190 protein-coding genes, 1 rRNA gene, 2 other RNA genes and 1 pseudogene are annotated in these 208,926 nt (G+C 55.6%); 90 read left to right on the plus strand and 104 right to left on the minus strand.

Annotated features, from left to right (window positions below; genetic code table 11):
* Positions 1-94 precede the first annotated feature (94 nt).
* A non-coding RNA gene (locus ACK13D_RS13985) (RtT sRNA) lies at positions 95-230 on the plus strand.
* Positions 231-484: 254 nt separating this feature from the next.
* Complete coding sequence (locus ACK13D_RS13990; RefSeq protein WP_418796747.1) at positions 485-826, plus strand: FlxA-like family protein; 342 nt, start codon at positions 485-487, stop codon at positions 824-826.
* Here the strand turns inward: ACK13D_RS13990 and ACK13D_RS13995 are convergent.
* A complete protein-coding gene (locus tag ACK13D_RS13995; RefSeq protein ID WP_010259882.1) occupies positions 823-1,743 on the minus strand; it encodes a LysR family transcriptional regulator in 921 nt (306 codons plus the stop codon). The genes ACK13D_RS13990 and ACK13D_RS13995 overlap by 4 nt on opposite strands.
* 95 nt (positions 1,744-1,838) lie before the next feature.
* Between ACK13D_RS13995 and ACK13D_RS14000 the strand changes: the two genes are divergently transcribed.
* On the plus strand, positions 1,839-2,852 hold the full coding sequence (locus tag ACK13D_RS14000; protein ID WP_010671370.1) for a bile acid:sodium symporter family protein: 1,014 nt from the start codon (positions 1,839-1,841) through the stop codon (positions 2,850-2,852).
* Positions 2,853-2,879: 27 nt separating this feature from the next.
* Here the strand turns inward: ACK13D_RS14000 and ACK13D_RS14005 are convergent, their stop codons facing one another.
* From ACK13D_RS14005 to zipA, 3 genes are all read right to left on the minus strand, one after another.
* Positions 2,880-3,098, minus strand: coding sequence for a DUF3820 family protein (locus tag ACK13D_RS14005; protein ID WP_418796661.1), 219 nt, complete (start codon positions 3,096-3,098; stop codon positions 2,880-2,882).
* Positions 3,091-5,118: an NAD-dependent DNA ligase LigA gene (gene ligA / locus ACK13D_RS14010; protein WP_132499578.1), complete on the minus strand. Its 2,028-nt coding sequence runs from the start codon at positions 5,116-5,118 to the stop codon at positions 3,091-3,093. The genes ACK13D_RS14005 and ligA overlap by 8 nt, the downstream gene beginning before the upstream one ends.
* 76 nt (positions 5,119-5,194) lie before the next feature.
* On the minus strand, positions 5,195-6,193 hold the full coding sequence (zipA, locus tag ACK13D_RS14015) for a cell division protein ZipA (protein WP_033758575.1): 999 nt from the start codon (positions 6,191-6,193) through the stop codon (positions 5,195-5,197).
* Positions 6,194-6,411: 218 nt separating this feature from the next.
* Here zipA and cysZ point away from each other — a divergent pair, with 218 nt between their 5' ends.
* The 5 genes from cysZ to crr all read left to right on the plus strand — a co-directional run bounded on the left by cysZ (position 6,412) and on the right by crr (position 11,366).
* Positions 6,412-7,179 (plus strand): sulfate transporter CysZ, encoded by a 768-nt coding sequence (gene cysZ, locus ACK13D_RS14020; RefSeq protein WP_187500619.1) that lies wholly within the window; start codon positions 6,412-6,414, stop codon positions 7,177-7,179.
* 141 nt (positions 7,180-7,320) lie between these two features.
* A complete protein-coding gene (cysK, locus tag ACK13D_RS14025; protein WP_010259895.1) occupies positions 7,321-8,289 on the plus strand; it encodes a cysteine synthase A in 969 nt (322 codons plus the stop codon).
* A gap of 387 nt (positions 8,290-8,676) precedes the next feature.
* Positions 8,677-8,934, plus strand: coding sequence for a phosphocarrier protein Hpr (gene ptsH, locus ACK13D_RS14030; RefSeq protein WP_003848868.1), 258 nt, complete (start codon positions 8,677-8,679; stop codon positions 8,932-8,934).
* 161 nt (positions 8,935-9,095) lie between these two features.
* Positions 9,096-10,823, plus strand: a complete 1,728-nt coding sequence (gene ptsI / locus ACK13D_RS14035; protein ID WP_010259908.1) for a phosphoenolpyruvate-protein phosphotransferase PtsI — start codon at positions 9,096-9,098, stop codon at positions 10,821-10,823.
* A gap of 42 nt (positions 10,824-10,865) precedes the next feature.
* Positions 10,866-11,366, plus strand: coding sequence for a PTS glucose transporter subunit IIA (gene crr / locus ACK13D_RS14040; protein WP_418796663.1), 501 nt, complete (start codon positions 10,866-10,868; stop codon positions 11,364-11,366).
* Positions 11,367-11,427: 61 nt separating this feature from the next.
* On the opposite strand, the gene ACK13D_RS14045 is transcribed toward crr, so the two are convergent.
* From ACK13D_RS14045 to ACK13D_RS14090, 10 genes are all read right to left on the minus strand, one after another.
* The gene (locus ACK13D_RS14045) at positions 11,428-12,768 is read right to left on the minus strand and encodes an ATP-binding protein (RefSeq protein ID WP_010259915.1); all 1,341 of its coding nucleotides are present in this window, start codon (positions 12,766-12,768) and stop codon (positions 11,428-11,430) included.
* The gene (locus ACK13D_RS14050; protein WP_010671364.1) at positions 12,765-13,445 is read right to left on the minus strand and encodes a response regulator transcription factor; all 681 of its coding nucleotides are present in this window, start codon (positions 13,443-13,445) and stop codon (positions 12,765-12,767) included. Before ACK13D_RS14050 ends, ACK13D_RS14045 begins: the two co-directional genes overlap by 4 nt.
* A 168-nt stretch (positions 13,446-13,613) precedes the next feature.
* Positions 13,614-14,498 (minus strand): cysteine synthase CysM, encoded by an 885-nt coding sequence (gene cysM, locus ACK13D_RS14055; RefSeq protein WP_010259921.1) that lies wholly within the window; start codon positions 14,496-14,498, stop codon positions 13,614-13,616.
* An 81-nt stretch (positions 14,499-14,579) separates the two neighbouring features.
* Positions 14,580-15,668 carry a sulfate/thiosulfate ABC transporter ATP-binding protein CysA gene (gene cysA, locus ACK13D_RS14060; protein WP_033758582.1) on the minus strand — a complete coding sequence of 363 codons (1,089 nt, stop codon included), beginning with the start codon at positions 15,666-15,668 and terminating at the stop codon, positions 14,580-14,582.
* Positions 15,658-16,533 (minus strand): sulfate/thiosulfate ABC transporter permease CysW, encoded by an 876-nt coding sequence (gene cysW / locus ACK13D_RS14065; RefSeq protein ID WP_010259929.1) that lies wholly within the window; start codon positions 16,531-16,533, stop codon positions 15,658-15,660. Before cysW ends, cysA begins: the two co-directional genes overlap by 11 nt.
* Complete coding sequence (cysT, locus tag ACK13D_RS14070; RefSeq protein WP_010259932.1) at positions 16,533-17,366, minus strand: sulfate/thiosulfate ABC transporter permease CysT; 834 nt, start codon at positions 17,364-17,366, stop codon at positions 16,533-16,535. The genes cysW and cysT overlap by 1 nt, the downstream gene beginning before the upstream one ends.
* Positions 17,366-18,382: a sulfate ABC transporter substrate-binding protein gene (locus ACK13D_RS14075; protein ID WP_033769723.1), complete on the minus strand. Its 1,017-nt coding sequence runs from the start codon at positions 18,380-18,382 to the stop codon at positions 17,366-17,368. Before ACK13D_RS14075 ends, cysT begins: the two co-directional genes overlap by 1 nt.
* Before the next feature lie 253 nt (positions 18,383-18,635).
* Positions 18,636-19,253: an RpoE-regulated lipoprotein gene (locus tag ACK13D_RS14080; protein WP_418796665.1), complete on the minus strand. Its 618-nt coding sequence runs from the start codon at positions 19,251-19,253 to the stop codon at positions 18,636-18,638.
* A gap of 65 nt (positions 19,254-19,318) precedes the next feature.
* Positions 19,319-19,786, minus strand: coding sequence for a DUF2919 family protein (locus ACK13D_RS14085; protein WP_010259942.1), 468 nt, complete (start codon positions 19,784-19,786; stop codon positions 19,319-19,321).
* Complete coding sequence (locus ACK13D_RS14090) at positions 19,776-20,201, minus strand: GNAT family acetyltransferase (protein WP_003848834.1); 426 nt, start codon at positions 20,199-20,201, stop codon at positions 19,776-19,778. Before ACK13D_RS14090 ends, ACK13D_RS14085 begins: the two co-directional genes overlap by 11 nt.
* Positions 20,202-20,408: 207 nt before the next feature.
* On the opposite strand from ACK13D_RS14090, the gene amiA reads away from it, so the two are divergent.
* From amiA to ampH, 5 genes are all read left to right on the plus strand, one after another.
* Positions 20,409-21,254: an N-acetylmuramoyl-L-alanine amidase AmiA gene (amiA, locus tag ACK13D_RS14095; protein WP_418796669.1), complete on the plus strand. Its 846-nt coding sequence runs from the start codon at positions 20,409-20,411 to the stop codon at positions 21,252-21,254.
* Positions 21,255-21,354: 100 nt separating this feature from the next.
* The gene (hemF, locus tag ACK13D_RS14100) at positions 21,355-22,269 is read left to right on the plus strand and encodes an oxygen-dependent coproporphyrinogen oxidase (protein WP_418796670.1); all 915 of its coding nucleotides are present in this window, start codon (positions 21,355-21,357) and stop codon (positions 22,267-22,269) included.
* Positions 22,270-22,615: 346 nt separating this feature from the next.
* Positions 22,616-23,566 carry a transaldolase gene (gene tal / locus ACK13D_RS14105; protein WP_010259954.1) on the plus strand — a complete coding sequence of 317 codons (951 nt, stop codon included), beginning with the start codon at positions 22,616-22,618 and terminating at the stop codon, positions 23,564-23,566.
* A 57-nt stretch (positions 23,567-23,623) separates the two neighbouring features.
* The gene (gene tkt, locus ACK13D_RS14110) at positions 23,624-25,624 is read left to right on the plus strand and encodes a transketolase (protein WP_010259958.1); all 2,001 of its coding nucleotides are present in this window, start codon (positions 23,624-23,626) and stop codon (positions 25,622-25,624) included.
* A 256-nt stretch (positions 25,625-25,880) separates the two neighbouring features.
* On the plus strand, positions 25,881-27,044 hold the full coding sequence (gene ampH, locus ACK13D_RS14115) for a D-alanyl-D-alanine-carboxypeptidase/endopeptidase AmpH (RefSeq protein ID WP_010259962.1): 1,164 nt from the start codon (positions 25,881-25,883) through the stop codon (positions 27,042-27,044).
* Here ampH and ACK13D_RS14120 read toward each other — a convergent pair.
* The 4 genes from ACK13D_RS14120 to ACK13D_RS14135 all read right to left on the minus strand — a co-directional run bounded on the left by ACK13D_RS14120 (position 27,041) and on the right by ACK13D_RS14135 (position 31,072).
* Positions 27,041-28,114: a DUF1176 domain-containing protein gene (locus tag ACK13D_RS14120; protein ID WP_418796673.1), complete on the minus strand. Its 1,074-nt coding sequence runs from the start codon at positions 28,112-28,114 to the stop codon at positions 27,041-27,043. The genes ampH and ACK13D_RS14120 overlap by 4 nt on opposite strands.
* Before the next feature lie 189 nt (positions 28,115-28,303).
* On the minus strand, positions 28,304-28,882 hold the full coding sequence (nudK, locus tag ACK13D_RS14125; RefSeq protein WP_187508227.1) for a GDP-mannose pyrophosphatase NudK: 579 nt from the start codon (positions 28,880-28,882) through the stop codon (positions 28,304-28,306).
* A 142-nt stretch (positions 28,883-29,024) separates the two neighbouring features.
* Entirely contained in the window at positions 29,025-30,521 is a 1,497-nt protein-coding gene (ansP, locus tag ACK13D_RS14130; protein ID WP_010259970.1) for an L-asparagine permease, read from the minus strand.
* A gap of 278 nt (positions 30,522-30,799) precedes the next feature.
* Complete coding sequence (locus ACK13D_RS14135; protein ID WP_418796674.1) at positions 30,800-31,072, minus strand: YdgH/BhsA/McbA family protein; 273 nt, start codon at positions 31,070-31,072, stop codon at positions 30,800-30,802.
* Positions 31,073-31,326: 254 nt separating this feature from the next.
* Here ACK13D_RS14135 and narQ point away from each other — a divergent pair, with 254 nt between their 5' ends.
* The 3 genes from narQ to acrD all read left to right on the plus strand — a co-directional run bounded on the left by narQ (position 31,327) and on the right by acrD (position 37,066).
* The gene (narQ, locus tag ACK13D_RS14140; RefSeq protein WP_418796675.1) at positions 31,327-33,015 is read left to right on the plus strand and encodes a nitrate/nitrite two-component system sensor histidine kinase NarQ; all 1,689 of its coding nucleotides are present in this window, start codon (positions 31,327-31,329) and stop codon (positions 33,013-33,015) included.
* 137 nt (positions 33,016-33,152) lie between these two features.
* Entirely contained in the window at positions 33,153-33,782 is a 630-nt protein-coding gene (narL, locus tag ACK13D_RS14145; protein WP_010259976.1) for a two-component system response regulator NarL, read from the plus strand.
* A gap of 167 nt (positions 33,783-33,949) precedes the next feature.
* Positions 33,950-37,066, plus strand: a complete 3,117-nt coding sequence (gene acrD, locus ACK13D_RS14150) for a multidrug efflux RND transporter permease AcrD (RefSeq protein ID WP_187515044.1) — start codon at positions 33,950-33,952, stop codon at positions 37,064-37,066.
* A gap of 105 nt (positions 37,067-37,171) precedes the next feature.
* On the opposite strand, the gene ACK13D_RS14155 is transcribed toward acrD, so the two are convergent.
* The gene (locus ACK13D_RS14155) at positions 37,172-37,363 is read right to left on the minus strand and encodes a hypothetical protein (RefSeq protein ID WP_010259981.1); all 192 of its coding nucleotides are present in this window, start codon (positions 37,361-37,363) and stop codon (positions 37,172-37,174) included.
* Positions 37,364-37,647: 284 nt separating this feature from the next.
* Here ACK13D_RS14155 and ACK13D_RS14160 point away from each other — a divergent pair, with 284 nt between their 5' ends.
* From ACK13D_RS14160 to ACK13D_RS14170, 3 genes are read left to right on the plus strand one after another with little or no spacing between them, the layout of a single operon-like run.
* Complete coding sequence (locus tag ACK13D_RS14160) at positions 37,648-38,016, plus strand: ArsC family reductase (RefSeq protein WP_033788105.1); 369 nt, start codon at positions 37,648-37,650, stop codon at positions 38,014-38,016.
* A 1-nt stretch (position 38,017) separates the two neighbouring features.
* Positions 38,018-39,145, plus strand: a complete 1,128-nt coding sequence (gene dapE, locus ACK13D_RS14165; RefSeq protein WP_010671351.1) for a succinyl-diaminopimelate desuccinylase — start codon at positions 38,018-38,020, stop codon at positions 39,143-39,145.
* Positions 39,146-39,167: 22 nt separating this feature from the next.
* Positions 39,168-39,356, plus strand: a complete 189-nt coding sequence (locus ACK13D_RS14170) for a YpfN family protein (protein ID WP_418796676.1) — start codon at positions 39,168-39,170, stop codon at positions 39,354-39,356.
* A gap of 93 nt (positions 39,357-39,449) precedes the next feature.
* Here ACK13D_RS14170 and ypfH read toward each other — a convergent pair whose 3' ends face one another.
* From ypfH to dapA, 6 genes are all read right to left on the minus strand, one after another.
* Positions 39,450-40,130, minus strand: coding sequence for an esterase (gene ypfH / locus ACK13D_RS14175; RefSeq protein ID WP_010259992.1), 681 nt, complete (start codon positions 40,128-40,130; stop codon positions 39,450-39,452).
* A gap of 73 nt (positions 40,131-40,203) precedes the next feature.
* Positions 40,204-42,204, minus strand: a complete 2,001-nt coding sequence (locus tag ACK13D_RS14180; RefSeq protein WP_418796677.1) for a tRNA(Met) cytidine acetyltransferase TmcA — start codon at positions 42,202-42,204, stop codon at positions 40,204-40,206.
* Positions 42,204-43,070: a KPN_02809 family neutral zinc metallopeptidase gene (gene ypfJ / locus ACK13D_RS14185; RefSeq protein WP_050679724.1), complete on the minus strand. Its 867-nt coding sequence runs from the start codon at positions 43,068-43,070 to the stop codon at positions 42,204-42,206. The genes ACK13D_RS14180 and ypfJ overlap by 1 nt, the downstream gene beginning before the upstream one ends.
* Positions 43,071-43,200: 130 nt before the next feature.
* Positions 43,201-43,914: a phosphoribosylaminoimidazolesuccinocarboxamide synthase gene (gene purC, locus ACK13D_RS14190; RefSeq protein ID WP_010260002.1), complete on the minus strand. Its 714-nt coding sequence runs from the start codon at positions 43,912-43,914 to the stop codon at positions 43,201-43,203.
* Positions 43,915-44,059: 145 nt separating this feature from the next.
* On the minus strand, positions 44,060-45,091 hold the full coding sequence (gene bamC, locus ACK13D_RS14195; protein WP_010260005.1) for an outer membrane protein assembly factor BamC: 1,032 nt from the start codon (positions 45,089-45,091) through the stop codon (positions 44,060-44,062).
* Positions 45,092-45,105: 14 nt separating this feature from the next.
* On the minus strand, positions 45,106-45,984 hold the full coding sequence (gene dapA, locus ACK13D_RS14200) for a 4-hydroxy-tetrahydrodipicolinate synthase (protein ID WP_010260008.1): 879 nt from the start codon (positions 45,982-45,984) through the stop codon (positions 45,106-45,108).
* 143 nt (positions 45,985-46,127) lie between these two features.
* Here dapA and ACK13D_RS14205 point away from each other — a divergent pair, with 143 nt between their 5' ends.
* Both ACK13D_RS14205 and bcp read left to right on the plus strand, forming a co-directional pair.
* Positions 46,128-46,709 carry a glycine cleavage system transcriptional repressor gene (locus ACK13D_RS14205; RefSeq protein WP_010260011.1) on the plus strand — a complete coding sequence of 194 codons (582 nt, stop codon included), beginning with the start codon at positions 46,128-46,130 and terminating at the stop codon, positions 46,707-46,709.
* Between the two features lie 157 nt (positions 46,710-46,866).
* Positions 46,867-47,334: a thioredoxin-dependent thiol peroxidase gene (gene bcp / locus ACK13D_RS14210; protein ID WP_010260016.1), complete on the plus strand. Its 468-nt coding sequence runs from the start codon at positions 46,867-46,869 to the stop codon at positions 47,332-47,334.
* Between the two features lie 99 nt (positions 47,335-47,433).
* On the opposite strand, the gene ACK13D_RS14215 is transcribed toward bcp, so the two are convergent.
* From ACK13D_RS14215 to ACK13D_RS14255, 9 genes are all read right to left on the minus strand, one after another.
* The gene (locus ACK13D_RS14215) at positions 47,434-48,999 is read right to left on the minus strand and encodes a sensor domain-containing diguanylate cyclase (protein WP_010260020.1); all 1,566 of its coding nucleotides are present in this window, start codon (positions 48,997-48,999) and stop codon (positions 47,434-47,436) included.
* Positions 49,000-49,160: 161 nt separating this feature from the next.
* A complete protein-coding gene (locus ACK13D_RS14220) occupies positions 49,161-49,991 on the minus strand; it encodes a phosphodiesterase (RefSeq protein ID WP_022624147.1) in 831 nt (276 codons plus the stop codon).
* Between the two features lie 10 nt (positions 49,992-50,001).
* Positions 50,002-50,985 carry an ABC transporter ATP-binding protein gene (locus ACK13D_RS14225; RefSeq protein ID WP_418796680.1) on the minus strand — a complete coding sequence of 328 codons (984 nt, stop codon included), beginning with the start codon at positions 50,983-50,985 and terminating at the stop codon, positions 50,002-50,004.
* Positions 50,982-51,797 carry an ABC transporter permease gene (locus tag ACK13D_RS14230; protein ID WP_022624145.1) on the minus strand — a complete coding sequence of 272 codons (816 nt, stop codon included), beginning with the start codon at positions 51,795-51,797 and terminating at the stop codon, positions 50,982-50,984. The genes ACK13D_RS14225 and ACK13D_RS14230 overlap by 4 nt, the downstream gene beginning before the upstream one ends.
* Positions 51,794-52,669 carry an ABC transporter permease gene (locus ACK13D_RS14235; RefSeq protein ID WP_050482729.1) on the minus strand — a complete coding sequence of 292 codons (876 nt, stop codon included), beginning with the start codon at positions 52,667-52,669 and terminating at the stop codon, positions 51,794-51,796. Before ACK13D_RS14235 ends, ACK13D_RS14230 begins: the two co-directional genes overlap by 4 nt.
* Positions 52,669-53,691: an ABC transporter substrate-binding protein gene (locus ACK13D_RS14240; RefSeq protein WP_033769710.1), complete on the minus strand. Its 1,023-nt coding sequence runs from the start codon at positions 53,689-53,691 to the stop codon at positions 52,669-52,671. The genes ACK13D_RS14235 and ACK13D_RS14240 overlap by 1 nt, the downstream gene beginning before the upstream one ends.
* The gene (locus tag ACK13D_RS14245; protein ID WP_022624142.1) at positions 53,675-54,700 is read right to left on the minus strand and encodes a substrate-binding domain-containing protein; all 1,026 of its coding nucleotides are present in this window, start codon (positions 54,698-54,700) and stop codon (positions 53,675-53,677) included. The genes ACK13D_RS14240 and ACK13D_RS14245 overlap by 17 nt, the downstream gene beginning before the upstream one ends.
* 124 nt (positions 54,701-54,824) lie before the next feature.
* Positions 54,825-55,433, minus strand: a complete 609-nt coding sequence (locus ACK13D_RS14250; protein WP_010671341.1) for a DsrE family protein — start codon at positions 55,431-55,433, stop codon at positions 54,825-54,827.
* A 31-nt stretch (positions 55,434-55,464) separates the two neighbouring features.
* Positions 55,465-56,070 carry a DsrE family protein gene (locus ACK13D_RS14255; RefSeq protein ID WP_010671340.1) on the minus strand — a complete coding sequence of 202 codons (606 nt, stop codon included), beginning with the start codon at positions 56,068-56,070 and terminating at the stop codon, positions 55,465-55,467.
* Positions 56,071-56,824: 754 nt separating this feature from the next.
* Between ACK13D_RS14255 and ACK13D_RS14260 the strand changes: the two genes are divergently transcribed.
* Positions 56,825-58,288: a beta-barrel assembly-enhancing protease gene (locus ACK13D_RS14260; RefSeq protein ID WP_010260049.1), complete on the plus strand. Its 1,464-nt coding sequence runs from the start codon at positions 56,825-56,827 to the stop codon at positions 58,286-58,288.
* Positions 58,289-58,320: 32 nt separating this feature from the next.
* Entirely contained in the window at positions 58,321-58,662 is a 342-nt protein-coding gene (arsC, locus tag ACK13D_RS14265) for an arsenate reductase (glutaredoxin) (RefSeq protein ID WP_158131452.1), read from the plus strand.
* Here arsC and hda read toward each other — a convergent pair.
* From hda to upp, 3 genes are all read right to left on the minus strand, one after another.
* On the minus strand, positions 58,659-59,360 hold the full coding sequence (gene hda / locus ACK13D_RS14270) for a DnaA inactivator Hda (RefSeq protein WP_195719715.1): 702 nt from the start codon (positions 59,358-59,360) through the stop codon (positions 58,659-58,661). The genes arsC and hda overlap by 4 nt on opposite strands.
* 107 nt (positions 59,361-59,467) lie before the next feature.
* On the minus strand, positions 59,468-60,751 hold the full coding sequence (gene uraA, locus ACK13D_RS14275) for a uracil permease (RefSeq protein WP_010260058.1): 1,284 nt from the start codon (positions 60,749-60,751) through the stop codon (positions 59,468-59,470).
* Between the two features lie 147 nt (positions 60,752-60,898).
* Entirely contained in the window at positions 60,899-61,525 is a 627-nt protein-coding gene (gene upp, locus ACK13D_RS14280; RefSeq protein WP_009088774.1) for a uracil phosphoribosyltransferase, read from the minus strand.
* A 230-nt stretch (positions 61,526-61,755) separates the two neighbouring features.
* Here upp and purM point away from each other — a divergent pair, with 230 nt between their 5' ends.
* Together purM and purN are read left to right on the plus strand one after the other, a co-directional pair.
* Complete coding sequence (purM, locus tag ACK13D_RS14285) at positions 61,756-62,796, plus strand: phosphoribosylformylglycinamidine cyclo-ligase (protein WP_010671337.1); 1,041 nt, start codon at positions 61,756-61,758, stop codon at positions 62,794-62,796.
* Complete coding sequence (gene purN / locus ACK13D_RS14290) at positions 62,793-63,431, plus strand: phosphoribosylglycinamide formyltransferase (protein WP_010260066.1); 639 nt, start codon at positions 62,793-62,795, stop codon at positions 63,429-63,431. Before purM ends, purN begins: the two co-directional genes overlap by 4 nt.
* A 109-nt stretch (positions 63,432-63,540) precedes the next feature.
* Here the strand turns inward: purN and pstB are convergent, their stop codons facing one another.
* Genes pstB through ACK13D_RS14305 form a run of 3 tightly spaced genes read right to left on the minus strand, consistent with a single transcriptional unit; the run spans position 63,541 to position 68,039 of the window.
* On the minus strand, positions 63,541-64,308 hold the full coding sequence (pstB, locus tag ACK13D_RS14295; protein WP_010260068.1) for a phosphate ABC transporter ATP-binding protein PstB: 768 nt from the start codon (positions 64,306-64,308) through the stop codon (positions 63,541-63,543).
* Between the two features lie 12 nt (positions 64,309-64,320).
* Entirely contained in the window at positions 64,321-65,955 is a 1,635-nt protein-coding gene (gene pstA / locus ACK13D_RS14300; protein ID WP_010260070.1) for a phosphate ABC transporter permease PstA, read from the minus strand.
* Positions 65,952-68,039, minus strand: a complete 2,088-nt coding sequence (locus ACK13D_RS14305; RefSeq protein ID WP_418796686.1) for an ABC transporter permease subunit — start codon at positions 68,037-68,039, stop codon at positions 65,952-65,954. Before ACK13D_RS14305 ends, pstA begins: the two co-directional genes overlap by 4 nt.
* 150 nt (positions 68,040-68,189) lie before the next feature.
* On the opposite strand from ACK13D_RS14305, the gene ppk1 reads away from it, so the two are divergent.
* The 5 genes from ppk1 to mgtE all read left to right on the plus strand — a co-directional run bounded on the left by ppk1 (position 68,190) and on the right by mgtE (position 74,313).
* Positions 68,190-70,250, plus strand: coding sequence for a polyphosphate kinase 1 (gene ppk1 / locus ACK13D_RS14310; RefSeq protein ID WP_003848735.1), 2,061 nt, complete (start codon positions 68,190-68,192; stop codon positions 70,248-70,250).
* A gap of 5 nt (positions 70,251-70,255) precedes the next feature.
* Positions 70,256-71,782, plus strand: a complete 1,527-nt coding sequence (ppx, locus tag ACK13D_RS14315) for an exopolyphosphatase (protein ID WP_010260078.1) — start codon at positions 70,256-70,258, stop codon at positions 71,780-71,782.
* A 41-nt stretch (positions 71,783-71,823) separates the two neighbouring features.
* The gene (gene tehB / locus ACK13D_RS14320) at positions 71,824-72,438 is read left to right on the plus strand and encodes a tellurite resistance methyltransferase TehB (protein ID WP_158149113.1); all 615 of its coding nucleotides are present in this window, start codon (positions 71,824-71,826) and stop codon (positions 72,436-72,438) included.
* A 101-nt stretch (positions 72,439-72,539) separates the two neighbouring features.
* Positions 72,540-72,746 (plus strand): YfgG family protein, encoded by a 207-nt coding sequence (locus tag ACK13D_RS14325; protein ID WP_418796689.1) that lies wholly within the window; start codon positions 72,540-72,542, stop codon positions 72,744-72,746.
* Between the two features lie 133 nt (positions 72,747-72,879).
* The gene (mgtE, locus tag ACK13D_RS14330; protein ID WP_010260086.1) at positions 72,880-74,313 is read left to right on the plus strand and encodes a magnesium transporter; all 1,434 of its coding nucleotides are present in this window, start codon (positions 72,880-72,882) and stop codon (positions 74,311-74,313) included.
* Between the two features lie 3 nt (positions 74,314-74,316).
* Here the strand turns inward: mgtE and ACK13D_RS14335 are convergent, their stop codons facing one another.
* Together ACK13D_RS14335 and ACK13D_RS14340 are read right to left on the minus strand one after the other, a co-directional pair.
* A complete protein-coding gene (locus tag ACK13D_RS14335; protein ID WP_022624132.1) occupies positions 74,317-74,814 on the minus strand; it encodes a helix-turn-helix transcriptional regulator in 498 nt (165 codons plus the stop codon).
* Positions 74,815-74,834: 20 nt separating this feature from the next.
* Complete coding sequence (locus tag ACK13D_RS14340; RefSeq protein WP_010671328.1) at positions 74,835-75,080, minus strand: hypothetical protein; 246 nt, start codon at positions 75,078-75,080, stop codon at positions 74,835-74,837.
* Between the two features lie 193 nt (positions 75,081-75,273).
* Between ACK13D_RS14340 and ACK13D_RS14345 the strand changes: the two genes are divergently transcribed.
* The gene (locus ACK13D_RS14345; RefSeq protein ID WP_022624131.1) at positions 75,274-75,453 is read left to right on the plus strand and encodes a hypothetical protein; all 180 of its coding nucleotides are present in this window, start codon (positions 75,274-75,276) and stop codon (positions 75,451-75,453) included.
* 30 nt (positions 75,454-75,483) lie between these two features.
* Here ACK13D_RS14345 and ACK13D_RS14350 read toward each other — a convergent pair whose 3' ends face one another.
* Both ACK13D_RS14350 and ACK13D_RS14355 read right to left on the minus strand, forming a co-directional pair.
* Positions 75,484-76,257, minus strand: a complete 774-nt coding sequence (locus tag ACK13D_RS14350; protein ID WP_010260100.1) for a DUF3750 domain-containing protein — start codon at positions 76,255-76,257, stop codon at positions 75,484-75,486.
* A gap of 619 nt (positions 76,258-76,876) precedes the next feature.
* Positions 76,877-77,785 (minus strand): LysR family transcriptional regulator, encoded by a 909-nt coding sequence (locus ACK13D_RS14355; protein ID WP_010260103.1) that lies wholly within the window; start codon positions 77,783-77,785, stop codon positions 76,877-76,879.
* Positions 77,786-77,913: 128 nt separating this feature from the next.
* On the opposite strand from ACK13D_RS14355, the gene ACK13D_RS14360 reads away from it, so the two are divergent.
* From ACK13D_RS14360 to ACK13D_RS14370, 3 genes are read left to right on the plus strand one after another with little or no spacing between them, the layout of a single operon-like run.
* Complete coding sequence (locus tag ACK13D_RS14360) at positions 77,914-79,224, plus strand: MFS transporter (RefSeq protein ID WP_010260106.1); 1,311 nt, start codon at positions 77,914-77,916, stop codon at positions 79,222-79,224.
* An 18-nt stretch (positions 79,225-79,242) separates the two neighbouring features.
* Positions 79,243-80,331: a tartrate dehydrogenase gene (locus tag ACK13D_RS14365; protein ID WP_167430194.1), complete on the plus strand. Its 1,089-nt coding sequence runs from the start codon at positions 79,243-79,245 to the stop codon at positions 80,329-80,331.
* A 2-nt stretch (positions 80,332-80,333) separates the two neighbouring features.
* Entirely contained in the window at positions 80,334-81,593 is a 1,260-nt protein-coding gene (locus ACK13D_RS14370) for a glycerate kinase type-2 family protein (RefSeq protein ID WP_061901202.1), read from the plus strand.
* 345 nt (positions 81,594-81,938) lie between these two features.
* Here the strand turns inward: ACK13D_RS14370 and guaA are convergent, their stop codons facing one another.
* Positions 81,939-83,519 carry a glutamine-hydrolyzing GMP synthase gene (gene guaA / locus ACK13D_RS14375; RefSeq protein ID WP_010671325.1) on the minus strand — a complete coding sequence of 527 codons (1,581 nt, stop codon included), beginning with the start codon at positions 83,517-83,519 and terminating at the stop codon, positions 81,939-81,941.
* Positions 83,520-83,587: 68 nt separating this feature from the next.
* Positions 83,588-85,054: an IMP dehydrogenase gene (guaB, locus tag ACK13D_RS14380; protein WP_010671324.1), complete on the minus strand. Its 1,467-nt coding sequence runs from the start codon at positions 85,052-85,054 to the stop codon at positions 83,588-83,590.
* A 168-nt stretch (positions 85,055-85,222) separates the two neighbouring features.
* On the opposite strand from guaB, the gene xseA reads away from it, so the two are divergent.
* The 3 genes from xseA (at position 85,223) to ACK13D_RS14395 (ending at position 88,385) form a co-directional block, all read left to right on the plus strand.
* Positions 85,223-86,596 carry an exodeoxyribonuclease VII large subunit gene (xseA, locus tag ACK13D_RS14385; protein ID WP_033769693.1) on the plus strand — a complete coding sequence of 458 codons (1,374 nt, stop codon included), beginning with the start codon at positions 85,223-85,225 and terminating at the stop codon, positions 86,594-86,596.
* Positions 86,597-87,042: 446 nt separating this feature from the next.
* A complete protein-coding gene (locus ACK13D_RS14390) occupies positions 87,043-88,056 on the plus strand; it encodes a M4 family metallopeptidase (protein ID WP_010257519.1) in 1,014 nt (337 codons plus the stop codon).
* Complete coding sequence (locus ACK13D_RS14395) at positions 88,053-88,385, plus strand: protealysin inhibitor emfourin (protein ID WP_187511702.1); 333 nt, start codon at positions 88,053-88,055, stop codon at positions 88,383-88,385. The genes ACK13D_RS14390 and ACK13D_RS14395 overlap by 4 nt, the downstream gene beginning before the upstream one ends.
* Positions 88,386-88,430: 45 nt before the next feature.
* Here ACK13D_RS14395 and ACK13D_RS14400 read toward each other — a convergent pair whose 3' ends face one another.
* From ACK13D_RS14400 to ACK13D_RS14460, 13 genes are all read right to left on the minus strand, one after another.
* On the minus strand, positions 88,431-90,872 hold the full coding sequence (locus ACK13D_RS14400) for a glucose/quinate/shikimate family membrane-bound PQQ-dependent dehydrogenase (protein WP_418796695.1): 2,442 nt from the start codon (positions 90,870-90,872) through the stop codon (positions 88,431-88,433).
* Between the two features lie 312 nt (positions 90,873-91,184).
* Positions 91,185-91,406, minus strand: coding sequence for a zinc ribbon domain-containing protein (locus tag ACK13D_RS14405; protein ID WP_031594238.1), 222 nt, complete (start codon positions 91,404-91,406; stop codon positions 91,185-91,187).
* A 62-nt stretch (positions 91,407-91,468) separates the two neighbouring features.
* Positions 91,469-92,959, minus strand: coding sequence for a ribosome biogenesis GTPase Der (gene der / locus ACK13D_RS14410; protein WP_010257536.1), 1,491 nt, complete (start codon positions 92,957-92,959; stop codon positions 91,469-91,471).
* Between the two features lie 174 nt (positions 92,960-93,133).
* Positions 93,134-94,315: an outer membrane protein assembly factor BamB gene (bamB, locus tag ACK13D_RS14415; protein WP_010257539.1), complete on the minus strand. Its 1,182-nt coding sequence runs from the start codon at positions 94,313-94,315 to the stop codon at positions 93,134-93,136.
* Positions 94,316-94,334: 19 nt separating this feature from the next.
* A complete protein-coding gene (locus tag ACK13D_RS14420; protein ID WP_010257542.1) occupies positions 94,335-94,952 on the minus strand; it encodes a YfgM family protein in 618 nt (205 codons plus the stop codon).
* A 39-nt stretch (positions 94,953-94,991) separates the two neighbouring features.
* Positions 94,992-96,266 carry a histidine--tRNA ligase gene (hisS, locus tag ACK13D_RS14425; RefSeq protein WP_010257545.1) on the minus strand — a complete coding sequence of 425 codons (1,275 nt, stop codon included), beginning with the start codon at positions 96,264-96,266 and terminating at the stop codon, positions 94,992-94,994.
* A 105-nt stretch (positions 96,267-96,371) separates the two neighbouring features.
* Positions 96,372-97,493 (minus strand): flavodoxin-dependent (E)-4-hydroxy-3-methylbut-2-enyl-diphosphate synthase, encoded by a 1,122-nt coding sequence (gene ispG, locus ACK13D_RS14430; protein WP_003848692.1) that lies wholly within the window; start codon positions 97,491-97,493, stop codon positions 96,372-96,374.
* 37 nt (positions 97,494-97,530) lie between these two features.
* Positions 97,531-98,550 carry a cytoskeleton protein RodZ gene (gene rodZ, locus ACK13D_RS14435; protein ID WP_010257552.1) on the minus strand — a complete coding sequence of 340 codons (1,020 nt, stop codon included), beginning with the start codon at positions 98,548-98,550 and terminating at the stop codon, positions 97,531-97,533.
* Complete coding sequence (gene pilW, locus ACK13D_RS14440) at positions 98,540-99,274, minus strand: type IV pilus biogenesis/stability protein PilW (RefSeq protein WP_029519436.1); 735 nt, start codon at positions 99,272-99,274, stop codon at positions 98,540-98,542. The genes rodZ and pilW overlap by 11 nt, the downstream gene beginning before the upstream one ends.
* Before the next feature lie 80 nt (positions 99,275-99,354).
* A complete protein-coding gene (locus tag ACK13D_RS14445; protein ID WP_010257560.1) occupies positions 99,355-100,524 on the minus strand; it encodes a bifunctional tRNA (adenosine(37)-C2)-methyltransferase TrmG/ribosomal RNA large subunit methyltransferase RlmN in 1,170 nt (389 codons plus the stop codon).
* A gap of 187 nt (positions 100,525-100,711) precedes the next feature.
* Positions 100,712-101,143 (minus strand): nucleoside-diphosphate kinase, encoded by a 432-nt coding sequence (gene ndk, locus ACK13D_RS14450; RefSeq protein WP_003848684.1) that lies wholly within the window; start codon positions 101,141-101,143, stop codon positions 100,712-100,714.
* 175 nt (positions 101,144-101,318) lie between these two features.
* Positions 101,319-103,658, minus strand: coding sequence for a peptidoglycan glycosyltransferase PbpC (gene pbpC, locus ACK13D_RS14455; protein ID WP_256849944.1), 2,340 nt, complete (start codon positions 103,656-103,658; stop codon positions 101,319-101,321).
* Entirely contained in the window at positions 103,659-108,554 is a 4,896-nt protein-coding gene (locus ACK13D_RS14460) for an alpha-2-macroglobulin family protein (RefSeq protein WP_418796700.1), read from the minus strand.
* 146 nt (positions 108,555-108,700) lie between these two features.
* Here ACK13D_RS14460 and sseA point away from each other — a divergent pair, with 146 nt between their 5' ends.
* Entirely contained in the window at positions 108,701-109,543 is an 843-nt protein-coding gene (sseA, locus tag ACK13D_RS14465) for a 3-mercaptopyruvate sulfurtransferase (RefSeq protein WP_010257579.1), read from the plus strand.
* 40 nt (positions 109,544-109,583) lie between these two features.
* On the opposite strand, the gene sseB is transcribed toward sseA, so the two are convergent.
* From sseB to trmJ, 5 genes are all read right to left on the minus strand, one after another.
* Positions 109,584-110,348, minus strand: coding sequence for an enhanced serine sensitivity protein SseB (sseB, locus tag ACK13D_RS14470; protein ID WP_418796702.1), 765 nt, complete (start codon positions 110,346-110,348; stop codon positions 109,584-109,586).
* Positions 110,349-110,394: 46 nt separating this feature from the next.
* Positions 110,395-111,681, minus strand: coding sequence for an aminopeptidase PepB (pepB, locus tag ACK13D_RS14475; protein ID WP_010257585.1), 1,287 nt, complete (start codon positions 111,679-111,681; stop codon positions 110,395-110,397).
* Between the two features lie 161 nt (positions 111,682-111,842).
* Complete coding sequence (locus ACK13D_RS14480; protein ID WP_418796704.1) at positions 111,843-113,003, minus strand: IscS subfamily cysteine desulfurase; 1,161 nt, start codon at positions 113,001-113,003, stop codon at positions 111,843-111,845.
* An 88-nt stretch (positions 113,004-113,091) separates the two neighbouring features.
* Positions 113,092-113,589, minus strand: a complete 498-nt coding sequence (gene iscR, locus ACK13D_RS14485) for a Fe-S cluster assembly transcriptional regulator IscR (RefSeq protein WP_010257591.1) — start codon at positions 113,587-113,589, stop codon at positions 113,092-113,094.
* 130 nt (positions 113,590-113,719) lie between these two features.
* Positions 113,720-114,472 (minus strand): tRNA (cytosine(32)/uridine(32)-2'-O)-methyltransferase TrmJ, encoded by a 753-nt coding sequence (gene trmJ / locus ACK13D_RS14490; protein WP_010257594.1) that lies wholly within the window; start codon positions 114,470-114,472, stop codon positions 113,720-113,722.
* 132 nt (positions 114,473-114,604) lie between these two features.
* Between trmJ and suhB the strand changes: the two genes are divergently transcribed.
* Positions 114,605-115,408: an inositol-1-monophosphatase gene (gene suhB / locus ACK13D_RS14495; RefSeq protein WP_008926709.1), complete on the plus strand. Its 804-nt coding sequence runs from the start codon at positions 114,605-114,607 to the stop codon at positions 115,406-115,408.
* A 63-nt stretch (positions 115,409-115,471) separates the two neighbouring features.
* On the opposite strand, the gene ACK13D_RS14500 is transcribed toward suhB, so the two are convergent.
* The 3 genes from ACK13D_RS14500 to ACK13D_RS14510 all read right to left on the minus strand — a co-directional run bounded on the left by ACK13D_RS14500 (position 115,472) and on the right by ACK13D_RS14510 (position 118,287).
* Entirely contained in the window at positions 115,472-116,485 is a 1,014-nt protein-coding gene (locus ACK13D_RS14500; protein WP_418796707.1) for a TIGR04086 family membrane protein, read from the minus strand.
* A 204-nt stretch (positions 116,486-116,689) separates the two neighbouring features.
* Positions 116,690-117,670 carry a nickel/cobalt transporter gene (locus ACK13D_RS14505; RefSeq protein WP_061703693.1) on the minus strand — a complete coding sequence of 327 codons (981 nt, stop codon included), beginning with the start codon at positions 117,668-117,670 and terminating at the stop codon, positions 116,690-116,692.
* Entirely contained in the window at positions 117,661-118,287 is a 627-nt protein-coding gene (locus tag ACK13D_RS14510; RefSeq protein ID WP_179257487.1) for a DUF1007 family protein, read from the minus strand. The genes ACK13D_RS14505 and ACK13D_RS14510 overlap by 10 nt, the downstream gene beginning before the upstream one ends.
* A gap of 155 nt (positions 118,288-118,442) precedes the next feature.
* Here ACK13D_RS14510 and csiE point away from each other — a divergent pair, with 155 nt between their 5' ends.
* A complete protein-coding gene (gene csiE / locus ACK13D_RS14515) occupies positions 118,443-119,711 on the plus strand; it encodes a stationary phase inducible protein CsiE (RefSeq protein ID WP_045139747.1) in 1,269 nt (422 codons plus the stop codon).
* Here the strand turns inward: csiE and ACK13D_RS14520 are convergent.
* Positions 119,693-120,841 (minus strand): 3-phenylpropionate MFS transporter, encoded by a 1,149-nt coding sequence (locus ACK13D_RS14520; RefSeq protein WP_033772425.1) that lies wholly within the window; start codon positions 120,839-120,841, stop codon positions 119,693-119,695. The two genes, csiE and ACK13D_RS14520, sit on opposite strands and share 19 nt — an antisense overlap.
* 128 nt (positions 120,842-120,969) lie before the next feature.
* Positions 120,970-122,223, minus strand: coding sequence for a serine hydroxymethyltransferase (gene glyA, locus ACK13D_RS14525; RefSeq protein WP_010257616.1), 1,254 nt, complete (start codon positions 122,221-122,223; stop codon positions 120,970-120,972).
* Between the two features lie 327 nt (positions 122,224-122,550).
* Here glyA and hmpA point away from each other — a divergent pair, with 327 nt between their 5' ends.
* On the plus strand, positions 122,551-123,735 hold the full coding sequence (gene hmpA / locus ACK13D_RS14530) for an NO-inducible flavohemoprotein (RefSeq protein ID WP_052271652.1): 1,185 nt from the start codon (positions 122,551-122,553) through the stop codon (positions 123,733-123,735).
* A 66-nt stretch (positions 123,736-123,801) separates the two neighbouring features.
* Here hmpA and glnB read toward each other — a convergent pair whose 3' ends face one another.
* The 5 genes from glnB to purL all read right to left on the minus strand — a co-directional run bounded on the left by glnB (position 123,802) and on the right by purL (position 132,225).
* Positions 123,802-124,140 carry a nitrogen regulatory protein P-II gene (glnB, locus tag ACK13D_RS14535; protein ID WP_003848647.1) on the minus strand — a complete coding sequence of 113 codons (339 nt, stop codon included), beginning with the start codon at positions 124,138-124,140 and terminating at the stop codon, positions 123,802-123,804.
* A gap of 184 nt (positions 124,141-124,324) precedes the next feature.
* On the minus strand, positions 124,325-125,659 hold the full coding sequence (gene glrR, locus ACK13D_RS14540; RefSeq protein ID WP_010257627.1) for a two-component system response regulator GlrR: 1,335 nt from the start codon (positions 125,657-125,659) through the stop codon (positions 124,325-124,327).
* Positions 125,659-126,327, minus strand: coding sequence for a two-component system QseEF-associated lipoprotein QseG (qseG, locus tag ACK13D_RS14545; RefSeq protein WP_418796711.1), 669 nt, complete (start codon positions 126,325-126,327; stop codon positions 125,659-125,661). Before qseG ends, glrR begins: the two co-directional genes overlap by 1 nt.
* A 3-nt stretch (positions 126,328-126,330) precedes the next feature.
* Positions 126,331-127,758: a sensor histidine kinase gene (locus ACK13D_RS14550; RefSeq protein ID WP_010257633.1), complete on the minus strand. Its 1,428-nt coding sequence runs from the start codon at positions 127,756-127,758 to the stop codon at positions 126,331-126,333.
* Between the two features lie 579 nt (positions 127,759-128,337).
* On the minus strand, positions 128,338-132,225 hold the full coding sequence (gene purL / locus ACK13D_RS14555) for a phosphoribosylformylglycinamidine synthase (RefSeq protein ID WP_418796713.1): 3,888 nt from the start codon (positions 132,223-132,225) through the stop codon (positions 128,338-128,340).
* Positions 132,226-132,492: 267 nt separating this feature from the next.
* Here purL and mltF point away from each other — a divergent pair, with 267 nt between their 5' ends.
* Complete coding sequence (mltF, locus tag ACK13D_RS14560; protein WP_010257637.1) at positions 132,493-133,959, plus strand: membrane-bound lytic murein transglycosylase MltF; 1,467 nt, start codon at positions 132,493-132,495, stop codon at positions 133,957-133,959.
* On the opposite strand, the gene tadA is transcribed toward mltF, so the two are convergent.
* Positions 133,956-134,447, minus strand: coding sequence for a tRNA adenosine(34) deaminase TadA (gene tadA, locus ACK13D_RS14565; protein WP_010671307.1), 492 nt, complete (start codon positions 134,445-134,447; stop codon positions 133,956-133,958). The two genes, mltF and tadA, sit on opposite strands and share 4 nt — an antisense overlap.
* 63 nt (positions 134,448-134,510) lie before the next feature.
* Entirely contained in the window at positions 134,511-135,149 is a 639-nt protein-coding gene (yfhb, locus tag ACK13D_RS14570) for a phosphatidylglycerophosphatase C (protein WP_010257641.1), read from the minus strand.
* 154 nt (positions 135,150-135,303) lie between these two features.
* On the opposite strand from yfhb, the gene ACK13D_RS14575 reads away from it, so the two are divergent.
* Together ACK13D_RS14575 and ACK13D_RS14580 are read left to right on the plus strand one after the other, a co-directional pair.
* A complete protein-coding gene (locus ACK13D_RS14575) occupies positions 135,304-136,143 on the plus strand; it encodes a MurR/RpiR family transcriptional regulator (RefSeq protein ID WP_010257643.1) in 840 nt (279 codons plus the stop codon).
* 55 nt (positions 136,144-136,198) lie between these two features.
* On the plus strand, positions 136,199-136,447 hold the full coding sequence (locus ACK13D_RS14580; protein ID WP_010671305.1) for a YfhL family 4Fe-4S dicluster ferredoxin: 249 nt from the start codon (positions 136,199-136,201) through the stop codon (positions 136,445-136,447).
* Here ACK13D_RS14580 and acpS read toward each other — a convergent pair.
* From acpS to rpoE, 11 genes are all read right to left on the minus strand, one after another.
* Positions 136,444-136,824, minus strand: a complete 381-nt coding sequence (acpS, locus tag ACK13D_RS14585) for a holo-ACP synthase (protein WP_010257645.1) — start codon at positions 136,822-136,824, stop codon at positions 136,444-136,446. The genes ACK13D_RS14580 and acpS overlap by 4 nt on opposite strands.
* Positions 136,824-137,555 (minus strand): pyridoxine 5'-phosphate synthase, encoded by a 732-nt coding sequence (gene pdxJ, locus ACK13D_RS14590; protein ID WP_010257647.1) that lies wholly within the window; start codon positions 137,553-137,555, stop codon positions 136,824-136,826. Before pdxJ ends, acpS begins: the two co-directional genes overlap by 1 nt.
* A gap of 72 nt (positions 137,556-137,627) precedes the next feature.
* Positions 137,628-138,356 carry a DNA repair protein RecO gene (gene recO, locus ACK13D_RS14595; protein WP_010257651.1) on the minus strand — a complete coding sequence of 243 codons (729 nt, stop codon included), beginning with the start codon at positions 138,354-138,356 and terminating at the stop codon, positions 137,628-137,630.
* A gap of 4 nt (positions 138,357-138,360) precedes the next feature.
* A complete protein-coding gene (era, locus tag ACK13D_RS14600; RefSeq protein WP_010257653.1) occupies positions 138,361-139,266 on the minus strand; it encodes a GTPase Era in 906 nt (301 codons plus the stop codon).
* Between the two features lie 142 nt (positions 139,267-139,408).
* Positions 139,409-140,089 (minus strand): ribonuclease III, encoded by a 681-nt coding sequence (gene rnc, locus ACK13D_RS14605; RefSeq protein WP_010257656.1) that lies wholly within the window; start codon positions 140,087-140,089, stop codon positions 139,409-139,411.
* Between the two features lie 131 nt (positions 140,090-140,220).
* Positions 140,221-141,195, minus strand: a complete 975-nt coding sequence (gene lepB / locus ACK13D_RS14610) for a signal peptidase I (RefSeq protein WP_010257658.1) — start codon at positions 141,193-141,195, stop codon at positions 140,221-140,223.
* Between the two features lie 9 nt (positions 141,196-141,204).
* The gene (gene lepA / locus ACK13D_RS14615; RefSeq protein WP_010257661.1) at positions 141,205-143,004 is read right to left on the minus strand and encodes a translation elongation factor 4; all 1,800 of its coding nucleotides are present in this window, start codon (positions 143,002-143,004) and stop codon (positions 141,205-141,207) included.
* Between the two features lie 218 nt (positions 143,005-143,222).
* Positions 143,223-143,687: a SoxR-reducing system protein RseC gene (rseC, locus tag ACK13D_RS14620; RefSeq protein ID WP_010257664.1), complete on the minus strand. Its 465-nt coding sequence runs from the start codon at positions 143,685-143,687 to the stop codon at positions 143,223-143,225.
* Positions 143,684-144,640: a sigma-E factor regulatory protein RseB gene (rseB, locus tag ACK13D_RS14625; RefSeq protein WP_010257666.1), complete on the minus strand. Its 957-nt coding sequence runs from the start codon at positions 144,638-144,640 to the stop codon at positions 143,684-143,686. Before rseB ends, rseC begins: the two co-directional genes overlap by 4 nt.
* Positions 144,640-145,293 (minus strand): anti-sigma-E factor RseA, encoded by a 654-nt coding sequence (gene rseA, locus ACK13D_RS14630; protein WP_010257667.1) that lies wholly within the window; start codon positions 145,291-145,293, stop codon positions 144,640-144,642. The genes rseB and rseA overlap by 1 nt, the downstream gene beginning before the upstream one ends.
* Positions 145,294-145,320: 27 nt before the next feature.
* Entirely contained in the window at positions 145,321-145,899 is a 579-nt protein-coding gene (gene rpoE / locus ACK13D_RS14635; RefSeq protein ID WP_010257669.1) for an RNA polymerase sigma factor RpoE, read from the minus strand.
* A gap of 414 nt (positions 145,900-146,313) precedes the next feature.
* On the opposite strand from rpoE, the gene nadB reads away from it, so the two are divergent.
* Positions 146,314-147,933, plus strand: coding sequence for an L-aspartate oxidase (nadB, locus tag ACK13D_RS14640; protein ID WP_010671303.1), 1,620 nt, complete (start codon positions 146,314-146,316; stop codon positions 147,931-147,933).
* Here the strand turns inward: nadB and trmN are convergent.
* A complete protein-coding gene (trmN, locus tag ACK13D_RS14645; RefSeq protein ID WP_060680756.1) occupies positions 147,918-148,667 on the minus strand; it encodes a tRNA(1)(Val) (adenine(37)-N(6))-methyltransferase TrmN in 750 nt (249 codons plus the stop codon). The two genes, nadB and trmN, sit on opposite strands and share 16 nt — an antisense overlap.
* Before the next feature lie 165 nt (positions 148,668-148,832).
* On the opposite strand from trmN, the gene srmB reads away from it, so the two are divergent.
* On the plus strand, positions 148,833-150,161 hold the full coding sequence (gene srmB, locus ACK13D_RS14650) for an ATP-dependent RNA helicase SrmB (RefSeq protein WP_010257676.1): 1,329 nt from the start codon (positions 148,833-148,835) through the stop codon (positions 150,159-150,161).
* A gap of 217 nt (positions 150,162-150,378) precedes the next feature.
* Here srmB and grcA read toward each other — a convergent pair whose 3' ends face one another.
* Positions 150,379-150,762 (minus strand): autonomous glycyl radical cofactor GrcA, encoded by a 384-nt coding sequence (grcA, locus tag ACK13D_RS14655; protein WP_010672180.1) that lies wholly within the window; start codon positions 150,760-150,762, stop codon positions 150,379-150,381.
* A gap of 242 nt (positions 150,763-151,004) precedes the next feature.
* On the opposite strand from grcA, the gene ung reads away from it, so the two are divergent.
* Entirely contained in the window at positions 151,005-151,685 is a 681-nt protein-coding gene (gene ung / locus ACK13D_RS14660) for a uracil-DNA glycosylase (protein WP_022624103.1), read from the plus strand.
* Between the two features lie 59 nt (positions 151,686-151,744).
* Here the strand turns inward: ung and grpE are convergent, their stop codons facing one another.
* Positions 151,745-152,326 (minus strand): nucleotide exchange factor GrpE, encoded by a 582-nt coding sequence (gene grpE / locus ACK13D_RS14665; RefSeq protein WP_089415028.1) that lies wholly within the window; start codon positions 152,324-152,326, stop codon positions 151,745-151,747.
* 122 nt (positions 152,327-152,448) lie between these two features.
* Between grpE and nadK the strand changes: the two genes are divergently transcribed.
* The 3 genes from nadK (at position 152,449) to bamE (ending at position 155,607) form a co-directional block, all read left to right on the plus strand.
* Positions 152,449-153,327, plus strand: coding sequence for an NAD(+) kinase (gene nadK, locus ACK13D_RS14670; RefSeq protein ID WP_010257685.1), 879 nt, complete (start codon positions 152,449-152,451; stop codon positions 153,325-153,327).
* Positions 153,328-153,411: 84 nt separating this feature from the next.
* Complete coding sequence (gene recN / locus ACK13D_RS14675; protein ID WP_418796718.1) at positions 153,412-155,073, plus strand: DNA repair protein RecN; 1,662 nt, start codon at positions 153,412-153,414, stop codon at positions 155,071-155,073.
* 186 nt (positions 155,074-155,259) lie between these two features.
* Entirely contained in the window at positions 155,260-155,607 is a 348-nt protein-coding gene (bamE, locus tag ACK13D_RS14680; protein WP_010672176.1) for an outer membrane protein assembly factor BamE, read from the plus strand.
* A 95-nt stretch (positions 155,608-155,702) separates the two neighbouring features.
* Here the strand turns inward: bamE and ACK13D_RS14685 are convergent, their stop codons facing one another.
* Positions 155,703-155,996: an RnfH family protein gene (locus ACK13D_RS14685; RefSeq protein ID WP_010257690.1), complete on the minus strand. Its 294-nt coding sequence runs from the start codon at positions 155,994-155,996 to the stop codon at positions 155,703-155,705.
* Complete coding sequence (locus tag ACK13D_RS14690) at positions 155,989-156,423, minus strand: type II toxin-antitoxin system RatA family toxin (RefSeq protein WP_010257692.1); 435 nt, start codon at positions 156,421-156,423, stop codon at positions 155,989-155,991. The genes ACK13D_RS14685 and ACK13D_RS14690 overlap by 8 nt, the downstream gene beginning before the upstream one ends.
* 158 nt (positions 156,424-156,581) lie before the next feature.
* Between ACK13D_RS14690 and smpB the strand changes: the two genes are divergently transcribed.
* The 5 genes from smpB (at position 156,582) to ACK13D_RS14715 (ending at position 161,625) form a co-directional block, all read left to right on the plus strand.
* Positions 156,582-157,064, plus strand: a complete 483-nt coding sequence (gene smpB, locus ACK13D_RS14695) for an SsrA-binding protein SmpB (RefSeq protein WP_010257694.1) — start codon at positions 156,582-156,584, stop codon at positions 157,062-157,064.
* 43 nt (positions 157,065-157,107) lie between these two features.
* Positions 157,108-157,469, plus strand: a transfer-messenger RNA (tmRNA) gene (gene ssrA, locus ACK13D_RS14700).
* A gap of 193 nt (positions 157,470-157,662) precedes the next feature.
* Positions 157,663-158,865: an integrase domain-containing protein gene (locus tag ACK13D_RS14705; RefSeq protein WP_418796721.1), complete on the plus strand. Its 1,203-nt coding sequence runs from the start codon at positions 157,663-157,665 to the stop codon at positions 158,863-158,865.
* A gap of 10 nt (positions 158,866-158,875) precedes the next feature.
* Positions 158,876-160,954 (plus strand): DEAD/DEAH box helicase, encoded by a 2,079-nt coding sequence (locus tag ACK13D_RS14710; protein ID WP_418796723.1) that lies wholly within the window; start codon positions 158,876-158,878, stop codon positions 160,952-160,954.
* Positions 160,951-161,625, plus strand: a complete 675-nt coding sequence (locus ACK13D_RS14715) for a DUF2290 domain-containing protein (RefSeq protein ID WP_418796725.1) — start codon at positions 160,951-160,953, stop codon at positions 161,623-161,625. Before ACK13D_RS14710 ends, ACK13D_RS14715 begins: the two co-directional genes overlap by 4 nt.
* A gap of 260 nt (positions 161,626-161,885) precedes the next feature.
* Here the strand turns inward: ACK13D_RS14715 and ACK13D_RS14720 are convergent, their stop codons facing one another.
* Together ACK13D_RS14720 and ACK13D_RS14725 are read right to left on the minus strand one after the other, a co-directional pair.
* Positions 161,886-162,137: an ogr/Delta-like zinc finger family protein gene (locus tag ACK13D_RS14720; protein WP_111140618.1), complete on the minus strand. Its 252-nt coding sequence runs from the start codon at positions 162,135-162,137 to the stop codon at positions 161,886-161,888.
* On the minus strand, positions 162,134-162,850 hold the full coding sequence (locus ACK13D_RS14725) for a hypothetical protein (protein ID WP_418796727.1): 717 nt from the start codon (positions 162,848-162,850) through the stop codon (positions 162,134-162,136). Before ACK13D_RS14725 ends, ACK13D_RS14720 begins: the two co-directional genes overlap by 4 nt.
* Positions 162,851-163,370: 520 nt before the next feature.
* Here ACK13D_RS14725 and ACK13D_RS14730 point away from each other — a divergent pair.
* From ACK13D_RS14730 to ACK13D_RS14755, 6 genes are read left to right on the plus strand one after another with little or no spacing between them, the layout of a single operon-like run.
* Positions 163,371-163,628 (plus strand): helix-turn-helix transcriptional regulator, encoded by a 258-nt coding sequence (locus tag ACK13D_RS14730; RefSeq protein WP_039659497.1) that lies wholly within the window; start codon positions 163,371-163,373, stop codon positions 163,626-163,628.
* A 2-nt stretch (positions 163,629-163,630) separates the two neighbouring features.
* A complete protein-coding gene (locus ACK13D_RS14735) occupies positions 163,631-163,873 on the plus strand; it encodes a hypothetical protein (RefSeq protein ID WP_418796749.1) in 243 nt (80 codons plus the stop codon).
* 13 nt (positions 163,874-163,886) lie between these two features.
* The gene (locus tag ACK13D_RS14740) at positions 163,887-164,414 is read left to right on the plus strand and encodes a host cell division inhibitor Icd-like protein (protein ID WP_111140621.1); all 528 of its coding nucleotides are present in this window, start codon (positions 163,887-163,889) and stop codon (positions 164,412-164,414) included.
* Entirely contained in the window at positions 164,411-164,677 is a 267-nt protein-coding gene (locus ACK13D_RS14745) for a hypothetical protein (protein ID WP_111140622.1), read from the plus strand. Before ACK13D_RS14740 ends, ACK13D_RS14745 begins: the two co-directional genes overlap by 4 nt.
* Positions 164,664-165,005, plus strand: a complete 342-nt coding sequence (locus ACK13D_RS14750) for a DUF5375 family protein (RefSeq protein WP_019106104.1) — start codon at positions 164,664-164,666, stop codon at positions 165,003-165,005. The genes ACK13D_RS14745 and ACK13D_RS14750 overlap by 14 nt, the downstream gene beginning before the upstream one ends.
* A 14-nt stretch (positions 165,006-165,019) precedes the next feature.
* Positions 165,020-167,335, plus strand: coding sequence for a primase-helicase zinc-binding domain-containing protein (locus ACK13D_RS14755; protein WP_418796730.1), 2,316 nt, complete (start codon positions 165,020-165,022; stop codon positions 167,333-167,335).
* A 128-nt stretch (positions 167,336-167,463) separates the two neighbouring features.
* On the opposite strand, the gene ACK13D_RS14760 is transcribed toward ACK13D_RS14755, so the two are convergent.
* A complete protein-coding gene (locus tag ACK13D_RS14760; RefSeq protein WP_418796732.1) occupies positions 167,464-168,762 on the minus strand; it encodes a hypothetical protein in 1,299 nt (432 codons plus the stop codon).
* 831 nt (positions 168,763-169,593) lie between these two features.
* Between ACK13D_RS14760 and ACK13D_RS14765 the strand changes: the two genes are divergently transcribed.
* From ACK13D_RS14765 to ACK13D_RS14790, 6 genes are all read left to right on the plus strand, one after another.
* Positions 169,594-170,415, plus strand: coding sequence for an RNase A-like domain-containing protein (locus tag ACK13D_RS14765; RefSeq protein ID WP_418796734.1), 822 nt, complete (start codon positions 169,594-169,596; stop codon positions 170,413-170,415).
* Positions 170,416-170,422: 7 nt separating this feature from the next.
* A complete protein-coding gene (locus ACK13D_RS14770) occupies positions 170,423-170,719 on the plus strand; it encodes a contact-dependent growth inhibition system immunity protein (RefSeq protein WP_031292167.1) in 297 nt (98 codons plus the stop codon).
* Positions 170,720-170,809: 90 nt separating this feature from the next.
* A complete protein-coding gene (locus tag ACK13D_RS14775; protein WP_418796736.1) occupies positions 170,810-171,271 on the plus strand; it encodes a hypothetical protein in 462 nt (153 codons plus the stop codon).
* 248 nt (positions 171,272-171,519) lie between these two features.
* Entirely contained in the window at positions 171,520-171,765 is a 246-nt protein-coding gene (locus ACK13D_RS14780) for a YmjA family protein (RefSeq protein ID WP_010672163.1), read from the plus strand.
* 343 nt (positions 171,766-172,108) lie between these two features.
* On the plus strand, positions 172,109-172,597 hold the full coding sequence (locus tag ACK13D_RS14785; protein ID WP_010257735.1) for a cold-shock protein: 489 nt from the start codon (positions 172,109-172,111) through the stop codon (positions 172,595-172,597).
* A 326-nt stretch (positions 172,598-172,923) separates the two neighbouring features.
* Positions 172,924-173,778, plus strand: coding sequence for a PA4780 family RIO1-like protein kinase (locus ACK13D_RS14790; RefSeq protein WP_010257738.1), 855 nt, complete (start codon positions 172,924-172,926; stop codon positions 173,776-173,778).
* A gap of 67 nt (positions 173,779-173,845) precedes the next feature.
* Here the strand turns inward: ACK13D_RS14790 and mgtU are convergent, their stop codons facing one another.
* Together mgtU and mgtA are read right to left on the minus strand one after the other, a co-directional pair.
* Complete coding sequence (gene mgtU, locus ACK13D_RS14795) at positions 173,846-173,932, minus strand: magnesium transporter protection protein MgtU (RefSeq protein WP_413231031.1); 87 nt, start codon at positions 173,930-173,932, stop codon at positions 173,846-173,848.
* A 10-nt stretch (positions 173,933-173,942) separates the two neighbouring features.
* Positions 173,943-176,645, minus strand: a complete 2,703-nt coding sequence (gene mgtA / locus ACK13D_RS14800) for a magnesium-translocating P-type ATPase (protein ID WP_418796738.1) — start codon at positions 176,643-176,645, stop codon at positions 173,943-173,945.
* Positions 176,646-177,303: 658 nt separating this feature from the next.
* On the opposite strand from mgtA, the gene ACK13D_RS14805 reads away from it, so the two are divergent.
* From ACK13D_RS14805 to speG, 6 genes are all read left to right on the plus strand, one after another.
* Complete coding sequence (locus ACK13D_RS14805; RefSeq protein ID WP_022624076.1) at positions 177,304-178,872, plus strand: ABC transporter substrate-binding protein; 1,569 nt, start codon at positions 177,304-177,306, stop codon at positions 178,870-178,872.
* On the plus strand, positions 178,872-179,924 hold the full coding sequence (locus ACK13D_RS14810; protein WP_010257745.1) for an ABC transporter permease: 1,053 nt from the start codon (positions 178,872-178,874) through the stop codon (positions 179,922-179,924). Before ACK13D_RS14805 ends, ACK13D_RS14810 begins: the two co-directional genes overlap by 1 nt.
* The gene (locus ACK13D_RS14815) at positions 179,921-180,778 is read left to right on the plus strand and encodes an ABC transporter permease (RefSeq protein ID WP_158131427.1); all 858 of its coding nucleotides are present in this window, start codon (positions 179,921-179,923) and stop codon (positions 180,776-180,778) included. The genes ACK13D_RS14810 and ACK13D_RS14815 overlap by 4 nt, the downstream gene beginning before the upstream one ends.
* On the plus strand, positions 180,768-181,598 hold the full coding sequence (locus ACK13D_RS14820) for an ABC transporter ATP-binding protein (RefSeq protein WP_033778613.1): 831 nt from the start codon (positions 180,768-180,770) through the stop codon (positions 181,596-181,598). Before ACK13D_RS14815 ends, ACK13D_RS14820 begins: the two co-directional genes overlap by 11 nt.
* On the plus strand, positions 181,591-182,268 hold the full coding sequence (locus tag ACK13D_RS14825; RefSeq protein WP_154210726.1) for an ABC transporter ATP-binding protein: 678 nt from the start codon (positions 181,591-181,593) through the stop codon (positions 182,266-182,268). Before ACK13D_RS14820 ends, ACK13D_RS14825 begins: the two co-directional genes overlap by 8 nt.
* Before the next feature lie 261 nt (positions 182,269-182,529).
* Positions 182,530-183,075, plus strand: coding sequence for a spermidine N1-acetyltransferase (gene speG, locus ACK13D_RS14830; protein WP_003850356.1), 546 nt, complete (start codon positions 182,530-182,532; stop codon positions 183,073-183,075).
* Here speG and ACK13D_RS14835 read toward each other — a convergent pair whose 3' ends face one another.
* The 4 genes from ACK13D_RS14835 to ACK13D_RS14850 form a co-directional block, all read right to left on the minus strand.
* The gene (locus tag ACK13D_RS14835; RefSeq protein ID WP_418796741.1) at positions 183,076-183,495 is read right to left on the minus strand and encodes a hypothetical protein; all 420 of its coding nucleotides are present in this window, start codon (positions 183,493-183,495) and stop codon (positions 183,076-183,078) included. It abuts the gene before it with no gap.
* An 85-nt stretch (positions 183,496-183,580) separates the two neighbouring features.
* Complete coding sequence (gene mmuM / locus ACK13D_RS14840; RefSeq protein ID WP_010257759.1) at positions 183,581-184,516, minus strand: homocysteine S-methyltransferase; 936 nt, start codon at positions 184,514-184,516, stop codon at positions 183,581-183,583.
* The gene (gene mmuP / locus ACK13D_RS14845) at positions 184,506-185,915 is read right to left on the minus strand and encodes an S-methylmethionine permease (protein ID WP_033758676.1); all 1,410 of its coding nucleotides are present in this window, start codon (positions 185,913-185,915) and stop codon (positions 184,506-184,508) included. The genes mmuM and mmuP overlap by 11 nt, the downstream gene beginning before the upstream one ends.
* 135 nt (positions 185,916-186,050) lie before the next feature.
* A complete protein-coding gene (locus tag ACK13D_RS14850) occupies positions 186,051-186,386 on the minus strand; it encodes a DUF2002 family protein (RefSeq protein WP_003850360.1) in 336 nt (111 codons plus the stop codon).
* Between the two features lie 153 nt (positions 186,387-186,539).
* On the opposite strand from ACK13D_RS14850, the gene ACK13D_RS14855 reads away from it, so the two are divergent.
* The 12 genes from ACK13D_RS14855 to emrB all read left to right on the plus strand — a co-directional run bounded on the left by ACK13D_RS14855 (position 186,540) and on the right by emrB (position 199,851).
* Positions 186,540-186,857 carry a DUF883 family protein gene (locus ACK13D_RS14855; RefSeq protein ID WP_010257764.1) on the plus strand — a complete coding sequence of 106 codons (318 nt, stop codon included), beginning with the start codon at positions 186,540-186,542 and terminating at the stop codon, positions 186,855-186,857.
* Positions 186,858-187,160: 303 nt separating this feature from the next.
* Positions 187,161-187,403 (plus strand): glutaredoxin-like protein NrdH, encoded by a 243-nt coding sequence (gene nrdH, locus ACK13D_RS14860; protein ID WP_010257769.1) that lies wholly within the window; start codon positions 187,161-187,163, stop codon positions 187,401-187,403.
* A 4-nt stretch (positions 187,404-187,407) separates the two neighbouring features.
* Positions 187,408-187,821 (plus strand): class Ib ribonucleoside-diphosphate reductase assembly flavoprotein NrdI, encoded by a 414-nt coding sequence (gene nrdI / locus ACK13D_RS14865; protein ID WP_033778606.1) that lies wholly within the window; start codon positions 187,408-187,410, stop codon positions 187,819-187,821.
* A complete protein-coding gene (gene nrdE / locus ACK13D_RS14870; RefSeq protein ID WP_320503801.1) occupies positions 187,791-189,929 on the plus strand; it encodes a class 1b ribonucleoside-diphosphate reductase subunit alpha in 2,139 nt (712 codons plus the stop codon). The genes nrdI and nrdE overlap by 31 nt, the downstream gene beginning before the upstream one ends.
* An 8-nt stretch (positions 189,930-189,937) precedes the next feature.
* Entirely contained in the window at positions 189,938-190,897 is a 960-nt protein-coding gene (gene nrdF, locus ACK13D_RS14875; protein WP_010257777.1) for a class 1b ribonucleoside-diphosphate reductase subunit beta, read from the plus strand.
* 501 nt (positions 190,898-191,398) lie between these two features.
* On the plus strand, positions 191,399-192,595 hold the full coding sequence (gene proV / locus ACK13D_RS14880; RefSeq protein WP_010672155.1) for a glycine betaine/L-proline ABC transporter ATP-binding protein ProV: 1,197 nt from the start codon (positions 191,399-191,401) through the stop codon (positions 192,593-192,595).
* A complete protein-coding gene (gene proW / locus ACK13D_RS14885) occupies positions 192,592-193,683 on the plus strand; it encodes a glycine betaine/L-proline ABC transporter permease ProW (protein WP_010257782.1) in 1,092 nt (363 codons plus the stop codon). The genes proV and proW overlap by 4 nt, the downstream gene beginning before the upstream one ends.
* Positions 193,684-193,744: 61 nt before the next feature.
* Complete coding sequence (gene proX, locus ACK13D_RS14890) at positions 193,745-194,743, plus strand: glycine betaine/L-proline ABC transporter substrate-binding protein ProX (RefSeq protein ID WP_010257785.1); 999 nt, start codon at positions 193,745-193,747, stop codon at positions 194,741-194,743.
* A gap of 212 nt (positions 194,744-194,955) precedes the next feature.
* Positions 194,956-196,143, plus strand: coding sequence for an MFS transporter (locus ACK13D_RS14895; RefSeq protein WP_010672153.1), 1,188 nt, complete (start codon positions 194,956-194,958; stop codon positions 196,141-196,143).
* A 302-nt stretch (positions 196,144-196,445) separates the two neighbouring features.
* Positions 196,446-196,976 (plus strand): transcriptional repressor MprA, encoded by a 531-nt coding sequence (gene mprA / locus ACK13D_RS14900; RefSeq protein ID WP_003850381.1) that lies wholly within the window; start codon positions 196,446-196,448, stop codon positions 196,974-196,976.
* A 150-nt stretch (positions 196,977-197,126) separates the two neighbouring features.
* Entirely contained in the window at positions 197,127-198,299 is a 1,173-nt protein-coding gene (gene emrA / locus ACK13D_RS14905; protein WP_010257791.1) for a multidrug efflux MFS transporter periplasmic adaptor subunit EmrA, read from the plus strand.
* Between the two features lie 16 nt (positions 198,300-198,315).
* The gene (gene emrB, locus ACK13D_RS14910; RefSeq protein WP_010257793.1) at positions 198,316-199,851 is read left to right on the plus strand and encodes a multidrug efflux MFS transporter permease subunit EmrB; all 1,536 of its coding nucleotides are present in this window, start codon (positions 198,316-198,318) and stop codon (positions 199,849-199,851) included.
* A 36-nt stretch (positions 199,852-199,887) separates the two neighbouring features.
* On the opposite strand, the gene ACK13D_RS14915 is transcribed toward emrB, so the two are convergent.
* Complete coding sequence (locus ACK13D_RS14915; RefSeq protein ID WP_010672152.1) at positions 199,888-201,069, minus strand: tRNA/rRNA methyltransferase; 1,182 nt, start codon at positions 201,067-201,069, stop codon at positions 199,888-199,890.
* Between the two features lie 159 nt (positions 201,070-201,228).
* Between ACK13D_RS14915 and trxC the strand changes: the two genes are divergently transcribed.
* The 5 genes and pseudogenes from trxC (at position 201,229) to ACK13D_RS14940 (ending at position 207,023) form a co-directional block, all read left to right on the plus strand.
* Complete coding sequence (gene trxC / locus ACK13D_RS14920; protein ID WP_010257800.1) at positions 201,229-201,648, plus strand: thioredoxin TrxC; 420 nt, start codon at positions 201,229-201,231, stop codon at positions 201,646-201,648.
* Between the two features lie 81 nt (positions 201,649-201,729).
* Complete coding sequence (locus tag ACK13D_RS14925) at positions 201,730-202,407, plus strand: tRNA-uridine aminocarboxypropyltransferase (RefSeq protein WP_050679752.1); 678 nt, start codon at positions 201,730-201,732, stop codon at positions 202,405-202,407.
* 138 nt (positions 202,408-202,545) lie between these two features.
* Positions 202,546-205,203 carry a bifunctional acetate--CoA ligase family protein/GNAT family N-acetyltransferase gene (locus tag ACK13D_RS14930; protein WP_010672150.1) on the plus strand — a complete coding sequence of 886 codons (2,658 nt, stop codon included), beginning with the start codon at positions 202,546-202,548 and terminating at the stop codon, positions 205,201-205,203.
* Between the two features lie 117 nt (positions 205,204-205,320).
* Positions 205,321-206,676, plus strand: coding sequence for a CDP-diacylglycerol--serine O-phosphatidyltransferase (gene pssA, locus ACK13D_RS14935; RefSeq protein ID WP_029519515.1), 1,356 nt, complete (start codon positions 205,321-205,323; stop codon positions 206,674-206,676).
* A gap of 26 nt (positions 206,677-206,702) precedes the next feature.
* Positions 206,703-207,023, plus strand: a pseudogene (locus tag ACK13D_RS14940) (YfiM family lipoprotein).
* 9 nt (positions 207,024-207,032) lie between these two features.
* Here ACK13D_RS14940 and ACK13D_RS14945 read toward each other — a convergent pair.
* Both ACK13D_RS14945 and rrf read right to left on the minus strand, forming a co-directional pair.
* Positions 207,033-208,322, minus strand: coding sequence for an MFS family transporter (locus ACK13D_RS14945; protein ID WP_010257813.1), 1,290 nt, complete (start codon positions 208,320-208,322; stop codon positions 207,033-207,035).
* Between the two features lie 277 nt (positions 208,323-208,599).
* A 5S ribosomal RNA gene (rrf, locus tag ACK13D_RS14950) occupies positions 208,600-208,715 on the minus strand.
* Between the last annotated feature and the right edge of the window lie 211 nt (positions 208,716-208,926).

A 208,926-nucleotide genomic window follows, 5' to 3' on the forward strand; every position in this document is an offset into this window, starting at 1 on the left:
CAGTTGACTTTTAATCAATTGGTCGCAGGTTCGAATCCTGCACGACCCACCAATTCAGAATAAAGCGCCTTAAGGCGCTTTTTTCGTTTCCGGGGCACGGACTTTACCGTGCAGGATGAGAACCTGCTGCAGGTTCGCCTGAATCGCCGGGAGCGATTCAGGCTGATGCGACAGCATCACCCGCAGGGCGAGGCCCACGACGGGCCGAGGCTATCCTGCACGACCCACCAATTCAGAATAAAGCGCCTTTAAGGCGCTTTTTTCGTTTCTGCTATTGAGAGATTTCCTGCGCTTCAGGGTAAAACTGCTTTTTCCAGCTATTTCAGACTTTAAACAAAGTGCTGGCTCAGGGAGCAAGGGCGAAGCTGCCCTTTGCTAAGGTACTGGATAAGCTCTCGCCTTTTCGCAACCTTAACAATTTCAGCTCTCAAGTCGTTTCACAGCGTGCCGATAACGTATCTGACAACTTACAGGGAGAAAAATGATGTCTTCAATTTCCGGAATTCTAAGCAGTGCAGTCAGTGGCGGTGACAGCGGTGGCGGCAGTGTTGCCTCGCAGGTCGCGGCGCTGAATAAACAGATTCAGAACGTCTTAGCGCAAGTCAAAGAGCTGGCCGACAACAAAGAACTGACTGACGAACAGAAGTCTGAAATGCAGCAGATGTATCAGTCACAAATCACCATGCTGCAGGCACAGATTGCTCAGCTGGAACAGAAGCAGGCCGAGCAGGATCAGCCAAAGAGTGACAGCTCGTCTGTCAGTGAGAGCAAAGCAGACGGGATTAACCGCCCTACCGACACCAACAAAATTGACGTCTACATCTAAAATGCGGGCCTGGCCTCGCGTTGTTGCGCCAGCAGCGTCGCCTGCTGGCGCACCTCCTGCCAGATCGCTTCGGCAGCAGGCGTCAGCGAACGGTTTTTACGCTTGATCAGCGTAAGGCTGCGATTGATTTCAGGATATAGACGCCGCACCGTTAATGCGCGATCCGCCGGTAACGGTAACGCCAGCGCGGGCAGAATACTGATGCCGATCCCCACCTGTACCATCGGAAACAGCGTAGCGGGATGACCAATCTCCTGAACGACTTCAGCCCTGATATTCTGCTGCTGCATCGCCGCATCAATGAGGACCCGACTGCCCGAAGCATAGTCCTGAAGCACCATGGTGCGGCCATCCAGCATTGACCATTCTGCCCTTTCCACCTGCGCCAGCGGATCATCATCACGGCATAGCAGCAGGAAAGGCTCATCCAGAATCGCGATGCTGTCAAAATCGCTGTCGCTGAGTGGCCCAATCACAATCCCGAAATCGACTTCGGCGTTACGCACACTTTGCAGCACCCACTGCTGGGCGCGATCGTGCAGTATCACTTTGATGTCAGGAAAGTGTTGCTGGCTGGCGGCCAGACATTGCGGCATCAGATGAGCGGAAATGGTCTGGCTGGCTGCCACCCTGACGGTACCACTGCGCTGTTCGCCAAAACTGCGGATATCCAGCAGCGTGGTATGAATCTCCTCCAGCAGGCGCTCCATGCGTGACGCCAGCTGTTTTCCCGCTTCAGTCAGCATCACCTCCCGGGTGGTTCGATCCAGCAATCGCACGCCGGTTTCCGCTTCCAGCTCTTTAATACTGTGGCTGACCGCCGACTGACTCAGACCTATCGCCTGCCCCGCCTGGCTGAATCCGCCATAGTGAGCCACCGCAATAAAGGTTCGTAGCTGACGCAGGGTGTAATTCATCGATTCTGCTCATAGATTAATTCAATAAATCAATTTTATTTCTAAACAGGTTTCACGCACAATCGCGCTATTGAAAAATTTACCGGAATTTAACAATGGGATTTTTAAAACTCGATCCGATGATGGTTAAACTCATCATCACCGTGCTGCTGGCCTCTTTCCTGCCAGCCAGAGGGATCTACGTTGATATATTCAGCTATCTCGCGACGGCAGCAATAGCACTGCTGTTCTTTATGCATGGTGCCAAGTTGTCGCGTGAAAAGATCATCTCAGGCAGCAGTCACTGGCGGTTGCATCTGTGGATTATGTTCAGCACCTTTGTGCTGTTTCCGGTGCTGGGTCTGTTGCTGGTCTGGTGGCATCCGGTTAATGTCGGCCCGGAAATTTATACCGGCTTTATCTACCTCTGTATCCTGCCTGCGACCGTGCAATCCGCTATCGCGTTTACCTCCATGGCGGGCGGTAACGTTGCGGCAGCGGTATGCAGCGCCTCTGCATCAAGCCTGCTGGGTGTGTTTATTTCGCCGTTGCTGGTGAACCTGGTGATGGATATTCACAGCAGCGCGCCCAGCGATGGACTGGAGCAGATCGGGAAGATTATGCTGCAACTGATGGTGCCTTTCGTACTGGGACACCTCTCACGGCGCTGGATCGGTGGCTGGGTTGAGAAGCACCGCAGCCTGATTGGCAAAACCGACCAGACCTCGATTCTGCTGGTGGTCTACTCCGCCTTCAGTGAAGCGGTGGTTAATGGCATCTGGCATCGCGTTGGGTTGATTACGCTGCTGTGGATTGTGGCAGGCTCAATCATTCTGCTGACCGCCGTGCTGATTATCAACCTGCTGGCCTCGCGTCTGTTCCGCTTTAAACGCGCCGATGAGATTGTGGTGCTGTTTTGTGGTTCGAAGAAGAGTCTGGCGAATGGCGTGCCGATGGCGAATATCCTGTTCCCGGCCAGTACCGTGGGGATTATTGTGCTGCCGCTGATGATTTTCCATCAGGTACAGCTGATGGTCTGCTCATTTATTGCCGGACGTTATAAGAAGACCAATGAGAAGCAGCAGCAGGCTGTGCAGGTCAAAGATTCGGTGATGGAGTCTCAGAAATAGATCGGCTGCCCGCCTGGGCGGGCAGCGTTACTTGCGGGTCTGAAGCGGTTTAACTAACCCTTCCAGACCCTCAATTTTTATTGTCAGGGTGAGTTGCATGAGATCGCCCAGCAGACCAGACGGAAAGTCCCCGCTGCGGGCAAACCACAGCAGGTAAGGCTCAGGCAGATCGAGCAGCATCCGTCCCTTATATTTGCCAAACGGCATAGGCGTATTAGCTATCGCCACCAGCTGATGTTCATCCATCTGAGGCTCCCAGCAGGCGGATCATTTCCGCTTCATCAATCACTTCAATGCCAAGCTCCGCTGCTTTCGCCAGCTTTGAACCGGCCGCTTCACCGGCAATCAGCAAATCGGTTTTCTTTGAGACACTGCCGCTGACTTTTGCGCCCAGTGCGATCAGCTGCGCTTTGGCATCATCGCGGTTCATCTGCGACAGTGAGCCGGTCAGCACCACCGTTTTACCCGCGAACGGACTGTCGATCTCTTCGGCTCTCACCACCACCACCTGCGGCCAGTGAATACCGATATCTTCGACCAGCTGGCGGATAACCTCACGGTTGCTCTCCTCTTCCATGAAATTGCGCACGTGTGCCGCAACGACTTTGCCGACATCCGGCACCGCAATCAGCGCCTCAAGATCGGCATCCATGACCTTCTGCAACTCACCAAAATGGTTAGCCAGATTGGCAGCGGTGGCTTCACCCACTTCACGAATGCCCAGTGCATAGAGGAAACGCGCCAGCGTAGTCGATTTCGCTTTCTCCAGCGCGTCGACAACGTTTTGCGCCGATTTCGGCCCCATGCGTTCCAGTCCGGTCAGTTTGGCCGCAGTAAGACGGAACAGATCCGCAGGTGTGTTGACGTACTCTTTCTCTACCAGCTGGTCGATAATCTTATCGCCCATGCCATCAACATCCAGCGCCCGGCGCGAGACAAAATGCTTCAGCGCCTCTTTGCGCTGAGCACCGCAGATTAAACCGCCCGTGCAGCGCGTGACCGATTCCCCTTCGACCCGTTCAACCTCGGAACCACAGACCGGACAGTGTGCCGGGAACAGGACTTCACGCGTCTGTTCAGGGCGCTCGGCCATCACCACGTTGACCACCTGCGGGATCACATCACCGGCGCGGCGAATAACGACCCGATCCCCGATGCGTAATCCCAGCCGCTCGATTTCATCCGCGTTATGCAGCGTGGCATTGCTGACGATCACGCCCGCGACCTGCACCGGCTCAAGGCGAGCCACCGGTGTGATAGCCCCGGTGCGGCCAACCTGAAATTCGACGTCCCGCACCCAGGTCAGTTGTTCCTGTGCCGGGAATTTAAAGGCAATCGCCCAGCGCGGCGCGCGCGCCACAAAGCCCAGCTTTTCCTGCAGTTCCTGTGAATCGACTTTGATCACTACGCCATCAATATCAAAACCCAGATTCGGACGCTGTTGTTCAATATCACGATAGAAGGCCAGGGCTTCTTCTGCGTTGTGCACCAGCTTAATGCGGTCGCTGACCGGCAAACCCCAGGCTTTAAACTGTTGCAGACGCCCCATGTGACTGTGCGGCATCTCACCGCCTTCCAGCAGGCCAAAACCGTAGCAGAAGAAGGTCAGCGGACGTTTGGCGGTAATGCGCGGATCCAGCTGACGCAGAGAACCGGCTGCTGCATTGCGCGGATTAGCAAAGACTTTGCCATCAGTCCGGCGTGCTTCCTCATTCAGCTTTTCAAAGCCGCGCTGCGTCATAAATATTTCGCCACGCACTTCCAGCCGTGCCGGAATGTTGTCGCCTTTAAGCCGCAGCGGGATAGCGCGAATGGTGCGGACATTGGCGGTAATGTTCTCGCCGGTTGTGCCGTCACCGCGCGTTGCGGCCTGGACCAGCAGACCATTTTCATACATCAGGCTGACCGCAGCGCCATCGAGCTTGAGTTCACAGCAGTAGGTTATGTCGTCACTGCTTTTCAGGCGATCCTGCACCCGCTTGTTGAAAGCCATAAACGTGGCTTCATCAAAGGCGTTATCCAGCGACAGCATCGGGACTTCATGGCGCACCTGCTCGAAGACCGTCAGCGGCGCGGCACCCACGCGTTGTGTCGGCGAGTCTGGCGTAATGAGATCCGGGTGCTCCTCCTCCAGCTGACGCAGTTCACGCATCAGACGATCGTATTCAGCATCCGGCACTTCCGGCGCATCCATAACGTGATAGAGATATTCATGATGGCGCAACGTGGTGCGCAGTTCGGTGATGTGATCCTGGACGGATTTCATAAAGCCCCATCAGATAAAAAACCCCCGACAGGCGGGGGTTTGTTTTTAACAATTCAGATAGCGTTTAGCGCAGGTCTCAGACGCCAACCACATCGCGGATACGCGCTTTGTAAGTTTCCAGCTTCTGTGGCGTCATCATGCGACGCTCATCATCCAGCACCACGCCACCTACATCATCAGCGATACGCTGAGCCGACTGCAGCATCAGCTTGAAGTTCTGATTCGCATCGCCATAAGAAGGCACCATCATAAAGATAGAGATGCCAGGCGTGCTGAAATCGGTCATCAGGTCAGGATTGAATGAGCCCGGCTTAACCATATTGGCCAGACTGAACAATACAGGGCCGCTGCCAGCCGGACTGAGATGACGATGGAAAATGTTCATTTCACCAAACTGGAAGCCCGCCTGGAGAATACCCTGCAGTAGGGCCTCACCGTTCAGTTCACCGCCCGAGTGTGCGGCAACATGCAGCACCAGTACCGCTTCTTTCGGTTTTTCCGCTGGCGCTTTAGCAGCAGGCTGTGCTGGCGCGGGCGCCGGTGTCACTTCAGGCTGCGGCTCAGGTTCTGCCTGGTACTGCGGTGCTGGCTGTACAGATTCCAGCGGGTCGAGATCCAGCAGCGGGTCGGCCTGAACGGGCGGCGCGACAAAAGTGGGTGCGGGCTGCTGACGAACCGGTTCAGGGCGCGACTGCGGAGCAGGCTGCGGTGCCGTGTTAAAAAGCGGGTCGCTTTCAGGTTCGGGTTGCGGTGCGGGTCGTGGCGCAGGCTGACGCACAGGCTCAGCGGGCGCAAGCTTACGCGGCGCTTCTGGCTGTGGCTCGCGAATCTCATCGAAACGCGGTTCCTGATGTACGTTGCGATCAGAACGAACGCGAACCTCGCCGACGCCATCATCCTCGTCGTCAATCAGGTCCTGCTCATCATTTTCATCACGTTGTTTTAGACGTTTGTGCGGGCGATCGCGGAACACTGACGAACGCTCTTTACGGCTGGTCCACAGCCCGTGAAGAAGGAGCGCTATAATGGCGATCGCGCCAACAACGATTAATATCAGACGCAAATCCTGCATCATTGTATTCTCTGTTGTTCCAATACCTTGCCACCGCGGCAAACTTTATCCTCTAACTGTATTTGCCCTGCTACACAAGTGCAAGTCTGTGCACTATTTTCTGACAAATAAGATAGGCAACCCACGCTTTTTCGCTGTTTTTTTACCCAAACGGCACCTGGCCTGGAGAAAAAGCCAGGTTATAGTGGGCGCGCCTTAACATCTTCAGGAGAACTGGCTTTATGGCCATTGAGAATTCCGTCTCAAATTTTAACGGCATGCACTACTTTAGCCAGGGCTGGAAACTGGTACGTCTGCCTGGCATTCGCCGCTTTGTAGTGATGCCGTTGCTGATCAATATCGTGATGCTGGGTGGCGCTTTCATCTGGCTGTTCTATCGTCTCGGTGACTGGATCCCGCGGCTGATGGCCCATATTCCGGACTGGCTGCAGTGGCTGAGCTATCTGTTATGGCCGCTGTCGGTGATTGCGATTGTGCTGGTGTTTAGCTACTTCTTTTCGACCCTGGCAAACTTAATTGCCGCTCCGTTTTGCGGCCTGCTGGCCGAGCAACTGGAAGGCCGCCTGACAGGCAAGCCCCTGCCGGACAGCGGCTGGGCTGGAATGATTAAGGATGTGCCGCGCATTATGAAGCGCGAGCTGCAAAAACTGGGTTATTACCTGCCCCGCGCGCTGGGACTGCTGCTGCTCTACTTTATTCCTGGCTTTGGCCAGACCGTTGCGCCGGTGCTGTGGTTCCTGTTCAGCGCCTGGATGTTGTCCATCCAGTATTGCGACTACCCGTTTGATAACCACAAAGTGCCGTTTCAGCAGATGCGTAACGCCCTGCGTCAGCACAAAACGGCCAATATGCAGTTTGGCGCGCTAATCAGTCTGTTCACCATGATCCCGGTTCTGAACCTGGTGATCATGCCGGTTGCCGTCTGCGGTGCCACCGCCATGTGGGTCGATCGCTACCGGTCAACGCTGGCACGTGATGAGTTGCGCTAAATTCATCAGTGCGCCTTATGCTCTTTTTAGCAGGGCTTATTGCCGGGCGACATATAGATATACGATTTCTTTCCTTCCGCCACCAGGCAGAAAAGGTATGCTCATAGGGTTCCCAATAATTCATACAGTTAAGGACAGGCTATGAGTAAGATCTATGAAGACAACTCTTTGACAATTGGTCATACGCCATTGGTTCGACTGAACCGCATCGGTAACGGCCGCATCCTTGCGAAAGTTGAATCCCGTAACCCGAGCTTCAGCGTAAAATGCCGTATCGGTGCCAATATGATTTGGGACGCAGAAAAACGCGGTATTCTGAAACCGGGTGTTGAACTGGTTGAACCGACCAGCGGCAACACCGGTATTGCTCTGGCCTATGTCGCCGCAGCGCGCGGTTATAAATTAACGCTGACGATGCCAGAAACCATGTCAGTGGAGCGCCGTAAGTTGCTGAAGGCGCTGGGCGCGACGCTGATACTGACCGAAGGCGCCAAAGGCATGAAAGGTGCCATCAGCAAAGCTGAAGAGGTTGTTGCCAGCAATCCGGATAAATATGTGCTGCTGCAGCAGTTCAGCAACCCGGCCAACCCGGAAATCCATGAAAAGACCACCGGCCCGGAAATCTGGGAAGACACGGACGGCGAAGTGGATGTCTTTATTGCCGGTGTCGGCACCGGCGGTACGCTGACCGGCGTGAGCCGCTACATCAAAAACACCAAAGGCAAAAAAGATCTGATTACCGTCGCGGTTGAGCCGACCGATTCCCCGGTGATTGCTCAGGCGCTGGCGGGCGATGAGATCAAGCCCGGCCCACACAAAATTCAGGGTATCGGCGCAGGCTTTATCCCGGGCAACCTTGAGCTGAATCTGGTGGACCGCGTCGTGGCCATCACCAATGAAGAAGCGATCAGTACGGCGCGTCGGCTGATGGAAGAGGAAGGTATTCTGGCCGGTATCTCATCCGGTGCTGCCGTTGCCGCGGCGCTGAAGCTGCAGGAAGATGAAGCCTTCGCCAACAAAAATATTGTGGTGATCCTCCCCTCCTCCGGTGAACGCTATCTGAGTACCGCCTTGTTTGCCGATCTCTTCACTGAAAAAGAGCTTCAGTAGCAGAGGCCGATAGTCCGAAAATGGAGAAAAAAGCACCCAATCGGGTGCTTTTTTGTGGTGCAGATCTCACTTTCATCACCCGGCAGATTGATTTCAGTGACGCCGCTCTGGTATTTAGACTGCCAATTATTTCGATGCCTGAAATTAATCCGCGTTTGAAGTGGATCAAGCTGAATCGATTTACGGATTCAGTGAAACGGCGAATCACGGCATAATTAACCGGTGACGTGTAGAATCGGTTTTGAGACGCAACGGACTGTAGATTTGACGCATGCGCGTCTTTGGTCAGCATGAAGCTATACCCGCGCACCTACACAGGCTAAAGTAAAGGCTCCAGGCTAGACTTTAGATCCATAACACTCATCCTGATAACGTTGGGGAAATAGAATGTTCCAGCAAGAAGTTACCATTACTGCACCAAACGGTCTGCACACTCGCCCAGCTGCGCAATTCGTTAAAGAAGCCAAAGCTTTCCAGTCAGAAATTACCGTGACCTCTAACGGTAAATCAGCGAGCGCGAAGAGCCTGTTCAAGCTGCAGACACTGGGTTTAACCCAGGGAACGGTTGTGACCCTTTCCGCGGAAGGTGAAGACGAGCAGAAAGCAGTTGAGCATCTGGTCAAACTGATGGCTGAACTGGAGTAATCTCCGCTCAGCTCTCCAGCAAATCGACTCCTCTGCGCCATTGAGTGCAAACATCTTGATCGCGGACAACCTGTCCGCGTTATTGCTTTCGTAGAGTACGTGTCCCGCGACAATGGCACCGCACAGAGTCCCATCAGCCATCGTGATTAAAAGGTAGCGTTATGATTTCAGGCATTTTAGCATCACCAGGTATCGCTTTCGGCAAAGCACTGCTGCTGAAAGAAGACGAGATCGTCATCAACCGCAAGAAAATTTCTGATGACCAGGTTGAGCAGGAAGTCCAGCGCTTCCTCGATGGCCGCAGCAAAGCGGCATTACAACTGGAAGCGATTCGCGTCAAAGCGGGTGAAACCCTCGGTGAAGAGAAAGCAGCAATCTTCGAAGGCCACATTATGTTGCTGGAAGATGAAGAGCTGGAGCAGGAAATCATCGACCTGATCAAAAAAGATCACGCTTCTGCCGATGCTGCTGCTTACTCGGTTATCGATGGCCAGGCGAAAGCACTGGAGGAGTTAGATGACGAATATCTGAAAGAGCGTGCGGCTGACGTACGTGACATAGGTAAACGTCTGCTGCAAAACATCCTCGGTCTGCATATCGTTGACCTGAGCGCTATTCCGGACGAATCCATTCTGGTGGCAAAAGATTTAACGCCGTCAGAAACCGCACAGCTGAACCTGAAGAAGGTGCTGGGCTTTATCACCGATCTGGGTGGCCGTACCTCACATACCTCAATCATGGCGCGCTCGCTGGAGATCCCAGCCATTGTCGGTACCGGCAATGTGACCGTCACGGTTAAAAATGGCGATTTCCTGATTCTGGATGGCGTTAACAATGCGATTCACGTCAATCCTTCAGAAGCGATTCAGGAAGAGCTGAAAGCCGTACAGAACCAGTATCTGTCGGAAAAACATGAATTAGCTAAGCTGAAAGATCTGCCAGCCGTTACGCTGGATGGTCATCAGGTTGAAGTCTGCGCCAACATCGGTACTGTGCGCGATATCGCCGGTGCTGAACGTAACGGCGCTGAAGGCGTGGGTCTCTACCGCACCGAATTCCTGTTTATGGATCGTGACTCACTGCCAAGCGAAGAAGAGCAGTTCCAGGCGTACAAAGCTGTCGCTGAAGCCATGGGTTCACAGGCCGTTATCGTGCGTACCATGGACATCGGCGGCGACAAAGACCTGCCTTACATGAACCTGCCAAAAGAAGAGAACCCGTTCCTCGGCTGGCGCGCTATCCGTATCGCCATGGACCGCAAAGAGATTCTGCATGCGCAGCTGCGTGCCATCCTGCGCGCCTCCTCTTTCGGTAAACTGCGCATCATGTTCCCGATGATTATTTCGGTTGAAGAAGTACGCAGCCTGAAAGCGGAACTGGAACTGCTGAAAGCGCAGTTGCGTGAAGAAGGTAAAGCCTTTGATGAGAGCATCGAAGTCGGCATCATGGTGGAAACCCCGGCTTCAGCCGTGATTGCTCATCATCTGGCGAAGGAAGTCGACTTCTTCAGTATTGGGACAAACGATCTGACGCAGTATACTCTGGCGGTCGATCGTGGTAATGATTTGATCTCGCACCTGTACAACCCAATGGCGCCGTCTGTGCTTAACTTAATCAAGCAAGTCATTGATGCATCTCACGCTGAAGGTAAATGGACCGGCATGTGTGGTGAGCTGGCAGGTGATGAACGTGCTACACTACTGTTACTGGGAATGGGGCTGGACGAGTTCAGCATGAGTGCCATTTCTATCCCTGGCATCAAGAAAATCATTCGTAATACTAATTTTGAAGATGCGAAGGCATTGGCGGAGCAGGCACTGGCTCAACCGACAGCGGAAGATTTAATGAACCTGGTAAACAAGTTCATTAAGGAAAAAACGCTCTGCTAATCCGCATGATGCTGGCCCCAAATTACTGCTTAGGAGAAGATCATGGGTTTGTTTTCTAAACTTTTTGGCGAAAAAACGGATAGCGCTGGGACAATTGACATCGTAGCGCCTCTGTCAGGCGAAATCGTGAACATTGAAGACGTACCAGATGTGGTGTTTGCAGAAAAAATCGTGGGCGACGGTATTGCGATCAAGCCCAACGGCAACAAAATGGTTGCTCCTGTTGATGGCACTATCGGTAAGATTTTTGAAACCAATCACGCTTTTTCGATCGAATCAGACAATGGCATTGAGCTGTTCGTCCACTTCGGTATCGATACGGTAGAACTGAAAGGTGAAGGCTTCAAACGCATCGCTGAAGAAGGCCAGAAGGTCAAAAAAGGCGACGTGGTTATCGAGTTTGACCTGCCGTTGCTGGAAGAGAAAGCGAAATCAACCCTGACACCGGTTGTCATCTCCAACATGGATGAAATCAAGGAATTGATTAAGCTGACTGGCCAGGTCACCGTCGGCGAAACGCCGGTGATTCGCATCAGAAAGTAAGCATTCGTTCATAACATAACGGCACCCGCGGGTGCCGTTATCGTTTCTGCTGTATGCCTGTTCAGGGCTGCCAGTGCGGCAGACGCAGCGTCAGTTCCAGTCCGCCTTCTGGCCGGTTTCTTGCCTCGACCTCACCATGATGCGCCAGCACCACCTTGCGCACGATAGCCAGTCCCAGCCCATAACCTTTGCCCATCAGCGGCGAATTCACCCGCACAAACGGGTCAAAGATGCTGGAGAGCTTATCCTCATCGACACCCGGCCCCTGATCGCGCACCTGAATCACCAGCCACTGCTGTTCTGCGCGCAGATGAACATCAATCCGCTGCCCTGGCTGAGAGAAGCGCAGCGCATTGCGTAATACATTCTCTGCTCCGCGCCGTATCAGCTCTGCATTGCCCCGCACGGTGTAATCAGCCCGATCGTCGACCTGCAACTCTACCTGCACGCCTGGGATCTGCGCTTCATAACGGACATCGGTAATAACCGCCTGCAGCAAGCCGGTCAGATCAAAATATTGCTCATCCGGGATGCTTTCATGCTCAGCCCGCGACAGTGTCAGCAGTTCACCGATCATCTTGTCCAGCCGACGCGCCTCTTCATCAATGCGATCAAGCGAACTGTTCACACTTTCTGGCGTCTGTCTGGCCAGCCCGGTCGCCAGCTGCAGTCGCGCCAGCGGTGAACGAAGCTCATGTGAGATATCATGCAACAGTTCTTCACGGGCGCGCACCAGGGTATCGAGCCGCTCGACCATGGCGTCAAAGGCTTCAGCGACGTTTGAGATCTCGTCGTGGCGCTTACGCATGATCGGAAACAGCCGCACGCTTAAATCGCCCTCAGCCACGCGGGAAAATCCTTCCCGCAGCTGACGCATAGGTCGCGTCAGATTCCAGGCCAGAAGCAGACTGAACAGCAATCCCACCGAACCGGCGAAGACAAACATCGGCTCAGGAATATTCAGAAATTTGCGCGGCATCATGTTCAGCGTACTGTCTTTACGCATGCCATCCAGGTCGTAGCGTAGCTGATAGGCTTTGCCATCCGCGCCGCGAACCCAGCGCACAACCTCTTCAGGAAAGCGCCCTCTGATATCCAGGTTGCCGCTGTTTTCTGATTGGGACGGTTTTGTCTGTTGGGTGACGTGGAAGAACTGCCGGTCGCTGTTATCCCAGTCCGAGAGCATCGCATTCAGCGCATCAGGCCCACCCCGCTCCAGCACTGACGCGGCGGAGGTCATCTGCAGATCCACAATACGACGGATAGCCACGAGTTCAGGCGGTTCATGCCGTTTACCGGAGAGCGTAAAGCCGAGCCAGATAAGCTGGCTCATAATGACGAATACGATCCAGAAGCCGATAAAGATCTTCCAGAACATGCGTCCACGGTAACTCTGCTTCATCGAATACGGTAGCCGATGCTGCGAACGGTTTCGATGTTGATGCTGTCAGCGGTTAATGCACTGAGCTTCTGACGAATGTTACTGATATGTACATCGACGCTGCGGTCATAGGCTTCACGCGGACGACCGAGTCCCTTTTCAGAGAGCTCATCTTTTGACACCACTCTGTCCGGCGCACGCAGCAGCAGATCCAGCAGATTAAATTCCGACGCCGTCAGATCAAAGGTTTTACCCTGCCATTCGCTAATGCGGGTGGCGGGATTAAGCATGAGTTCCCCCCAGCGCAGCGGCTCTCTGGCGTCTGGCTGTGGCGCCTGCTCTTCGAAACGGCGCAATACGGCGCGCAGACGCGCCACCAGTTCACGGGGATAGCAGGGCTTGGGCATATAGTCATCCGCGCCCATCTCCAGACCGATCACGCGATCAATATTATCGCCTTTGGCAGTCAGCATAATCACCGGTATCCGGCTGTTCTGGCGCACCTGACGCAACACATCAATGCCGCTCATGTCGGGCAGCATAATGTCCAGGATCATGGCGGTGAACTCTCCCGATAACGCGCCCTGCACGCCGGCGCTGCCGGTCAGAACCAGCTGGGCATCAAACCCTTCCCCGATCAGGTACTGGCTTAACATGGTGCCTAATTCAACATCATCATCAACAAGCAAAATTTTCATGGTTATCTCTCTGGAGAATTGCCGCTATTTTGTCCTGTGCTGAACATTCGCGCAGCCTGATTTACGCGATCCTTACAGATTCAGTCTGTCTGGCACCGAAAATTGGGGTTAAAAAAAGGCCTGTGGGCAGTAAATGCACGCACAGGCCTGATTCCGCATCAGCAGAGGTTACTGATGATAGAGTCCGGTAGATAGATAACGGTCACCGCGATCGCAGGCGATCGCCACCACCACGCTGCCAGGATTGGCCTGCGCAATGCGCAGCGCACCCGCCACCGCGCCGCCTGAACTGACGCCACAGAAAATGCCTTCACGGCGTGCCAGCGCCCGCATCGTCTCTTCCGCTTCCTTTTGCGTCATATCCATTACATCATCGACCAGATCGGGACGATAGATCCCCGGCAGATAGGCAAGCGGCCAGCGACGAATGCCTGGAATACTGCTGCCTTCGCTGGGCTGCAAACCGATCACCTGCACGCCCGTGTTGAGCTCTTTCAGATATCGTCCTACGCCGGTAATGGTGCCGGTGGTGCCCATGCTGGAGACAAAATGGGTCATGCGCTGGTTCGACTGCTGCCACAATTCCGGGCCGGTGGTCTGATAGTGACCCAGCGGATTATCGGGATTATTAAACTGGTCCAGCACCCGGCCTTCACCGCGCGCCGCCATCGCCTGCGCCAGATCGCGTGCGCCCTCCATGCCCTGTTCACGGGGCACCAGAATTAACTCTGCGCCATAGGCGCGCATCGCGTCCTGCCGCTCCTGACTCATATTGTCGGGCATCAGCAGGCGAAGTCGGTAGCCTTTCATCGCCGCGATCATCGCCAGCGCAATCCCGGTGTTGCCGCTGGTAGCTTCAATCAGCTGATCGCCAGGTGCAATATCACCACGCAGCTCTGCCTGATTGATCATCGACCAGGCCGCGCGATCTTTTACCGAACCTGCCGGATTATTGCCTTCCAGCTTGAGCCAGACCTCGCTGCCGTTGGCGGGCGTCAGGCGCTGCAACTTGATCAGCGGGGTATTGCCGATGGTATTTTCGAGAGTCGTCACGGTGCGGTTCCTGGCATCTTACAAACCAGATGCGAAAAAAAGGCGGGAGTGACACTCCCGCCCGGTGTTGAAGAGAAAATATCAGGCGCTTTGTGCAAAGGCAACTGCGCGCAGTGGCGTATCGCCCTTATAGAGACGCGCCTGCTGTAAGCCAACAAACAGACGCTCGCCGCGAATCGGCGCTGTCTGCTCACCTTCAAACACCACCGAAACCGGCTCGCTCTGCCAGCCGGCAGGCTGGACGACCAGCTGCCAGAAGTGTCCACGCGGGCTCACTTCCAGTACCTGTACCGGCAGCGGGGTTTCCAGACTGCTGCGGCGTGACACGTCGATTTCCCACGGACGCAGGAACAGCTCAACCGCGCCCTGGTGGGCCGAGGTATAGCCCAGCGGCCAGTGGTGCGCGCCAACATGGAACTGTGATCCCTGAATCTCGCCATCAAAGCGGTTCACTTCACCCAGGAATTCCAGCACAAAACGGGTCGCCGGATCGCGCCACACATCATCTGGCGTGCCGACCTGTTCAATATTGCCCTGACTCATCACCACCACGCGATCCGCGACTTCCATCGCCTCTTCCTGGTCGTGGGTGACAAACACACTGGTGAATTTCAGCTCTTCATGCAGCTGACGCAGCCAGCGGCGCAGCTCTTTACGCACCTGAGCATCCAGCGCGCCAAAGGGTTCATCCAGCAGCAGAATCTGCGGTTCAACCGCTAACGCACGCGCCAGCGCCACACGCTGTTTCTGGCCGCCCGACAGCTGTGCCGGGAAGCGATTCGCCAGATGAGCCAGCTGCACCATCTCCAGCAGACGGGTAACACGCTGTTTGATCTCCGCCGTTGAAGGACGCTCACGACGTGGCAGCACGGTCAGGCCAAAGGCGATGTTGTCGAATACCGTCATATGACGGAACAGCGCGTAGTGCTGGAAGACAAAACCGACCTGACGATCGCGAGCATGCAGGCGGCTGACATCGTTACCATGAAAACGGATTTGACCGCTGTTCTGATGCTCCAGCCCGGCAATAATGCGCAGCAGCGTGGTTTTACCCGAGCCTGATGGGCCAAGCAGCGCCACCATTTCACCCGAGGCAATATCCAGAGAGATATCGTTCAGCACCGATGTGCGACCAAAGGATTTGTTGATCTTGTTAATCTCAATGCTCATGATTTCCCTCCTGTTGCAGGCGTTTGTGCTGTTGCTCTAAACGCCACTGCACAATGCTTTTCAGAAACAGCGTCACAATTGCCATCAGGGTTAACAGGGCGGCCGCGGTGAACGCGCCAACGGTGTTGTAGTCCTGATGCAATAATTCAACCTGAAGCGGTAATGTGTAGGTCTCACCGCGAATCGATCCCGATACCACCGAGACCGCACCAAATTCACCAATCGCACGGGCGTTGGTCAGCACGATGCCATACAGCAGCGCCCAGCGAATGTTCGGCAGCGTTACGCGGCGGAACATCTGCCAGCCAGAGGCGCCCAGCAGCACCGCCGCTTCATCTTCGTGACTGCCCTGACTCAGCATCACCGGGACCAGTTCGCGCACCACAAACGGACAGGTCACAAACACCGTCGCCAGCACCATGCCAGGCCAGGCAAACATAATCTGGATGTTATGCGCATCCAGCCAGCCGCCTGCCGGGCCATTAACGCCCCAGAACAGCAGATACATCAGACCGGCCACGACCGGCGACACGGCAAAAGGAATATCAAACAGGGTCAGCAGCAACTGACGCCCCGGAAAGGTAAAGCGCGTCACCAGCCAGGCGAGCAGCGTGCCGAACACCAGGTTAACCGGTACGGTGATCAACGCCACCATCACGGTCAGCCAGATGGCATGCAGCATGTCCGGATCCGCCAGATTGCTGAGGGCGACAATCAGCCCCTGATTCAGCGCTTCCCAGAAGATGGAGGCCATCGGCACCACCAGCAGCAGAATCGAGATCAGCGCGCCGATACTAATCAGCAGCCACTTACCCCAGTTCACTGGCTGACGTGCAGCGTGATTAATCTGTGAAACCTCAGCCATTAGTGACCTCCCAGACGACGGCCAAAGCGGCTCTGTAATGTGTTAATCGCAAATAACAGAATCAGCGATGCCGCCAGGATCACCGAGGCGATGGCGCTGGCCGCCGGATAGTCGAACTCCTGCAGCCGGACAAAAATCATCAGTGAGGTGACTTCCGTTTTCCAGGCGATGTTACCGGCAATAAAGATCACCGCACCAAATTCACCCAGGCTGCGGGTAAAGGAGAGCGCAGTCCCGGCCAGCAGCGCCGGTGCCACTTCCGGCAACACGACGCGGCGGAAGCTCTGCCATGGCGTGGCACCCAGCGTTTCGGCCGCCTCTTCATACTCCGGGCCTAACTCTTCCAGCACCGGCTGTACGGTACGCACCACAAACGGAATGCTGGTAAAGGCCATGGCGATGGCGATACCAATCCAGGTATAGGAAATTTTGATGTCGAACTGAGCGAACCACTGTCCATACCAGCCGTTGACCGAAAAGAGTCCGGCCAGGGTCAGACCCGCCACCGCCGTAGGCAGTGCAAACGGCAGATCCATCAGGCCATCCAGCAGCGTCCGGCCCGGAAAACGGTAACGGGTCAGGATCCATGCCATCAGCATGCCGAACACCGCATTAAACAGTGAGGCGACGCCTGCAGAGAGCAGCGTTACTTTATAGGCGGCAATCAGCTGCGGATTGGTCACCACATCCCAGTACTGTTGCAGCGTCATCTGCGACAGCTGCATGATCACCGCGCTGATAGGCAGCAGCAGAATCAGACAGGTAAAGAGTAGGCTGGTGCCGAGGCTGAGACCAAAGCCGGGCAACACGCGTTTCTGGCTGGCTGCAAACATTATCCGCGCCCCGCCGCTAACAACTTATCAAGCTCACCGCCGCTGACGAAGTGCGTCTTCATCACCTTATCCCAGCCGCCAAACGCCTCTTCCACCCGGAACAGGTTGGTCTGCGGGAAGCGATCTTTCTGCTCCGCCATCAGCTGTGCATTGTTCACGCGATAGTAGTAGTGAGTAATAATATTCTGCGCTTCAGGCGTGTAGAGATAGTTCAGATAAGCGCTGGCCGCATCAGCGGTTTTATTGGTCGCGACGTTTTTATCCACCCATGCCACCGGAAACTCCGCCAGAATGTTGGTTTTCGGCACCACCACTTCATACTCATCTTTGCCGTACTGGTTGCGGATGTTATTCACTTCGGACTCAAAGCTAATTAATACGTCGCCCAGGCCACGCTCAGCAAAGGTCGTGGTCGCACCGCGACCGCCGGTGTCGAACACTTCAACGTTTTTCAGGAATTGCGTCATAAAGGCACGGGTTTTGGCCTGATCGCCCCCGTCCGCTTTATCCGCTGCGCCCCAGGCGGCCAGATAGGTATAGCGACCATTCCCGGAGGTTTTCGGATTCGGGAAAATCAGCTTCACATCACTGCGGGTCAAATCTGACCAGTCGTGAATCTGTTTTGGATTCCCTTTGCGCACCAGAAACGCCATGGTGGAGTAGAAAGGCGAGCTGTTATTCGGCAGACGGCTTTTCCAGTCTGCGGCAATCAGGTTGCCTTTATCGTGCAGCACCTGCACATCCGTAACCTGATTGTACGTGACGACATCCGCGCGCAGTCCCTGCAGGATAGCCAGCGCCTGCTTCGATGAACCGGCGTGCGACATCTTAATGGTCAGTGGATCGCCGGGATGGCTGGCATCCCACTGTTTAACGAAGGGAGCATTCAGGGCGACAAACAGCTCCCGCGACACATCGTAAGAGCTATTAAGAAGTTCAGTGGCATTGGCTGCGCCGGCCAGGCTCAGCGACAACGCGATACCGCTCACGATTTTTTTCATCGCTTGTAATGTCATTTGGCACCCTGAAAAAGATTGATGCGGATCTCACCCGCTGAGGCACCAGTTTATTTATAACTCAGTGAAAACCAGTAACGGTTTTATATATCGTTTGATGATTTCAAAGTCGAAAAAAGCATAAGACGACGGCACTGTTTATGCAGAAATCAGCAAAAGCCGATAGGGAGGAGGAACCCCGTGCCGTGCGCGCCGGCAAAGGTTTTGGGAGGCTCAGCGGCCGCCTGACGGGCGGCGCGCTGAAGACGAGGGATTAACGCTGCCAGACAATCTTGCTGATTTTCCAGCTTTTCAGCGTATCGTCCGAGGGCATTAATCCCTCTGGTCCATGCCAGTCACCCTGATAAACATAGGTCAGATGCTGACTGCCAGGCGCACGGCACGCCACGTCACGCGCATCGGTGCCGCTGGCTAAGGTGCAGTTGTCGAAGGCTTTGCTGAACTTATTACTGAAGAGATCACCCACTTTGCTGCCATCGCTGCTGGCGATTGCGCTGTCCATGACCTCAATACGTTCGACCTGCGACTGCCCGTAAATCACCAGCTTAACGTTGCCATCATCCAGCGCCTGCCAGAAAGAGACCACCTGACCATTCTGGCTGCGCATGCCCTGACGCAGGCTATAGTCACCGTTCAGTCCGGCATTAATCGCGTCCTCTTTCATGGCGGTCGAGGCAGTTAACCCACCCACACCCTGTTCTGTCGTGGTCAGCGAGGAACCGAACCAGTTCCACGGCAGCGCCGAAGACCAGTGATACGTCAGCGGATTCCACCAGCTTGCCTGCTGGCTGCTGTCAGCGCCGGAACCCGAACTGGCACAGCCGCTCAGTACAACCGCGGCGATCAGTAGCGTGGAACGAACAGCTTTCATGAGAACTCCTGTAAATGCGATGCCGGAAAGGCGGAACTGATTGGAGTCGCAAAGCGACAAAAAGTTTAGTGAAGATGATGTTCGGGCAGAAAGCAGTCGCGACAGCGGCGGCTGGATTGCAGCCAGATAAGCGCCAGCAGGTCAAAGAGCGTCAGCAGCAATGGCAGCGGTGAGGTGAGCAGATCGCCCTGCACAAACTGCATTCCCTGCCAGAGCAGATTCACCAGCAGCGACAGCGCCAGCACGCTGCGCCAGTGCTGCCAGAGTCGCGGCAGGCGGGTGCGATACCCGGTCAGCAGCAGGCCCGCCAGCGCCGGTAAACCCAGCGCAAGACCGATCCAGAACGCCTGACGATCCGGATAGAACAGCGCCAGCAGATCGTTGCCCTGCTGCCGTGACGCCCCGGCCATCACCAGCAGCAGCCAGGTCCGTGCCTGGAGTAACAGGATCAGCCAAAAAAGAAACGGCAGCCGCAGCTGCCCTCTGGCGTCATACTCGTCCGGCAGATAGCCCGGTGACGGCTTAGTATTCACGATCTTCGATCAGACGTTTACCAAACAGCAGCGCATCAACCGGCTCATAATCGAGCTTCTCATAGAACGCCACCACCTGATCATTCTCTTCGCGGATCATCAGATGCAGTTTCGGACAGCCGCGCGCGATAAGCTTCTTCTCCAGACGATTCATCAGCGCATTCGCAAAGCCGCGTCCCTGATAGTCGGGATGCACGGCCAGATAGTAAGCCGCGCCGCGATGGCCATCATAGCCGCCCATCAGTGTGCCCACGACCACGCCGCCCACTTCAGCGACCAGAAAGAGATCGGGGTCGTGATTCATTTTGCGTTCGATATCCAGCTCAGGATCGTTCCATGGCCGTAACAAATCGCAACGTTCCCATAAGGTGATCACTTCTTCAAAATCTTCCTGGCGGAAGGCGCGGATTTCCATCTTCTTTACCTGCAAATAAGCACAATTTGCTGATTATCACGCATTCTCTGCCGCACGCAACCCTCCATGACGGGCGACAAATAAAAAAGCGCAAATTTACTGTTCGCGACCTGCAATACAAAGTAATGCCCTGAAATGGTTCTGTGATCGCAGGCAGCAGCCCCTTAGGCTATAACACCGGCAAGATTCCTGTTACCGGACCCGCACATGCACCTGCTTAAACGTTTGATTCATCGCCGTCAGTTACTGCTTTCCGGGCTGGCTCTGGCCATTTTATCGCCGCGCGCGGTTCAGGCTAAAGAACAAGCCCTTACTGGTGCAAATCGTCACTCGCGCCCTGCCCCGCCCGCTAAGAACGGTAAACGTATCGTGATGATCGACCCCGGTCACGGCGGCATCGACTCCGGCGCCGTTGGCGAAGAGGGTTCCGAAGAGAAACACATCGTGCTGGAGATTGCCGGTAACGTGCAGCGTCAGCTACAGAGCCATCCGCGCATAGAAGTGCGTCTGACCCGCGACAGCGACCACTTTATTCCGCTCTATCAGCGGGTGGAGATCGCCCACCAGCACGGCGCAGATCTCTTTATGTCGATTCATGCCGACGGTTTTACCAGTCCCGATGCCAGCGGTGCCTCGGTGTTTGCGCTCTCTAATCGCGGTGCCAGTAGCTCGATGGCGCGTTATCTGTCACAGCGGGAGAACGATGCGGATAAGCTGGGTGGCGTGAAAGCGCAGCAGCAGGATCACTATCTGCAGCAGATCCTGTTCGATCTGGTGCAGACGGACACCATCAAAAACAGCCTGACGCTGGGCAAGCATGTACTGGATCAGATCCGCCCGGTTCATCATCTTCACAGCCAGCACACCGAGCAGGCTGCCTTTGCGGTACTCAAGTCACCGTCGATCCCCTCGGTGCTGGTCGAGACCTCCTTTATTACCAATCCGCGTGAAGAGCAGCTGCTTGGCACCACCGCGTTTCGCCAGAAAATCGCCTCGGCTATTGCCAGCGGCATCGTCAATTACTTTGATGAGTTTGATCGGCGCAACACCTGATGCGTGTCGCCGGTTCAGGCCGTGCGACTCGCTGCACTCATGCAAGCGGCGCGGTTTTGCGTATAATCGCGTCAGACTTTGACAAACCATAAGCGAAAAAATGGCTGATATTTCCCGCGTAAAAGCGTTCCTGCTCGCATTGCAGGATGAGATTTGTAACCAGCTGGCGGCTGAAGATGGCGGCGCAGCGTTTGCCGAAGATAGCTGGCAGCGTCCTGGCGGCGGCGGCGGTCAGAGCCGCGTGCTGCGCAACGGCGCGGTGTTTGAGCAGGCGGGCGTCAACTTTTCGCACGTGCATGGCGATCAGATGCCGGCATCCGCCACTGCACACCGGCCGGAGCTGGCGGGTCGCAGCTTTGAAGCGATGGGCGTGTCGCTGGTGATCCACCCGAACAATCCCTATGTGCCCACCAGCCACGCCAACGTGCGCTTTTTTATCGCGGAGAAACCGGGTGCCGATCCGGTCTGGTGGTTTGGTGGCGGATTTGACCTGACCCCTTTTTATGGCTTCGAAGAAGATGCGCTGCACTGGCACCAGACCGCCGCTGATCTCTGCCAGCCTTTTGGCGAGGATGTCTATCCGCGCTATAAAAAGTGGTGTGATGACTATTTCTATCTGAAGCATCGTGATGAGCAGCGCGGCATTGGCGGCCTCTTTTTTGACGATCTCAATACGCCCGACTTTGAGCAGAGCTTCAGCTTTATGCAGGCGGTAGGCCGCGGCTTTATGGATGCCTATCGGCCGATTGTGGCGCGCCGTAAAGATCACCCGTGGGGCGATCGTGAGCGCCAGTTCCAGCTCTATCGCCGTGGTCGCTATGTGGAGTTTAATCTGGTGTGGGACCGCGGCACGCTGTTTGGTCTGCAGACCGGCGGTCGCACTGAATCGATCCTGATGTCGATGCCCCCGCTGGTCCGCTGGGAATATGATTATCAGCCCGATGCCGACTCACCTGAAGCCGCCCTCTATCGCGATTTCCTGCCGGTGAAGAACTGGCTGAATCTGCCCGGCTGATCGTTTCTGCCGCTGCAGCGCGCGTCTCAACCCGCGCTGCGCTTACCTCTCGCCTGATCGGCCTCTTCTTTTTTACAGGGCACAGATTGCTACAGTGTGGCCTGCGTCATTCCTCCTGACTGCTATGCTTATGGGTGGAATATGGCGCACCCCACGGTTAACACCGCATGACGGCTCCTTCGCACCGCCTCGCAGCGCAACAATCAGAGAAACCGCATGTTCATCAGAAACTCTCTGTTGCAATGTTATGGGTTCGCGTTCCCGGTAGCAGAACATGCCACAGACCGGCTGCGAGGCCTGAGGTGCCCCCTGTTCGCTTTCATTTTTCTTTTCAAGGAGTTTAGAGATGAACCAGCTAGAAGCCCTAAAACAGTTCACCACCGTGGTGGCGGACAGTGGTGATATCGAATCGATTCGTAATTACCATCCGGAAGACGCCACCACCAACCCCTCACTCATTCTGAAAGCGTCCGGTCTCGAAGGGTATAAGCACCTGATGGATGACGCGATTGAGTACGCCAAAAAACAGGGCGGCAGCAAAGAGACGCAGATTATTAACGCCAGCGACAAAGTGGCGATCAACCTTGGTATGGAAATCCTGAAAAGCATACCGGGCCGTGTTTCGACCGAAGTGGATGCGCGCCTCTCCTTCGATCGTGGCATGTGTGTGACCAAAGCAGAAAAACTGATTCGGATGTATGAAGAGCACGGTATCGATCGCTCACGCGTACTGATTAAGCTGGCCTCGACCTGGGAAGGCATCCGCGCAGCGGAAGAGCTGGAGAAAAACGGCATTCAGTGCAACCTGACACTGCTCTTCTCCTTTGCTCAGGCGCGTGCCTGTGCCGAAGCGGGCGTGTTCCTGATCTCCCCGTTCGTTGGACGCATCTACGACTGGTATAACTCGCGCAAACCCATGGACCCCTACGTGGCAGATGAAGATCCGGGCGTGAAATCCGTGCGTCGCATCTACGATTACTACAAAAAGCATCGTTACAGCACCATCATCATGGGCGCCAGCTTCCGTAAAGTGGAGCAGATTATCGCGCTGGCAGGCTGCGACCGCCTGACCCTGTCACCTAACCTGCTGGAAGAGTTGCAGAACAGTGATGCGCCGCTTGAGCGCAAACTGGAGCCTTCAACTGAAGGTTTCCACCAGCCGTCGCCGCTCTCCGAGGCGGAGTTCCGTTGGGAACATAATCAGGATCCGATGGCAGTTGAAAAACTCTCTGACGGCATCCGCCAGTTCGCGGTTGACCAGCAGAAGCTGGAAGATGTGCTCGCCGCACGCCTGTAGTCTTTATTTTAGTCGGGCGGGACTTTCCCGCCCTGATGCATAACAAGGGAGAACTTTATGTCCTCACGCAGAGAGTTGGCAAACGCGATTCGTGCACTGAGCATGGATGCGGTACAGAAGGCAAATTCAGGCCACCCCGGTGCGCCAATGGGAATGGCCGATATCGCCGAAGTGTTGTGGCGCGACTTCCTCCAGCATAATCCGACCAATCCCGCCTGGCTTGATCGCGACCGCTTTATCCTCTCCAACGGCCACGGCTCGATGCTGCTTTATAGCCTGCTGCACCTGAGCGGTTATGACCTGCCGATTGAAGAGCTGAAAAATTTCCGTCAGCTGCACTCTAAAACGCCAGGTCACCCGGAAATCGGCTACACCCCAGGCGTTGAAACCACCACTGGCCCGCTGGGTCAGGGACTGGCTAACGCCGTGGGCTTAGCCATTGCAGAACGCACGCTGGCCGCGCAGTTTAACCGTCCGGATCATGAGATTGTCGATCACCACACCTATGTGTTTATGGGCGATGGCTGTCTGATGGAAGGCATCTCGCACGAAGTCTGTTCACTGGCGGGGACCCTGGGTCTCGGCAAACTGATCGGCTTCTATGACCATAACGGTATCTCGATCGATGGCGAGACCGAAGGCTGGTTTACTGACGACACCCATAAACGCTTTGAGTCCTACAACTGGCATGTGATTGGCGACATTGACGGCCATGACGCTGATGCCATTCGTGAGGCGATCAAAGAGGCGCAGAGCGTCACCGATAAGCCTTCACTGATTATCTGCCGCACTATTATCGGTTTCGGTTCGCCGAACAAAGCCGGTAAAGAGGAGTCGCACGGCGCGGCGCTGGGTGAGGCAGAAGTTGCCCTGACCCGCAAACAGCTCGGCTGGAACTATCCGGCGTTTGAAATCCCGGCTGAAATCTACCAGCAGTGGGATGCCAAAGCGGCGGGTGCTGAACGCGAAAAAGCCTGGGATGCAAAATTTGCGGCTTACAAAGAAGCCCATCCAGAGCTGGCGAAAGAGTATGAGCGCCGGATGAATGGCGAAATGCCCGCCAACTGGGAAACCGAAGCGACCCGGTTCATTCAGGAGTTGCAGGCTAACCCGCAGAAAATCGCCAGCCGTAAAGCGTCACAAAACTCGCTGGAAGCCTATGGCAAAATGCTGCCGGAGTTCCTCGGCGGTTCTGCTGACCTGGCACCGAGTAACCTCACCATCTGGTCTGGTTCTAAATCGATCAAAGAGGATCCGGCCGGTAACTATATTCACTACGGCGTGCGTGAATTTGGTATGACGGCGATTGGTAACGGTATCGCGCACCATGGCGGTTTCGTTCCCTACACCGCAACCTTCCTGATGTTTGTTGAATATGCGCGTAACGCCGCGCGTATGGCTGCACTGATGAAGGCACGACAGATTCTGGTCTACACCCATGACTCCATCGGTCTGGGCGAAGATGGCCCGACGCACCAGCCGGTAGAGCAGATCGCCAGCCTGCGTCTGACACCAAACATGAGCGTATGGCGTCCGTGCGATCAGGTCGAAACCGCTGTAGCGTGGAAAGCCGCCGTCGAACGTCATCACGGCCCGACAGCGCTGATCCTCTCGCGTCAGAATCTGCTGCAGCCGGAACGTACCCCGGAGCAGATCGAAAACATCAAACGCGGCGGCTACGTGCTTAAGGATTGCGACGGCACACCAGAAGTGATTCTGATCGCAACCGGTTCAGAGATTGAGATCACCCTGGGTGCAGCGGATAAGCTCACTTCAGGCGGTCACAAGGTGCGGGTGGTTTCACTGCCTTCTACTGACCTGTTTGATGCGCAGGATGCCGCTTACCGCGAATCCGTACTGCCGAGCGGCGTGAAAGCGCGTGTGGCGGTAGAAGCGGGTATTGCTGACTACTGGTTCAAGTATGTCGGTCTGGACGGTGCGATTGTCGGTATGACCACCTTTGGTGAATCCGCCCCGGCCAGTCAGCTGTTCCCGGAGTTTGGCTTCACGGTTGAGAATATCGTCAGCCACGCTGAAGCATTACTCAAGCCAGTTTAATGCTTATGCCCTTCCCGGCTCACCGGGAAGGGCCATTTCCACTTATAGCCTGATACATAAAAAAAACTCCATTCCCCTCTTCCCGCCCTGCGCAAACTCATTACTATAGAGCCGTCATACTTAATGCTGCCTGTGCGCTGGCTGTCCGTCTGTTCCTGCTGTTGTTCTGCCGGGATAACGCGGTTCTGTCCTGATGCATCCCGATGAGTGAAGGCAGATTTCCTCCGATTTTATAGCGAAGCCACTTCCGTTGAACATGCGCACACCCTATTTACTGGCCCTGATGGTTTCACTGCTTCCATTAAAAAGCATGGCGCAGGTCGCGCCCGATCCACTGCTGGCCTCTCAGATTGTTGATCGCTATGCGGAACATATCTTTTACGGCAGCGGTGCAACCGGCATGGCACTGGTGGCGATTGATGGCAATCAGCGGGTGTTCGCCAGCTTTGGTGAAACCCGTCCCGGCAACAATGTCCGTCCGCAGAAAGATTCGCTGATTCGCATCGCCTCGCTGAGTAAGCTGATGACAAGTGAAGTAATGGTGAAGCTGGCTGAGCGCGGACAGATCCGCCTCGACGATCCCCTGAGTAAATATGCGCCGCCGGGTTCACGCGTGCCCACCTACAATGGTCAGCCCATTCGCCTGATCAATCTCTCGACCCACACCAGCGGACTGCCGCGCGAACAGCCAGGCGGCAAAGCGCAGCGTCCGGTATTTGTCTGGCCGACCCGTGGTGAACGCTGGGCGTGGCTGTCGCGCGCTAACCTCAAAGCGGCGCCAGGCAGCAGTGCCGCCTACTCTAACCTGGGCTACGATCTGCTGGGTGATGCACTGTCGCGCGCCACCGGCAAACCCTATCCGGCGCTGTTTCAGCAGCTGATTACCCGCCCGCTCGGCATGAAGGACACGACGTTTACGCCTTCGCCAGAGCAGTGCGGACGCCTGATGGTGGCGGAAAAAGGGGCCAGTCCGTGCAATAACACCCTGGCGGCGATTGGCAGCGGCGGTGTTTACTCCACGCCGGATGATATGGGCCGCTGGATGCAGCAGTTCCTTAACTCTTCGGTTAACCACCGCACGCCGCAGATCGATCGACTGCAGACGCTGATCTATCGTCGCGATCAGCTGAGCAAAGTAGAAGGCATGGATGTGCCGGGTAAAGCAGATGCGCTGGGGATGGGCTGGGTCTTTATGGGGCCGAAAAATGGTCGCCCTGGCATTATTCAGAAAACCGGCGGCGGCGGCGGTTTCATCACCTATATGGCGATGGTGCCGCAGCATAACGTGGGGGTATTTGTGGTGGTGACCCGCTCGCCGCTGACCCGCTTTACGCCAATGAGCGACGGCGTGAATAATATGCTGGCCGAACTGGTCGGTAATCAGCTTGGCTCACCGATGATGGTGCAGGCGATTCGTTAACGCTGCTGTACGCCACCGTCAGACTGGCTGACCCACAGGGTTGGCCAGTCATCACTGCTGTGCCAGGCATCACAGGTCGACTCTTCCGCATACTCCGCTAACACAAAACGCGTGCCATCAAACTGCCAGCGTGTGGCACTGCCGCAGTCACCCAATCCACGTCCTTTACCAAAGGTGTAGAGCTGGCCGCTGGCCGCATCATATTCGGCGTTAATCAGCTCAAGCTGTCGATCACTGGCACCTGGCGGGGTAAACGGCAGAGTTAAGGTGATGCCGCGCGCGACATACGGCTGGCTGCGCGTCACTTCAAACGCCAGATCGATCACGTTATAAGCCCCCATTTCACAACTCACCAGCAGCAGCGCGCGCTGATCGGTGAGTGGCGCCACGCTGACTTCACGGCGCAGTGGATCGAGTGAGCAGGAGTCGGTATTGACCCGCCAGGTGCCGTAATCAATTAATCCGCTGGTCTCATCGCGCGTCAATGCCGCGGGTGGCTCCACAGCAGGCGGCAGTGGCGGCAGCGCAGGCGGCGGCGGAACATCCCAGCTGGCGCGATCGCCACGTTTAATCCATGCGCTCATGCTGTTGACCCGCCCCTGGGTGTCATCCATCAGCAACAGCGCGGCCTTCATGCCGCGCAGGGAGATCAGCGCATTGGGATCGAAAGTGAGCTGAAGGGTTTTCGCCTCCATCACCAGATCAAGAAACTCATCAATTGCGATGGCATTGCTGGTGGCGAGATGATGCGGTTCAACCGTCCAGTGTTTGAGGTCGGGTTTCAGACGGCGCTGATCCAGTAGCAGGTTATCCTGAAGCGAACCGCCAGGCAGCGCGCCACTGTAGGCACTGCCGTAGTCGATTCGCAGCAAGGGGCGATCGTTGACGCCCGCATGCCGCGAAATCGTCATCACTAACCCTTTGTCGCCCGGAATATTGCGCGCCACGCAAAAGGCTTCATTGTTGCAGGTGATTTGCCAGTCGTTGAATGACTTTTGCAACGGTTCCGCCTGAACACAGGCAACCCACAGAGACGGCAACAGCCACAGCGATTTCATCCAATACGACATTAAGAAAATCGATCCCCGAATACCCAGAGTGGAGAGGATAGCGCATCAACGGGCCTGCCAGGGTTCCCATTCTGTGAACCTGTGCAAAAAGCGCAGTTAACTGCTTAAAAAGCGTGCATGAAAAGTGGATTATGCTTCACTTTCCACGCTCAACGCCGTCACGCTGCAACAGGCTAACTGCATGATTTTTTATGGTATCAGCCAGCCAGCAATCTGCGCATGCTGCAACAGCATGACGGTTTTGCCGTCGCGAATGCGGCCATCGGCGACCATCGCCAGCGCATCAGGGAAAGGCAGTTCCAGCACGTCGATCGACTCATCTTCAACGCCGCCGCCCGCATTGTCGCGCAGCGATTCATTATATTCCGCTGCGAAAAAGTGGATCAATTCAGTGACGCCGCCCGGCGACATATAGCAGGCATAGAGTTTCTCCACCTCGCCCACCGCATAACCGGTCTCCTCAATCGCCTCTTTGCGAATGCAATCTTCCGGAGAGTCGTTGTCCAGCAAGCCGGCACAGGCTTCAATTAACATGCCGCCCTCGTTACCGTTGACGTAAGTGGCGATACGGAACTGGCGCGTCAGGACCACGCTGTTCTTTTCACGGTTATAGAGCAGGATGGTCGCCCCGTTTCCGCGATCGTAGACTTCACGTTTATGGCGGATAACCTCGCCACGACCATCGGTGATCTCATAGGTGTAGTTACGCAGCACAAACCAGTTTTCGGACAGGAGCTTATCTTTGATGATGTTGATCTTAAACGACATGAGGACTCCGCTACCGCTTAAAGGGAGCCTTTCATCATAGGGGCAAGCTTGCGGGAAAACTATCTTAATTCTCGCGGTGAATGAGGCGGTTTACGCCAAAAAAAAGCCAGCCCGAAGGCTGGCCTGATTGCTGCTGCGCTTATCAGCGCGAGGTGTCGTCAGCCAGTCGGGTCGGCTGAGGCTCCTCTTCGTGATGATCCTGTTCGGTCTCAGCTATGGCGTGAACACGCTTACGCACGCCAAACCATCCCAGCACCAGCAATACCGCGATCAGCGGAATGGAGGCGATGGTGTAAGTCCCGTTCGGGTAGTCAAACGCCATCAGCACCAGCACGCTGAACAGGAACAGCAGCGTCAGCCATGAGGTAAACGGCGCGCCTGGCAGCTTGAAGCTGACATCATCCGCCTTGCCCTCTTTAATCGCTTTGCGCAGACGCAGCTGACAAACCACGATAAAGGCCCAGGAGGAGATAATCCCCAGCGAGGCGACGTTCAGGACGATCTCAAACACCTGAGAAGGCACATAGTAGTTAAGCACCACACCAATCACATAGACGGCGATGGTCACCAGAATACCGGCATAAGGCACCTGCTGACCGTTCATCTTAGACATGAATTTCGGTGCAGAGCCACCCATCGACATGGAGCGCAGAATACGCCCGGTTGAGTAGAGGCCCGAGTTCAGGCTGGAGAGCGCCGCACTCAGCACCACGATATTCATGATGCTGCCAACGTAAGGCACGCCCAGCTTCGAGAAGAAGGTAACAAACGGACTCTGACCCGCCTGATAGGCGTTCCACGGCAGCAGCAGCACCAGCAGGACCACGGAGCCAACGTAGAACAGGCCGATACGCCAGATCACGCTATTGATCGCTTTCGGCAGCATGGTTTTCGGGTCTTTACATTCGCCGGCCGCCGTACCTACCAGTTCGATAGAGGCAAAGGCGAACACTACACCCTGAATCAGCACCAGCGCAGGCAGTAAGCCGTGCGGGAACATGCCACCGTTATCGGTGATCAGATGGAAGCCGGTACTGTTGCCATCCAGCGGTTTGCCGGTGCCAAGGAATACCACGCCCACTACCAGGAAGATCACTATCGCCAGCACTTTCACCAGCGCGAACCAGAACTCCATCTCGGCAAACCACTTTACGCCGATCATGTTCATGGTGCCGACAATCGCCAGCGCGCCCAGGGCGAACACCCACTGTGGCACATCACCAAACGCGCCCCAGTAGTGCATGTAGAGCGCGACGGCGGTGATATCGACGATGCCGGTCATTGCCCAGTTGACGAAGTACATCCAGCCCGCCACGTAGGAGGCTTTCTCACCCAGGAATTCACGGGCGTAGGAGACGAAGCTGCCGCTGCTGGGACGGTGTAACACCAGTTCGCCCAGCGCACGCAGAATAAAGAAGGAGAAGATGCCACACACCAGATAGATGATGGCTAAGGCGGGGCCAGCAGCCTGCAAACGGCCACCTGCGCCCAGGAACAAACCGGTACCGATGGCACCGCCGATCGCAATCATCTGTACGTGACGGTTACCCATCGCCTTCTGGTAGCCGGCGTCATGAGAGTTGAGCCAGCGTCGTTTCGCAGCGCGCATCTCGCCTGGGGTTTTGTTTTTAGATTTCATAGCATTCCTGTTTGTCCTGACTATCAGTCGTCGCCCCCATTTCAGGCGTAATGCCCTGTGAAATGGGGTATTTTCCTCTGTGCGTTTGCCTGTGAGTGAGTGCCAGGCAGCGCGGGAATTTACGGCGATGAATCCTACCCGTTCTGCAAGAACGAAGCAAAATATACCGGGCAGATGCACAGGCTGATTTGTAAGAATCCATCCTGATGCACAAAAACAAAAAAACCGGCCATTTTCAGGCCGGTAAAAGCTACAGGGATGGAAACAGGAGGGTTGGGTTAGCGATAAATCTCTGCGGTGCCGCTCCACAGGCTGGAGTCGCCTGGGTTATCGACACCGATAACGCGGTAATGGCTGGCGCCCATCTCTTCCGCTTTTTGCGACAGCTGGCGATTCGCATCGTCCAGCGAGCCGCGAACACCGGAAACCGAAACGCTACCGATGCTCTGCATACTCTGCGCCTGCGAATGATCGACCGGCGCGGCGGCGAAAGTGGCAAATGAGGCGGTAGCCAGTAATGCGCCCGCCAGGACAGCATTCAGCTTTTTCATTGGATGCTCCTTAATCTGTGATCGGGGTTGAGTTGATGACTGGATGAATTATTAGCGCTGCAATGAAAAGCAACATCGGGACGATGTAAACCTGTTCCTTTTTTAAGCGTTGAACAGCAGCACGTCCTGGGAACTGTCAGTTGCGGTCATTTTATGTGCGATGTGTAACGTCCTGTGCGATAAACAGGGAATGGATCATTTGCGTTACGTTAATGCGCTCTTATAATTCCCGCACTCTCAACAGGGCCATTCATGTGATTGTTAAACGTTCCGTAACTCAAAGCATCGCTCAGGCGCTCAGCGCCATTGTCCTGCTGTCGCTGCTCACCACCGGTCTGGCATTAGTCACGCTCCTGAGCAGCCAGCGCGACGCGGAGGCGATCAATCTGGCGGGTTCACTGCGCATGCAGAGCTATCGCATGGCCTGGGATGCCAGCCGTCAGCCGCAAAATCTGGCTCATCATCTGGCGCGCTATCAGCAAACGCTGGATGCCTCGGTGCTGCAGAAACTTGATCGGCCCTGGGTACCCCGTGAAGTAAGTGTTCGCTATCAACGGCTGCGTGCCGCCTGGCCCTCGCTGCAGCAACAGTTGCAACAGGGCGATACCGTGGCTTATCAGCAGCAGGTGCCGATCTACGTCGGTGAAATCGATCGCTTTGTGCTGGGTCTGCAACGCTATACCGAGTTGAAAATGCATCTGGTGGCCGCCAGCAGCCTGGTGGGGGTCATTGCGATTGTGGCGCTGGCACTGATGACGATTCGCTTTACCCGACTGCAGGTGGTGCGCCCGCTTAATGCGCTGGTCACCGCCAGTCGCTACGTAGAGAGCGGCAACTTTGCTTTTCCGCCGCTGCATGTTGAGCAGCAGAATGAACTGCGGGTGCTGTCGCATGCCTTCAGCGGCATGGCGGCACGGCTGCATTCGCACTACCAGCTGCTGGAAAGCACGGTGCGCGCCAAAACAGAAGATTTAACCCAGGCTAATCGCACGCTGTCGCTACTCTATGACAGCTCACAAATGCTGACCGCCAGCCCGCTGCATCCGGCACTGTTTGAAGCCGTGTTAACCAATGTACTGACGCGCGAGAAACTGACGGCGATCCGGCTCGACAGCGACCAGTTTCAGTTTCGTGCCGGTGATGATCAGGCAGCCGGTCAGTGGCAACGTCTGCCGTTACAGCAGGACGAGCAGCAGATTGGCGAGCTGCGCTGGCAGACAGCTGGTGCCTCGCCTCCGGATGAACTGATGCGCAGCCTGGCGGCGATGCTGGGACGGGCTATCTGGATCTGGCAGGCACAGCAGCAGTATCAGCAGATGCTGCTGATTGAAGAGCGCACGACCATTGCCCGGGAATTACATGACTCGCTGGCGCAGTCGCTCTCGTTTTTACGCATTCAGCTGACCCTGCTGCGCCGCGCCGTTGATAAAGACGATAGCGCCGCCCATACCATTATCGCGGACTTCGATCAGGCGCTGGCCGAGGCCTATCGTCAGCTGCGTGAGCTGCTGACCACTTTCCGTCTGACCATTGAGCAGGCGGATCTGGTGGCGGCCATGCAGGCGATGATCGCCTCGCTGCAGGAGAAGAGCAGTGCAGAGATACACTTTAACTATCAGACCGGCCTGCAGAGTCTGGAAGCACAACAGCAGGTGCATGTGTTGCAGATCGTCCGTGAGGCGCTGCTGAATGCGATTCGTCACGCCAGTGCGCAGGTTATCCGGGTGGATTATCAGCACAGTGAAAAAGGTGAGCACTTACTGACGATTACGGATGATGGCGTGGGGATGAACAGCACTGACGAACCGCCGGGCCATTACGGCCTGACTATTATGGCGGAGCGCGCTCAGCGCCTGAGCGGCCATCTGACCCTCCACGCACAGCCACGGGGTACCAGGGTGGAGTTGCGCTTTCCACCGCAACCGGCGCGCCCGCTGGAATAGCAGGCCAGAGCGGGTCTTAATTTATTAAAATAATCTATCGGTTTGCGACCGCGGACTATTCGATACAGAACAGGGTGTTGTCCCTGAACAATACCGTCTGATCTGCCGCAGTCTGAAACCAATGCAACGGAGAAAATATGCAACAGCCCGCATTAACATTGATGATTGTGGATGACCACCCGCTGATGCGCCGCGGTGTCCGTCAGCTGCTGGCGCTGGATCCCCGGCTGGAGGTGATCGCCGAAGCCAGCAACGGCACTGAAGCGCTGGCGGAGGCCCGCCATCAGGAACCGGACATCATTCTGCTCGACCTGAATATGAAAGGCATGTCCGGACTGGATACGCTGAAGGCGCTGCGCCATGAAGGGATCAGTTCGCGCATTCTGGTGCTGACCGTTTCTGACGCCCGCAGCGATATTTTTGCCATGGTGGATGCCGGTGCTGACGGCTATCTGCTCAAGGACAGCGAGCCGGAGGTCCTGCTGGCGCATATCCTGCAGGCATCGCGAGGCGAAAAGGTCTTCAGCGAGGGCGTCACCCGCTATCTGGCTAATCGCCAGCACAGTGCCGATCCTCTGCGTCAGCTCACCGAGCGCGAACGGGATGTGCTGCAGGAGGTGGCGCGTGGCCTGTCGAATAAAGAGGTTGCCGCTATTCTGCATATCTCTGAAGAGACGGTAAAAGTGCACATTCGCAACCTGCTGCGGAAACTGGATGTCCGCTCACGCGTCGCCGCCACGGTGATGTGGCTTGAAAGCCGCAAATAGCCAACGAATTTACATTTTCTCCTCAATTTCTCCACGATTTCCCCCGCTGCCGCACGTAGAGTAAACGGCGGCGGAGAATCATGGCAAAGACCCGCCGAGTTTCCTGCCAGAGCGCCCGTTGCTGGTGGGCCTGACCAACGATAAAAGTAGTGAGGAGTGTCGATTTAATGTCGAATTTCTTTATCGACCGCCCTATCTTTGCCTGGGTTCTGGCGATTCTGCTGTGCCTGTGTGGCACGCTTTCGATTATTTCGCTGCCTATTGAACAGTACCCCGATCTGGCACCGCCCAACGTGCGCATCACCGCTAACTATCCGGGCGCATCCGCCCAGACGCTGGAAAACACCGTTACCCAGGTGATCGAGCAGAACATGACCGGCATCGATAATCTGATGTACATGTCCTCTAACAGCAGCAACACCGGCCAGGCACAGATCACCCTCACCTTTACCGCCGGGACCAATCCCGATGAAGCCCGTCAGCAGGTACAGAACCAGCTGCAATCCGCACTGCGTAAATTGCCACAGGCGGTGCAGTCTCAGGGTGTGACCGTCAATAAAACCGGTGACAGTAATATTCTGATGGTGGCATTCGTTTCAACCGACGGTAGCATGGATAAGCAGGATATTTCAGACTATGTCGCCAGTAATATTCAGGATCCGCTAAGCCGTATTGATGGCGTCGGCCAGGTTGACGCTTACGGCTCGCAATATGCGATGCGTATCTGGCTCGATCCCAATAAACTGATCGCCTATTCGCTGACCACGGAAGATGTGGTCAGTGCGATCCAGTCGCAGAACACCCAGGTTGCCGTGGGTCAGGTGGGTGGCCTGCCGTCGGTAGAGAAACAGGCGCTTAACGCCACGGTCAACGCCCAGTCGATGCTGCAGACCCCTGAGCAGTTCCGGGCGATTACCCTGAAGAACAATCCCGATGGTTCGGTGGTGACGCTGGGCGATGTCGCCAGCGTGGCGCTGGGCGCTGAGAAGTATGATTATCTGAGTCGTTACAACGGCCAGCCCGCGTCAGGCCTGGGGGTGAAGCTGGCGTCCGGTGCCAACGAGATGAACACCGATAAGCTGGTGCGGGCGCGCATTGAGGAGCTGTCCCACTACTTCCCGCACGGTCTGGAAGCAAAAATCGCCTATGAAACCTCCCCTTTCGTTAAAGCGTCAATCACCGATGTGGTGAAGACGCTGCTGGAAGCGATTGTGCTGGTATTTGGCGTGATGTACCTGTTTATGCAGAACTTCCGCGCCACCTTAATTCCTACTATTGCAGTGCCGGTGGTACTGTTCGGCACCTTCAGCGTGCTCTATGCCTGCGGGTTCAGCATCAATACCCTGACCATGTTTGCCATGGTGCTGGCAATCGGGCTGCTGGTGGATGATGCCATCGTGGTGGTGGAAAACGTTGAACGTATCATGCATGAAGAGGGACTCTCGCCGCGTGCCGCCACCCGAAAATCGATGGGCCAGATTCAGGGCGCGCTGGTGGGTATCGCGCTGGTGCTCTCTGCGGTGTTTGTGCCGATGGCGTTTTTCGGCGGCACCGTCGGCGCCATCTACCGTCAGTTCTCAATTACCATTGTGTCGGCGATGGTGCTGTCGGTGCTGGTGGCGATGATCCTGACACCGGCGCTCTGTGCCACGCTGCTCAAACCCGTGGCGCAGGGCGAGCAGCCTGAGCGTCGCGGCTTCTTCGGCTGGTTCAATCGTCACTTTAATCGCAATGCTGACCGCTACGAGCGCGGGGTCGCGGGTATCCTGCGCAAGGGTGGTCGCTGGCTGCTGCTCTATCTCGGCATCATCGGCCTGATGGCCTTTCTGTTTCTGCGTCTGCCGACGTCGTTTCTGCCGCTGGAAGATCGCGGCGTATTCCTGACGCAGGTTCAGCTTCCGGCAGGCGCGACACTTGAGCAAACTGCCAGCGTCGTCGCCAAAGTTGAAAACTATTATCTCACCGAGGAGAAAGCCAATGTGCTGTCGGTCTTCTCCACCATCGGCGCAGGTCCGGGCGGCAATGGACAAAACGTGGCGCGTCTGTTTGTGCGGCTGAAAGACTGGGAAGCGCGGCCCGGTGCCGATCGCACCTCGTTCGCGATTATCGATCGCGCGACGAAGGCATTTCAGAAGATCAAAGAGGGCCGGGTGATTGCCAGCAGCCCGCCAGCCATCACCGGCATGGGCAGCAGCTCCGGCTTTGACCTGCAACTGCAGGATCACGCGGGCGTCGGTCATACCCAACTGATGGCGATGCGTGACAAACTGCTGGAGATGGCGGGCAATGACAACGCGCTGTCGCGGGTACGGCACAATGGACTGGATGACAGCCCGCAGCTGCAGATCGATGTTGATGCACGTAAAGCGCAGGCGCTGGGCGTGTCGCTGGATACCATCAACGACACCCTGACCACCGCGTGGGGTTCCAGCTACGTGAATGACTTCCTGGATCGTGGCCGGGTGAAGAAGGTCTATGTGCAGGCTGCCGCTGAATTCCGCATGCTGCCAGACGACATCAACAAATGGTACGTGCGCAATAGCAGCGGCAAAATGGTGCCCTTCTCCGCGTTTGCCACCAGCCGCTGGGAGACCGGTTCCCCACGTCTTGAACGCTACAATGGCTATTCGTCGCTGGAGATTGTCGGCGAAGCGGCCAGTGGCGTCAGCAGTGGCACGGCGATGAATGAGATGGAAAAACTGGTTAATGCCCTGCCCCTGGGCGTCGGGTTCCAGTGGACCGGTGCCTCTTATCAGGAGCGGCTCTCCGGTTCGCAGGCACCGGCACTTTATGCGATTTCGCTGCTGGTGGTCTTTCTCTGCCTGGCCGCGCTGTATGAAAGCTGGTCGATCCCGTTCTCGGTGATGCTGGTAGTGCCGCTGGGCGTGGTCGGGGCGCTGATCGCCACCTGGATGCGTGGGCTGGAAAATGACGTCTATTTCCAGGTTGGCCTGCTGACGGTAGTGGGGTTATCCGCCAAAAACGCCATCCTGATTGTAGAATTTGCTAATGAGATCAACAGCCGTGGACGCGAGCTGGTGGAATCTACGCTGGAGGCATCGCGTCAGCGCCTGCGGCCGATTCTGATGACCTCGCTGGCCTTTATCTTTGGTGTACTGCCCATGGCGATCAGCAGCGGAGCGGGCTCCGGCAGCCAGCATGCCGTGGGAACCGGTGTGATGGGCGGAATGATCTCTGCCACACTGCTGGCGATCTTTTTTGTGCCGCTGTTCTTTGTGCTGGTACGCCGCCGCTTCCCGCTCAAAGAGAAGCCGCTCGACTAAGTAGAGGCGCAAATAAAAAGCGGTCACTGATATCAGTGGCCGCCTTATTTCTGTGTGTGGTAAGAATTCCAGCAAGCGGGATTAACCTGCTTTTTTCTTCGCGCGTTACTTGTTGCGTAACATCGCTTCGATAAATTCTTTCCAGGTTCCCATTTCGGTGTCAATCATAATGCCCTCTCTTATTGTGCTGGCAATGTTACGCTCTTTTTTTATACAGGTGAATACGTTTACACCTGTTATATCTATCGGCATACGCCATAAAAACATGAATGTTGCTGGTTTTGCAAGCTGACGCACACTTCAGCAACTCCTTAACCCCGTTGAAAATAATTTATTTTAAACCCAGCGGTAGACTATTTTATCAACATGGCGAAATTCCTAAGCTCTTATTGGTAAGCAGAGTAATGGTTAGCTGCGAAATTGATAGCGTTTACCCGATGCCGGACGATGACCTTGCTGCCGTGCTCTGTGGCCCGATTCCCGCGCCTGTGCAGATGCCGCAACGGATCACACTATGGTAAACTCGCACTTTGGCTGCTTTTTTCAGCTTTCACTTCTCACAGGACAATAAGGATCGGGCAATGAGCACGCAGTGGGTGATGTTCGGGATTAAAAATTGCGACACCATAAAAAAAGCCCGGCGCTTTTTAACAGACGCAGGCGTTGACTATCACTTCCACGACTACCGTGCGGATGGCCTGAACGATGCCCTGCTGCAGGAGTTTATCGATGCACTGGGTTATCAGGCTCTGCTTAACACCCGGGGCACCACCTGGCGTAAATTGCCTGAGAGTGATCGCGACGCGGTTACCGATGCCAGCAGCGCCAAAGCGCTGATGCTGGCGCATCCCGCCATGATTAAGCGTCCGCTGTTGCGCGCCCCGGATGGCGCCCTGCTCGCCGGTTTCAGCGAAGCCACCTATCAGAATGCTATCCAGGAGAAGTCATAATATGTTTTGCCCGGTCATTGAGCTGACGCAGCAGCTTATTCGTCGCCCCTCTCTCAGCCCCGATGATGCCGGATGTCAGGCTCTGCTGATCGCCCGTCTTGAAGCTATTGGCTTTAAGATTGAAACGATGAACATCGACGACACCCTGAATTTCTGGGCCACCCGTGGCGAAGGTGAAACGCTGGCGTTTGCCGGTCACACCGATGTGGTGCCGCCTGGCGATGCCAGCCGCTGGATTAATCCGCCGTTTGAACCCACCATCCGCGACGGTATGCTGTTCGGTCGCGGCGCGGCCGACATGAAAGGATCGCTGGCGGCAATGGTGGTGGCTGCCGAACGTTTTGTTGCAGTGCGTCCCAATCACCGAGGGCGACTCGCCTTTATGATTACCTCTGATGAAGAGGCCAGCGGGGCCAACGGCACGGTTAAAGTGGTTGAGCGGCTGATGGCGCGCCGCGAACGGCTCGACTATTGCCTGGTCGGCGAGCCCTCCAGCACGGAAGTGGTGGGTGATGTAGTGAAAAATGGCCGTCGCGGCTCAATCACCGCTAACCTGATGGTGCATGGCGTGCAGGGCCACGTCGCCTATCCGCATCTGGCGGATAACCCGGTTCACCGGGCGATGCCAGCGCTGAATGAGCTGGTCGCGACCGAGTGGGATCAGGGGAATGAGTTCTTTCCGGCGACCAGCATGCAGATTGCCAACGTCCAGGCGGGTACCGGCAGTAACAATGTGATCCCCGGCGAGCTGTTTGTGCAGTTTAACTTCCGCTTCAGCACCGAACTCACCGATGAGATGATTCGTCAGCGGGTCGCTGAGCTGCTGGATCGTCACCAGTTGCGTTACACCATTGAGTGGAAACTCTCTGGCCAGCCCTTCCTGACCACGCGCGGTAAGCTGGTTGATGCCGTCGTGAAAGCTGTAGCGCACTATAATGAAATTAAGCCGCAGCTGCTGACCACGGGCGGAACCTCCGATGGCCGCTTTATTGCCCGGATGGGTGCACAGGTGGTGGAACTGGGGCCAGTGAATGCCACCATTCATAAAATCAATGAGTGTGTGAAAGCCTCCGACCTGCAGATGCTGAGCCGGATGTACCAACGCATCATGGAACAACTGATCGCCTGACGGCGGTTTTAAGGAGCAGCAAATGGAATTTATTAAAGATTACTGGTGGATCCTGGTGATCCTGCTGATGGTTGGCGTGCTGATGAACGTTTATAAAGATCTGAAACGCATCGATCATAAAAAATTTATGGATAACAAACCTGGCCTGCCGCCGCATCGTGATTTTAACGATAAATGGGATGACGACGACAACTGGCCGAAGAAGAAGTAAACGAAAAATCCCCTGCTATGCAGGGGCTTTTTTATGGTTCTTCACAAAGTCAGCTCTCATCAGCGTTAAGATCGAGCTTGCGCAGGGGCTTTTTTACATCATCACGATAACATCATCGTCACCCGGTTTTGCGCCGCTTAACGCCTCATCAAAGTAGCGTTTTGGCACCGTATAACGCAGATGATTCAGCGCCAGCTCCATGCTGCGGTGATCGATGGCGTGTTCCAGATCGTCAACGATATCCAGGGTAACATCGCCACCGCAGGCGGTCAGCCGATGCTCCGCCTGCTGCGCATGGTGCAGCGGGACCTGCTCATCATAATCACCGTGGATCAGGTGAATGGTGGTGCGGGTACTGGCCTTCTCCGGCAGGGTAATAAACCGGCCATTAAACACCACCGCGCGGCCCGCCAGATCCGGATGCGCCTTAACCCCTTCCAGCACCATACTGCCGCCCTGCGAAAAGCCGATTAACGCTGTCGCTTCCGGCCGCACGCTGCTCTTTTTTTGCCAGTGACGCACAGACCCAACAAACTGCGGCATGGCCGCATCAACCCGCTGCTGGACGGTCTGATCGTGCAGGTCGGTTTCGCCGAACCACTGACGACTCGCACCAGGCGAGCCGACGGACACCACCAGCGCGTCGGGAAACGTTCGGGCAAACCAGTTGCCAATCTCGCCCATTGAATCCGGGTTATCGCCAACGCCATGGTAGAGCAGAAACAGCTGTGCTGTGGTGGCAGGCTGTTGAACGATTACATATTTCAGTGTCATGTTGACCTCCTGTGTTCACTCTACGCCGCCTGGCATAAAATCATATGAGGATAATTTGAACCAGCTGGTCGAATTATTTCAACGGCAGGTGCAGCAAGGCTGCATCAACGCCCAGTGTCTGGAGGGCCGCTGCCGCCTGCTGACGCAGCGCTGCGACTAGCGCTTTGCGCCCGCTCACTCCCGCCTGCTGGGCCAGTTCGCTCAGGGCTGTGGGTGTGGCTACCGCCGCGGCCAGCAGCGGTACAGAGGCTGAACTGGCCTGCACCAGACGCTGCAACACCGGCAGGCTTGCTTCCAGTGGCCGCTGCGCCCAGGCAAAACCCGCCGCCAGACGAATATCCTGCGCGGTCAATCCGTCGTCAGTAACCTGATCAAACTGCAGTTCCAGTGCGATATGCTGGCGCAACAGCGGCCAGTCTCGCGCCAGCTGTTCTGCCGCGCGGTGCTGCAATGCCTCACCCGCAGCAGAACAGGGCAACATGGCCATCGCCGCGTAGCAGCCGCTGCTGGCTTCGCGCTGGCTACCAATCCGCACCAGGCTAAAGCCACAGGCGCGCCAGAACGCCCAGAGAGATTCAGTGTAGCCAAAGCTGACGGAGAGGTAGTCATATCCGACGGCCGCACTGGCCGCTGCCGCAACCAGCTGCTGTCCGGTTCCCAGACGACGCCGCTCCGCCGCCACGGCAATACGGCTGATGCGCAGCGAGCGCAATGTCGCCGCCTCAGCCAGACCGGCGTGGGCTGCCAGCGACTGCGCCACCAGATTCCCGCGAGGTCGCCGGGTGCCCGCCCAGACCGCCTGTGCCAGAGCAGGTTCAAGACCGCCCTCTTCCACCAGCCAGAGCGCGCCCTGTAACGCCGGCGCATCGCCAGCCTGCCACAACTGCATACCGGGTGCATCCAGCAGACGGCGCAGATCAAGCGGCGAGGTACGATAGTGCGCACTGGTCAGCAGACGATACGCGGCCTCCAGCGCGCTGAAATCGTGGCGCTCAACACGATGAGGCGTTACAGGATAATCGGGGGCGGTCGCGGCGGCATCCTCAAACAGCAGCGCCTGGTTCAGCCACTGCTCCAGCGGGTCGAAACGCGACCAGCGCAGCGGCTCATCGAGCGTAAAATAGTGTGCATCAGGAAGCCCGGCGCAGAATTTAAGGATAAACCCGCGCCCGCTTCCTTCGTAGCCCTGTACGGTGGTGGTGAGCAATACGCGGGGATATCGACTGACCAGCGCCTGCAGCAGCGGTGCCGGGATCGCCGCCGCTTCATCCACAATCAGCCATTCCGCCTGCGGCGGCGTCTCCAGCGCCAGCAGCGCATCGGGTGCCATAAAGTGAAAAGCGTCAGCGGCGAAGTTGCTCAGTACCTCCGTTGAGGCTTTGGCCGGAGCCGTCACCAGACAATGTCCGTTCAATTGTGCCAGCATGCCCGCCAGCGCCGATTTACCGCGTCCACGGGGCGCGGTCAGCACGGCAACTCCCGATGGCAGCCTCATCAACTGATCGAGTATCGCCTGCTGCTGCTGCGGTGCCTGACAGTGCCACTGCGGCCAGTCCGGCTGCGCCGGAAACCGGCATGGCTGATGCTGCCGCTCCAGCAGCACCTGGTCATCCGCTAATATCAGCTGTTGCAGGTGGTGAACAAAATAAGGGGTGGCGATGGGTTCAGCGACATCGGCCCAGCGCAGGCTGTCGCTGTCAGGCTGCTGCGCCCACTGTTCCCAGGGCGGCACCAGCAGTAACAGCCAGCTACCGGCGGTGAGCGTGCCAGCCAGCGCAGCGAAAGCGTCGGCATGAAAGCCCTGACGGGCGTCAAACAGAGCATGACGAAATTCACGGCCAAGCAGCGTGCGCACCGCAGCAGGCTGTTTGTGCAGGACCGGCGTTTTATACTGACCCGGCCCTTTATCCGAAGCAGAGAACAGCGGTTCCGGGCTCAACGCCAGCCAGTCGCCGGTCAGCGTTTCACGCCACGCCGCAGCCCGTAGTAAACACCAGGCCGGGTCGCCGCTGATCACCGCCAGACGACGCACACCGGCCTGCTGCATAAGCTGCGTAAGAGGCTGCAGACTCATTAGTTGCTGGCGAAGGTGTTGCACTGTCCTGGATTGCCACCATCAAACCCGCGCTTGAACCAGGTGTAGCGCTGCTCAGACGTGCCGTGGGTGAAGCTGTCCGGCACTACGCGGCCCTGACCTTTCTGCTGCAGGCGGTCGTCGCCAATTGCCTCGGCGGCATTCAGCGCTTCCTGCAGATCGCCCGCTTCAAGGATATTTTCCTGCTGCATATAGTGTCCCCAGACACCGGCAAAACAGTCCGCCTGCAGTTCCATTTTGACGGAGAGCTGATTAATCTGCGTCTGGCTGGCACCCTGCTGCATTTCACGCACTTTCGGTTCAATACCCAGTAGTTTCTGGACATGGTGGCCAACTTCATGCGCGACGACGTAGCCCTGGGCGAAGTCACCGTCCGCGCCAAGTTTGGTTTTCATCTCGTCATAAAAAGAGAGGTCGATGTAGACGGTCTGATCGGCAGGACAGTAGAACGGCCCCATGACTGACTGTCCGGTACCACAGCCAGTGCGGGTTGCGCCGCGATACATCACCAGCTTCGGTGCCACATACTGTTTGTTCATCTGCTGGAACAGTTTGCCCCAGGTGTCTTCCGTGGTGGCCAGGATCACCTTCGTAAATTTCGCAGCCTCATCATCATTGGCGCTGACGCTGCGCTGTTGCTGCTGGCTGGTCGGTGCAACTTCGCCGCCTGTCAGCAGTGCGGTCAGGTCGTAACCGTAATAACCCGCGATGGCCACGACAATCAGCAGCACAATACCGCCTTTACCGCGCGGCAGACGAATCTGGCGGCCTCCGCCGCCTAAACCGGACGATTGATCGCGACGGTCTTCTACATTGTCGCTTTCGCGACGCCCTTGCCAGCGCATGCTGTATTCCCTCAGTCATTTTTTCAGATGGCATGATTTTAGTTGTGTGAGGCAGCAATCACCAGCTTTACCCTGAAATGAAAAAAGGAGAGCCGGGGCTCTCCTTTTTCTTTCTGCGCGGCAGGCAAACTCAGTCGAGCTTCACGCCCAGCCGCTGTGCAACCGCTTCATAGGCTTCCACCACGCCGCCGAGGCTCTGGCGGAAACGGTCTTTATCCATTTTATCCAGCGTCTCTTTGTCCCACAGGCGCGCACCGTCTGGCGAAAACTCATCGCCCAGCGTCACTTCGCCGTTAAACAGACCAAACTCCAGTTTGAAGTCGACCAGAATCAGACCCGCATCGTCGAACAGTTTGCTCAGCACCTCGTTGGCTTTAAAGGTCAGCTCCTGCATCCGCGCCAGGTTCTGTTTGCTGACCCAGCCAAAGGTTTCGCAGTAGGATTCATTGACCATCGGGTCATGCTTTGCATCATCTTTCAGGAAAAGATCAAACAGCGGCGGATTGAGCACAATGCCCTCTTCCACGCCCAGACGTTTTACCAGCGAGCCTGCGGCGCGGTTACGTACCACGCACTCTACCGGCACCATCTCCAGCTTCTTCACCAGCGCTTCAGTATCTGACAGCAGCGCTTCCATCTGGGTCGGGATACCCGCTTCCTGCAATTTAGTCATGATAAAATGGTTAAACTTGTTGTTAACCATTCCCTTGCGATCAAATTGCTCGATTCGGGCGCCATCACCTGCTGACGTATCGTTGCGGAATTCGAGTATCAGCAGATCCGGGTTATCGGTGCTGTATACGGTTTTCGCTTTACCGCGATACAACTCAGCTCGCTTTTGCATCTTGTTCACTCCAGACTTGAAATAACGGGTGTTCAGCGGCCAGTGCCGCTGCGGCGATTGCCTTGACGCAATCGTTTACTTCGCCGCGCGCTATTATGCCAAAAACAAAATAAAAAGGCCGGAGAATCTCCGGCCTGGGGCAACTTTATTTGTTCAGCGCCGCCTGGAACACGGCCACCAGCGCATCGTTCTGCGACTGGGTCAGCACATGCCCTTTCGGGTCGATGAATTGCAGACTGGTGCGGTTGTCGAGATCGCCGACCTGCACTTTGTAATCACCGTTTGGTAATTCCGGATCTTTCGCACCGACTGAATCCCAGTCGCTGCTGCTCAGTGACTTGTAGGTCACCTTCATGCTGCCGGTTGAGCGGGTCGTGTCGGTCACTTCCATCCCGACGCGTTTCATTGCATCAGGCAGACGCTGCCATGCCACGTTGTATGGCGTACGCAGGATCAGCAGTGGCAGGCCGGTATCATCTGCACCGCTCTGCACATCAATGGCCCCATTCACCCGACCAGAGGCCGCGTTTTCACTCGCCGTATCAATCTTGTCCATACCGGTGCTGATGTCATTCAGCATCTGCGCGGTGTAACGCTGGATCTGCACAGGTGAGGTAATGGTTTTACCATCCTGCTGCAGCTCCAGCAGACGAACGGTTAACTGCTGCTGATAGCTCTGCGACTGCACGCTGATCTGGTAGCGACCACGATACTGCTGATCTTCATCAGCACGGTTCCACTGCACCCAGTCCGTCGTCAGCTGCTGGCCTGCGTCATTACGTGAGGCAATCGGGAATTTGTATGACTGCACCACGTTGACGACCTGCGACCAGACTGAGCCGCGGCTGTTATCAATCATCAGCGCGCCGGTATTGTTGCTGAACTGTGCGCGGGTGCCGTTCATCAGCGCCAGCGGCTGGGCTGGCGGACGGATGTCGAGCTGCTTGCCGGTGGGTGCCTGACTGGTCGTGCGCGGCACGTCGAAATCACCACGCTGCACCGGCAGGATCATTCCGGCAGGCGCTTTCAGTTCATTTAACTGACTGGCTTCAAGATAAGATTCGTCACCGCTGACCTGGCGCTTATAACGCTGATCGCTTGAACAGGCCGACAACAGCATCAGGGTAGAAAGCCCCACCACTGTGGCTACTGTTGACCGCTTTACTGAGTAATTCATTCAAACTCCCTAAATTATCGCAAACCCGCTTTCACCAGCGCCTGCTCCACTTTCGGCTGGCCGGCTGCAGTCAGTGGCGTCATTGGCAGACGCAGCGTGTCGTTAGCGATTAATCCTAGCTGTTTCGCAGCCCATTTCACCGGGATAGGATTGGGTTCACAGAAAAGCGTCTGGTGCAGATGCATCAGACGCTGATTCAGGCGGCGTGCCTCGACGAAATTGCCCTGCTGTGCGAGTTGACACAGTTCGACCATTTCGCGCGCAGCCACGTTGGCCGTCACCGAAATAACGCCTTTGCCGCCCAGTTGCATAAAGTCCAGCGCAGTCGCGTCATCGCCACTCACCAGAATGAAATCTTCATTAACCAGCTCTTGGATCTGACTAACCCGCGATAAGTTCCCGGTTGCCTCTTTGATTCCGATAATATTTTTGATTTCGGCCAGGCGGGCAACGGTTTCCGGCAGCATGTCACAACCGGTACGCGAAGGAACGTTATACAGCATCTGTGGCAGGCTGGTGCTATTCGCAATCGCTTTAAAGTGCTGGAACAGCCCTTCCTGCGTCGGACGGTTGTAATATGGGGTCACGGTCAGGCAACCCACAACGCCGGAATTTTCAAAACGCTTAGTCAGAGAGATGCCTTCAGCGGTGGCGTTTGCCCCGGTTCCGGCAATCACCGGAATACGGCCATCGGCCAGCTCCAGGGTCAGCATCACCACATCACCATGTTCTTCATGGCTCAGGGTAGCAGATTCGCCTGTGGTGCCGACGGAAACGATCGCCGCGGTGCCGCTGGCGACGTGATAATCAATCAGTTTTTTCAGACTCGACCGGCAGACATTACCGCTGTCATCCATTGGCGTAACGAGTGCAACAATACTTCCCGTAAACATTGGCGATCCCCTCGACAAACAAGTGCTTCATGGTACGTTTTACACTTAGGGAAAAGCAAGCCAGCCACGCCATTCCCGCGCTTGTCAGCAGTTTTTTTTATGTTTACCTTATGGTTATTAGCGAAAGCAGAGGAAAAGCCATTTTGCCGCAATCTCAGCCCCATCATCTGGTGATCACCGCGCTCGGTGTTGACCGTCCGGGTATCGTCAACACCATTACCCGACACGTCAGCAGCTGCGGTTGCAATATTGAAGATAGCCGTCTTGCCATGCTTGGGGATGAGTTCACCTTTATCATGCTGCTGTCGGGCAGCTGGAACGCGATCACACTGATTGAATCGACCCTGCCACTGAAAGGGGCAGAGCTGGAACTGCTGATCGTCATGAAGCGCACCAATGCCCGGCTCCGTCCGCCGATGCCCGACACCGCGTTCATTCAGGTTGAGGTGGCTGATTCGCCGCATATTATTGAACGCTTTACCGATCTTATCGATAAGCATCAGATGAATGTGGCCGAACTGGTGTCGCGCATTACACCAGCGCAACACAATTTGCCCCCTACGCTCTATATTCAAATGACCGCTCACAGTCCGACGCGAACCAGTGGCACCCCGTTTGAGCAGGCGTTTAATACCCTGTGTCAGGAGCTGAATGCTCAGGGAACGCTGCGCCTTTACAGTGTGTCAGATGCCGACAGCAGCGAATCTGTCAGCGCGGTACGCTAAGCTTTGGTCAATTAACCGGAGTTATTTCTCCACATTACTGCCACTGAAAGGTGACCGGCTATGTGGTGAAATACCCCCTGATGGTAATTTTCCCTCTGGCCGTTTCTGACCGGATGGTGTATTACCCACAGCCTGAATAAGAAAATGGAGAGATGTAATGAATCCACTGAAAGCCGGAGATACTGCACCCGCATTTAGCCTGCCCGATCAGGACGGCGAACACGTGAATCTGACCGACTTCCAGGGACAGCGCGTTCTGGTGTACTTTTACCCGAAAGCGATGACACCAGGCTGCACCGTGCAGGCGTGCGGTCTGCGTGACAACATGGATGAGTTGAAAAAAGCGGGCGTGGAAGTGCTGGGCATCAGCACCGACAAACCGGAAAAACTGTCAAAGTTTGTCGAAAAAGAGCTGCTGAACTTTACCCTGCTCTCCGATGAAAACCATGAAGTCTGCCAGGCGTTTGGCGTCTGGGGTGAAAAAACGTTTATGGGGAAAACCTATGACGGCATTCATCGCATCAGCTTCCTGATAGATGCCGAGGGCAGGATCGAAAAAGTGTTTGATAACTTCAAGACCTCGAATCACCACGACATGGTGCTGGATTACGTCAAGTCAGCCTGATGTTGAGGGGCGCGGTAGCCTTAACGCCGCGCCCTGCTTAGCTGCCTCTTCCCCGCCCGTTTTTATCCTGCCGTTGCGAAACACTGTGAGTTAACGCGATTACGCGGCGGCCACGATAACGCAGTTGCGCCCGGCATTTTTCGCTTCATAGAGCGCCGCATCCGCCTGTTTTAAACTGCCTTCCAGCCCGACATCCTGCGAACCATTCCATGCCGCGACGCCGATAGACAAGGTAATGCGACCCACGTCGGTGAGCCAGGCTTCTGCAATGCCCAGTCGCACGCGCTCGGCGATAATCTGCGCCTCATCCAGCGCCGTTCCCGGCAGCAGCATCAGAAACTCCTCTCCGCCGTTGCGGCACACCACATCAGACTGACGGGCGCTGGCACGCAGCGTGCTCGCCACCTGCTGAATCACCCGGTCGCCCACATCGTGGCCCCAGCTATCGTTGACGTTTTTAAAGTGATCGATATCCAGCGCCAGCACCGAGAAAGGCTGACGTAGCGTGCGGTAGTACTCCAGTACCGCATTAAGACCACGCCGATTCAGCAACTGAGTCAGGGGGTCGGTCTGGGCTTCCGAACTCAGACGACCGATTTTGTCCTGCACCAGTCCGATGCCGGTGAGTAGCGCGCGCTTGACCTGCGCCGCCTCAAAATACCAGGCACTGATGCCGCCAATCTCTTTTGATACGCCCTGCGCATCCATACGGCTGGCTTTGCGGGCCAGCTGGAACAGTGGTCGGGCAATCAGCCGTGCCAGCCCTAACGCAACCAGCAGGGTCAGCAGTGCGAACGGCACCGAGTTTTTCAGGACTTTCATTAACAGGCCTGAAAGCGGGTTCAGCGTGACGTTAATCGGCTTCAGCGCTACCACCGTCCAGCCGGTGGTCGGGACGACGGCATAGCCCGCCAGCTGCGTCGACTCACCTGCACCCGCAAGCATCAGCGAGCCATTGGTCTGCTCGTCACGCGGACTGACGATGGCGGGCAGAACTTTACCAATCAGCTGACGATTCTGGTGATACAACACCTCATTATTACTGTCGAGCACATAGACCGTGGTGCCATCACGGTAGAATTGTTCACCCAGTAGCGCATTCAGAATGCTTTTTTTCTTCAGATAGATCGTGCCGCCGATGTAGCCCAGATAGTCGCCATCGGGACTCCAGATTGGCCAGGAGACAAACACCAGCAGATTATTGGCTGCAGAAAGGGTCGGTTTACTGATGATCGGCTGCCGCAGCGTCAGTGCTTCGCGGGAGGCGTCGCTGGTGACACGCATCCCTTTCAGCGTCAGGGATTCGGGCGAGATCGCTTTGATCGCGCCCTGCTCATCCACCACGGCCACCGAGTTGAAACTGGTAGTCTGCTCACGCAGACGATTGACTTCGCTATTCAGCAGTCCTTCATTATTAAAGTCACGGCTTAGCTGATTGGCGCTGTAGTGCAACTGTGACTGCGCCAGCTGAAAAAAGATTTCACTGGTTGAGGCCAGCTTGGCGGCATAGGCCCGGTTAGCCTCAAGCGTGGTGTCAATCAGCACCTGGCGCTGCACCCGCCAGGTGGCGTAGAGCGTATTCGCGAGCGTGATAACAATGCTGACAATCACCAGCAGGGCGATCAGATTGCGCAAGTCGGCCTTGGGCCGAAAGAGCTTTAACATGGCGTCGCCGCCCCGGAGAAGAGTGTCATGTCGTGAATGCCTGATTATTTTTTTAATGTGTGCCAGAAGCCCTGATAGCCGGGCTTAAGTCTACACTGTGTCGGCATTTTTGAGCAGCATTAAGACAAATATCACCCCGCTTAATACAGATTTAGCTGGCACTAATCGATTAACCCCTGACTATCGTAAAATGGCCAGGGTCCCGAAAAGTGGCCAATCGCGCACTGATGCGTGACCATTCCCTGCACTGGCTGCCAGCAATGGAGCAAAAAGCCGGGCGGCTCCAGAATAAAGTGAGCCGGCCCCTCCGGATGCAGATCCAGAGCCACCTGATGCGACACGCCGGGTGCGACACAGGCCAGGGTTCCGGCAAAGCGGGTCTGCAGGCTGCGATGCAGATGACCACAAAGCACCCGCTCAACCTGCGGATGGCGGACAATGATCGCCTCAAGTGCCTCAGGATGGCGTAACCGTTGCCGATCCATATGCGCAATGCCACAGGCAAAAGGGGGATGATGCAGCATCACCAGCGTGGGCTGATCCGCGGCCTCGCGCAGTGCCTGATCCAGCCATTGCAACTGCTGCTCATCCACCTCCCCCCACGGCTGTTGCGGTACGCTGGAGTCCAGGGCCAGCAGCCTGACGCCGCCCACGCTAAGCTGCCAGTTCAGGGTCGGCCCCGCTTGCAGGTAGGTGTGATCCGGGAAGGCAGCACGCAGTGCCTCGCGATCGTCGTGATTGCCCGCCATCAGATAAAAGGGCAACTGGAGGCGCTGCAGGGCTTCGCGCAGCGTCTGATACTCTTCCGGCCTGCCAAAATCGACCAGGTCGCCGGTAATCACCACCACATCGGGGCGCGGCTGCAGCGCGTTAAGGGTATCGATAACCTGCAGTAAAGCGGCATGGGTATCGACCTGTTTATAAGAGAGACGACCAAAGGCCTTGATATGCAGATCGCTGATTTGAGCGATGACCGTGGGTTGAACAGACACAACAGACTCCTTAGCAACTAAATTCCAGCGCGGCCTGGCGGGTCAGCGACCAACTGATGCGCTGTCCCGCCTGCCAGATTTCGCGGGCATGACGCTCGACCTGAATGGGGTTATCCAGCCCGATATCGATCAGTAAGCGCTGCGAGGCGCCAAGAAACGTACTGCCCACCACCACACCGCGCTGGGCATAGCGGGTGTCGTCGGCCAGCAACACATCTTCCGGGCGGCAAAAACGCAGGGGATGACCGTCGGGATCGTGCGCAATGCAGTTTATGGCGCCCACAAAATCCGCCACAAAGCGGGAGGCCGGGCGCTGATAAATTCCCTGCGGAGTATCGAGCTGCACCAGACGGCCCTGCTCCATCACCGCGATGCGATCGCCCAGCGCCATCGCTTCCTGCTGATCGTGGGTGACGTAAACCGCAGTGATCGCCAGCCGCTTGAGCAGCGCGCCGATCTCCAGCCGCAGCCGATCGCGCAGCCTGGCGTCAAGCGCCGCCAGCGGCTCATCGAACAACAGAACTTTAGGCCGGGCAGCCAGCGCACGTGCCAGCGCCACCCGCTGCTTCTGCCCGCCGGACAATTTATCAATCGCCCGGTGGGACAGATGTGTCAGGTCAACCAGTGCCAGCATCTCCGCGACCCGCGCATCACGCTCGGCACGTGCCACGCCCTGTACCTTCAGACCATAGGCGACGTTCTGCGCCACGTTGAGCGTCGGGAACAGCGCGTAGTTCTGAAACACCATGCCAACGTTGCGCTTCTCAATCGGCAGCGCGGTGACGTTACGCTTGTCAAACCAGATCTCTCCCGGAGGATCGCTGCTATCCAGACCGCTGATAATACGCAGCAGCGTGGTTTTGCCACAGCCTGACGGCCCCAGCAATACCAGTGTTTCACCGGCGTGAATCTGCAGGTCGAGCGGATGCAGCGCGACCTGCTGATTAAAGCGACGCGAGCAGTGGCGCAGCGTCACGTTGACGGCCTCATTCATACGGTTTCCTCTCTCTGCTGCCGCGAAGATTGCCGTTCCAGCCAGTGATTACAGGCGTTGAGCAACAGCAGCAGCGGTAAAATCATCATAATAAAGATCAGGGTATAGGCGGACCCGACTTCCAGCCGCATCGAGGTGTAGCTGTCGGCCAGACCGACCGGCAGGGTTTTGGTCAGTGGCGTGTGCAGCATCCAGGTAATGTTGAACTCCCCCACCGACAGGGTGATCACCATAAATGCGCCCGCCAGAATGCCGTTGCGGCAGTTCGGGACGACCACGGTAAAGAAGCGGCGCCAGAAGCCCGCCCCCAGGCTGGCGGCGGCTTCTTCAAGGCGCGGCAGATCAATGGCCTGCATCACCGACAGCACCGGTCGGATCATAAAGGGCAAGGTAAAGAGCACATGGCCGATCAGGATGAAGAGCCAGCTGTCGCGCAACGCGCTGAACTGACCATAGAGCAGAATGATGCCCAGAGCGGTGGCGAGGCCCGGCAATGCGACTGGCAGCATCAGGCACTCCTCAATGCGGCTGGCCCAGCGTGACGGTGATTTCAGTAAGCCCCAGGCGGCCGGCACGCCAGCGATAACCGTCACCGCCAGACAACTCAGAGCGATCAGCAGCGACAGCCAGAAGGTGTCGGCATACATCTGCCACACCTGTTCCACCCACTTCAGCGTCAGGCCGCTGCGCAGGCCAGTGAAATAGTTCTGCGTGACGCCCGCCAGCATCGAGAGCACAACCGGCACAATCATAAACAGCGCGGTGAGGCTGGTGATCACCACCTGCAGCCAGAACAGCCCCCGGCGTTTCATGCCTTCTCCTTACGGCGGGCAGCCAGTCCGTTCGCCAGCATCAGCGCCAGCCAGGCCACCGCCCCCATCACCACCGAAAGCGCCGCTGCGGTGGCAAAGTTGGCGTAATTAGTGAACTCACCATAAATGGTCAGCGGCAGCACCGCGAGCTCTGTGCCAAGGGTAAATGCGGTGCCAAAGGCGCCCATGCTGGTGGCGAAACAGAGCGCGCCGCAGGAGAGCAGCGCCGGTTTCAGCCCAGGAATGATGACGTCAATGATGATGCGCCACTGGCTGGCACCCAGCGATCGGGCGGCCTCTTCCAGCGAACGGTCCAGCTTTTCACTGGCTGCCACCAGCGTCACGATGGCGCGCGGCAGCGAAAAATAGAGATAGCCAATAAATAAACCGCTGAGCGAATAGGCAAGGACCCAGCGCTCATGAAACAGGCTGAGACTGAGTTGCGCCAGAACACCCTGACGCCCCGCCAGCATGACCATCAGAAACCCCACCACCACGCCCGGAAAGGCCAGCGGAAAGGTCAGCAGCGCCAGCAGCGTGCCTCGCCCGGTAAAGCGCTGCCGTGCCAGAAAGCAGCCCACCACCGCAGCTATCAGCAGCGTCACCAGCGTGACCGCTGCCGAGAGCAGCACGGTATTCAGCAGGCTTTGCAGATATTGCGGCTGGCTGATTACCGTCCAGTAGCCGCTGTGGTGAGTTGTACGATCTTCCGTCATACCGATCTGCAACAGACGAGCAAACGGCAACAGCCAGAAGGCAGCAAAGAACAGCAGCGCAGGCAGCAGCATCCACGGCCAGTTTGCCCCCAGCGGCCGAAGGCGGTGGCGAACTGAGTCGCCAGCAGCAAACGGATTGATCTCTGAGAGTGACATCAGCGGATCTCGCTCAGATAACGGGCGGAGAAGCTCTTCTGCGCGTCGGCCATCTGCTGATAATCCACCGTGTGAGCGCGCGCATAGTCGCTGTCAGGCAGAAAATATTTCTTCGCTTCGGGTGACATCGCCCCCGCCCGGACCGGACGCAGCCAGGCATTAGCCCAGATCGCCTGACCGGCATCTGACAGCACGAAATCGATCACTTTCTTACCGTTGGCCGGATGCGGCGCATTTTTCACCAGGCTGATGACGTAAGGCACCGTGACCGTCCCCTCGCTGGGGATCACAAATTCCACATTGGCGTGATCTTTGTAGCGGGCGCGATAGGCGTTGAAGTCGTAGTCGATCAGAATCGGGATTTCGCCTGAAATCAGCCGGGCATAGGCGGTCTGCTTAGGCACAATCGGCTGGTTGCGTTGCAGCGCTTTGAACCAGTTGATGGCCGGGGTGAAGTCATGAAGACTGCCGCCTTTCGCCTGGTTCACCGCGACGGCTGCAACGTAGCCCACAAAGGCGCTGGCCGGATCAAGATAACCCACCATGCCTTTATATTCCGGCTTCAGCAGATCATCCCAGGAACGCGGCACCGGCGCGCCACCCAGCGCATCAACATTGACCATAAAACCCATGGTACCGGAGTGCAGCGCTACCCACTTGCCAGCAGGATCTTTCATGCCTGCCGGGATCTGATCCCAGTTTGCCGGTTTGTAAGCGCTGACCACGTCTGCACTGACTGCCTGAATGCCGAAGCTGACGCCGTAATAGACCACGTCGGCGACCGGATTGCTTTTCTCGGCGACCAGCTGCGCCAGCGCCTGACCCGAATTTTTATTGTCCTGCGGCACATGAATGCCCGTCGTTTTTTCGATCGCCTGGAGCTGTGTCGCCCAATCGGCCCACTCTGGCGGGCAGTTGTAGCAGATAGCATTTTCAGCCGCCTGCGCCCACGATGAGGCAAGCGTGCATCCGGCCAGCAGCGCAGCGCTGGCGATAGGTTTGAAGTTAACGGTGAGTGACATGATGTTCCCCTGAAAAAGAGCCATGAAATGCCGGGGCGACACTCTCCCCGAAACGTAAATGATGTGCCAGCAGATGGGTTTTACCGCCGACGGGATTCAGAAGCAGGTCAATAGCGCGCGCGCCCATTAGCGCAATCGGCTGCACCACGCTGGCCAGTGAAGGTGAAAGCTGTTCGCCCAGCTCAATGCCATCGAAGCCGACCACGGAGAGCTGATTCGGAACGCTGACGCCGGCACGCGCAGCGGCGCCCAGCAGGCTGATAGCCAGCAGATCGTTACTGCAAATCACCGCCGTCAGCGGCGAAGGTGAATTAATCAGCGGCAGCAACGGATGGAAATCGGACTGGATATGGCTGGGCATCTCAATCATCGCCTGCGGCGTCAGACCGGCCTGCTGCATGGCATCGCAGTAGCCAAGGTAGCGCAGACGGGCGCGGTCAGATTGCTGCATAGGGCCCGCAGCCATCACGATGTGGCGGTGGCCCAGTGACACCAGATGGGCGGTCGCTTCGGCAATGGCTTTGCGGTTATCTACGCACAGCGCGGGCCATTCGTGCTGTTGCGGTACGTTGTGGGTCAGCACGAAGGGCATCTTCGCCGCCGCCAGTGTCGGCAGCAGCGCACTGCTGTCGGCATCTGCCACCGTCAGTACCAGACCGGCGACACGCTGGTGCAGCATATGTTCGACAATGGCCGCTTCCCGCTCAGCCTGATAATCACTGGTTGCTACCAGCAGCCCATATCCCGCCAGACGAGCCTGCTGCTCCATCGCCTGTAATTGCATGGCAAAAACCGGATTGAGCAGCGAAGGCAACAGGACGCCAAGCGTGGTGGAGTGCTGGGTGCGGAGCTGACGGGCAATATGATTCGGGCGGAAACCGATCTGTTCCGAGGCGGCAAGCACCTTTTGCAGCGTGCCCGGTTTTAGCAGATGAGGGTCAGAAAAGGCGCGCGCAGCGGTTGCGCGGGAGACCCCTGCCAGTCTGGCTACGCTGATTAAATCGGTCATGACTGCCTCGTGTATTGTCGATGAGATCGATCTCATTGCGACAACACTAGCGGCGTTCTATGACAGGGGCATCGCAGCAATTTGACGGGCAGGTGACAGCGGCAGTGACGCCGCTGTGAGGGAATTAAAGCATCAGGAAGGCGTAACCGCTGTTTTCCAGGGTCGCAACGGTTGTGCCGCTGGAGATGGTATGAGTGACCATCGGGTCGATCCAGTTGCGCTCAAGCTGATGAAACGCCACTGACTGATCGCAGATAGTGACCTGGACGCCCGCTTTTTTCAGCTCGCTGATCAGCTTCAGGTTCGGGTTATCGACGCCGTAGGCTTTGCTGAACTGGTCATTATTCAGCGCTGATGAAACCGCGTCGCCGTTAATTGACACCACAAATTTCAGCTGGTCGAGTGGCACACCTGCCGCATAATAGAGGTTGGTGACGCGCGCTACGCGCTCCAGACCAAGATTCGGCTTACGAATATCCCCTTCACTGCGGTTGATCTGGAATACTATTTTATTACTCAGGCCCGCTGTCGTGCCGGGTTTAAATGCAGGCGTATCGACATAATGTATTTTTCCGTAGCCTTCAATCGCTGGCGTACTCCAGAAATCAGCAGGTTCGGATTTATTATCCGCCATTTTTCCGCTGACCTTATCGAATAATTCCGGCAACTGTAAAACATTGCCTCCGATAAATCCCGCTACGGCTGCCATCACCACTAAAGCTGCTGGACGCATTAACTCTTCTCCCGATCGTTTAAAACATTAATTACATTGCCAGCCACGCGTATCCCTGGTTTTGCAGGGTTGATACGGTGGTCGGACTGGAAAGCGCATGGACTACAGATTTATCAATCCAGTTATTGGGATAGTGATGGAATGCCACGGACTGATCGCAGACCGAGACTTTCACTCCCGCCTGATTCAGCTCATTAATCAGCTTCAGGTTTGGATTTTCGATGCCATAAAACTTTTTAAAATGGGCGTTATCCAGCATGGCGGGCGTCGCATCGCCGGTGACCGAAACGACAAACTTCAGCTGATCGGCCGGAATGCCGGAGGCGATATATAAATTCACCACGCGCGCCACACGCTCCAGTCCCAGATTGGGCGCGGTCATCGCGCCATCGCTTCGGGTAATCTGGAAAACAATTTTATTGCTCAGGCCAGCCACCGGTTTAAACGCGGCGTCGGGCTCATAATGAATTTTGCCGTAACCTTCAATCGCTGGTGTGCTCCAGAATCCCGGGGCTTCCTGTGGCTCGGTTGCAAAATGGCGTGTCACTTTGTCATAAATCTCGCCACTCTGTGTGACAGCCGCGCCAACGACTCCGCCAATAATGGCGATTAACGCGTATGAAACAACTGAACGCATAACACTTCTCTCCGGCAAATAATGGCTGGCAGATTCAGGACTGAATCAGGTCGGCTATCTATATCACAGCGCAGGCATAATTCTCGCCTGCGTAAATTCAGGTCAGCGCGCGGCTGATAACCGCTGAAATTATTCACCTTCCGTATTAATCGAAAAGTTTCATTATGAGGAAAAAAAGGTCTTAATCAGAATGGACCTGACTCTTTGTGCTCTTTTCACTTCCTGTGACATTAACAGCAATAAATAACAGCCAGGCGTAGCTGGAATAAGCAGGATAAAGGCGGGAGCTACGATTTAATTTATCAATGGCGAAGAGGAGATTCACGGCTCAGAGAGGGCTATTTTTTCAGAGTAGACCTGGAAAAACTCATGCCATAGTCAGTTTTTTTGAGTGAATTTACATAACTTTAAAAAAATCCGCTCACAGGCTAAATCTGCGCGGCAGCAGATTCTGCTTTATTCTGCCGAAGCGCATTGGGAATAAATGAATAAGGCGTTACTTAACCGCTCACAAACCCGGCGATACTCCGCCGGTTTTTATTCGTTTAACCGCGGTTTAAGTTGGCAGGATGTTCAGTTTTTTTCGTCAAAATGGGCGATCTTGCACAAATCACGTCGGTCGTTTGCCAGAAAACGACATTTCATTCTTTTGATGCTCTGGTTAAGATAGTCACGAACCGTCGTTATCTGCGAAAAATGGAACATTCCCGCTGCGCACCTGTCCATTTTCAGGGCCTCTCTACAGGATTAAGGCATGTTGAACCGGTTAAAGAAAACGCTGATCGCCGCGCTCCTTCCGACGCTCATTTTCACTACTCTGTCACCTGCTTATGCCGATGTCAGTGATTCACTTCCCGATATTGGCACTACGGCCGGTTCGACGCTGTCGATTAATCAGGAACTGCAGATGGGCGACTTTTATGTGCGCCAGCTGCGTGCCAGTGCGCCGCTGATCAACGATCCGCTGCTTAATCAGTATATTAATCAGCTGGGTCAGCGACTGGTGTCGCACGCCGACTCAGTGAAAACCCCGTTCCACTTCTTTCTGATTCAGAACGATGAGCTCAACGCCTTTGCCTTTTTTGGTGGCAACGTGGTGCTGCACTCAGCGCTGTTTCGCTATACCGAAAATGAAAGCCAGCTGGCGTCAGTAATGGCGCATGAGATCTCACACGTTACCCAGCGCCATCTGGCGCGCGCAATGGAAGATCAGAAGCGCAATGCGCCACTGACATGGGTCGGTGCGCTGGGCTCTATTCTGCTGGCGATGGCCAATCCGCAGGCGGGCATGGCAGCACTGACCGGCACCCTGGCGGGAACTCAGCAGGGGATAATCAGTTTTACCCAGGGTAATGAGCAGGAAGCTGACCGCATCGGAATTCAGGTACTGCAGCGCGCCGGGTTTGATCCCCAGGCGATGCCGAACTTTTTACAGAAGCTGGCCGATCAGAGCCGCTTCTCCTCGAAGCCTCCTGAAATTCTGCTGACGCATCCCCTGCCCGACAGCCGTCTGGCGGATGCCCGCAACCGCGCTAACCAGATGCGGCCGGTGGTGGTGCAATCTACAGAAGATTTCTATCTGGCAAAGGTGCGTTCACTGGGCATGTACTCCACCGGGCGTAATCAGCTCACCGACGAACTGCTGAGCCAGTATGCCAGCGGCAATTCTCGTGAGCAGCTGGCGTCACAATATGGCAAAGCCATACAGTTTTTGCAGGCGAAAAGTTTTGCCGATGCGAAGCGGATTATGACGCCGTTGCTGGCGAAACAGCCGAATAACGTCTGGTTCCTGGATCTTATGTCAGACATCGATATCGGCCTGAATCAGCCACAACAGGCGATCGCCCTGCTCAGCGCCGCCACCAGTGCAAAAAACAGCCCGGTGGTGCAGCTCAACCTGGCCAATGCCTACGTTGAAGCGAAACAGTATGCCAATGCCAGCCGCATTCTGAATCGCTACACCTGGGCTAATAAAGATGATCCCAACGGCTGGGATTTGCTGGCCCAGGCGTCTGCACAGCAGGGACTGAATGATGAAGAGTTATCGGCGCGGGCAGAGAGTCTGGCGCTGAATGGCCAGCTCGATCAGGCGATCACCGCGCTTGGCAGCGCCAGCGCACAGGTGCCGCTCGGCAGCCTGAAACAGGCGCGCTACGATGCCCGTATCGATCAGCTGCGCCAGTTACAACAGCGCTTTAAGCAATATCAGAAAGGCTGAGCATTCACGCTGCGAATAAAGGAGAGTCTGAGATGGTGACGATTTACCACAACCCGCGCTGCAGCAAGAGCCGCGAGACGCTGGCACTGCTGAACGCCCGCGGGATAGAGCCGGACGTGGTGCTCTATCTGCAAACGCCGCCCGATAGCGAGACGCTGCAAATCCTGTTACAGAAACTGGGAATGCAGAGTGCACAGCAGTTGATGCGGACTAAAGAGGCGATCTATAGCGAACTGGCACTCAGCGACAAAAGCGAAAGTGCACTGCTGGATGCGCTGGTGGAACATCCGGTGCTGATTGAAAGGCCGATAGTGATCAATGGCGACAAGGCGCGGATCGGACGTCCGCCCGAAGCGGTGCTCGACCTGTTTTAAAGGCCGAGTGTCTCTTTCACAAACGGAATGGTGAGTTTACGCTGGGCGCTGATCGAGGCGCGATCAAGCCGATCCAGCGTATCAAACAGGGTGCGCATTTCACGATCCAGTCGCTTCAGCAGGAAGCGCCCCACATCTTCCGGCAGCTCAAATCCGCGTAACCCGGCGCGCAGTTGCAGCGCCTGTAATTTATCTTCGTCGGAGAGAGGCTGCAGGCGATAGATCTGCCCCCAGTCCAGCCGCGAGGCGAGATCGGGCAGTTGCAGATTAAGCTGGCGTGGTGGACGATCGCCGGTAATAAACAGGCGCGTATTGCCGGTTTCCAGAATACGGTTATAGAGATCGAAGATCGCCATTTCCCATTCAGGCTCGCCTGCAATGCACTCGATGTTATCGATGCAGACCAGTGACAGCTGCTCCATCCCTTCCAGTACTTCCGGTACAAACCAGGTTCGTTTATCCAGCGGAACGTAACCGACCGCTTCGCTGCGCGCTGACATCTCGGCGCACGCGGCGTGCAGCAAATGGCTCCGCCCTCCGCCTTCGCGTGACCAGAAGTAGAGATAGCTGCCATGTTGTTGGTTGAGAGCGCCTTTCAGCGCGGCAATCAGCGACGGGTTTTCCCCCGGCCAGAAGCTGGAGAAGGTTTCATCGTCAGGTAAATAGAGTGGCAATGACAATTGTGCCGGCGTGTTCAGAAGCACCTCAGCAAGAGAACAAGCAAAAAATCGGGGGAAGTCTAACACAGTTTTCAGAAAGAGATGAATGGGGCGTCCCTGCCCCGATCCTGTCAGGCTTGCTGCGATCACGGCTCGCGCGATTCTTCAGCCTCCAGTACCACTTCTTCCGGACGCAGCAGTGAGATCACACGGAAGATCAGCGCTAATCCAACCCCTACGATTGTCGCCAGCGCCATGCCTTTCAGCTCCGCAGCACCGATATGCACCTTCGCACCGCTGACGCCGATGATCAGGATCACCGAGGTCAGGATCAGATTTTGCGCTTTGTTGTAATCGACTTTGGACTCGATCAACACCCGAATACCGGATGCGCCGATCACGCCATACAGCAGCAGCGACACGCCGCCCATTACCGGTACCGGGATCGCCTGGATCACCGCCGCCAGTTTGCCGACACAGGAGAGCAGGATCGCCAGAATCGCCGCGCCGCCAATCACCCAGGTACTGTAGACGCGGGTAATTGCCATCACACCGATGTTTTCGCCGTAGGTGGTGTTAGGCGTTGAACCAAAGAAGCCGGAGATGACCGTTGATAAGCCGTTGGCGAACATCGAACGATGCAGGCCAGGGTCGCGAATCAGATCTTTCTTTACGATGTTGGCGGTGACCACCAGATGACCGATATGCTCGGCAATCACCACCAGCGCCGCAGGCAGGATCGTCAGCATCGCCACCCACTCAAAGCGCGGGGTATAGAAAGTTGGCAGCGCAAACCAGGGTGCTTTGATCACGCCGCTCCAGTCAACAATGCCCATAAATGCAGAGAGCAGATAACCCGCTACCACCCCGACCAGAATCGGGATGATCGCCAGGAAGCCACGAAACAGCACGGAACCGAATACCGTCACTGCCAGCGTGACCAGCGAAATCAGCACGGTTGTACTGTCGGGCGCACTGCCTTCCGCGGGCAGCAAACCCGCCATATTAGCGGCTACCCCTGCCAGCTCCAGACCGATGACGGCGACAATCGCGCCCATCGCCGCCGGGGGAAACATCACATCGAGCCAGCCGGTGCCCGCGCGTTTGACAATCAGCGCCACCAGACAGAACAGCACGCCGCACAGGATAAATCCGCCCAGCGCGACCTCATACCCCAGCGGCAGCAATAGCAGTACTGGCGAGATAAAGGCAAAACTGGAACCGAGGTAAGCGGGAATTTTGCCTTTACAGATAAAGAGGTAGATCAGCGTGCCTACGCCGTTAAATAACAGCACCGTCGCCGGGTTGATGTGGAACAGAATCGGTACCAGTACCGTGGCACCAAACATGGCGAACAGGTGTTGCAGGCTGAGTGGAATGGTTTGCAGTAACGGCGGTCGTTCACTGACGCCAATGGCGCGACGAGTCATCATTTATCCCCTTGTGTTATTTATCCCCCAGGGCGCGCGCCTCTGGCACAGCAGCAGGCACGCCGGTGAGCCTCGCAGCCACACCGAACCCGTTCGGGGATCTTTTTTTTGCCAAAAAAAAGCCGACTCTCTGGTCGGCTATGCGATTTATTTGGTTCCGAAAATCTTGTCCCCGGCATCGCCGAGCCCGGGAATGATGTAACCCTTCTCATTCAGTCCCTGATCCACTGACGCGGTGTAAAGCTCAACGTCAGGATGCGCTTTCTCCAGCGCGGCAATCCCTTCTGGTGCGGCAACCAGTACCAGCACTTTAATGCTGGTGCAGCCCGCTTTCTTCAGCAGGTCGATGGTGGCGATCATGGAACCGCCAGTCGCCAGCATAGGATCGACAACCAGCGCCAGGCGCTCTTCGATGTTAGAGACCAGCTTCTGGAAATAGGGAACCGGCTCCAGTGTCTCTTCATCACGGTAAACACCCACCACGCTGATACGGGCGCTGGGAACGTGCTCCAGCACCCCTTCCATCATGCCCAGGCCGGCACGCAGAATCGGCACCACCGTGATTTTTTTGCCTTTGATCTGATCGATCTCTACCGGGCCATTCCAGCCCTCAATGGTTACGCGCTCTGTTTCCAGATCGGCGGTCGCTTCGTAGGTCAGCAGGCTGCCCACTTCAGACGCCAGCTCGCGAAAACGCTTTGTACTGATATCATGCTCACGCATCAAGCCCAGTTTATGTTTGACCAGCGGGTGTCTGACTTCCACGATCTTCATTGGTGTTCTCCCGGAATGAGTTGAGCTAAAAAAAAATCGCGGGATTATACCGCCTTTTACGCTCCGCGCCACCTGCTCTTGCGCAAAGCCGCGGGTTTTACCGGGACAAATAGAGGATTAATGAAAATCGCCCGATGCGCAATCCCGGACTCGCAAACGTTTGCCTGCACTGATAGAATTGCCGCGCTTTATTTTAAACCACCAACCGCAACTCGCGTGGGGACCTCGCAGTGACCGACAAAACCTCTCTCAGTTACAAAGACGCCGGTGTTGATATTGATGCTGGTAACGCTCTGGTTGACCGTATTAAAGGCGTAGTGAAAAAGACGCGTCGCCCGGAAGTGATGGGTGGACTGGGCGGTTTTGGTGCGCTTTGCGCGCTGCCGCAAAAATACCGTGAACCGGTGCTGGTCTCCGGCACCGATGGCGTTGGCACCAAGCTGCGTCTGGCGATGGATCTCAAACGTCACGATGCCATTGGTGTTGACCTGGTGGCGATGTGCGTCAACGACCTGGTAGTACAGGGCGCCGAGCCCCTCTTCTTCCTCGACTACTACGCTACCGGCAAACTGGATGTGGATACCGCCTCTGCGGTGATCACCGGCATCGCCGAAGGTTGTCTGCAGTCGGGTTGTGCGCTGGTGGGCGGTGAAACCGCTGAGATGCCAGGCATGTATCACGGTGAAGATTACGATGTGGCCGGTTTCTGTGTTGGCGTGGTGGAAAAGTCAGAGATCATTGATGGCAGCAAGGTGCAGGATGGCGACGTACTTATCGCCCTCGGCTCCAGCGGCCCGCACTCCAACGGCTATTCGCTGGTGCGTAAGATTCTGGAAGTCAGCAACACCGATCCGCTGGCTGAACAGCTGGAAGGCAAACCGCTGGCCGATCATCTGCTGGAACCGACCCGCATCTACGTGAAAAATATCCTGAGCCTGATTGAGCAGGTCGATGTGCACGCTATCGCACACCTGACCGGCGGCGGATTCTGGGAGAATATTCCGCGCGTGCTGCCCGACAACACTCAGGCCGTCATCGACGAGAAGAGCTGGCAATGGCCGGCCGTCTTCAGCTGGTTACAGCAGGCGGGCAACGTCAGCCGTTTCGAGATGTACCGCACCTTTAACTGCGGCGTCGGCATGATCATCGCCCTGAGTCCGGCAGACGCGGACAACGCGATTGCGCTGATGCAGGCTGCGGGCGAGAAAGCCTGGAAGCTCGGCGTAATTAAAGCGTCTGATGCCGAAGAGCGTGTGGTCATCAACGGATGAAAAAGCTGGTTGTACTGATTTCCGGCAACGGAAGTAACCTTCAGTCCATCCTTGACGCCTGTGCAAGCGGGCGGATTCACGGCAGCGTGGCTGCCGTGTTCAGCAACCGCGCCGCCGCTTATGGCCTTACGCGGGCGCAGGAGGCAGGTATTCCTGCCCACTCGCTTGCCGCCAGCGACTTCACTGACCGCGAAGCCTTCGATCGCCAGCTCATCGCTGAAATCGAAGCCTACACTCCAGACCTGATTGTGCTGGCAGGATATATGCGCATTCTCAGCAGCGCGTTCGTGGCCCATTTTCACGATCGCCTGCTGAATATCCACCCTTCCCTGTTGCCGAAATATCCGGGTCTGCATACGCATCGTCAGGCGCTGGAAAATGGCGATAGCGAACATGGCACCTCCGTACATTTCGTCACTGACGAGCTGGATGGAGGTCCGGTGATCCTGCAGGCCAAAGTCCCGGTTTTTCCCGGCGACAGCGAAGCGGAGATTACGGAGCGGGTGCAGCATCAGGAGCATGCCATTTATCCGATGGTAATCGGCTGGTTTGTTGAGGGTCGTCTGGCGATGCGTGACGGCAAGGCCTGGCTGGATGGCGAACCGCTGCCGCCGCAGGGTTATGCTAACGACTGACCCGACAGGGGAAGCCGGGGCTTCCCCTGAAGTGCTGGCGGTCGGGGTAAAGGCTCAGGGAACCATTGAGCCGTCTGACATAACAACCTGCTCTGCTCCCGTTACTGACTTAACCGTAGCGCCCCGTAATATAATCTTCGGTCCGTCGCTGTTTTGGCGCGGTAAAGATACGGTCAGTCTCATCAAACTCCACTAACGCGCCCTGATGCATAAACGCGGTGTAATCTGACACGCGAGAAGCCTGCTGCATGTTGTGCGTCACCAGCACCAGTGTGAAATGCTGCTTGAGCGTGGTCATCAGCTCTTCAATCACCAGCGTGGAGATGGGATCCAGCGCGGAAGTCGGCTCATCCAGCAGCAGAACTTCCGGTTCAATCGCAATGGCACGGGCGATCACCAGCCGCTGCTGCTGTCCGGTCGAGAGCGTCAGTGCATTCTGTGACAGCTGATCTTTGACCTCACTCCACAACGCCGCCGCGCGCAGCGCACGTTCACAGGCTTCGTTCAGCACCCGCCGATCGCGTACCCCCTGTAAGCGCAGCCCGTAGACCACATTTTCATAGATCGATTTTGGAAAAGGATTAGGGCGCTGAAACACCATGCCGACCCGACGACGCAGCGCCGAGAGATCCTGCTCAGGTCGCAGGATCGGCTGCGATCCCAGCAACACCTCACCCTCGACCCGGCAATGATCAATCACATCATTCATGCGATTAAAACAGCGCAGCAGCGTTGATTTGCCACAGCCGGAGGGACCAATCAGCGCGGTAATCTTGTTTTTCGGCACCTGCAGCGAAATAGCCTGCAGCGCCTGGCGCTCGCCATACCACAGCGACAGCTGGTTAACGGTCAGCGCGATATCCGTGTCGGACGTCATAGTCATAGCCTGTTATTGAGTCATAAGGCGATAGCGTTCACGCAGACGGTGACGCAGGCCCATCGCCAGCAGATTAAGCGACAGAATAATCAGCACCAGCAGCAGCGCGGTGGCGAACACCAGCGGCCGGTCAGCTTCAATATTCGGACTCTGAAACGCCAGATCGTAAATCTGGAAGCCCAGATGCATAAATTTGCGATCCAGATGCAGATAAGGAAACACCGCGTCGACGGGCAGTTCCGGCACCATTTTTACCACGCCAACCAGCATCAGCGGCGCGGTTTCACCAGCGGCACGCGCCACCGCCAGAATCAGGCCGGTCAGCATGGCAGGCACCGCCATCGGCAGCACCACGTTCCACAGGGTTTCCGCCTGAGTCGCGCCCAGCGCCAGCGACCCCTGCCGCAGGCTGTTGGGAATGCGGGATAGTCCCTCTTCGGTCGCCACAATCACCACCGGCAGCGTTAGTAACGCCAGAGTCAGCGACGCCCACAGCAAACCAGGTGTCCCGAAGGTGGGATTGGGCAGCGCGCTGGCGAAGAAGAGCTGGTCTATCGTGCCGCCCACCAGCCAGACAAAGAAGCCCAGACCAAATACGCCATAGACGATTGAAGGAACGCCTGCCAGATTGACCACCGCGATGCGCACCAGTCTGGTCAGCGCATTGCGTCCGGCATATTCATGCAGCCAGATGGCGGCGATGACACCCAGCGGCATCACGACCACCGACATCAGCAGCACCATCAGCACGGTGCCAAAGATCGCCGGGAACGCCCCGGATTCACTCTCGCCTTCAGCGGGTGAATCACTGACGAAACGCCACAGCTGATGCAGAAAATGCAGCGTTTTGCCGGTCAGCGTCATCGCGTTCGGCTTCCAGCTGTCAACGATTTCGGTCAGCGGGATCGCATGTTCGGTGCCATGCACATCCCGCAGGATTAACAGATCGCGCTGACTCTGCTGTTGCAGCGAAGCCAGTGTCTCGCTCAGCTGATTAAAACGGCGCTGCAAAGCGGCCTGATTGGCCTGATATTCTGACTCGGCCTGCAGATCAAAGCGCCCGGCAGCACGGTTTGTGGCCGCCTGCTCATCAAGCTGCTCACGCTGGCTGTTGAGGCGCGCCATATCGACCCGGCGAATCTGATTAGCCTGCCGCACCAGCATCTGCACCTGTCCGAGCCGCTGATGCAGCAGTGCATCGGGATCCTGCGCAGTCAGCTCTTCATTATCCTCACGCAGGCCGACAAACCAGCCGTATGCCTGACCGTGGCTGCGGCGCTGCAGCACCATGATGTCCGCAGGCTGGCTGACCTGCGCTGCCGTGCGACTGTAAACCACCCGGAAATCGGGTGCGTCCCAGTCACGGTTACCGGTTTTAATCAGATAACGATTAACCTGTCCGCCGCTGTTGCCCTGCTCATCTGCCGGGGCCGGAAAGCGCCGCTGATGTTCCAGGGTTTCACCCAGCAGGCGCGTCTCGGCCCCTTCAGGCTGGCTAAACGTGTAGAGATCGACGCGCTGCGGCCAGAAAGCGCGCACGCCCTGCCAGGCCAGTAACCCAATCAGCAGCGTAAAGGCCAGCAGGCAGACGGCTACGGCACCGGCGGTTAGCCAGCGCCAGCGATCGTTCTGTTGCATCGCTTTCATGCCTGCTCCTCGTGCTGGCTGTAGCGCTGGCGCAGCCGCTGACGGATCAGCTCGGCAACCGTGTTGATCACCAGCGTAAACAGCAGCAGCATCAGGGCGCTGAGAAACAGCACGCGATAATGAGCACTCCCCGCCGCCGCTTCCGGCATCTCAATGGCGATATTGGCGGACAGGGCGCGCAGGCCGCTGAACAGGCCACCTTCACTTTGCGGCGTGTTGCCGGTCGCCATCAGCAAAATCATGGTTTCTCCTACGGCACGCCCCAGACCAATCATCAGGGCGGCAAAAATACCGGCGGAAGCACCCGGCAGCACGACGCGGGTCAGGGTTTGCCACGGCGTCGCGCCCAGTGCCAGCGAGCCCTGCCCCAGTGCAGCAGGCACGCTGAACAGCGCATCCTCAGAGAGGGTAAAGATCAGCGGTACCAGCGCAAAGCCCATCGCCAGCGCGGCCACCAGCAGATTGCGCTGTTCGTAATGCGGCAGCCAGTCGCCCGCATCCGGTATCAACAGCGTGGGCAGCCACAGCGTCAGCAGCGTGACCAGCAGCAACAGCGGCAGCAGAATCAGCACTTCACGACCCGGCTGACGCCAGCGCGGCGGTAAACGCGCGCTGAATACGCCGCACAGCAGCAGCGTGCCCGCCAGCGTCAGCGGCAGCAGCAGCACACCCACCAGCGCCTGACCAATATGCGGCGCGAGCCAGATCCCGGCAATCAGCCCCACCACTACGCTCGGCAGCGCGCCCATCATTTCGATTGCCGGTTTAACCCAGCGTCGCAGGCCTGGCGCCATAAACCAGGCGGTGTACATCGCCGCCGCCAGCGCCAGCGGTGTGGCAAACAGCAGCGCTAAACTCGCCGCTTTCAGCGTACCCATCACCATCGGCATCAGGCTGAACTTGGCCTGATAACTGTCACCCGCCGCGGTCGATTGCCAGATCCAGTCCGGTCCGGGATAATTTTCATACCAGATTTTTTGCCAGAAATTGCGCCAGGTGACGTCCGGCCACGGATTATCAAGCCGCAGGGTCTGCCAGCTTCCCGCCCGTTCAATCAGCAGGCTGTCGCCACGCGGCGAAAACTGAGCCTGCACAATGCCAGGTTCCAGCTGACGCTGCAGTATCGGGCCATCCTGCTTGCTGGCGAACAGCCTTAACAGCCCCTGTTTGCTGAGCGTCGCAAACACGCGGCGTTGTGATTCCGTCACCAGAATGGTCTCGCCGTCGCTGTTGGCAAAGGTACGAATGCGCTGCAGGCGCGGCCCCTGTTCGCTGGCGATAGCAAACCACTGCGTGACGCCGCTGCCATCCTGGATCAGCAGGCTTGTGCCGCCCACCAGCAGATGCAGACTTTTTGGCCGCTGCGGCAGGGTGTGCGTTTCACGCAATAGTGCACGGTCATCGTCAAGTTGCCAGACCCGCAGCAGATTGCCTTCGGTGGTGTAGAGCAGATCGCCGGCCGGCGAGAGCGCCAGCAGATCCAGCTGGCGTTGCGGCAGCGGGATAACCGAGGCCTGGCGATCGGTGCCAAGCGTCAGCACCCGGAGTCCGGCCTCTGTCAATGCGGCAATGCGCCACTGACCAGCATGGCGCGATGCCAGCGCCATCTTCGTCACCGCGCCATCGGGCAGATGAAAGGGTTTGTCGCCCAGCGGGAAACGCCACTGCTGGTCGGTTGCAGGCTGCATCAGCGTCAGCGCGCCCTGCATATTCAGCAGCAGCGTCTGCCCATCAGCACTCAGCACGGCTTCATCGGGAGCGGGCGTTAGTGCCAGCGCGGGCTCCGCAGGCTGACCATCCAGCGGAATAAAACGGGCCGCACCGCGTGCGCTGATACGCCAGCCGACATGACCCTGATTGCCAATCGCTAAGGCTGGCGCGCGATCCCAGAGTTGCTGGCTGGCCGCAATTTGCAGGCCAGGTGCATTAAACAGCGGCAGGACCACGCCAATCAGCCAGCAGAACAGCAGCAGCATCAACAGCAGGATCGCCACGCCACAGCAGGTGACCAGCCGCCGCGTCAGACGATCAACGGCACGACGCTTGCGATCGCTGAATTGGACAGGAATGTGGTTTGCGCTCATGCGGTTCCGGTGGCAGCCTGAAATAAGCCGCTATGTTGCCCGTAGCCGATTGATAAGACAACTCCTGGCGTTGGACAACGCTGCCATACTCTCGCCATAATGTTGGTGGATACTGGATCTTCAGTCCTGCAACCGCTAAATGGAGTGAGAATGGGTCAGGTAAAGCTTTATATTGAAAAAGAATTAAGCTGGTTATCCTTTAATGAACGGGTTTTGCAGGAAGCAGCAGACAAAAGCAATCCACTGATTGAGCGGATGCGCTTTCTGGGTATCTATTCCAACAATCTCGACGAATTCTATAAAGTGCGTTTTGCTGACCTCAAACGCCGCATTCTGATTGGTGAAGAACAGGGTTCCGCCAGTACGCCACGCCACCTGTTTAAGAAAATTCAGCAGCGCGTGATGAAGTCCGATCAGGAGTTTGATGCACTTTATAACGATCTGCTGCTGGAGATGGCACGCAATCAGATCTTCCTGATCAACGAACGTCAGCTCTCATCCAATCAGCAGGCGTGGCTGCGCCACTACTTCAAGCATGAGCTGCGTCAGCATATTTCGCCGATCCTGATCACCCATGAGACGGATCTGACCGAATTCCTCAAAGATGACTACACCTATCTGGCGGTAGAGATCATTCGCGGTGACCATATTCAGTATGCGCTGCTGGAAATTCCGTCCGACAAAGTACCGCGTTTCATCAATTTACCGGCAGAGCCACCGCGCCGCCGTAAACCGATGATCCTGCTGGATAACATTCTGCGTTACTGCCTGGATGACATTTTTAAAGGCTTCTACGACTACGACGCGCTCAACGCCTATTCAATGAAAATGACGCGTGACGCCGAGTACGACCTGGTTACGGAGATGGAGTCGAGCCTGCTGGAGCTGATGTCCTCCAGCCTGAAACAGCGACTGACGGCGGAACCGGTGCGTTTTGTCTACCAGCGCGATATGCCCGACACGATGGTGTCGCTGCTGTGCCACAAGCTTTCCATCTCTAATCTGGACTCCATTCTGCCCGGCGGCCGCTACCACAACTTCAAAGACTTTATCGGCTTCCCGAACGTCGGCAAAAACAACCTGGTGAACCGCCCGCTGCCGCAGATTCGCCATATCGGCTTTGATGGCTTCCGCAACGGCTTTGATGCGATTCGCAATCGCGACGTGCTGCTCTACTACCCGTACCACACCTTTGAGCATGTGCTGGAGCTGCTGCGTCAGGCGTCGTTTGACCCCAGCGTGCTGGCGATCAAAATCAACATCTACCGCGTCGCGAAACACTCCCGCATTATGGATGCGATGATCCATGCCGCCTATAACGGTAAAAAAGTCACGGTGGTGGTGGAGTTGCAGGCGCGCTTTGATGAAGAAGCCAACATCTATTGGGCGAAACGCCTTACCGAAGCGGGTGTGCATGTAATTTTCTCTGCACCTGGCCTGAAGATCCACGCCAAGCTGTTCCTGATTTCACGCCGCGAAGGCGAAGAGATTGTGCGCTACGCGCATATCGGTACCGGCAACTTTAACGAGAAAACCGCGCGTCTCTATACGGATTACTCGTTGCTGACCGCGGATGCGCGCATCACCAATGAAGTACGTCGGGTGTTCAACTTTATTGAGAATCCCTACCGGCCCGTGACGTTCGATCATCTGATGGTCTCGCCGCAGAACTCGCGCCGGATGCTGTATGAGCTAATCGACACCGAAATTGCTAATGCGCAGCAGAATAAGCCCTGCGGCATTACTCTGAAAATCAACAATCTGGTGGACAAAGGTCTGGTTGATCGGCTTTATACAGCCTCCAGCGTAGGGGTGAAGGTTAATCTTCTGGTGCGCGGAATGTGCTCATTAATCCCTGACTTGCCCGGGATCAGTGAAAATATTCGTGTCATCAGTATTGTTGACCGTTATCTGGAACACGATCGCGTCTATATTTTTGAGAATGGCGGCGATAAGAAGGTGTTCCTCTCCTCCGCTGACTGGATGACACGTAACATTGATTACCGTATCGAAGTGGCAGTGGCGATTCTCGATCCCCACATCCGGCAGCGCATACTCGACATTATTGCTATTCAGTTGAGTGATACGGTGAAAGCCCGCATCGTCGATAAAGAATTGAGTAACCATTACGTCCAGCGCGGCAATCGTCGTAAAGTGCGATCGCAGCTGGCCATTTATGATTACATCAAGAAACTGGAACAACCTGAATAAATCCTATGCCAATTTCTCATAAAAGTACGCCAAAACCCCAGGAGTTTGCGGCGATTGACCTGGGCTCGAACAGTTTCCATATGGTGATTGCGCGGGTTGTCGATGGTGCGATGCAGGTACTGGGCCGCCTTAAGCAGCGCGTCCATCTGGCTGACGGGCTGGATGCCCGGCACAACCTCAGCGAGGAAGCGATGGAGCGAGGGTTAGCCTGCCTGGCCCTGTTCGCCGAGCGCCTGCAGGGGTTCAGTCCGAGCAACGTGACGATTGTCGGTACCCACACGCTGCGCGAGGCGGTCAACGCCGAAACCTTCCTGCAACGTGCGGCCGAGGTGATCCCCTATCCGATCGAGGTGATTTCGGGCCATGAAGAGGCTCGCCTGATCTTTATGGGCGTTGAACATACCCAGCCGGAGAAAGGCCGCAAGCTGGTGATCGATATCGGCGGCGGATCAACCGAGCTGGTCATTGGCGAGGATTTTGAACCGCAACTGGTTGAGAGCCGACGCATGGGTTGCGTCAGTTTCGCCCAGCTCTATTTCCCGAAAGGCGAAATCAGCCGTGAAAACTTCCGTCGCGCCCGTTTAGCGGCCGCGCAGAAGCTGGAAACGCTGGCGTGGCAATATCGTCTGCATGGCTGGCAATATGCGCTGGGCGCGTCCGGCACCATCAAAGCCGCCTGCGAAGTGCTGCTGGCGATGGATGAAAAAGAGAAGCTGATTACGCCTGAGCGCCTCGAAAAGCTCTATGACGAAGTGATGAAACACAAATCCTTTGCTGCACTCAGCCTGCCGGGTCTGTCGGAAGAGCGTAAAGGTGTGTTTGTACCCGGGCTGGCGATTCTTTGCGGCGTATTTGATGCGCTGGCCATTCGCGAATTGCGCCTCTCCGACGGTGCGCTGCGTGAAGGCGTGCTCTATGAGATGGAGGGCCGTTTCCGCCATCAGGATATTCGCAGCCGTACGGCACAGAGTCTGGCGAACCATTACGCTATCGACAGCGATCAGGCACGACGCGTGCTCGACACCACCGAGCAGCTTTATCTGCAGTGGCGCGAGCAGAATCAGAAACTGGCGAATCCACAACTGGCCGCACTGCTGAAATGGGCGGCGATGCTGCACGAAGTGGGCCTGACCATCAATCACAGCGGCCTGCAACGCCATTCAGCCTATATTCTGCAAAACACCAACCTGCCGGGCTTCAATCAGGATCAGCAGATGCTGCTGGCGGCGCTGGTCAGATTCCATCGTAAAGCGATAAAGCTTGATGAGCTGCCGCGCGTGACGCTGTTCAAGAAAAAGCAGTTTGTGCCGCTGATCTTCCTGCTTCGCCTGGGTACCCTGTTGAATAATCAGCGACAGGCCACCACGCGTCCGGAGGCGTTAACCCTGAAATGCGATGATGGCCACTGGACGCTGACCTTCCCGGCGGGCTACTTCACGCAGAACAACCTGGTTCAGCTCGATCTTGAACGGGAGCAGGTTTACTGGAATGACGTCACGGGATGGAAACTGATCCTCGAAGAAGAAGTCTGACAACACGGGCGCCTGGCGCCCGTTTAACTGAAATGATGAATATGACACAACCAACCGCACCCCTTTCAGGCGAAAACTATTTTGCCGAAACCTATGGTTTAACGCCGCCCCACTCCGAAGTGGTTGCGGCGCTGCCCCAGCTCAACGTCGGCAAGGCGCTTGACCTTGGCTGTGGCGTGGGACGCAATACGCTGTTTCTGAATCAGCACGGTTTTGACGTCACGGCGTGGGATCATAATCCGCAAAGCCTGGCGCGCCTGCAGGAGATTATTGCGCAGGAAAATCTCAGCGGCATTCATACCGAGCAGCGCGACCTGAACAACACGCGCTTTAATGGCGGCTTCAACTTTGTGCTGTCGACCGTGGTGATGATGTTCCTTCAGCCGCAGATTATTCCGCAGCTGATTGCCGACATGCAGGCCTGTACGGTCAGAGACGGTTTTAACCTGATCGTGGCGGCGATGAACACGGACGATATGCCCTGCCCGGCTGATTTCTCCTTTGCGTTTAAATCAGGTGAGCTCAGCCACTACTACCGCAACTGGCACATCGTGAAGTACAACGAGCACCCCGGTCAGCTGCATCGCACAGATGAAAATGGCAACCGCATCACCTGTCGGTTTGCGACGCTGCTGGCGCAAAAAGCGAGTTACTGATCTTTATCTGCTGTTTTTTTCAACAGCGATTGATTTCATCAGGCGACTGTGACTAAATATTGCAGTCGCCCCAGATGGGGTCATTACAGGAACCACCCCGCGTGAACAGCGCTATTTCTCCCCGAAGACGTCAAAAAACCGGCACCATGACCCGCATTGTGTTGCTGATTAGTTTTATCATTCTTTTTAGTCGCCTGATTTTTATCCTGCCTGCTGCCTTCGAGCATCATCAGCAACAGAAAGCTATTCATGAACCGGTTGCCATAACATCAGGCGATACGCGATACGCGATAACGAATAACGAATAACGAATAACGACCTTTCGCCTGAAACGCACCTGATACGTAAATGTTATCCAGCTAACTGGACTCTTTTTTGCATCCCTTTTTCAGGCGAAACGCTACACTTCGTGCTGGTGCTTTCAGACTTAAGGGATCCAATGTGTCTGCCTCTCACTCTCAACGTTTAAGTGAAATACGTCATCGCATTCTGACGCTGCTGCTCAGCGAGCACGATCTGGTTGATGCCCTGCTGGAGAAATCGGGCGATCTCAATCCTGAACAGCAACGTGAAAATGCGGCCCAGCGTGACGCGCTGGAGCAGGACATTCTGCAACTGCATGCCGCTGACCTCGCGGATATTCTCGAAGCCCTGCCCGAAGAAGAACGTCAGGCGCTGTGGCGGCTGGTGCCGAACGAGCGGCGCGGCCATGTGCTGGTTGAAGCGTCTGAAACGGTCTGGGCCAGCCTCACCGAAGAGATGAGCGACCGCGATATCCTGCGCGCTATCCAGCCGCTGGATATCGACGATCAGGTCTGGCTGGCGCGTTATCTGCCACGTGACCTGACCGGACGCCTGCTGGCAACGGTGGAGCCCGCCCTGCGCGCCCGCATGCTCGATATGGTGCAGCTTGACCGTGACCGCGTAGGCCGGGTAATGGATTTCAATATCCTGACGGTGCGTGAAGATGTCACGCTTGCAACGGTGCAACGCTTTCTGCGCAAGCGCAAAAGCATGCCGGGCGGTACCGATAAACTCTTTATCACCAATAAAGATAATCAGCTGCTGGGCGAACTGCTGCTGACGGACATCCTGCTTAACAAACCCAAAACCCTGGTGAGCGACGTGATGAACGCCCGCCCTACCACCTTCCAGCTCAATGATAAGGCCGAAGACGCAGCCAGCGCCTTTGAACGTTATAACCTCATTTCAGCCGCCGTCACCGACGCCAGGGGCAAGCTGATTGGCCGCGTGACCATTGAAGACATCATCGACCTGGTGAATGCCGAAAACGAAAGCAACATTCGTAAAATGGGGGGTATCAGTCAGGAAGAGGATGTGTTCGCGCCGGTGCGTAAATCGGTACGTAAACGCTGGGCCTGGCTGGCGATTAACCTCTGTACCGCCTTTGTCGCCTCCAGGGTTATCGGGCTGTTTGAAGGGACGATTTCGCAAATCGTGGCGCTGGCCACGCTGATGCCGATCGTCGCGGGTATCGGCGGCAATACCGGTAATCAGACTATCACCATGATTGTGCGGGCGCTGGCCTTACATCAGGTTGAACCGGGCAACTTTTCGTTTTTGATCGTCCGCGAACTTGGCGTGGCGCTAATCAACGGCCTGTTCTGGGGCGGCATCATGGGCGGCATCACCTGGCTGATGTATGACAATATGGCGCTGGGCGGCGTTATGATGCTGGCCATGGCGCTTAATCTGCTGCTGGCCGCGCTGATGGGCGTGCTGGTGCCGCTGGTCATGACTAAAATGAATCGCGATCCCGCCGTCGGCTCCAGCGTATTGATCACCGCCCTTACCGACACCGGCGGCTTCTTTATTTTCCTGGGGCTGGCGACGATTTTCCTGCTGCCGCACTGATCGTCAGGCTTGCAGGCCGTAACGTTGCAGCGACCCGTTAAGATTGCGCTGCCGCGTTACCTGTGCCAGCTCTCGGGTCGCCGCAGGCAGCGTATAGTTACCTCGCTGACTCAGCCACTCCAGCACATCCGCTAAGTGCCAGATGGCGGTTTTACCGTCATGCACCGGCAGCGGAAACGGCGGGCGGTGGCTGAGCATCAGCTTACGCATATTCTGACGCGTCATGCCGATGATCTCCGCCACATCCGTCAATCCCACAAAATCGGGTGCGGCTTCCACCAGCGTGGCACCCGGTATCGCACGCAGCACATCCTCTTCTGCCTGCTTCAATACATCCGTTGCAGAGTCAGACTCGCGGGTGAACTCCAGTGCAATTCTGCCCGGCATGCCCAGGCCGATTAGCGCATCATCACAGCCTGCCGCTGCCAGCGTTTCCAGCAGTTCATCCACCGGCGCGTGCCCTTCCGGCAGGCTGAACCGTAATGTGAAACAATATTCCATATGCTTCTCCTTGTGCTGCATCAGGACTTCAGATAGTGACAGTTGTCGACCACGCGCCGCAGCGCGCGGGCATGCTGATGTGCGTTTTTTGGTGTGCTCCAGATACAGGTCAGACAAAACTCCCCACATCGGCACATCAACAGATTTTTCGGACAGTACATTTTGCCCCAGGCGTGATGGCCTCCCGTGACGACCAGCCAGCCATGGGATTCGGCGTAGCGTAACGCCGTTTCGATCTCTTTGTTGGGATGCCGCTTCCTTGCCATATTTTTCCCTATCCTGACGCTGAATTGATAAGTTGTCAACTGACAACCCTATGAAATTATCTTAGTGCGGCTCAGCATGCGCAGACTTTTTCTCGCAGTAAAACAGTCAGGGTATAAACTGGAAAACGTCACACAAAAAACGATCAGCGCCAGAAGTCATCTGGCAGCAGAAACGATTAACAACGGAGGCAATATGTTTAAAGCAGAGGATTTTGTTCAGTCTAAAACCGGCGGCCCGAAAATGCAGGTGCTGCGCGTCGAAGGTGACACCTTATGGTGTGCACGCGTTGATGATGCGGCGAAAAAAGAGATCGAAGTGAAAGCAGAGAGCGTCAATCTCTATCACGAAGAGGGTGACTTTGGCGTGTGCTGAAGTGAAACGGCCCCTGACGGGGCCAGACTGTCAGGGCTTATCCTGCTGAAGGTTGTCATTTCCCAGGCCGCCAATAAACGGCAGACGCAGCCGGAACGGTGTGAAATCGACTCCCATGTTCAGGCCCAGCAGATTCACTTCAAATCCCTCTTCTGCACCCAGCGTCACTCCCGCCACACCCAGAATCGACACCTGCACACCGCGCCCGGATGGCGGCAGCCCGACCGGACGCCACAGTGGCCGGTAATCTTTACCCAGCGCGTTAGCGGGCAGATCAAGCCTTAAAGCGGGTACTTCGCGGCCAATATGCGCCAGGAAGGTGTTGCTGTTCGGTCCTGGCCAGGCGCGGTAGGTTGTCGGCCACGGATAGGATTTAATGGCGGCTTCAATCTGCGGGATCATCGCTTCTGCTTCCGGTCCGCGATGTTCCACCAGCAGCCGCGGTTTTGCGCCATACCAGTAGCCATCAGGCAGGTTGGTGTTGCGCCGGACTTTATCGCCGCTGCCCCAGCTAATCACTTCGTAGCGAGTGAAACGCGTTTCACCTGCGCGCTTGAAGATGATCCACGGATGCACCGCCACCGCCCCTTTCCAGCCATAGGTCGGCGCAGCATAGACCTGTACAATAGCCAGGCTATATAAAGCGCGCGGGTCGGGTGCTATCCCGGACGAATCACGTCGGGCGGTCGCCCAGCCGCCCGGCTCTGCGGTTTCGCTGTGACGCGTCGCCTGCGCAATGCTGGCTCCCAGCGATAGCAGCAGTACGGCAACAAAAAACAGGCTGAACACTTTAAGTGAGAGCATGACAACATTCCTGGTGACGTAAGAATCGCGAATCGCCTGTTCAGCAGGCGGTTTCAGTAAATGGCGGCTTTGGGATACGGACGATCGATGAAAGCGGCGGGTAAAAGCGGGACACAACTGACGTCAGTTGCGGGCTTTTACTGCATGGAGGATAGCGTAATTTCCGGCAAAGTGAACAGGAAAACACCAGCGACGGACCTGGATGTGCTGAAAGGTTAAAACAGCACGGCGAATGCGATAACCACATCGTAATCCGTTACCTGGCAGGGTCTCATCAATAGATGAGCGAGTTTTCCTGAATAAGTGATAACCGCATGCCTTCGCATTAAAACCCTGGTGTCAGTAACCCATAAAGCGTCCTTACTGTTTCAGGGTATTTAACGCTTTTAATAAACTCATTATTTTTTATCCGGCCCTGATTGCCTGCTGCAGGCATAACCCGAGGGGAATCACACTGCCCTGAGTGAACGCCAATTTGTCGAAACTATAAAGTCGTTGCTCTGATAAAACCTAAGCATCAGCGAACATGAGGCATACCGTGGCGTTTTCACTGTTAGCGCTATACCTGCAGATATAAACAGGATGTACGTACTCTTTTAGTCAGAAGTAAGGCCTGCCACTACAGCTCTTTTGTTAATACCTCAAGATTGTCCGCAAGGATATTAAGCACCGCATTAACGTAGATATCCCTGTTTCCCTGGTGCCACATCACGCACAGTGGCAGCCCGGCTATATTGTCGACCGGAGCCAGTGGCAGATAGGTTACGCCATCCGCGTTCATGTTGCGGTAAGAGGATGGCACGAGCGCCACACCCAGCCCAGCAGCAACAAAGCTCAGTATTGTCTGTTTTTCCTCAGCATACTGAGCGATAACCGGATATTTACCGGCCGCTCTGAACAGGTTCATCGTCAGGTCATGACTGTGGGGACGGGAACGTCTTTCCGGCACAATCACCGGCTCATTGCAAAAATCCTCAATGCTTACCCGATCGTAATGCACCAACCGGTGATGAGCAGGGACTGCCAGTACACAGGTTTCATGGGCGATAAAGCGAGTGGTCAGAATGACATCTGTTTGTTCTGGCGGTCGCACAAACACCAGGTCCAGCCAGCCCGAGGTGAGTCGTGGGATCAGGCTGTGCGATTTATCTTCACTGATGTGGATATCGGCATCAGGAAACGCACTGACAAACAGGTTAAGCAGTTTCGGCAGTAATCCTCTCGCCGCGCTGTCAATGGCACCGATCCGCAACGTTTTTTTCTGCGACGCGATGTTTTTATGGAACCGCAACCGTAACGCATCAAAATCCGCAACAACGGACTTAGCCTCACTCAAAAACTCCGCGCCTTCCCGGGTCAGAGAAACGTTCCGGGTAGAACGATTCAGCAGGCGTATACCCAGATCCTCTTCCAGCAAGCGGATAAAACGGCTGAGTGACGCAGGCATCATTTCAAGCTTCCGGGCAGCCCTGCCGAAGTGAAGTTCATCACCTACCACTACGAAGCATCTCAGCTGATTTATATCCATTTTTCGCCCGCACTCAGATTATACAAGTTATTTATATAAACCCTTGCCGATGATAACGCCAGTCAAAACAGCATACTGGGTTCACAACAAAATGATAACAACCCTACCTGACTGTGGAGCATCCTGATATGCACAATGACCTCGAAAAAAAGGTAATGCGCAAAGTAACGCTGCGGATTATTCCTTTTATCATGCTGCTGTATTTTATCGCGTTTCTCGACCGGGTTAATATTGGCTTTGCCGCCCTGACCATGAATCAGGACCTGGGTTTTTCGCCGATGGTCTTCGGTATGGGGGCCGGGATTTTCTTTCTTGGCTACTTTCTGTTTGAAGTCCCCTCTAACCTTATTCTGCATAAAGTCGGTGCCCGTATCTGGATCGCCCGCGTCATGATTACCTGGGGACTGGTCTCCGGCTGTATGGCATTTGTTCAGGGCACCACCAGTTTTTATATTCTCCGCTTTCTGCTCGGCGTAGCCGAGGCCGGTTTCTTTCCTGGTATCATCCTTTATCTCAGCTACTGGTTCCCGGCTGTAAAACGTGCGCAGGTTACCGCCATTTTTATGGCCGCAGCACCACTCTCTACTGCGCTTGGCTCCCCTATCTCCGCTGCGCTGCTGGAGATGCATGGGCTGATGGGCTTTGCCGGCTGGCAGTGGATGTTTGTGCTGGAGGCGATCCCCGCTTTACTGCTGGGCATCGTCGTTCTGTTCTGGCTCACCGACCGTCCTGCCAAAGCAAAATGGCTGACCGAAGAAGAGCGGACCTGGCTTCAAAACTCTCTGCAGGCTGAAGAGCAGGCGCGCGCAACCGGGCAAAGCCACACCAGCGCATGGCGCGGTCTGGCGGATAAGCGGGTTCTGGCACTGGCGCTGGTCTATTTTGGCACCTCAGCCGGTCTTTATACCCTGGGTATCTGGGCACCGCAGATTATTCACAGCTTTGGTGCCTCATCGTTAGAAATCGGCTTCCTGAATGCTTTCCCTGCGGTGGCCGGTGTTCTCGGCATGATCCTCTGGGCCCGCCACTCGGACCGTACCCGTGAACGCAGCTGGCATGTTATTGCTGCCTGTCTGCTGGCCGCGGCCGGGCTGATTTATGCCGGAAGCGTCACAACCCTTTTCTCAGTGATTATCGCCCTGACACTCGTCACCGTTGGGATCAGCGCTTCCAAGCCCCCGCTGTGGAGCATGCCTACCCTTTTCCTGAGCGGGCCAGCGGCGGCAGCGGGCATTGCAGCCATTAATTCGATTGGCAACCTCGGTGGATTTGTCGGACCGATGATGATTGGCATCATCCGCCAGCAAACCGGTAGCTATACCGGGGGACTCTATTTCGTGGCCGGACTGCTGCTGATTTCAGCCCTGACGGTACTGATTCTGTCCGGAAAAGCGAAAAAGCCTCAGACCACAGAACTTCATCAACCTCACACTCATTAATTAATACGGAGAAACATCATGCGTAACTACTCTATTGCCGCAATTCCTGCTGACGGTATCGGCCCTGAAGTCATCTCTGCCGGCATTGAAGTCCTGAAAGCGCTGTCACATCGCGATCCGCAGCTGAAATTTGATATTCAGACTTTCGACTGGGGTTCCGACTACTACAAACGCTACGGCGTGATGATGCCGGAAGACGGCTTACAGACGCTGAAAAAATTCGATGCTATCTATTTCGGCGCGGTCGGCGCTCCGGATGTGCCTGACCATATTACCCTCTGGGGGCTGCGCCTGCCGATTTGTCAGGGCTTCGATCAGTATGCGAATGTGCGGCCGACAAAAATTTTGCCTGGCGTTACCTCGCCGCTGCGTAATCGGGGTCCAGGTGACCTCGACTGGGTCATCGTGCGTGAAAACTCCGAAGGAGAATACTCAGGCAATGGCGGCCGCGCCCATAAAGGTCTGCCGGAAGAGGTCGGAACCGAAGTGGCGATCTTTACCCGCGTCGGCGTCACCCGGATCATGCGCTATGCCTTTAAACTTGCTCAGTCGCGCCCACGTAAATTGCTGACGGTGGTCACTAAATCCAATGCGCAGCGTCATGGCATGGTGATGTGGGATGAAATTGCGGCTGAAGTGGCGCTGGAGTTCCCGGATGTGCAGTGGGACAAAATGCTGGTGGATGCCATGACGCACCGCATGACGCTGCACCCGCAGAGCCTGGACACGGTCGTCGCCACCAATCTGCATGCCGATATCTTATCCGACCTGGCCGGGGCGCTGGCTGGCAGCCTTGGCGTAGCGCCAACAGCGAACATCGATCCTGAGCGGCGCTTTCCATCGATGTTCGAGCCGATTCACGGCTCAGCCTTTGATATCACCGGTAAGGGCATCGCTAACCCGATCGCCACCTTCTGGACGGCGGTACAGATGCTGGAGCATCTGGGCGAGCATGAAGCCGCTGCACTGATCATGGGAAGCATCGAACATGTCTGCACCTGCGGCATCCTGACGCCCGATGTGGGCGGCACGGCCACAACGGCCGATGTCACGCGTGCTGTGGTGCAGTTCATCGAATCCCGTTCAACCGTTGCTGAGATTGCATAACAATGAGAAACGATCAGGCCGCAACGATACTGGAGGATATCTTTAAGCAGGCGGTTGACAGTGCCCGTCCCGGGCCTGTCGTTCCGGCGGCGCTGCCGCAGAAGCCTGCTGGCCGCTGTATCGTGGTCGGGGCAGGCAAGGCTTCGGCCGCCATGGCGGCGGCTGTGGATGCCGCCTGGCCAGACGTGGATGTCAGTGGCGTGGTGGTGACTCGCTATGGTCATGCAGTGCCCGCCGGGCGTATCCGTATTCTGGAGGCTTCCCATCCGGTTTCAGATGCGATGAGTGAAACGGCGGCTATGCTGATTCTGGAAACGCTGCGCGGACTGACACCCGACGATCTGGTACTGGCGCTGATATCAGGCGGCGGCTCCGCCGTGATGGCATTACCCGCGCCGGGTATCACGCTGGCCGATAAACAGTCTGTTACCCGTGCACTGCTGCACAGCGGTGCCAGCATCAGGGAAATGAATCTGGTCAGGCGTCACCTCTCGGCGATAAAAGGCGGCAGGCTGGCTGCACTGGCGCAGCCTGCACGGGTGGTTTCATTGATTATCAGCGATGTCCCGGGTGACAATCCGGCAGATGTGGCATCAGGTCCGACTGTGGCTGACAACAGCACGCCAGAAGATGCACTGAAGGTGCTCGAGCGCTACGCTATTCCGGTATCCGCCGAGGTTCGCCATGTGTTGAGCCAGCCGCTGGCGTTGTCAGGCATGCTGCCCATTGGTGAGGTCAGGATGATTGCCACACCAGCAATGGCATTACAGGCCGCAGCCAGGGCTGCGCGTAATCATGGTATTACCCCATTGATACTCGGTGATGCCCTGGAAGGTGAGAGCCGGGAAGTGGCAACCGTCATGGCAGGCATTGCGAAATCGGTGAAGCAGCATGGTCAGCCGCTGAAGGGCCCTGCTGTTTTGCTGTCGGGAGGGGAAACAACGGTTACCGTAAGTAATGAAGGTGCGGGTAAAGGCGGCCGTAACACTGAGTTTTTACTGGGATTAGCCTGCGCACTCCGTGGAGAAAGGGGAATCTGGGCCATAGCGGGTGACAGCGACGGCATTGATGGCACCGAAGATGCAGCGGGCGCGATGATTTATCCGGATTCGCTGACGCGCGGAAAAAATCGCGGGCTTGATGCACTCACCTGTCTGAACGCGCATGACAGCTACAGCTATTTTCACGCAATCAATGATTTGCTGATAACGGGACCAACATTAACGAATGTGAACGATATCAGGATAATACTGGTAGCATAGCCGCCACTTTTCGCATGGCTGGCAGGATTAAGCAAACGTCTGCATGACATGATTATCAGGAGAGTTCTGCAGTGAGCTGAAAGCCATATCAGCATGACCTGTAGACGTTTTGACCAGTCTTTAGAAAAATGACTTCGCTTTTTTTACCGTACGCTGCCTGTAAGAGGCGGCGTAACATCGACTGTCGATTCTGGCATCAGATTCAAATCCTGCAACCTGTCAGGCTTTTGCAACAGACTGCCTGACGAGGCAAAATTCTCCAGTGCACTAATGAAAAAGCCCGCAGTGATGCGGGCTTAGAGGTGCTTTATTGCTTATACGTGCAGGCTGTTGCCAGACGTTAAATCATTCCCACTCAATCGTCGCTGGTGGCTTACCGCTGATGTCATACACCACGCGGGAGATGCCGTCGACTTCATTGATGATGCGGTTAGAGACACGGCCCAGGAAATCATACGGCAGGTGTGCCCAGTGTGCGGTCATAAAGTCGATGGTTTCCACCGCACGCAGCGAGACAACCCAGTCATATTTACGGCCATCGCCCATCACGCCGACTGAACGTACCGGCAGGAAGACGGTGAACGCCTGGCTGACTTTGTTATAGAGATCCGCTTTATGCAGCTCTTCAATGAAGATGGCATCGGCACGGCGCAGCAGGTCGCAATACTCTTTCTTCACTTCGCCCAGCACGCGCACGCCCAGACCTGGGCCCGGGAACGGATGGCGATAGAGCATGTCGTAAGGCAGGCCCAGCTCCAGACCAATCTTACGCACTTCATCTTTGAACAGCTCACGCAGCGGCTCAACCAGGCCCATCTTCATCTCTTTCGGCAGGCCGCCGACGTTGTGATGCGATTTGATGACGTGCGCCTTACCGGTTGCAGAGGCCGCAGACTCAATAACATCCGGATAGATGGTGCCCTGTGCCAGCCACTTAACGTCCTGCAGCTTCAGCGCTTCTTCGTCGAAGACTTCCACAAAGACGCGACCGATAATTTTACGTTTCGCTTCCGGCTCATTCTCACCTGCCAGCGCGTCGAGGAAGCGCGCTTCGCCTTCAACGTGAATAATGTTGAGGCCGAAGTGGTCGCCAAACATATCCATAACCTGTTGTGCTTCGTTCAGGCGCAGCAGCCCGTTATCTACGAACACGCAGGTCAGACGGTCGCCAATGGCGCGATGCAGCAGCATTGCCGTCACGGAGGAGTCAACACCACCAGACAGGCCGAGGATCACTTTGTCGTTGCCGACCTGCACACGCAGGCGTTCAACCGCATCTTCAATAATTTTGGCTGGCGTCCACAGGGCTTCACATTCACAGATGTCGATAACGAAGCGCTCAAGCATCCGCAGGCCCTGGCGGGTATGGGTCACTTCCGGGTGGAACTGCACGCCGTAGAAACGCTTCTCTTCGTTAGCCATGATGGCGAACGGACAGGTTTCTGTGCTGGCAACGGTCACGAAGTCAGCCGGGATCGCCGTGACTTTGTCGCCGTGGCTCATCCAGACATCCAGCAGCGGTTTGCCGGCGGCGCTGATCGCATCTTCAATATCGCGAACCAGGGCGCTTGGCGTCGTCACTTCAACCTGCGCATAACCAAACTCGCGCTCGGTTGAGCCAGCAACGGTGCCGCCCAACTGCATCGCCATCGTCTGCATACCGTAGCAGACACCCAGCACCGGCACGCCAGCGCTGAAGACATATTCAGGCGCACGCGGGCTGTTCAGTTCGGTGGTGCTCTCCGGGCCACCGGAAAGGATGATGCCGCTTGGGTTGAACTGGCGAATCTGCTCTTCGGTGACATCCCATGCCCAGAGTTCACAGTAAACGCCCAGCTCGCGTACGCGACGTGCAACCAGCTGAGTATATTGTGAGCCGAAATCGAGAATCAGAATGCGATGCTTATGGATATTTTCCGTCGTCATTGAGGGTTTTCCAGAACGGTGACTTAATCAATAAAAGCGCCCGGCTGAAGCCGGGCGGGAAATCGGGATTATGAACCCATGCGATAGTTCGGTGACTCTTTGGTGATGGTCACATCATGCACGTGGCTCTCATTGATGCCGGCGCCGCTGATGCGGACAAACTCCGCCTTGGTGCGCAGGTCATCAATGGTCGGGCAACCGGTCAGGCCCATGCACGAGCGCAGGCCGCCCATCTGCTGATGCACGATCTCTTTCAGACGGCCTTTATAGGCCACGCGACCTTCGATACCTTCCGGCACCAGTTTGTCAGCGGCGTTATCGGTCTGGAAGTAACGGTCAGAAGAGCCTTTAGACATCGCGCCCAGTGAACCCATACCGCGATAGGATTTGAACGAACGGCCCTGATAGAGTTCGATCTCGCCCGGTGACTCTTCGGTCCCCGCCAGCATCGAACCGACCATGACACAGGACGCACCGGCGGCGATCGCTTTCGCGATGTCACCGGAGAAACGGATACCGCCATCGGCAATCACCGGAATACCGGTGCCTTCCAGCGCGGTGACTGCGTCAGAGACGGCAGTGATCTGCGGAACGCCCACGCCGGTCACGATACGGGTAGTACAGATAGAGCCCGGGCCGATACCCACTTTAACGGCGCTGACGCCTGCCGCAACCAGCGCCAGTGCGCCTGCACCGGTGGCTACGTTGCCGCCAACGATTTCAAGGTCCGGGTATTTGGCACGGGTTTCACGGATACGTGACAGCACGCCTTCAGAATGGCCGTGTGAAGAGTCAATCAGCAGCACGTCAACGCCCGCTGCAACCAGCGCATCGATACGCTCTTCGTTACCTGCACCTGCGCCAACTGCCGCACCGACACGCAGACGGCCCTGCTCATCTTTACAGGCGTTAGGTTTACGTTCAGCTTTCTGGAAATCTTTAACGGTGATCATGCCCAGCAGATGGAAGCTGTCATCCACCACCAGCGCTTTCTCAACGCGCTTTTCATGCATCCTGTGCAGCACCACATCGCGCGCTTCGCCCTCTTTCACCGTCACCAGACGATCTTTCGGGGTCATGACTGCAGAGACAGGCTGTGAAAGGTCAGTGACAAAGCGCACGTCACGACCGGTGATGATACCCACCAGTTCGTTGTCGCGGTTAACCACCGGATAGCCCGCAAAGCCGTTGCGCTCGGTCAGCGCTTTAACGTCAGCCAGTGGGGTGGTTGGCAGAACGGTCTGTGGTTCAGTCACCACGCCGCTTTCATGTTTCTTCACCTTGCGCACTTCGTCCGCCTGGCGTTCGATTGACATATTTTTATGGATGAAGCCAAGGCCGCCTTCCTGTGCCAGCGCAATCGCCAGACCCGACTCGGTCACGGTGTCCATGGCAGCGGAGAGCATAGGAATATTTAAACGGATATTTTTGGTCAGCTGAGTGCTGAGATCGGCCGTATTCGGCAGGACGGTGGAGTGTGCAGGGACGAGCAGAACGTCGTCAAAAGTGAGTGCTTCTTTAGCGATTCTTAACATGGCAATACTCCACCTCGGGTGATTGAGAATAGATAAAATATTGCCGCGGCATTATACAGGCCGTAATCGATTGCCTCCAGCATTATTTACGAAAAACTCTTGATCCGCACTGACAGCCCTGTAGTATCGATGAATTAACCTGCTGATTTGGAATTTGATCTTCGTCACATGTCGCTGCCACCCATCGCCAATATTTTTACCGTCAGCCGTCTCAATACGACAGTGCGTCAGCTGCTGGAGAAAGAGATGGGCCTGGTCTGGATCAGCGCCGAGATCTCCAACTTCACGCAACCGGCATCCGGTCACTGGTACTTCACGCTGAAAGATGATGGCGCTCAGGTTCGCTGTGCTATGTTCCGCAACAGTAACCGACGCGTTACCTTTCGTCCGCAGCATGGTCAGCAGGTGCTGGTTCGCGCCAACATCACTCTCTATGAGCCACGCGGTGACTATCAGCTGATTGCAGAAAGTATGCATCCGGCGGGTGAAGGCTTGCTGCAGCAGCAGTTTGAACTGCTGAAAGCAAAACTGGCTACCGAAGGACTGTTTGATCCGCAGCATAAGCAACCGCTGCCGGAACCGGCGCGTCAGGTCGGGGTGATCACCTCTTCCACCGGCGCGGCGCTGCACGATGTGTTACGCGTGCTGCATCGCCGTGATCCCTCTCTGCCCGTGGTCATCTACCCGACCGTGGTTCAGGGCGTCGATGCGCCAGCGGCTATCGTCCGCGCAATTGAAATCGCCAACCTGCGCAACGAGTGCGACGTCTTAATTGTCGGACGCGGCGGCGGTTCGCTGGAAGATTTGTGGGGCTTTAACGATGAACGCGTGGCGCGCGCCATTTTTGCCAGCCGCATTCCCATCGTCAGCGCGGTGGGTCATGAAACCGATGTCACCATTGCCGACTTCGTTGCCGATTTACGTGCACCCACCCCTTCCGCCGCGGCTGAAATTGTCAGCCGTAACCAGCTGGAGTTACTGCGTCAGTTGCAGTCACAGCAACAGCGGCTGGAGATGGCGATGGATTACTACCTGGCACGTCAGCAGCGGCTTTACTCCCGCCTTGAACATCGTCTGCAACAGCAGCATCCGCAGCTGCGTCTGGCCCGTCAGCAGACCGCCCTGTTCCGCCTGCAGCAGCGACTGGGGGAAGCAATGGAAACCCACCTGCGTCAGGCCACGCGTCAGCAGGATCGTCTGTCGCATCGACTCAATGCCCAGCAGCCTCAGCAGCGGCTGTTCGATGCGCAAAAACAGCTGCAAAGCTGGCACTACCGCCTGCAGCAGAGCATGACAAAACAGCTGAGCACCAGCAAACAGCACTTTGGTCAGTTGGTGGCGCAGCTGGAAGGCGTCAGCCCGCTGGCGACGCTGGCGCGCGGTTTTAGCGTGACCACCGACACTGCCGGACAGGTGGTGAAGAAAACCGCACAGCTCCAGAGCGGCGACCTGCTCCGTACCCGTCTTGATGATGGCTGGGTTGAAAGCCAGGTGACGCAGTTACTGCCTGAGAAAAAGCGCCGCCGCAAAACCGCCTCCTGACTCTGCCCGTCAGCTCACACTTTTACACTTAACGCTGGCCTCACTAATGAGGTCTAACCAGACTGACGGGTCTATACTTTCTGGCACATTCCCTGTCGCCAGGGCGTTTCAGATGGCTGGCCAACGTTGTTGCCTCAGAAAAGCGCCGCCGCAAAACCGTCTCCTGACACTGCCCGTCAGCTCACACTTTTACACTTAACGCTGGCCTCACTAATGAGGTCTAACCAGACTGACGGGTCTATACTTTCTGGCACATTCCCTGTCGCCAGGGCGTTTCAGATGGCTTACCAAAGGTGTTGCCTCAGAAAACCGCCGCCGCAAAACTGCTTCCTGACTCTGCCCGTCAGCTCACACTTTTACACTTAACGCTGGCCTTACTAATGAGGTCTAACCAGCCTGACGGGTCTATACTTTCTGGCACATTCCCTGTCGCCAAGGAGTTTCAGATGGCTTATTGCGTTATTCCTCCCTATATCCTTCGCAAAATCATCGCGCACGGTTCCGGCCACCAGCAGGAGCAGGCGCGTCGCACCCTGACACACGTCCAGCACCTGATGGCGGAACACTGGCAAAAGCAGCCGGTGGCAAAAACCGCGGCAGGCGGCCACGTAGATCGTGAAATTTATGATGCGCAAAGTCAGCAGACCCTGCCAGGTAAGTTGATTCGTCAGGAGGGCCAGCCCGGCAATGACGACGTGGCGGCTGAGGAAGCCTGGAACTATCTTGGCGTAACCTATGACTTCTTCTGGCAGGCTTATCAGCGTAATTCGCTGGATAATCAGGGGCTGAAATTGCTCGGTACCGTGCACTACGGTGACAAATACCAGAACGCCTTCTGGAACGGTCAGCAAATGGTATTTGGTGATGGTGACGGCGAAATCTTTAATCGCTTCACCATTGCGATTGACGTTGTGGCGCACGAACTGGCGCATGGCGTGACGGAAAATGAAGCCGGCTTGATCTACTTCGAGCAGGCTGGTGCACTGAACGAGTCACTGTCAGATGTGTTTGGCTCGCTGGTGAAACAGTTCAGTAAAAAACAGCGCGCCGATGAGGCGGACTGGATTATCGGCGAAGGCCTGCTGGCAAGCGGCATCAATGGGCGTGGTCTGCGATCGATGTCTGAACCTGGCTCGGCCTATGATGACCCGATGCTGGGCAAAGATCCGCAACCGGCACACATGGATCACTACGTGAAGACACGTGAAGATAATGGCGGGGTTCATATCAACTCCGGCATCCCTAACCGGGCTTTTTATCTGGCAGCAACAGCGCTGGGTGGTTATGCGTGGGAACAGGCGGGATATGCCTGGTACGATACGGTGTGTGACGACGAACTGCCACAGGATGCTGACTTTAAGACCTTTGCCCGCTTCACCGTTCAGCATGGTAAAAAACGGTTCAACGAATCGGTCGGCAGTGCCATTGAACAGGCGTGGAAGGAGGTTGGCGTGCTATGAGTGACCTGCCCGAACTCACTGATGACGCCACCATCATCGTCGCGCGTGAAGGCGGCATGGCCTTTATTCCGGGGCTACGCGCCGAACGACGCTTTATGCTGGGCGATCTGCCGCCGCCAGAAAGAGCGCGCGTCTGCCATGCGCTGCAGCAGGCGATGCCGCTGGGCGAACCGGAGGAGAAAGCCGCGCAGGTGGGCAGTGGCGATCAACGCTATTTTCGCATCCAGATTCAGTATGCAACGCACCGCGAGGTCGGGACGATAGTGCTGTTGATTCCGGAACAGGTGGCGCCGCCTGAGTTGCAGGCGCTGTGGCGCGACGGTAAATAAGCAAAAAAAAGGGCCGACAATGTCGGCCCTTTTCATTAAGCGTTGTTACTTGCTGTCTGGCAGCGCGTAAGCAATCACATAATCACCACGGTCCGGTGACTGACGTGCGCCACCTGCCGAGATCAGGATGTACTGCTTACCATCTTTCGGTGAGACGTAGCTCATCGGTCCACCCTGACTGCCCACCGGCAGACGTGCTTTCCACACCTCTTTGCCGGTTGAAGAATCAAAGGCGCGCAGATAGTAATCCTGCGTACCCGCGATGAACACCAGGCCGCCCTGCGTGGCCAGCGTACCGCCCAGCGTTGGCATGCCAACCGGCATTTTCACGCGCAACTTGATACCGAATGGTCCGGTATCCTGCACCGTGCCGACCGGCACCTGCCAGACGATTTTCTGCGTTTTCATGTCAATCGCCGACAGCGTACCAAATGGCGGTTTCTGACATGGGATGCCCAGCGGTGACATAAAGCGATTTTTATTCACAGCATATGGCGTGCCTTTCAGCGGAACGGCACCCATACCGGTGTTGATCGCTTCGCCGCCGTTGCTGCCACGCGCAATATTGCTGGTATCAGCCGGGATCATCTGAACCCACAGACCCAGACGCATATCATTGACGAACAACAGGTGGTTGTTCGGATCGACCGACATGCTGCCCCAGTTCATACCGCCCAGCGAACCCGGGAAGCTCAGAGACTTGTCGGTGTCCGGCACGGTGAACAGGCCATCATAGCGCATGGATTTGAAGCCAATGCGGCAGGCCAGCTGATCAAACGGCGTGGCACCCCACATGTCAGACTCTTTCAGCGTCTGGTTGCCAATCTGCGGCATCCCGGTCGAGTGTGGCTGCGTTTTGGTGTACTGCTCGTTCGGGATATGACCCTGCGGCATCGGCAGTTCTTCGACTTTGGTCAGCGGCTTGCCGGTCATACGGTCAAGTACGAAGATCATGCCGGTTTTGCCGCCAATCACTACCGCTGGTTTGGTAGTGCCATCTTTTTGCGGGAAGTCGATCAGGCTTGGCTGCATCGGCAGGTCAAAGTCCCACAGATCGTTATGCACGGTCTGATAGACCCACTTCTCTTTACCGGTCGTGGCATCCAGCGCCAGAACCGATGCGCCATATTTGTGATCCAGCTCAGTACGGTTCGCACCCCAGAGGTCAACCGACGAACTGCCCATTGGAATGAACACGGTGTTCATTGCCGGGTCGTAAGACATCGGTGCCCATGAGTTCGGCGTACTGCGGGTATAATCTTTACCCGGCATCAATATCGCATTCGGGTCAACATTGCCTGGGTCAAACGCCCAGCGCATCTGGCCGGTGATAACGTCAAAGCCACGCAACACGCCACCCGGCATATCCGTCTGCACGTTATCCGCTACGCGACCGCCGACCACCACAGTGGTGCCAGCCAGGGTTGGCGCTGAGGTCAGCTGATATTGCGGATCCGGTGCCTTGCCCATGCCCGCTTTGAGATCAACGATGCCGTGATCGCCAAAGTTTTCACAGAACTCACCGTTGTCAGCATTGATCGCAATCAGACGCGCGTCGATGGTGTTCATCAGAATACGACGCTGACAGCTGTCACCGGCTGGCAACACTGCGGCAGTCACAGGTGAAGACCCCGGCTTATCTGGCTGCTGCAGCGGTTTTGTGGCGTCAAAGTAAGCCAGACCACGACAGCGCGGCCAGACTTCCGCTTTGGCATTGATTTCACGTTTCCAGATCTGCTTACCGCTGTTGGCTTCAACGGCGATGACGTTGTTGTGCGGTGTGCAGAGATAAAGGGTGTTGCCAATCTGCAACGGTGTCTGCTGATCTTCTGCGCCGTTGCCGGTCGGGCTGACAGGGGTATCACCGGTGCGGAAAGTCCAGGCCACCTGCAGATCTTTCACGTTGTCGCGGGTGATTTGATCCAGCGCCACAAAGCGGCTGCCCTGCGGAGTATTACCGTAGTTATCCCAGTCTTTCTGCTGTTTCGCTTTATCTACCGGGATCAGCGGCAGCTCTTCGCCCGTGCCTGCAACGGTAGGATGTGGCTGGAACATCTGCACCAGCGTAACAACCATGCCTGCCGCCAGCAGCGCAGAGAACGCATAAGAGGGTTTTGCCAGTGAGTGCTTACCTTCATGCTTACGCAGTGAAGGCCAGATCAGGAAGGCAAGCAGCATCAGTCCGGCAGGCACCATCAGGCGTGATACCAGCGGCCAGAACTCCAGGCCCGCGTCGAACAGCGACCAGATCAGGGTGCCGACAAAGACCAGCAGGAACAGAACCACTGCCGAGGATTTACGACGGAAGAACTGAATTGCGGAGAGTACAGTGACGATACCCGCAATTAAAAAGTACCCGCTGCCACCAAGTGCAACCAGTTTGCCGCCGCCAATTGCAAAAAACAGACCGGTGGCAAGCAGCACCAGTCCGAGCAGCACGGATGCTATTCCCAGCCCCTTTCCGGAGCGGGAGGATGTTTCAGCCATAATACTTACTCTCCTGAATAAACAGAGCGCCCGGACAGATGCCATCCGGACTCCGGCGCGTTAAGTCAGTCCGCGCCGGGCACCGCTCGGTTTCAAATCGAATATAAACAGACCCGCGTCCGTGAGATCGAGGGGCCGGAAGAACACGGATGTGGCTTGCCCCTCCCACGACGCGGCAGGATTGTACCACCTGGTACATTACAGAGTGAATATCTACAACTCATTTGTTACGGCGCAATAGCATTTTTGCTACAAAATGAGCCAGTCGTCGCTCTGAATTCTCAGACGTTTTAAGCGTAGCTGAAAGCGGCGTCAGTGACCTGGCGGCTGGAAAAGGACGCGCTTGCGGGAGATAAGGCCATGTCCGTTCCGGCAAAAATAGTCCACCGCGCCGCAGGCTTTGAGCACCTCAAGCGGCTGATGACACTCCGGACAGCAGGGTTGTGCGGGGTAATGCGTACCGCAGGTAATACAGATAAATTCACCGTCACTGAGCGACAGCGGTTGCTGACATTTTTCGCAAATAATAGTCACTATTTTCTCCCTGCTCCGGTTTATTCAGAGCAAAAAAAAGAGGGCCAGATGGCCCTCTATTCTTAACGCTTGTTCTTTTTCATATGCGCCAGCAGACGCTTACGTTTACGCTGCTGCGTTGGTGTCAGCAGGTTACGTTTGCCTTCATAAGGGTTATCACCCTCTTTGAACTGAATACGAATTGGCGTTCCCATCACGTTAAGTGATTTACGGAAATAGTTCATCAGGTAGCGTTTGTAAGAATCGGGCAGATCCTTAACCTGATTACCGTGGATTACCACGATAGGCGGGTTATAGCCCCCCGCGTGCGCGTATTTGAGCTTAACGCGACGACTGCGTACCAGCGGTGGCTGGTGATCGTCTGCCGCCATGTTCATGATACGGGTCAGCAGCGAGGTGTTTACACGCTTCGTCGAACAGTCATAGGCTTCAGTGATCGACTCAAACAGATTGCCGACGCCGCTGCCGTGCAGCGCAGAGATAAAGTGGATGCGGGCGAAATCGATAAAGCCCAGACGGTAGTCCAGTGTCTCTTTCACTTCATCACGCACTTCCTGCGACAGGCCATCCCATTTGTTGACCACAATCACCAGCGAACGACCACTGTTGAGAATGAAGCCAAGCAGCGACAGATCCTGATCGGAAATACCGGCATGGGCATCAATCACCAGCATCACCACGTTGGCATCTTCAATCGCCTGCAGCGTCTTGATCACCGAAAATTTCTCTACGGTGTCAGAGATTTTGGCACGCTTACGCACACCCGCCGTATCGATCAGAACGTATTCACGTCCATCACGCTCCATCGGAATATAGATGCTGTCGCGGGTGGTGCCCGGCATATCGTAGACCACCACGCGGTCTTCACCGAGAATGCGGTTGGTAAGCGTTGACTTACCTACGTTAGGACGGCCAACAATCGCCAGTTTGATCGGCAGGCCCGTCGGGTCGAAGTTTTCTTCTTCCTCTGCGGCTTCCTGCTCAGCAATCTCGTCAGCTTCAAGCGCAGCCCAGTACGCCTGGTTCTCTTCTTCTTCCGTGAGCTCGACCGTCTCAACTTTGTCCATCCATGGCAGCAGTGCCTCTTCTATCAGGCTGCTCACACCACGACCATGCGATGCCGCAATGGCGTGGATCTCGCCCAGGCCCAGTGAATAGAAGTCCACAACCGCCTGATCAGGATCCATCCCGTCAGTTTTGTTAGCCACCAGGAAAGTCGCTTTCTGACGGGAACGGAGATGCTTAGCGATTTGCTGATCGGCGGCCATCATGCCCGCACGCGCATCGACCATAAACAGCACGACATCCGCTTCTTCAATCGCCAGCAGTGACTGCTCGGCCATCCGAGTTTCAACACCCTCTTCGGTGCCGTCGATACCACCGGTATCAATAACAATAAATTCGCGCCCTTCCACTTCGGCGCGACCATATTTGCGATCGCGAGTCAGTCCAGGAAAATCCGCTACCAGCGCATCACGTGTGCGGGTTAAGCGGTTAAATAGCGTAGATTTTCCCACATTGGGACGCCCAACCAGCGCGACCACAGGTACCATAACAAAATGCCTCAATAAATAATTAATCGCCCGAATGGCGTGATTATAACGGCTCTGGCCGTCAAGTTCAGGCTTAAGGCGCAAAGAATACCATGCCTGACTAAAAACGAAACGGCCCCTGATTAAATCAGGAGCCGTCGGAACGGAGGATTTCACCTGCCAGACGTGTACCCGTTAACGGGTAATCGCATAAACCTCACCATCTTTCGACTGGATCAGCAGCTTATCGCTGGCGACCACCGGCTCGGTCTGGAAGCCTGAGCTATCAAGTTCCTGCTGCGCAACAAAACGACCATCCGTGGTGTTCAGCCAGTGCAGATAACCTTCACTGTCGCCGACAACCAGATAGCCGTTGTAGAGCACCGGCGAAGTCAGGTTGCGATGCAGCAGATCGCTTTGACGCCAGATGGCGACGCCGCCGTCAGCGTTAAGCGCAATCACACGATCGTCCTGATCGACCAGATAGATGCGGCCGGCATCCACAATCAGATCTTTCACACCGCCAATTTCGCGTTTCCACAAAATCTGGCCGGAACGCAGATCCAGTGCTGTCAGATTGCCGTTATACGCCAGCGCGTAAACCACGCCATTGACGATAACCGGAGTGGTATCGACATCGTTCAGACGATCGATCTCAGTGGCACCGCTGACCTGGGAAATACGCTGCTGCCAGACCAGTTGTCCCTGGTTCAGCACCACGGCACTGACACGACCATTGTCGCCACCGACAATCGCGCCACCAAAAGCGACAGCCGGAGCAGATTCACCGCGCAGAGACAACGCTGGCATATCCAGGTTGACGCTCCACTTCACGGCACCGCTGCTCTGATCCAGGCCCTGCAACATGCCGTTGCTGGTATGAACCAGCACCAGACCATCGCTGACTACCGGACGTGACAGTGCTTCGCCGGCGACTTTCGTCTGCCACGCCAGGCTACCATCACTGCTGTTGAGGGCATAAACCTGGCCGCGCTCGCTGCCAACATAGACCCGATCGCCATCAGCCGTCAGGCCACCTGATAACATGGCTGAGCGATTTTTAGAGAAGAAGCCGGTTTTCTCAGAGAGATCGACTTTCCATTTTTCTTTACCGTCTGCGGCATCGAGCGCTTTGACGATACCAAAGCGGTCGGCAGCATAAACCGTATTATCCTGCCAGGCAGGATGCAGATTTGAGTAGAAATCACCGACACCATCGCCTACCGAGGTGCTCCACACTTTCTGTGGCGTGAACTGATTTTCCACCTTCGGCAACGGGGCCATTTTTACTACATCTTCTTCGCCGCTAAACAGCGAACAACCGCTGAGCAAAGTGACTGAAATCAGTCCCGGCAGCAGGTATTTACGTAATTCCATGCGCTCTCTCTTGACTGGCTTAGCTTAAGTTATTCATCTTCATCTGCATCATTTGCTTCAATGCCGGAGAGGCGTCAGATTCAACCCCTTTACTCCAGGCATCGCGCGCGCCCTGCTTGTCGCCTTTGGTCAGCAGCGCTTCGCCGCGAATATCGGCCACAATGGCTGTCCAGCCATCACCCTTCACACCGTCAAGGGTTTTAAGCGCCGCATCCGCTTGATTCTGTTGCAGTTGAATGCGTGCCAGGCGCAGGTTAATCACCGCCTGCAGATTGGCATCTTTGGTATCTTTCAGTCCGTTTTGCAGCAGCGTCGCGGCTTTATCAAGCTGACCGGCGTCAACATACTGCTTCGCCAGATCCATCGCAGCCAGCGCACCGTAGGTGTTGCTGTTTTCACTGGCAAAACGGTTTACCGCTTCCAGCGTCTCCGGTTTGCCCGCCTGCATGGCGCTGGTGAGCTGCTGATACTGCGCTGATACTGTCTTCGCCGTATCGTCCTGATGACTGCTCCAGTAACGCCAGCCGCCCAGCGCAGCAATGCCGATCACCACGCCAATAGCTAACGCTTTGCCATTGTTGGCAAAAAAGTTGCGCAGCGCGTCGGTCTGCTCGTTCTCATTGCTATACACTTCCACGCAATCCCTCTCCTTTCTATGGTTGGTGCTGTGTCACGCTTACTGTAACAGCGAGCGCAAGACAGCAGCAGCCTCTGCCTGATCCAGCGTTTGCTGCTCGCCACGGCGCAGATCTTTAATCACGACCTGACCGGCTTTGACCTCGTCCTCGCCTAACACCAGTGCGACGCGAGCACCCCACTTGTCAGCACGGGCAAACTGTTTCTTGAAGTTGCCGCCGCCAAAGTTGGTCATCAGCCTCAGTTCTGGCGCTTCATCACGCAATTTTTCAGCCAGCTGCATTGCTGCAGACTGCACGCCCTGACCTGAAGCGATAACATAGACATCCACATTGCTCGTCGGTTCAAATTCAGGATTAACCGCCTGAACCAGCAGCACCAGACGCTCCATGCCCATGGCAAAGCCAACGGCAGGTGTTGCGCGCCCACCGAGCTGCTCAACCAGGCCATCATAGCGACCGCCACCACATACCGTGCCCTGTGAACCCAGGCTATCGGTGACCCACTCAATCACGGTGCGATTGTAATAATCAAGACCGCGTACCAGACGCTGATTGACGGTGTAGCTGATCCCGGCGTCATCCAGCAGGGCACACAGGCCGCTGAAATGTTCACGTGATTCGTCGTCAAGATAGTCGCCAAGCTGTGGCGCATCATTCAGTAACTGCTGGATATCGGGATTTTTAGTGTCGAGAACGCGCATCGGATTGGTGTACATGCGGCGTTTACAATCCTCATCCAGCACCTCTTTATGCTGTTCAAGGAAGGCGACCAGCGCGTCGCGGTAATGCGCGCGTGCTTCCAGCGAACCGATAGAGTTGAGTTCCAGACGAACGTGCTCAGAGATACCCAGGGCTTTCCACCAGCGGGCGTTCAGCATGATCAGTTCAGCATCGATGTCCGGTCCCTGCAGACCAAACACTTCCACGCCAATCTGGTAGAACTGACGATAGCGGCCTTTCTGCGGACGCTCATAGCGGAACATCGGGCCCATATACCACAGGCGCTGCTCCTGGTTGTAGAGTAAACCGTGTTCAATACCGGCTCGCACGCAACCTGCAGTGCCTTCCGGACGCAGCGTCAGGCTTTCACCGTTGCGGTCTTCGAAGGTATACATCTCTTTTTCAACCACGTCGGTGACTTCACCGATGGCGCGTTTAAACAGTGGGGTTTGCTCCACCAGCGGTAAGCGAATTTCGCTGTAACCGTAGCTCGCCAGCGTCTGCTTGAGAACGCCTTCAATCCGTTGCCAGAGGGCGGTATCCGCAGGCAGGTAGTCGTTCATCCCGCGAATCGCCTGAATATTCTTCGCCACGTTAGAATCTCTTAATGCAAAAAAACCTGTCCGGCATCATACCTTATGAGGATGAAACCGCACAGGTTCAGTCAAAAAAGTCACGCACGCAAACCGCGTACGCCATTATTTTTCCAGATGCTGCACATCAATACGGCGACTGGCATCCAGCATCGACGCTTTAGCACGAATGCGCGCTTCCAGCTGATCGATCATGTCATTGTTGTCGAGACGATCGCGCTGACGCACACCATCTTCGTAGAAACCACTCTTCTTGCTGCCGCCGGTCACGCCCAGCGTAGAGAGAGTCGCCTCGCCGGGTCCGTTGACCACGCAGCCGATAATGGAGACATCCATCGGGGTGATGAGGTCTTCCAGACGCTGCTCCAGCGCGTTGACCGTGCCGATAACGTCGAACTCCTGACGTGAGCAGGTCGGACAGGCGATGAAGTTGATGCCACGAGAACGGATGCGCAGTGACTTGAGGATATCGAAACCGACTTTGACTTCTTCTACCGGATCGGCGGCCAGCGAGATACGCAGCGTATCGCCGATCCCTTCTGACAGCAGCAGACCCAGTCCAATCGCCGATTTCACTGCGCCAGCCCGCGCGCCGCCCGCTTCGGTGATACCGAGATGCAGTGGCTGTTCAATCTGTTTCGCCAGCAGACGATAAGATTCAACCGCGAGGAAAACGTCAGAGGCTTTAACGCTGACTTTGAATTGATCGAAGTTAAGACGGTCGAGATGATCGACATGACGCATGGCAGATTCCAGCAACGCCTGCGGCGTCGGCTCGCCATACTTTTCCTGCAGATCTTTCTCCAGCGAACCGGCGTTCACGCCAATTCGAATCGGAATATTGTTGTCGCGCGCGCAGTCGACCACCATACGGATGCGCTCATTGTTCCCGATGTTACCGGGATTGATGCGCAGGCAGTCGACGCCATACTCGGCGACTTTCAGGGCGATGCGGTAGTCAAAATGAATATCTGCAACCAGCGGGACGTTTACCTGCTGTTTGATCAGCCTGAATGCTTCTGCGGCATCCATGGTAGGCACCGAGATACGAACGATGTCGACACCGACTCGCTCAAGGGCTTTGATCTGATTTACCGTCGCCTCCACGTCAGTGGTGCGGGTGTTGGTCATCGACTGGACAGCGATGGGTGCGCCGTCACCGACCGGCACCTTGCCGACGTAAATGCGTTTGGATTTACGACGGATAATGGGTGCTTCGTTATGCATATTTCTTCTCCACAATTGCCCGGTACGCGATACGCTGTTATTGCGCACCCAACGTCAGGCGAGCAACCTGGTTATTACGGATAAAACGACTTAAATCAACGGGCTGATTCTGATATTGCACCTGAACAGCGGAAGGCGCGCCAATTTTCAGACGATACGGAGGCGTTCCTGCGAGGCTGAGTTTACCACCACTGCGCTGAATGCCGCTGAACAGTTTTTTGCCGGTGGCATCGCTCACTTCCAGCCAGCAGTCGGCGTTAAAGGTCATCACCACCGCATTAGGGTCAGCAGCCGGTTCACTGACCGCCGCTGCACCTACTGGCATCTGAGGTGCCGTGCTGGTATTGGTATTCGTGTTTGTGGCCGCAGGTGCAGCCGCTGAGTTGTCCACGGGCGCCTGGCTCGGTGAAACCACGGCATTGCTGGTGGTATCCGGCTGTGCGGTGGTCGCGCTATTGCTGCCAGTGGCGGCCGGAGCCGCACTCGCTGGCGCACTGGCTGCGCTGTTGTCACTGGTGGTATTGCTTTCGTCAGGTGCGGCAGGTGCCGCGCTGTCACCGCTGGATTCACCCAGCGGAATGGACTGGCCGCTATCACCGCTGCTGCTGTTCTGATCGGTCATCGGCACCAGATCATCCTGCGACTCTTTATGATTCTGCCACCACCAGGCACCGGTCAGGCCCACCACCACAAACACCACCAGCCAGGTGAAAATCATCAACCAGCCGTCGCGTTTCTTGCGGCGTTTGCCCAGCGAGAAACTTTGCATCGGCTCGATCTTTGAAGCCCGAATCGGTGTCTGTTTCGCCATCATCGGCAGCAGTTCCTCTTCAGGAATGTGCACCAGACGCGCGTAGGAGCGAATGTATCCGCGCAGGAACGTGGAGGCCAGATCGGCAGGCGATTTGTCTTCCTCAATATCACGCACGGTAGAAAGTTTCAGGCACAGGCGTTCAGCGACGTTCTGCTGCGTCAGCCCCATCTGCTCACGGGCCAGACGCAGGCGTTCACCTGTTGAATGTAATGCAGAGTTTTCTTGAGTGGCTTCAGTATTCATTAGCTAAATAACGCTGGTACTGTATCGATTGCGGAAAACGTCGCGCTAACTGGTCGCCATAACGTGAAACGTCAGCGGCATCTCCCTGTAGCGCGGCGAAACGTAAGTGTAACGCCAGACTTCGTGCCGTTGCGGGCAGCTGTTGCTGGTAAACATCAAGCAAAACCTGCACCTTCGCCAGATGGTTATCTGCCATCTGCTTTTCAGCTTCCGACAGCAGCGAATCAGCTTTGCGTCTGTCAGCCTCAATGGCCTGGCGTAGTGTCCTGCGGGCAGCGGCAATATCGCCAGCCTGCAGATAACAAAACCCTGCCAGTTCAAGCGCGTCATTGCGTGCATCAAACTGCGGTGCTGCGCTTGCCCGACTAAACTGTTGATGCGCTTCGCCATACTGCCTTAAAGCGCAGAGAAACGCACCGTAATTGTTAGCAACAAAACCATTATCCGGGGCCTGCTGCTGTGCCAGTATAAACCGTGCCTGCGCCGCTGTCTGATTACCCTGCTTCTGCGCCAGTCGAGCCAGCGCAAGCGAGACCCGGTAATCCTCTGGCGCGGCGGCCTGTGCCCGCAGAAAGTTTCGCTCAGCTGCGGCATAGTCGCCACCCGCCAGATAGTGCATCCCTAACTGCAGACGCACCTCTTCTGCTCCGGGTTCGTGATGCTGGCTGACACACCCGCTTACAACAAACAGCGCCAGTAAAACTGCAGGTAATCCGTTACGCATAATCGTTTCCATCCGCTTGACGTTGACAGGCTGCAGCCTGCCACGCGTCATCACTTCAGGAAACGCTCTGAGTCACTCTTCTAGAGAGCCTTCACAGAGATGGCTTCACCCGCCATTTTTTTACGCATCGTACGCTTGGTACGATCGATCACCTCACCGGCTAACTGACCACAGGCGGCATCGATATCGTCGCCACGGGTTTTACGCACGATGGTCGTAAAACCATAGTCCATCAGGACTTTGGAGAAACGATCGATGCGGCTGTTGGAGCTACGGCCATAAGGCGCGCCCGGGAAGGGGTTCCAGGGGATCAGGTTGATTTTACACGGTGTTTCTTTCAGTAATGCGGCGAGTTCATGCGCATCATCTGTGCTGTCATTGACGTGATCCAGCAACACATACTCAATGGTCACGCGTCCCTGATTGGCGTTGGATTTGCCAATGTAGCGTTTCACCGCCGCCAGGAAGGTTTCGATATTGTACTTTTTGTTGATCGGGACAATATCATCACGCAACTTATCGTTAGGCGCGTGCAGGGAAATCGCCAGCGCGACGTCGATCATATCGCCCAGTTTATCCAGCGCGGGCACCACACCCGAAGTGGAGAGGGTCACGCGACGCTTCGACAGACCAAAACCGAAGTCATCCAGCATGATCTCCATCGCCGGGACCACGTTATTGAGGTTGAGCAGCGGCTCGCCCATGCCCATCATCACCACGTTGGTGATAGGACGCTGGCCGGTGATTTTCGCTGCGCCGACAATTTTTGCCGCGCGCCACACCTGACCAATAATTTCTGACACCCGCAGGTTACGGTTAAAGCCCTGCTGTGCGGTCGAACAGAATTTACACTCCAGCGCACAACCCACCTGTGAAGAGACACAGAGCGTGGCGCGGTCCCCTTCCGGGATATAGACCGTTTCCACCAGCTGGTCGCCCACGCGAATGGCCCATTTGATGGTGCCGTCGGTAGAGCGCATCTCTTCTGCCACTTCTGGCGCACGGATCTCCGTCAGCTCCATCAGCCGGTTACGCAGCTTTTTGTTGATGTCGGTCATCTGCTCGAAGTCATCGCAGCAGTAGTGATAAATCCACTTCATGACCTGATCGGCGCGGAAAGGCTTTTCGCCCAGCGACAGGAAGAATTCGCGCATCTGCTGACGGTTGAGATCCAGCAGGTTTATTTTCTGGCTTTTGGGGGAGACGACAATAGGGGATGCGGACGCGGACGTCACAATCTGTTCGGACATAATATTCTCTGGCCTCGTTGTTACACGTTATGGCGCTGTTCAGGGATAGGTGAAAAAAATTGCGCCTTCATTAAGCTGAGTCAATGAAGGCGCAATATTGTACAACATCTGCAGCCTGATAACAGGCGGGAGTGACCTCCCCTACGCAGATTTTTGTAAAGCCGACGTAACGTTTATCGCCAGGCGATTAACGGGTACGTGGGCAGATTTCGTTTTCGCCAAAGAAATAAGCGATTTCGCGGGCAGCGGATTCAGCAGAATCTGAACCGTGCGTGGCGTTTTCGGTGAAGCTGTCAGCGTAGTCAGCACGCAGTGTGCCAGCCAGTGCGTTTGCCGGGTTAGTGGCACCCATCAGGTCACGGTGACGCTGAACGGCATTTTCACCTTCCAGCACGGAAACAACAACCGGGCCAGAGGTCATGAATTCAACCAGACCATCGAAGAATGGCTTGCCCTGGTGCTCAGCGTAAAAACCTTCAGCCTGCTCTTTGCTCAGCTGCAGCATTTTTGCGCCAACGATTTTGAAGCCAGCGCTTTCAAAACGGTTGTAGATAGCACCAATCACATTTTTAGCGACGGCGTTTGGCTTGATGATAGAAAAAGTACGTTCGATTGCCATGATGACCTCTGTCTTAACGTTCTGAAGAAACCGGTGGCGTCCGCCCCGGTTAAGAAACGGCGCCGATTATAGGGGCTGAGTCCGGCATTGCCTATCAGAGATCCCTAATTTGATGAAAATTCTTGATCTGAGTCGAAGCAGACGCGCCATAGTTATGATTTAGCGCAAAAAAGCGTCAGCCCCGGCTGAAGGTGACGGAGACAAGTTGCCCCTCTTCATCCATCACCACCAGCTGATACTCGCCCGGATGATCGAGCTGCAGCGACAGGCTGTCTGCGGCGTTCTGCGTCATCAGAGGCTCACCATTCAGGAACCACCAGCGCTGTGTGCCCTGCCCTCCCTGCACCGCAACCGGCATTGTCAGCGCGCTCCTGCCCGGCAGCGGTCTGACAATTTGCCCCTCAATCACGCCGGTAACGATCAGCGGTGCGCTGCTGCCCTGCTGTAACGGCGGACACCGGGCATCGACAGGGGGCAGACGTTGCGCCCGCCGCTCCTGAGGCGGCAGCCAGGCCTCCAGCGGCAGCGGCCAGACCAGCCGTTCATGGCGGGTGGCGTCGGGGCAGTCTGCTGCGACGCGCAGTCCCTGCGCATTCTGCCAGTAGCCCAGGCGTAATCCGCTGAGGCTCTCCTGACCGGGAGCCAGCAGTGTAGGCGGCAGCGTGTCGGCGGCAACCCAGCTTTGCCGCCGCTGGCGACAGTTTTCGTCTCCGGCGGGCAACGGCTGACCGCCAGGCCAGCAAATGGTCGCCACCGTCACCGAGGCCGGCCGCGGATCGCCCGGAACGTCACGTCTGCTGAGGCGACTCATCAGCAGGCTGTTGATCTGATTCATGACGGGCACGGCAGAGGCAAAACCAAACTGCCCGGCAACCGGCGTCGCATCCGGTCTTCCGACCCAGACGCCAATCAGATAACGGGGATTAATCCCCACCGACCAGGCGTCGCGGTAGCCATAACTGGTGCCGGTTTTCCAGGCCAGTGGCACCACATCGGGTACGCTGCCATTGCCCGCGGGCTGCGCTTCCCCGGCCAGGATACGCCGGATGATCCACGCCGACTCAGGCGAAAGCAGCGGCCGCTGCTGTAAGGGTTGATCGGGCATCCAGCGCAGCTGGCCGGCGTTGCCGTGGCGGGCAAAGGCGCTGTAGGCTGCCACGATCTCATCCATGCGCGCTCCGGTGCCGCCGAGAATCAGGGAAAGATTAGGTTCAGCGCCGGGGGGAAAACGTAAGTTGAGACCGACATTGCGCAGGCGCGCTGCAACGTTTTTCGGTCCCAGCGCCTCCAGAAGCTGCACCGCAGGCAGATTCAGCGACCGCACCAGTGCGTCACTGGCGCTGACCGGCCCGTGAAATCCGGTATCGAAGTTGCCTGGCCGGTAATCACCAAAGCGACGCGGCACATCCTGCAGCAGTGATTCAGCATGAATCAGCCCCTCATCCAGCGCCATGCCGTAAATAAAGGGTTTTAACACCGAGCCTGGCGAACGCACGCTGGCGATCATATCCACATGGCCAAAACGGCTGTCATCGGTAAAGTCAGCCGAGCCGACGTAGCCGCGAACCGCCATGGTGGTGTGATCCACCACCAGCATCGCCAGCGAGGTGCGTGGAGGAAGCTGATTTTTAACATTCAGCGCCAGGCTTTCCAGTTCGCGCTGCAGTGAGGGGTCGAGCGTAGAGACAATCTTATCGCTGTGGCTGATCGACAGCAGCCGCCGGGCCAGCAGCGGCGCCATCTGTGGCATCTGGCGCGGCGGCAGCCACACCGGCTCCTGACGGATTTCCGCCACCTGTTCAGCGGACCAGATGCGGTATTCCGCCAGCCGATCCAGCACTTTGTTGCGTGCGGCTTCTGCCCGCTCCGGCCAGCGATCGGGTCGCAGACGGCTGGGTGCCTGCGGCAAAACGGCCAGCAGCGCCGCCTCGCCCGGCGTCAGCTGTGACGGGGCTTTTCCCAGCCAGCTCCAGCTGGCCGCGCCCACCCCTTCCAGCGTGCCGCCAAAGGGCGCACGGTTAAGGTAGAGCGTCAGGATGTCACGTTTGGAAAGATGCCACTCCAGCTGCAGCGCCCGCCACGCCTGAATCAGCTTGCCGCGCAGCGTCCGGGGTTGCGGGTCGATAAGGCGTGCCACCTGCATGGTCAGCGTGCTGCCTCCGGAAATCACGCTCTGATGGCGCAGATCCTGCCAGGCGGCGCGCAGCAGAGCCAGGGGATTGATGCCGGGGTGATACCAGAACCAGCGATCTTCGTAGGTCAGCAGCGCCTGCAGATAGGCCGGAGCCACCTCCTCTGGCGTGACCGGATAGCGCCAGATCCCCTTGCTGTCAGCAAAGCGCCACAATGGTGTACCGTCGCTGGCAACAACCACCCGCGCAGGCTGCACCTGTTTAAGCGGCAACGGGAAAAGCCGATCCAGTCCCCATGTCGCCAGCCACAGCGCCAGAAAAAAAAGCGGCAGCGCGAGCCACCACTTTTTGATGCTGCTGACGTTTACCACGCGTCGCGTCACTTACTGAATATGCAGCTGCGACGGCGTGCTGCCGGTGGCGCGCCACTCCGGCACATACATCGACTCGACCTGCGGTGGTGGCATCAGATAGCGCCCCGGTGTGACCGCCCGCGCCAGGTAGACCAGCGTCGCGGGACGATAAGTATCCACCGCCAGTGCCGCCACAAAGCGATCGTCACGGAACTCAATGTGTCTGATGTCAGCCTGCTGCATGTCACCCATGCTCTCCTTCAGCGCATCCGCACTGTCGCCGAGGCTGGCGCTGCTGTCAGCCAGGTTCTGGTTTTCCAGCTCCAGACCGGCAGGCAGCAGATCCACCACCAGCGCATCGGTGATGCTGCGCTTCGACGAAACGGTCAGACGCACCACCAGCAACTCGCCGCTGCGCAGATTGCTGAGATCGGCGGCTTTGCCATCCAGCGTAAAGTATTCACGTTTTATCCCGAGCACATTGCTCTCCGGCTGTGGCGCGGCCAGCGGATAACCGGTGACATCCAGACGACCATACAGCGGCGCACTGCCCGGATTACTGATGGCTAAGCCCTGCAACAGTCGTTCAGCCCCCAGCCCTTTATTCAGTGGCGCATCACCCTGCAGAGGCTGTGCATTGCCCGACAGTTGCGCCTGCCAGCTTCCGCCCTGCGCACGCTGCAGCGTATGCGCCGCTAAATAGAGCGCGTTATTCTCCTGAGTCGAGAACCAGCGCTTGCCGTTGACCTCTTTTGACAGCGACAGCAGCAGACTATTCTGTAGATCGGGCTGCAGCTTATTCTCTGCTAACAGGGCTATCATCATCCCCTGATCGCGCACCGTGCTGCCATAGTCGCCATACCACTCTTTATCTGAGCGCGTCAGACTGGCACCCTGCATGATCGCAAGCGATGCGCGCTGCCCGTCACCCATCAGCTTCAGCGCCACGCCAAGCTGCATCAGCGCCAGACCGGAGCGGGCCTTGTCACGCTTTTCATACAATGCGCGCAGCGCACCCAGCGGCGCACGCTGCTGACGCGCCAGCACCAGTCCGGCGTAAGCCTGCACGCTGAACTGCAGCGCGGCGTTGTTATCACTGCCGCCGCCGCTGATCTGCGCGGGATCCTGCAGATAGCGCAGCAGCCGTGCGTTAGCGCGATCAACTACATTATCCGGCAGCGCATAGCCCGCCTCGCTGGCGCGAAGCAGGAAATCGGTCACGTAAGGCGTCAGCCAGAACTCCTCCTCACTCTGTTTGTCCCACAGCCCGAAGCTACCGTTGGCCCGCTGCATGCCCGCCAGACGGGCAATGCCGGTGTCGACGGCGGCCCGGCGCGCCTCGTCACTGCTGGTTTTTATCCCCATCGCGGTCAGCTCGGCATGGCTGGTGTAGAGCGACGGCCAGAGGCCGCTGGTGGTCTGTTCCAGACAGCCGTAGGGATAGGCGTAAAGCGCACTGATATAACTGGCGATATTGAGCGGCGGACGATTGCTCAGCGTCAGCTGTCCACTCAGGGTCTGAGCATCAAGGCCGGTAAACGCGGTTGCCGCGACCTGCCAGGGCTGATCGGAATTGATGACGGCATCGAAATTCAGCGTCCGGGCCGGATAAGGTGGTCTGACGCCGATTTTCCACTGCTGTTTGCTGGGCTTCACCTGCTCGCCCGGCAGGTTCAGACCGGAAATCTGCACGGCGACCTCACCATCACCAAAGCCGGTTTTCGCCGTGACCGGAATCTGAAGTGTGGTACGTGCGCCTTTGGCCAGCGTCACGCTCTGGCTGGCAGCCCCGGCCAGATCCACTAAGCCACTGCTGCTCAGATCTACGTTCAGGGTTTGCGGCAGATCGGTCAGGTTAGTGAGATCCAGCGCCAGTGAGGCTGTATCGCCGCTGGCAAGGAAGCGCGGGGTGGCCAGTTCGCTGATCAGCGGCGCCGCGACCACCAGTTTGCGCTCTGCCGCGCCGAAGCTGTCGTCGCTCCAGGCCTGAGTCATCAGCCGCAGTTCACCGTTAAAGGTCGGGATCGGCAGCGTAATCGATCCGTTGCCCTCTTTATCCAGTGTGACTGCCTGTAACTGCTGCGCCACGATATTGACGTGCGTCACCGGCTTTTTGCCGCCGCGCGTCATCGATTCATCTTCGCCATCACCACCAAAACGCAGCGCCGCGAGCCGGCCACCGCCTTCGATCAGCTGGCCAAAGACGTCGTACTGATCGACGTTGTAGCGTTTACGGCCAAAGAAAGCCTGCCACGGATCGGGCGTTTTAAAATCCGTCACGCTCAGAACGCCGCTGTCCACCGCTGACAGCAGTACATTCACTTTTTCAGGCAGCGGGCCGCCATCACGACTGGCGTGGACTTTTACCGTCAGGCGTTGCTCAGGACGGATTTTATCGGGCGCATCCAGCGTCAGATTTAAGCGGCGCGCCTCCGTCGCCATCGGCAGATGCAACAGCCCCACCGCGCGTTTTGGCGTTGCGCCACTGACCTTATCGCCGTCTCGCACCACGATGGCGCTGAAGTAGAGATCGTGACGCTGCCAGCTCTCAGCAACAGGGACATCCACCGTTGTGCCGCCCTTAGGTACGGTCAGTGGCTGCCACCAGAGCGTGCCGCTGCTCGACTCCACCATCAGGTAACCTTTACCGGCCGCCGGTGACTCAACCTGCAGATGCACGGTATCGCCCGGCTGGTAAGCCGCTTTATCCAGCTTCAGTCTGACCTGATCCGGGCGCAATGCCCCCGTTCCGTTGGTGTTATCCTGCCAGTCATAACCCGCCTGGAACCGGACGCTGCTGACGATCTTCTCGCCCGCCTGCACTTCCAGCCGGTAGTGGCCCCACTCGACCGGGAAGCTGACTTTGGTGCTGCCATCAGCCGGGACAGAGATGGCGCGTTCATCTTCCTGCAGATCCTTGTCGCTATACTGCGACTGCCAGCCTTCGCTGTCAGAGAAGCTCCAGTAGTAATCATGGCGTTCACGGATCAGGCGAACATCCAGCTTCTCTGCCGCCAGTTTTTTGCCCTGACTGTTGGCATAGACAATGTCGAATTCGGCCAGGCTCTGTTCCGGCACAGTCGGCTCATCGTGATAGCTGTCACTGCGGTAGTCATAAACCGCCTTGTTACCAAACAGCGGCCGGATACCTGGCAGCGCTTCAGCGGGCCAGATGGCCTGGGTGGCACGACGGGTGACCGGACGTCCGCCGGTTTCCAGCAGGCTGGCCTGCAGGATCAGATTGAGCGGGGAGTGGAGCTGATCCCACTGATTTTCTACCGTGAGTTGTGCTTTACCGCTGGCGTCGAGCTTGAGATCCACCTCATCCAGCGTGCGCTTTAACCCCTCTTCGGTGATGTCACCAAACTGGTAGCCTGGCAGTGCAGTCACCGCCTCGCGTGCCGGTCGAAGATAGAGTTGACCCTGTAGCGTGTTACCTGCTGCCGGGGCGCCATAGAGATAGCGCCCCTCAATACCGAACTCAACACTGGCATCAGCGGCCTGCGGCTGAGGGTCGTTTTTCAGGGTTAACGCCATACGCTCCGGCAGAAAATCTTCGACGTGAAACTTCCACTCTCGCTTGAGGTTATCGCCGGTATTCAGTCGCAACATCCAGTCGCCGGTCATGGCCGACGCGGGCAGCGCCAGTCGCTGCTGGTAGAATCCCGCTTCAGGCTGCCAGACAAAAGTCCGCATCACCTGGCCATCGGGCTGCACCAGCTCCGCTTTGATCGGCTGCGCGGGCAAGGGGTGTCCGTCGGCATCACGAAGCAGCGCATTCACGATGACCGTTTCGCCAGGACGATAGATATCGCGCGGACCAAAAACAAACAGCTGTTTGTCATAGCCCTGCGGCCCCGCGACCGGGAATTCAGCGAGATCCAGCGCCGGACGCGCCAGGTCGATCATTGAGGTCTGTTCTCCCTGAATTGCCAGCAGGAGCTTGCCTTTTTCATCCGCCTTGAGGCTCAGATGACCGGTACTGTCACTGGTTCCGCTTTGCAGCACCTGCCCCTTCTCATCCAGTAACCTGACGCTGACCCCGGAAAGCGGCTGACCGTCTGCCAGACTCTGGGCGAACAGTTCAAACCGGGTCGGGAAGCGATGCAGTGACAGGCCAATATCGCTCAGGGTGAAAAGCGTGGCGGGCTGGCTGTAGCGATAAGTACCGGCCTGCTTCATCACCGCCAGATAGACGCCCGGCTGCTGAAGTGCGGTAATGTCACGCATCGGCAGCTGCAATTTTTCACGCGTGTTACGCGCCGGGTTGAGCTCAAAGCGTCCGCTATAAACCAGCAGGCTGCTTTTCAGCAGCTCCTGCGACTGCCAGCTTGAGAGGTTGTTGCCGTAATTCCACTGCGAGAGAAATTCCGCCAGGCCGGCATTCTTTATCCGGAAGAAATCGACATCGACCTGGTCAACATTCAGCGCCAGCACCGGCAGTCCCTGGGTGATACGCAGCGGCAGCAGTGAACCGCGACTGGCAAAGCCCACCATCGGCTGGATATCACGGGTGGCGATTTTCTGACTGTAATCGGCGGGAAGCGTCTCTCCGCTGGCCGCGCGCAGTCCCGCATCCACCGTGACGGTGAAGTGACGCGACGGCTCGGGATGGCGGAAGCGCAACGTTTTGCGGTTAGCAGAAAGTTCCCAGCCGCCATCCACCCGGCCCTGTTTATCGTCGGTCAGCCTGACTTTTTGCGCGATATCCTGTTTATCATCAAGCGGCTGACTGAAGGTTAAGACCAGCGCAGCGGCATTATCAATCTGCAGTTCCGAGAGATCGATAATCGTCAGCGGTTTGCTGACCTGGGAGGTTGCGGGTGCTTCTGCCGCCTGGAGAGGCAAAACAGGTAACAGGGTCGCTGACAGCAGCGAGCCACCGATCAGCATGCTGAGCAGCAGCCGGGTATTGCGTTTCTTCATGGTAGTTCCTTCACCGGGACGCAGGGAGTGTCGTTTGATTACGCAGCGCAATTTCATATCAATGCTCGCATTTAATCAACGCTTCTCTTGAGATGGTGCGCACATTCCCTGACACTGGTATGACAGATTGCTGAGATGAGGTTGTTATGACGACGCCACTGTTTGTGTCCGCCGACTGGTTACAAGAGCACTACAACGATGAGCGGCTTCAGGTGCTGGATGCACGGTTGTTGCCACCCGGTATGGAAGCGGTTCGCGATATCCAGGCCGAATATCTGGCGGGTCATTTACCCGACGCCCCTTACTTCGATATTGAAGCGCTTTCCGATCACACCAGCCCTTACCCCCATATGCTGCCCCGCGCCGAAAGTTTTGCCGTCGCGATGCGTGAACTGGGTGTCAGCAGTGATAAGCACCTGGTGGTGTATGACGAGGGTAATCTCTTTTCTGCGCCACGCGCCTGGTGGATGCTGAAAACCTTTGGTGTGGCTCAGGTGTCGATTCTGGCCGGGGGCTTGCAGGGCTGGAAAGAAGCCGGTTTTGCGCTGGCAACCGGCGAAGTGAATCTGCCGGAAGGTGAGTTTGAGGCCCACGCAGATGAAAGCCGGGTGAAGCGCCTGACGGACGTACTGCTGATCAGCCATGAAGGCGGCGCACAGATTATTGATGCGCGTCCTGCCAATCGCTTTAACGCCGAAGTGGATGAACCACGTCCCGGATTGCATCGTGGCCATATTCCCAACAGCCTGAACGTGCCGTGGAACAGCCTGGTTGAACAGGGAAAACTCAAGCCGGAGGCGGAACTTCAGACGCTGTTTGCCGATGCGGGCGTCGATATTACCCAACCGGTGGTCGCCAGCTGTGGCTCAGGCGTGACGGCGGTGGTGGTGATTCTGGCGCTGACGGCGCTGGGCGCACGGGATGTCACACTGTATGACGGATCCTGGGGCGAATGGGGCAGTCGCGACGACTTACCTATCGCGAAATAAAAAACAGGCGGCCCATGAGCCGCCTGTTTACTTTGTTGTCTCAGATAATCCGCTCACTGCCCTTGAAGTCCCGCAGGAAACTGCCCCAGCGACGCTCATAGAATGGCGTGATGTGGGCGGTAAAGAAGTGGCTGATGCCGCGATCGTTCAGCGTCACCTCACAGATATCAACCGGCGCATCGTCCGGCAGCGTATCGGTTGCCACGCTGCCCGCCGCCTGAATGATCGTCTCAATATTGCTGTCCGCTTCAATGCCAATCAGCAGATTGGGCGCTTCGTCAGCCCGCTCACGGATACTGGCGATAAACGCGCGACGCACCTGCTTATGCTTGCTGAAGAGCTGAGTCAGTGAGTCGATCATCTGCGCAGGGGGTTCAGCCACCTCAGACAGCAATAGTGACTGTCCGCCTTCCAGCACGGTTTGCTGGCTTAGTGCACTGCCCTCTTCAGCCAGCAGATGGGTGATCTCGGCCGCAGTAAACTCTTTACCGGAAGGCAGTTTGGGATTGAGAAACAGCGTCTCGCCACGTGTAATCTCAAACAGCGTTCGTACCGGCAGACGCAGCCAGGACTGCTCACCGCTCACCGCTTCACTCATCGCCTCTTCTGACGTGAAAAAAGGAATGATGCTGCTGCCATCCTCTTTTTCCCAGTGCTGCAGATCAACGGGCGTGCTGGCATCAAGCTGTTGCGTGGTGCTTTCACCTGGCACCCACGCATCAGATTCCAGCAGCAGCTGAAAAAATTCGGGCCGATGGGCAGGCTCAATGGCCGCCAGCTTCAGCACCTCTTCAAGACGGTTCATAGTTTTCCTTTGAACAGCGGCGGCATCAGCCACCGCTGAGATCGGCTTATTTCAGTAACAGATTGGCGAGGGTACGCACGCCAAGACCTGTTGCACCCGCCGCCCACTGGTCAACTGCGCCTTTGCGATAGGTCGCGGAGCAGTCGATGTGCAGCCAGCCCTGCTGATAGTTACTGACGAAGTGTGACAGGAACGCTGCCGCGCTACTGGCACCCGCCGCATGTGACGGGCTGGCGATGTTATTGAGATCGGCGAAGTTAGACGGCAGATGGCTGCGATGGAATTCGGCCAGCGGCAGACGCCAGAAAGGTTCGTTTTCACTCACCGCGCTGCCCATCAGCGACTGTGCCATCACATCATCAAAGGTAAACAGCGCATGGTAATCGTTGCCCAGCGCCGTCTTAGCCGCACCGGTCAGCGTCGCAGCATCGATGATCATCGTCGGGTTCTGCTCGCTGGCGTCGATTAAACCGTCGGCCAGGACCAGACGCCCTTCCGCATCGGTGTTCATCACTTCCACCGATTTACCGTTGCGATAGCGAATAATGTCGCCCAGTTTAAAGGCGTTGCTGCTGACCATATTATCGGCACAGCAGAGGTAGAGTTTGACGCGCTTGTTAAGACCGCGCGAAATCGCCATGGCCAGCGCGCCGGTGACGGTCGCCGCGCCGCCCATGTCAGATTTCATTGAGTCCATGAAGCTGCTCTGCTTCAGGCTGTAGCCACCGGTATCAAAGGTAATGCCTTTACCGACCAGACAGGCGTAGACCGGGGCATCGTCGTCGCCGGTCGGGTTGTAATCGAGCGCCAGAAATACCGGCGGACGATTTGAACCGCGTCCAACGGTGTGCAGGCCCATATACCCCTGTACCCGCAGATCGTCGCCTTTGGTGATGCGATAGCTGACGGCGCTGCCGCCCACTTCACTGATCAGATCGACTGCATTGTGCGCCAGCTGTTCCGGCCCCAGATCTTCCGCGGGCAGGTTAATAACGTTGCGAACCCAGTCGATAATTTTCAGACGGCGATCAAACTCCGCCTGCTCATGTTCGCCCAGCGCCGGCCACTCAACCTGACGCTGGCCTTTCGGACCACGGAAGCCCTGCCAGAATGCCCAGCACTGCTCAAGGTGCCAGCCTTCGCCGGTCAGCGCCACATGGCGGATCCCCTGGCTGTCGATTTTGTGAGCCGCACGCTGAATGATATTCAGCGCATCCGCGCCGGTCAGATGCAGTGTCATGCCGCTGTCGTTGCTGCTGAGAATCGCTTTTTCGCCCCAGCGCGCATCGGCGGGCTGGCTGCTAAGCGTAATATTCATGGGTTGTGTGGTCATCGAAAAGCTCCATAATCGTTATCTGTTTCATCCAGCCTGATTGTTATAACGGCTTTAATAAGATGTTAAATATAATTCGCAGAGAGACCTGATAACAGATTCCGTCAGGTGTTGCCAGCGAAGTGCAAATATAGGCGCAATTTCCGGACTATGACCGGATATCAGGATTTCATTAAGGCCCGCAGACGGGTCACTGATTTCTGCACCAGGGCAATGGCGTAGTCGATCTCTTCCTCGGTAGTGAAGCGTCCCAGCGAGAAGCGCAGCGAACTGTGCGCCAGCTCTTCACTCAGGCCCAGCGCCCGCAATACATAGGAAGGCTCCAGGCTGGCGGAGGTGCAGGCCGAGCCGGAAGAGAGCGCCAGATCTTTCAGCGCCATGATCAGTGATTCACCCTCAACGTCAGCAAAACTGAGGTTAAGAATGTTCGGTGCGCTCTGCTGCAGATCGCCATTGAGGGTGACGTCGGGCAGTGTGCTGATGCCCTGCCACAGGCGATTGCGCAGAGTCTGCAGTCGCGCCATCTCGGTTTCGCGCTCTTCTGCTGCGATACGATACGCCTCGCCCATGCCGACAATCTGATGCACCGGCAATGTCCCGGATCGCATACCGCGTTCATGTCCGCCGCCGTGGATCTGCGCAGCAATCTGCACACGCGGTTTACGCCGGACATAGAGTGCGCCGATGCCTTTCGGGCCATAGAGTTTGTGGGCAGAAAAGGACATCAAATCAACCGGTAACTGGCTGAGATCGATAGGCAGCTTGCCGACGCTCTGGGTCGCATCCACATGAAACAGAATCTCACGTTCGCGGCAGAGTTCGCCAAAGGCGGCGATATCCTGAATCACTCCGGTTTCATTATTAACGTGCATCAGGGTGACTAAAATCGTGTCGTCGCGCAGCGCCGCACGCAGCTGGTCAGGCGAGATAATGCCGTTAGCCGCCGGGGTGAGATAAGTGACAGCAAAGCCTTCACGCTCAAGCTGCTGGCAGCTATCAAGCACCGCTTTATGTTCTGTCTGGCTGGTGATGATATGTTTGCCGCGCGCCTGATGGGCGTGAGCTCCACCTTTAATCGCGAGGTTATCGGATTCAGTGGCGCCAGAGGTAAAGATGATTTCACGCGGATCGGCATTGACCAGTTCGGCGATCTGATTACGCGCAACATCAACCGCTTCTTCAGACTGCCAGCCAAAACGGTGCGATCGCGAGGCCGGATTACCGAACGTGCCATCCAGCGTCAGAAACTGCATCATTTTGCTGGCCACACGCGGATCGGCCGGCGTGGTGGCGGCGTAATCCAGGTAAATCGGTAATTTCATTGCGCTACAGCTCCGTATAAAAAATCATACGTCTTTATAGCAGATTCGGCCCTGACCGCGTTAGCAGTAAGGGCCGCAACAGCGGGGATTACGAGGCGCGTTGGTTGACGTTAATTTCCTGCGTGCGCGGGCTCTGGAAGCGACGATTATCAATCGCATTCTGACGATCGGCTACATCCAGGATCTCCTGATTATTCACCAGCTCAGCCAGTGTAATATTGTTCAGGAAGTCACTGATACGCACGCTCAGATCGCGCCACAGCACGTGAGTCAGGCAACGCTCGCCGCCCTGGCAGCCTTCTTTACCCTGGCATTTGGTGGCATCAACAGACTCATCAACGGCGGTGATCACTTCACCGACAGAGATGGTATTAGACGCTTTACCCAACAGATAACCGCCGCCCGGACCACGTACGCTGGACACCAGCTCATTTTTACGCAATCGGGAGAATAACTGCTCCAGATAGGAGAGCGAAATGCCCTGACGCTCTGAAATATCAGCCAGCGGGACCGGACCTTCATGGGAGTGAAGGGCAACGTCCAGCATTGCAGTAACGGCATAACGTCCTTTGGATGTCAGTCTCATAGCGTACGACCTCAATAGCGTCCGGTTATCGGAGGATTAGCAACAGATGCTCTGAAGTCTGCCATTCCCGAGTAAATTGGTCAACTATTTAACCTGGTAAATTAGTCAGGTATTTAACCTGGTAATTCACTCAACTATTATCTGCTTCTTTTTTATCGTTTTTTCGCTTTTCAAACGACGAAAGCATGCCGCGCAGGATGTTCAGTTCGTCGCGTTCCGGGCGGGCGCGGGTGTAAAGACGACGCAGTTTGCTCATCACCTGGCCAGGATTGGCTTCACGGATAAAGCCGCTGTTCAGCATCATCTGTTCCATATGCTGATAGAAGCGCTCGAGATCATCCACCAGTGGATAAGGTGACTCTTCATACTGTGGCGGCGGGCTGGCCTGCTCCTGCGCCTGTAACCATGCCATGCGCACTTCATAGGCGATAATCTGTACGGCCATCGCCAGATTCAGCGAGCTGTATTCCGGGTTTGCCTGAATTGCGACGTGATAGTGGCACTTCTGCAACTCGTCATTGGTCAGGCCGACACGTTCACGACCAAATACCAGCGCAACCGGTGCCTGCTGGCCCTCTTCCACGCTTTTCACGCCACATTCGCGCGCATCCAGCATCGGCCAGGGCAGCGAGCGGGAACGTGCACTGGTGCCGACCACCAGACTGCATCCGGCAATTGCCTCATCCAGCGAGTCGACAATTTTGGCGTCGCCGATAACGTCGCTGGCACCGGCCGCGAGTGAGATAGCCTGTGAGTCAGGCTTGACCAGCGGATTAACCAGATAGAGGTTGGTTAAGCCCATGGTTTTCATGGCGCGCGCAACGGAGCCCATGTTACCGGTGTGAGAAGTCTCGACCAGCACGATACGAATATTTTGCAACATGATTAGGGATACTCAGAAACGGGTCAGTAAAATCAGTAGAGAGAATATTAACATAAAGCAGGACATTTACCGAACACGCTGCTATACTCCGCGCCGTTTTCCCCGTTCTTTAACATCCAGCGAGAGATACCGATGCATCCAATGCTCAACATTGCCGTGCGCGCAGCGCGCAAGGCCGGAAATTTAATTGCCAAATATTATGAAACCCCGGACGCCGTCGAAGCCAGCCAGAAAGGCAGCAACGACTTCGTAACGAATGTTGACCGCGAAGCAGAACGCCTGATTATCGAAATTATTCGTAAATCTTACCCGAAACATACCATCATCACTGAAGAAAGCGGTGAACTGGCGGGCGAAGATCAGGATGTTCAATGGGTTATCGATCCGCTGGATGGCACCTCGAACTTCATCAAACGTTTACCCCACTTTGCTGTTTCTATCGCTGTGCGCATTAAAGGCCGCACCGAAGTCGCCGTCGTTTACGATCCAATGCGCAATGAACTCTTCACCTCTTCACGCGGTCAGGGCGCTCAGCTGAATGGCTATCGCCTGCGTGGCAGCACGGCCCGCGATCTGGATGGCACCGTTCTGGCGACCGGCTTCCCGTTCAAAATGAAGCAGCACGCGCCGGCTTACATGAATATCATGACCAAACTCTTTACCCAGTGTGCTGACTTCCGCCGCACCGGTTCTGCTGCGCTGGATCTGGCCTATGTGGCTGCCGGTCGCGTAGATGGCTATTTTGAGATTGGCCTGAAGCCGTGGGATTTTGCGGCGGGGGAACTGCTGGTCCGTGAAGCGGGCGGTCTGGTGACCGACTTCACCGGCAACCACGGCTATCTGCTGTCAGGTAACCTGGTCGCGGGTAACCCACGTGTGGTGAAATCGATGCTGTCGAACATGCGTGATGAGCTGAGCGAAGCGTTAAAACGCTAAGTCTCAGTACAGAAAAAGGCGGCTTCTCAGCCGCCTTTTTTATTGCCTGTTACTCAGTGATGATTAACGACGTTCGTGTGACAGCACCTGACGAGGCTGAGTACGGCGACCTACCATACCCATCACGCCTGCCAGCACCGCTTCGATGATCAGCAGAATCAGGGCATACCAGCTCGCTTTCGCAGTCGCGGCAGCGGCTTTTTCACCGGCTTCACGCGCTTTCTGTTCAGCCTGCTGTTTCAGTTCCTGATACTTCTGAACGGCCTGCTGATAGCTCTGTTCAGTTTTGGCCACGATCTGATCCACTTCCTGATCGCTTTTGCCGGTGCGCGCTTTGATAATATTTTTCAGCGCATCACGATCGGCTGCCTGCAGGGTATCGGAATGACGATCCATCACCCCTTTTAACCAGTTAGCCAGATCAGTATCCGCTGTCTGTGGATGGTTTGCGGTGTTGTTAGCCTGATTTTCAGCATTCTGCGCTTCTTTATTTGCATCCTGCTTTAAGTTCTCTGGCTGTAATTCCGGTTTCCCGGTCTGGCGTAAAGTCGTTTCCAGTTCGTTCTGCAGGTTATCTAAATTAATATTACTCTCCTGCAATTTGTCTTTTGCCATTTTGGTAACGGATGGCGCAGCGGCGGAAATACCACTACCCAGCGCCTGGAAGCCTGAGCCCACAATATTCATCGCGCCGCCTAATACACTGGTCGCCAGCGCAATAGCCAGGTAAATAGTGAAAATTGTGCTAAGGCCAAACATCAGTAAACCGTGCAGTGCGCCTTCGCGCTGAGCCAGTCGGCCTGCAACATAACTACCTGCAGCCATCGCGACCAGCATTTCAATGGCAGTCCAGACCAGCGCACCTGTGCCCAGGCCGTCGAGTGGATTCTGTTCTTTCATCGGATCAATGGTTGTTGCACCAATGGCGGTTCCCAGCAGCGTCAGAATAATGTGAACGATCAACGCACAAATGACACCGGCAAAGACGGCGCTCCAGGAAATACGTTTTAACGGCAATCCAGCAGGCCCGGTCGCCAGCGTTTCGGTGTAGCCATTATTAATACGGGTATCAGCCATGAAATATACTCCTCGCAATAAACAGAAAGCGGTCTTGATCTTTTATCATCCCGACGGCGGAATGCCGTTTTGGTATTATCAGCGTAGACAGGGAATAGTCATTTCACCACTAAACCAGCCAGAGAAAAAAATAAAGAGATGAATTCAGAGATAATTAACGAAGAGAAGAGCGCAGCGGCAATTTTATTTCCGCTGCGCTTTTATTCAGAAAGGTCGAATTCCGCCACCCAGCGTCATCTGCGCTGACTGCCATAGCGCGATACCCGCTACGATTAAAATCAGGCTGCCGGTTAAGGCCAGCGCGGGGATCAGCAGTCGCGTCATGCCTGCGGTAACGCCAGGCTGTGCCAGCCGTTGTGCCACCGTGCGCGCCTGCTGAACCAGCAGGCCAATCGCCGAAATGGTCAGTGCCGTGCCCAGCGCCATCACCGCAGCAGAGATCACCCCCCAGCCATAGACACCAATCACTTTGGCAAACAGCAGCATCATAATCGCGCCGGAACAGGGACGTAATCCCATCGACACCACCACCAGCAGCTGGGTTTTCACGCTGAGATTGCCGCTCATCTGCTGCGGTGTCGGAAGATGTGCGTGTCCGCATCCGCACTGATCGTCATGCTGATGGTGAGGTTTGAAGGTGCGAAATACCGGGGCCGGACGCGGACGCAATGTCCGCCACAACGAACGCAGCGCCCGATAACCGATCATCACGCCCAGCCCGATCACCAACAGATAACTGCCCTTCTCCAGCCAGAAACTGCTGAGATGCAGCTGTCGCGATGACGTTTTCAGCAGCACCAGCATCACCGTCACCAGGGCAATCGCCACCGAACCCTGCAGCAGTGAGGCGAGCAGCGTCAGCCTGATACTGGTTTTCACTCTGGTGGGATGGGTCGCCAGAAAGGTCGCGATCACCACTTTGCCATGGCCCGGTCCCAGCGCGTGCAGTACGCCATACAGCAGGCTGAATATCACCAGCGAAATGCCTGCCTGGTGGGGCTGCTCCGCAACCTGCTGTAGCAGCTGAGTCATCTGCCGATGCAGATCTTTCTGCCACAGTACGCTCTGCATCAGAATCTGCGACCAGTAGAGCCAGACCAGCAACGCGCTGCTCAGCAGCACGCCCGCCATCAGCCACAGCGGCCAGAGGCGGGAAGCCCGTAACGGTGGGGAGATTACTGACATGTCAGTATCACCGTCTGGGCAAACTGGCGGCCTAAATCCATCTCCTCTGCAGGCGCGTCGGCTTTATCCAGCGACAGCGCATACTGCTTCAGTGAATCATTGGGCTTTGGCGTGTTCAGCGCGAACTTGCAGCGCGCCTGCAGCGCCGTCGGCAGCGTTAACGCACCAGGATTGTCATAGAACATATCGACGAAATAGGTGGGATCAAAAGTCAGGATCTCAAAGCGCTGCCCGGTCAGCTTCGGGGGTTCCGCCAGCGGCAGAATAAATTCCAGCACCGCTTTATGGCCGTTACGTGACAGGTTGTATTCGGTTGGCAGATTCAAAAACTTTACCCGCTGTTGGTTGTGCCAGATTTCAGAAAAGTAGTGCTGGCCCAGCACGTTCGCCATCACGCCTGCCGCCAGCTTCTTCCACACCACGCTGCCTGGTTTCGCCTCGCCCGCGTCGTAAAGCAGATCGGCGGAGGTAATCTCATCCATGGTCCAGGTCATCTTTAATCCGGTAAAGGTGTCATCCTGCGCCACCAGTTCGGTTTTCATATCGATGAAGCTGTGAGGATGTGCCATTACAACCGGACTTAAGGCCATCAAGAGGGCAAAGAGTGTGCGTTTCATAATGTTATAAAGTAACATTCCCGATGAAAAGAATCTATAAGTAACAAAATTTTGTGACCCGCCTTAAACCTCCGGCAAATAAACCGCGTAAACCGCGCAGGCGCTGACGGGGTTGACTATTCTTAGCTCAAAATAGCCTGCTGGAAACCTGATTGATGAGTTCTGCTACCCCTTTGGCACCACTCTTCACCCGCTCACAGCGTCAGTGCCATCTTTTATTGCTGCTGTTTCTGCCGACACCCGTGCTTACGCTTGAAAAAGTCTGCCAGCTGAATGGCGTCGATCCTGCCGTTGCCCGACAGGATATCGCGGATGTGGGCCTTGAGATACAGCGATATCACCAGCTGGAATTGCATCAGATGGTGGATGGCAGCTTTCGTCTTCATGGCACAGAGTTGGATCGGCGCCTCTGTCTGCTGCACAACCTGCGACGCAGTTTGCGTTTATCGCAGGATTTCGTCTGCGATCATTTTGCAGCCCCCCTGCGTCAGCGCCTGAAGGTGATGAAGATTGAGAAGGCGCTGTGGGATGAGACCAATTTACAGGCGCTGATCCAGCACTGTAGCCTGCGTCTGAAGCGCGATTTCAGCGAACGCGACCGGCTTTTTCTGCAGATTTTCATGAAGTATGGATTGTGCCAGCGCCAGCCGGTGCTGTTCAGTGAGGCGCAGTGTCACTGGCTGCAGCAGAAGGCTGAGCGGCAGGCCGCCGAGGATGTGATTCACCACTGGCGCAAACGCTGCCACCTTGCGCCGCCCGTCAGTGAAACCGACTTCTGGACACTGCTGTTCAGCCAGATACATACGCCTGTCGTGGATGCGATTGCGCATCCTGCTGAGCAGCAGTTAATGGCTGCGACGCAGCAGTTGATTAATGACTTTGAACGGTGTGCCGACATTACTTTTGCTGATCGCGACGAGCTGCTTAACCAGCTCTATCCTCATCTGGCGCAGGCGCTGGATCGCACCCACTTCACTATCGGCATCGACAACAGCGTGGCGCTGGATGTCAGCCGCCTCTATCCCCGCCTGTTGCGTACCACTCAGCAGGCGCTGCATGCGTTTGAGCAGCAATACGGGATTGCGTTCAGCCCGGAAGAGGTGAGCTTAATTACCGTTATTTTTGGTGCCTGGCTGATGCAGGAGAATGCGTTGCAGGAGAAGCAGGTGCTGATTCTGACGGGTGACGATACCGATCTGGAGCAGGATGTGGAGCAGCAGATCCGGGAGATCACGCTGCTGCCGATCAATATTACCTATCAGGACGTGAAACAGTTTCAGCGGGATGGCGCACCGCGGGATGTGGACATCATCATTTCGCCCTACCCCACCTCGCTGCCACTCTTCTCTCCGCCGCTGGTGCATGCGGAACTGCCGCTGACGTTACACCATCAGCAGCGGATTCGTTATTTACTGGAGTCGTAGCCGGGACGCAGAAACAGCGCGGGCAGCGCCACCAGCGCCATCACCCAGAACAGATGCCCCTGCAGATGAGCGAACAGCACGCCGCAGATCATGGTCATTATCGCAATGCCACCCCCCATCGCCAACGCGGAATAGAGCGACTGCAGACGGATCACTTCCGCTCCCTGACGCGCCGCAATAAAACGCATCGCCGCCAGATGACAGACGGTGAAGCTGCCACAGTGGAGGATTTGCGCCACAATCAGCAGCGGCAGCGCGGTAGTGGCGCCCATCAGACTCCAGCGGATCAACGCACAAATGCCCGAAAGCAGCAGCAGATCGCGCGCGCTCCAGCGGCGGAACAACCGGTTGCTCAGGGCAAACACGACGATTTCGGCCACCACGCCCAGCGACCAGAGATAACCCACCGTGGAGGCGGAATAGCCACTCTCCTGCCACCAGATAGCACTGAAGCCGTAATAGGCGGCGTGCGCACCCTGCAGCAGTGTTACGCAGAGCATAAATCGCCATACCGCATTCTCACGCAGCAATTCACGCCACACCTGCCAGCCGCCGCCCGCCGCGCCCTGCCGTTCATTACCCTGTGGCTGGGTGGCGGGTGACAGCATCATGCCTGCCAGCATAGAGATGACGCCGACGGAAAGCAGCAGCAGAATGGCGTTTGAAGAGTAAGCACTGACCAGCACGCCGGTTAACGCCGAGCTGATTACAAAGGCCAGCGAACCCCACAGCCTGACCGGCCCATACGCCAGCCCTATCTGCTGTGTCCAGGTGGCGGCCAGCGCATCGCTGAGCGGGACCAGCGGCGAGAAAAAGAGGTTAAAGCCGATCATGACCGTCAGCAGCCACATCCACTGCTCACCCACCCAGAAACCGGCAGCGAACAGGCAGGTCATCAGCGCCAGCAGACGCAGCGCCGTAATCAACCGTGAAGGATTTTTGACCTGAGAAGCGATAAGCAGACTGCCGACAAAGCGTGCCACCATGCCACAGCCGAGCAGCAGGCCAATCTTTTCAGCATCAAGACCGGTGCCTTTCAGCCACACGCCCCAGAATGGCAGATAGATGCCGTAACAGAAGAAGTAAGTGAAGTAGCCCAATCCGAGCCATCTGGCGGAGCCGATTGCCATATTCCCTCCAGCAAGAGTGCTGCCTGGCAGCATGAGTGGGCGCTACTCTGGCAGAGCGCCGCAGGACAGGCAATAAAAAAGGATGGCTGATGCCATCCTTTGTATGCTGTCTCACAACAGGTTAACGATTAAGCGTAGACCGGCAGACGGCTGCAGATTTCCAGCACTTTCTTTTTGGTGCGCTCAATGGTCGCTTCGTCATTGACGTTATCCAGCACATCCGCGATCCAGCCAGCCAGTTCACGCACGTCCGCTTCATTGAAGCCACGACGGGTAACAGCTGGCGTACCGATACGGATACCAGAAGTCACAAACGGGCTTTTCGGATCGTTAGGCACGCTGTTTTTGTTAACCGTGATGTTGGCACGGCCCAATGCCGCATCCGCTTCTTTACCGGTCAGGTTTTTGCTCACCAGATCGATCAAGAATAGATGGTTATACGTTCCGCCAGAAACGATGTCATAGCCACGCTCAATCAGCACCTCAACCATCGCTTTGGCATTTTTTGCCACCTGCTGCTGGTAGGTTTTGAACTCCGGCTCCATCGCCTCTTTGAACGCAACCGCTTTACCAGCGATAACGTGCATCAGAGGACCGCCCTGACCGCCAGGGAAGACAGCAGAGTTCAGTTTCTTATAGAAATCTTCGTCGCCGTTTTTCGCCAGAATGATACCACCGCGCGGACCCGCCAGCGTTTTGTGAGTGGTAGAGGTCACGATGTGCGCATGCGGGATCGGACTTGGATAAACGTCTGCAGCAATCAGGCCGGCAACGTGTGCCATGTCCACAAACAGCCATGCACCTACGCTATCCGCGATTTCGCGCATTTTCGCCCAGTCGCAAACGCCGGAGTAAGCTGAGAATCCGCCAACGATCATTTTTGGCTTGTGGGTTTTCGCCAGTTCAGCCAGTTCGTCGTAGTCAATTTTACCGGTCTCATCGATACCGTAAGCCACAACATTATAGAGTTTGCCCGACAGGTTAACCGGTGAGCCGTGAGTCAGGTGTCCACCGTGCGCCAGGTTCATCCCCAGAATAGTATCGCCCGGCTGCAGCAGCGCGGTGTAAACCGCAAAGTTAGCCTGTGAACCTGAGTGTGGCTGCACGTTAGCGTAATCGGCACCAAACAGTTCTTTTGCGCGATCGATCGCCAGTTGCTCAACGATATCAACGTACTCACAGCCGCCGTAGTAGCGTTTGCCCGGATAGCCTTCAGCGTATTTATTGGTGAGCTGAGAACCTTGTGCCTGCATAACACGCGGGCTGGTGTAGTTTTCAGAAGCAATCAGTTCAATGTGCTCTTCCTGACGCACTGTCTCCTGCTCCATCGCCTGCCACAACTCGGCATCGTAATCGGCAATGTTCATATCACGCTTTAACATCCGGATCTCCTGACTCAGCTAACTTTCTGACGGTATTTACCCCCCTTCAGGGGCGAAGGCCCACAGTGTAAACCGTTTTAACAGGTGAAGGTAGGGTGAACCTCCTCTTTTTACGCAAACGATTGGCTGGCTACTGGCAGGGCTTTTTTACACCTTTTCACCCTGTTCAGACGCCACAATTTTTCTTCAGGATGTGACGGCGGTTTCTCAGGATGCACCAAAAAGTTGCCACTTTGACAACCGGGAAATTTATCGGGTTATTTACACCACAGGCGAGACGGCTATAAGATGCATTTAAAATACATCTTTAAATGAGAGGCCGTTTTTATGCTTGATGCACACACTATCGCCACGGTTAAATCGACCCTGCCTGCCATCGCCGCCTGTGGTCCTGCGCTTACCGCACACTTCTATGACCGCATGCTGTCGCACCATCCGGAACTCAAAAATGTTTTCAATATGAACAACCAGCGCAATGGCGATCAGCGTGAAGCGCTGTTCAACGCCATTTGCGCCTATGGCGCGAATCTGGAGAACCTGGCCGTGCTGCTGCCTGCGGTGGAAAAAATTGCGCAGAAACATACCAGCCTGAATATTCAGCCTGCGCAATACGCCATCGTCGGTGAAAATCTGCTGGCAACCATTAAAGAGCTGCTGAATCCGGGTGAAGAGGCGCTGGCAGCCTGGGGCCGGGCCTATGGCGTACTGGCGGATGTGTTCATTAATCGCGAAGAGGAAATTTATCAGGCGACGGAGCAGCAAACCGGTGGCTGGCGCGGCACTCGTGCGTTTCGCATCAGTGCTATTGAGCAGCAGAGCGAGGTGATTAAAAGCTTTACCTTCAGTCCGGTCAATGGCGGCCCGGTGGCGGCCTTTAAACCGGGTCAGTATCTGACGGTGCATCTGCAGCCCGCCAGTTTCGAACATCACCAGATTCGTCAGTACTCGCTTACTCACCTTAGTAATGGCAAAGATTACCGGATTGCGGTGAAACGTGAAGCGCAGGGCACCGTCTCCGGCTGGCTGCATCAGAATGGCAAAGTGGGTGATGAGCTGATGCTGGCCGCACCGCATGGCGACTTCTTCCTTGAGGTCGATGCTGCAACCCCGGTGGCGCTGATATCCGCGGGCGTGGGTCAGACGCCGATGCTGGCCATGCTGCATGCACTGGCGGCCCGCCAGCACCGCGCGCCGGTCAGCTGGCTGCACGCAGCAGAGAACGGCAAACAGCATGCATTTGGCCCGGAAGTGATAGCAACGGGCGCTCAGCTCACCGATTTCATCAGTCAGGTCTGGTATCGCGATCCCGCCGCTGAAGATGCCGGTCGCTATGACGCGCAGGGTCTGATGGATATCACCGCGATCTCCGCACGTCTCGCCTCACCCGACACCCACTTCTACCTCTGCGGTCCGCTGCCCTTTATGCAGCATGTGGTGGCGCAACTGCGTGATGCCAGCGTGGCAGATACACGCATTCATTACGAACTTTTTGGACCGCACAAAGGGATGTAATTGAGCAATAAAAAAAGCCCGCAGCGCGGGCTTCTTTATGCTGATAAAGAGCTGATAAAGATATAATCAGATCGCCTCTTCATCCTCTTCGCCAGTTCGGATGCGCACCACGCGCGCCACGTCGAAGACAAAGATTTTACCGTCACCGATTTTGCCGGTCTGCGCAGTACGCATAATGGTCTCGACGCAGGTATCAACGATATCGTCGCCCACCACCATCTCGATTTTCACTTTAGGTAAAAAGTCGACCATATACTCTGCGCCGCGGTAAAGCTCGGTGTGCCCTTTCTGGCGGCCAAAACCTTTTACTTCACTCACGGTCATCCCGGTGATGCCGACTTCCGCTAAGGCTTCACGGACATCATCGAGTTTGAATGGTTTGATAATCGCATCAATCTTTTTCATGTCAGACCCTTTTTCACTCCCTCCATGGTCAGAGGGTTTATCAAGTATAAATGTTGCTGGCGCTGTCGGGCGGTAATATCCGGGATTCTTCAGGTTGCCGCAAGCGCTGCCAGATTATGCTGACCGCACCCATTCTGATTCGGGCCTGAGCAGGCAACCTGCCGGTATCACTCCGCAGCCTCCGCTACTCTTTGAAATCACTGGCATCCAGCTCATGACGAGACAGCAGCTTATAGAACTCCGTGCGGTTGCGTCCAGCCAGACGTGCGGCATTGGTTACATTGCCTTTGGTCATCTGCAACAGCTTACGCAGATAGTTCAGCTCAAACTGATTGCGCGCCTCAGCAAAGGTCGGCAAAGCGCTGTTCTCACCGCTTAACGCCTGCTCCACCAGCGCATCGCTGATCACCGGCGATGAACTCAGCGCCACACACTGCTCAATCACGTTAACCAGCTGACGCACGTTGCCCGGCCAGCTGGCCGCCATCAACCGCTTCATCGCATCAACGGAAAAACTGCGGATCTGCGGTTTATGCCGTTCCGCCGCCTGACGCAGCAGATGATTAGCCAGCAGCGGAATATCTTCAGTGCGCTGATGCAGCGCCGGAATCTTCAGGTTCACCACATTAAGACGATAGAAGAGATCCTCGCGAAACTCCTTTTTCTCCATCGCCTTCGGCAGATCGCGATGCGTGGCTGAAATAATGCGCACGTCAATCTCAATATCATGATCGCTGCCCAGCGGCCTGACCTTACGCTCCTGCAACACCCGCAGCAACTTAACCTGTAGCGGTTGCGGCATATCGCCAATCTCATCCAGGAACAGCGTCCCGCCACCTGCAGTTTTAAACAGACCATCACGGGCACTGACTGCGCCGGTAAAGGCCCCTTTGGCATGCCCGAACAGCTCTGACTCCAGTAACTGCTCCGGCAGTGCGCCGCAGTTAATGGCGACAAAGGGCTTGCCGTTTCGCGGGCTGGCGGCGTGAATCGCCTGAGCCAGCATCTCTTTACCGGTACCGCTCTGCCCGTTAATCAGCACGCTGACGTCCGACTGCGCCACCATGTGCGCCTGCTCCAGCAGCCGCAACATCAGCGGGCTGCGGGTGACGATCGCTTCCCGCCAGCGGTCATCGCTGACCGGCGCCTGCTGAGCCAGTGCTTCATCAATCGCTTTGTAAAGCGCATCTTTATCCACCGGCTTGGTCAGGAAGCTGAAGACGCCCTGCTGCGTGGCGGAAACCGCGTCCGGGATTGAGCCGTGCGCCGTCAGGATAATCACTGGCAGACCGGTGTGGCGTTTCTGGATCTCGCCAAACAGCGCCAGACCATCCATCTCATCCATCCGCAGATCGCTGATCACCAGCTCGATTTTTTCTTTCTGCAGCAGACGCAACGCTTCGGGTCCGCTGGCCGCGGTGGTGACCTGATAACCTTCGCTGCGAAGACGCATGCCCAGCAGCTTCAGCAGGCTGGGATCGTCATCCACCAGCAGCAGTTTTGCCGCTTGTCTGACCATTATTGCTCCTCATCCTGCGGCAGCGCAGTGCCGTGGCCGCTGTCAGACACATCCGGGGCTTTCCGCGATGAAAGCTGGCGCTCAATGTCAGTAAGCCGCTCCAGCTTATGCTGCGTGTCGCTGAGCTGCTGCTGTTGTTTAACCATCTGCTGGCGTATCGCCTCGAGCTGGGTATCGCTGCTCTGTTGCAGATGAACATAACGGGTGCGCGCTTCACTCAGGTCGAGCTGCGCGGCCTGATTACTGCGCCACAACTGGAGCAGCGGACGCACAGACTGGGGGAAATCGCTGCTGTAGCGATCCAGGGTTTCAACATAGCGACGACGCTCCACTGGCGTCACGTTGCCGTTCGACATCAGCACGCCCTGCTTGAAGGCGCGCGAGCAGCTCTCAACCGGCCAGCGGTGAGCTTCGGCTCGGGCCTCGGCGGGGGAAAGGCGTTCAGCACAATCGATCGCCCGCATCCAGTAGAGGGGATTACTCAGTGCCGCACTATTCTCTATCGTCCACAGGTCACTGCAGCGGGTCGCCAGGTAATCAGCCACGCTGACCTCGGGTTCCGCTACCTGATGGCCTGACGGCAGGGATGAGGTGGCCGGGGAGGTCGTACATCCGCTGAGCAGCAGCGTGGTCAGTGTGCTCAGCAGCAAAGCGGGTAAATATTTCATCAGTCAGACATTCCCGGCTGTGGTGTTCAGTTCAATTCGAAAACAGACGTCAGCCTGCTCGCAGGAGACCAGCGTCAGGTCGCCATGCATCCGGCGCAGGCAATCTTTGGCAATACTCAATCCCAGCCCGCTGCCTTTTACCGGCCCTTTGCGCTGCTGGCTACCCTGGAAAAAAGGTTCGAAAATCATTGCCTGCTCTTCCGGCGGGATCGGCGTACCGCTGTTCGCGACATCAATCCAGACCCGATCGCCCTGCTGCTGACTGCGCAGCCAGATGGTACCGGATTCGCTGCCGTAGTTCACGGCGTTCGAATAGAGATTATCGATGACCCGCATCAGTAACATCGGTTCGGCAAGGCAGTGACTGACCTCCAGATCGACAACCGTCTGCATGAGTTTGGCGCGCGCCGAGAGTGCGTGTGCATTCACTACCCCCTCCACAATTTCCGCCACGCTGACCGGTTCCAGCTGGATCGGGCCATCTGCCAGTTTACGGTTGTAATCAAGCAGCTGTTCAATCAGCCGCTGCAGATGACGGCTGCTGCCGTCGAGGATAGTGACCACCTCTTTTTGATCGGCGTTCAGCGACCCGGCTACCTCGTCCGCCAGCAGTTCGGTGCCTTCACGCAGGCTGGCCAGCGGCGTTTTCAGTTCGTGAGAAAGATGGCGCAGGAATTCATGGCGCTGCGATTCCAGCCACTGAAGCCGTTCGCTGAGCCAGACGATGCGCTGTCCCAGCGAGCGTAACTCGCGCGGGCCGCGAAATGTCACGCTGTTACCCAGTTCCCGGCCTTCGCCAAGCCGGTTGATCATCCGCTCAATACGCTTGACCGGCCCGATAATCATGCCGGTAAACAGCGTCATCAACGCCAGACTGATGATAAACAGAATCAGCGCCTGCCAGCCAAAAAACTGGCCGCGATCGGCAATTTCGCGCTGCAGCTGAAGGCCGCGCGAAAACACCACTTCGCGCGTGTCCTGCACCATCTGCGCATTGGTGGCAGAAAAACGATCCAGCGCCTCTGCGGCAGGTGTAACCGGATTGCCGTTATCGCACTTTAACGGTGTCAGCAGCGGCAACGTCGCCTGTAAAGTCTGGAATGCGGGCAGCTCGGGCAGGCTGGCGCTGTGCGAACTCAGCATCTGGCTGTAGCGGGTGTGCTGGGTCTGATAAAGGCGCGCCAGCGAGGCATCATCCAGCACGCAGTACTGGCGATAGCTGCGCTCCAGCTCAACCGCCGTTCGCGCCATTGCCTCACTTCTGCGAACGTCGGTGAAGGTATTGCGGTTGGTATCCGCCGCCTGTTCACTTAATGCAGAGAGACTTTCCCACGCCTGCCAGGCCAGCACCAGCAACGGCAGCAGCACCAGTACAAATGCCATCAGCACCAGCTGACGCAGAGAACGGGGAAATAAACGCCATTTTTTCACGCAGCCGCTTCCTTAAGATTTGCTGTCTGGATGCTAACGGACTCTGTCAGCGGAAGAAAGGTGTCGGCGGAAGAAAGGGGAACAAAAGAAAACGGCAGGCTCAATGGCCTGCCGCTGGCACGACGCGTGATGCATCGCGTAAAAATGGGTGGAGCCTTACTCAACGTTACGTCCGGTGTTTGATAACGCAAGCGATTATCGGTCAGTTGGACGGCAGGCTCCGTTTGGTGCGTCATTCGGGCTTTATGAGCTCTTATCCGCTAAGCGGGGCAATCATAAACAGGTGAATGAGCAGCTGCATGAGTATAGCAAGTTCCATGCCAGAAAATAAATCATTATATTTTTCAGCAGATTGAATAAGCTTACCGGACAACTGCTGCGCAAAATCTGATTACAGTAAGGGAAAACTGTCTCCGCTGAGCGACATGAAATCGCGCCGGATGTGCGTTCATTAAAAATCAACGAGATAGATGTCGCCAAAAAGAGACAGTGCGACATGCTCATTGTCGCCGTTTGCCAACAAAGCCACAAAAAAGAGCAGGAGGCACACTGGCCTCCTGCTCTTTTCAGCGGATTACATTAACCCAGCTGTTTACGCGCATTGCGGAAAATACGCATCCACGGGCTGTCTTCGCCCCACTCTGCCGGATGCCAGGAGTTGCTGACGGTGCGGAACACCCGCTCCGGATGCGGCATCATGATAGTGACGCGACCACTTTCATTAGTCACGGCAGTGATGCCGTTTGGTGAGCCATTCGGGTTAGCCGGATAGGTTTCTGTTACCTTGCCGAAGTTATCGACAAAGCGCAGTGCCACCAGCCCTTTCGACTCCAGCGCCGCCAGATGCGAAGCATCACGCACTTCAACAAAGCCTTCACCGTGCGAAACGGCGATAGGCATATGCGAACCGGCCATGCCGTCCAGCAACAGCGAGGGACTGGCGGCCACTTCTACCAGACTGAAGCGCGCTTCAAAGCGCTCAGACTGGTTGCGCACAAAGCGCGGCCAGAGATCGCTGCCTGGGATCAGTTCACGCAGATTAGACATCATCTGGCAGCCGTTGCAGACGCCCAGCGCCAGAGTTTGCGGACGATGGAAGAAGGTTTCGAACTCGTCACGCACGCGCGGATTAAACAGAATCGATTTCGCCCAGCCCTCACCGGCACCCAGCACATCGCCGTAGGAGAAGCCGCCACAGGCGACCAGCGCCTGGAACTCTTCCAGGCCGCGACGTCCGGCCAGCAGATCGCTCATGTGAACGTCAATGGCGGTGAAACCTGCCCGATCAAAGGCGGCGGCCATCTCTACATGGGAGTTCACGCCCTGCTCACGCAGCACCGCGACCCTTGGACGTGCGCCAGTGGCGATCATCGGGGCAGCAACATCTTCCTGCGGATTAAAGGTCAGATTAACGTTCAGGCCAGGATCGCTGTCGTTTTTCTTCGCTTCATGTTCCTGATCGGCACACGCCGGGTTGTCGCGCAGACGCTGCATCTGCCAGGTGGTTTCCGCCCACCAGGTACGCAACGTATTGCGGCTTTCACTGTAGACCGCACTGTCACCAGAACGGATCACAAAGCGATCGCCCGGCTGCGCGCTGCCCAGCAGATGCGTCGAGTCGGCAAGGCCGTGATCCGCCAGGATCTGCTCAACCACGGCGCGATCGGCGGCGTTGATCTGAATCACCGCGCCCAGCTCCTCGGTAAACAGGGCGGCCAGCGCATCGTTACCCAGCGAGGCGATGTCAACGTCGATGCCGCAGTGACCGGCAAACGCCATCTCGGCCAGCGTCACCAGCAGACCACCGTCGGAACGATCGTGGTAAGCCAGCAGTTTCTGCTCAGCCACCAGCGCCTGGATGGCATTGAAGAAGCCTGCCAGCTGAGCGGCATCGCGCACGTCGGCAGGTTTGTCGCCAAGCTGACGATAAACCTGTGACAGCGCCGTTGCGCCCAGCGTATTCGCGCCGTTGCCCAGATCGATCAGCAGCAGCAGGTTATCCTGATCGGCCTGCAGCTGTGGCGTGACGGTGCGACGGACATCTTCGACGCGGGCAAAAGCGGTAATCACCAGCGACAGCGGTGAGGTCATTTCGCGCTGTTCGCTGCCTTCCTGCCAGCGTGTTTTCATCGACATCGAATCTTTACCGACCGGGATGGTGATCCCCAGCGCTGGGCAAAGCTCCTCGCCGACTGCCTTCACCGCCGCATATAAACCGGCATCTTCACCCGGATGACCGGCTGCGGACATCCAGTTTGCGGAAAGCTTCACACGCTTCAGCGAACCAATATGGGTTGCCGCCAGGTTGGTCAGTGCTTCACCGACGGCCAGACGACCCGAGGCCGCGAAGTCCAGCAGCGCAACCGGTGAACGTTCGCCCAGGGCAAACGCTTCGCCGTGATAGCTGTCGAGGCTGGCGGTTGTCACCGCACAGTTGGCAACCGGGATCTGCCACGGTCCCACCATCTGGTCGCGCGCAACCATGCCGGTCACGCTGCGGTCACCGATGGTGATCAGGAAGGTTTTTTCCGCCACGGCAGGCAGATGCAGCACGCGGTTCACCGCATCGACCAGCGTAATGCCGTCACGCTGCAGGGCAGTACCCTGTGTCTGCTGCGTCACCACATCCCGCGTCATCTTCGGCGTTTTGCCCAGCAGGACATCAAGTGGCATATCGATCGGCTTATTACCGAAATGACTATCTTCCAGGCTCAGGTGCAGCTCTTCGGTGGCTTCACCAATGACCGCGAACGGTGCGCGTTCACGCTGGCAAATTGCCTCAAACTGCGCCAGCTGATCGGGTGCCACTGCCATCACATAACGTTCCTGTGATTCGTTACACCAGACCTCCAGCGGACTCATGCCTGGCTCATCACTCAGGATGTCACGCAGGTTAAACCGGCCGCCACGACCGCCATCGCTGACCAGCTCCGGCATCGCATTGGAGAGGCCGCCAGCGCCCACGTCGTGGATAAACAGAATCGGGTTCTCATCACCCAGTTGCCAGCAGCGGTCGATCACTTCCTGACAACGGCGCTCCATCTCCGGGTTATCACGCTGTACCGAGGCAAAGTCGAGATCGGCATCAGACTGACCCGAGGCCATCGATGACGCCGCGCCGCCGCCCAGGCCGATATTCATTGCCGGACCGCCCAGCACCACCAGCTTCGCGCCTACGGTGATTTCACCTTTCTGCACGTGATCGGCACGGATATTCCCGATGCCGCCCGCCAGCATAATCGGCTTATGGTAGCCACGCAGCTCAGTGCCGTTGTGGCTGGTGACCTGCTCTTCATAGGTACGGAAGTAACCATTCAGAGCCGGACGACCAAATTCATTGTTAAATGCAGCACCGCCCAGCGGGCCATCGGTCATGATTTCCAGCGCGCTGACGATGCGGGCCGGTTTGCCGAAGTCCTCTTCCCACGGCTGTTCAAAGCCAGGGATACGCAGGTTCGATACAGAGAAACCGACGAGGCCCGCTTTTGGCTTCGAACCCCTTCCGGTTGCGCCTTCATCACGGATTTCACCACCGGAACCGGTCGCAGCACCAGGCCACGGCGAGATGGCCGTTGGGTGGTTATGGGTTTCCACCTTCATCAGGATGTGTGCGGCTTCCTGATGCCAGCGGTATTCGCTCTCTCCGGCGTCAGCAAAGAAGCGGCCAACCTCTGAGCCTTCCATCACGGCGGCGTTATCTTTGTAAGCAGAGAGCACGAAGTCCGGCGTCTGCTCCATGGTGTTTTTGATCATCTTAAACAGCGACTTTGGCTGTTTCTCGCCGTCGATAATCCAGTCGGCGTTGAAGATCTTGTGACGACAGTGCTCAGAGTTCGCCTGCGCAAACATATAGAGTTCAATGTCGTTGGGATTGCGGCCCAATGCGGTAAACGCCGCCACCAGATAGTCGATTTCATCGTCAGCCAGCGCCAGACCCAGTGAGATATTCGCCTGAACCAGCGCCTGACGGCCCTCCCCCAGCAGATCGACACTTTTCACCGGCTGTGGCGTGTGATGCGCGAACAGCTGTTCAGCCTGCGCCAGATCGCCGAAGACCGTTTCCATCATCCGATCGTGCAGCAGTGTGCCCAGCGTTTGCCACTGCGCTTCCGTCAGTTGTGGGGCATGCACATAAAAGGCCAGGCCGCGCTCCAGGCGACGTACCTGCGGCAGGCCGCAGTTGTGGGCAATGTCAGTGGCTTTGGATGACCAGGGCGAAATGGTGCCGGGACGAGGCGTCACCAGCAGCAGACGACCCTGTGGGGCATGTTCAGCGAGAGAGGGACCATATTTCAGCAGGCGCTGCAGACGGCTCTGTTCGTCAGCGCTTAAGGGCGTGCTGACATCAGCAAAATGGATGTACTCAGCGTAAATATCACTCACCGGCAGATGAGCGTCCTGAAAGCGGGTCAGCAGTTTGTTTACACGAAATGCCGACAGGGCGGGCGAACCACGCAGAATTTCCATTAATAAATCTCTCGTCAGGGCGCCGGGCGACGCTTCATTGGGCGCAACAGGGAAAACGGGGCGTATTATAGAGAAAGCGACCTCGCGACGAAACCGTTTGCGCACAATTTTTGGCGACCCGGATTTGCCTGAATTTTGCGCAAAAGCTGCTATAAAAGTTGCTCAGCGTGATTTTGTTGCGCAAAATGCCCCTCGCTCTGGGAGTTCAAAGAAGACAAATACTGCCTTTAAAAGACAGAGGCCTTAGAGCCAGCGAGAGATAACTATTTGAAACGCCTAAAATTTAATTATCTGTTTATCGGTCTGGTTGCCGTGCTGTTAGCGTTGGCGCTATGGCCATCCATTCCCTGGTATGGGGGTGGGCAGGACCAGATTTCACAGATTAAATCACGGGGAGTACTGCGTGTCAGTACCATCAATTCCCCGTTGACTTACTACACAGTGAACCAATCTCCGGCCGGTATGGATTATGAGCTGGCAAAACGCTTCGCCGATTATCTGGGCGTCAAACTCAAGGTGACAGTACGTCCCAACCTGAGCGATCTGTTTGACGATTTAGATGATGGCAAAGCCGATTTGCTGGCCGCGGGTCTGAACTACAACAGCGAACGCCTGACCCGCTATCAGACCGGGCCAGGCTACTACAACGTTTCGCAGCAGCTGGTCTATCGCGTGGATAAGCCGCGCCCTAAAAACCTCGGTGACTTAAAGGGGCGGCTGACTGTTGCGTCAGGATCGGCGTATCTGTCAACGCTGAAGAGCGCGCGGTCAAATCAGTACCCCGATCTGGACTGGGCGATCTCCACCGATCAAAGTCCTAAAGCCCTGCTGGAAGCGGTGGCAGACGGCAAGCTCGACTATACGATTGGCGACTCCGTGACCATCGCTCTGCTGCAGCGCATCTATCCGCAGCTGGCGGTGGCGTTTGACGTCACTGATGAAGAGCCGGTCACCTGGTATGTGCGGCATAGCGATGACGACAGCCTGAATGCCGCGATGCTCGACTTCTTTAACGGTATGGGTGAAGAAGGGGCGATGGCGCGGCTGGAGGAGAAATATCTCGGCCACGTCGGCACCTTTGATTATGTCGATACCCGCACTTTCCTGCGCGCCATCGACAACACGCTGCCTGACATCAAACCGCTGTTTGAGAAGTACGCCACCAGCATTGACTGGCGACTGCTGGCGGCAATCTCCTATCAGGAGTCGCACTGGAACCCGCAGGCCACCTCCCCTACCGGCGTGCGCGGCATGATGATGCTGACCCGTAACACCGCTGAGAGCCTGGATGTGGGCGACCGGACCGATCCCGAACAGAGCATTCGCGGCGGCAGTCAGTATCTGCAGGATATGATGGCGAAGGTGCCGCAGACCATCCCGGAAGATGAGCGCATCTGGTTTGCGCTGGCGGCCTATAACATGGGCTATGCCCATATGCTGGATGTCCGTAAACTCACTGCCCGCCAGGGGGGTAATCCGGATAGCTGGGCGGATGTGAAGCTGCGTCTGCCCATGCTGAGTCAGAAGCGTTACTACACCCAGACGGCTTATGGCTATGCCCGTGGGCATGAAGCCTATAACTATGTGGAGAACATCCGCAAATATCAGTTAAGCCTGGTGGGTTATCTGCAGGAGCAGGAAAAGCGCCTGGCGCAGCAGGCTGAAGCACAAGAAGCACAGGCCGAACTGGCCAAAGGCTATCCGGCGGTCGAACCGAAGATCGCCATGAACTAATCCTGGCGTTGCGCCTGCCGCAGCGCTTTTTTCTGCTCGCGACGCATACGGAAGAAGTCGCTCAGCATAGCGGCACACTCTTCAGCCAGCACGCCGCTCTGTAATTCAACCTGATGATTCATGCCGGGGTGTCCCAGCACATCGAGCAGCGATCCTGCCGCCCCACTTTTGATGTCGTGCGCACCGTAGACCAGCCGGCTGATGCGGCTGTGAACCATAGCGCCGGCGCACATCACGCACGGCTCCAGCGTCACGTAGAGCGTGGTGTCCAGCAGACGATAATTTTCCAGTACTTTACCGCCCTGCCGCAACGCCATAATCTCCGCATGCGCCGTCGGATCGTGCTGGCCGATGGGCCGGTTCCAGCCTTCACCGATAACCCGGTCATTCTGAACCAGCACCGCACCCACCGGCACTTCGCCCTGCTCCCACGCCCGGCGCGCCAGGTCAAGCGCATGGCGCATCCAGTATTCATCTTGTTGTTTCATGCTGACCACTCCGGGCGACAGAAAAGCGGCGCATTATAGCGGTCTCACCGATCCTTTAGAAACTTATTCCAGCTGTTGCAGCTCACCTGCGGGTGTTACGCGCCAGCGATGCTGACAGAAAAACAGCAGCGGGTTGTCCTGTTTGCTGTCGCTATAACCGCTGTAGAGCTGTAGCGGCGTGCCGATTTTCTCTTCCAGCTGTGCCACTTTCTCATGGCCGAGGCAGCGCATTGCCAGTACCCGCCCGCCCCAGCCGCGCTGCATCTGACTGGCAATCAGCTTCACGCGTGGCAGAAACGCGGAGTCGTAATAGACCTGCTCCACCAGAGACTGTGGCGATCCGGTGATGAGCCAGACGTCAGCATCATCACTGCCGAGATAATCGGTCAGGCGCTGCTGAACCACCGGAAAGGCTTTGACGCGCAGGCGGAACCACTGCGCAAATTCGGCTTCGAGTTGCAGCAGCGTCCGCTCAGAACGGCCAAAAGTAATAGACCAGAGCAGCAGGCTCATGGGCCAGCGTGCCGCCCGGCCTTTAAACAGCAAGCCGATACCCACTACCGGCAATAACGGCACCACCAGCAGCAGATTAAGCGGTCGGCGACGCAGCAGATAGCGCATAAAAGTGCCGAACATGTCCTGCTGGTGCAAAGTGCCATCCAGGTCAAAAAATACGACGCGACGTTGTGTTCCCCTGGTCAAACAACTCTCCTTCAGGCTGATTCTGGAATGATAAAGAGTAGTGTAGCCATCATCAGGCGCTACGGCGATGACTGTCATTTTTAATTCCGATGACTACAATGCCTGATGAATAGTTTATTCTTCACAGATTATCCCTGAATTACGAGGATTGGGCATGAGTTCATTGCTGCGCATTCGCCAGCTTTATCCACGTCTGGCATTGAACGAGCGTCGGCTGGCTGATTTTCTACTGTCGCAACCCGATCGGGCGCGCCACCTGAGTTCGCAAAAGCTGGCGGAAGAGTCTGGCGTCAGCCAGTCGAGCGTGGTGAAGTTTGCTCAGAAACTGGGATACAAAGGTTTTCCAGCGCTTAAGCTGGCCCTGAGTGAGTCACTGGCGGACAAAGATGCCATTACCGTGCATAACCATATCCTCAGCGACGATCCCCTTAAAATGGTGGGTGAGAAGCTGCTGACGGAGAAACTCTCGGCAATCCGCGCCACGCTGGATATCAACAGCGAAGAGAAGCTCAACGATGTGTTGCAGCTGCTGAAAAATGCCCGGCGTATTTTACTGGTGGGCATCGGCGCTTCGGGTCTGGTGGCGAAGGACTTCTCCTGGAAGCTGATGAAGATTGGCATCAATGCGGTGGCAGAGCAGGATATGCACGCCCTGCTGGCCAGCGTGCAGGCGATGGGGCCAGGCGATGTGCTGCTCGCCATCTCTTACACCGGTGAACGGCGGGAGATCAATCTCGCCGCGCAGGAGGCGGTTCAGGTAGGCGCCGATGTGGTGGCGTTTACCGGCTTTACGCCGAATACGCTGCAACAGAGCGCCAGTTACTGTCTCTATACGGTGGCGGAGGAGCAGAGTACCCGCAGCGCGGCCATCTCCTCGACCACGGCGCAGCTGGCCCTGACCGATCTGCTGTTTATGGCACTGGTGCAAAACGATCCGGAACGCGCGTCCAGTCATATTCGCCACAGCGAAGCGCTGGTGAAAAAGCTGGTCTGATCAGCGGCAGCGCGTATAATACCCGCGCTTTTTCTGTTGTTATCAGGTGGGTAAAATGGCGCTGTTGATTACGTCCAGATGCATTAACTGCGATATGTGTGAACCGGAGTGCCCGAACCAGGCCATTTCACTGGGCGATGCGATCTATGAGATTGATGTCAGCCGCTGCACGGAATGCGTCGGGCACTATGAGACGCCAACCTGTCAGCAGGTATGCCCCATCGACAACACCATCATCATTGACCCACAGCACACCGAATCACGTGATGCGCTGTGGGAGAAGTTCGTGCTGCTGCACGGCTAGCTTTCAATGATCACCGTGGCGCAGGCGTAGTGACGCTCATCGGCCAGCGTCACGTGAACGTGTTTAACGCCCAGCCTCTCTGCCACTTCAGCGGCATGCTGAAAGAAGCGTAATCCCGGTTTTCCCAGCGCATCGTTGTAAACTTCAAACTGATTAAACGCCAGACCACCGCGAATACCGGTGCCAAAGGCTTTTGCCGCCGCCTCTTTTACCGCAAAGCGTTTAGAGAGAAAGCGCACCGGCTGCTTGTGCGCCTGATATTGCTGCCATTCGGCTTCGCTCAGCACCCGCCGCGCCAGCCGGTCGCCGGAGCGCTCAATCACCCCGGCGATGCGTTCAATCTCAACGATGTCCGTACCCAGTCCCAGAATAGCCATCAGCGACGGGCTTCACGCAGCAGCTGCTTCATCTCTTTCACCGCATCCGGCAGGCCACTCATCACCGCGCGGCCAATAATCGCATGGCCGATATTCAGCTCATGCATTTCCGGCAGCGCCGCAATCGGCAGCACGTTGTGATAGGTCAGACCGTGACCGGCATTGACCTTCAGTCCCAGGCTGGCGGCAAAGGTTGCGGCGTGGCGGATACGCGCCAGCTCAGCGTCACGCGCCAGTCCCTCTGGTGCTTCGGCGTAAGCGCCGGTATGAATTTCGATGTAAGGCGCGCCGCTGGCCACGGCCGCTTCAATCTGACGGTGATCGGCATCGATAAACAGCGAAACCAGAATGCCCGCGTCACTCAGCAGTCGTACGGCCGCGTTCATCTTCTCCTGCTGTCCCGCCACATCCAGCCCGCCTTCAGTGGTCACTTCCTGACGCTTTTCCGGCACCAGGCAGCAGAAATGGGGCTGGATATCACAGGCGATGCCGATCATCTCATCGGTGACCGCCATCTCCAGATTCATCCGCGTCTGGATGGTGTCACGCAGGATACGCACGTCGCGGTCAGTGATGTGACGGCGATCTTCGCGCAGGTGCACGGTAATGCCGTCTGCGCCCGCCTGCTCGGCGATAAACGCCGCCTGCACCGGATCGGGATAGTTTGTCCCACGGGCGTTACGCACCGTGGCAATGTGATCGATATTGACGCCTAACAGCAACTCAGCCATGACCGTCCTCACTTGTTTTTCATCGTGATGTTGAGTGTACCGCGCAAAGTGAAACAGGCGGTACGACCAGCGCTATTCTTCTGCCTGTTCAGGCTTTTTCTTCGGGATAAACTGGCGGAACAGCTCCTGACTCTTCAGCGGCTTGCCACCAAGATAGGGCTTCAGGGCGATGCGGGTAAAACGCTTCGCGGCGCGCAGAGTGTCGGCATCGGGAAACTCTCGCTCGCACAGGGCGCGCAATTCGCGGCCGGTAAAGCTGCGCTGATTGACCACCAGGCTGGCAATAAAGCCGCGCTCTTCGCGGTAGCTGTACGTCATGTTGTCGCTGACCGGCTCGCCACTGCCGGCGCAGTGCAGGAAATCGACGCCATAACCCAGGTGACCGAGCAGCGCCAGTTCAAAACGTCGCAGTGCCGGTTCGGGCTTGCCGTGCGTTGAGGCTAGTGCCTGAAGGCAATTGAGATAGTCGAAGAAGAGTTCTGAGAAGGGGAATTCCTGCTGCAATACGCGAGAGACCAGCTCATTAACGTAGAGACCGCAGTAGAGCGTGATGCCGCTGAGCGGTAAGGCCAGCGACACCGCTTCGGCATTGCGCAGAGTTTTGACTTCCCCGCGCCCGCTCCAGCGAACCAGCAGCGGGGTAAAAGGCTGTAACGCCCCCTTCAGCTGCGAGCGCCGCGAACGTGCGCCCTTGGCCAGAACCCGCACCCGCCCTTCGCTTTCGCTGAACAGGTCGAGCAGCAGACTGGTTTCGCTGAAGGGGCGACTATGCAGCACAAAGGCGCGTTGCCAGCCTTCCATTGAATCAGAGATCGTCTGTATAACCCAGGCTGCGCAGCGCACGTTCGTCATCTGCCCAGCCGGATTTCACTTTCACCCACAGTTCGAGATGCACTTTCGCTTCGAACATCTCTTCCATGTCCCTGCGCGCTTCTGTTCCGATGACTTTGATTTTGGCGCCTTTGTTGCCAATCACCATCTTCTTCTGCCCTTCGCGCTCAACCAGAATCAGACCGTGAATGTCGTAACCGCCACGTTCGTTGGTCACGAAGCGCTCGATCTCAACCGTAACGGAGTAAGGCAGTTCAGCACCCAGGAAGCGCATCAGTTTTTCACGGATCATCTCTGACGCCATGAAACGCTGTGAGCGGTCGGTGATGTAATCTTCCGGGAAGTGATGATCGGCCTGCGGCAAATGCTTGCGGGTAATCGCCGCAATGGTATCGACGTTTTTGCCGCTCTCAGCAGAAATAGGCACGATATCGAGGAAGTTCATCTGCTGGCTCAGGAACTGCAGATGCGGCAGCAGAATGCTTTTATCCTGGATGTTATCGACCTTATTGATCGCCAGCACCACCGGCACTTTATTGTCGCGCAGTTTGCCCAACACCATCTCATCATCGGGCGTCCAGCGGGTGCCTTCAACCACGAAGATCACCAGTTCTACGTCGCCAATAGAACTGCTGGCTGCGCGGTTCATCAGACGGTTAATGGCGCGCTTCTCTTCCATGTGCAGACCTGGGGTATCGACGTAGATCGCCTGATATTCGCCTTCGGTATGAATGCCCATGATGCGGTGGCGCGTGGTTTGCGGCTTACGCGAGGTGATCGACACCTTCTGCCCCAGCAACTGGTTCAGTAAGGTGGATTTACCGACGTTTGGTCGGCCAACAATCGCGACAAAGCCGCAATAAGTAACGTTTTCGCTCATTCGAGTCCTGAATTGTTCAGCGCCTGATGCGGCGCCGAAAGAGTGCTATTTGAGTCATGTGTCATTCAGCGTCTTCTGACGCCGGGATAGAGTGTCAGGTTAATGGTTCAGTGCCGGTTCCGGCACTGTCATCCCGACAGATCTATTCAAGACCTAATTTTATCAGTGCCTGTTCAGCCGCTGCCTGCTCAGCTTTACGACGGCTGGAGCCGACGCCGACAACCGGCTCGGCCATGCCACTCACCTGACAGTGAATGGTGAATTCCTGATCGTGGGCTTCGCCACGTACCTGTACCACCAGATAACTTGGCAGCGGCAGATGACGTCCCTGCAGATACTCCTGCAGGCGCGTTTTCGGATCTTTTTGTTTGTCGCCAGGACTGATTTCGTCGAGGCGGGTCTGATACCAGTCGAGGATCAGCTGCTCTACCCGCTCAATACTGCTGTCGAGGAAGATACCGCCAATCAGCGCTTCCACCGTATCCGCCAGGATCGATTCACGACGGAAACCGCCGCTTTTCAGCTCGCCGGGTCCCAGGCGCAGGCACTCGCCAAGATCAAATTCGCGTGCCATTTCAGCCAGCGTGTTGCCCCGCACCAGCGTGGCGCGCATGCGGCTCATGTCACCTTCATCAACCCGCGGGAAGCGGTGATAAAGGGCATTAGCAATCACATAGCTAAGAATAGAATCGCCAAGAAATTCCAGGCGTTCGTTGTGCTTACTGCTGGCGCTGCGGTGAGTCAGGGCCTGCTGTAACAGTTCCGAATGAGTAAAAGTGTAGCCCAGTTTGCGCTGAAGCTTGTTAATCAGGATGGGGTTCATGCGATTCCAATTCTTTGTTGCGTCTGTGACTCTGCATACCAAACGGGGCTGGTAATCCAACACGTTCCGTTTGGTGTGCAGTGGCCTCCCTGAGGAGGCCACCCGATTTGCCTGTTAATCAGACAATAATGTTAGTGGATACCACCGATGCGACTGAATCGCACGCCGGTTGGCCACTGGCCTTCTTGTTTCTCAAAGCTCATCCAGATAGCGACCGCTTTACCGACCAGATTACGCTCCGGGACAAAGCCCCAGTAGCGGCTGTCGGCGCTGTTATCACGGTTGTCGCCCATCATGAAGTATTGCCCTTTCGGCACGACCCAACTCGCCTGCGGCTGACCCGGCTGCTGATAATACATGCCTGCCTGACTCTGCGCTTCGTTTACCAGCAGAATGTCATGCGTCACGTTACCGATTGTCTCTTTGCGGGTTCCCAGGCGCAAACCACCGCGCAGGGTATCGCCCTGCGGCACCTGATAAAAACCGTTGCCGGTTTCGTTGCCATCAAAGCCGCTAAAGGTCTGAACAAAGTTGCTTGGCTCAACATCGGTGTAAGTTACCGCTAACGCTGTGTCACAGGCTTTATCATCGGAGCAGGTCGGTTTCACCGTCAGCGTTTTGCTGTAAGGATCATAAATGACTTTGTCGCCCGGCAGACCGATAACGCGCTTAATGTAATCCAGGCTCGGATCTTTCGGGTATTTAAATACCGCGATATCGCCGCGCTTCGGCTGACCGGTTGGGATCAGCGTCGTCTGGGTGATTGGATCCTTGATGCCGTAAGCAAACTTCTCCACCAGGATAAAGTCACCAATCAGCAGCGTCGGCATCATCGAGCCAGAGGGAATCTGGAACGGTTCGTAGATAAACGAACGCACGATGAAAACCACGGCCAGCACCGGGAACACGGATGCGGTCGTTTCAACCCAGCCTGGCTTTGCAGCGACCTTCGCCAGCGTTTTGCTGTCGAGCGCGTTACCGGTCTGGGCCTGAGCCTCAGCCTGTTTCGCGCGACGCGCGGGTGCCCATTTAAAACGATCAATTACCCATACGATGCCAGTAATCAGCGTCGCTATCGCCAGAATCAGGGCGAACATATTAGCCATTGGAAATCCTTATTTGCTGTCCTTACCGACATGCAGAATGGCGAGGAACGCTTCCTGTGGCAGCTCAACGTTACCAACCTGCTTCATTCGCTTCTTACCATCTTTCTGCTTCTGCAACAGTTTCTTCTTACGGCTGACGTCACCGCCATAACACTTGGCGAGAACGTTTTTACGCAGCTGTTTCACCGTTGAACGCGCGATAATGTGGTTGCCGATGGCAGCCTGAATCGCAATATCAAACTGCTGACGCGGGATGAGCTCTTTCATTTTCTCAACCAGATCGCGTCCGCGATAAGGCGCGTTGTCACGGTGGGTAATCAGCGCCAGCGCATCCACACGCTCAGAGTTAATCAGTACGTCGACGCGTACCATGTCTGAAGGCTGGAAACGTTTAAAGTTGTAATCCAGCGAGGCATAACCGCGCGAAGTTGATTTCAGACGGTCAAAGAAGTCGAGTACCACTTCAGCCATCGGAATTTCGTAAGTCAGTGCCACCTGGTTGCCGTGGTAAACCATGTTGGTCTGCACGCCACGCTTCTCAATACAGAGCGTGATGACGTTGCCCAGATACTCCTGCGGCAGCAGCATGTGACATTCGGCAATCGGTTCACGCAGCTCTTCGATATTGTTCAGTGCCGGCAGCTTGGATGGGCTGTCGACATGAACGATTTCGCCGCTGGTGGTCACGACTTCATACACCACCGTCGGTGCGGTAGTGATCAGATCGAGATCGTATTCGCGCTCCAGACGCTCCTGGATGATCTCCATGTGCAGCAGACCGAGGAAGCCGCAACGGAAACCAAAGCCCAGCGCCGTTGAGCTTTCTGGCTCATAGAACAGCGAGGCGTCGTTCAGGCTAAGCTTACCGAGCGCATCACGGAACGCTTCATAGTCGTCAGAGCTGATTGGGAACAGACCGGCGTAAACCTGTGGCTTCACTTTTTTAAAGCCTGGCAGCGCTTTGTCTGCCGGGTTACGTGCGGTAGTCAGCGTATCGCCCACGGGTGCGCCGAGGATATCTTTAATGGCGCAGACCAGCCAGCCTACTTCACCGCAGTTCAGCTCATTACGATCAACCCGTTTCGGGGTGAAGATACCCAGGCGGTCAGCGTTATAAACCTGGCCGGTGCTCAGGACTTTGATCTTGTCGCCTTTGCGCATGGTGCCGTTTTTCACGCGCACCAGGGAAACAACACCCAGGTAGTTATCGAACCAGGAGTCGATAATCAGTGCCTGCAGCGGCGCTTCCGGATCGCCTTCTGGCGGCGGAATGTCGCGCACTAAGCGTTCCAGCACTTCCGGAACGCCGACGCCGGTTTTGGCTGAGCAGCGCACTGCATCAGTTGCATCAATGCCGACGATATCTTCAATTTCCTGCGCGGCGCGATCGGGATCGGCAGCGGGCAGGTCAATTTTGTTCAGAACCGGCACCACTTCCAGATCCATCTCCATCGCGGTGTAGCAGTTCGCCAGTGTCTGCGCTTCAACACCCTGACCGGCATCCACCACCAGCAGCGCGCCTTCGCAGGCGGCCAGTGAGCGGGAAACTTCATAGGAGAAGTCTACGTGGCCTGGGGTATCGATGAAATTGAGCTGGTAAGTTTGGCCGTCTTTCGCGTGATAATCGAGTGTGACGCTCTGTGCTTTGATGGTGATGCCACGCTCGCGCTCCAGATCCATAGAGTCAAGAACCTGCGCAGCCATTTCACGAGCGGTGAGGCCGCCGCAAATCTGAATCAGGCGGTCAGAGAGCGTAGATTTGCCATGGTCGATATGAGCGATGATGGAGAAATTTCTTATGTGCTTCATTTATTGGGATATCTTCGCTTAAAATTCAGTTGAAAACCTGAGCACAGACACATTCAGGAAGATCGCTCTTTACCCACAATCCTGTCAGCCTCATTAATGACGACGCATATTACACTGTTAACGCCGCGCATAAAAGAATGGAACGTGGTGGAAGCGAAACAGATATCTGCGCGAGGCAGAACAGACAAAGGCCGCGGGATGCGCGGCCTGGACGTGCGTTACGCTTCGCTTTCAACACGCAGCGCATCGGGAGGCAAGGCGATGTTCAGAATGACCGGCTGAAAGGCTTCCCGATCGCCGAATTTCATTGAAACGCCTTTGGCGACAATAAAACCCCCGATACCGCCCAGCAGCGCACCGCAGGCGGCGGCCAGATCGCTGCTGAACAGCGCCTGAAACAGCCCGGAAACCAGGAACAGGCCAAACAGCGGCGTCATGTAGACCAGCAACGCTGAACCCAGCAGGCTGCTCTCTTTGATACCAAGTTCGATCCGCTGCCCCGGCTGCAGCGGCTTGCTGCTGGCGATTTGCATCACGTGGGCATTCTTCGGACCGAGCTTATTCAGCATATGGCTGCCGCAGCCTTTACGCGCCTGGCAGCTGTTGCAGGAGGTTTTTGCTTCAGTGTGCAGCGTGGCGATGCCATCCTGCCATGCCACCACGGTGGCCCATTCTCTCATCATTTTTGTGACCCCAGGTCGATGCTGTCCGCAATACGTTTTGCGGTCGAGGGCGGTAATTCGCCGATCACCGCTATTTCGTTATTATTGCGCACAACGGTCTGTACCGTACGACGCCCAGTGCGCAATGTCTGCGTTGTGCTGGTTTTATCGGCCGGCGTCACGTTGATAGCGAAACTAAACAGGCCATCACTGTAGAGCTTCGATTCCATATTTTTATTCAGACCGGGTAGCGTACGGCGATTCTGCGACACCAGCGACATACCGGCAGGTATCCAGCCTGGCTGCCAGGTGAGCGTGACCGCATCCCCTTTCGGCACCGAAAGCGACGGAGGCAGATTGGCTTTCTCCAGCCCCTGCATCAGATTACGCACCCCTTCGTCCACCGCAAAGCTGATGACGCGGAACTGCTCCAGCGTTTCGCCATCACGATCGAGCAGGTCGATGCGCAGCGGCAGCTTGGTGTCCACATCCAGCCAGACTACATAGCTGTAACGGGTGCCATCGCGTGAAACGATGCGCAACACATCACACATCTGATCGGCAATGCGCGAGCGGCCTACGGTAATAAAATCATAGGCTGTGGCGAGCTTGGTGAAGTCAGCAAAAATTACCGACGGTAAAGCATCGATAATGTGATTGCCGGGGAGCGAAAAGGGATCGAGGCCGGGTTCGAAGTAACTGATATCGTTGCCGCGCTGGATCACTTCCCGACGTGGCCCGTCCATCTGCAACAGCTGAGCGAATATCCGGTTATCGATTACAGCATGACGATAACGCAGCGATTCGATGCCGATGCGGGAAACGTTGATATAGGCGAATTCGTAGTTGAGGTTCTGACTTGCCTGCTCCATCTGCTGCAATAGCGCCCCGGACGCAGAAGGTTGCGCCGGGGCGGCAGATGACCACAACAGGCTGCCTGTCAGCAGGCTAACAGCATACCAAAGCGGCTTCATTACTGCTGTTGCTGTCCTAATGATTGATTTCCGGGAACATCAACCTGCGCCTGTTTTGGCGCAGTGGTTTCAAACTGCAGCTGGTCAGCGTGCAGGCGACGTTGCAGTTCGTAATCCTGCAGCATGGCATTTACGCGACGACGCTGGTCCTGAACCTGCTGGTTAGAACTGTTGGTGTCAAATGCATCAGACGGCACGCCCAGGCTCACCGGAGACGCTTTGCCCATCATCGGCATCGTATTGAACACCGGAGAGTCAGAGGTCTGCGTGGCGCTGCCCTCTGGCTGGTTATAGTGCTGAACGCCTACGATCACGGCCAGTGAAACACAGGCAGCGACACCGACCTGGGTCAGTTGCGCAGCCCACGGGCGCGCTTTTTTCCAGAACGGCATTTTTTCCCAGCGGGAAGGTTCTGGCTGAGCTTCAGGGATCAGCGTTGTAACCGTACGCAACGGTTCTTTTTCGATGGCAGCAGCGACGCGCGCAGAAATATCAAAATGCAGGACATCGCCTACATCACCGCGCATGGTATCGCGAATGAGATGATAGCTTGCCCAGCTTTTCTGTAATTCTGCGTCCTTAGACAAGGCGGAAAACAGCTCGTTATCTAAGGTCTCACCATCCATTAAAGCGGAAAGTTTTTCTTTCTGCATGCCTATGTACCCTTCCAGTAGCCGTTATCACTGACGTTGGATAAGCGGTTGAACTTTGTTATCAATGGCCTCTCGCGCACGAAAGATACGTGATCGAACAGTGCCTACCGGGCAATCCATAATGACGGCGATCTCTTCATAACTCAGACCGTCCAGTTCCCTGAGGGTGATTGCCATACGCAAGTCCTCGGGTAGCGCCTCGATGGTACGAAAGACAATTTGTTTCAATTCTTCTGACAACATTAAGTTCTCAGGGTTCGAAATTTCTTTTAATGCACCCGCACTTTCGAAATTTTCCGCGTCAATAGCATCCACATCGCTGGATGGCGGACGACGCCCCTGAGCAACCAGGTAATTTTTCGCTGTATTTACCGCAATGCGGTACAGCCAGGTATAAAACGCGCTATCGCCCCGGAATGAATCCAGTGCGCGATACGCTTTAATAAACGATTCCTGTACTACATCAGGTACGTCGCCCGAGGGAACATAGCGTGAAACCAGGCTCGCCACTTTATGCTGGTAACGAATCACCAGTAAGTTGAAAGCTTTTTGATCTCCCTTCTGTACGCGCTCGACAAGGACCTGGTCCGTCAACTGCTCGCTCATCCGAGGTAATGTCTCCCCAAATTTTTCATACGCATAAAGTAACTGCCAGCACATCTCATGGTTCTGAGCAAGCATGCGCTTAGAGTTGTGATGTGGTGCGAAGTTCACTTCTCGCCCTGATATTTACCGCTCCGATGGACATTACACAGGTTCTTCGTTTTCGTTCAGTGTAAGGAGCGTAAATCGCAGGCAGAGTAACCTATGACAACAGCTTTTTCATCATTAAATCCTTTAGGTTTAATAAGTTTGCTATAAAAAACCGCGCCAAAAGCAGCCCGGTTTTAACTCACTGATATTAAGTAACTTTGGGAAATCATCAGACAAAAACCTGCGCCAGATGTTTAAAATACTTCACAGCAACCCCCATTGCGCTTATGCTCAGCCCTATTCTTGTTTAGTAAATTAAACATTATGATGAATGCGAACCCGGATTATCAGTGTGATGTACTCATTGTGGGCAGCGGTGCTGCTGGCCTGTCGCTGGCGTTGCGGCTGGCAAAACAGTATCAGGTGACAGTTCTCAGTAAAGCGCAGGTCAATGAGGGGTCAACCCTTTACGCCCAGGGCGGTATTGCTGCGGTATTTGATGAGACTGACAGTATCGAGTCGCACATCGAGGATACGCTGATTGCCGGTGCCGGATTATGCGACCGTGAAGCCGTCTCGTTTATCGCCAGTAATGCCCGGCATTGCGTGCAGTGGCTGATCGACAACGGTGTCGCCTTTGATCTCGATCCGCAGGCGGCCGGCGACATGCGTTATCACCTGACGCGGGAAGGCGGCCACAGTCATCGCCGTATCCTGCACAGCGCTGACGCCACCGGCCACGCGGTTGAAACGACGCTGGTTAGCCAGGCGTTGAGCCATCCCAATATCCGGATTCTGGAACGCACCAACGCAGTCGATCTGATTCTTTCAGATAAAATCGGCCTGCCAGGCCCACGCCGCGTGGTGGGAGCATGGATCTGGAACCGTAATCGCGAACAGGTGGAAACCTGTCGGGCACGGGCCGTGGTGGTTGCAACTGGCGGTGCCGCCAAGGTTTATCAATATACGACTAACCCCGACATCGCCTCCGGTGACGGCATCGCGATGGCCTGGCGTGCCGGCTGCCGGGTTGCCAATCTGGAATTTAACCAGTTCCACCCGACCTGCCTGTTTCATCCGCAGGCGCAGAATTTCCTGTTAACCGAAGCGTTACGCGGAGAAGGTGCCTGGCTGTTGCGTCCCGATGGCAGCCGTTTCATGCCCGATTTCGATGAGCGTGCCGAACTCGCCCCGCGCGATATCGTCGCCCGGGCCATCGATCATGAGATGAAGCGGCTGGGCGTTGACTGTATGTATCTGGACATCAGCCACCAGCCTGAGGAGTTTGTTCGCGCGCACTTCCCGATGATCTATGAGAAGTTGCTGACCTTTGGCTTTGACCTCACCAAAGAACCCATCCCGATTGTGCCTGCCGCGCACTATACCTGTGGCGGCGTAGTCGTTGATCAGCATGGCCAGACCGACGTGAGTGGCCTCTATGCCATCGGTGAGGTGAGTTATACCGGCCTGCATGGCGCTAACCGCATGGCATCCAATTCGCTACTGGAGTGTCTGGTTTATGGCTGGTCAGCCGCAGAGGAGCTGATTCGCACCCTGCCCGCCATCGAAGCCGTTACTGCGCTACCCGCATGGGATGAAAGTCAGGTTGATGACGCCGATGAACGCGTGGTGATCCAGCATAACTGGCACGAGCTGCGGTTATTCATGTGGGACTACATGGGAATCGTCCGCACGACCCGCCGACTGGAGCGGGCGCTGCGCCGCATCAACCTGCTTCAGCAGGAGATCGATGAATATTATCGTCATTTCCGCCTCTCTAATAACCTGCTGGAGCTACGGAATCTGGTGCAGGTCGCTGACCTGATGGTGCGCTGTGCGCTGGAGCGAAAAGAGAGTCGCGGCCTGCACTATATCCGCGACTACCCGGATTTACTGCCCGAGGCGCGGCCAACCATCCTGACGCCGCCGGACTACATAAAAAGGTAGAACTCCCGCGTCAGGCTACACCACTCATCAGAATAGCGGGTGTCCGGCGTGCGGATGGCAAGGCGTTCCAGCAGGGTTTCCCCGGCCTGCGGCGACAGCCCCAGCAGGACGCGGTGCGGCGGACGATGGGCATATTCCGCCACGTCCAGCCGGAAACGCAGATGCCAGCCATCCGCCTGCGCCAGGGCGATGAATTCCTGGCCGGTCGCGGTGGGCAGCACCACGCAGAACATCCCCTCTTCTTCAATCAGTAATGCAGCACTGCGCAACAGTGTCTGATGATCGAGCGTGGCCGTGGCACGGGCGCTGTTCCGTGCCGCAGTCGAACAGGCCACGCCAGGTGCAAAATAAGGCGGATTGCTGACGATTAGCGAGTAACGTTTATCGCACTGTTCAGCCCAGTCGGCGATATCCTGCTGATGAATCTGAATACGTTCAGGCCACGGCGACTGCTGCACATTCTCCTGCGCCTGAAGCGCGGCTTCCGGTTCTAACTCAACCGCATCGATGTTGACCGGCGACGGCGTACGCTGCGCCAGCATCAGCGCGATAAGCCCGCTGCCGCTGCCAATATCCAGAATACGTTTTACTTCGGCAACCGGCGCCCAGGCCCCAAGCAGAATGGCATCGGTGCCCACTTTCATCGCACAGCGATCGTGCGCGACAAAAAATTGTTTAAAGGTAAAACCGTTCTTGTTTAACTGTGGCCGTTCACGCGGCTTATCCTGCATCATTCGTCACTACCATCGTTTTTTTCCTGCCGTACGGCAGCGCATGAGTGTAACGTGACAACAGAGGGAATTCACGCGGCAGACAACCCCAGGCGCAGCCGAAACGGATTAACAGATGAAGATTCAGTCTGATCTGTCTATAATCAGCGCCCCAAACTGAGGTAGACCATGACAGTAACCACATTTTCCGAACTCGAACTCGACGAAAGCCTGCTACAAGCGTTGCAGGAAAAAGGCTTTACGCGCCCAACAGTGATCCAGGCTGCTGCAATTCCGCCCGCGCTGGAGGGCCGTGACGTTCTGGGTTCGGCACCTACAGGGACCGGGAAAACCGCCGCGTATCTGTTACCGGCGTTGCAGCACCTCCTTGATTTTCCGCGTAAGAAATCTGGCCCGCCACGCATCCTGATTGTGACCCCGACCCGCGAACTGGCGATGCAGGTCGCCGATCATGCGCGTGAGCTGGCGAAACATACCCATCTGGACATCGCCACCATCACCGGCGGCGTGGCCTATATGAACCATGCCGAAGTGTTCAGCGAAAACCAGGACATCGTGGTCGCCACCACCGGCCGTCTGCTGCAGTACATCAAAGAAGAGAACTTTGACTGCCGCGCAGTAGAAACCCTGGTGCTGGATGAAGCGGACCGCATGCTCGATATGGGCTTTGCCCAGGATATCGAAACCATCGCGGCTGAAACGCGCTGGCGCAAGCAAACCCTGCTGTTCTCTGCCACGCTGGAAGGCGACAATATCCGTGACTTCGCCGAGCGTCTGCTGAACGATCCGGTTGAGCTGGAAGCGGACCCAAGCCGCCGTGAGCGCAAAAAGATCCAGCAGTGGTACTACCGCGCTGACGATCTCCAGCATAAGACCAAATTACTGATCCATCTGCTGAAACAGCCGGATGTGACGCGCAGCATCGTGTTCGTGCGTAAGCGTGAACGTCTGCATGAGCTGGTGAGCTGGCTGCACGAAGCGGGGATTCGTAGCAGCTATCTTGAAGGCGAAATGGTGCAGGCGAAGCGTAACGAAGCGATTAAACGTCTGAGTGAAGGCCGCGTTAACGTGCTGGTTGCGACGGATATCGCCGCGCGCGGCATTGACGTTGAAGATGTCAGTCACGTCTTCAACTATGACATGACGCGCACCGCTGATACCTATCTGCACCGCATCGGGCGTACCGGTCGTGCGGGCCGTAAAGGTATCGCCATCTCACTGGTTGAAGCGCACGATTTCGTGCTGCTGGGCAAAATCACCCGCTATGTTAACGAGCCGATCAAAGCGCGCGTGATTGATGAGCTGCGTCCTGAGACGCGGGCGCCAAGTGCCAAAACGACCGGCAAACCGTCGAAAAAGGTTCTGGCGAAGCGTGCAGAGCAGAAAGCCAGTGAAACAGAAAAACCGCGTGTGAAAAAACGCCATCGTGATGCCAAAAATGTCGGCAAACGCCGCAAGGCAAGCGGCAGTACGCCAGCTAACGAGAATGCGGAATAAATCATCGCAGCTATAAAAAAATCGCCTCACAGGAGGCGATTTTTTTTATCTGATAATCAGTAACAGCCCTTTCACAAACTTTTGTCTGCCAGAGCGCTTTCTTCATGACACTGTCATCAGCGTGCCGGGCAGTCAGCTGCTTATCTTATTCATAATATTAATAAAAATTGCTGTGTGCGCTTTGCGCTAATTTTCAGCAACCGATAACTCAGGCTGCTTAAAGACTTTCAGTAAAGGTACGGGTAATGACGTCGCGCTGCTGCTCAGGCGTCAGTGAGTTAAAACGCACGGCATAGCCTGAAACACGGATAGTCAGCTGCGGATAGTTTTCAGGATGTTTAACTGCATCTTCCAGCGTTTCGCGACGCAGAACGTTGACGTTCAGATGCTGTCCACCTTCAACACGTACCTGAGGTTTGATTTCAACCGGCACTTCACGGTAAGCGAATTCGCCCAGTTCGCTGATGGCAACAACCTGATCTTCTTCGTAGCCCGCTTTTGCACACAGGCAACGCGCTTCGGCTTTCTCTTCGTCCAGCAGCCAGAAGGAGTTCAGTAGTTGTGAATTGTTTGATTGAGTGATCTGGATACCAGTGATCATGATTGCGTCTCCCGGGTAATACGTGGATAAATCAAATTTGAGGCCCCGGTATATCACCTTTGATTTCGGACAGTTTTGACCTGTATCAATATTAATCAGGCATTCCGGCCGCTTTTAAGCTAACCCATTGATCTCAATATCCCTGCCACCTAAACTTAATTTGCATTATTCAAATTATTTTTGCCTTCAGGTCAGCGGCAGGAACCGCTAAGCTTATGTCACTAACGTTAAGGGAGTTAAACATGGCTGAAAAGCTGACCTGGCACGACGTGCTGGCTGAAGAGAAAGAGAAACCCTATTTTATCGAGACGCTGAAGCAGGTCGCCGATCAACGCGCCGCAGGTGTCACGGTCTATCCGCCGCAGAAAGATGTGTTCAACGCCTTTCGCCTGACGGAACTGGGCGACGTCAACGTCGTGATACTCGGTCAGGATCCCTATCACGGGCCTCATCAGGCGCACGGCCTGGCCTTCTCGGTATTGCCCGGCGTCCAGGTGCCGCCCTCGCTGCAAAATATCTACAAAGAGCTGATGCAGGATATTCCAGGCTTTCAGAAGCCCAGTCACGGCTTTCTTGAGAGCTGGGCAAAACAGGGCGTGATGTTGCTGAACACCGTGTTGACAGTTGAGGCGGGCAAAGCGCATTCCCATGCGCGATTTGGCTGGGAGACCTTTACGGATAATGTGATTGCGGCGATTAACCAGCACTGTGAAGGGGTGATTTTTCTGCTGTGGGGTTCACATGCGCAGAAGAAAGGCAGCATTATCGATCGCCAGCGCCATCACGTGTTGCAGGCACCGCATCCCTCGCCGCTCTCCGCGCACCGTGGCTTTTTCGGCTGCAAACACTTTTCAACAACCAATGAGCTGCTGAGCGCTGCCGGTAAAAAGCCGGTGGACTGGACGCCGGTTTTACCAGACTAACGCCAGAAAGCACACGGCCGCGTCAGTGCGCGGCCGTGTAACGGGATTCAGGCGTTGAATCAGCTTTTCGCTTTGGAAACCGCAACCATCGCCGGGCGCAGCAGGCGACCATTCAGCGTATAGCCACGCTGCATGACCAGCATGACATGGTTTGGCTCAAAATCTTCAGACTCCATCATCGACATCGCCTGATGCACTTCCGGGTTAAACGGCACGCCGGTTTCGCCGACCACTTCAACACCAAATTTACGCACGGCGCCCAGCAGGCCTTTCAGGGTCAGTTCAATCCCTTCAATCATCGAAGCCAGCTGTGGGTCCTCTTTGTTCGCCACTTCCAGCGCACGTTCGAGGCTGTCGATCACCGGCAGCAGTTCGTTGGCAAACTTCTCAAGCGCAAATTTGTGCGCCTTCTCAACGTCCATCTCGGCACGACGACGAATGTTCTCAATCTCTGCCTGCGCACGCAGCTGGGCATCGCGCACACCGGTCTGAGACTGCGCTAATTCAGCTTCGAGCTGAGCAATACGCTCATCACGCGGATCCACCTCTGCCGCTGTCTCCGCTTCCTGAGGTTGCTGCTGATCCTGCTGAATTTCGTCTGAGACTTGCTCGTTTGGGGTGTTCTGTTCTTTACTACTCATGAATTTCTCCGCGTTTTGCACATTCATTTCGCTGGTTGGCTTATTATGGGGATTGGTATGACGGATTCAAGGGAACCTATCACATTGCCTTACCGTTTTGGCTTATAAGGAACACCGACCAGATGAACAAACACTTTAACTGCATTGGTATTGTGGGTCATCCGCGCCATCCCACCGCGTTAACCACGCATGAGATGCTCTGGCGCTGGCTGACAGCCAAAGGTTATCAAGTGATCGTTGAGAAGCAAATTGCGCAGGAGCTGTCGCTTCACGACGTGCAGACGGGCACGCTGGCGGAGATTGGTCAGCAGGCCGATTTAGCGGTCGTGGTGGGCGGTGATGGCAATATGCTGGGTGCAGCGCGGGTGCTGGCGCGCTACGACATTAAAGTGATTGGGATTAACCGCGGTAATCTCGGCTTTCTCACCGATCTTGATCCAGACAATGCGCAGCAGCAGCTGGATGAGGTGCTACAGGGCAACTATTTCGTCGAGAGCCGCTTTCTGCTGGAAGCGCAGGTGTGCAAATCTGACTGCTCGCCGCGCATTGGCTCCGCTATCAACGAAGTGGTGCTGCATCCCGGCAAAGTCGCGCACATGATCGAATTTGAAGTCTACATCGATGAAGTGTTCGCCTTCTCCCAGCGATCAGATGGGCTGATTATCTCGACACCCACCGGCTCGACCGCTTATTCACTCTCTGCGGGCGGCCCGATTCTGACGCCGTCACTTGAAGCGATTGTGCTGGTGCCGATGTTCCCGCATACGCTGTCAGCGCGGCCACTGGTCATCAACAGCAGCAGTACCATCCGTTTGCGCTTTTCCTCACGCCGCAGCGATCTGGAAATCAGCTGTGACAGCCAGATTGCGCTGCCGATTCAGGAAGGCGAAGATGTACTGATTCGACGCAGCGCCAATCACCTGAACCTGATTCACCCCAAAAACTACAGCTATTTCAATACACTGAGTTCAAAACTGGGCTGGTCAAAAAAATTGTTCTGAAATGCGGCCTCCCCTCTTTACTGGATAAAAAACCAGTTTATACTGTATGAAAAACCATATGTGTTTATTCATACAGGTGAACCTATGCTGGCCCAACTGACCATCAGTAATTTCGCTATCGTTCGTGAGCTCGACATTGATTTTCAACGCGGCATGACAGCAATCACTGGTGAGACCGGTGCCGGTAAGTCTATCGCGATTGATGCGCTGGGATTATGCCTGGGCGGTCGTGCTGATGCCGACATGGTGCGTCAGGGTGCCAGCCGGGCCGATCTTTGCGCCCGCTTCCAGCTTAAGTCCTCCCCTTCTGCTCAGCGCTGGCTGATAGATAATCATCTGGACGATGGCAACGAATGTCTGCTGCGCCGGGTTATCAGCGCTGACGGACGTTCCCGCGGCTTTATAAATGGCACGGCAGTGCCGCTCTCTCAGCTGCGCGATCTTGGCCAGTTACTGATTCAGATCCACGGCCAGCATGCCCATCAGCTTCTGCTCAAACCAGACCATCAGAAACATCTGCTGGATGCCTATGCCGGTCACGACGATCTGCTGCAGCAAATGCGCGCCAGCTATCAGACCTGGCATCAGAGCTGCCGCACCCTGGCGCTGCATCAGCAGCAGGCGCAGGAGCGCGAATCCCGTCGCGAGCTGTTGCAGTATCAGTTGAAAGAGCTGAACGACTTCGCTCCGCAGCAGGGTGAATATGAGCAGATCGACGAAGAGTACAAGCGTCTGGCCAACAGCGGACAGTTGCTGTCGACCAGCCAGCAGGCACTGCAACTGTTAGCAGACAGCGATGACAATAATCTCAACAGCCTGCTCTACAGCGCACGTGAGATGATTTCAGAACTGACCTCGCTGGATGAGAAGCTGAACGGCGTTCACAACCTGCTGGAAGAGGCGGCGATTCAGCTGAGCGAAGCCAGCGACGAACTGCGCCACTACTGCGACAGCCTCGATCTGGATCCTAACCGCCTGTACGAACTGGAACAGCGTATTTCGCGCCAGATCGCCTTAGCCCGTAAGCATCACGTCACCCCTGAAGGGCTGCCTGAACTGCATCAGCAACTGCTGGCGGAAGCGGAATTGCTGTCTCAGCAGGAGAGCGATCAGGAGAGCCTGCAATTACTGGTGGGTGAACACTATCAGGCCGCGCTGCAAAGCGCAGAGCAGCTGCATCAGCAGCGCAGCGACTATGCCGATGAGTTGCAGTTGCTGATTACCCAGAGTATGCACCTGCTCTCGATGCCGCATGGCCAGTTTAAAATCGCGCTGACCTTTAATCCGGATCAGCTGACCGCAGACGGTGCGAGCCGCGTTGATTTCCAGGTCACGACTAACCCAGGTCAGCCACTGCAGCCGCTGGGCAAAGTCGCTTCGGGCGGTGAACTGTCACGTATCGCTCTGGCGATTCAGGTCATCACCGCGAAGAAAATGGAAACGCCGGCGATGATTTTCGATGAAGTGGATGTCGGGATCAGCGGCCCGACCGCCGCTGTGGTCGGTAAACTGTTGCGCCAGCTGGGCGAATCAACCCAGGTAATGTGCGTAACCCACCTGCCGCAGGTTGCCGGTTGTGGTCATCAGCATTTTTATGTCAGCAAAGAGACCGATGGTGCGATGACCGAGACCCATATGCAGCCGCTGGACAAGCGTGCACGTCTGCAGGAACTGGCACGACTGCTGGGTGGCAGCGAGGTCACACGCAACACCCTGGCCAACGCAAAAGAACTTTTAGCCGCATAGCAGCGCACTTTTTTAACCGGCTGGGGTCATAAGCTTGCTCTGTAGAGGTTTCCAATAGCGAAAAGGTTTATTATCATCGGCACTTATGTCGCCAAAGTAATAAAGCCTGCCGCAGGCAGAGTTCAGATTTTGATGGCAAGAAAACCGCCTGTAAAAGGCGTTTGGCCCCGGAAAAGGAATGTATAGATGCGCTGTAAAACGCTGACTGCCGCGGCAGTAGTAATGTTGATGATGACCGCCGGATGTTCCACCTTAGAGCGCGTGGTCTATCGTCCTGATATCAACCAGGGTAACTATCTGGTAGCTAACGACGTAGCCAAGATCCATACCGGTATGACACAGCAACAGGTGGCTTACACCCTCGGTACGCCGATGATGAAAGACCCGTTTGGCAGCAACGTATGGTATTACGTGTTCCGTCAGGAGCCAGGTCATGAGCGCGTGAAGCAGCAGACGCTGACACTGAACTTTGATGGTAACGGTGTTCTGACTAACATCGACAATAAGCAGAATCTGGCCAGAAACAGCGACTGATTGAACCTAAGACCGTTTAAACGACAGACAGCAAAAAGGCGCACTGAGCGCCTTTTTTTATGCCTGCTATCCACTGAGCCTGAAGGGATAGCGACTTATTTTTTGCTTTCTGCCGCTCGCTCTGCGCGCTGACGGCGCAGCTCTTTGGGATCGGCAATCAGCGGACGATAGATCTCAATACGATCGCCCTCATTAACCTCATCACCCAGCTTCACTGGTCGACTGTAGATGCCGACTTTGTTACTGGTGAGGTCAATCTCCCGACGCAGTTCCAGTAGCCCTGACTTTTGGATGGCCTGCTCTACCGTGCTGCCCTGCTCCACTTTCACGTAAAGCTGATACTGTTTTTCAGGTAAGGCGTAGACCACCTCAACGGAGATCTCAGGCACTGTAGACCTCTTTGGCACGCTGAGTGAAAGCCTGCACCATGCTGTTAGCAAGCTCTTTGAAGATACGTCCAAAGGCCATCTCTACCAGCATGTTGGTGAATTCAAACTCCAGGCTTAATTCAACCTTGCAGGCGTCATCGCCCAGCGAGACGAACTTCCAGCCGCCGGTCAGCTTGCGGAACGGTCCATCAACCAGTTGCATATGGATGCTCTGGTTATCTGTCAGGGTATTGCGGGTGGTAAATGTCTTGCTGATGCCCGCTTTCGACACATCCACGGACGCAGTCATCTGATTATCTGACGCATCCAGCACGCGGCTTCCGGTGCAACCCGGCAGGAATTGCGGATAGGCATCCACATCATTTACAAGTTTGTACATCTGCCCGGCACTAAACGGGACCAGCGCCGAACGACTAATCTGAGCCATAATGGTTCCTGTTCATCACGAAACCGCTGAATAATAGCATTTTCAGCGATTAAACAAAAATGTCCCCGAGTGAGGGTGTGCTAGAATATCCCGTTTCCTGCCGCCCCGCTGGACTGGGGATGCGATAACCGACTAAGTGATGTAAAATACGCCGCACTATGACAAAGAAAAAAGCACACAAACCCGGTTCTGCCACTGTTGCCATGAACAAACGCGCCCGTCACGAGTACTTCATTGAAGAGGAGTACGAAGCGGGATTGTCGTTACAAGGATGGGAAGTTAAGTCACTTCGTGCTGGTAAAGCCAACATCAGCGACAGCTATATTCTGCTGCGCGATGGCGAAGCCTTTCTGTTCGGTTCAACCTTTCAACCCTTAGCCGTTGCCTCCAGTCACGTGGTCTGTGACCCAACGCGCAGCCGTAAGCTGCTGCTGAAGCAACGTGAACTCGACTCCCTGTATGGCCGCGTCAACCGCGAAGGCTACACCATCGTGGCGCTGTCGTTGTACTGGAAGAACGCCTGGTGCAAACTGAAGATTGGTGTTGCACGCGGTAAAAAAGAGCACGACAAGCGCGATGATATCAAAGACCGCGAATGGCAATTAGACAAAGCACGTATCATGAAGAATTCAAAGCGTTAAGCACTGGATTTTGAGTTGTTTTGTTGTTAGTATTTGAAGTTCTGGGGCTGATTCTGGACTCGACGGGATTGTGAAGCCTTAGGAGCATGCCGAGGGGCGGTTTGCCTCGTAAAAAGCCGCAAAAAAATAGTCGCAAACGACGAAAACTACGCACTAGCAGCTTAATAACCTGCTTAGAGCCTTCTCTCCCTAGCTTCCGCTCTTAAGACGGGGATCAAGAGAAGTCAAACCCAAAAGAGATCGCGTGGATGCCTTGCCTGGGGTTGAAGCGTTAAATCCAATCAGGCTAGTCTGTTAGTGGCGTGTCTGTTCGCAGCTAACCGGCGAATGTAAAAACTGACTAAGCATGTAGTGCCGACGGTGTAGTAATTTCGGACGCGGGTTCAACTCCCGCCAGCTCCACCAAAATTCTTCAAAGATGGTTCCAGTGCCATCCGCAGAAGTCCTGAAAGCCCGCACGGCACAAGCCCTGCGGGCTTTTTTGTGTCTGTAATCTTCCGAGACGATCCGCCTGAATCCAGAGATAATTGGTACACGTTTAGGTACACGCTATAATGTGTACCTAAAAACGTGTACCAATTATGGACGGAAACCAGTCATGGCGCGGATGACACGCCCCCTCACCAATAACGAAATCCTCAAAGCTAAGCCTCAAGAAAAAGACTTCACGCTACATGACGGGGATGGGCTATTCCTACTCATCAAAACGTCTGGTAAGAAGCTATGGCGTTTTCGCTACCAGCGACCAAATAGTAGTAGCCGCACAAATCTGAGCCTAGGCTCTTACCCTGCCCTGACGCTCGCTATAGCACGCCAGATGCGTGACCAGTATCTGTCGCTACTTGCGCAAGGGATCGACCCGCAAAAACAGCAAGAGGAAGTTTCAGAGCAACGACAAATTGAGCTGGATAGCATTTTTTTAGTTGTGGCCGGAAGGTGGTTCCAGCTCAAAAGCAAAAACGTCACTGAGGATTACGCGAAGGATATTTGGCGATCGCTGGAAAAGGATGTCTTTCCCGCTATTGGTGAAATTCCTGTCCAACTACTTAAAGCTAGAACGATAGTAGAATCGCTTGAGCCTATTAAAGCGCGCGGAGCGCTTGAGACAGTTCGCCGTCTTGTTCAGCGTATTAACGAGATCATGATTTATGCGGTCAACACAGGGTTGATCGATGCAAATCCCGCTTCTGGCGTTGGTATGGCTTTCGAAAGGCCAAAAAAACAAAACATGCCAACTTTGCGACCGGAAGAACTGCCAAAGCTAATGCGTTCTCTAGTCATGTCAAACCTCTCTATTCCGACTCGCTGCCTAATTGAATGGCAACTCCTGACGCTCGTTCGCCCTTCAGAGGCTTCTGGCGCTCGATGGGCAGAGATCGACTTTGATAACCGACTTTGGACAATCCCCGCTGAACGGATGAAAGCAAAACGTACGCATCTAATCCCCCTGTCCGACCAAGCACTAACAGTACTAAAGGTAATGAGGTCAATCAGTGCAAATCGAGAATTTATTTTTCCTAGTAGAAACGACCCTAAGCAGCCAATGAACAGTCAAACAGCAAATGCTGCTTTAAAACGTATAGGCTATAGAGGTAAGCTTGTAGCCCACGGGCTACGCTCAATAGCAAGTACTGCGCTAAATGAAGCTGAATTTAATGCTGATGTAATAGAAGCAGCACTAGCCCATAAAATTTCTAACGAGATACGTAGTGCTTACAATAGATCGACTTATCTTGAACAAAGAAAAATTTTAATGAATTGGTGGGGAGAATTTGTTTATCAAACCTCCAAATGCTCTTAAAGGAATGCTTATGAAACTTAATGCTGATAGAGAAAAATTATTTTCAAACCCCGAAGCAGGAAGGCTGTTCAACCTGCTAAATCAATTGAATGAAGAAGGTAAGCTTCATTTGATGGAGTCCGAGTTATATTATGACTTTCCTTTATATAAAGACGATGAAGATAAATTAGTTATATCTCCCTTGATGTTGGTTTCAAGATTATATGGTGTAATCATATTTTTTCTTTCTAACTGTCATGAAAGAGATGCTCTCGAAACATTGCAGAAAAATGATCTTTCATTGGAAAACATATATAGCCAAATATATTCTAGGCTTCTCAAGCAAAAAAACCTTCGGAAAAATCGAAGAGATTTAAAAATTTCTGTTGAGTCGGCTATTTTTGCGCCATATGTTAATCCTGAATATTCCTATGACACAGAAAGCGAAGTAATTATATCAAAGGCGTCATTAGAAAAATTTATTGAACAGTTTGAAGATCCTATTGATGATGACATATATAGTGAGACAGCGTCTACGATCGAAGGTGGCAAAGGATTAATTCGTGTTAAAACTAGAGATATTGAAGGCTTTTCATCACAATCAAAAGTACAAATAGTAAATAGGCTAGAGTCTTCGATAGCTCGATTTGACAGCAATCAATTAGGTAGTTGCGTCAATGAGGTTGAAGGTATTGAAAGAATTAGGGGGCTTGCAGGATCAGGTAAAACTGTAGTTCTTGCTATGAAGGTTGCAATTACTCACTTACGTCACCGTGATAAAAAAATATTATACACATTCAGCACGAAAGCTCTATATCAGCATGTTAAAAGATTAATTACCCGTTTCTATAGACAGTTCGATGACTTAGATCCTGATTTCGAAAATAGCATACATATTTTGCATGCATGGGGAGGCGGAAGTGCCGCTGGAGTATATTATAATGCTTGCCTAAATAATTCAGCACCAGTCCTTAACTTTGCTGAAGCTTATCGAGCCAATCCAAAAGAGCCTTTTTCGTACGCTTGCAAAAACTTAATAGATAATTACTCAATAAAAGAAACTTACGATTATGTCTTTGTTGATGAAGCACAAGATTTTGATAGCAACTTTTTACAGCTCTGCTTGAAATTAGCAAAAGAAGACAAAATGGTTTTTGGCTTAGATGTCTTCCAAAACATATTTCAAACATCCGCCCCTTCCATTGAAGAGATTTTAGGTGAAGGCAAAAGTCTTAGTTTAGATAAATTCCTTAATAGCTGTTATAGAACTCCCTGTGCAACACTTGTATGCGCGCATGCTATTGGTTTAGGTATTTACAGAAGACCCGTGCAAGCGATTAAAACACCTGAGGACTGGGAAAATCTTGGCTATAAACTTAATGGAGCTTATGGTGATAGATTTACATCAAATCAAGAAATTTCAGTTTATCGTGATATAGAAACCTCCCCGTCATTATATGATGAAGATAAAGAGAAATTAATTATCACTCAGCATCATGAAAACATTCTTCTCGAATGTGAATGGGTTGCTGAAAAAATCAATAACGACATTGTAAATGAAGGGCTAAATGCTTCCGATATTTTAATAATTTGCGCTGACGATAGACATTTTAAAAATTACTATAATCAAATATCCCGCTATCTTTCACAATATTCTATTGATGTTAATAATGTCAATGCGGATAAGTTCAACATCAGCGACTTTTCCGTAGATAATAAAGTTACATACTCAACAATCCACAAAGCAAAAGGAAATGAGGGATATAGTGTTTATATAGTCGGCAGCGAAAGTCTTTATCACAACCCTAATGTAAAAAATAGAAACTTGCTTTTCACTGCTATGACAAGGACTAAAGGATGGCTTGTAATGACAGGAATTGGCGTTCCTGCACTTGAGCTATTTGATGAAATACAAGATGCTAAATCACGCATCCCTTATCTTCAATTTAATTATCCATCTGGTGAAGAACTTCACAAAATTGAGATAGACTTACAAAGATTTGTGCACAATGAAGAAGCTGAAGATTTCAAAAAGCTCTTGGACTTACATGGCGCCGAGGGATTAAAAGCTATGATAAGAGAATTTGAAGCTAAAAAGGTGAAAAAATGACAATTCATCCAGCTACTTTTAATTCATCTAGCAAAGAATCCATTAACCTTGTTAGAAACATGATGATGTTGGGAAATTATAACAATGATATTTTTTACCCTAACAACATGCCTAGCGAACTGAGGCCACTTCCTTACGAAAAAGCTTGGGAAAAATGCACCATAAGTAATTGGTTTAATATACAACTTGAAGACGGATCATTACTTATTTACAAAAAAGATAGCTATATCTATATGATGACCCCTGTAAAAACCCTTTCATACGAAGAATATTTAGAAAGCTATTACCCCCAAGATGAATGGGGTGATGCAGATGAATTCAAGGTAATGATTTCTCAAGAGTATGATAACTATATTGATACGCACACTAAGAACTTCCCACCATTGCCAGTGCGGTATGATATTGATGAGGAGCATTATTGTGAGCATTCTCACCCATATTGTCATTTTCATTTTGGAATCGAAAATGAAGGTCGAGTAGCCACTCAAAAAATATTGACCCCCCTTTCTTTCACAGCCTTCATCTTACGTTCCTTTTATCCTAAGCAATGGAAAAAATATTCAGAATCCGATTTAATAACTGAACACTTGAGACATTTTAAAGGAAACTTAGGTGTATCACCGCCTAACTACTGGAAAGGATATGAAAAAGATTTGTTATACATAGGATAGGTAAGGGTCAGACTTGCGCGCAATGCTATCCCCGCCACGCCTGCCCGCTTTATGCACCGCTTTTCATGCAGGTGCATGATGCGGGCAGAGCCTCGGCCGTTGTGGCCTGAATGGGAGAAAGCGGTACATGATTTTGCATGCAGATCCATGCACGCTATGCATGCACGGCTCTTTACAAAGCGGCTCGCCAGAAAAAAGGATTCAGTAAGACAAAGACAGGAATAAAAAAGCCGCTGGTTATGCAGCGGCAGTGTGAGGGATTAATGAATCTGGCGGAATGCAGAACCATAACGGCCCAGCGTCTGGCGTTCTCTTGCTGGTTCCGGTGATAGTACCGGTATTTTTTCCGGCTGTGGCGGTGCGGTGATCACCTTTGTGATGCTCTCATTCGTCTTGAAAGTACAGGAGCAGTCGAGGTTAGTGCACTGGTGATAACGCTCTTTTACCTGCTCTGACATATAGCGGCTCGATTTGGTATGTGCCGCGCTTTTGCAGTAGGGACAGTGCATCATTTCTGGCTGCCTTCCTGAAGTTTTGCACGCTGCGCCCGGATTGATTCAGCCAGCTTCTGGCGGCGCATAGGATGGCGGTAAAGCTCCATATCAATGCCCGTAAGCGGCGGGCGATACAGACCAATATTCTCCAGCAGCGGAGCCTCATTTAGTATGCTGTCTGGCAGAGCAGCAGCCGCCCGCGTCAGCGCTTCACCGACCAGATAAGCCACGTCCTTAATACTATCCCGGTCGTCTCCGGCAAACGTCGGGGAAAGCTCTTCACGACGGAGACGCAGCTTAATGGCCCACAGCAGCGACGGACTTACGTTACGCAGGGCTGACTGCCAGTGCGCATCCGCGAACCCTGTAAAAGCCTCCTGGTGCGATTCAACATACTCTTTACCACTGCCGCAGCATTTCAGCATCGCCTCCTGCTTATCCAACACCAGCTCTTTAAGCAGCCCGCCGAACTCATCGGCCAGTTCACGGCTGGCGATGCGCTGAGAATGTTCGGCGCGCAGCTCGTCGGTGAGATTGCCTCGCAGGTTGCGAAAGCTCGTGCGCCAGTTGCTCTCGGCTTCTTTCCCTGCCTCGATGGCTGACTGCTGTTCTTTTTCACAGCGGGCGATATCGGCGCAGATGCCGTTATAGGCTTTCATCCTTTCGGTATGTTCAGCGTGAGCTTTCTCGAAGCGTTCCAGTGATGCAGGTTTCTGTTCCGGGGTGGTCATGATTGTCTCTCATCGTCTGTAAAGGATGAGGCCATTCTGTCGTGTACCACAGGACAGCGCATTTCATTGCTTTCCGCCTGTCGATGAACAAACAAGGGCATAACCGGTAGGGGATGCACCTTAACTGATAATATTTCTTGTATAACTGTTCACTAGTATTCACTGAGATAAAAAAGTTAATAAATACAGTAGATAAAGCAGTTAACACTTTAAAATTAAGTCTTCACTGAGTATTCACCTGTGTTCACACAGTCTCAAATAACACCTTTTTTCTGGCGAGCCTTTTTCAGATTTTAATCCTATTAATAAAAGCTTTTTAATCGCTGAAAGCTCTTAAAAGGCAAACGTTGGCAAACGTTGGCAAACAAAGGCAAACAGGAGGTAAGAGAAGTGCTATTTGCTCATTTTTCAGCAATAAGGGGGTTGTTTACTTCACCAGAAATATAACCAGAATAGGGAGTTACCTGAAGATACCACCGGAAGCGGACAGCACCGACCGGACTCATAATGAGGTAACACCATGCACGCAGTTTCATCCGTACCAGCCCCTGCCATTCCCGTAATCCGTGATGCCGTTTACCCGCGCGACCGCTTTATGCGCCTGCCGGAAGTCATCAGCACCTGCGGCCTGTCACGTTCGACCATTTACGATTTAATCAGCCGGGAGCAGTTCCCCTCTCAGATTTCGCTTGGCGGTAAAAACGTCGCCTGGCTGGCGTCAGAGATTGACGGCTGGATGCAGGCCCGCATCGCACAGCGTGCCGGAGGTGCGGCTTGATTATGCTCAATTTCGGCACAAAAAACTTTCCGCTAACCCGCGAAGAAGCCGCCTTTGTCGCGGAAAGTCTGACGGCAGCGGTCAGCGGCAAACCCGCCACGACACCGGCTTTTAACAGCGGGATTCACGGCCATATTTCCGTGCTGAGTCAGAAAGCGAAGCCTGCAAAGCGAAGCGCAAAGAAAGAGGACGATGAATTCCGATCAAATCCGCCGCAATCCGATCACGTCCTGACCGGTTGCTGAGGAAATAGCCCCGATGTTTAAAAAAAGGCTTTTCTCTGGCGAGCGGCCGTTATACAGTTTTTGTGCTGCCGCAAAATCGGCAGCCGGGCGTAGGAACCCGAGTTACTTATTGGCGACACAACACGCGCCATGCGTGTTTTTTTACGTCGTTGCCTCAGTGCGCCATTTTTCAGCGCAGCGGTTCTTATTCCGTTGCGTCGTCAAAATAATGGTGGCTCAGGCGGGGCAGCCTTCGGGCTGGCCGGTTTCCAATAAGGCCGGTATTCCTACCCCCGTCTGGGCTACCACCCATGAGCGTAGGAACTCCGGTGGTAGCAGTAACCGCTACTTATTGGAGATTGTCCTCATGACAACGGCCCTTACTGCCGCTCACCCCGAATTCACCTTTATTTTTGCCGCCGTGCGACGCAACGATGCCGCCGCCCTTCCCTGCATGCTGCGTACCGTGGCAGGCGATGAACGCAGCGCCCGCGCCAGCCTCGCCCGTGATTACGTCCTGTCCTTTGCCGGTCGTCTGCCGGTTAAGGCGGTGACGGCATGAACACCCTTTCTCAACACCTGAATAACCATGACACCTACCCTATTCCCCACGCTGACTATCTGCGTCTGCTGCACGCGCACACGGTCGGCGTGACCGTACTCGATATGTTCGACTCGGTGAACTGCCTGAGCGCGCGCGGCTGCGTCCCGGACGGCGCGGCGCTTGCCTCGGTCGTCGCCCTGCTCACCGACCAGCTCGGTAAAGTTGTTGAAACCTGTGAATCCCGCATGTTAGCCACGGAGGCCCACCATGATGACCGCTAATCACTCCTGCCTGCCCGTTGAGGTACGCACCGCCGTTTACCGCCGCGCGCTGGCGCAGGGCTATCTGAATGCCTGCAAAAACCTCGGCATTACCGTGTCAGCCACGCTCGATGAGCTTCAGATGACCATCGCCCTTGAGCTGGAAAGCTTTTATGTGCGCCGTCACGGCCCTGATGCGGGCATGGAAATGGCCTGCACCATGCTGGGCGATATGGTTGAGCCTGACCTGCTGACCGCACCGCCGCGGCTGACGCAGCTCGGCGTCACCATGATGGATGAGCTGTTCCGCAGCCAGCTTGCGGCCGCCAGCTGCATCACGCTGCACTGAGGGAGAACATGCACATGAAACATATCGTCTCTGACACCGTAAAGGCGGCCACCGGATTCTGGCCGCAGCTTCTGCCTGCCCTCGGTATCAGCGTGCTCGCCGGGGGGCGACACGGTGCCTGCCCGGCGTGCGGCGGCAAAGACCGCTTCCGCTTCGACAATCAGGACGGGCGCGGAACGTGGCTCTGTAACCAGTGCGGGGCCGGTGACGGCCTTAACCTGGTGGAAAAGGCGCTCAGTATCAGCGCTAAAGAGGCCGCCATGAAGGTGGCCGGAATGCTCGGCACACTGCCGGAATCAGCCCCGGTTATGCATGATGAAGCCGCAGACAAAAGCCGCGCGCAGGCAGACGCCGCCGCACGGGCACAGGCACTTATCGCCGCCGCCGTCAGCCGCACCGACAACGCCTACCTTTCATCTAAAGGGCTACAGGGCACGCACGCGCTCACACTTGCTGATACTCTGCGCTGTGGTGGCGTCAGCTTTGCCGCCGGGGATGTACTTATCCCCCTGACAGGTGAAGACGGCATGGCCGTAAACGTGCAGCTCATCAGCGCCGCAGGCGACAAGCGCACCCTGCCCGGCGGGCAGGTGAAAGGCACGTACTGGCTGGCAGGCGAGCCGGATGGCAAAACGCTGTGGCTCACTGAAGGATATGCCACCGGCCTGACCGTGCACCGCCTGACCGGGCAGGCGGTATACGTGGCGCTGAGCGCCAACAACCTGCCCGCGCTGGCGAAACGGCTGCGTGAGTCACACCCTGATGCGATGATGCTGATTGCCGCCGACCGCGACGACAACGGCACCGGTCAGTTAAAGGCAGAGGAAGCGGCAAAAGCCTGTGGCGGGAAAACCGCACTGCCGCCGGTTACGGGTGACTGGAACGACGTGTGGCAGGCGCAGGCCGATATCGCCACGCTGGCGCAGCTCACCGCCTTCACGCAGCCGCAGCCACTCAGCCCGTTTGAATCCGTCAGCGAGGCTGACCTGAAGGCCATGAGCGCCAGCCAGAAAGCGGAGCTGCTGGTCGCCCACTACGGGGAGGCGCTGGCCGTGCCGCCGGTCGGGGAGGAAATCTGCCGCTATGAGAACGGCGCATGGCAGGTGATGGAGGCGAAGACGCTGCGCCGGGAAATCGCCGCACTGTTTCAGAAGGTACGCGCACCGTTCTCGGCCGCCGGTATCGGCAGCGTGCTGGACACGCTCAAGTTGATGGTGCCGCAGATGGGTGAACCGTCCCGCCGCCTGATTGGTTTCCGTAACGGCGTGTATGACACCACAACAGGCACCTTCGGCCCGCATCGCCGCGAAAACTGGCTGCGCACGGTCAACAGCGTGGACTACTCCGCGCCGCGTCCCGGCGAAAATCTCGCAGACCACGCACCGCACTTTTACCGCTGGTTAACGCGGGCTGCCGGACACAATCACGACAAGCAGGAGCGTATTCTCGCGGCGTTATTTATGGTGCTGGCAAACCGCTATGACTGGCAGATGTTTCTCGAAGTCACCGGCCCCGGCGGCAGCGGTAAAAGTGTCATGGCCTCGATAGCCACTCTGCTGGCCGGAAAAGACAACACCACGTCCGCAACCATCGACACGCTGGAATCTTCCCGCGAGCGCGCCAGCGTGGTGGGCTTCTCGCTGGTTATCCTGCCAGACCAGGAGAAATGGAGCGGCGACGGCGCGGGCATCAAGGCGATAACCGGCGGCGATGCGGTTGCCATCGATCCGAAATACCGCGATGCCTATTCAACCCATATCCCGGCCGTCATTCTGGCGGTGAACAACAATCCGATGCGCTTCAGCGATCGCAGCGGCGGCGTTTCGCGCCGCCGGGTTATCCTGACGTTCCCGGAAGTGATACCGGCAAAAGAGCGTGATCCGCAGTTGCTGGACAAAATCAGCACCGAGCTGGCCGTGATTGTTCGTCACCTGATGCAGCGCTTCTCATCACCAAACGAAGCGCGCGAACTGTTGCAGGCGCAGCAGACTTCCGGTGAGGCGCTGGATATCAAAAGACAGGCCGATCCGCTGGTTGATTTCTGTGGATACCTGATGCCGCTGAGCACGCCAAACGGGCTGTTTATTGGTAACGCCAATATTCGCCCGCTGAATCCGAAGCGCTATCTCTATCATGCGTATCTGTCCTTTATGGAGTCGCGCGGTCATCAGCACCCGCTGAGCCTTACGGCATTTGGGCAGGCAGTGCCGCAGACCCTAAAAGAATATGAGCGCGTGCTGCTTAAGCGCCGTACGAATAACGGCATACAAACTAACCTGACGTTGCATGAGGACAGCCAGACAGATTGGTTGCCCGCATGTAACGTCTGATAACCTCATTGCACGTAAACCGGCTTAGGCCGGTTTTTTATATTTGATGAAATTGTTGATATCAGCCAAGTTCCGTTAAGAGCGAGGAACAGAATTTATATTAAAAATTAATTGGCATTTTCATTCAATTACCATGAAGGATAACTAGGGTTTTTTCCTCTTAAAAGAGACACTTTGTCAATTATCTCAACAGAAGCAGTTCTATAATCCTCCTGCTGAAGTAGATGAACTGCATGATCTCTTAATTCTTGCAAAGTGGAAAAGCTGTTACTTTCGATGAGCCTTATAATTATCTTAATATACTTAAAGATTTGTTCAGAGGATTCGTTCGCGTTGACGTTAAGTTCGTAAAAATCTTTACCATCATGAACAAGCTTGTTTCTTACGTCAGTATATAACTCGTCATAAACCTCTAGGTTTTTCTTAAATTTGATTGGTGAGTTATTACATGTAAGTGCTGCAATGTAGGTCCTTTGCTTCCATCCTTTCCAGTTTGGGTCAATATTTGCAAGACCATCAAGTGCAAAGACTAGGTTTAGAAATTGTGATTCCGCGCCAATTGAATAAAAAGATTGCCTACATGCCCTAACTACGGAGCTAACTAATTTTGAAAGTTCATTTTCAACGACTCCATCGTAGACAGAAGATAAATATTGCAACCCAGGGTAATTCAAGCTGTCAACCTGAGGGCCGAGCCAATTATTACTCACGGCAAGGGGTCTTGATATTCCACTTATCTTAATTGGTTTAAGATGAGTCATCTCACAAGGAATGATTTCTACATCATAAAATCCGTCAGAGCGTTGACCTGCAGGGTTAGGGGTATATTCCATACGTGTAAACGAGCTGTGAGAAAATCTGACTAAGTCAAGTGCATATTCAGCTATAGACAAAAACATGTTTATAACATGGCTGTTATGATCAATGCTTGAATTAATTTTTAACAAATCAATATATGGTACGTCACAGTTAAACTGTATATACGAACCATCTTGCTCTGATAATCGATCATGTGGCTCTTCATCAAATTGTCTTCCGCAATAAAAAGTATACTTTCCTATTTTTATGGTTTCCTGAATGAAAATTTTCTCAATCGGCACAATAACTATGCACTCCATATTTTTATTTTCATCCTCTAATTCAGCTAATTCTAGATTAGAGTTTCTTGTTTTAGCCAGCTCTATTTGTACCCACTCAAAGCATATTGAGAAATCTTCTAGAATTTCGACACTGCTTTTTTGATAACTATCCTTGGTGTATTTAAATGTAATGCCGTCTCCTTCAGGATAGGCACTGGCCCAATATCCCATATCTCTCAACTTTTTCAGAGATGTTGAGATATCGTCCACTTTATTAATAAAATCATTTTTTCGCCATAAAACATTTCCAGTGTAGTTTTCGTACGGCGGTATTAAACGAGCTTTCATATAACTTCCTTATTATCCAAGAGGATGTGAATAAAATTTTTATCAGACTTATCTACAATAATATAAATTGAAATGAAAAATCTACTCAATAATTAACCGTTATGATTTGCTTGCGACGACTAAAACATGCCGATGGGTCGCATCCGCTCTTGACACAAAGCGGGCCATTGACAGCAGCAGCGCCTATTAACTTCACATTACGCATAATGGCTCAAGTCGCTTTTTGTGATCTTGGCTAAGGTGCTCATCAAAAGTGCACACTAGTATAAATCCCCCCTCAAATCATTCACCGGATAAGTGATTGAAATAATTACATAAAAACCATATGTGAACAGTGTGAATACTTTTCTTTAAAATGATTTTATTATGAATCACGCGCCAGGCATTCGTTATCCTCGCCGGGCTGCTCCCGGGTATGAGATCCAATAATTGGTACACGTTTAGGTACACTCAACAAATCTGAATTGGATAAAATATTATAATTTCATAAGGTTGAGAAACTATTTCAGATTCCGCCAGCTCATGAGAACCTACAAGATGAAAATCTTGCTGGCTTTTGTGTCTGCGATCCTACTTAAAACATACCCCTCGACTGACGCAATGCCCGCTTCATCGTCTGACTAACTTCATAAACTAACGAAACTAGCTAGCACCCTGCTGTGTGAGTTAATCCCCATAGTTAGTGACCTGAGTATATTATTTTAAAAACAAATAATGAATAATTCAGATAACGAAGATTTAGAGAAGCAGTGTTTATTTAAAGTAGATCTAGTCAAGGCACGTACCTGCCTGATTTAAAAAGGATGTCGTTCACACAGATGGAGTTGAATCATGGATGATGGGTTAAAAATAGTATTCTCTCCTGTCCAGCTTGCTGCTGCCCTTTCTGACAAGTCAGTCACCGAATCTGAGACAATGTCTAACCGTCTTATGGGCGGGCTGGGGCTGGTAATGGGAACGCTTGAGCTGGCCGGAGCAACTGCGCTTTGTATGGCACCCGAGCCTACAGGCTTAACTAAGGCGGCCTGCGTCGTTGTTGGTACGCACAGCATGGACAGTATTCATACCGCAGCAAATCAGGTTCTGAGCGGCAAGAATGTTCGTAGTGCAACATATCGTGCCGCCATTGAGATGGCAAAACAGTTTGGCGCTGATGAAGATACAGCATGGAAAGTAGGCCTGACCATAGATGTGGGCGTGCCAATAGCTTTTTCTCTTGGACTTGGCGCGGCGAGAATTGCTGCCGTTCGTGTTGGGCGAATCAAATTAATTGAGCATGAATCTGTCTCTGGATTAAAACCGGGCGGGCATACGCTTTTAAAGCATATTGGAAAATCACCCCAGGAACTTCATGAAAGAATTATCCAATCCAATGGGGTATTGGATCTATCTGGTTCGTTCTCGTCGCTGGAGATTGCCGAAGCAGCCATATCAAAGGCACTTCATCATAATCGGGAATGGATAAAACTATGGGCTGCAAATAAACCACGACATAACATGACGATAAGTTACGATGTGGGTAAAACCGTTGGTTATGTTGTTCAGAAAGGGAGCAACACTACGTATAAAGCAACTAAAATCAGAGTTGCGCTGAAGTATCAGACTTACAATAACAAACCTTATTATATAATTACTTCTTTTCCAGATAAGTGAGTTGATCATGAGCCGCGCACCTCTTGCCCCAAACTTAGATTTATGCATTGTGGGAACACTTAATCAGGACTTCGACGTTATCACTGGCGCTGATACGATGGATGGTGCCATTGATGTAGTCGTTGACGAAGCTTCTCCAGAAGAAAGATGTGATTTACGTAAAGAAATTACTGACTTTCTCAAGCTGTCGGAAGAAGAGATAAAGGAAGAGTTTTCTCAGCGCTGGCAAGATATTTCACCTGATTACGCCAGCAGTTTTTTGCTCTATTTCCTTGAAAGCATCAAAAGATACGATGAAAGATGATGTTGCGTGCGCGCCCATTCGTGAACTGATTGGTAGGTTTGTTGGTGGTGCACTTGCTGCCTTTTAAATGGGACGTTTATGGTGACAGGAATGGAACAAATAGCCTCTGTTAAGCTCATTGAGAAAAGCAAAGCCTCTGATTTCAAACAGGCAACCTCTGAAGTTATTGTTGGGGATAAACCGACAGGTTTCACCATTGACGGACAGGTGCTGGAAGCGGCTGTTAAGGTGGATAGTGACAGATATATTCTGTTCACGACTGATGATGTCATTTTCGATGAATCCCTTGCCGTCACGCTCATCAGTTTAAGTAAGGGAAAGCTTGAAAGCCTGCAGATTGGCAATGAATACTCATCCGGTTCTTTTGAACAGCTGTCTGTGCATGACGAACATATCCGCTTCAATTTCATCGGCCATTCTGCATGGGTGATAAAAGTGAATGGCAGCCCAAAGCTCCGTCTTCCTTTTGTTTCGGATACGCGTGGAGTTAAGCGTGCCTCGGGTCTAAAAACATACCTCTCTATTGATGCAAAGCCCTGCCGCACTATCTGACTGAACGCCTTAATGGATGGGATAGGTATAGGCCTGGCGATACAAATAATCTCTGTATCAGGCGTTTCGCTGGCAACAGATAACGCGCAGGCACTTTTCCAATCTGAAAGACCAGACCTTCTCATACTCCCTTCCGCCTCCCCACTCCCCCTTTACAGCCCCAACCCAAACACGAAATAATACCCCTCTACGCCGGGCCACAACGCCCTGCCAACGCTTAAACCCAAACTCAACTCTGCGGACAATTTATGAATAACGAAATCTCTCTCAAATACTATGATGTCGCAGATGAGTATGCGACGGAGTCCGCTAAGCCGGTGAGCGAAGCTGAACGTACCCCATTGGCACATTACTTCCAGCTGCTGATCACCCGTCTGATGAACAACGAAGAGATCAGTGAAGAGTCGCAGCAGGATATGGCGCGTGAAGCGGGTATCGATGAGCAGCGTATTGATGAAATTGCGGAGTTCCTGAACCGCTGGGGCAACGAGTAACAGACACTCACCGGCAGACGAGCTTTGCGCAGTCCGCCGGTTAATCTGCCTGACTCAACAACCTGATTCGACACAGCGCCGGTATCCCCGCAACAACGCCTAGTGCTGACAGCCACGTGTCTCACGTGGCTGATGTCCGTTCCCGGCTCTACCGACCCATCACTTCGTTTTTATCTGCCGCTACACACACTCCATCACACTCGCCTTCATCCGCCACAAAGCCCCTTTCCGCCGCTCACCCTGTGGCGCACCTGAAAATTATCATCCAGACTTATATAGTCTGCGCAGGCATTGTGTTTTACACTGCGCGCTGTAAAAAACTGAGTAGATTAAGCAGGCAAAAATGGCGATGAACGGAACAATCACAACCTGGTTTGAAGATAAAGGTTTTGGCTTTATCAAAGATGAAAACGGTGATAACCGCTATTTTCATGTGATTAAGGTCGCCAATCCTGATCTGATCAAGAAAGATGCGGCGGTGACGTTTGAACCCACCACCAACAACAAGGGCTTATCCGCCTATGCGGTGAAGGTCGCGCCGACCAGCAAATACATCTATATCGCAGGCGAGCGGCTCAAGATCACCTCGATTAAGTCTTATCTGGTCTACAACGAAGAAGTCCCGGTCGATGCCGGTGTCGATAAAGAGAACGCGGTGTTGTCAGTGGGTCTGTTGCTGAATAATATCCGGCCGAAAACTGACCCGAACGCCAATGAGATGCGCTCGCTGAAAAAGCTGGCGGTCACCACCTTCCAGGGTACGACACTGATCTTCTCCGAAGATGAGATCGACATTGAAAGCACGGTTAAAGTGCTTAAAGGTCTGAAGTAATCCCGCAGGCGGGCCGAAATTGTGTTGGCAGGATTTCGGCCTTCAGGCGACTGCCAGCCTGCTATTCAGGCACATTTCTCTGACACGAAATCCCCGCCCACAGGGCTGATACATGACAAAGCGTTGCTCTGGCGGATAAAACCGTCCTGCTCTCCCCTCTAATCCATTGTTTATGATAAAACAAAGGTCAAAAGCGCAGCTCATCAAGGTTCATCCCCACAAAGCGACTTTCCAGGGTAGAATTAGAAACTTTGTTCAGTCATTGCCAATGTTTTCCATCATCGCAAAGTGATACGAAAAGCGGGTGAAATAAGGTATAAAGCCGCATGAAAATCCCAAACAGAATCCAGCCCCTGGTCGATGACGGCCTGATTGACGATGTCCTGCAGCGGCTGAAAAGCGGCAAAGAAGCAGACGTCTATACCGTGCTATGCGGCGGCAAGGTGCAGTGCGCCAAAGTCTATAAAGAAGCGACCCAGCGTAGCTTCAAGCAGGCCGTGCAGTATCAGGAAGGCCGTAAAACCCGTAACAGCCGTAACGCCCGCGCCATGCAGAAAGGTACAAAGTTCGGCCGTAAGCAGCAGGAAGAGTCCTGGCAGACCGCCGAAGTAGATGCCCTGTTCCGCCTGGCGAACGCCGGTGTTCGCGTTCCACAGCCTTATCTCTGCATCGACGGTGTGTTACTGATGGAGCTGGTGACCGATGCCAATGGCTCGGTCGCGCCACGTCTCAGCGATGTCTCTCTGTCTGAAGAGCAGGCGGTGACGGATTTCCACACCATGATCCGCAACATCGTCCGTATGCTCTGTGCCGGTATCGTTCACGGTGACTTATCCGAGTTCAACGTACTGCTGGATGACCAGGGCCCGGTGATTATCGACCTGCCACAGGCGGTCGATGCGGCGGCCAATAACCATGCCGAGTCGATGTTTGAACGTGACGTAGACAACATCACCTCCTACTACGGTCAGTTCGCTCCGCAGCTGCTGAAGACGCGCTACGCCAAAGAGATCTGGCTGCTCTATGAAGATGGCAAGCTGACGCCGGAAACACCGCTTACCGGGAAGTTTGTGGAAGAGGAGCGCGTAGTCGATATGGATTCTCTGATGGATGAGATCATCACCGCAGAAGATGAATATTACGAGCGCCAGCGCGCCAGCCGTGAGCGCGACGAAGAGTAACTGCATCAATAAAAAAAGGCAGCGAGTCGCCTCGCTGCCTCTCACTTACCGCACTATCACAACGCCATCACCGCACGATGACCGTCAGCACAATCAGAGTTAAGCCGATGATCATCACGCCGACAAATACCGTATCGAGCCTGCCTTTTTTCATCTTCTCCTCCCTAGAACCACTGACCAAAGCGACGGATATAGAAACGCTTCATGCCCTGCGCCACCAGGCAGTAGCTGAATAGCGTCAGCACCAGCCACGGGAAATATTGCCATGGCAGTGGCACCAGACCGACCATCGCACCCAGCGGTGAGAACGGGATCAGGATGCCCAGAGCCATCACCGCCAGCGTAGTCAGCATCACCGGTAAGGTGGCGCGGCTCTGAATAAACGGAATCTTCCGGGTACGCAGCATATGCACTACCAGCGTCTGTGACAGCAGCCCCTCAATAAACCAGCCGGACTGGAACAGCGACTGCACGCCTGCATGGTTAGCGCCGAAAACAAACCACATCAGCGCAAAGGTGGTGACGTCAAAAATTGACGAGGTCGGACCCATCCACAGCATGAAACGCTTGATGTTGCCGGCATCCCATTTACGCGGCTTATTCAGAAACTCACGGTCAACCTTGTCCCACGGCAGCGCCAGCTGGGAAACGTCATACATCAGGTTCTGAATCAGCAGATGAATCGACAGCATCGGCAGAAACGGAATAAAGGCACTGGCCACCAGCAGCGAGAAAACGTTGCCGAAGTTGGAGCTGGCGGTCATGTTGAGATACTTGATGATGTTGCCAAAGGTCTCGCGTCCTTTGAGTACACCCTCATTCAGCACCTGTAAATCTTTCTCCAGCAGGATGATATCCGATGAGGCTTTCGCCACATCCGCCGCGCTGTCCACGGAAATCCCGGTGTCGGCTGCCCGCAGCGCAGGCGCGTCATTAATGCCATCGCCCAGGAACCCGACGGTGTGACCGTTCTGCTGCATCAGCCGCACCAGACGGGATTTCTGCAGCGGCGTCAGCTGAGCAAACAGGGTGCAGCGCTCGGCTTCCTGCGCCAGCTCATCATCGTTCATCGCCTCAATCTGATCGCCGGTCAGCATCGCCGGATCGGTCAGCCCGACATCGGCACAGACCCGCAGCGTCACCAGCGGATTGTCACCGGTCAGCACTTTCACCGTCACACCGCTGTCACGCAGGGCTTTAATCGCTTTGCCCGCGCTGGCTTTAGGCGGATCGCGGAAGGTCAGCATTCCCTGAATAATCAGATCGCGCTCATCACTGTCGCTGAGCGGCGCGTGTAGCTCGCCATCACGGGTTGCCACCAGCAGCACGCGATAGCCCTGCTGATGATAGTGTTCAGTCTGCGCCAGCAGCGCCGCACGCTGTGCCGCATCCAGTGCGACCACCGTGTCGCCCTGCCGCACGGCAATGCTCACTGCCAGCATCTCTTCCACTGCGCCTTTGCAGATCAGTTGTGAACGATGCTGAGTCAGATCTTCCACCAGCACTGACACCCGACGGCGGGTAAAATCAAATGGCAGCTCATCGATCAGCTGGAACTGGCTGCGCTGAGACTGTGAAATGACCTTGTCGCCCGCGCAGAGTAAGGCGCGATCCATCAGGTTTTTCGCGCCACTCTGGCTGCCGCTATTGAGCCATGCCAGCAGCAGCACCTGTGCATCTTCGTTGCCCCGCGCATCCAGATGATGCGCCAGCAGGATGGTGTCCTGGGTCAGCGTGCCGGTTTTATCAGTGCAGAGCACATCCATCGCGCCGAGGTTCTGAATGGCGTTGAGCTTTTTAACGATCACTTTTCGGCGTGACATCGCAATCGCGCCCTTAGCCAGGTTGGCGCTGACAATCATCGGCAGCATTTCCGGGGTCAGCCCGACCGCGACGGCCAGTGCAAACAGCGTGGCATCCATCCAGTCGCCTTTGGTGAAGCCGTTAATCAGCAGCACCACCGGGACCATCACCAGCATAAAGCGGATCAGCAGCTTGCTGACGCTGTTCACCCCGCGATCAAAGGCGGTCTGCGGACGGCTTCCGGTCAGCGATGAGGCCAGTGAGCCGAACCAGGTTTCGCCGCCCGTCGCTACCACGACTGCGCTGGCTGTGCCGCTGGCCACGCTGGTGCCCATCAGGCAGATATTCGGTGATGCCAGCCGCTCCTGGGCGGTCTGACCTTCGGCATCGATACCCGCATCGCAGCTCTGTTTTTCAACCGGCAGCGACTCGCCGGTCAGCACCGCTTCACTGATAAACAGATTACGTGAACTCAGCAGACGGACATCGGCAGGCACCTGATCGCCGGTGCTGAGCAGAATGATATCGCCCGGCACCAGTTCACTCATATCCACATCCTGGCGCTGCGCGGTTTCGCTGCCCGGCTCACGCCGCAGCACGGTGACCTGGCTGCGCACCAGTGACTTTAGTGCCTGCGCCGCACGGTTGGTGCGAAACTCCTGCCAGAAGCGCAGCAGCCCGCTCAGCATCACCATGGTGAAGATGATGATGACGCCGGAGAGATCGGTCTCCTGACCGGCGCGCAGCGGCAGAATATAGTCGGTAAACAGGCTCACCAGCGCCAGGACCAGTAATACGTAGATAAACGGGTTATTAAACGCCATCAGCAGCTGAATCAGCGCGGGTGGCGCTTTCTCATGCGCCACTTCATTACGGCCATACAAAGCCAGTCGTTTCGCCGCCTCAGCCTCAGTCAGACCCTGACGCTGACTGCGCAGGTTCGCCAGCGTCATATCAATGTGCTGGTCTGCCTGCTGCGCCACAGCAAACATTTTTTTACTTTTTTTATCATTACGGTTGCCGGATGAAGTGATCGCAACCTGTTCCAGTTTCATGTCGCTCATTTCGACATCTCCCTGATTTAAAGCAATAGTTGTCCTGCACGGGAAATAACGTGCATGGATAAAACCTGGCGTGGCCGGGTTATTTAATGGGGTGACTTTCAGAAACAGTCAGGTTATTCCGCCGGCGCGCTAAATAATGACGCGCGCAGGGTTACCTGACGCCGGTTATACGCGGCGTTTTAAAAGTCTGATATCAGCGATTGGGCGCAGCCTGGGCTACGCCAGACGGGGCGGAGGAAAAAGAGCGAATATAAACAGCAGCATAACGCGCACTCCTGGTGATGACAGGATTAAAAATAAGGAGCGCGATCGTTAATTAAAGCGGGGATCGCTGCTCGCCGGTTGGCAAGCAGCAGAGGAAACTCAGCTTGCCAGAATAAAGGTTAATCTCGGGTGACTGTCCAACTGAATTCTCCTGAAGTTATCTGCCGCCATTATAAAGAGAGGCCGGCGTCGGTAAAGCAATAACGTATTGAATAACGGTTTCGTTGAGGATTTGTTTCTGCTCAGGTTGCCGCTTCGGTAACAGCGTGGCGATCTTCTTATAACCTCCAGGTAATGCTTATAACCTTTTGGCATATGATTAGCCCATATTCGACTATTCTTCGCATCGGCCCTTTCGTAAACTCGCGTAACTTTTTAGAGGCAAGGAAATTTCATGAAAACTATAATTCCATCACTGCTGGCGCTGACGCTGGCTGCCGCCTTCACAGCCCAGGCCGCAACACCCAAAGATACGCTGGTGATTGCACAATCAACTGACGACGCAGACAGCTTCGACCCGGCCAAAGGGTTTGAACTGACCAGCGTTCAGGCTTTTACTAACATCTATCAGCGCCTGGTGCAGTCTGACCCGCAGAATCCGGTGGACCTGAAACCTACACTGGCCACCTCTTGGCAGCCCGGCAGCGACAATCGCAGCCTGACCTTTGAACTGCGCAAAGATGCGAAATTCTCTACCGGCAACCCGCTGCGTCCGGAAGATGTGATCTTCTCGCTGGGCCGCGTGGTGAAGCTGAACCTCGATCCCTCTTTCATCCTGACGCAGCTCGGCTGGACCAAAGATAACGTCGATGGCTTCCTGAAGAAAGTCGACGACAATCATGTGCAGATCAGCTGGACCGCCAACGTCAGCCCGACCTACGTCCTGAGCCTGCTCTCTGCCCCGGTTTCATCGATCATTGATGAAAAAACCGCGATGGCGAACCAGAAGAACGGCGATTTCGGTAACGCCTGGCTGGCCACCCACTCGGCGGGCAGCGGCCCGTATCAGATCCGCAAAGTGGTGATGCATCAGGTGGTGCTGCTCAGCGCTAACCCGACCTCACCAGCGGGCGCGCCAAAAATGAAGAACATCCTGATCAAAAACGTACCGGAACCGGCTGCGCGTCGTCTGCTGCTGGAACAGGGTGATGCCGATATCGCCCGTAACCTGGGTGCCGATCAGATTGCTGCACTGAACGGCAAACCGGGCGTGAAGACGGAAGCGATTCCCATGGCGTCGCTCTACTACATCCAGTTCAACATCGGCGCGAACGAGACGATGAAGAACCCGGCCTTCTGGGAAGCGGCACGCTACCTGTGGGATTACAAAGGCATCGCCAGTGAGCTGCTGAAAGGCCAGTTCGATGTGCATCAGAGCTTCCTGCCTAAGGGCTTCCTGGGCGCGATCAACGACACGCCATACAGCTACGATCCGGAAAAAGCCAAAGCGATTCTGAAGAAAGCGGGCCTGAACAACGTCACCTTCAAGCTCTCCACCAGCAACCAGCCGCCTTATCTGGATATCGCACAGGCGCTGCAGGGCAGCTTCGCCAAAGCGGGCGTAAAAGTGGAAGTGGTGCCGGGTCTGAGTTCCGAAGTGTCGACCAACGTGAAAGCGCATAAATATGAAGCGACGCTGAACGCCTGGGGCTCCGACTATTTCGATCCCAACACCAATGCCGCCTCGTTTGCTTACAACCCGGAAGATGGCAGCAAAACCATCGCCTTCCGTTCAGACTGGCACATTCCTGAGCTGAACAAGCAGGTGATTGCCGCGACGGCCGAGAGCGATCCGAAGAAACGTGTGGCGCTGTATGAAGCGATGCAGCGTGAAGTGATGAAGAACTCACCGTATGTGATTGGGATGCAGGCGAAGAACCTGATCGCCCTGCGCGACAACCTGAAAGGCTATGTGCAGGGCATTAACCCTGACATGGTGTATTACTCGCAGGTCACTAAGTAATGGCACAGTCTGTTCCTTCAGCCGGGTTCGCCCGGCTTTTTTGGCAGCGTGGCGGGCGCCTGATCGGTAGCGTACTGTCGCTGCTGGTCACGCTGCTTGGCCTGCTCGCCTTCACCTTTATGCTGTCGCATCTCTCGCCGATCGATCCGGTGCAGCAGATCGCCGGCGATCACGCCAGTGAAGCGACCTATGAGCAGGTGCGTCATGACCTGGGTCTCGACCAGCCGGTGCTGATGCAGTTCTGGCGCTACGTCGAACATCTGGCGCAGGGCGATCTGGGTGTCTCCCGCCTCACCAATCAGTCGGTGAGCGGCGACCTGATGACCACCTTCCCCGCCACCATCGAACTGGCGACCTGCGCGATGATCTTCGCGGTAGTGTTCGGTGTGACGCTGGCGCTGCTGGCCGCCTGGAAACCGGGCAGCTGGATCGATAATCTCGCCCGCTTTGTCTCGCTGCTGGGCTACTCGGTGCCGGTGTTCTGGCTCGGCCTGCTGGGCCTGCTGCTCTTTTATGCGGTGCTGCACTGGTCCGCCGGACCGGGACGGCTGGATGATATCTGGGTCTACACCCTGGAGCCGAAAACCGGCTTTGTGCTGATCGACAGCTGGCTATCGGGTGAACCGGAGATGTTCCGCAATGCGATTGCGCACCTCTGGCTGCCGGTGGTGATCCTCGGCCTGCTGGCGATGGCGGGCATTACCCGCCTGCTGCGTGCTGCGCTGCTGGAAGAGAGCAGCAAAGAGTATGTGGTGCTGGCGCGAGCTAAAGGCGCGGGTCGGGTGCGCATCCTGCTGCGCCATATCTTCCCCAACGTGCTGGGCACGCTGGTCACGGTGATCGCCCTCTCCTACGCTACGCTGCTGGAAGGCTCGGTGCTGACTGAAACCGTCTTCGCCTGGCCAGGTGTGGGTCGCTATATGACCAATGCACTGTTCTCCGGCGATGTGCCGGCGATTCTGGGCTCAACCCTGTTAATCGGCAGCTGCTTTATCCTGATTAACACCCTGGCGGATGTTTTAACCTGGTTAACCGATCCGAGAACCCGATGACGCAACAACTCTCTGAAATCGAAACGCTGCGACCACGCCGTCGCCGTCAACGCGTTACCTCGTTAACCGTTGGGCTGACGCTGGTGGCGATTCTTATCCTGATGGCACTGCTGGCGCCGCTGATTGCGCCGTTCGATCCGAACGTGCAGACCATGTCGAGCCGTCTGCTGGCGCCGTCAGCACAGCACTGGTTCGGCACCGACGGCTTTGGCCGCGATCTGCTGTCGCGCGTGATTTACGGTGCGCGTCCGACCCTGCTGCTGGTGTCGCTGATTCTGGTGCTGACTATTCCGGCCGGGCTGCTGATCGGCATCACCGCCGGTTACGTGGGCGGCTGGACCGAACGCCTGCTGATGCGCATTACCGATATCTTTCTGTCACTGCCCAACCTGGTAATCGCGCTGGCGCTGGTGGCGATTCTCGGCCCTGGCCTGATGAACGGCGCGCTGGCGCTGGCGCTGACCAGCTGGCCGCCGTTTGCCCGTCAGGCACGCGCTGAAACCCTGGCACTGCGCCGCAGCGACTACCTTGCCGCCGCGCGGATGCAGGGGATTACGGGCTTTCGCCTGATGTTCGGTCATATCCTGCCGCTCTGCATGCCGACGGCGGTAGTCCGCGCCGCACTGAGCCTGGGCGGGATTATCCTGGCCGCGGCCGGACTCGGTTTCCTCGGTATGGGCGTTCAGCCGCCGACGGCGGAATGGGGTTCGATGGTGGCCGAAGGCAGTAAAGTCATTTTTGATCAGTGGTGGGTTGCTGCTGCACCGGGCGCGGCGATTCTGTTTGCCAGCCTGGCCTTTAACCTGACAGGCGATGGCCTGCGCGACCGACTGGATACCCGACATGCAAAATAAACTGCTCCATGCCGAGGGGCTGACCATTCGCAGCGACGATGCGCTGCTGGTCGATAACATCAGTTTTTCCGTAGGCCGCGAGCGCGTGGCGCTGGTCGGTGAGTCAGGTTCCGGCAAGTCACTGACCGCCCGCAGCCTGATGGGCTTACTCTCGCCCGCGCTGCATCTGCAGGCCAGCCAGCTCCAGGTGGCCGGTGAAAATGCGCTGACGCTGAGCGAGCGTCACTGGAATCAGCTGCGCGGTAACCGCGTGGCGATGGTGATGCAGGACCCGAAGTATGCGCTTAACCCGACGCGCACCATTGGCTGGCAGGTGGAAGAGCCGCTGATCCTGCATCGCCGCCTGAGCCGTGCCGAGCGCAAAGAGAAAGTGTGTGAAATGCTGGATGCGGTCGGCCTGCCCGATCCGCGTCGTCTGATGCAGCAGTATCCGCATCAGCTCTCTGGCGGCATGGGCCAGCGCGTGATGCTGGCGATCGCCCTGATTACCGATCCGGACTTCCTGATCGCCGATGAACCGACCTCCGCGCTGGATCATGCCATGCGCGATCAGGTGCTGGCGCTGATCCGCGGTCTGGTGGAGGCGCGCAACATGGGCCTGCTGCTGATCAGCCATGATTTGCAGCAGGTTTCAGAACATTGCGAGCGGGTGATGGTGATGTATAAAGGCCGGTTGCTGGATACGCTACCCGCCGCCGATCTGCCGCACGCTACCCATCCCTACACCCGCACGCTGTGGGCCTGCCGTCCGGGCAAAGCGACCCACGGACAGACTTTACCGGTGCTGGACCGCGCTGCGCTGGAGGCGAATGATGATTAAGCTGCAGGATCTAAGCGTCGCCCACAAACAGGGTTACGAGCTGCGCACCGTGGTGCATGAGGTTAACCTGGAGGTTAACGCTGGCGAGTGTTTTGGTCTGGTGGGTCCGTCAGGCTGCGGCAAGTCGTCGCTGCTGTGGGTGCTGGCAGGTCTGAACCCACACTGGCAGGGTCAGATGCAGCTTGCCGGTCACGAAGTTCAGCCGGGTAAAGCTTTCACCGGCGCGCTGCGTCAGGAAGTGCAGATGGTGTTTCAGGATCCCTATGCCTCGCTGCATCCGCGTCACCGGCTGCGTCGCACGCTGGCGGAGCCGCTGAAGCTGCTGAAACGCGACAATATCAACGATCGTATCGATCAGGGCTTCCGTCACGTCGGACTCGATCCCGCTATGGCGGATCGCTATCCGCATCAGCTCTCCGGCGGTCAGCGTCAGCGTGTTGCCATCGTGCGCGCCCTGCTGCTGCAGCCGAAGATCCTGCTGCTGGATGAGCCGACGTCGGCGCTGGATATGTCAGTGCAGGCGGAGATCCTCAATCTGCTCAACGATCTGAAACAGCAGGATGGCCTGACCATGGTGCTGGTGAGCCACGATCCCGACGTAATCGATCACATGTGCGATCGCGCCGTGCACATGTCGCAGGGTCGCATCATCGAACAGATCTCTGCCTGAAATCAGGCCGGACGGCTTTCACCTGCCGTCCGGCGCTGCTGTATCCGCTGCACCTTTCTGTAACATCCCCTTCTTTCGCCATTAGCCTCATCCTCTCCATTGCCAGAACGGCGCGCTGTTCTCTTCCTCTGAGTCATTAGATTGCCACGCGGCGCTGTAAACCTTTACAGACTGAAGCAGGCAGCGAATGCGACAGCGCAAAACGCAGCGGCTGGCTGATGCGGTATACTCGCGGCCATTATTTCATGAGAGGAAAAGGCAATGACGGTAAAACTGCGTCCGCTGGAGCGGGAAGATCTGCACTTTGTCCATCAGCTGGATAACAACGCCAGCGTGATGCGTTACTGGTTTGAGGAGCCGTATGAAGCATTTGTGGAGCTGTCCGATCTCTACAACAAGCACATTCACGATCAGACCGAACGTCGCTTTGTGGTCGAGCACAGCGGGCAGAAAGCGGGATTAGTGGAACTGGTGGAAATCAACCATGTGCACCGGCGCGCCGAGTTTCAGATCATTATCGATCCGGCGCATCAGGGCAAAGGACTGGCAACCCAGGCGGCGAAGCTGGCGATGGATTACGGCTTCTCGGTGCTGAATCTCTACAAGCTCTACCTGATTGTCGATCAGGAGAACGAAAAAGCGATCCACATCTACACCAAGCTCGGCTTCGAGATCGAAGGCGTGCTTAAACATGAGTTTTTCATCAACGGGGAGTACCGCAACACCATCCGCATGTGCATTTTCCAGCATCAGTATCTGGAACGCCATAAAACGCCAGGCGGAATGGTGAAGCCGACCGCGCAGTAATCAGCCGCGCGCGCCAACCGGGTTCATAAAGGGACGCGGGTGTTCAGGCTTAAGGTCGTACATGCCGCCATAGAAGGGATCGACCAGCAGCCAGCCGGGGAAGCCACCCAGTGGGATATTGCCCAGCAGATACCACAGGTTAGCGCGTGCCTCGATAGGCACCGTGACCGGCACGTAGCCCGGACTTTCCAGCATCAGCAGGTAGTGCTTTTTGCCGAAGTAGCGGCCGGTAGATTTTTCCAGTTCAACGGTCTGCGGCGTGAAACCCTGCGCAACCGCATAGCCACGCTCATCCTGCACGGTAAAGCGCGCGCCCTGCGGCAAGGAGTCGATGCGCACCAGTTGGGTTTCATCGCCGACAATGGTGGCACAGCCGCTAAGCAGCAGCGCGGCGGCCAGGGCCAGAATTCGCTGTTTCATGAAGGGGTCCACAGAGTGATCAGTGATCAGAGTGTAGACCGCCCTCTCCGCCTCAATCGGGCTATCATCGCCCGATTCAGCCAGCTTATTGCGGTTGACAAGCGCGGGCGATAGCCGCGATGTCGTTGGGTGAGGTGCGACAGCAGCCGCCAATCAGCTTCGCGCCCGCCTGCTGCCACTCTGCCAGCTTGTCATGCAGCGTGCAGCCTGATGGCGCTGAGTGCCAGGTTTTGCTGCTGGCATCATACTGCTCGCCGGAGTTGGGATAGACCACCAGCGGCTTGTCAGTCAGCTTCTGCAACTGCTGCAGCGCAGGCGTCACGCTCTCAAGTGCCACACAGTTGATTCCCACCGCTACCACCTGCGGCTGCTGATTCAGCCAGCTCACGACGTCTGACAGCGGCGTGCCGTCGCTGATGTGTCCGGCGTCACGCAGGGTAAACGAGAACCAGGCGCGGCCTTCAGGAAATTCAGCCAGCAGCTTCACCAGCGCCTGCGCTTCGGCAAACGAAGGCAGGGTTTCGCAGGCCAGCAGATCGGCACCCGCCGCCAGCAGCGCCTGCACGCGTGGGCGATGAAACGCCATCATCTCCGCTTCCGGCAACGCATAGTCGCCGCGATATTCCGAACCATCCGCCAGGAAGGCGCCATAGGGACCGACCGATCCCGCTACCAGCAGCGTTTTTGCGTCGGGCCGGACCGCCAGATAATCGTGACGGGCGCGTCGCGCCAGCTCGACGCTCTGCGCGATCAACGCCAGTGACTCCGCCTCATCAAGGCCACGTGTGGCAAAGCCCTGCGGCGTCGCCTGGTAGCTGGCGGTAATGGCACAGCGCGCGCCAGCGACAAAATAGTCGTAGTGCACCTGATAGATCAGCTCAGGATTTTCCATCAGCACCTTAGCTGACCATAACGCATCGGCCAGATGACAGCCGCGGGCTTCCAGCTCGGTGGCCAGGGCACCATCCAGAATCAGCAGTGGCGACTCCGTTAAAGCCTGCGCGACAGGGTTATACGACATCATTGGCCTCCTCAGGCTTCGGGGATGATTTGTGGGTCAGATGGTAAGCGGCATAGCAGAACAGCACAAACGGGATGCCACACCACAGCGCGATACGCTGAGTCGGATCGAATGCCAGACCGACACAGGCCAGCAGGCAGAGCAGGAAACCCAGCACCGGCGTCAGCGGATAGAGCGGCGCACGGTAGGCCAGATCGGCCAGCGATTTGCCCTGCTGAAGATGACGACGACGGAAAACAAAATGCGAAGCGCAGATGCTGAGCCAGACGGCTACCACCGCAAAGCCGGAGATGGCCGACAGCGCCACAAACACCGTGTCGGGCGCGACCACGCTGGAGACCAGCGCCAGCAGACCACCCACCATGCTGACGGTGATCGCCAGCATCGGCACGCCGCGCTTGTTCACCCGGGCAAAGGCGCGCGGCAGCGTATTTTCATTGGCCAGCGACCAGAGCATCCGCCCGGAGGCATAGAGTCCGGAGTTGGCCGCAGACAGGATAGCGGTCAGGATCACAAAGTTAATAATGTCAGCCGCCCACGGGATGCCGATCTTTTCGAAGACCAGCACGAACGGGCTTTTCACGATACCCGCCTGATCCATAGGAATCAGCGCCGCCAGCACAAATACCGTGCCGATGAAGAAGATAATCAGCCGGGCCACGGTAGTACGGATCGCCAGCGGCAGCACTTTCTCCGGCTGCTGGGTTTCACCGGCCGCAATACCGATCAGCTCGGTGCCGGAAAAAGCGAAGTTGACTGCCACCATGGTCATCAGAATCGGCAGTACGCCGTTGGGCAGCCAGCCGTGCGCCGTCAGATTGCTCAGGCCCGGTGCGGGCGTGCCATCCTTCATCGGGATAAACCCGAACATCGCCGCGCCACCGAGCACGATAAAGGCGACAATCGTCACCACCTTAATCAGGGAGAACCAGAACTCCCCTTCGGCGAAGAAGCGGGTTGAGATGACGTTCAGCAGATAGATGGCGCAGCAGAAGACCAGACACCAGATCCATACCGGGATCTGCGGGAACCAGTACTGCATACAGAAGCCCGCCGCCGTCAGGCTGGAGCCGAGGGCGACGGTCCAGGTGAGCCAGTAGAGCCAGGCCACGGTGTAGCCGGTTGCCGGGCTGAGATAGCGTGCGGCATAGACGTGGAACGCGCCGGTTTCCGGCATCGCCACGGAGAGTTCGCCCAGACAGACCATCACCAGCCAGACCACCAGCGCGCCAATCAGATAGGCGAGCAGCGTCCCCGCCGCCCCGGTGGTTGAAATGATGTAGCCGGTGTTAAAAAACAGGCCGGTGCCGATTACGCCGCCCAGCGATAACATCACCAGATGGCGCACTTTCATGGTGCGTTTAAATTGTTCCTGCGAGGGAGTTGGCTGTTCGCTCATCACTTTTATCCGTATGGACGTCTAAACATCTATAAGAAACAGTTTTATACGCGTCACAGCCGGTAATTGCAACGGCAGGGAAACAGGGAGGAGGTAAAGGCGGTTCAGTGCCCCGTCGCGGCGGGGCCTGATGCGTTAGCCGAAAACGCTTTGAATATAACGTTCCAGCGCCATGCGGGAACTAAATCCGTGCGGGATGCCGTAGTGTTCCTGTGAATCACCCGCCAGGTAGAGAGGGAATTGGGTGTAGTGATCGCAGGTCTTCATTTCTGAAGCAGGTTCAGCGAACGGCTGGCTCTTCTCTTTCAGTGTCGGGTGAATGACGAGTGCCATGCGCCCCATGCGCGCTTCGCGATTTACATAAACATAGTTCTCTCCACGGCGATAACCATAGGCCCGTGGGGTAATTTCATCGACTTCGAAACCCGCTTTTTCCAGTACGCGCGCTACCTCATCTGGTCGTAAATACATGCTCGATCCTCTCCTCTTTCAAAAGCTTCGCAACCTTACAACAGCATGACAGAGTGGGCATTCGGAATTTTCCCTAAAGAACACTCCCGCGTCTCGTTTATCTCAAGGTCGTCTACACTAGTATTACGTTTTTAAATCAAAGGGAGCTAAAAAATGTTTAATCGCACTGTAAAAAACGATGACATTGATATTAATCAGGATGTTAACGAACTGGCCGATTCACTGGAAGCGCTGCTGAAATCTTACGGCAGTGACGCCAAAGACGAAGTGGATTCTGCACGCAGTCAGGCAGAAAAACTGCTGAAACAGACCCGCTCCAGACTGAACGGCGGCAGCAACCGTGTTTCACAGGTTGCGCGTGATGCCAGTGCGCAGGTTGACACTTATGTCCATGACAAGCCATGGCACGGTGTTGGTATCGGTGCCGCTTTCGGTATCGTAGTGGGTGTGCTGCTGGCTTCACGCCGCTAAGCTCAACTCTAAAAAATCTCCTGAGCCCTGCCCTGTGCGGGGCTTTTTTATGCCCTTTTTCTGGCCGATGACATTTACAAAAGATTTTTCCAGGCTGCAGGGCGCATCCCTGCTGGCTTTGCCGCTGTTGCGCAAATGCAAATCATAAAACCCTATATCTGGTGGGCTTGACCCACAAAACCACTACATCTAGTATTTATCTCATCAGCACGACATCAGATGTCCGGCAGAATGAGGCCCGCAACCTGCCGCGTCTGCTTTGTTTTCGGGCATCAGAACCGCATATAGAGGGAAATACGAATCATGCGCATTATTATTTACACTAAAGATAACTGTGTCCAGTGCACGGCAACCAAAAATGCGATGGACCGTCAGGGTCTCGCCTATCAGCTTATCAATCTCGACAGCCAGCCCGAGGCGATCGACAACCTGAAATCACTGGGTTACCGCCAGGTACCGGTTGTGATGGCAGATAACGATCACTGGAGCGGTTTCCGCCCGGACAAAATCGCCACGCTGCGCACGCTTTCTGCTGTCGGAGGATAAACACATGTTCCCGCTGGTCTATTTTTCCAGCCAGTCGGAAAACACCCACCGGTTTGTGACGCGCCTCGGCCTGCCCGCCCGGCGCATCCCGCTTGATGCCCGGCAACAACTGCATATCGACCAGCCCTATATTCTGGTGGTGCCCAGCTATGGCGGTGGCAGCAGTCGCGGTGCGGTGCCCGGTCAGGTGATTCAGTTTCTTAATGATGAGGCGAACCGACGCGGTATTCGTGGCGTAATCGCAGCAGGCAACCGTAACTTCGGTGCCGGTTACTGCCTGGCGGGCAGCATCATTGCAAAAAAATGTCAGGTTCCCTGCCTCTACCGCTTCGAGCTGATGGGAACGCCTGACGATATCGCGAAAGTTAAAGCGGGAGTAACCCAATTTTGGCAACAACAGACACCCTCAACGGCGTGACGCTCGATTATCACGCCCTTAATGCCATGCTCAATCTCTACGACGCCGAGGGCCGCATCCAGTTCGACAAGGATCGCGAAGCGACACGTCAGTTTTATCTGCAGCATGTGCAACCCAATACCGTCCCCTTCAATAGCTGCGCTGAGCGTTTACGCTATCTGGTGGCAGAGAGCTATTACGAAGCGGAAGTGCTGAACCAGTACGATTTTGCGTTCCTGCTTGCGCTGCATGAGGTGGCGGAAAATTGGGGATTTGAGTTCAAAACCTTTCTCGGTGCCTGGAAGTACTACACCAGCTACACCCTGAAGACCTTCGACGGCAAACGTTATCTGGAAACCTTTGAGCAGCGCGCCTGCATGGTGGCGCTGACGCTGGCTCAGGGCGATGAAAAGCTTGCGCGGGCCCTGCTGGAGGAGATCCTCAGCGGCCGTTTCCAGCCCGCTACACCAACCTTCCTGAACTGCGGCAAACAGCAACGCGGTGAGCTGGTCTCCTGCTTCCTGCTGCGCATCGAAGACAATATGGAGTCGATTGGTCGCGCCGTGAATTCGGCACTGCAGCTTTCAAAGCGCGGCGGCGGCGTCGCCTTTTTGCTGTCAAACCTGCGTGAGTCCGGTGCGCCAATCAAACGTATTGAAAATCAGTCGTCGGGCGTTATCCCGGTGATGAAAATGCTGGAGGACGCCTTCTCTTATGCGAATCAGCTCGGCGCGCGTCAGGGCGCTGGCGCGGTGTGGCTCAATGCACACCATCCCGATATTTTCCGCTTCCTTGATACCAAGCGCGAAAACGCCGATGAGAAGATCCGCATCAAAACCTTGTCGCTGGGCGTGGTGATCCCCGATATCACCTTCCAGCTGGCAAAAGAGAACAAACCGATGGCGCTGTTCTCACCTTACGACGTTGAACGGATCTACGGTCAGGCCTTTGGCGATATCAGCATCAGCGAGAAATATGACGAGATGCTGGCCGACGACCGCATCCGTAAAACCTATATTCAGCCACGCGACTTCTTCCAGACGCTGGCCGAGATTCAGTTTGAGTCGGGCTATCCCTACATCATGTATGAGGACAGCGTGAACCGCAGTAATCCGATTGCCGGTCGCATTAACATGAGCAACCTCTGCTCTGAGATCCTGCAGGTGAACAGCGCCAGCGAGTACAATGACGATCTCAGCTATCGCCGGATCGGCAAAGATATCTCCTGTAATCTCGGCTCACTGAACATTGCGCACGCGATGGATTCACGCGATCTGTCGCGTACCGTGGATGTGGCGATCCGCGCTCTGACCTCGGTGTCGATGATGAGCGAAATTGGCTCGGTGCCCTCGGTCGCCGAAGGCAATCGCCGTTCGCACGCCATTGGCCTGGGTCAGATGAACCTGCATGGCTATCTGGCGCGGGAAGGCATCGCCTATGGTTCACCGGAAGCGCTGGATTTCACTAATCTCTACTTCTACTGCATCACCTATTATGCGCTGCGCACCTCTAATCAGCTGGCACAGGAGCGTCAGCAGAACTTCGATGGCTTTGCGGAATCGCAGTACGCCAGCGGCGCCTACTTCGATAAGTATCTGCAGCGCGAATGGCTGCCGCGCACGGAACGGGTAGCGACGCTGTTTGCCGATGCCGGACTGGCCCTGCCGACACAGGCGGACTGGCAGGCGCTGCGCGACGCGGTGATGCAGCACGGGCTGTTTAATCAGAACCTGCAGGCGATCCCGCCAACCGGTTCAATCTCCTACATTAACCATGCCACCTCCAGCATCCATCCGATTGTCTCCCCTATCGAGATCCGCAAAGAGGGCAAAACCGGCCGCGTCTACTATCCCGCGCCGTTTATGACCAATGAGAATCTCCATCTCTATCAGGATGCGTATCAGATTGGGCCGGAAGCGATTATTGATACCTACGCAGAAGCGACTCAGCATGTCGATCAGGGCCTGTCGCTGACGCTGTTCTTCCGCGATGACGTCTCGACCCGTGACATCAACAAAGCGCAGATTTACGCGTGGAAAAAAGGCATCAAAACGCTCTATTACATTCGACTGCGCCAGATGGCGCTTCAGGGCACGGAGGTTCAGGGTTGCGTCTCATGCTCCCTGTGATGAAAACGATGAAACTAAAACAGATTCAGGCAATTAACTGGAACCGCATTCAGGATGACAAAGATCTTGAAGTGTGGAATCGTCTCACCAGCAACTTCTGGCTGCCGGAGAAAGTGCCGCTCTCCAACGATCTGCCCGGCTGGCAGACGCTGGATAAACAGCAGCAGCAGCTGACCATCCGGGTGTTCACCGGCCTGACGCTACTTGACACCATCCAGAACGTGATCGGCGCGCCGGGGCTGATGGAAGATGCCATTACCCCGCACGAAGAGGCGGTGCTGTCGAATATCAGCTTTATGGAAGCGGTGCATGCCCGCTCCTACAGTTCGATCTTCTCAACCCTGTGTAACACCCAGGATGTGGATGCCGCTTATCAGTGGAGTGAAGAGAATGCGCCGCTGCAGAACAAGGCGCGCATCATTCTGGAACACTACCAGGCCGATGATCCGCTGAAGAAGAAGATCGCCAGCGTTTTCCTGGAGTCGTTTTTGTTCTATTCCGGCTTCTGGCTGCCGATGTACTGGTCGAGCCGTGGCAAGCTGACCAACACCGCTGACCTGATTCGCCTGATTATTCGCGATGAAGCGGTTCACGGTTACTACATCGGTTACAAATATCAGCAGGCGCTGGCTGCCGCTGACGATCTGCGCCGCGAAGAGCTGCAGCAGTTCGCCTATGATCTGCTGCTGGCGCTGTATGAGAACGAAGTGGCTTATACCGAGGCGCTCTATGCCGATGTTGGCTGGGTAGAGGAGGTGAAAACCTTCCTGCACTACAACGCCAACAAAGCGTTGATGAATCTGGGCTATGAGGCGCTGTTCCCGGCGGAGCTGACAGCGGTGAATCCGGCCATTCTGTCGGCTCTGTCGCCCAACGCCGACGAAAACCACGACTTCTTCTCCGGTTCAGGCTCCTCCTATGTGATGGGAAAAGCGGTCGAAACCGAAGACGAGGACTGGAATTTCTGAGGGTTACCGGGTGCTGTTTTGTCAGCATCCGGTTTTCTCTGGCAGTGCCGTATCCGCCGCGCCATTCCGTCTAATCATAAGAAAAAAATATTACTGCAACACAGCCTGACTATTTCACCGTTTGTTGATTCTGCCCCTCCCCGCATTTCCTTTTTTTTCGACCAATTATTCCACTGAACCCGATCGTTTCAGGTGTGATTATTTCCCTGCATCGGAATCCATTATTTCCGTAATATTTCACCCTGGTGACGCTTGTTTTTCTCCCTTTCACGCGGCAAATCGGCTGAAATGCCAAAAACCCGCCAATGATTTCACAAAAAATTAATCCACGCTTATCCCTTGTGAGCACTGAAGATAATCGGCATCTGAATGTCCCGCGGCCGGCCAATATCCCACTTCAGGGTTGTCAGATAACGTCAGTGTGCTACGGTATGGCCTGCTTAAATTTCAGCGGGAACGACAGGATAATATTAGATATTTCAACCAGGATTTAATGACTGCATGGCTATTAAGCTCGAAGTAAAAAATCTCTATAAGATATTTGGCGACAATCCGGATCGCGCGTTTAAATATATTGAAAAGGGTGCGACCAAAGATGTCATTCTTGAGAAGACAGGGCTCTCTCTTGGTGTAAAGAACGCCAGTCTGGCCATTGAAGAAGGCGAGATATTCGTCATCATGGGGTTATCCGGTTCAGGAAAATCGACCATGGTTCGCCTTCTCAATCGTCTGATAGAGCCGACGCGCGGCCAGGTGATTATTGACGGTGTCGATATTGCCAAAATATCAGCCAGCGAACTGCGTGACGTGCGCAGAAATAAAATCAGCATGGTATTCCAGTCATTTGCTTTGATGCCGCACATGAATGTATTAAATAATACGGCATTTGGTATGGAATTAGCGGGAGTCGCACTGGCTGAACGCCAGGAAAAAGCACTGGAAGCGTTACGTCAGGTCGGGCTGGAGAATTATGCGCACGCTTACCCGGATGAACTTTCCGGAGGGATGCGGCAGCGCGTCGGATTAGCCCGCGCACTGGCCATCAATCCCGACATCTTATTAATGGATGAGGCCTTCTCCGCTCTGGATCCGTTGATTCGTACTGAAATGCAGGATGAGCTGGTTAATTTACAAGCCAGGCATCAGCGCACCATCGTCTTTATTTCCCACGATCTTGATGAAGCGATGCGTATTGGCGACCGTATTGCCATTATGCAGGGCGGCGAAGTGATACAGGTTGGTACGCCGGATGAGATCCTGAATAACCCGGCCAATGACTATGTCCGCACCTTTTTCCGTGGCGTCGATATCAGTCACGTATTCAGCGCCAAGGATATCGCCCGTCGTAGCGCGGGAGCGTTGATCCGCAAAGCGCCAGGTTTCGGCCCGCGCTCCGCCATTAAGCTGCTGCAGGATGAAGACCGCGACTACGGTTACGTGCTGGAGAAACAGAAGTTTCTTGGCGTGGTCTCCACCGACTCGCTGAAAGCCGCGCTGGCAGCAGGTCTGGGACTCGATAGCGCCCTCCTCGACTCGCCAGCCGCGGTGCCCGCCGATACCTCACTGAGCGATCTGCTCTCGCACGTCGCTCAGGCGCCCTGTGCGGTGCCAGTGGTCGGTGAGGAGAATCAGTATGTCGGTATCATTTCCAAAAGCACGCTATTGCGCGCGTTAGATCGTGAAGGAGCCCAGCCATGAGTCAGGAAACCACCAATCCGTGGGATAGCGGCACCGCCGCCAGCAGTCAGGCTGCGCCCACCAGCAGCGGCGGTGCCGATGCCTGGGGCACGCCCGATGGCAGCGCGACACCCGATGCAGCCAGCAGCAGTGACTGGCTCAACAGCGCCCCCGCGCCCGCGCCGGAACATTTCAATATCATGGATCCATTCCACAAAACCTGGATCCCGCTTGATCACTGGGTGACTACCGGCATCGACTGGGTGGTCAACCACTTCCGCCCGCTGTTTCAGGGTATCCGGGTACCGGTTGACTATATTCTCAGCGCCTTTCAGCAGCTGTTGCTGGGAATGCCCGCGCCGGTAGCGATTCTGGTGTTTGCGCTAATCGCCTGGCAGATCGCGACGCCCGCCATGGGCATCGCCACGCTGGTATCGCTGATCTTGATTGGCGCAATTGGCGCCTGGTCGCAGGCGATGGTCACGCTGGCGCTGGTGCTTACCGCGCTGATGTTCTGCATTCTCATCGGCCTGCCGCTGGGGATCTGGCTGGCCCGCAGTGAACGGGCAGCGCGTATCGTACGCCCCTTGCTGGATGCGATGCAGACAACACCCGCCTTTGTCTATCTGGTGCCGATTGTGATGCTGTTTGGTATCGGCAACGTGCCAGGCGTGGTGGTCACGATTATCTTCGCCCTGCCACCGATTGTGCGTCTGACTATTCTCGGCATTAAGCAGGTGCCCGCCGATCTGATCGAAGCGAGCGAATCCTTTGGTGCCAGTCCGCGTCAGCTGCTATTCAAAGTGCAGTTGCCGCTGGCGATGCCCACCATTATGGCGGGCGTCAATCAGACCCTGATGCTGGCGCTGTCGATGGTGGTGATCGCCTCGATGATCGCCGTGGGCGGACTCGGTCAGATGGTTCTGCGCGGTATTGGCCGTCTCGATATGGGGCTGGCTACGGTGGGTGGTGTGGGGATTGTGATCCTTGCCATTATCCTTGACCGCCTGACCCAATCGTTTGGTCGCGATAGCCGCAGCCGCGGTAATCGTCACTGGTATCACACCGGCCCGCTGGGCCTGATCTTCTCTCCTTCGCGTAAAAAATAATCTGTCGGGCGGTGCCTGCGCGCCGCCCATCCTGACGCGACATCTGAAATAAGGAATGACTATGCGCAACAGAGCCTCTCTGCTCGCCGCCGTGGTAACCACGCTGGCCGTTTCACACGTCTCCGCTGCCGATCTGCCGGGCAAAGGTATTACGGTACAACCCATACAGAGCACTATCGCTGAAGAGACTTTTCAGACCCTGATTGTCAGCCGCGCGCTGGAAAAACTCGGCTATCAGGTCAGCAAGCCGAGTGAAGTGGATTACAACGTGGGCTACACCTCTATCGCCGCTGGCGACGCCACCTTTACCGCGGTGAACTGGCAGCCGCTGCATGACGACATGTACAAAGCCGCCGGTGGCGATCAGAAGCTCTATCGTCAGGGAACCTACGTTACCGGTGCCGCCCAGGGTTATCTGATTGATAAGAAGACCGCCGAGAAATATCACATCACCAATATCGAACAGCTGAAAGATCCTAAGATCGCCAGCCTGTTTGACGCCAACGGCGATGGCAAAGCGGATATGACCGGCTGTACGCCAGGCTGGGGCTGTGAAGCGGTGATTAATCATCAGAACAGCGCCTTCGGTCTTAGTGATACCGTAACCGCCAATATGGGTAACTATTCGGCGATGGTGGCGGATACGCTGGCACGCTACAAGCAGGGTAAACCGATCCTTTATTACACCTGGACGCCCTACTGGCTGAGCGATGTGCTTAAGCCGGGCCGCGATGTGGTCTGGCTGCAGGTGCCGTTCTCTTCGCTGCCTGGCGAACAGAAGGATGTGGATACTAAGCTGCCAAACGGCGCGAACTACGGTTTCCCGGTTAACACCATGCACATCGTCGCCAACAAAGCCTGGGCGGCGAAAAACCCGGCGGCTGCCCGTCTGTTTGCGGTCATGAAGCTGCCCATTACCGATATCAATGCTGAAAACTCAGCAATGCATGCCGGACAAAACTCAGAAGAGGCGATTAACCGTCATGTGGATGGCTGGATTAAGGCGCATCAGGCTGAGTTCGATAAATGGATCAGCGAGGCGCAGGCCGCCGCGCAATAACATGAAAACATTTCCGCCCCAGGGTGGTTGATAAAAGTGCTGGCTCAGGGAGCATACGCTTTTAGTCGGGCCGTTATCTGAGGGCAGAAATTTTTCTGCCCTTTTTTTATGCTTGCTTTCCCGACTGGTATGGCCTGTTAATAAACATGCGTGTGAAATAGTTTTTTGAGTTACTATTAACCTCAAATGATTATTAGCGACCGATGCTGTTTATGAATGCGACTCGCCAGGGTCTGACGCCTGCTTTAGTAATGCTGATGTCAGTAGCAACCGGCCTCTGCGTAGCCAGTAATTACTACGTTCAGCCACTACTGAATACCATCGCCCAACAGTTTGATCTCTCTGTCAGCCTCGCCGGATTTATTGTCACCACGGCGCAGCTGGGCTACGCCTGCGGTCTGCTGCTGCTGGTGCCGCTTGGCGATCGGTTTGAACGACGCAGCCTGATTGTTACGATGATCCTGCTGGCTGCTGCCGGCATGGTGATTATCGCCCTTTCGCACTCCTTTCTCTTTTTACTGCTGGGCACGGTGATGACCGGCCTGTTCTCGGTCGCCGCACAAATCCTGGTGCCGCTGGCCGCCACGCTGGCAGAGCCGGAGCGGCGCGGCAAAATAGTGGGAACGGTAATGAGCGGTTTGCTGCTGGGGATTCTGCTGGCGCGCACCGTGGCAGGCGGCCTGGCGCAGCTTGGCGGCTGGCGTACCGTCTACTGGACTGCCAGCCTGCTGATGGTGGTGATGGCCCTGGCGCTGTGGCGATCGCTGCCGCGCGTGAAACAGTCTGTGCCCATGAGCTATCCGCAACTGCTGGCCTCCATCTTTCGCCTGTATGCCGGTAATCGGGTGCTCCGCACCCGCGCCTGGACCGGCTGCCTCTCCTTTGCCAATTTCAGCCTGCTGTGGACCTCAATGGCCTTTCTGCTCGCCGGGGCGCCCTATCACTTCTCAGAGGGCGAGATTGGCTTGCTGGGGCTGGTCGGTGCCGCGGGTGCGCTGGCCGCACGTCAGGCGGGCGCGCTGGCTGACAAGGGTAAAGCGAAGCTGACCACCCAACTGGGCCTGCTGCTTATGCTGCTGTCGTGGGCTGCCATTGCGTGGGGCGCGGAGCAGCTTGCGCCGCTGATCGTCGGCATCCTGCTGCTGGATCTGGCGGTACAGGCCGTCCATATCACCAATCAAAGCGTGATCTACGCGCAGATGCCGGAGGCGCGGAACCGTCTTAATGCCGGTTACATGACCAGCTACTTTATGGGTGGCGCGGCCGGCTCACTGCTCTCCGCGACCGCTTACCATCTTTGGGGCTGGTATGGCGTCTGTGGCGCTGGCGCGCTGCTGACTGTGGTTAATCTGCTGATTTGGGCAGCCGGATCGCGCTTTGAGCCGGAAAAAATCAACTGAAGCCTGGCCGGACAGCGCATTGCGTCTGGTCACAAATGGTTAGGTTTGTTATGGTTAGTAGCAAACCTATTCACTTCAGTTATTTTTCCCCGCGATATTATTAAATTTGCCCCCTTTTTGATCACGTTCCGGCACAGCGGCTGCCGCCGGACGTACGGGTTTTTGACCCAGGGCCAGGGAATGGCCTGGAATACCTTTGATGGTGAATAGTGATTCTGTCAGCGATCACCTGCCAAAAAGTGACTACGCTTATCCTGTCACCATAGTTATTATACAAGTTGCAATTAGTGAGGTTTTTTTTAATGGAAAGTTCGTTTACTCCCATTGAGCAGATGCTAAACATCCGTGCCAATCGCCATAAGGATTTTCCGTTGCAGGAAATTATTCTGACGCGTCTCTGTATGCATATGCAGGGTAAACTGCTGGACAACCGTAATAAGATGCTGAAAGCACAGGGTATTAATGAAACCCTGTTCATGGCGTTGATTACGCTGGATGCACAGGAAAACCATAGTATTCAGCCCTCTGAGCTCAGCTCTGCCCTTGGTTCTTCGCGCACCAATGCCACGCGCATTGCTGATGAACTGGAAAAGCGCGGCTGGATTGAGCGTCGCGAAAGCGATCACGACCGTCGCTGCCTGCACCTGCATCTGACCGATAAAGGGATGGAGTTCCTGCGTCAGCTGCTGCCACCTCAGCATCAGAGCCTGCAATACCTCTGGTCTTCGCTCTCCGTCGATGAGAAGTCACAGCTGGAAGGCATCACCCGTAAGCTACTTAATCGTCTTGATAAAATGGATGAAGATCAGCTGATCGCCTCGCTTTCCCGCTAATAGCAATAAGTGCGACACAATCACCTGTCGGAATCGTTATTTTAATTTCCTTTTTTATCTGGCCAGCGCTCAGTCGCTGGCTTTTTCGACTCGGGCGCTGGCGAAAAGGGATTTCTGCCGCCCGACTAAATGGAAAACGTGGAGAAAGACATGAGTGCAACGGCAGAAGCACAAAGCCCGCAACCGTCAGCCAACAAAAAGAAGAAGCGCAAAAGTGTGCTCATCGTGCTGGCGCTGATCTTTGTGCTGATTGGTATTGCCTGGGGAGTTTACTGGTTCCTGGTCCTGCGCCATTTTCAGGAAACGGATGACGCCTACGTTGCGGGTAACCAGGTGCAGGTGATGGCGCAGGTCTCCGGTAGCGTGAATAAAGTCTGGTTTGAAGATACCGATTTCGTCAAAAAAGGCGATGTGCTGGTTTCACTGGATAAGACGGATGCGGAGCAGGCGTTTGAAAAAGCGCAGACGGCACTCGCCACCAGCGTGCGTCAGACGCATCAGCTGATGATTAATGGCAAACAGTATCAGGCCAGCATTACATTGCAACAGACCGCTCTGGCGCAGGCGCAGGCCGACCTGAAACGCCGTGAGCCGTTAGGCGCAGCTAATCTGATTGGCCGTGAAGAGTTGCAGCACGCCCGCGATGCCGTCGCGACGGCCAAAGCACAACTGGACGTGGCGATTCAGCAATACAATGCGAATCAGGCGATGATCCTCAACACCTCACTGGAAAATCAGCCTGCCGTGCAACAGAGCGCGGCTGAGCTGCGTGACGCCTGGCTGGCGCTGCAGCGCACCGAAATCCGTAGCCCGATGGATGGTTTTGTCTCCCGTCGCAGCGTACAGGTCGGTTCGCAAATCTCCACCAGCACCCCGCTGCTCGCCGTCGTGCCTGCAACGAATCTGTGGGTCGATGCCAACTTTAAAGAGACCCAGCTGGCTGGCGTTCGTATTGGTCAGCCTGTCACCGTGGTTGCCGACATCTACGGTGACGAAGTGGTTTATCAGGGCAAAGTTGCAGGACTGGATATGGGCACCGGCAGCGCCTTCTCACTGTTGCCGGCACAGAATGCCACCGGTAACTGGATCAAAGTGGTTCAGCGCCTGCCGGTTCGTATCGAACTGAATCAGGAAGATATCGCCAGACATCCGCTGCGTATTGGCCTCTCAACGCTGGTTAAAATCGATACCACCAGCAAAGAGGGCAGCGCGCTGGCCACCAGCGCCCGTCAGCAAGCCGCTTACAGCAGCAACGCACTGGCGATTGACCTTGCGCCGGTCAATCAGCTGATCACCGATATCGTCCGCGCCAACGCCGGATGATGACGCGGAGGCTGTAATGGCACAAAAACCGCTTGAAGGAATGCCGCTGGTCCTGATGACCATTGCGCTATCGCTGGCGACGTTCATGCAGGTTCTGGACTCGACCATCGCCAACGTGGCTATCCCCACTATTGCCGGTAATCTGGGAGCGTCGAACTCCCAGGGAACCTGGGTGATCACCTCGTTTGGTGTGGCCAATGCGATCTCGATCCCGCTGACCGGCTGGCTGGCAAAACGCATAGGTGAAGTGAAGCTCTTTACCTGGTCGACCATTCTGTTTGCTATCGCCTCCTGGGCATGCGGCATGTCAGACAGCCTGGAGATGCTGATCTTCTTCCGCGTCATTCAGGGGATCGTCGCGGGTCCATTGATCCCGCTGTCGCAAAGTCTGCTGCTCAACAACTATCCGCCCGCCAAGCGCAGTGTTGCGCTGTCGCTGTGGGCGATGACGGTGATCGTCGCACCGATCTGTGGTCCGATACTGGGCGGCTGGATCAGCGATAACTATCACTGGGGCTGGATCTTCTTTATCAACGTGCCCATTGGTGTGGCGGTGGTGATACTGACGCTGCAAACCCTGCGTGGCCGGGAAACCAAAACCGAAATCCGGCGGATCGATATGGTCGGGCTGGTGCTGCTGGTGGTGGGGATCGGCTGTTTGCAGGTGATGCTGGATCGCGGAAAGGAGCTCGACTGGTTTAACTCGTCCGAGATCATCGTGCTCGGGGTAGTGGCCGTGATTGCGCTGTCAGTCCTGCTGGTGTGGGAGCTGACTGACGATCACCCGATCATAGACCTGTCGCTGTTTAAGTCGCGCAACTTCACCATTGGCTGCCTGTCGATCAGTCTGGCTTATATGCTCTACTTCGGCTCGATTGTTCTGTTGCCGCAGCTGCTGCAGGAGGTCTACGGCTACACCGCAACCTGGGCCGGTCTGGCGTCTGCGCCAGTGGGCATTTTGCCGGTGATCCTGTCGCCGATCATCGGACGCTTTGCCCATAAGCTCGACATGCGACGGCTGGTCACGTTCAGCTTCATTATGTATGCCGTCTGCTTCTACTGGCGCGCGTATACGTTTGAACCGGGAATGGACTTTGGTGCCTCAGCCTGGCCGCAGTTTATTCAGGGCTTTGCCGTGGCCTGCTTCTTTATGCCGCTGACCACCATTACGCTGTCGGGATTGCCGCCGGAGCGCATGGCCGCAGCCTCCAGCCTGTCGAACTTTATGCGTACCTTTGCAGGCTCGGTGGGAACGTCGATTACCACCACTATGTGGAGTAACCGCGAGTCGATGCATCATAGCTACCTGACGGAGTCGATTACCCCTTACAACGTCAATTCGCAGCAGATGTATAGCCAGCTGGAGAGCATGGGGATGACGCAGCAGCAGGCGTCGGCCTGGATCGCGCAGCAGATTACTAACCAGGGACTGATTATTTCAGCGAATGAAATTTTCTGGGCGTCGGCGGGGGTCTTTTTGATTCTGTTAGTGCTGATCTGGTTTGCCCGTCCGCCGTTTAGCGCAGGCGGCGGTGGTGGTGGTGCGCACTAACGTTACACAGCAAAACGGGCCTTTCGGCCCGTTTTTTTATGCGTTCTGACGCCACCATTCGGCGAGCAGTACGCCGGTTGCGACCGAGACGTTAAGGCTTTCTACGTTGCCGGTGCCGCCAATCGACAGGCTCATGTCACCCTGTTTGAACGCGGTATCAGAAAGACCTTCACGCTCCTGCCCTAACACCAGCACCATTTTCTCCGGCAGCTGAGCCTGCGCCAGCGGCGTGCCCTGATGGCTGGAGGTGGTGACGATGGTGTAACCCGCTTTACGGAACGCTTCCAGACCTTCACTGAAGGTTGCGCCGCTGATGGCCTGCACATGCTCAGCACCGCCTTCTGCGGTACGTACCGCTGCGCCTGACTCCAGCAGCGAGGCGTCGTTCACCAGCAAACCTTTTACGCCAAAGTGCGCGCAGCTGCGCATAATCGCGCCGAGGTTATGCGGGTTGCTGACATCTTCCAGTGCCAGCACGCAATCTTTGGTATTCGCCTGGCTCAGCCATTCAGAAACCGCCATACCCATGCGCTTTTTGATCAGGAAGCAGACGCCACCATGATGCTCAGTGCCTGACGCTTTGGTAATCTCTGCATCTTCCACGACGTGATAGGCTTTGCGGTTAGCCGCCAGCCAGCGCAGCGCTTCGCGGAAACGCGGTGTCACTTCCTGCACGAACCAGGCGCGAACAATCGCTTCAGGACGGCTCTGGAACAGCGCCTGACAGGCGTTCTCACCATAGACGCGCGTCTCTTCGTTACGCTGACGACGGATCTGCTCGGGATCGACGAAGCTCTTGCCGCTGATGCCGCCATGATCCGGCTTATCGCTTTCGGTTGCCGGACGATCTGCTGATGGCGCGCGTGACACGGTGCGCCATGGGGAATCGCTGCTGCCATAGGCGCCGCGATTATCATCGCCACGATCGTTGCGGCGGCCTGCGCCATCGTCTGAACGGCGTGGAGCGCCACGTCCGCCTTCATCACGACGCGGTGAACTGCTGCGACCGGTGTCGTCGCTGCGACGGCCAGCGGAGCGACCACCTTCCTGACTGCGTTCAGTACGGGGGCCAGACGAACGACGATTATCATCCGAACGAGCAGCAGCGTGACCACCTTTGCCTGTACGAGGATTAGGCGCGCGCGCGCTTTTATCGTCCTCGCCACGCACGTACATCACCTTAACCTTACCGCTCTTGCCTTTAAATTCGTCGTTCATGTCTTCCTCCTGCATTGAGAGCGCGCAGATTACCTGATGTGCTGGCGCTTAGCTATCAACTATTGAACCTATAGAGCAATCCAGATTGAGAGGGAATCCGTCCCCTTTCATAATGAACAATATTTATCAGACTGACACTTTTCAAAATCAGAGGTTCCTATGAATACGGTATGCGCTTCCTGTCAGGCAACCAATCGCGTTCCTGAAGAACGCCTTGCCGACGTGGCGAAATGTGGTCGCTGTGGAAATGCGTTATTTGATGGCGAAGTGGTGAATGCCACCAGCGCTAACTTTGACAAATATCTGCAGGATGATCTGCCGGTGGTGATCGATTTCTGGGCGCCCTGGTGTGGTCCCTGTGTCAATTTTGCGCCGGTGTTTAAAGATGTCGCCAGTGAACGCAGCGGTAAAGTCCGCTTTATTAAAGTAAACACCGAAGCGGAACCGGCCCTGAGCGCCCGTTTCAACATTCGCAGTATCCCGACCATCATGCTGTTTAAGAACGGCGAGCGGGTCGACATGCTGAATGGCGCGATGCCCAAAGCGCCTTTCAATGAATGGCTGGATGAGTCACTTTAATCTTCAGAGGCCAGCCTGGCTGGCCTTTTCCTTTTCGCCTGCGCTTCGATTACACTGACGTTTTTCCTGCCCTGAATACTCATGTCTGATAATGCTGTTTTGCGCTTGCGCACCCAACGCCTGGCCCGATCCACCCGTCCTTTCCTCGCACGCGGGAATCGGGTCATCCGCTGTCAGGGCTGCCTGCTGCCAGAAGTCAACTGTCTCTGCAGTCAGATCGTGCCGCAGTCCGCCCGTAGCCGCTTCTGCCTGGTGATGTTCGATACCGAGCCGATGAAGCCGAGCAACACCGGCCGGCTGATTGCCGATATTCTGCCGGAAACTCAGGCTTTTGGCTGGTCACGCACCGAGCCGGATCCGCTGCTGCTGGCGGCGGTGCGCAATCCCGATTATCAGCCGCTGGTCGTTTTCCCGGCCGCTTATGCCGATGCCGGTCGCGAAGTGCTGACAACGCCGCCCGTCAGTGGCAAGCCGCCGCTGTTTATTATGCTGGACGGCACCTGGACCGAAGCCCGCAAAATGTTCCGTAAAAGCCCCTGGCTCGACGCCCTGCCGGTGATGTCGCTGGATGTCAGCACCCCGTCGCGCTATACGCTGCGTGAAGCCCACGGCGCAGGTCAGCACTGCACTGCTGAAGTGGCTGCGGCGCTGCTGGCGCAGGCGGGCGATCGGCTGGCGGCTGAGGCGTTATCTCACCATTTTGATCAGTTCCGCGCGGCCTACCTGGCAGGGAAACCGCACCACGCCGGACAGGTTTAATCGCCCAGTCACCTCCTGGCGGGAGCGTCCCTGCGGTGACAGAGATTAAAATCGGGATGCGCAGCCTGCGATCTGCCCGGAAGCACTGCCAGCAAAAAGCGTTTACAATCACGCAAATCCCGAACTCTGGAGAGCGAGATGAGCCAACGCGGACTGGAAGCGCTGTTACGACCTAAATCAATTGCGGTGATTGGTGCCTCGGTCACGCCAGGGCGCGCCGGATACTTTATGATGCGTAACCTGCTGGCGGGCGGTTTTAGCGGCCCGGTGTTGCCGGTGACGCCGAAATATAAAGCGGTCAGCGGCGTACTGGCCTGGCCCACCATCGACAGCTTACCTTTCGCGCCAGACCTGGCAGTGATCTGCACCCACTCAAAACGTAACCTCGAACTGCTGCAACAGCTCGGGGAGAAAGGTTGCAAAGCCTGCATTATTCTCTCTGCGCCCGCCAGCCAGTCTGCCGAACTCAAAGCCTGTGCCAGCCAGTGGCAGATACGTCTGCTGGGCCCGAACAGTCTTGGACTGCTGGCCCCCTGGCAGGGATTGAATGCCAGCTTCTCGCCAGTGCCGATAGAGAAAGGCCGTATCGCATTTATCTCCCAGTCCGCCGCCGTATCCAATACCATTCTCGACTGGGCGCAGCAGCGTAATCTCGGTTTCTCCTGGTTTATCGCGCTGGGTGACAGTCTGGATACCGATGTCGATGATCTGCTCGACTTCCTGGCTCGCGACGGTAAAACCAGCGCTATCCTGCTCTATCTTGAGCACCTCAGCGATGCGCGTCGTTTTGTTTCTGCCTCACGCAGCGCCTCCCGTAATAAACCGATTCTGGTGATCAAGAGTGGTCGCAGCCGGGAAGCACAGGCGCTGCTGGGCACCCACAGCGGTCTGGACGCCGCCTGGGATGCAGCCATTCAGCGTGCCGGGTTACTGCGGGTGCAGGATACCCATGAGCTCTTCTCCGCCGTTGAGTCGCTGAGTCATATGCGGCCGCTGCGTGGCGACAGGCTGATGATCATCAGTAATGGTGCCGCCCCCGCCGCGCTGGCGCTGGATGAGCTCTATGCCCGCAACGGGAAACTGGCGCAGCTCAGCGAGCAGACGATTCAGCAGCTCGAGGCGCTGTTGCCCGCTGGCGCAGGCCGCGGCAACCCGCTGGATTTAAAAGATGACGCCACAGCAGAACGTTATGCCGCCTGCACAGAGATCCTGCTCGACAGCCATGAACTTGATGCATTGATGATTATTCATGCGCCAAGCGCGGTCGCGCCCGCGACTGAAACGGCCGGACATCTGATCGACACCATCGCCCGTCACCCGCGCGGTAAGCTGGTGACGCTGCTGACCAACTGGAGCGGCGAGTTCTCTTCACAAGCCGCACGCCGAGCCTTTACGCAGGCGGGGATACCGACCTGGCGCACGCCAGAGGGAACGGTGACCGCCTTTATGCATCAGGTTGAGTACCGCCGTAACCAGAAGCAGCTGCGCGAAACCCCTGCCCTGCCCGCCACCCTGAACCTGGACAGCGCCCATGCACACCAGCTGCTGTCACAGGCGCTGGAGCGCGGTGTTACCGCGCTGGATACCCACGAAGTGCAGCCGGTGTTGCAGGCTTACGGCCTGGCCACGCTGCCGACCTGGATCGCCAGCGACAGTAAGGCGGCAGTGGCGATTGCCGATCAGATTGGCTATCCGGTGGCGCTGAAACTGCGTTCACCCGATATCGCGCATAAATCGGAGGTGCAGGGCGTGATGCTCTACCTGCGTAATGCCAGCGAAGTGGAGCATGCCGCTGAGGCCATTTTTGATCGGGTAAAACAGACGCTGCCGCAGGCACGTATCGAAGGGCTGCTGGTTCAGAGCATGGCGAGTCGTGCAGGCGCACAGGAGCTGCGGGTCGTGGTCGAACAGGATGCCCTGTTTGGCCCGATCATTATGCTGGGGGAAGGCGGCGTTGAATGGCAGGCCGATAAACAGGCTGCCGTTGCCCTTCCCCCGCTGAATATGACGCTGGCACGCTATCTGGTGATTCAGGCGATCAAGAGCGGAAAGATCCGCAGCCGCAGCGCGCTGAATCCGCTGGATATCCCCGGTTTAAGCCAGCTGCTGGTGCAGGTCTCTAACCTGGTGGTGGATTGTCCGGAGATCCAGCGACTGGATATTCATCCGCTGCTGGCTGCGGGCAATGATTTTACCCTGCTGGATGTCACCCTGACGCTGGCTCCGTTCCACGGCGATAACGAAGCACGGCTGGCAATACGTCCTTATCCTCAGCATCTGGAAGAGCAGGTAGAGTTAAAGGATGGGCAATTCTGCCTGTTCCGGCCCATTCTGCCAGAGGATGAGCCCCTGCTGCGCGATTTCATCAGTCAGGTCACCAAAGAAGATCTCTACTACCGCTACTTCAGTGAAATCAGTGAGTTTACTCATGATGATCTCGCCAACATGACCCAGATCGATTATGACCGCGAGATGGCGATTGTGGCGGTACGTCAGCATCATGGACGATCCGAGATCATCGGCGTCACCCGCGCTATCTCTGATGCAGATAACATTGATGCGGAGTTTTCGGTGCTGGTCCGTTCCGACCTGAAAGGCTTAGGCATGGGCCGTCGTCTGCTGGAAAAGATGATCCGCTATACCCGGCATCACGGCTTGCAACAATTGAACGGTATCACCATGCCCCATAACCGCGGCATGATTACGCTGGCACGAAAGCTCAACTTTCATGTTGATATTCAACTGGATGACGGTATTGTCAGCCTGAAATTGTCTTTACAGAATGAGATCAACTAACCTTGTAGAGAAAGGTAAAAAACGTTCGAATCGGCGAAGTTGATGTTATTATTTGTGGTTATAACCCTGATTTGATGGCAAAAGGCCATGCAATGAACAGAGAAGAAGTGCACTGTGATGTTGTCTAAATTTAAACGTAACAAACACCAACAACACCTCGCACAGCTGCCGAAACTGTCACAATCCGTTGCGGATGTGTCGACACTTTACTCGCCTGCCGAATTTCGCCAGACGTTGCTGGAGAAGATTGCGGCAGCGCAGACTCGCATCTGTATTGTTGCGCTCTATCTGGAAAATGATGACGCCGGACGTGCCGTCATGGATGCGCTTTATAGTGCGAAGCAGGCGCGGCCGGAGCTGGATATCTCGATTCTGGTTGACTGGCACCGTGCGCAGCGTGGGCGAATTGGCGCAGCGCGAGGCGTAACCAATGCCGACTGGTATTGCGAAATGGCGACACGTTATCCGGATATCGCCATCCCGGTTTATGGAATCCCGGTCAATACCCGTGAAGCGCTGGGCGTGCTCCACCTTAAAGGATTCATTATTGATGATATGCTGCTCTACAGCGGTGCCAGCATCAATGATGTCTACCTGCATCAGCATGATAAGTATCGCTATGACCGTTATCAGGTTATCCGTAATTCCCAGCTGACAGATACGATGTATGACTGGATCACGCTCAATCTGAAATCAGCGGAAGCGGTAAACCGACTCGATTTTGCTGAGCGCCCCTCAAGTCCTGAAATTAAAAATGAGACACGCCAGTTCCGTCAGGATCTGCGCGGTTTCAATTATCAGTTTGAAGGGAATGCCGGCAACGATGAATTGACGGTCACGCCGCTGGTCGGTCTGGGTAAGCATAGCCTGCTCAATAAAACCATTTTCCACCTGATGCCCTGTGCGGAACAGAAGCTGATCATCTGTACACCCTACTTCAACATGCCCGCCTTGCTGGTACGTAATATCATTCATCTTCTGCGTCAGGGAAAACAGGTTGAGATCATCGTCGGCGATAAAACAGCCAATGACTTCTATATTGCGCCCGATCAGCCGTTCAAAATCATCGGCGCGCTGCCTTACCTGTATGAAATCAATCTGCGTCGCTTTATGAGCCGTTTGCACTACTACGTTACGACCGATCAGCTGGTCGTGAGACTGTGGAAGGATGGCGAGAACAGTTATCACCTTAAAGGAATGTGGGTTGATGATGAATGGCAGCTGATTACCGGTAATAACCTCAATCCACGTGCCTGGCGGCTCGATCTGGAAAATGCGGTGCTGATCCACGATCCTCATCAGGAGTTAGCGGCTCAGCGTGAGAAGGAGCTGACGTTAATCCGGCAGAACACAACGGTAGTGACGCATTTCCGTGAGCTTGAGAGTATTGCTGATTACCCGGCCAAGGTGCGCAAACTGATTCGCCGTCTGCGCCGGATACGTATCGATCGCCTGATCAGCCGGATTCTTTAATCACTGCGGCCAATAAGGCATCTGCTATGCGAAGTGTGCTGCTTGCTGTGTTGTTGTGTAGCGGATGCGCCCATATGGCGGAAGATCAGTGGACCGGACGGGATAAAGCGGAGCATTTTGTCGCCTCTGCAGTCCTGGCCGCTGCCGGTAGTGAATATGGGAAGGCAGCGTCAGCACCATTCTGACCGGCAAAGCCAGACTATCGGCATCCTGTTTTCATTACCCCTGGGGCAGGAAAAGAGTGATATGACAGCCGCCCGAATGGCAGCAGCTGGAGCTGGAAGGATTGCGCATGGGATGCCGCTGGTGCTGCCAGCGGCATTGCCCTGTGGAATCTGAGTCAGTAGCTTTCTCTGTTAAAGCTTAATCCCCTTACCGCGCTTGTGCAGCAACAGCGACACCAGAAATGCCACCGCGCCCATCGCTGAAACATACCAGAAGAAAGTCGTCTCAATCCCCTGCTGCTTCATCAGCAACGCAACATACTCTGCCGACCCACCAAAGATCGCATTCGCTACTGCGTAAGATAGTCCTACACCCAGTGCGCGCACCTGTGGCGGAAACATTTCTGCTTTAAGAATGCCACTGATGGCGGTGTAGAAGCTGGTAATCAGCAGCGCCAGCATGATTAACAGGAAAGCCACACCAGGGCTCTGCACGTTTTGCAACAGTGTCAGAATGGGGACCGTACAGATGGCCGCGCCCGCGCCAAAAATCATCATCGAGGTGCGACGACCGATTTTATCTGACAGGGCACCGATAATCGGCTGAATCAGCATAAAGACCAGCAAAGCACCGGTCATCAGGCCACTGGCGGTTTTAGGATCCATACCTGACGTATTAACCAGATACTTCTGCATGTAGGTGGTGAAGGTGTAAAAACTCAGGGAGCCGCCTGCGGTGAAACCCAGCACCATCAGGAAGGGACGAGTATGATTGCGCAGTAACCCGATTACGCTACCCGCATCGCGATGTTCGCGGCTCGTCTTATCTGAGGTCTCTTCCAGTGAGCGTCGTAACCATAATGCGACAACGGCGAGGAGTGCGCCGAGGAAGAACGGAATACGCCATCCCCAGCTTCGCAGTTCTGCATCCGTCAGCAGAAATTGCAGGACCACGACGGTGAGTACCGCCGCTAACTGGCCACCAATCAGCGTGACATACTGGAATGAGGCGTAGAATCCTTTGCGTCCTTCCAGAGCCACTTCGCTCATGTAGGTTGCGCTGGTCCCATATTCTCCGCCCACCGATAATCCCTGAAACATACGCGCCAGCAGCAGAATGACGGGCGCAGCCACGCCGATCGTTGCGTAACCGGGTAAGCAGGCGATCACCAGCGAACCAAAACACATCATGCAGACCGAAACCAGCATCGAATTTTTTCGGCCATGTTTATCGCCGATATAGCCGAACAGCCAGCCGCCAATCGGACGCATTAAAAATCCTGCCGCAAAAACGCCCGCTGTTTGTAACAACTGAGTCGTGGTATCGCCCTGTGGAAAGAAAATGTGGGCAAAATAGAGTGAGAAGAAGGAGTAAACGTAGAAGTCGAACCACTCAACCAGGTTACCCGATGACGCGCCGACGATAGCCCAGATACGTTTCTTTGTATCATCCGTCTGAGTTTTATTATTTGTGGGTGCCATGCCTTACCTCTGTTCCTTGCTGATCAACAGCGTTTAAAGGAGTGAGTAAAGCATTTAAGTCTACTGAAGGTAAAGGCGGCGTAATCCGAGATTATTATTGTGAGCCATGTCGCTAATTATCGAAAAATCAGCGGGTTGCTGGTCATTCAGAAGTCAAGAATGGGGAGTTAAGGGTGACATACCGCATGCCTGCAGGTCACGTTTTCAGCTTAACGTGGCAAAGTGCAGACGTAAAAAAGCCCCGCACTTTCGTGCGGGGCTTCTTCACTTATTTAATGCCTGGCAGTTCCCTACTCTCGCATGGGGAGACCCCACACTACCATCGGCGCTACGGCGTTTCACTTCTGAGTTCGGCATGGGGTCAGGTGGGACCACCGCGCTAAAGCCGCCAGGCAAATCTTGGTGCACGAAACGAATCTTTTACGCCATGACCGCGTTGCCATCGCTCAGCCACACCGGTCACATACTTCAGTATGCTCCCGCTGACGTCCTCGCTCTGCGCCTTGTCACGCCGCAAAATCTTTCGTTTCCGCTAATTTTTATCCGGTAACAGGCTGAAAATCGTGTCTCTCAAAAACGCCTCTGGCGTTGTAAGGTTAAGCCT

This window comes from Pantoea sp. K16, from assembly GCF_048452805.1.
In the GTDB taxonomy this organism is placed as follows: domain Bacteria; phylum Pseudomonadota; class Gammaproteobacteria; order Enterobacterales; family Enterobacteriaceae; genus Pantoea; species Pantoea agglomerans.

What these genes read in the sequence shown, in the direction of transcription:
- ACK13D_RS13990 (WP_418796747.1), top strand. Translation starts at nt 485, where the DNA reads ATGTCTTCAATTTCCGGAATTCTAAGCAGTGCAGTCAGTGGCGGTGAC.
- ACK13D_RS13995 (WP_010259882.1), bottom strand. Translation starts at nt 1,743, where the DNA reads ATGAATTACACCCTGCGTCAGCTACGAACCTTTATTGCGGTGGCTCAC.
- ACK13D_RS14000 (WP_010671370.1), top strand. Translation starts at nt 1,839, where the DNA reads ATGGGATTTTTAAAACTCGATCCGATGATGGTTAAACTCATCATCACC.
- ACK13D_RS14005 (WP_418796661.1), bottom strand. Translation starts at nt 3,098, where the DNA reads ATGGATGAACATCAGCTGGTGGCGATAGCTAATACGCCTATGCCGTTT.
- ligA (WP_132499578.1), bottom strand. Translation starts at nt 5,118, where the DNA reads ATGAAATCCGTCCAGGATCACATCACCGAACTGCGCACCACGTTGCGC.
- zipA (WP_033758575.1), bottom strand. Translation starts at nt 6,193, where the DNA reads ATGATGCAGGATTTGCGTCTGATATTAATCGTTGTTGGCGCGATCGCC.
- cysZ (WP_187500619.1), top strand. Translation starts at nt 6,412, where the DNA reads ATGGCCATTGAGAATTCCGTCTCAAATTTTAACGGCATGCACTACTTT.
- cysK (WP_010259895.1), top strand. Translation starts at nt 7,321, where the DNA reads ATGAGTAAGATCTATGAAGACAACTCTTTGACAATTGGTCATACGCCA.
- ptsH (WP_003848868.1), top strand. Translation starts at nt 8,677, where the DNA reads ATGTTCCAGCAAGAAGTTACCATTACTGCACCAAACGGTCTGCACACT.
- ptsI (WP_010259908.1), top strand. Translation starts at nt 9,096, where the DNA reads ATGATTTCAGGCATTTTAGCATCACCAGGTATCGCTTTCGGCAAAGCA.
- crr (WP_418796663.1), top strand. Translation starts at nt 10,866, where the DNA reads ATGGGTTTGTTTTCTAAACTTTTTGGCGAAAAAACGGATAGCGCTGGG.
- ACK13D_RS14045 (WP_010259915.1), bottom strand. Translation starts at nt 12,768, where the DNA reads ATGAAGCAGAGTTACCGTGGACGCATGTTCTGGAAGATCTTTATCGGC.
- ACK13D_RS14050 (WP_010671364.1), bottom strand. Translation starts at nt 13,445, where the DNA reads ATGAAAATTTTGCTTGTTGATGATGATGTTGAATTAGGCACCATGTTA.
- cysA (WP_033758582.1), bottom strand. Translation starts at nt 15,668, where the DNA reads ATGAGCATTGAGATTAACAAGATCAACAAATCCTTTGGTCGCACATCG.
- cysW (WP_010259929.1), bottom strand. Translation starts at nt 16,533, where the DNA reads ATGGCTGAGGTTTCACAGATTAATCACGCTGCACGTCAGCCAGTGAAC.
- cysT (WP_010259932.1), bottom strand. Translation starts at nt 17,366, where the DNA reads ATGTTTGCAGCCAGCCAGAAACGCGTGTTGCCCGGCTTTGGTCTCAGC.
- ACK13D_RS14075 (WP_033769723.1), bottom strand. Translation starts at nt 18,382, where the DNA reads ATGACATTACAAGCGATGAAAAAAATCGTGAGCGGTATCGCGTTGTCG.
- ACK13D_RS14080 (WP_418796665.1), bottom strand. Translation starts at nt 19,253, where the DNA reads ATGAAAGCTGTTCGTTCCACGCTACTGATCGCCGCGGTTGTACTGAGC.
- ACK13D_RS14090 (WP_003848834.1), bottom strand. Translation starts at nt 20,201, where the DNA reads ATGGAAATCCGCGCCTTCCGCCAGGAAGATTTTGAAGAAGTGATCACC.
- amiA (WP_418796669.1), top strand. Translation starts at nt 20,409, where the DNA reads ATGCACCTGCTTAAACGTTTGATTCATCGCCGTCAGTTACTGCTTTCC.
- hemF (WP_418796670.1), top strand. Translation starts at nt 21,355, where the DNA reads ATGGCTGATATTTCCCGCGTAAAAGCGTTCCTGCTCGCATTGCAGGAT.
- tal (WP_010259954.1), top strand. Translation starts at nt 22,616, where the DNA reads ATGAACCAGCTAGAAGCCCTAAAACAGTTCACCACCGTGGTGGCGGAC.
- tkt (WP_010259958.1), top strand. Translation starts at nt 23,624, where the DNA reads ATGTCCTCACGCAGAGAGTTGGCAAACGCGATTCGTGCACTGAGCATG.
- ampH (WP_010259962.1), top strand. Translation starts at nt 25,881, where the DNA reads ATGCGCACACCCTATTTACTGGCCCTGATGGTTTCACTGCTTCCATTA.
- ACK13D_RS14120 (WP_418796673.1), bottom strand. Translation starts at nt 28,114, where the DNA reads ATGTCGTATTGGATGAAATCGCTGTGGCTGTTGCCGTCTCTGTGGGTT.
- nudK (WP_187508227.1), bottom strand. Translation starts at nt 28,882, where the DNA reads ATGTCGTTTAAGATCAACATCATCAAAGATAAGCTCCTGTCCGAAAAC.
- ansP (WP_010259970.1), bottom strand. Translation starts at nt 30,521, where the DNA reads ATGAAATCTAAAAACAAAACCCCAGGCGAGATGCGCGCTGCGAAACGA.
- ACK13D_RS14135 (WP_418796674.1), bottom strand. Translation starts at nt 31,072, where the DNA reads ATGAAAAAGCTGAATGCTGTCCTGGCGGGCGCATTACTGGCTACCGCC.
- narL (WP_010259976.1), top strand. Translation starts at nt 33,153, where the DNA reads ATGCAACAGCCCGCATTAACATTGATGATTGTGGATGACCACCCGCTG.
- acrD (WP_187515044.1), top strand. Translation starts at nt 33,950, where the DNA reads ATGTCGAATTTCTTTATCGACCGCCCTATCTTTGCCTGGGTTCTGGCG.
- ACK13D_RS14160 (WP_033788105.1), top strand. Translation starts at nt 37,648, where the DNA reads ATGAGCACGCAGTGGGTGATGTTCGGGATTAAAAATTGCGACACCATA.
- dapE (WP_010671351.1), top strand. Translation starts at nt 38,018, where the DNA reads ATGTTTTGCCCGGTCATTGAGCTGACGCAGCAGCTTATTCGTCGCCCC.
- ACK13D_RS14170 (WP_418796676.1), top strand. Translation starts at nt 39,168, where the DNA reads ATGGAATTTATTAAAGATTACTGGTGGATCCTGGTGATCCTGCTGATG.
- ypfH (WP_010259992.1), bottom strand. Translation starts at nt 40,130, where the DNA reads ATGACACTGAAATATGTAATCGTTCAACAGCCTGCCACCACAGCACAG.
- ACK13D_RS14180 (WP_418796677.1), bottom strand. Translation starts at nt 42,204, where the DNA reads ATGAGTCTGCAGCCTCTTACGCAGCTTATGCAGCAGGCCGGTGTGCGT.
- ypfJ (WP_050679724.1), bottom strand. Translation starts at nt 43,070, where the DNA reads ATGCGCTGGCAAGGGCGTCGCGAAAGCGACAATGTAGAAGACCGTCGC.
- purC (WP_010260002.1), bottom strand. Translation starts at nt 43,914, where the DNA reads ATGCAAAAGCGAGCTGAGTTGTATCGCGGTAAAGCGAAAACCGTATAC.
- bamC (WP_010260005.1), bottom strand. Translation starts at nt 45,091, where the DNA reads ATGAATTACTCAGTAAAGCGGTCAACAGTAGCCACAGTGGTGGGGCTT.
- dapA (WP_010260008.1), bottom strand. Translation starts at nt 45,984, where the DNA reads ATGTTTACGGGAAGTATTGTTGCACTCGTTACGCCAATGGATGACAGC.
- bcp (WP_010260016.1), top strand. Translation starts at nt 46,867, where the DNA reads ATGAATCCACTGAAAGCCGGAGATACTGCACCCGCATTTAGCCTGCCC.
- ACK13D_RS14215 (WP_010260020.1), bottom strand. Translation starts at nt 48,999, where the DNA reads ATGTTAAAGCTCTTTCGGCCCAAGGCCGACTTGCGCAATCTGATCGCC.
- ACK13D_RS14225 (WP_418796680.1), bottom strand. Translation starts at nt 50,985, where the DNA reads ATGAATGAGGCCGTCAACGTGACGCTGCGCCACTGCTCGCGTCGCTTT.
- ACK13D_RS14230 (WP_022624145.1), bottom strand. Translation starts at nt 51,797, where the DNA reads ATGAAACGCCGGGGGCTGTTCTGGCTGCAGGTGGTGATCACCAGCCTC.
- ACK13D_RS14235 (WP_050482729.1), bottom strand. Translation starts at nt 52,669, where the DNA reads ATGTCACTCTCAGAGATCAATCCGTTTGCTGCTGGCGACTCAGTTCGC.
- ACK13D_RS14240 (WP_033769710.1), bottom strand. Translation starts at nt 53,691, where the DNA reads ATGTCACTCACCGTTAACTTCAAACCTATCGCCAGCGCTGCGCTGCTG.
- ACK13D_RS14245 (WP_022624142.1), bottom strand. Translation starts at nt 54,700, where the DNA reads ATGACCGATTTAATCAGCGTAGCCAGACTGGCAGGGGTCTCCCGCGCA.
- ACK13D_RS14250 (WP_010671341.1), bottom strand. Translation starts at nt 55,433, where the DNA reads ATGCGTCCAGCAGCTTTAGTGGTGATGGCAGCCGTAGCGGGATTTATC.
- ACK13D_RS14255 (WP_010671340.1), bottom strand. Translation starts at nt 56,070, where the DNA reads ATGCGTTCAGTTGTTTCATACGCGTTAATCGCCATTATTGGCGGAGTC.
- ACK13D_RS14260 (WP_010260049.1), top strand. Translation starts at nt 56,825, where the DNA reads ATGTTGAACCGGTTAAAGAAAACGCTGATCGCCGCGCTCCTTCCGACG.
- arsC (WP_158131452.1), top strand. Translation starts at nt 58,321, where the DNA reads ATGGTGACGATTTACCACAACCCGCGCTGCAGCAAGAGCCGCGAGACG.
- uraA (WP_010260058.1), bottom strand. Translation starts at nt 60,751, where the DNA reads ATGACTCGTCGCGCCATTGGCGTCAGTGAACGACCGCCGTTACTGCAA.
- upp (WP_009088774.1), bottom strand. Translation starts at nt 61,525, where the DNA reads ATGAAGATCGTGGAAGTCAGACACCCGCTGGTCAAACATAAACTGGGC.
- purN (WP_010260066.1), top strand. Translation starts at nt 62,793, where the DNA reads ATGAAAAAGCTGGTTGTACTGATTTCCGGCAACGGAAGTAACCTTCAG.
- pstB (WP_010260068.1), bottom strand. Translation starts at nt 64,308, where the DNA reads ATGACGTCCGACACGGATATCGCGCTGACCGTTAACCAGCTGTCGCTG.
- pstA (WP_010260070.1), bottom strand. Translation starts at nt 65,955, where the DNA reads ATGAAAGCGATGCAACAGAACGATCGCTGGCGCTGGCTAACCGCCGGT.
- ACK13D_RS14305 (WP_418796686.1), bottom strand. Translation starts at nt 68,039, where the DNA reads ATGAGCGCAAACCACATTCCTGTCCAATTCAGCGATCGCAAGCGTCGT.
- ppk1 (WP_003848735.1), top strand. Translation starts at nt 68,190, where the DNA reads ATGGGTCAGGTAAAGCTTTATATTGAAAAAGAATTAAGCTGGTTATCC.
- ppx (WP_010260078.1), top strand. Translation starts at nt 70,256, where the DNA reads ATGCCAATTTCTCATAAAAGTACGCCAAAACCCCAGGAGTTTGCGGCG.
- tehB (WP_158149113.1), top strand. Translation starts at nt 71,824, where the DNA reads ATGACACAACCAACCGCACCCCTTTCAGGCGAAAACTATTTTGCCGAA.
- ACK13D_RS14335 (WP_022624132.1), bottom strand. Translation starts at nt 74,814, where the DNA reads ATGGAATATTGTTTCACATTACGGTTCAGCCTGCCGGAAGGGCACGCG.
- ACK13D_RS14340 (WP_010671328.1), bottom strand. Translation starts at nt 75,080, where the DNA reads ATGGCAAGGAAGCGGCATCCCAACAAAGAGATCGAAACGGCGTTACGC.
- ACK13D_RS14345 (WP_022624131.1), top strand. Translation starts at nt 75,274, where the DNA reads ATGTTTAAAGCAGAGGATTTTGTTCAGTCTAAAACCGGCGGCCCGAAA.
- ACK13D_RS14350 (WP_010260100.1), bottom strand. Translation starts at nt 76,257, where the DNA reads ATGCTCTCACTTAAAGTGTTCAGCCTGTTTTTTGTTGCCGTACTGCTG.
- ACK13D_RS14355 (WP_010260103.1), bottom strand. Translation starts at nt 77,785, where the DNA reads ATGGATATAAATCAGCTGAGATGCTTCGTAGTGGTAGGTGATGAACTT.
- ACK13D_RS14360 (WP_010260106.1), top strand. Translation starts at nt 77,914, where the DNA reads ATGCACAATGACCTCGAAAAAAAGGTAATGCGCAAAGTAACGCTGCGG.
- ACK13D_RS14365 (WP_167430194.1), top strand. Translation starts at nt 79,243, where the DNA reads ATGCGTAACTACTCTATTGCCGCAATTCCTGCTGACGGTATCGGCCCT.
- ACK13D_RS14370 (WP_061901202.1), top strand. Translation starts at nt 80,334, where the DNA reads ATGAGAAACGATCAGGCCGCAACGATACTGGAGGATATCTTTAAGCAG.
- guaA (WP_010671325.1), bottom strand. Translation starts at nt 83,519, where the DNA reads ATGACGACGGAAAATATCCATAAGCATCGCATTCTGATTCTCGATTTC.
- guaB (WP_010671324.1), bottom strand. Translation starts at nt 85,054, where the DNA reads ATGTTAAGAATCGCTAAAGAAGCACTCACTTTTGACGACGTTCTGCTC.
- xseA (WP_033769693.1), top strand. Translation starts at nt 85,223, where the DNA reads ATGTCGCTGCCACCCATCGCCAATATTTTTACCGTCAGCCGTCTCAAT.
- ACK13D_RS14390 (WP_010257519.1), top strand. Translation starts at nt 87,043, where the DNA reads ATGGCTTATTGCGTTATTCCTCCCTATATCCTTCGCAAAATCATCGCG.
- ACK13D_RS14395 (WP_187511702.1), top strand. Translation starts at nt 88,053, where the DNA reads ATGAGTGACCTGCCCGAACTCACTGATGACGCCACCATCATCGTCGCG.
- ACK13D_RS14400 (WP_418796695.1), bottom strand. Translation starts at nt 90,872, where the DNA reads ATGGCTGAAACATCCTCCCGCTCCGGAAAGGGGCTGGGAATAGCATCC.
- der (WP_010257536.1), bottom strand. Translation starts at nt 92,959, where the DNA reads ATGGTACCTGTGGTCGCGCTGGTTGGGCGTCCCAATGTGGGAAAATCT.
- bamB (WP_010257539.1), bottom strand. Translation starts at nt 94,315, where the DNA reads ATGGAATTACGTAAATACCTGCTGCCGGGACTGATTTCAGTCACTTTG.
- ispG (WP_003848692.1), bottom strand. Translation starts at nt 97,493, where the DNA reads ATGCATAACGAAGCACCCATTATCCGTCGTAAATCCAAACGCATTTAC.
- rodZ (WP_010257552.1), bottom strand. Translation starts at nt 98,550, where the DNA reads ATGAATACTGAAGCCACTCAAGAAAACTCTGCATTACATTCAACAGGT.
- pilW (WP_029519436.1), bottom strand. Translation starts at nt 99,274, where the DNA reads ATGCGTAACGGATTACCTGCAGTTTTACTGGCGCTGTTTGTTGTAAGC.
- ACK13D_RS14445 (WP_010257560.1), bottom strand. Translation starts at nt 100,524, where the DNA reads ATGTCCGAACAGATTGTGACGTCCGCGTCCGCATCCCCTATTGTCGTC.
- ndk (WP_003848684.1), bottom strand. Translation starts at nt 101,143, where the DNA reads ATGGCAATCGAACGTACTTTTTCTATCATCAAGCCAAACGCCGTCGCT.
- ACK13D_RS14460 (WP_418796700.1), bottom strand. Translation starts at nt 108,554, where the DNA reads ATGAAGAAACGCAATACCCGGCTGCTGCTCAGCATGCTGATCGGTGGC.
- sseA (WP_010257579.1), top strand. Translation starts at nt 108,701, where the DNA reads ATGACGACGCCACTGTTTGTGTCCGCCGACTGGTTACAAGAGCACTAC.
- sseB (WP_418796702.1), bottom strand. Translation starts at nt 110,348, where the DNA reads ATGAACCGTCTTGAAGAGGTGCTGAAGCTGGCGGCCATTGAGCCTGCC.
- pepB (WP_010257585.1), bottom strand. Translation starts at nt 111,681, where the DNA reads ATGACCACACAACCCATGAATATTACGCTTAGCAGCCAGCCCGCCGAT.
- ACK13D_RS14480 (WP_418796704.1), bottom strand. Translation starts at nt 113,003, where the DNA reads ATGAAATTACCGATTTACCTGGATTACGCCGCCACCACGCCGGCCGAT.
- iscR (WP_010257591.1), bottom strand. Translation starts at nt 113,589, where the DNA reads ATGAGACTGACATCCAAAGGACGTTATGCCGTTACTGCAATGCTGGAC.
- trmJ (WP_010257594.1), bottom strand. Translation starts at nt 114,472, where the DNA reads ATGTTGCAAAATATTCGTATCGTGCTGGTCGAGACTTCTCACACCGGT.
- suhB (WP_008926709.1), top strand. Translation starts at nt 114,605, where the DNA reads ATGCATCCAATGCTCAACATTGCCGTGCGCGCAGCGCGCAAGGCCGGA.
- ACK13D_RS14500 (WP_418796707.1), bottom strand. Translation starts at nt 116,485, where the DNA reads ATGGCTGATACCCGTATTAATAATGGCTACACCGAAACGCTGGCGACC.
- ACK13D_RS14505 (WP_061703693.1), bottom strand. Translation starts at nt 117,670, where the DNA reads ATGTCAGTAATCTCCCCACCGTTACGGGCTTCCCGCCTCTGGCCGCTG.
- ACK13D_RS14510 (WP_179257487.1), bottom strand. Translation starts at nt 118,287, where the DNA reads ATGAAACGCACACTCTTTGCCCTCTTGATGGCCTTAAGTCCGGTTGTA.
- csiE (WP_045139747.1), top strand. Translation starts at nt 118,443, where the DNA reads ATGAGTTCTGCTACCCCTTTGGCACCACTCTTCACCCGCTCACAGCGT.
- ACK13D_RS14520 (WP_033772425.1), bottom strand. Translation starts at nt 120,841, where the DNA reads ATGGCAATCGGCTCCGCCAGATGGCTCGGATTGGGCTACTTCACTTAC.
- glyA (WP_010257616.1), bottom strand. Translation starts at nt 122,223, where the DNA reads ATGTTAAAGCGTGATATGAACATTGCCGATTACGATGCCGAGTTGTGG.
- hmpA (WP_052271652.1), top strand. Translation starts at nt 122,551, where the DNA reads ATGCTTGATGCACACACTATCGCCACGGTTAAATCGACCCTGCCTGCC.
- glnB (WP_003848647.1), bottom strand. Translation starts at nt 124,140, where the DNA reads ATGAAAAAGATTGATGCGATTATCAAACCATTCAAACTCGATGATGTC.
- glrR (WP_010257627.1), bottom strand. Translation starts at nt 125,659, where the DNA reads ATGGTCAGACAAGCGGCAAAACTGCTGCTGGTGGATGACGATCCCAGC.
- qseG (WP_418796711.1), bottom strand. Translation starts at nt 126,327, where the DNA reads ATGAAATATTTACCCGCTTTGCTGCTGAGCACACTGACCACGCTGCTG.
- purL (WP_418796713.1), bottom strand. Translation starts at nt 132,225, where the DNA reads ATGGAAATTCTGCGTGGTTCGCCCGCCCTGTCGGCATTTCGTGTAAAC.
- tadA (WP_010671307.1), bottom strand. Translation starts at nt 134,447, where the DNA reads ATGAAACAACAAGATGAATACTGGATGCGCCATGCGCTTGACCTGGCG.
- ACK13D_RS14575 (WP_010257643.1), top strand. Translation starts at nt 135,304, where the DNA reads ATGAGTTCATTGCTGCGCATTCGCCAGCTTTATCCACGTCTGGCATTG.
- ACK13D_RS14580 (WP_010671305.1), top strand. Translation starts at nt 136,199, where the DNA reads ATGGCGCTGTTGATTACGTCCAGATGCATTAACTGCGATATGTGTGAA.
- acpS (WP_010257645.1), bottom strand. Translation starts at nt 136,824, where the DNA reads ATGGCTATTCTGGGACTGGGTACGGACATCGTTGAGATTGAACGCATC.
- pdxJ (WP_010257647.1), bottom strand. Translation starts at nt 137,555, where the DNA reads ATGGCTGAGTTGCTGTTAGGCGTCAATATCGATCACATTGCCACGGTG.
- recO (WP_010257651.1), bottom strand. Translation starts at nt 138,356, where the DNA reads ATGGAAGGCTGGCAACGCGCCTTTGTGCTGCATAGTCGCCCCTTCAGC.
- era (WP_010257653.1), bottom strand. Translation starts at nt 139,266, where the DNA reads ATGAGCGAAAACGTTACTTATTGCGGCTTTGTCGCGATTGTTGGCCGA.
- rnc (WP_010257656.1), bottom strand. Translation starts at nt 140,089, where the DNA reads ATGAACCCCATCCTGATTAACAAGCTTCAGCGCAAACTGGGCTACACT.
- lepB (WP_010257658.1), bottom strand. Translation starts at nt 141,195, where the DNA reads ATGGCTAATATGTTCGCCCTGATTCTGGCGATAGCGACGCTGATTACT.
- lepA (WP_010257661.1), bottom strand. Translation starts at nt 143,004, where the DNA reads ATGAAGCACATAAGAAATTTCTCCATCATCGCTCATATCGACCATGGC.
- rseC (WP_010257664.1), bottom strand. Translation starts at nt 143,687, where the DNA reads ATGATGAGAGAATGGGCCACCGTGGTGGCATGGCAGGATGGCATCGCC.
- rseB (WP_010257666.1), bottom strand. Translation starts at nt 144,640, where the DNA reads ATGAAGCCGCTTTGGTATGCTGTTAGCCTGCTGACAGGCAGCCTGTTG.
- rseA (WP_010257667.1), bottom strand. Translation starts at nt 145,293, where the DNA reads ATGCAGAAAGAAAAACTTTCCGCTTTAATGGATGGTGAGACCTTAGAT.
- rpoE (WP_010257669.1), bottom strand. Translation starts at nt 145,899, where the DNA reads ATGAGCGAGCAGTTGACGGACCAGGTCCTTGTCGAGCGCGTACAGAAG.
- nadB (WP_010671303.1), top strand. Translation starts at nt 146,314, where the DNA reads ATGAATGCGAACCCGGATTATCAGTGTGATGTACTCATTGTGGGCAGC.
- trmN (WP_060680756.1), bottom strand. Translation starts at nt 148,667, where the DNA reads ATGATGCAGGATAAGCCGCGTGAACGGCCACAGTTAAACAAGAACGGT.
- srmB (WP_010257676.1), top strand. Translation starts at nt 148,833, where the DNA reads ATGACAGTAACCACATTTTCCGAACTCGAACTCGACGAAAGCCTGCTA.
- grcA (WP_010672180.1), bottom strand. Translation starts at nt 150,762, where the DNA reads ATGATCACTGGTATCCAGATCACTCAATCAAACAATTCACAACTACTG.
- ung (WP_022624103.1), top strand. Translation starts at nt 151,005, where the DNA reads ATGGCTGAAAAGCTGACCTGGCACGACGTGCTGGCTGAAGAGAAAGAG.
- grpE (WP_089415028.1), bottom strand. Translation starts at nt 152,326, where the DNA reads ATGAGTAGTAAAGAACAGAACACCCCAAACGAGCAAGTCTCAGACGAA.
- nadK (WP_010257685.1), top strand. Translation starts at nt 152,449, where the DNA reads ATGAACAAACACTTTAACTGCATTGGTATTGTGGGTCATCCGCGCCAT.
- recN (WP_418796718.1), top strand. Translation starts at nt 153,412, where the DNA reads ATGCTGGCCCAACTGACCATCAGTAATTTCGCTATCGTTCGTGAGCTC.
- bamE (WP_010672176.1), top strand. Translation starts at nt 155,260, where the DNA reads ATGCGCTGTAAAACGCTGACTGCCGCGGCAGTAGTAATGTTGATGATG.
- ACK13D_RS14690 (WP_010257692.1), bottom strand. Translation starts at nt 156,423, where the DNA reads ATGGCTCAGATTAGTCGTTCGGCGCTGGTCCCGTTTAGTGCCGGGCAG.
- smpB (WP_010257694.1), top strand. Translation starts at nt 156,582, where the DNA reads ATGACAAAGAAAAAAGCACACAAACCCGGTTCTGCCACTGTTGCCATG.
- ACK13D_RS14705 (WP_418796721.1), top strand. Translation starts at nt 157,663, where the DNA reads ATGGCGCGGATGACACGCCCCCTCACCAATAACGAAATCCTCAAAGCT.
- ACK13D_RS14710 (WP_418796723.1), top strand. Translation starts at nt 158,876, where the DNA reads ATGAAACTTAATGCTGATAGAGAAAAATTATTTTCAAACCCCGAAGCA.
- ACK13D_RS14715 (WP_418796725.1), top strand. Translation starts at nt 160,951, where the DNA reads ATGACAATTCATCCAGCTACTTTTAATTCATCTAGCAAAGAATCCATT.
- ACK13D_RS14720 (WP_111140618.1), bottom strand. Translation starts at nt 162,137, where the DNA reads ATGATGCACTGTCCCTACTGCAAAAGCGCGGCACATACCAAATCGAGC.
- ACK13D_RS14725 (WP_418796727.1), bottom strand. Translation starts at nt 162,850, where the DNA reads ATGACCACCCCGGAACAGAAACCTGCATCACTGGAACGCTTCGAGAAA.
- ACK13D_RS14730 (WP_039659497.1), top strand. Translation starts at nt 163,371, where the DNA reads ATGCACGCAGTTTCATCCGTACCAGCCCCTGCCATTCCCGTAATCCGT.
- ACK13D_RS14735 (WP_418796749.1), top strand. Translation starts at nt 163,631, where the DNA reads ATGCTCAATTTCGGCACAAAAAACTTTCCGCTAACCCGCGAAGAAGCC.
- ACK13D_RS14740 (WP_111140621.1), top strand. Translation starts at nt 163,887, where the DNA reads ATGTTTAAAAAAAGGCTTTTCTCTGGCGAGCGGCCGTTATACAGTTTT.
- ACK13D_RS14745 (WP_111140622.1), top strand. Translation starts at nt 164,411, where the DNA reads ATGAACACCCTTTCTCAACACCTGAATAACCATGACACCTACCCTATT.
- ACK13D_RS14750 (WP_019106104.1), top strand. Translation starts at nt 164,664, where the DNA reads ATGATGACCGCTAATCACTCCTGCCTGCCCGTTGAGGTACGCACCGCC.
- ACK13D_RS14755 (WP_418796730.1), top strand. Translation starts at nt 165,020, where the DNA reads ATGAAACATATCGTCTCTGACACCGTAAAGGCGGCCACCGGATTCTGG.
- ACK13D_RS14760 (WP_418796732.1), bottom strand. Translation starts at nt 168,762, where the DNA reads ATGAAAGCTCGTTTAATACCGCCGTACGAAAACTACACTGGAAATGTT.
- ACK13D_RS14765 (WP_418796734.1), top strand. Translation starts at nt 169,594, where the DNA reads ATGGATGATGGGTTAAAAATAGTATTCTCTCCTGTCCAGCTTGCTGCT.
- ACK13D_RS14770 (WP_031292167.1), top strand. Translation starts at nt 170,423, where the DNA reads ATGAGCCGCGCACCTCTTGCCCCAAACTTAGATTTATGCATTGTGGGA.
- ACK13D_RS14775 (WP_418796736.1), top strand. Translation starts at nt 170,810, where the DNA reads ATGGAACAAATAGCCTCTGTTAAGCTCATTGAGAAAAGCAAAGCCTCT.
- ACK13D_RS14780 (WP_010672163.1), top strand. Translation starts at nt 171,520, where the DNA reads ATGAATAACGAAATCTCTCTCAAATACTATGATGTCGCAGATGAGTAT.
- ACK13D_RS14785 (WP_010257735.1), top strand. Translation starts at nt 172,109, where the DNA reads ATGGCGATGAACGGAACAATCACAACCTGGTTTGAAGATAAAGGTTTT.
- ACK13D_RS14790 (WP_010257738.1), top strand. Translation starts at nt 172,924, where the DNA reads ATGAAAATCCCAAACAGAATCCAGCCCCTGGTCGATGACGGCCTGATT.
- mgtU (WP_413231031.1), bottom strand. Translation starts at nt 173,932, where the DNA reads ATGAAAAAAGGCAGGCTCGATACGGTATTTGTCGGCGTGATGATCATC.
- mgtA (WP_418796738.1), bottom strand. Translation starts at nt 176,645, where the DNA reads ATGAGCGACATGAAACTGGAACAGGTTGCGATCACTTCATCCGGCAAC.
- ACK13D_RS14805 (WP_022624076.1), top strand. Translation starts at nt 177,304, where the DNA reads ATGAAAACTATAATTCCATCACTGCTGGCGCTGACGCTGGCTGCCGCC.
- ACK13D_RS14810 (WP_010257745.1), top strand. Translation starts at nt 178,872, where the DNA reads ATGGCACAGTCTGTTCCTTCAGCCGGGTTCGCCCGGCTTTTTTGGCAG.
- ACK13D_RS14815 (WP_158131427.1), top strand. Translation starts at nt 179,921, where the DNA reads ATGACGCAACAACTCTCTGAAATCGAAACGCTGCGACCACGCCGTCGC.
- ACK13D_RS14820 (WP_033778613.1), top strand. Translation starts at nt 180,768, where the DNA reads ATGCAAAATAAACTGCTCCATGCCGAGGGGCTGACCATTCGCAGCGAC.
- ACK13D_RS14825 (WP_154210726.1), top strand. Translation starts at nt 181,591, where the DNA reads ATGATTAAGCTGCAGGATCTAAGCGTCGCCCACAAACAGGGTTACGAG.
- speG (WP_003850356.1), top strand. Translation starts at nt 182,530, where the DNA reads ATGACGGTAAAACTGCGTCCGCTGGAGCGGGAAGATCTGCACTTTGTC.
- ACK13D_RS14835 (WP_418796741.1), bottom strand. Translation starts at nt 183,495, where the DNA reads ATGAAACAGCGAATTCTGGCCCTGGCCGCCGCGCTGCTGCTTAGCGGC.
- mmuM (WP_010257759.1), bottom strand. Translation starts at nt 184,516, where the DNA reads ATGTCGTATAACCCTGTCGCGCAGGCTTTAACGGAGTCGCCACTGCTG.
- mmuP (WP_033758676.1), bottom strand. Translation starts at nt 185,915, where the DNA reads ATGAGCGAACAGCCAACTCCCTCGCAGGAACAATTTAAACGCACCATG.
- ACK13D_RS14850 (WP_003850360.1), bottom strand. Translation starts at nt 186,386, where the DNA reads ATGTATTTACGACCAGATGAGGTAGCGCGCGTACTGGAAAAAGCGGGT.
- ACK13D_RS14855 (WP_010257764.1), top strand. Translation starts at nt 186,540, where the DNA reads ATGTTTAATCGCACTGTAAAAAACGATGACATTGATATTAATCAGGAT.
- nrdH (WP_010257769.1), top strand. Translation starts at nt 187,161, where the DNA reads ATGCGCATTATTATTTACACTAAAGATAACTGTGTCCAGTGCACGGCA.
- nrdI (WP_033778606.1), top strand. Translation starts at nt 187,408, where the DNA reads ATGTTCCCGCTGGTCTATTTTTCCAGCCAGTCGGAAAACACCCACCGG.
- nrdF (WP_010257777.1), top strand. Translation starts at nt 189,938, where the DNA reads ATGAAACTAAAACAGATTCAGGCAATTAACTGGAACCGCATTCAGGAT.
- proV (WP_010672155.1), top strand. Translation starts at nt 191,399, where the DNA reads ATGGCTATTAAGCTCGAAGTAAAAAATCTCTATAAGATATTTGGCGAC.
- proW (WP_010257782.1), top strand. Translation starts at nt 192,592, where the DNA reads ATGAGTCAGGAAACCACCAATCCGTGGGATAGCGGCACCGCCGCCAGC.
- proX (WP_010257785.1), top strand. Translation starts at nt 193,745, where the DNA reads ATGCGCAACAGAGCCTCTCTGCTCGCCGCCGTGGTAACCACGCTGGCC.
- ACK13D_RS14895 (WP_010672153.1), top strand. Translation starts at nt 194,956, where the DNA reads ATGAATGCGACTCGCCAGGGTCTGACGCCTGCTTTAGTAATGCTGATG.
- mprA (WP_003850381.1), top strand. Translation starts at nt 196,446, where the DNA reads ATGGAAAGTTCGTTTACTCCCATTGAGCAGATGCTAAACATCCGTGCC.
- emrA (WP_010257791.1), top strand. Translation starts at nt 197,127, where the DNA reads ATGAGTGCAACGGCAGAAGCACAAAGCCCGCAACCGTCAGCCAACAAA.
- emrB (WP_010257793.1), top strand. Translation starts at nt 198,316, where the DNA reads ATGGCACAAAAACCGCTTGAAGGAATGCCGCTGGTCCTGATGACCATT.
- ACK13D_RS14915 (WP_010672152.1), bottom strand. Translation starts at nt 201,069, where the DNA reads ATGAACGACGAATTTAAAGGCAAGAGCGGTAAGGTTAAGGTGATGTAC.
- trxC (WP_010257800.1), top strand. Translation starts at nt 201,229, where the DNA reads ATGAATACGGTATGCGCTTCCTGTCAGGCAACCAATCGCGTTCCTGAA.
- ACK13D_RS14925 (WP_050679752.1), top strand. Translation starts at nt 201,730, where the DNA reads ATGTCTGATAATGCTGTTTTGCGCTTGCGCACCCAACGCCTGGCCCGA.
- ACK13D_RS14930 (WP_010672150.1), top strand. Translation starts at nt 202,546, where the DNA reads ATGAGCCAACGCGGACTGGAAGCGCTGTTACGACCTAAATCAATTGCG.
- pssA (WP_029519515.1), top strand. Translation starts at nt 205,321, where the DNA reads ATGTTGTCTAAATTTAAACGTAACAAACACCAACAACACCTCGCACAG.
- ACK13D_RS14945 (WP_010257813.1), bottom strand. Translation starts at nt 208,322, where the DNA reads ATGGCACCCACAAATAATAAAACTCAGACGGATGATACAAAGAAACGT.